Source organism: Williamsia sp. MIQD14 (assembly GCF_051025635.1).
Lineage (GTDB): Bacteria > Actinomycetota > Actinomycetes > Mycobacteriales > Mycobacteriaceae > Williamsia_A.
The window spans coordinates 171,798-397,697 of sequence record NZ_JBPFDG010000002.1 but is presented as its reverse complement, the minus strand read 5'-3'; the positions used below and the strand labels follow the sequence as shown (position 1 = coordinate 397,697).

Below are 225,900 nucleotides of genomic sequence, written 5' to 3'. Positions count from 1 at the left end.
AAGCCACTGCCCTTGAACACGATGCCGACCGAGTTGAACAGCTTGCGCAGTCGACCACCGCACACGGGGCATTCGGTGAGCGAATCGTCGGTGAACGACTGGACGATGTCGAATTTGTTGTCGCACTGTGTGCAGGCGTACGAGTAGGTCGGCACCGGGTACCTCCGAGGTGAAAGAGTCCAACGAGTTCGAGCAAGAGGGCGCTCGCGCCGCGAGCCGGCCTTCATTCTAGCGCTGGTCTGGCACTCGCCGCGTTTGAGTGCCAACTGTGCCCGGACGGGTCAGTCGGGTGAAGCCCGCGTGCGGCGTCAGCGCCCACCCCATCGCGACGTCGTGACCGTCGCCGGGCACCTCCCCGAGCAGTTCGCCGTCGTAGACCACGGCGACGAGATCGGCGGTCGTGGCCGTCAACGAGCGGTCGTAGTAGCCCGCGCCGCGTCCGAGCCGCGTGCCCGCACGGTCGACGGCCAGCGCGGGCACGAAGATGAGCGTCGCGGCGTCGACGGCGTCGGTGGGGAGGCGCTCGCCCGTCGGTTCGCGCAGGCCGAAACGGCCCGGGGCGAGATCGTCGCTGCTGGTGTACCGCGCCCAGGTCAGAGCCGTCGCCGGACCGTCGGCGGTCACGGGCACCAGCACCCGCAGCCCCCGGTCGGCCAGAGCGGTGAGGAGGGCCGAGGTGTCGGGTTCGGTGCCGATCGAGACGTAGGCGCCGACGGTGTCGCCGGACCGCAGGGGCACCGGCGACGCGTCGAGCCACCGGGCGATGGCCCCGCCGTCCGCGGCGCGTGCCTCGGGGTCGAGGTCGGCGCGCGCGGTCACCAACCTGCTGCGCAGGGCACTTTTCGCCTCCGCGACGGCGTCGTTCACGAGTTCGGGACCCGCGTGCTGCCGGAGCACCCGATCATGTGAACAACCGCACCGCCCATGGGTTCCACCCCTCACGTTCATCGTCCACCCGTTAGATTCACAGTAGGTCGTCAGTTCGGGAACATACGGTTGCGTCCACGCCACACGGGACACGAGCCATGGGCACCACGAAACGGACGCGCGTTCGCGCGAGGAGAAGGGCAGGGAATGGGATCCCAAGGGGTCGAGTACGAGTCGGTACCGAACACACCACCGCTCCCGCGGACGGCCATCGTGCCCGCCGCCGGGCTCGGGACACGGTTCCTCCCGGCGACGAAGACCGTCCCGAAGGAACTGTTGCCGGTGGTCGACACCCCCGGTATCGAACTGGTCGCCGAGGAGGCGAAATCGGCGGGGGCGCAACGACTCCTGATCGTCACCTCTCCGGGCAAGGACGGTGTCGTCGCCCACTTCGTCGAGGATCTCGTGCTCGAGTCGACGCTCGAGAAGCGCGGCAAGAACGCGATGCTGGCCAAGGTGCGCAACGCGCCGTCGCTGATGGAGGTCGCCTCCGTCGTCCAGGACAAGCCGCTGGGACTGGGCCACGCCGTGGGCTGTGTCGAGCCGCTGCTGGCCGACGACGAGGACGCCGTCGCGGTGCTGCTGCCCGATGACCTGGTGCTGCCCGGGGGTGTTCTCGAGGTCATGGCCCGCACCCGCGCCCGCCGCGGCGGCACCGTGCTGTGCGCCATCGAGGTCCCGCCGGAGAAGATCAGCGCCTACGGCGTGTTCGACGTCGAGGAACTCCCCGACGCCCACAACCCGAACGTGATGCGCCTCAAGGGCATGGTGGAGAAGCCCGACGCGGCCGACGCCCCGAGCAACCTCGCCGCCGCGGGTCGCTACATCCTCGACCGCGCGATCTTCGACGCCCTGCGGCGCATCGAGCCCGGCGCCGGGGGCGAACTCCAGCTCACCGACGCCATCGCGCTGCTGATCGACGAGGGACACCCGGTCCACGTGGTGATCCACCACGGCACCCGACACGATCTGGGCAACCCCGGGGGGTACCTCAAGGCCGCCGTCGATTTCGCGCTCGATCGCGACGACTACGGTCCCGACCTGCGCGAGTTCCTCGAAGAGCGCCTGAAGCAGGACTGAGATCACCCCGCCACCCGGCCCCCACATCGCGTCGTGCCCGGGTTTCGCGCCTGCGACCGGTTAACGTCACACGACGTCAGGAGGCGAGATGCGGTCGGTCGAAGATCAGTTGACCCGGGTCACGGCGGCTGCCGTGGCGCCGCGTCCGGTGCGTGTGGCCATTTCCGAGGCCCAGGGCCTGTTGTGCGCCGAAGAGGTGGTCACCGAGAACCCGCTGCCCGGGTTCGACCAGGCGGCGATCGACGGATACGCCGTGCGCAGTGTCGATGTGGCCGAGGCGGGGGTCGTCGCGTCCGACGACTCCGAGGCCCCCGGCGAGCACGTCGTGGTGGTGCTGCCGGTCGTCGGTGAGGTCGCCGCGGGAGCCCGCACCCCGACGCGCCTGCAGCCCCGGCAGGCCGTGCGCGTCGAGACCGGCGCGCCGCTGCCGACCCTGGCCGACGCGGTGCTGCCGCTGCGGTGGACCGACGGTGGCCTGTCGAAGGTGAAGGTCGGGCACGCCGTGGAGAGCGGCGACTACGTGCGCCGCGTCGGAGACGACGTGCAGCCCGGCGACGTCGCGGTCCGTGCGGGCACCATCATCGGTGCCGCACAGGTGGGATTGCTTGCCGCGGTGGGCCGTACGCGCGTGCTGGTCCACCCGCGTCCGCGGCTGTCGGTGATCTCCGTCGGAGGCGAGCTCGTCGACATCGACCGCACGCCCGGTGCCGGACAGGTCTTCGACGTCAACAGCTACTCGCTGGCCGCGGCCGCCCGCGACGCCGGCGCCGACGTCAACCGGGTCGGCATCGCCAGCCGGGAGGCCTCGCAGCTACGGGATGTGGTCGAGGGACAGCTCATCCGCTCGGAGATCGTCGTCATCTGCGCGCCACTCGGCGGCACCGCCTCGGACAACATCCGCGACGCGCTGCGCCCTCTCGGCGACATCGACGTCGGGCGCATCGCGATGCATCCGGCGTCGGTGCAGGGTTTCGGTCAGCTCGGGCGTGACGAGGTCCCGACGTTCCTGCTGCCGTCGAACCCGGTGAGTGCGCTGGTGGCGTTCGAGGTGATGGTCCGCCCGCTGGTGCGCATCGCGCTGGGCAAGCGCAAGCCGATGCGCCGGGTGATCCGCGCCCGCACGGTCGGCCCGATCGCATCGGTGCAGGGACGCAAGGGGTATCTGCGAGGCCAGCTCATGCGCGACGAGCAGACCGGCGAGTACCTGGTGCAGGTGATCGGCACGTCGGAGAGCGGTTCGTCGCACCTGCTGGCCGGGTTGGCCGAGGCGAACTGTCTGGTGATGGTCGACGCCGATGTCGACGAGGTGCGCACCGGCGACGAGGTGGATGTCGCCTTCCTGGCCCAGCGCGGGTAATACAGTTTTCCTGTGATCCGACGGTGGACCGGTGGCGGCGGTGCCTCGCACCCCGGGTGGCCTGCTGCGCTCGGCCCGCTCATCACCCGGGCCGGAGCGGTGACCCTGCGCGGTGTCCGCATGCGCGACGCTCGCCCCTGGAGCAATCTGCGCGTCGCCAATCAGAACACCCTGATGCCGTGGGAGCCGACCGGGCAGGGTGATTGGGCCGATCGCCACCACATCACCTCGTGGCCGGCGCTGCACTCGGTGCTGCGGCGCGAGGCGAAGGCCGGGGCCATGCTGCCGTTGGTGATCGAGGTCGACGGGCAGTTCGCCGGGCAGCTCACCATCGGCAACATCCAGCGCGGGGCGCTGCGCAACGCCTGGATCGGCTACTGGATCGACAACGCCCTCGCCAACCAGGGGGTCGCGACCGCCGCGGTCGCACTGGGGGTCGACCACTGCTTCGGCGCCGTCGGACTGCACCGTCTCGAGGCGACCGTGCAGCCGACGAATCTCGCCTCGCGGGCGGTGCTGACGAAGGTCGGGTTCCGCACCGAGGGACTGCTCGAGCGCTACATGGACGTCGACCGCGGGTGGCGCGATCACCTGCTGTTCGCGCTGACCGTCGAGGAGATCTCGTCCAGTGCCGCCGAGGCGCTCGTGCGCAGCGGACGCGCCGCGTTCCCCTCCTGAGCTCTCTGGCCGATTCTGCCCGGCGAACTCGTCGCGTCGTCGGCGCGTCTGCGCTGGTCCGGCCCCGTGTCGACTTAGCCTGAGACCGAGCCTGTGACTGATGTGGTTGCGGTGACGTGTCGCGAGCGGTTCGCACGGAGAGGAGAGCCCCGATCATGCCGAATTCGGTTCTGTGGGTGTGTCTGGTGGCGATCTGGCTGTTCGTGCTGGTCCCGATGGTCATCAAGGGACGACCCGAGGTGCGCAAGACCACCGAGGCCACCCTGGCCACACGCGTCATCAACCGTGGCGGACGGGCCATGGCCCGCGCGACCAGCAAGGTCGCCAGCGGCCGCCACCCCCACGACGCCGAGTGGGTCGCCCCGGCGCGCGAGTACCGCAAGCGCGGTGAACTGCTCAACGACGCCGACGATCACGCCGACGCGCGTGCCGAGGTGGCCGACGACGAGCCCGAGGTCGACGTCGACGAGGTCGCGGCCGAGAGGGTCGAGACCTCCGATGCCGACACGGCGACCGACACCACCGTCGCGGCCGAGGTCGATGACGAGACCGACACCGAAGAGACCGACGCCGACGCCACAGACCTCGAGGTCGGGTACGACGAGGACGATGTCGACGAGACCGACGCCGCCGACGAGATGGACCCGGATGTTGACGATGCAGACGACGACTACGAGGTGGTCGCCGAACCGCTGACCCGTCGCGGACGCGGGGGATACGACGCCGACGCGGACTCGCGTCGCAGCGAGACCCGGTACCGCCGCCGCCAGCGCGTGGTGATGGCCCTCGCGGTGGTGGCGGTCGCGAGCATCGGCGTCGGGGTGTTCCTCGGCGGGATGGGCTGGGCGGTCACCGGTGTCGGAGTGGCGCTGCTCGTCGCATACATGGCCTTCCTGCGCCGCGCGGTCCGGGTCGAGGAGCGGATCCGTCGGCAGCGTGCTGCCCGCGCCGCGAGGGCCGCCCGCCAGATGCGACCCGGTGTGCGCGACCACGACGACGCCGGTGGCCCGCTCGACGACGAGATCCCTCTGCACCTGCGCCGCCCCGGCGCCGTCGTGCTCGAGATCGACGACGAGCACCCGGTCTTCGAACACCTTCCCCCCTTCCAGCGCCGTCGTGTGATGCGCGAGGACTCCGACCTGGCACGAGTCGTCGGGCAGTGACCGCCACCTGGGACTCGGTGTGCGCACGCGCCGCCGAGCTCCCGGAGGTCACCGTCGGTGACCACCACGGGATGGGCGCGATCCGATTCCGGAAGAACGTGCTCGCCACCCGACCCGACGACACCGTCGTGCGGATCATGGTCGCCGAGGAGCAGATTCGCGAGGCGGTCGCCGAGTTCGACTGGTGCACAACGGTGATGTGGGGAGCCACGCCGTCCGCGGTCGCGGTGACGCTGGCCGAGGCCGACCCCACCGTCGTGGTCGAGCTGCTCACCGACGCCTGGCGACGACGCGCCCCGAAGTCGATGGTCGCTCGCTTCGACGGTGCCTGACCTCGCGTTTTTCCAGGTGCGCCACCCTTTGCTAGAGTTGTCGAGTTGTACCAGGGGCTATAGCGCAGTTGGTAGCGCGTCTCGTTCGCATCGAGAAGGTCGGGAGTTCGATTCTCCCTAGCTCCACTTCGTTCCTCGTTCCTCATCGCGCTTTCTGCGCACATCACGCACTTCTCATAGCCCTCTTCGGGGACTGGCCATCGATGGGCCATGCCTGTTCGGCACAAACAGTCAGCATTGACTGTTTGCTGGATGGGTGCTTTCGTGGAGTCCGACAGCCGACCCCGATCGAATCGAGCAGGGCCATGACGAGCACGCTCACCACCCACGACGTCCCGCGCACGCAGGACACCATGTCGCATGACATCTGGTTGCCCGCCGAGATCGCCGAGCTACGTGCCGCCGCCCGCCGCGCCGTCGAGGAGAACGTCGCCCCTGTGGCGCGACGGATCGGATCGCAGGAGGAATCGGTCGAGAACTTCCCGTGGGACGCCTTCCGTGGCCTCGCCGGAGCGGGCATGTTCGCCGTGCCCTTCGACGGTCCCCGGGGCCGCGGCCTGCACCACCGGATGCTCGGCACCTGCACGGTGACCGAGGAGATCGCCTACCACTCGTCGTCGATGGCCGGCGTCTACGACGGGCAGTGCATTCTCGTGCCCCAGGCGCTGAGTTTCGCCACCGAATACATGCAGTCGCAGCTGCTGCCGCAGTTGATCTCCGGCGAACAGGCCTTCTCGTTCGCCACCACCGAACCCGACGCCAGCAGCGACCTGTCGATCGACACCTTGCAGACCGTGGCCGAGGAGACCGACACCGGTTTCGTGGTGAACGGGCGCAAGCGGTGGATCACCAACAGTGTGGTCGCGAGATGGGCTGCGGTGCTGGTGAAGACGGGTCAGCGGATGAACATGCTGCTCATCGACCTCACCGCCGACGGCGTACGCATCGGTGCACCCGACCTCAAGATGGGGCACCGCGGACAGATCACCGCCGACATCGTCCTCGAGAACGTGGTGGTGCCTCGTGAGCACCTGCTCGGCACACCGGGCGGTGGGCTGTCGGTGGCGTTGTCGTGCCTCATTCGCGGACGGATCGGGATCGGCGCCGCCGGTGTCGGTGTCGCGCAGGCCGCACTCGATCTCGCCGTACACCGACTGCGCACGCGGCAGGTGTTCGGCGGGCCGCTCGGGCGGATGCAGCACTGGCAGTTCACCCTCGCCCAGCGCGCCACCGAGATCGAATGTGCGCGTTCGTTGTATCAGAAGGCGGCGATGCGCCTCGACCTCGGCGACCGGGCCGCCGAGCCCGAGGCGGCGATGGCCAAGGCCTACGGGACGCGGGTCGCCGTCGACACTGTCCGCGACTCGCTGCAGATCCACGGCGGCTTCGGTTTCGCCCGGCAGATCTCCGAGACGGGGAAGTCGGTGAGACTCGAGGAGCTCTACCGCGATGCGAAGATCCTGGAGATCTTCGAGGGTGCGAACGAACTGCAGCATTGGGTGATCGCGCGCAACCTCATCGGGCGTGACGTCACCGGCTGAGATGATGGAGGCGATGACCACCAGCGCCCGTCCCGAGCAGGAACGCAGCCGGCAGGCGAAGCGCCGGATCCTCGACGCCGCCGTCCGCGTCCTCGTCGACGAGGGGTACGCCCACGCCACCACCCTGCGCATCCAGAAGGAGGCGGGGGTCTCACGCGGCGGGCTGCTGCACCACTTCCCCTCGCGTGACGAGCTGCTCGTCGCCGCGGTCCATCACCTCGCGGCCGAGCGGGTCGCCGATCTCGGCGCCCGTGGCGACTGGCCGCGCGATCCCCACGATCGGATCGCCGAGGCCGTCGCCACGATGTGGGCCACCTACGCACAACCGTATTTCTGGGCGTCGGTGGAACTCTGGGTGGCCGCACGATCCCATGAGGCGCTGCGCGCGGCGCTGCTCCCGGAGGAGCGATCGATGGGTGCGATGGTGCGCGCATCGACCGACACCTTCTTCGGCGACGTCCTCACCGCACACCCCGACTACCCGATGGTGCGGGAGGTGCTCAACACCAGCATGCGCGGGGTCGCCCTGACCTACGCGATCGACCGACGCGAGCCGGCCGACGATCCGCATCTGCACTCCTGGACCGCGTTGGCGACGGCTGCCCTGCTGCGATAGGGGCGACCGCCGGCCGCGTGGCACCATCGAAGAGATGGAGTGCTGCACATGACCGAGGTCGTCGTGATCGGTGCCGGTGTGGGCGGTCTCGCCGCCGCGGTCCGTCTGGCCGCCGCCGGTCATCAGGTCACCGTGTACGAACAGGCGCAGACCGCCGGGGGGAAGCTCGGGGTGATCTCGCGCGACGGGTTCGTCTTCGACACCGGGCCGTCGCTGGTGACGCTCCCCGACATCCTCGAGGACCTGTTCGCCGCGACGGGGGTGTCGGTGCACGACGTCCTCGACGTGCGCCGCCTCGACACCGCCGCGCAGTACCGCTTCCCCGACGGGACCGTGCTCGACATGCCGGGTGACCTCACGCAGATCCCGGCCGCCATCGATACGGCACTCGGTGCCGGGCGCGGGAACGAGTGGTCGGCGTTCCTGCGTCGCGCCGAACGCATGTGGGACCTCTCGCGGGAGATCTTCCTCGAGTCGCCGCTGACCGTCGCCGCGATGCGTCGGCGACCGCCCCCGCCGCTGTCGGCGCTCGCCGCGATCTCGCCGCTGCGCAGCATGCGGGGTCTGGGGCGGCGATACCTGAAGGACGAGCGACTGCGCATGCTGCTCGATCGCTACGCCACCTACACCGGATCCGACCCGCGGCGTGCCCCGGCGGCGCTGGCCACCGTGCCGTGGTCGGAGCAGGCCTACGGATCGTGGTACGTGGCAGGAGGTTTGGGTCGCATCGCGACCGCCCTGCACGATCGGCTGACGGCGCTCGGCGGATGCATCGAGTTCGGTGTGCAGGTCACCGCGATCACCACCGACCCGTCGGGTCACGTCGACGGGATCGCCCTCGCCGACGGGCGACGGATCGCAGCGGACGTGGTGGTCGCCAACGCCGACGCGCGCACCGTCTACGGGACGTTGATCCGCACGCCGACCGCGACCCGACTTGCGAAACGTGTTCGCACACCGACACCGTCGTTCTCCGGGTTCGTGCTGTTGCTCGCGGTCGACGATCCGCCGGCCGATCAACCACATCATCAGATCCTGTTCGCGGAGGACTATGACGCCGAGTTCGACGCGCTGTTCGGCCGCAACGGCGGTCCCCGACCGGTCGAGCGGCCCACGGTCTACATCAGCGCCCCCGCCGACCCCGCGATCGTCCCCGGGCCGGGCACCGGTGCGTGGTTCGTCCTCGTCAACGCCCCGCGGCACGATCCCGCCGCCGGGATGGACTGGGATGCACCCGGTCTGGCCGAGGACTACGCGAACCGGATCATGACGATCATGGCCGACCGTGGTGTCGACGTGCGGTCACGTGTGCGGTGGCGCGAGATCCTCTCCCCGGCCGAACTCGAGCGTCGCACGCTGACCCCGGGGGGCTCGATCTACGGATCGTCGTCGAACGGGCCGCGCGCGGCGTTCCTGCGGCCGGGCAACGAATCCCGCATCCCCGGGCTCTATCTCGTCGGCGGGTCCTCCCACCCCGGAGGTGGACTGCCCCTCGTGATGCTCTCGGGCAAGATCGTCGCCGACCTGATCGGACCCGCGACGGAGTCCGTCAGCGACGTGTGAGGTCGGCGACCGCGCCGAGCAGATCGTCGATGTCATTCTCGCGGTGGACGAACGAGGTGACCAGTCGGACCGTGCCCGGTGCCCAGCGATCGTGATAGAAGCCGTACCCCCGATCGAGCAACCCCGCGATGAGGTCGGCGGGGAAGTGGCAGAACAGGATGTTGGCCGCGAGGTCGCCGAGAATCCGGACCCCTGGGGCCTGCGCGAGTCCCTCGCGGAGCCGCGCGGCCATGGCGTTGGCGTGGCGGGCGTTGCGCAGCCAGAGATCGTCGTCGAGGTACGCGTGCAGCTGAGCGGTCTGGAACCTCATCTTCGAGGTCAGCTGGCCGCCGCGCTTGTGGCGGTAGGACAGCTCGGTGCGCAGCGCCGGATCGAACGAGATGATGGCGTCTGCGGTGAGTGCGCCGTTCTTGGTGGCGCCGAACGACAGGACGTCGACGCCACTGCGCCACGTCATCTCCGCCGCGCTGATATCCAGCGCCACCAGGGCATTGGCGAACCGGGCGCCGTCCATGTGTACGCGAAGCCCCGCGTCATGAGCGATCTCCGCCAGTGCACGGATCTCGTCGAGTCCGTAGACGCTCCCCGACTCGGTGGCCTGCGTGATGCTCAGGACGCTGGGCTGCACGCTGTGGACGTCGCCCCGTCGTCGGTGGACCGCCGCTCGGAGGCCGTCGGGATCGATGCGTGAGTTCTCGCCGTCGAGACCGACGATCTTCGCCCCGTCGGCGAAGAACTCCGGTGCACCGGCCTCGTCGGTGTCGATGTGGGCGGTGCGGTGTCCGAGCACCGATCCCCACGGCGGGGTGAGCGCGGCGATCGCGATGCCGTTGGCCGCCGACCCGGTGCCGACGGCGAACACGTCGGCGGGCCGCTCGAAGACCTCGGCGACCTTCTCGACCAGCGCTCGCGAATGGTCGTCGTTGCCGTACGGAGCGGCGAGTCCCGCCGACGCCGCGGTGACCGCGGCCAGGATCTCGGGGGACCCGCCGGCCGCGTTGTCGCTGAGGTATCCCCGCAGCGGTGCAGGCGAGTCGGGCATGGGTACCTTTCGCTGGGATCTATGGACGTGCGCATAGAAGTCCGGTAGGACAGTCACCAACACCATCACACGACGCGGGGAGTAGACGTGCAGGCATTCCGGGATGCGGTGGAGGCCGTCGATCACGAGGCTATCGAGCGGTTACTGGCCGACGACGTCGTCTTCCGGTCGCCGGTCGCCTTCGCGCCGTACTCCGGTCGGGCGATGACCGCCGGGATCCTGCGTGCGGTGTTCCGGGTGTTCGAGGACTTCCGCTACGTGCGGCAGATCGACGACGGCGCCGACCACGTCCTGGTCTTCGAGGCCCAGATCAACGGTCGCAGCGTGCACGGGTGCGACATCCTGCACACCAATGCCGACGGCCTCATCGAGGAGTTCACCGTCATGGTGCGGCCACTGTCCGCGGCGAACGCCCTCGCCGAGCGCATGGCCGACGAGTTCGCCGCCGAGATGAAGCGGATGGACACCTCCTCGCAGTAGGCTCCGCGCCATGAGGCGTGCGGTGATGGTGCTGGTCGGGCTCATCGTGGCGCTCGCCGCGATGTTCGCCCCCGTGGTGTTCGCCTCGGGCGACGACGCCGCGTCGGGCACCGAGAGCGCCACCATCAGCGACTATCAGGCCCGATTCGACGTCGCCCGTGACGGGACGCTGCGCGCCACCGAGACCCTGCGGGTCGACTTCCCGCTCTACCGCCACGGCATCTTCCGCTTCTTCGACGTGGTCGACCCGAACAACCCCGAAGCCCGACTCGTCCCGAAGGACATCGGCGTGACCCGCGACGGGCGCCCCGACGGACTCGACGTGAGCACCGAGAGCGGCGGTCGGTACGTGGTCGCGAAGATCGGTGACGCCGACGAGACCATCACCGGGTCGCATGTCTACGTCATCACCTACACCGTGCCCGGCGCGCTGTCGGCACCACTGAGCGGACGCGACGGCGCGCAGTTCTACTGGAACCTGATCCCCGGTGGCTGGCAGATGCCCATCGAGCGCAGCACGCTGACGGTGAATCTGCCTGCCGCGCCGCAGGACACGCGGTGTGCGGTGGGCTCGGCCTCCGACACCGGGTGCACCGCGACCGCGACCGGCAACACGCTGATGGTGGTGACCGGTGCCCTCGAGCCACACACGCCGGTCACCGTGCAGTCCTCGCTCGACGTGCCCGCGCCCAGCCGGGTGACCGTCCCCTGGTCGGTGACCCTCGATCCCGTTCTCGGTCGGTCGGTGTGGCTGGTCGTGGTGGTCGGCGTGCTCGCGGTGCTGGCCGGGATCGCCGCCTGGCTCATCGTGCGGACCACCCACGAGAGTTCGCCGGCCTTCCCGCTGATGTACGGCCCGCCCGAGGGCATCGGACCCGCGCAGGGCGCGTACCTCCTGACCGAGACGGTCACCGACGACCACTTCGCCGCGACCATGCTGCAGCTCGGCGAGGCAGGGGTCGCGACGCTGGAGAAAGACGGCACCACCTGGCGGATCACTGGCAAGGACGGCAACTGGGACGCCCTCGACGACGTCACCCGGCAGGCTGCGTCGACGTTGGGGATCGCGCCCGGACAGACCTTCGTCGCCGACCCCGACGACGCCGAGGGCGGCAAATCGCTGCGCGCGTCGCGACGGGCGTTCGACGGCTCGGTGTCGGGGTGGGCCCGCACGGCCGGACTGATGGAACGCGCCGGTCTCGGCGGAGCCGGGCGGGTGCTGCTGGTGCTCGGCGTCATCGCCGCCGCGGTGTTCTACTTCATCAACCCGTTCGACCGGTCGATGTTCGGTCTGCCGTTCGCGGTCTTCGCCGTCGTCGCGGTCCCGGTCCTCGCGCCGGGAGCGATGACGTTCCGCACCAGACGCGGTCGTGACGTGTGGTCGCAATTGGGTGGGTTCCGCCGTGTGCTGGGCACCCCCTCGAGCGAGGCCCGCTTCGATTTCAGTGGGCGTCACGAGCTCTACACCAAGTACATCCCGTGGGCCGTGGCCTTCGATGTCGCCGACGAGTGGGCCGAGAAGTACCGCGTCGCGAACCGACAGGAGCCGCCGACACCCGGGTACCTCAACGCCGGGCACGGCCTCGGCGTCGGTTACGGACTGGGCTCGATGAGTTCCTTCGCGTCGGACTTCTCGTCGTCGGTCGCGTCGTCGATCTCCTCCTACGAGGCCACGCAACAGTCGTCGAGCAGCAGTGGCGGCGGTGGGTTCTCCGGTGGCGGGGGAGGCGGCGGTGGTGGCGGCGGATCCTGGTAAACGTCAACAGCTCTCGAGAAAAGGACGCTCTTCGTGCTCATTGCTCTGATCGTGATCGTGGTGCTCATCGTCGCCGTCGTGGCGTTCGGTGTCATCGGGTACAACAAACTGAAGAAGGCCGACATCGGCGCCCAGGAGGCGCTCGGGGGCATCGACGTCCAGCTCACCCGGCGGGCCGATCTCATCCCCAATCTCGTGAACACCGTGAAGGGGTATGCGGCACACGAGAAGGGTGTGTTCGAGGCGGTCACCGAGGCGCGGTCGCGGGTTGCGGCCGCGGCGCAGGGCGACGCGGTGCCCGAGAAGGCTGCCGCCGATGCGCAACTGAACAAGGCCCTGGTGGACGTGATGGCCGTGGCCGAGGCGTACCCGGATCTCAAGGCCAACCAGGGATTCCTGGATCTGCAGGGCCAGCTGGCGGAGACCGAGAACCAGATCTCCTTCGCCCGCCAGTTCTACAACGACGCGGTCACCACGCTCAACACCCTGGTGCAGACCATCCCGTGGATGTTCTTCGCCGGCTTCGCCAAGGTCTCGACCCGCGAGTTCTACAAGGCTCCTGAAGGCCAGCAGGCGCCGCCGACGGTGAGCTTCTAGGCGAGGAACCGCTCGACCGCGTCGGCGGCGGCCGTGACGCCTCCGTGCGCCCGGACCTCGGCGCTGATCTCGGCGGCGCGATGGGTCAGGGTCAGCGCACCCTCGACGGTCTCGAGCAGCGTCTGCATCGTCGCCTCCTCCATCGTGAGCTGCGCTCCCACTCCGAGTTCGACGAGCATGTCGGCGTTGCCGAACTGGTCGACCGCTTGGGGGATGGCCACGGTGGGTACGCCGAACCACAGTGACTCGGTGCAGCCGCCCATCCCGGCGTGGGTGACGAACACCGATGCGGCGTCAAGGACCGCGAGCTGCGGAACGTGCCGGTGTATCTCCACGTTGGGTGGCAGTTCGCCGAGGTCGGTGGGGTCGACGCGGTGGCCGACGGAGATGACGACGTGCCAATCGGTGTCGGTGAACGTCTGGACGCACAACCGGTAGAAGTCGGGCTGTTCGTTGAAGCCGGTGCCGAAGGACACGTAGACGATCGTCCCGGCGGGTGGGGTCCAGCTCCGATCAGCGAGGCGATTCGGGTCGAGACACGGTCCGACGAACTGCACGTGATCACCGACCCGGTCGGCGTGCGGCTGCATCACCCTCGGGATGAGTGAGAGGCAGTGTTCGGGATAGGTGATCCAGTCCCACGGGTCGGTGTCGATACCGTTGCCTCGCAGCCATTCCGAGTACACGGCGTGATATCGCTCGCCGGCCGCCGAACTGCGTAGGGGACCCACGATGTCGGCGAGGTCGTCGGCGTACCCGTCCCAGGCCACGTACGCCGGTGACAGCTGTACAGCCGGAACCCCGTACCGCACACCGAGGACCGGTGCGGCGAGGCCGCCGATGTCGTACAGCAGCAGGTCGGGTCGATCGTGGTCGTAGAAGTGCGTCAGCGTGCCGAATGCTGCCAGCGTCTCGTCGAGGAACACGTGCATCGCCGCAGCAGGGTCGTCGGGCCACGCATCCTGTCCCTGCGGCAGAATGGACTCCCATGACACGATCTCGGCGCCGGATGGCTCGACGATCGTCGCGGCCGATCGGCCCACGGCGTAGGTGACACGATGTCCGCGCTGCACCATCTCGGCGATGACGGCCAGCGACGGGTAGATGTGGCTCGGAGCCGTCGTTCCGATCATCGCAAGGTGCATGGGCCCGACCGTAGGCGACGGGGTGCGTTCTGTGCGACCCCTTTTCGGTGGTGAGCTAGAGCCGCCGACCGATCGTGGCGACGAAGGTGAAGTCTCCCGCGCGAGCGTACCGGCCGGCCACACCTGTCGCGGTGATCTCCGACGCCGGAACGACTCTCGGGTCGGTGAGTTCGTACCGCTTGCCGGCGCGCCTGATCTCGCCGCCGTTCGCGGCGGTCACATTCTTCACCCATTGGGTGCGTGGTCCGTAGAGGACCGGTATCGCGAAACCCTGTGGCGTGTGGAACCCGACGACAGGCGTCCGATAGGAACGCCCGGAGGTGCGACCCGTGTGCAGGACCACCGCCCACGGCGGGATCAGCCACGCCCACAGGCCCTGCACGCGATTCGTCACGTGCTTGTTCACCGTCGCGACCACACCCGGGATCTGCATGGTGGGTCATGGTAGCGACGAACGGTTGCTCGTGGCGGATGTCGGTGGGTCCGGGTACACTCGAACATGTATTCGAGAGTTGATTCGGGGGGATCATGACAGCGATGCAGGACGCGACAGTGGTTGCACTGCAGTCGTTTCTGTCGCGTCTCGTCGACGCCCCCGACGCTGCCGATGAAGCCACCGCGATCGATCGGATCTCCCTTCTCGAGGCAATCAAGGCGGGTTGTGCTGCGGCGCAGGCGGTGGAGACGATGCGGCTCGAGGAGTTGCGTGTCGAGGCCGAGCGTTCGGCGGGTGTCCCGGTGGCGCGGCAGGGCCGTGGGTTGGCTGCGGAGGTGGCGTTGGCGCGGAGGGCGTCGGGGTCAGCGGGCGGTCGGTCTCTCGGTTTCGCGCGGGCGTTGATGCGCGAGATGCCGCACACGCGTGCTGCGTTGGCGTCCGGTGCGCTCACCGAGTGGCGGGCGTCGATCCTGGTGCGGGAGACCGCGCACCTCACCCCGCGTGATCGCGGCGAGATCGACCGCCGGCTCTGCGCCGACACGTCCGCACTCGAGGGTGTCGGGGACCGCGCACTCGACGCCGAGGTGAAAAGAATTGCCTACGAACTCGACCCGCAGGCGGTCGTCGACCGACATGCGCTCGCACCGAGAGATCGTCGGGTGTCGACGCGGCCGGCTCCTGACGGGATGGTGCGACTGTCGGCGTTGCTGCCGTTGGTGTCGGGGATCTCGGTGTTCGCGTCGCTGAAGAGGCATGCCGATGCGACCGTCGGCGGCGATGAGCGGACGCACGCGCAGGTGATGGACGATGCTCTCGTCGAACGCGTCACGGGCGTGGCGACCGCAGACGCTCTGCCGGTGGCGGTGAATGTGGTGATGTCCGACGAGGTCCTGCTCGGTGACAGCCCTGCGGCGGCGCACGTGACCGGCTACGGTCCGATACCGGCCGACACCGCTCGCGCGATGGTGGCCACCGCCCTCGACACCGATGCCCACTCGACCTTGAGGCGCCTGTACAAGGCTCCGTCGAGCGGAGCGCTGGTGGCGATGGACTCCACCGCACGTCTGTTCCCGGCCGGGCTCAAGACATTCCTCGACGTCCGCGACCAGTCCTGCCGCATCCCCTATTGCGATGCCCCGATCGCCGAATACGACCACGCCGAACCACATTCACAGGGCGGTGCGACGTCAGCAGACAACGGCAGCGGCATGTGCGTGAGCCACAACCGCGCCAAACAGAACCCCGGCTGGCTCGTCGTCACCGACGACACCGGAAGACACTCAGCCACACTCACCACACCCACCGGGCACAGTCACGTCTCGAGGGCCCCGGCACCGCCAGGTCACCACGACCAGCCCGGCAGTCCCGTCGAACGACGACTCCGCGCGATGCTCGACGCGGCTTAGTTGCGTGCGCGCTTCGCCAGTTCGACTGTCGCCGCGCGAAGATCGTCGATCGAGTCGATCGGCGCGGCGTATCCGACCCGGGTGTAGGCGATCCCGCGGGGCGTGGACACCTTGAGGTCGAGGCCGTAACGATCGGCCGCCGTACATGTCGCTCCGGTGGCATCGGGGAAGCCTCCGAGTGCCTGAGCCATCGCGGTCAGCGAGTCGGCGTGGTCGTCATTGAGATGTTCGATCGCACCGGACGCCTTCGGTGACACCGGATCGGGTTGTGCGGCCAGATAATCGGCGGCCGACGCGGAATCCATCCGCCCGTAGCCACCCACCCAGCGCACGCGGTCCACGCGGAGCACCCACAGGGTGAAATCGCTGTAGTCGATGTAGTATTTCGCCGCCGCCACCGACGCGAGGTGCGCCTCGCGCGCTGCGGTGTACTCGTCGCCCGTGGGCCGCTCGACCCGTCCGGCCAGCGTGATCCGTCCGCTCGCGAGTGGATCGGGATCGGTGGTGGGGGCCACGATGGCGAGGCTGGCGCGCTCGTCGCCGGACAGGTTGCGGCCGTGCTCGGCCATGTGCGAGACACACAGCACCGGTTGACCGTCGAGCAACCCGTACGTCACGTAGGACGCCCAGGGCTCACCGTCGGCGGTCAGGCTGGCCAACGTCGCCGTCGAGGTGGAGGCGGCGATCGTGCGCGCCTCCTCGGCGGCGCTGGGTCGGGCGGCGTTCGTCACCGGCGTCAGCGGTGCGGGTACCGAGGGGGCATCCCCCGGGTCACCGTGATCTCGCAGTGTCTCCGCCACGGTCAGTTCCCTCCCAGAGCAGATGCGGCGGCGCGTCCGGCGGTGCGCCCCGAGAACAGGCAGCCACCGAGGAACGTGCCCTCCAACGAGTTGTAACCGTGCACCCCGCCGCCGCCGAAGCCGGCGGCCTCCCCGGCCGCGTACAGGCCGTCGATCGCGACACCGTCGGAATCGAGAACGCGCGCATCGAGGTCGGTTTGAATGCCGCCCAACGACTTCCGGGTGACCACGTGGAGCTTGACGCCGATCAGCGGGCCGTCCTCGGGATCGAGGATCTTGCCGGGTGCCGCGGTGCGGCCGAGCCGCTCACCGATGAACGCCCGTGAGTTGCGGATGGCCATGATCTGGCTGTCCTTGCTGTAGGCGTTGTCGAGCTGCGAATCGCGGGCCTCGATCTGCTCGCGGATCGCCAACGAGTCGAGCAGCTCGGTGTCGGTGAGCTTGTTCATCCCTGCCACCAACTCCTCGAGGGTGTCGGCGACGACGAAATCGGCCCCCCGGCGCAGGAACGCGTCGACCGGTCCCGGTGCCGACGAACGCAGACGCTCGCGGGCCATCGCGATCTTGCTCTTGCCGGTGATGTCGGGGTTCTGCTCCGACCCCGACAGCGCGAACTCCTTGGCGATGATCCGCTGGTTGAGGATGAACCACGAATGGTCGTGCTCGGCGATGTCGGGAGTCGTGCGCAGGTGCTTGAGGGTGGCGAGGGTGTCGAAGCCGGGCAGACACGGATCGGGGAGTCGTCGACCGAGGGCGTCGAACCACATCGAGGAGGGCCCCGGCAGGATCCGGATCCCGTGCGACGCCCAGATGGGATCCCAGTTCTGGACGCCCTCGGTGTAGTGCCACATCCGATCCCGGTTCACGAGACGCGCGCCGGCCTTCTCGGCGATGTCGAGCATCCGGCCGTCGACGTACTCCGGGACACCGGTGATCATCGTCGACGGCGCGGTGCCGAGCCGCTCCGGCCAGAACTTGCGCACCAGATCGTGGTTGCCGCCGATACCGCCGGTCGTCACGACCACCGCCTGCGCCCGCAACGCGAAGTCGCCGACCACCTCTCGCGAGGTGGGCGCGCCGCGCACCGCGCGATCGGGTGCGAGCACGGTGCCGCTGACGCCCACCACCGCGCCGCCCTCGCGGATGATCGCGTCGACGCGGTGTCGGTGATGGAAGGTCAGGGTGCCCGCCGCGGCGGCTCGATGCGCGTGGGCGATGAACGGCTCGACGACGCCGGTGCCGGTACCCCACGCCACGTGGAAACGGGGCACCGAGTTCCCGTGCGCATCTGCGCGCAGACCGCCGCGTTCGGCCCACCCGACGGTCGGCAGGAACTTCACGCCGTGGCCGTCGAGCCACGGACGCTTCTCGCCGGCGGCGAACTCGACATACGCGCGGGCCCACTGCACGGCCCACGAGTCCTCGTCGTCGAGCCGGTCGAATCGAGCGCTGTTGCGCCAGTCCTGCCAGGCCAGGTCGAACGAGTCCTTCACGCGTAGTCGGCGCTGTTCGGGGCTGTCGACGAAGAACAGCCCGCCGAACGACCACCAGGCCTGGCCACCGAGGTTCTCGGCGTTCTCCTGATCGAGCAGCGCGACGCGGTGCCCGACACTGGTGAGTTCGTGGGCTGCGACGAGTCCGGCCAGACCCGCTCCCACGACGATGACGTCGACGTCCACGCTGCACCCCTGTCGGTCTGTGCCTACCTGCGATCCTCCCGGTCGACACTACTGCGCGGCACTCCCGCGGTGAACGGGCATGATCGCTCCCATGGCGGGCGCAGCGGACGACACCCCGAGCGTGGTCGTGGTCGGGTCGATCAACGTCGACGACGTGGCCGAGGTCGAACGGATCCCGCGCCCGGGAGAGACCGTTCTGGCCACGGCGTCGCGGCGCAACGTCGGCGGCAAGGGGGCCAACCAGGCCGTGGCCGCCCGCATCGTCGCCGACGACGTCGCCTTCATCGGGCGGGTCGGCACCGACGCCCACGGCGACTTCCTCCGTGCGGGCCTGCGCGATCACGGCGTCGACGCCGCGATGCTGCGCGCCGTCGACGGCCACGAGAGCGGCGCGGCCCACATCACGGTCGCCGACGGAGAGAACACGATCGTCGTGGTCGGCGGAGCCAACCAGGCCTGGGACACCCTCGACGACTCCGAGGTGGCCCGCGTCGGCGCGGCGGCCGTCGTGGTGTGTCAGCTCGAGATCCCGCCGAGCGTCGTCGACGACACCGCCACCCACACCCGCGGCAGGTTCGTGCTCAACGCCGCTCCCGCGGGGCCGGTGTCGACTCCGACGCTGCAGCGCTGCGACCCGGTGGTCGTCAACGAACACGAACTCGGCGCCCTCACCGGCCACGAGGTCGGCGACATCGCGTCGGTCACCACCGCCGCGGCCTCGCTCCTCGCGCACGGTGCGCGCAGCGTCGTCGCGACCCTCGGCGCAGCAGGGGCGGTGTGGGTCACCGGGGGCGGCAGCGGGCACACCCCGGCGCCGACGGTGCAGGTCGTCGACAGCACCGGGGCCGGAGACCTTTTCGTCGGCGTCCTCGCGGGCCGTCTGGCGACGGGAGCGTCGATGGCCGCCGCTGTCGCCGACGCCGTCGCCGCGGCGTCGGTGTCGGTCGGTGCGGTGGGCACCATCGACTCCTATCCGTCACGCGAGGAACTGTGAGTTCGACGCGCCGACGTCGGATTTGGTCCACGGGCGGCGGCAGTTCAGGATGATGCGATGCTGACTGTGATCGTCCTCACCGCGGTGGGGTCGTGGGGTGTCGTCTCCCCGGTGGCGGCGGTCATCGTCGGCTCGATGATCTCGCTGCGCGATGTCGGTCCGGTGCCTGCCGCAGCACCGCCCGCCCCCGTGAGCGACCTGCATGCCCCGGCGTAGCGCCGGCCTCCTGATCCACCGCGGCACCGGCACCGGGCTCGAGGTCCTGCTCGGGCATCCCGGCGGACCGTTCTACGTCCGCAAGGACGACGGGTGCTGGTCGATCCCCAAGGGCGAGTACACCGACGAGGATCCCCTCGACGCGGCCCGACGCGAGTTCCTCGAAGAGGTCGGCATCGCGGTGCCCGACGGCCCTGCGGTCGACCTCGGCGAGGTCCGGCAGTCGAGCGGCAAGATCGTCACCGCATGGGCCGTCGCCGGCGACATCGACGTGACCGTCGCGGTCAGCAACACCTTCGAGATCGAGTGGCCGCCGCGGTCGGGGACACTGCAGAGCTTCCCCGAGATCGACCGCGTCGAGTGGTTCGACCTGCCGACCGCACACACCAAGATCCTCGCCTCGCAACGGCCGTTCCTCGAACGACTGCTCGACGCCGTCGGCTGAGGTACTGCGTCAGACCGTCGCCGGATCGAGCCGGTGGCGGATGAGCCGCGAACTGTTGGTCACCACCGCCACGGACGACGCGTTGTGCAGGATCGCCGCCAGCACCGGCGACAACGCCCCGCCCGCGCCGACGAGCAGTCCCACCGCGTTCACCGCGATCGACATCCCGTAGTTCTGACCGATGAGATCGACGGTGCGGCCGCCGAGTTCGCGCACGTCGACCAGACGCCGCAGATCGTCGCCGGCCAACGCGATGTCGGCCGCCTCGACCGCGACATCGGTGCCACCGAGCCCCATCGCGATCCCGATGTCGGCCGCGGCGAGCGCCGGCGCGTCGTTGATGCCGTCGCCGACAACTGCCACCACGTGGCCCTCGTCCTGTAGTGCCCGCACCGCCTCGAGCTTGTCGTCGGGCAACACCTCGGCGCGCCACTCGTCGATCCCCAGTTCGGCGGCGACCGCGGCGGCGGTCACCGGATGGTCGCCGGTGAGCATGACGATGCGCGTCACCCCGACCGCGCGGAGTTCATCGATCACCTCCGCCGCCTCGGCGCGGACCTCGTCACGCAGGCTGATGAGTCCGACGAGTTCGCCGTCGACGGCGAGCAACAGCGGGGTCTCGGCGCGTCCGCGGAGATTGTCCACCCAGCGGTCGGCGTCCTCGGTCACCGCGACACCCTCGCCCGACAGGAACGACGGGCTGCCCAGCAGCAGGGTGCGCCCGTCGGCGCGGGTCCGCATGCCCAACCCCACGAGCACCTCGCACTCCTCGTGCGGCGGGATGGCGATCGCACGCTCCTCGGTGGAACGGATCACGGCCTCGGCCAACGGATGTCGGGAGTGGATCTCCGAGCTGGCCGCGTAGGCCAGCACCTGTTCGGGCTGCCACGCGTCGTGGAACGAGACGACGTTGGTGACGACAGGCCGGCCCTGTGTCAGCGTTCCGGTCTTGTCGAACACGACGGCGTCGAACCGGCCGGCCCGCTCGAGATGTGAACCGCCCTTGATCAGGATGCCGCGGCGGGCGCCGTTGCCGATGGCGGCACTGATCGCGGTGGGGGTGGCGAGTCCGACCGCGCACGGGCACGCGATGAGCAGCATCGTCATCGCGCGGCGCACGTCGAGGGTGAGGGCGAACGTCAACGCCGACACCGCGAACGACGCGGGGACGAAACGGCGGGAGAAGTTCTCGCCGACGGTCTGGATCTGTGCACGGTCGTGCTGGGCCTCCTCGACCCGGGAGATGATGCGCCCGATCGTCGTGTTGTCGCCGACGGCCTGCGCCCGGAGCACCAGGCGACCGGTCACCACCACCGAGCCCGCGAAGATCGTGTGACCGTGGGCGACCGCGACCGGCAGGCTCTCGCCCGTGATCGCCGACTGGTCGACCAGGGCGTCGCCGTCGACGACGACACCGTCGATGGGGACCGCGATGTGATCGTGCACGACGACCTCGTCACCGACCTGCAGGGTCTCGATGCCGACCTGGACCTCGATGCCGTCGGCGCCACGGACCCAGGCCGTGTCCTGATTGCCGCGCAGGAGGTCGGAGATGGCGCGACGGGTGCGGCGCAACGTGAGGTCCTGGAGGAACTCGCCGATGTTGAGCAGCCACAACACCGTCAGGGCGACGACGTTCTCGCGCAACAGCAGGCTGGCCACCGTCGCCGCCGACACGAGGGCGTCGGTACCCGCCGCGCGCCCGCCCCGCAGCGATCGCAACGCGCCGCGCAGGAACGGATACCCGGTCACGATGGTGACGCCGGTGGCAGCCAGTCGACTGGTCGGACCCAGCAGCGGCGGGCGGCGCAGCCCGTAGCGTCGGACACCCAGCAGCACCAACGCGATGCCGCCGATGCTCATGCGCACGATGTCGCCACCGGCGACCTCCGCGGAGTACGGGGCACGGGCGGGGAGCACATCGGTGGGGGTGTCGCGGGCGGCGATGACTGCGGCGAGCACCTCGGCGACGGCGACCTGCCCGGGGCGATACCAGACCACCACCGACGCCGATCGGGGATAGGCGTGCACGGCGCGGACACCGGTGAGTCGCAGCGCCGCCTCCTCGATGGCCACCGCGCCGGTGGTGGTGCCGCGTAACCAGTCGACACGGAGACGCAGCCGACCGGCGGCGTCGGACAGGACGGCCGGGGATGTCACGGGTGCGGCCGACTCAGTGTTCGTGACTGTGGCCGGCGTCGGCCGTCCCGGGCGGGGTGACCTCCTCGCCGATCCGGCCCTTCGCCTCGGCCACGACGTCGGCGACCGCGAGCCTTGCGTTCTCGGCGGCGGCCTCGGCCCTGCGGGTCCCGCGCAGGCCCCACGAGGTGAGGACCACCGCGGTGTCGCGGGGCGAGGACTTCGCGACGGCCTTGCGGGCCAGGTCGTAGGCGGCCGCGCCGACCGCGCCGGTCACCACCGTGGTCGCCGCTTTTCCGAGAAGGCCGTGCAGGGGCATCGTCGTGCATCCTTTGTTTCGGTGGGTCCGCCGACCGTGGAGAGGCCCGCGATGGGTGCCAACCTACTCGATCCTTCGACGCAGCTGCGTTGTCGGAGCGACACATTAGGGTATGTGCATCAGCTCATGACTTGCTGCGTGCGCGATGCGGCGCCGCCGATCGACAAGGGGAATCGATGATCGAGAACACAGCCACCGCCGGTGCAGGCGACACTGGGCGTCGGATCGTGGTCTTCGCCCCCGGCGACGGAAGTGACACCTACGCAACCACTTTGCGTTCGGTGGCCGGCTTCTCGGAGGTCGCCTCCACGCGCGACTTCGCCGGGCAGGTGCTCGACGTCGACCAGAGCCGCTCGGCGCAGGCCACGGTGTTCGCCGAACTCGGTGTCGCGATCGTCGACGCCGATGCCGATCAGCTGGCCGCGCTCGACGCCCAGTGCTCACCCGAGGGGTCCATCAGGTTCATCGAACCCGAACGCGTGCAACGGATCCGGACCGCGTCGCCGGACTACCTGCGCGGCTATCGTGACGGTGTCAGCGACCTCACCGACCGTCTCACCGGAGCGGGTGTCGCCACGACCGCACCGACCGGTCCGTTCGCCGACACCGACGAGTTCACGTGGGGACTGCAGGCCACGCGTGTGCCCGCGTCGACGGCGACCGGGGCCGGCATCAAGGTCGCGGTGCTCGACACCGGCGTCGACCTGACCCACCCCGACCTCGTGGGTCGGGCGATCACGGCGCAGTCGTTCGTGTCCGGAGAGCAGCCGCAGGACGGCCACGGGCACGGCACCCACTGCGTCGGGACGTCGTGCGGTCCGCAGCGCCCCACGACCGGACGTCGCTACGGCATCGCCTTCGAGGCGGAGATCTTCGTCGGCAAGGTGCTCTCGAACGACGGCGGCGGCCCCGACGCGGGGATCCTCGCGGGACTGAACTGGGCGCTGGCCAACGGCGTCCACGTGGTGTCGATGTCATTGGGAGCCGACGTGAACCAGGTGTCGCAGGCGTACGAGACCGTGGGCCGCCGCGCCCTGGCCGCAGGCACCCTCATCGTGGCCGCGGCGGGCAACAACGCGAACCGTCCCACCGACCCCGGGTTCGTCGGTGTCCCCGCGAACAGTCCGTCGATCATGGCGATCGCCGCGGTCGACACCGCACTCGCCGTCGCCCCGTTCTCGGCGCGCAGCAGTGCTGTCGACGGGGGTGGCGTCGACGTCGCGGCGCCCGGTGTCGACGTCTACTCGTCGTGGCCGGTGGCCGTGGATCCGCAGCGCTACAACACCATCAGCGGCACCAGCATGGCGACGCCGCACGTGGCGGGCCTCGCCGCGCTGTGGGCGCAGAGCACGGGGCGCCGCGGGCGCGACCTGTGGTCGACGCTCACCCAGCAGACGGTCCGGCTCGACGCCGCCGCGTCGGATGTGGGCGCGGGACTGGTCCTGGCCCCCTAGACCCGGACGAATTCCGTAGGATCTCGCCCATGCCCGAGGTCACCATCACCGTCGACGACGACCACCTCGCCTCCATCGACGAGGTGGTCGCCGCGGTGCGCGCCAGCGGGGTCCAGGTGACGCAGGTACACGCGGCCATCGGCATCATCTCCGGGACGATGGCGCCCGACGTCCGCCACGCACTCACCGCGATACGGGGAGTGGGCGCGATCGAGGAATCGCCGCAGTTCGGTGTGGCGCCGCCGGATTCACCGATCCAGTAGCCCGGGCGCGACTGCGTACCGCGCCGCGCGCACATCCGATGATCACGGCGCCGCCGACGATCATCGCCGCCGTCACGGGTTCGCCGAGCAGCGCCGCCGACCACACCAGGCTCAGGATCGGTTGGACCAACTGCACCTGACTGACCGCGGTCATCGGTCCCAACGCCAGCCCGCGGTACCAGGCGAAGAACCCGAGAAACATGCTCACGACACCGAGGTAGGCGAACGCCGACCACTGGCCGGCGGTGGCGTGGGGAGGGTCCAGGACCCATTCGATCGCCGTGGCGGTGACCATCACGGGCAGTGCCGCGACCAGCGCCCAGCTGATGGTCTGCCAGGCGCCGATCTCGCGGGCCATCAGACCACCCTCGGCGTACCCGATCGCGGCGAGGACGACCGCACCCAACAGGTAGAGGTCGCCGATCGTCGGCGCCGACAGCGCACCGTGCGCGGCGAGCGAGTACGCGACGACCGCGACCGCACCGACCGCGCTGAACGTCCAGAATCGACGCCCCGGCCGCTCGCCGGTGCGGATCACGACGACCGACGCGGTGACCGCGGGCAACAGCCCGATGATGACCGCACTGTGGCCCGCGGTGGTCGTCTGCAGCGCCAGCGATGTCAGGACCGGGAAGCCGGCGACGATGCCGACGGCGATCACGACCAACCGTGCCCACTGGGCGCGGCGGGGGGCGCGGCTCCGGGTGACGAACAGGGCGATGGCGGCCAGCACGCCGGCGACGACCGCACGGGCGGTGCCGACGAACAGTGGGTGCAGGCCTTCGACCGCGATGCGGGTGAAGGGGACGGTGAACGAGAACGCCAGCACACCGAGGAAACCGAAGGCGATGCCCGAGGAGCGCAACGGCGATAGCGGCGAGGCCGGACTCGCGATAGCGCTATTATCTGTACTCATGGAAGACGATAGCAGTGCGCGGATCGTGCGTCACCTCCGTGGTGTGGTCGCCGAGTCGGGGCCCGGCGGGCGGCTGCCGTCGACGCGGATGTTGGCCCGGAGGTTCGGTGCCGGACCGGTCACCGTGCAGAAGGCCATCGGTCACCTGGTGGCCGAGGGGTCCGTCGAGACCCGCCCTGGGGCAGGGAATTTCGTCACCCGCCCCCCGGTTGCTCGGCGGACCCTCGACGTCGACTGGCAGACGACGGCACTCGGTCCCGAACGCAGCGGTCCCTCGCCGATCGGCTCGACGCTGCGCGGCATCGACCCGGACACGATCGCCATGCACGGGGGATACCCGTCGATCGACCTGATGCCGATGCGGGACGTGCGGTCGGCCTTGACGCGGGCGGCGCGGTCGGACGAGGCCTTCGACCGACCGTCGGTCACCGGGGTGGCCGACCTGCGGGCGTGGTTCGTGCGGGAGTTGTCCGCCGACGGTGTGTCCGGCGGGGGCCGGGGCCTGCCGTGGCGTGATTCCGACGCCGTCATCACCTCCGGCGGGCAGAGCGCGTTGTCGGCGGTGTTCCGGGCGCTCGCCGGTCCGGGGGAGGCCATCGTGATGGAGTCGCCCACCTACTGGGGTGCGATCGCCGCGGCACGGCAGGCGGGTCTGGTGATCGTGCCGGTGGCGCGGACCACCCGCGCGCCGTCGGCCGACGACCTCGACGAGGCCATGCGGTCCTCGGGTGCGCGCCTGTTCTACGCGCAACCCAACTTCGCGAATCCGACCGGCGCGCTGTGGACCCCCGACGAACGACGGGCGGTCCTCGACGTCGTCGCCGACCGGCGCGGGTTCCTCGTCGAGGACGACTGGGCCCACGATTTCGCCATCGACGCCCCGGTGGCGCCGGTGGCCGCCGATGACACCGACGGTCACGTCGTCTACATCCGGTCGCTCACCAAGTCGGCGTCGCTGGCGCTGCGGGTCGCGGCGGTGATCGCCCGCGGCCCGGCTCGTGCGCGGATCTCCAACGCCCTCGCCGTCAGCGACCTCTACGTGTCACCGATCCTGCAGCGCGCCGCGCTCGACGTGGTGACGCGGCCGGCGTGGCGTACCCACTGCACCCGACTGCGACGGGAACTCACCGAGCGGCGCGATCGATTGGTCGCCGCGGTCGGTGATCACGCACCGCATCTGGAGATCACCCACATCCCACGCGGGGGACTGAACCTGTGGTTGCGGCTGCCCGAGGATGTCGACGCGGAGGTCTTCGCCGCACGCAGTCTCGCTGCGGGTGTGTCGATCTCACCGGGGGCCGAGTGGTTCCCGGCGGCGGTCGCGGGGCCCTACATCCGGTTGAACTACGGAAGCGCCGATCCGACGCGGCATGTCGAGGCCGCCCGGATCCTCGAGTCGCTGCTGTGAATCGTGGTCGTCAGCGGTCCAGCAGTGCACTGCCCGTGCCGGTGAGCGCGATCATGAAGAAGGCCAGCAGCAGCCAACTCGCCCCCTGCCATACCTGCCACTTCCCGCCCGCGCGATAGCAGGTGTACGTGCGGCGCAGGGCGCCGACGCCGCCGGCCAGAATGATCAGCGGGAACACCACGATCATCACCGTCGGCACCTGGTCGTAGAGCAGCGCGGCGACGCCGATGAACGCGAGCGCGACCACCAGCACCGCCAGCACGTAGACGCCCGCGGAGCGGATGGTGGTGGTGTTCACGGGGTGGTGCCTCCAGGGGTGGGGGATGCGATGGTCGCGTCGGCGGACAGTCCGGTGCTGCGGTGCCCGAGGACGGCGACGTTGATCATCAGCGCCACCATCGCCGCGGCCACCAGCGTGAACACGGCCCCCGATCCGTTCGCGTCGAGGAACGGCAGGAGGATGAACGGCAGCACACCGGTGGTCAGTTTCGACAGCGAGTACGCGGCTCCGGCCGCGGTGCCCCGGATGGCTGTGGGGTACGAATCGGCCAGATACACATGGTAGGCGTTCGAGAAGAGGTTGCTGGCCATCGTGTACAGCACCCCGGAGACGACGATGGCCCACGCCGCGCCGGCGACACCGAACCAGATGCCGAACGCCGCCATCAGTCCCGCCGAGCCGATCACGAGCCACTTGCGTTCGACGCGCTCGACGATCGGGATCGCCAGGACGGACCCCAACGGGTAGCCGAGATATGTCGCGGCCACGAAACCGAGCGAGGTGACCAGGTCGAATCCCTTGTCGAGCAGCACGATCGGGGCCAGCGTCCCGAACCCGTAGTAGCCGAACACCTCGAGGATCGACAAGATCCACAGCATCGTGGTGCGTCGCTGCAGCGGTGGACGGAACAGTGCGGCGGGGGACACCTTCTGCATCGGCGCGACCCGCAGGTGTGGGTCGGGGTCGGCGAGGGTGTGCCCGGCGTCGATGGCCTGCTGCTCGAACCGTCGACAGATCTCGTCGGCCTCGGCGTGCCTGCCCTGCGTCTCGAGCCATCGCGGCGACTCGGGTAGGCCGCGCCGGACCAGCCACACCGCGAACGACCCGAACGCGCCGAGGACGAACAGCCACCGCCACCCGTCGATCCCGAACGGGTCCATGGGCACGAGCCACCGGGCGAGCAGGCCGACGGTCGGTACGCCGAAGAACGCGATCGTGTACGCCCACGAGATGAACTTGCCGCGGACGTTCTTGGGCAGCAGGTCCGAGAGGTACGAGTCGGCGAGCGCGAACTCGGCACCGATGCCGATGCCGGCGATGAACCGGGTGATCACCAGGAACGTCGCGTTCGGGCTGAACGCGCCGAGCAGGGAGAACAGCGAGTACACCGCGAGGTTGATCATGAACGCGCGGCGCCGCCCGACACGGTCGGCGTAGCGGCCCATCACCGCGGCACCGAGGAACTGCCCGAGGAAGGCCGAGCCGAGCAGCAGGTTCAGCTCGGTGCGGCTGAGGTCGAGTTCGGTCTTGAGCACCGACGAGATCGTCGCCGCGAGGAAGTTCTCGTAGAGATCGAAGAACAACCCGAGGCCGATGACGCCGGTGGCGAACCAGTGGGCACGGACGATCGGCAGGCGGTCGAGTCGGGCGGCGACACTGACGGAGGGGGTCTGCAGGTCGGTCACTTTCCCAGACTAAACACCCACTCGGGTCACACGGCGGCGACGGCCGCCTCGAGGTCGGCGACGACGATGCGGGTCATCGACATCATCGCGCCCATCGCCGCGCGCGCCCGGGCCGGGTCGGGATCGGCGAGCAGTTCGGGGAGGCGGGCGGGCACGATCTGCCAGCTGAGTCCGAAGCGGTCCTTGAGCCACCCGCACTGCGACTGCTCGCCGCCGTCGAGCAGCGCGTCGTAGTACCGGTCGGCCTCGGCCTGATCGGCGCAGTCGATGGTGAATGACACCGCCTCGGTGAACGGGAACATCGGGCCGGCGTTCATCGCGAGGAAGCGCTGGCCGTGGAGCTCGAAGCTCGCGGTGGTGACGGCGTCACCGGCCTTGCCGAGGTGGTGGACGGTCATGTCGTCGAACACGCTGCGATAGAACTCGAGGGCGTCTTCGAGGTCGTCGTCGAACCAGAGTGACGGGGTGATGGCGGCCATGGTGGTGCTCCTGTCGAGATCGGGTCGGGTGCTTCTCCCCGGTACCGACTCGCCCGACCCGCCGAACTCATCGCCGGGCTAGACCACGTGACGATCGGCGAGGTCGAGGACCTCGTCGAGAACTCCCATCGCGTGGGTGAGGTCGTCGTCGGAGGTGACCAGCGGCGGCGCGAGGTGGATGCGGTTGAAGTGGGTGAACGGCCACACCCCGCGGTCCTTGAACGCGCCGACGAGTTCGGTCATCGGCGCCGCGGCCGCACCGGAGGCGTTGAACGGCACCAGGCCCTCGCGGGTCGCGGGATCGCGGACGAGTTCGATCGCCCAGAAGAAGCCCATCCCGCGGATCTCACCCACCGACGGATGGTTGTCGGCGATCTTCTCCAGCGTCGGGCGGATGAGGTCCTCACCGGTCGCGCGCACACGGTCGATGACACCGTCGGCCTCGAACGCCCGGATCGACGCCACACCCGCGGCGCAGGCCAGCGGATGCCCGCTGTAGGTCAGGCCGCCGGGGTAGGGGGTGTCGGCGAAGTGGTCGGCGATGCGCGACCCGATGACGACACCACCGAGCGGCACGTACCCCGAGTTGACGCCCTTGGCGAAGGTGATGAGGTCAGGGGTGACGTCGAAGGCGTTGACGCCGAACCACTCCCCGAGGCGACCGAAGCCGACCATCACCTCGTCGGCGATGTAGACGATGCCGTATTCGTCGCAGAGCGCGCGGACGCCTGCGAGGTACCCCGGCGGCGGGACGATGACGCCGTTGGTGCCGATGACGGTCTCGATGATGATGGCGGCGATGGTCGCCGGGCCCTGCAGTTCGACCACCTGTCGCAGATGGTTCAGGGCCGCGACGCCTTCGGCCTCGATGGAGTCGGTGTTCCACGGTGATCGAAACGGGTACGGGCCGAAGAACCGGGCGACGTCGTTGCCGGTGGGTTCGGCGCGCCAGCGGCGGGGGTCGCCGGTCAGTCCGATGGTGGTCCCCGATGCCCCGTGGTAGCTGCGGTACATGGCGAGCACGGTCGAGCGACCGGTCGCGACCCGTGCCATGCGGATGGCGTGTTCGTTGGCCTCGGCACCGGCGTTGGTGAAGAACACCTTGTTCAGGTCGCCCGGCGCGCGTTCGGCGATGAGTCGGGCGAGTTCTCCGCGCTTGTCGTTGGCAAACGACGGCGCGATGGTCGGCAGGATGCGGGCCTGCTCGCAGATCGCGTCCACGATCGCAGGGTGCCCGTGGCCCGCGTTGGCGTTGACGAGCTGCGAACCGAGATCGAGGTAGCGGTTGCCGTCGTAGTCCCAGAACCACGAGCCCTGCGCGCCGGCGATCGGCAGCGGGTCGATGTGCGCCTGGGCCGACCACGAGTGGAAGACGTGCGCGCGATCGTCGGCGCGGACCTGCGCGCCGGCCGCTGCGTCGGGAGTGAATGCGTGAGCGTCGGTCATGCGCTCATTGTGCCTCGCGTGAGCGACGGCATGACATGCGCGCCGTACGCCTCGAGCGTCGCGGCGTTGGCGTCGTGCTGCAGGTAGACGGCGAACTGGTCGACGCCGAGCTCGCGGAGTTCGGCGAGGCGGTCGACGTGGGTCGCCGGCGGACCGATGATGCAGAACCGGTCGACGATGTCGTCGGGCACGAAGGTGGTGTGGGAGTTCCCGGCGCGTCCGTGCTCGGTGTAGTCGTAGCCGGTCCGCCCGGCGATGTAGGCGGTCAGGGTCTCGGGGACCTCCGACGTCGCGCCGTAGCGGGCGACGATGTCGGCGACGTGGTTGCCGACCATCCCGCCGAACCACCGGCACTGCTCGCGGGCGTGGGCCAGCGCGCCGGGCGAGTCGTCGGTGGTGACGTAGGCCGGTGCCGCGACGCAGAACCGGATCGCGGCGGGGTCGCGCCCGGCGCGTTCGGCGGCGGCCCGCACCTGCCCGATCATCCACACCGCGATGTCGTGGTCGCCGAGCTGCAGGATGTAGCCGTCGGCGACCTCGCCGGTCAGCGCCAGCGCCTTCGGGCCGTAGGCCGCGACCCACACCTCGAGAGTGGAGCCGTGACTCCACGGCAGCCGCAGGGTGGTCCCGTCGATGTCGACCTCGCCGGAGTTGCCCAGGGCACCGATCACCCGGATCGACTCGCGCAGGGTGGCCAACGTGCTGGGCCGACCGTCGAGGGTGCGGACCGCGGAGTCGCCCCGCCCGATCCCGCAGATCGTGCGGTTGCCGTACATCTCGTTGAGCGTCGCGAACGTCGATGCCGTGACCGTCGGTTCGCGGGTCGCGGGGTTGGTCACCATCGGCCCGACGACCACCCGCTCCGTGGCGGCGAGGATCGCCGAGTGGATGACGTACGGCTCCTGCCACAGCAGATGCGAGTCGAACGTCCAGACGTGACTGAACCCGAGTTGTTCGGCACGCACCGCGAGGTCGATCACCTCCGACGCGGGCGGATTGCACTGCAGCACGACACCGAGATCCATGGCCTGCCTCCGTTTGTCGGGCCGTCAGATGAGGTTCTGCGACAGACCGCGTTTGACGAACGAACCGTGGCCCGGAGCGCCGTGGTAGACGCCATCGTCGATGATGACCCGGCCGCGTGAGAGGACGGTGTCGACGTGGCCGTCGATCTCGAAGCCCTCGTAGGCCGAGTAGTCCATGTTCATGTGGTGGGTCTTCTCGACCCCGATGCTGGTGTGTCCGTTCGGGTCGTAGATCACGATGTCAGCGTCTGCGCCGGGGGAGATGATCCCCTTGCGCGGGTACATCCCGAACATGCGCGCCGGTGTCGTGGCGCAGACGTCCACCCATCGTTCGAGCGAGATCTTGCCGTCTTTGACGCCCTGGAACATGAGGTCGATGCGGTGTTCGACCGATCCGATCCCGTTGGGGATCTTCGAGAAATCCCCGACCCCCATGTCCTTCTGGTCCTTCATGCAGAACGGGCAGTGGTCGGTGGCGACGGTGGTGACGTCGCCCGTGCGGATGTAGCGCCACAGCTCGTCCTGGTGACCCTCTGCGCGGGGGCGCAACGGGGTCGAACACACCCACTTCGCGCCCTCGAAACCCGGTGCGCCCAACTGTTCTTCGAGGGACAGGTAGAGGTACTGCGGGCAGGTCTCGGCGAACACGTTCTGCCCGGCGCCACGGGCGGTGGCGATCTGTTCGAGCGCCTGTCTCGCCGAGACGTGCACGACGTAGAGCGGTGCGCCGGTGAGATGGGCCAACATGATCGCTCGGTGGGTCGCCTCCTCCTCCATCTGCCAGGCCCGCGACGTGCCGTGGAAGTAGGGCGCGGTGTCGCCGCGTGCGAGGGCCTGCTCCACGAGGACGTCGATGGCGATGCCGTTCTCGGCGTGCATCATCATCAGCGCGCCGAGGTCGGCGGCGGACTGCATCGCCCGCAGGATCTGCCCGTCGTCGGAGTAGAAGACACCCGGGTAGGCCATGAACAACTTGAAACTCGTCACGCCCTCGGCGACGAGTTCGCCCATCGCGCTCAAAGATTCGGCGTCGACACCGCCCATGATCTGGTGGAACCCGTAGTCGACGGCGCAGGTGCCCGCAGCCTTCTCGTGCCAGGTCGCAAGGGTGTCCTGCAGAGCCATCCCCGGGTTCTGGACGGCGAAATCGACGATGGTGGTGGTGCCGCCCCACGCCGCGGCCCGGGTGCCCGTCTCGAAGGTGTCGCTGGCCTGCGTCCCACCGAACGGCATCTCCATGTGGGTGTGGGCGTCGACGCCGCCGGGGATCACGTAGCGGCCGGTGGCGTCGATGGCGGTGTCGGCGGTGTTCGCGAGGTCGGCACCGAGTGCGGTGGACCCCGGTGCCAGCAGCGCGACGATTGTCTCGCCGTCGACGAGGACGTCGAGTTCCTGTGCGCCGGTGGACGACACCACGGTTCCGCCGTGGATGAACGTGGTCGACATGGTGGCGTCCCTTCGATCGTGGCCGTGCGGGCGTCAGGGTGCGGTGAGCGGTCCGTAGGCGTCGGGACGCCGGTCACGATAGAACGCCCACCGGTTGCGGACGGTCTCGATGAGGCCGAGATCGAGGTCGCGGACGATGAGCTCGGGCTCGGAGTCGGAACCGACCTCGCCGACGAACTTCCCCTCGGGGTCGACGAAATAGCTGGTGCCGTAGAAGTCGTTGTCGCCGTACTCGTCCTCGATTCCGACCCGGTTGATCGCTGCCACGAAGTACTCGTTGGCCACCGCCGACGCGGGCTGCTCGAGCTTCCAGAGATAACTGGAGAGGCCGCGGCTCGTCGCCGAGGGGTTGTAGACGATCTGTGCGCCGGCCAGCCCCAGGGCGCGCCACCCCTCGGGGAAGTGCCTGTCGTAACAGATGTAGACACCCACCTTGCCGACGGCGGTGTCGAAGACGGGCCAGCCGAGATTGCCGGGGCGGAAGTAGAACTTCTCCCAGAACCCGGGCAGCTGCGGGATGTGGTGCTTGCGGTACTTCCCGAGCAGGGTCCCGTCGGCGTCGATGACCACCGCGGTGTTGTAGAGGAAGCCGCCCTGCTCGCGCTCGTAGATCGGCACCACCATCACCATCGACAGCTCGCGCGCCAGTGCGCGGAAGGTGTCGGTGGTCGGACCGGGGATCTCCTCGGCGAACGAGTAGTACTTCTGTTCCTGCACCTGGCAGAAGTACGGGGCGTTGAACACCTCCTGGAACCCGATGATCTGCGCTCCCTGCAGCGCCGCCTCGCGGGCGTAGTCGACATGCGCCGCGATCATCGTGTCGCGGTCACCGGTCCATCGGGTCTGCACAATGGCGGCCCGAACGGTCTCGTTCTCGCTCATCACGTGATTCTGCGCTCCGCCGGGTTTCCCCGGCATTGCATTGGGGTAAAACGATCGCGCCAGGAGGCCGCGCGACTACTCCGTCGCGAGACGGACGCCGAAGGCGATGAGCGCCGCCCCGGTGACCCCGTCCATGATCCGCCGGATCCGGGTGCGGGTGAACAGCTCTCGTGCCCGGTTGACGCCGTACACGATCCCCGCGAGATAGGCGGTGCCGATGAGCGGGAACGTCACCGCATAGACGCCGATCGCCGTGATCGTGGGGTCGGCTCCGAGGAACTGGGGGAGGACGGCGAGGTAGAAGGCGATGACCTTCGGATTGCAGATGTTCGAGATGAACCCCTGCCGCAGTCCCGCGATCGCGGGAGACGATCCGCCCGCGGCGACGGTGTCGTCGGAGTAGACGCCCCTGCGCGCACTGCGCAGGGCCTGCACCGCGAGGAACAGCAGGTAGGCCGCGCCGACGTACTTGATCGTGAGGAACAGCGGTTCGACGGTGACGATGAGGACGCCGAGTCCCGCCGCGGCGGCGAAGCTCTGCACGAAGCTCGCCGTGCTGATCCCGACCAGACACCACCCGCCGCGTCGCCGGCCACCCTGCAGCGTGTTCTTGATGGCGACGGCGGTATCCGGTCCGGGCAGCAGCGTGAGCAGCGCGACGAGAGCGAGGAAGGCCCCGTACGACGTCCAGTCCATGGCCGCCACGATAGGTCTCCGCCACCGCCGCGGCCAACCGGGATTCACGAACGGATGTCGGCCCTGCCCATCCGAAGCGAACGACGGCCCAGTCGACGGGAACGACGGCCCAGTCGACGCGAACGACGGCCCAGTCGACGGATGTGGGCGACGGTGGTCGCGGCCAGGGTCAGTACGGCCATCGCCATGACGCCGGCGTAGATCTGCAGTGACGTGTCGCCCTGGCCGGAGGTGTAACCGTCACCGCCCCCGCGGGATCCGCTCATGTCGCCGGGTGGGCGGCCCCCTCCAGTTCCACCGCCCGGGCCTGCGCCCGCGCCACCGCCGGGACGCGGACCGCCGCCGGCGAAGCCCCCGCCACCGGGTCGACCACCGGCACCGCCGCCGGCCTGATCACCGGTCAGGGAGTCGAAATACCCTCCGAACGAGGCGATCTGGACGAGGACGGGGATGATCCAGTACCGCATGGGGAGGTAGAACGCGACGACGACGGTCAGTACCTCGGCCAGGAAGAAATACCGTTCGTGCATGGCGGGCAGGAAGAACGGCACCACCACCGCGCTCGTCGCGACAGCCAGGAGGATCGCGGTGTCGTCGAGTACCGGCCTGTGGCGCAGGGCGTACAGCAGCGCGGCCACGGTGAGCACGCAGACCACACCGATACCCGTGTACGCGATCCAGGTGACGTTGCCGCTCAACGAGATCCACTGGTACAGATTCGGCGCGCCGAGTGTCAGCTGCTTGTAGGAACCGGTCTGGCTCACGTACACACCCAGGACGTCGCCGATCGGGGCGCCCACCAGCAGTGGCGGGATGTCGAGCAGAAGCATCACCGCGGGGATCGCGAGCAGCGACCGCCACGGGATGTGACGCCGCAGCACCAGGAACGCGACCACCGGGACGAGGAAGATCGCCTGCAGCTTGAACGACAGCGCGAGACCGATGAACACGCACGCCCACCACGGCCGACGACGCAGGAGGAAGTAGACGCCGCCGACGGCGAACGCGGAGTAGATGCCGTCGGCCTGCCCCCAGTACGAGCTGTTGGCGACCACCGTCGGCAGAAAGAGGATCAGCGCGAACACCAGGGCCCGCGGCCAGAACGAGGGATGTCGCAGCCCCACGATCCGATACGCGAAGGACGCGAGCACGAAGTCGAACGCGATCGAGATGCCCTTGATGCCGACCAGTGCCGGGATGTGCAGGTAGGTGAGGATCGCGATCAGATACAGGTACGGGTAGTTGTAATCGGCGAAGGACTCCTTGAACGCCGCGAACCCGCCGTTGTCGGCGATGTGGGTGTACCAGCGGTCGAGGAACGCGGTGAAGTCGAGACTGCGGTGGTCGAGGAACGCGAGCCGCAGGCCCATCGCGGCGACGGCGATCACCGCGAGCACGCCCCAGCGAACGACTCTCGAACCCGCACGTCGGGGTGTGTCGGTCGTCGACACCGCGGTCGCGAGGGGCGACGCGGTCGGTGTGGCGGCAGGGCTCGTCATGCGACCAGGTTGGCGGACGAGTCTGGGAGGTCGGTGTGGCGTGCCCGGCAGTTCCCTGACGACGTGCGGCTCGTACTCTGGCGTCGTGACCAGAACAACCGTCGCTGTTGCATTGGGGAGTGGCGGAGCCAGGGGCTATGCCCACATCGGGGTGCTGCAGGTCCTCGCCGAACACGACTACGAGATCGTGGCGATCGCCGGCTCGTCGATGGGGGCGCTCATCGCCGGACTGCACGCGGCGGGCCGCCTCGACCAGTACACATCGTGGGTGCAGGGCCTCAACCAGCTCGACGTGATGCGGTTGATGGACGTGTCCCTCTCGGCGCCGGGCGTCATCCACGCGGCGAAGATCCTCGACAAGGTCCGCGAGATCCTCGGCGAGGTCCAGATCGAGGACCTGCCGATCCCGTTCACCGCGGTCGCCACCGATCTCACCTCCGGGCGACCGAAATGGTTCCAGAAGGGCCCGGTCGACACCGCGATCCGTGCCTCGATCGCGATCCCGGGCGTCATCACGCCGTATGTCCACAACGGTCGCGTCCTCGTCGACGGCGGCATCCTCGACCCGGTGCCGATCGCGCCGCTCGCCGCGGCCGGTGCGGATCTGATCATCGGCGTCGATCTCGGTGCCGACACCGGCGGCATCGACTCCGAGGTCGGCGAGACCCCGACACAGGTGGTGCCGGGCGCGATCGAGGCGATCCGGCAGGCCGCCTCACCGATCCTCGATCGCGATTTCGTGCGTTCCATCGTCGACCGGTTCGCCGGTGACCCCGGCGCCAACGACGCCGACACCGTCGACGCCGAGGCCGACTCGTCGGCCCGTCGCCACCCCGAGACCGAGTCGCGCGTGATCACCAGCCCCACCGACGATTCCGCCGTCCGCAAGCTCAGCCGCTTCACGGTGATGGACCGATCGCTCGACATCATGCAGGAGGCGCTCGCGCGTTATCAGCTCGCCGCGTTCCCGCCCGACCTGCTCATCGAGGTGCCGCGCACCGCCATCCGCAGCCTCGACTTCCACCGGGCGGGCGAGATGATCGATCTCGGTCGCACCCTGACCGAACGCGCCCTCGACGACCTGCAGACCCGCCGCTGGTGACTCCGGTGGAGGTGTCGTCGCGGTCGTCGTTCACCTTCCGCCCGGTCACCCGGGCGGACTTCCCGCTCGTCGCGCGGTGGCTCGCCACACCCGACGTCGCGCGGTGGTGGAACCAGGACCACGATCCCGCGTCACTCGAGAAGCAGTTCGGGCCGGTGATCGACGGCGAGACCCCGGCCGAGGATCTCGTCGTCGAGGGCGACGGCGAACCGATCGGACTCCTCCAGCGCTGTCGGATCGCCGACTTCCCCGACTATGTCGACGAACTCGAACCCGTCATCGGACCGGTCGGCCCCACGACGTTCACGATCGACTACCTGATCGGGGTCCCCGGTCTGCTCGGCCGGGGGATAGGTCCCGCGGTCATCGCCGCGGCGTGCGCCGACACCTTCGCGCGGAATCCCGATGCCGACCGGATCCTCGTGCCGGTGGTCGCCGCGAACCGGCGCTCCTGGCGGGCACTCGACAAGGCCGGGTTCCGCATCGTCGCGAGCGGGGAGATGACCCCGGACAACCCGATCGACGACCGCCGCCACCACGTCCTGGCGCTCGACCGTCCGGCGGTGGGGGCGCGCTGATCGCGGCGGTTTGTCGCGACGACGTGCGGCGGTGGACGATGGGGTCATGATCACGGTGTCGGACGCGGGGCGTCGGTGAAGCAGATCCCCCGTGGCATCTGGGTCCTCCTCGCGGCGAACGTGGTCATCGCCCTCGGCTACGGACTCATCGCGCCCGCACTGCCGACCTTCGCGCGCAGCTTCGACGTCTCGGTGGCCGCGGCGACGGTGATCGTCTCGGCGTTCGCGATGATGCGACTCCTGTTCGCCCCGGCCAGCGGCAAGTTGGTGTCGTGGCTGGGGGAGCGCCGCATCTACCTCACGGGCCTGCTCATCGTCGCGGCGTCGACCCTCGCGTGCGCCTTCGCCCAGACCTACTGGCAGCTGCTGGTGTTCCGCGGCCTCGGCGGTATCGGGTCGACGATGTTCAGCGTCTCGGCACTCGCCCTGCTCATCCGTCTCTCACCGCCCGACATCCGCGGACGCGTCTCCGGGTTCTTCAGCGGCGGTTTCCTGCTCGGCAACATCACCGGCCCACTGATCGGCGCCGGGCTGGTGAGCTACGGGTTGCGGCTGCCGTTCGTGGTGTACGCGATCGCACTGCTGATCGCCTCGGCGGTCGTGGCCACCGCCCTGCGCGACGTGGGGGGCCGACCGGTCGCGGGCACCGGCCCCGTCATCGATCCGATGAGTGTGCGGGAGGCCCTGCGCGACAGGACCTATCGCGCCATCCTCGCCTCCAGCTTCACCCAGGGGTTCGCCAGTCAGGGCGTGCGGGTCGCGCTGGTGCCGCTCTACATCGTCTACGGACTCGACGAGTCGAGCGCGTGGTCGGGGGTGGTGCTCGCGATCTACGCCGCGGGCAACGTCGCGTCGATCCTGCTCGCCGGCCGGCTCTCCGACCGCTACGGCCGTAAACCGATCATGCTGCCGGGCCTCGCGCTGATGTCGGGGGCGACCCTCGTCCTCGGGTTCAGCGGATCGCTGTGGGTCGCGGGTGTGCTGAGTTTCGTCGCGGGCACCGGCTCGGGCCTGTTCGCCCCCACGCACCAGGCCGCGCTGGCCGACCTGCTCGCCGCGCGCGGGCAGGGTGGCACCGCGCTCGCCGCCTTCCAGATGATCAGCGACGTCGGCGCCGTCAGCGGACCGATCCTGGCCGGGCTGATGGTCGACCACGCCGGCGGCTACGGGCCCGCGTTCGCGCTCACCGGCGCGGTGCCGTTGGTGGCCCTGGCGCTGTGGTCGTTCGCGCGCGAGACCGCGCCCGTCCGCGTGGGTGTCACCGCGTCCGAGGCGCACTCGCCCTGAACGAGCACTACCGTGATGCCATGGACAATGCGCTGGGGTCCGATTCGGAGGTGGGCAGGCTCCGGACGGTGATGCTGCACCGCCCCGGTGACGAACTGCGCCGCCTCACCCCGCGCAACAGCGACCAACTGCTGTTCGACGGGTTGCCGTGGGTCGACCGGGCACAGGAGGAGCACGACGGTTTCGCCGAGGTGCTCCGGGAGCGCGGCGTCGAGGTGTTGCTGCTCGGAGACTTGCTGGTGGAGACGATCGAGCGCAGCGGCGCCGCCCGGATGCAGGGGATCGCCGCCGCGGTCAGCGCGCGCAGACTCGGACACCATCTGGCCCAGGAACTCACCGGGCACCTGCGAACGCTGGCGCCGGGCGAGCTGGCGTCGGTGCTGACCGCCGGCATGACGTTCGACGAACTGCCCGAGAGTCCCGCCGCGGCCCGGTCGTCGTTGGTGCGCCGGATGCACCACGGCGTCGAATTCGCGATCGACCCGCTGCCCAATCTGCTGTTCACCCGCGACAGTTCGTTCTGGATCGGCGCGCGGTTCGCCATCACCAGCCTCGCGTTGCCCGCCCGCAGCCGCGAGACCTCGCTGACCGATCTCATCTACGCCCACCACCCCCGCTTCCGAGGAGCCCGTCGCGCGTACGAATCACACAGCGCGCCGGTCGAGGGTGGCGACGTGCTGCTGCTCGCTCCCGGGGTGGTGGCCGTGGGCGTGGGGGAGCGCACCACGCCCGCCGGTGCGGAGGCGTTGGCGCGCAGCCTCTTCGACGACGAGCTCGCGCACACGGTGCTCGCGGTGCCGATCGAGCAGCGCCGCGCGTCGATGCACCTCGACACCGTCTGCACCATGGTCGACGTCGATGCGGTGGTGATGTACCCGGCGATCCAGGACACGTTGTCGGCGTTCACCATCCGGCGTACCGGCGGCCGCGGTGAGCACCCCAGCGTCACCGGACCCGCGCCGTTCGTCACCGCCGCGGCCGAGGCGATGGGTATCGAGAAGCTGCGCGTGATCGACACCGGACTCGACGCGGTCACCGCCGAACGCGAGCAGTGGGACGACGGCAACAACACCCTCGCACTCGCGCCGGGTGTCGTCGTCGCCTACGACCGCAACGTCGAGACCAACAGGCGCCTGCGCGATTCCGGCATCGAGGTGCTCACCATCAGCGGCAGCGAGCTCGGTTCGGGGCGTGGCGGTCCGCGCTGCATGTCGTGTCCGGTCGCCCGGGATCCGTTGTGACCGGGAGGGAAACGGTCCGATGAGGATCACCATCGACCCGGAATCCGCGGTCCCACCGTTCGAACAGGTGCGGATGCGGATCATCGAGATGATCGGTTCCGGCGATCTGCTGGTCGGCACCCGCCTGCCGACGGTGCGCGCCCTGGCCGAACAGTTGTCGATCGCGCCCAACACCGTCGCGAGGGCCTACCGCGAGCTCGAGACGGCCGGGGTCATCGAGACGCGCGGCCGTAAGGGATCCTTCATCCGAGCCCGATCGGACTCCGCGACGCAGCGTGCCCAACGTCTCACCGTCACCCACGTCGCGGAACTGCGCGCGCTCGGTGTCGACGACACCACGATCGCATCGATGCTGCGCACAGCGCTGACCACCGACTGAGCCGGTCGATCTCACGTACCCGATGGTGACCGGGCCGACCCCGGTGTTACGGGTGGGTGTCCATTTCTGCAGTTCGTTTGTTTGATCAGCCGTCGTGCTGCAACAGTGAGACATGGCTGTTTCGACCGGTATGCACTCTCCCGACGCCCACGGTGACGTCACATCGACGGCGACCCACCCCGAATCGACGCCCGATCCACACGCGGGTGACGGCGGGCGGATGAGGGTCGATGTCGTGGTCTTCGGCGTGACCGCAGCGCTGGTCGTGGCGTTCCTGGAGTGGGGCATCGTCGACAAGACGAGCCTCAAGGACGTCACCCGCACCATCCTCGACTGGATCACCGACAACCTCGGCTGGATGTTCATCCTCTCCGCGACCGGTTTCGTGCTGTTCGCGATCTTCCTGGCGGTCAGCAAGTACGGCAAGATCCCGCTCGGTCGCGATGGTGAGAAACCCGAGTTCCGCACCGTCAGCTGGATCGCCATGATGTTCAGCGCCGGCATGGGCATCGGGCTGATGTTCTACGGCGCCTACGAGCCGCTCACCCACTTCAGCACCGCGCCCCCCGGGACCGAGGGCCAGAACGTGGGTGTCGCCATGGCGACCACCATGTTCCACTGGGGTTTCCACCCCTGGGCGATGTACGCCGTCGTCGGCCTCGCGATCGCCTACAGCACCTATCGATGTGGTCGCGGTCAGCTCATGAGCGCGGTGTTCGCGCCGCTGCTCGGCCATCGCGCGAACGGGTGGGGCGGCAAGGTCATCGACATCCTCGCGATCTTCGCGACCCTGTTCGGCACCGTCGCCTCGCTGGGTCTGGGTGCCGCGCAGATCGGTTCGGGCTTCGAGGAGCTCAACTGGGCGGGCGAGAGCGGAAAGCTGTTGCTGGTCGGCATCATCGCGGTGCTGACCGCGGCGTTTGTGGCCTCCGCGGTGTCCGGCGTAGCCAAGGGCATCCAGTGGCTGTCGAACATCAACATGGTGCTCGCGATCGTGTTGGCGCTGTTCATCTTCGTCGTCGGCCCCACCGTGTTCATCCTCAACGTCATCCCCACCTCGCTGGGCAGCTACGCCCGCGAGATCACCGCTGACGCCGCGCGGACCAGCGCGAACACCGACGCGACCGGCCAGCAGTGGCTGTCGGACTGGACCATCTTCTACTGGGCCTGGTGGGTCTCCTGGACGCCGTTCGTCGGCATGTTCCTGGCCAAGATCAGCCGCGGTCGCACCATCCGTCAGTTCGTGGTCGGTGTGATGGTCGTGCCGTCGACGGTGTCGCTGGTGTGGTTCGCCATCTTCGGTGGCACCGCGATCAGTCAGCAGATGAACGGAAAGGGGCTGGCGGACAGCCCGAACGAGGAGTCGCAGCTGTTCGACATGCTCGGCAACCTGCCGTGGGCGGGTATCGCCTCGGTCCTCGTGATGGTCCTCGTCGCGATCTTCTTCGTCTCGGGCGCCGACTCGGCCTCGCTGGTGATGGCGACGCTGTCCGAACGCGGACGCGCCGAACCCTCCAAGGGGGTGACCATCTTCTGGGGTGTGCTCACCGGCGCCGTTGCGGCGCTGCTGCTCTGGGTGAGCGGCGACGACGCGCTGCAGGGAATCAAGACGATGGCCATCATCGCCGCCCTGCCGTTCGTGATCGTGATGATCGTGATGTGTGTGTCGCTGTACAAGGATCTGCGGCGCGATCCGCTGATCCTCGCCGAGAAGTACCGCAGCGACGGACTCGAGGACAAGCTGCGCGTCCACGCCAACACGATCGCCGCCACCGACGACACCAACGACGTGTTGCCGTCGGACGATCTGCCGGTCGACACCTCGCTCGTGCACGAACCGAAGGGCTGACGTTATACGGTCGCCTGAGGCGCGTTCGGTGATCAGCCGGGCACTGAGAGCTGTGAGGGACGACCATGATCGAGTTCGAGCGGGTCTCGAAGACGTATCCGGACGGGACGGTCGCGGTCGACGGCCTCGATCTGACGGCCCCCAACGGTGAGATCACGGTGCTCGTGGGGCCGTCGGGATGCGGCAAGACCACGACGATGCGGATGGTCAACCGGCTGATCGATCCGACGGAGGGCCGCATCACCCTCGACGGCACCGACACGGCGTCCATCGACGCCGTCACGCTGCGTCGCCGGATCGGCTACGTCATCCAGAACGCCGGGCTGTTCCCGCACCGCACGGTGGTCGACAACGTCGCCGCCCTCCCGCGACTGCTGGGCGGCGGCAAGAAGCAGACCCGCGCCGCGGCGATGGAACTGCTCGAACGCGTCGGCCTCGACGCGACGTTCGCCAAGCGCTACCCGTGGCAGCTCTCCGGTGGACAGCAGCAGCGCGTCGGCGTGGCCCGCGCACTCGCGACCGACCCGCCTTTCCTGCTGATGGACGAGCCGTTCAGCGCCGTCGACCCGATCGTGCGCGCACAGCTGCAGGACGAGTTCCTGCGCCTGCAGGCCGACATCTCCAAGACGATCATCCTCGTCACCCACGACATCGACGAGGCCCTCAAACTCGGCGATCACGTCGCGGTGCTGCGACAGGGCGGGCGACTCGCCCAGGTCGCGACGCCCGCCGAGCTGCTCGAGGCCCCGGCCGACGAGTTCGTCGCCGACTTCGTCGGCAGCACACGGGGTTACCGCTCACTGGGCTTCCGGTTCGGCGACGACGAGCTCGTCCCGCGCACCGAGCCGACGGTCACCGTCGACCAACCGATCGGGGGTGTCGAGGGCCGCTGGGTGCTGGCCGTCGACAGCGACAACCGCCCGATCGGGTGGGTCGAGGCGCCCGCGGTCGGGACCCGCGCCGTCGAGGCGCACGACATCAACCTGGCAGGCACGGTCGCGCGCGCCGACAGTCCGCTGCGCGAACTGCTCAACTCGGCGCTGTCGAGTCCCGCGGGCCGGTGCGTGATCGTCGACGACGACGGGGTCCTGGTCGGCGCGGTGACCGACACCGAGGTGTTGGCGGCGATCCGCCGGGCCCGTGCGAGCGAGGGTGCGGCGTGAGCAAGATCCTCGACTGGGTCGGCGACAACTACGGGCTGGTGTGGTCGTTGACGGTCAGCCACATCTGGCTGACGTTGGTCCCCACCGTGATCGGTCTCGTCATCGCGCTGCCGTTGGGCTGGTGGGCCTATCGCTCGCGTCGCAGCTACACCCCCATCGTCGGTGTCGCGGGCCTGTTCTACACCATCCCGTCGCTCGCGTTGTTCATCTTCCTGCCGCCGGTCATCGGCACGAAGATCCTCGATCCCATCAACATCGTTCTGGCACTGACGATCTACACCGTGGCGTTGCTGGTGCGCGTCGTCGCCGACGGATTGGCGTCGGTGCCCGTGGAGACCGTTCTCGCCGCGCGCGCCATGGGATACCGGACATGGCAGATCCTGTTCCTGGTGGAGTTGCCGGTGGCGGTGCCGGTCATCAGCGCCGGATTGCGCGTCGCGGTCGTCTCGAACGTGTCGATCGTGACCCTCGCCGCGCTGCTCGGCATCTCCCAACTCGGGTCGTTGTTCACCCAGGGGCTGCAGCTGCAGCTCTACGGCCCGCTGGTGTCGGGTGTGGTGATGTGCGTGGTGCTCGCGGTGATCTTCGATGTCGCGATCCAGGTCGCGAACCGCCTCGCCACCCCCTGGCGTGAACGGGTCGTGACCTCGTGAACGTGCCGGGCTGGTTTGCCGACAGCTCCCACTGGACCGGACCCGACGGTGTGCCCGCCCAGATCGGACACCACCTCGTCTACACGCTGCTCGCGCTGGGCATCTCGCTGCTGATCGCCGTGCCGCTGGGGATGTTCGTCGGTTACACCGGCCGCGGCGGGGGACTGGTGGTCGGCTCGGCCAACGCCCTGCGCGCGCTGCCGACCCTCGGCGCGCTCGTGTTGCTGTTCCTGCTCATCTCCTCGAGCGTCAGCGGGCAGGCCGTCTACCTGATCCCGACGACCGCGGTGCTCGTACTGCTCGGTGTGCCACCGATCCTCGCCGGCACGTACGCGGGCATCCAGAACGCCGACTCGGGGGCGGTGGGTGCCGCCCGGGCGATGGGCTACACCCGCGCCCAGATCCTGATGCGCGTGCAATTGCCGTGCGCGCTGCCGTTGATGCTGTCCGGGATCCGCAGCGCGACACTGCAGATCGTCTCGACGGCCACCGTCGCGGCCTACGTCGGACTGCAGGGTCTCGGTCGGTTCATCCTCGACGGCCGCGCCGAGGCCGATTTCACGAAGATGACCGCGGGAGCCCTGCTCGTCGCGGTTCTCGCGATAGCGTTCGAGGTGGTGTTCGCCCTCCTCGGTCGTCTCACCATCTCGCCCGGCCTCCGACGCTCCGAGGCTTCGGCGACCCGCTCGCGCTCCTCGCCGGCGATCCCGGTGGCGGCACCGGGCACCTGAGCCCCCTCCGTCGCGCCCGCCCCACAGTCATCCACCAGCGTCACCACATCGAGGAGAACCCCATGAAGAAGACCACCCTGCTCGCGGCGGCCGTTGCCGCCGCGAGTGTCCTGACCATCTCCGCGTGCGGTGGCGACCCCCTCAACAGCAGCACCGACCAGTCGGGCTCGTCGGGTTCGCAGATCATCATCGGCTCGGCGGACTTCACCGAGAGTCAGCTCGTCGGTGAGATCTACGCCCAGGCCCTGCAGTCGAAGGGCGTCGCGGTGAAGACCCAGTTCAACATCGGCAGCCGCGAGGTCTACTTCACGGCGTTGAAGGACGCCTCTATCGACCTGGTGCCCGAGTACACCGGCGCCCTCCTGAAGTACCTGGACGAGAAGTCGACGGCGTCGACCCCGCAGGCGGTGGACGCCGAGCTCACCCAGAAGCTGCCCGAGGGCATCGTCGGTCTCACTCCCTCGCCCGCCGAGGACAAGGACGCGATCTGTGTCACCCAGGACACGGCGTCGAAGTACAAGCTGGCGAAGGTGTCCGATCTCGCCCCGGTCGGAGGCGACCTCGCGCTGGGCGCGGCCCCGGAGTTCAAGACCCGTGTGCAGGGTGTGGTCGGGCTGAAGGACGTCTACGGCGTCACCTTCAAGAGCTTCGTGCCGCTCGACGCCGGCGGCACGCTCACGATGAACGCGCTCACCAGCGGACAGGTCCAGGCGGCGAATCTCTTCACCACCGATCCGGGTATCGCCAAGAACAAGCTGGTGGCCCTCACCGACGACAAGTCCCTGTTCTCGGCGCAGAACGTGCTGCCGATCATCAAGAAGTCCAAGCAGACCGACACCGTCACCACCACCCTGAACGCGGTGTCGGCGAAGCTGACCACGGCTGACCTGATCGCCCTCAACGGCCAGGCCGCCGACGGCACCAAGCCGGCCGACATCGCCAAGCAGTGGCTGGCGTCGCACCCCGTCTGATCGGCCGGAGCGAGCGGTAGTTCTTCTCACCGCGCCCAGCATCATCCTGCGCGGACCGGTCACCGGACGCGGTGCGTCGATCGGCGCCGGCGTCGTGGGCGTCCCCGCGCGCGGAACTCTGACGGAGGGACTGCTGGACGTGTCCTCGTGATGTCGTTCGACCGGGGCGTGCGAACTGCAATACTCCTCACAACACGTCCGTTCGTAGAACCGCCTCAGGGGTCGTCCATGCATCGCACTGCTCGTCGTTCCGTCGCCCGTCTGTCCGCCGTCGCCCTCGCCGGGGTGGCCGCGGCCACCGGGGCGCTGACCGCAGCCGGTCCCGCGTCGGCCGCCTCGGTCACGGTGCGGTCCCCGATCGAGGCCGTCGTCGGCAGCGTCGACGTCACCTCGACGACCGTCGACTACGACCGCGCCACCGGTCGCCTCGACATGACGATCGTGGTGCGCACGAAGGCCGGCGTCGGCCGCGGTTACGGGCCGAACTACTCGGTGCTGCTCTACGGACCCCGCAACGTCACCGGCGGCACCGGTCAGGCCGTCGCGGCGATCTCGGCCATCGGTCGTCCGCTGCTCAAGGGCTTTCCCGTCCGCCCGGGCACCGCGGTCCCCGTCCCGCTGATCGTCAACCCGGTCGGCACCGATCAGGACGAGATCATCCAGGTGCCCACCCGGATCGTCGGCAACCGTGTGGAGTTCCGCGTCACCGACAACCGGTTGAAGAACCTGCCGCTGCGCTACTTCGACGTGCAGACCAGCCTCGACCGCAACTTCGTCGGTGGCGACTTCGCCACCACCGACACCGTGCGCGGCCGCCTGCCGAACTGAATCAGCGCCAGCTGGGCAACCACATCTGCATGTTCCACATGTGCAGTGACAGTGGTTGTCCGGTCAGGATCGGCCACATCCAGACGAAGTTCATGATCACCAGGCCGATGTAGATCGACGCGATGATCGCACCGAGCATGCGGCGCTCCCGGCCGAAGGTCGCCCACCGCCCGTCGGCGCCCAACAGGTCGCCGACGCACAGCGCCAGGCCCATGATGAGGAACGGCGCCATCGCCGTCGCGTAGAAGAAGTACATCTGACGGTCGAGGTTGGCGAACCAGGGAAGCCAGGCCGCGCCGTAACCCACGATGACGATCGCGTAGCGCCAGTCGCGGCGCAGGATCCACCGCCACAGGCCCCACAGCAGCATCGGGAACGCGAGCCACCACATCGCGGGGGTGCCGATGAGCATCTGCACGCGGATGCACTCGCCGCCGCCACACCGGTCGGGGCCGTTCTGCACGGCATAGAGCATGGGGCGCAGGCTCATCGGCCACGTCCACGGCTTCGATTCCCACGGGTGGTGGTTGCCTGCGGAGTTGGTGAGGCCCTCGTGGAACTTCAGGATCCCGGCCTCGTAGTACCAGAGTGACCGGAACGCGCCGGGCACCCACGAGAACGGTCCGCCGTAGCCGATGGAGTTGCCGACCTCGTAGCGGTAGACCGACGTCTCGCCGGCGAACCACGGCGCGAAGCTGCCGAGGTAGACCATGATCGGCACCGCGCCGAGGCTGAACCCGGCCGGGATCACGTCGCGACGCAGCGTGCCGACCCACGGACGCTCCACGTGGTACGCCTTGCGGTTGGCGACGTCGAGACCGAGCGACAGCAGCAGGAAGAACAGCACGAAGTAGATGCCGGACCACTTGGTGGCGCACCCGAGGCCGAGCAGCACCGCCGCGCCGAAGCGCCACCAGCGGAACCCGAGTCGAGGCCCGAAGGGCGAATCGGCCATGCGTCCCTCGACCGAGACGCGGTGCAGACGGGCACGCATCTGGTCGCGGTCGGCGACCAGCGCAGCCATCGCCCCGAGCACGAAGAAGATCTGGAAGATGTCGAGCATGCCGACGCGCGACGACACGAACGTCACGCCGTCGACGATCATGAACACGCCCGCGACGGCGCCGATCAGCGTGGACCGCGCGACCCGGCGGGTGAGCCGGTAGACGATGAGGACCATCACGATGCCGACAACCGCGGACATGAACCGCCAGCCCAGCGGGGTGTAGCCGAAGAGTCCTTCACCCGCGGCGATCAGCCACTTGCCGACCGGCGGGTGCACCACGAGCCCGTACGCCGGGTTGTCCTCGATCCAGTTGCCACCGGTGAGCACCTGCCACGCCTGCGGGACGTAGTGCTTCTCGTCGAAGACCGGGGTGCCGTTGTCGGTGGGACTGGTGAGCCCCCAGAACCGGGTGACGGCGGCCACGAGCGTGAGCACCGCGGCGACGATCCACCCGCGCCTACGGTCGTCGGCACCGAACACCGGGGCCGGGATCGACGGTCCCGGGCGTCGACCGAGGTCCTCGGCCGCCCCGCCGTCGTCGGACGGACCGTCGTAGCGGTCGACCGCGTCGGAGATGGGAGGGGCGAGGGTCACGTCGTCGATCGTAGGCTGTGCGGTGATGACGACGACGGATGACGCAGCGCAGGATGGGTCCGACACCGGACAGATGTCTCGAAACGGGCGCGGCGTACTGATCCTGGCGGCGACCCCGATGGGTCAGCCCGGCGACGCGTCCGCGCGGTTGCGCGACGCGCTGCACACCGCCGACGTGGTCGCCGCCGAGGACACCCGCCGGACGCGGTCGCTCGCCGCCGCACTCGGGGTCGAGATCACCGGACGCATCGTCAGCTACTACGACCAGGTCGAGGCCCAGCGCACCCCGGGACTGCTCGCCGACATCGACGCCGGACTCACCGTGCTGCTGGTGACCGACGCGGGCATGCCGTCGGTGAGCGATCCGGGCTACCGACTCGTGCTGGCGTGCGCGCAGGCCGACCTGCCCATCACCTGCCTGCCCGGACCGTCGGCGGTGACCACGGCGTTGGCGCTCTCGGCGCTGCCGGTCGAACGGTTCTGCTTCGACGGGTTCGCACCGCGCAAATCCGGTGCACGACGGTCGTGGCTGGGCGAACTCCTCGACCAACCGCGCACCGTCGTGTTCTTCGAGTCCCCGCACCGGCTCGCCGACTGCCTCGACGACGCCGTCGACGTGCTGGGCCCCAGCCGCCGCGCCGCGGTGTGCCGCGAGCTGACCAAGACCTACGAGGAGGTCCGGCGCGGTTCGCTGGGGGAGCTCGCACAGTGGGCACGCGACGGCGTGCGCGGTGAGATCACCGTCGTCGTCGAGGGTGCGGTACCCGTGGTCGCCGATCTGGAGACCCTCGTCGACGCGGTGGAGGCGCTCGTCGCCGACGGCGCGCGACTCAAGGACGCCTGCGCCGAGGTCGCCACCCGCGGGGGCGCCGGGAAGCGTGAGCTCTACCAGGCGGCGTTGGCCCGTCGGTGACCTCGCCGGTCACACTCCCGGGTGTCCCAGACCGGGGTGTTCCAGGCTGACGATGCTGGCAGCCTTGTCCAGGCACTCCTGCCACTCGCGGTCGGGGTCGGAGTCGATGGTGATGCCGCCGCCGACGCCGAGGTGCATGGTGTTGTCGGGGGCGATCTCGACGGTGCGGATCGCGACGTTGAGATCGAGGTCGCCGTCGGGCTCGACGACGCCGATCGCGCCGCAGTAGACGCCGCGAGCGTCGGTCTCCCATCGCCGCAACAGCTCTCGGGCGCGCAGCTTGGGTGCGCCGGTGACCGATCCCGGTGGGAACGTCGCGTCGAGCAGGTCGCCGGTGCCCACCTGCGGTGGCACGCGCGCGGCGACGGTGGACACGAGGTGCCACACCCCGGGCGCGGGTCGTGTCACCAACAGCTCGGGTACCGTCACCGATCCCGCCACGGCCACGCGTCCGAGGTCATTGCGGACGAGATCGACGATCATGATGTTCTCGGCCACGTCCTTGATCGAGGTGAGCAGCACCGTCGGGTCGGTCGAGGCGGGCACGGTGCCCTTGATCGGGCTCGACACGACGTCGTCGCCGGTGCGCCGCAGGAAGGTCTCGGGGGAGAACGACACCACCGAACCCCAGGTGCCGGACAGGAACGCCGCCTTGCGCGGGGCCAGCGCGGCGATACCCGAACGCGCGAGATCGACGGCCGCACCGGTCAGTTCACCGCGGTAGCGGGTGCAGATGCACGCCTGATAGACCTCGCCGGCGATGATCGCGTCGAGGCAGGCGGCGACGGCCTCCCGGTGCGGCGCACGCGGGGGAGCGGTCCACGCCGTCGTCCACGGACGGGGTGGATCGGCTGCGCGCGTCGGCGTGACGCATGCGCGAATCCACTCGGGGCAGGGCATTGCCGTGACCGACCGATACGACCAGCGGTCACCGTCGAACACGAGCACCCCGTCGGTGACACCGCCGACCGTCGCGGGCAGCGCGGCCTCGGCGACGCGGTCGGGGAACGACACGTGGCCGAACCACCAGCCGCGCGGCCGATCGGGGGGCGCGACACCGGCGTCGAGGCGGATCGACGGTGCGAGGATCGCAGCGTGGCCGAGCCAGTCGCCGATCACCGCAGCCGGTCCCGGTACGCCCGCGCGCCGGGTCGCGTCGTGGAGTCGTCCGAGCACGTCGACCGGCTCGGGGCCGGGACCGAGGTCCTCGGCCGCGTGGGTCACGTCAGCTCTTGGTGTCGTACCGCGGGAACACCGGCGACGGCGCGGGAAGCGTGGTGCCCGCGGCGAGACGGTCGGCGATCGAGGCGAAGGTGCGCGAATCGGAGTCCACCGCGAGGAGGTCGAGGATCTTGCCGGTCGCATCGGGCATGACCGGTTGGACGAGCAGCGCGACGATGCGCACCACCTCGGCGCACACCCAGAGCACGGTGCCCGCTCGGTCGAGATTGACCTTGACCAGCTTCCAGGGTTCCTGGGCCGAGATGTAGCGGTTGGTCTCGGCCAGTACCTCCCACATCGCTTCGAGCGCGAGATGCAGTGCCTGCTGGTCGAACTCGCCGCGCACCTTCTCGAGCAGACCGTCGGCGCGGGCGAGGAGCGCGGCATCGTCGTCGGTGAGGGCGCCGGGGGTCGGCACGGTGTGGTCGTAGTTCTTGCCGATCATCGACAGTGACCGCTGCGCCAGGTTGCCGAGCTCGTTGGACAGGTCGGCGTTGATGCGCGCGACGATCGCGTCGTGGCTGTAGGAGCCGTCCTGCCCGTAGGACACCTCACGCAGCAGGAAGAACCGCAGCGGGTCGAGCCCGTACTGGGCCACGAGATCGTAGGGGTCGACGACGTTGCCGACCGACTTCGACATCTTCTCGCCCTTGTTGAACAGGAACCCGTGCGCGAACACCCTTTTCGGCAGCTCGATGCCCGCGCTCATCAGGAACGCCGGCCAGTAGACGCAGTGGAAGCGGGTGATGTCCTTGCCGATGATGTGGAGATCGGCTGGCCAGAACCGGGCCAGCTTGTCGGGGTCGGTGTCCGGGAAACCCACGCCGGTCAGGTAATTGGTGAGTGCGTCGACCCACACGTACATGACGTGATCGGGGTCGCCGGGGACCGGCACACCCCAGTCGAAGGTGGTGCGCGAGATCGACAGGTCGCGCAGGCCGCCCCGGACGAAGCTCGCGACCTCGTTGCGCCGGGTCGCCGGTCCGATGAACTCCGGGTGCGACTCGTAGAGCTCGAGGAGCTTGTCCCCGTAGGCGGACAGGCGGAAGAAGTAGCTCGACTCCTCGGTCCACTCGACCGGGGTCCCGGTGGCCGTCGCGGTACGGGTGCCGTCGGGTGCCACGGTCAATTCGTCGTCGGCGTAGTAGGCCTCGTCGCGCACCGAGTACCACCCGGCGAACGTGTCGAGGTAGATGTCGCCGTTGTCGGCCATGCGCTGCCAGATCGCCTGCGAGGCCGCCGTGTGGTCGTCGTCGGTCGTGCGGATGAACCGGTCGAAGCTGCTCCCGAGTGCGCGCTGCAGGTCGCGGAAGGCCGACGCGTTGCGGTCGGCGAGGGTGCGGGTCTCGATGCCCTCGGCCGCCGCGGTCTGCTGCATCTTCTGCCCGTGCTCGTCGGTGCCGGTGAGGAAGAAGACGTCGAACCCGTCGAGTCGCTTGAACCGGGCGATCGCGTCGGCCGAGATGTACTCGTAGGCGTGCCCGATGTGCGGCACGCCGTTCGGGTAGGCGATCGCGGTGGTGATGTAGAACGGTGTCTTCGCTGCCGATGCCATGGTGGGGAGAGCTTATCGGTCCACCCGCGAGAGCTCAGGCGCGGCGGAAGTTGGCGAACAGTTCGGCGGTGATCTGCGGCCACAACTGCTCGGGCAGATCGTGGCCCATCCCGTCGATGAGCACCAGCTTCGACCCCTTCACCGCGTGCGCGATGGCCTTGCCGCCCGACGGCCGCATCAGTCCGTCGGCCCTGCCGTGGATGACGACCGTCGGGGCGGTGACCTTCCGGGCAAAGCGCCGGAGGCTGCCGCTGCCCATCACCGCGGTCATCTGCCGCATGATCCCGGCCGGGTTGTGCGAGCGGTCGTGGTACTCCGTCGCTCGCGCCAGCGCCTCGTCGTCGCTCAGCGGGTACGCGGGGCTGCCGATGGTCTGCATCGCCTTCGCCGACCCGGCGATGTACTGCTCGCGGGTCGCGCCCTTGCCCGGACCGGAGATCAGCGCGAGCAGCTTCCGGGGATCGGGCGGGGGGAGCAGGGCCTGCAGCGTGCTGGAGAACAGGATCGCGAGTGACAGGACGCGTTCGGGGTACTTCCCGCCGACGACCTGCGCGATCATCCCGCCCATCGACGCGCCGACGACGTGGGCACGGTCGATGCCGAGGTGGTCGAGGACGCCGATGGCGTCGGCGGCCATGTCGGGGACGGTGTAGGGCACCGAGCTGCCGATGCCCAACTCGGTCTTCACCATCCGCGTGATCATCGACCCGCCGACCCGGACACCGTCGAGGTGGGTCGACAGCCCGATGTCGCGGTTGTCGAATCGGATGACGCGGTATCCCTCGGCGGCGAAGAGATCGCAGAACCCGGACGGCCACATGGTGAGCTGGGCGGAGAGCCCCATGATCATCAGCACCGGCGGCGCATCGAGGGGGCCGGTGTCCTCGTAGTAGATGTCGAGGTCGCCGACGCGTGCGGTTCCGGTGCGGGTGTCGTTCCGACTCATCGGACCGACGCTAGCGGCTCACCGAACCGGTCGCGGGAGCGGCAACCCTTTCGACGCCAGCACCGCGCGCAGACGGTCGGGGTAATCGGTGATGAGTCCGTCGACGCCGAGGTCGATGAAGTGGGCCATCGTCGCCGGGTCGTCGACCGTCCAGGGGATGACCGTCAGCCCGGCGCGGTGGGCGTCGGTGACCATCCGCGCGTCGGGGTAGGGGACGAAGCCGGCGTCGCCGATCGTCCCGTCCTGCGGCGTGCCCTGCACCGGCGAGATGGCGGTGACGCCGGGGATCGCACGGGCGGTGCGCACGAGGTCGCCGCCGAAGTCGTCGGCGTCGAGACCGCCGAGCCACGGCGAACGTCCCGGCCGACCGACCTCGAGGAAGTCCCTGTTGGTCAGCGCGATGAGCGGCAGGCGGGGATCGAAGCGGTGCATGACCCGCAGTGCGCCCCAGTCGAAGCTCTCGATGCTGATCTGGCGGGCGAGACCCGATCGGGCGATCTCGCCGAAGACCCGCCCGACGAACAGCTCGCGCGGCTGGGTCTGCTCGGGAGACCCGGCCTCGACCTTGGTCTCGATGTTCATCCGCACACCGAATGCCCGACGCTCCCGGATCAGATCGAACAACTGGTGCAGTTCGAGGAGTTTCGCCCCGGGTATGCGGCGCTGGTTCGAGAACTGCGGCAGCTGTCGATAACCGCAGTCGAGTGTGCGGATCTGCGCAAGGGTCAGGTCGCGGATGTACTTGCCCACGTACGGGAACTGTGTGTCGCCGGTCGACGCGGGCACGGTGTCGCGGCACTTGTCGCCCGAGATCTGGCGATCGTGGGAGATGACCACCCGCAGATCGCGGGTCACCTGGGTGTCGAGTTCGAGGGTCGTGACGCCGAGCCGCAGGGCGGTGTCGAACGCCTCCAGCGTCGACTCGGTGGTGAGGCCGATGCCGCCGCGGTGGGCCTGCAGGTCGACGACGCGACGAGGATGCCCGCCGTCGCCGGGCCGTGCGTCGACGAACCCGGTCGCCGACGCCGCTACGGCCGCGGTGACGAGGATCGCCGTGATCAGGGTCGCGCCGCGGCGGGCGGCGCGCAGGCGGGTCGCGAACATGGATGCCGACGCTAACGGCCTCCGGCCAACCCGACGCGAACCGGCGGTGACCATCGGGCGACACGAGACGGTCAGAGGTGCGTGTCCGGCATGTCTTTCCCGAGACAGCGACTCAGCGGGCTGTTCGCGTACTCACCGAACGCGTCGATCGGGGTGTACCCGACGGCGATGTAGAGCGCGATCGCCTCCGGCTGGCGGATTCCGGTCTCGAGCACGACGCTCGTCATGCCGCGGTCGGCGGCACGGTGCTCCAGGGCGTCGACCAGCCGGGCGGCGATGCCGCGTCGGCGGCCCTCGACCGCCACGAACATCCGCTTGATCTCGCCCCGCCCGCCACCGACGTCGCGGATGCCGACACAGCCGACCGGTCGGCCGTCCAGTCGGGCGACGAAGTACTCGGCGCCGGCGACGACCGGATCGGGGGAGTAGTCGGGGTACCGCTCGTTGAGGTCGGCGACGCACGCGGTGAGGAGTGCGACGAGGTCGATGTCGGAGGGATCGACGAGTCGATCGATCGTCACCGACCCCGTCGCGGCGTCGGCGCCGTGGGCGTCACCAGATGTCATCGTGTGCCGACGCTACGCGCGTGGGCGATGCCTATCCGCACTCGGCGTGATCAGGGGCTCGGCGTGATCAGGGGTTCGGCCTGATCAAGGGCTCGGCCTGATCAAGGGAAGTAGATGACCCCGTTGGCGAACCGCTGCAGGAAGGTGTTGTTGCCCAAACGGATCTCGTCGCTGACCGGGAGGCCGACGGCGGAGGTGACGCCGCCCTGCGCACGCCACTTGGACAGGATGCCGCCCCAGATCGGGTGCGCGCCGGTGTTCTGCGACCAGTAGATGGTGCCGCCCTGGAAGATGCTGACCCGAGCGGGTCCCTGCCCGAACTCGTTGGTGACCGGGTAGCCCAGTGCCCCGTTCTCCCACTGCAGCGATGCCCATTTGCCACGGATGGCGCCGCTGATCTGGTGGGCGCGCCCGTAGTCGACGCCGGCATTCCAGTAGAACGCGGTGTCCTTGGCGAACACCTGGAAGCGTCCGTTGTTGCGTGCTCGGAGCTCGGGGCTGCGCGGCCCGCCCCACTTCTCGACGCCTCCGCTCTCGAAGTACGCCTGCTCGATCCGGCCGCCCACGTTGACGCCGTCGATGATGGTGTCCGCGGATGCGGTTCCCGCTCCCTGGCCGATCGCGGTCATCCCCGCGATGCCCGCGGCGGTCAGAACTGCCGCCAGGCGCTGCTTCGTCGTCATTCTCATCGTGATCTCCTCGGTCCTCGCGTTCGGTCGGGATCGGCCGACCACCGCAGCGCGCGGAAAGGGGGTACGTATGTGTACCAACGCGTGCTTGCTCTCACTATCGGACTGGGGCGGGATGCGTTACAGGTCCGGACCCGGCCGGTGGCCGAGTCGGTCCGGTCGACGTCGGAACGTAGGCTCACGGCCATGGTGACCTCCCGTTCCTTCGCTCAGGTCGACGTCTTCGCATCGGGCCCGATCTCCGGGAACCCCGTCGCCGTGGTGCTCGACGCCGTCGACCTCGACGACCACCAGATGGCCGCGTTCGCGCGGTGGACGAACCTGTCGGAGACGACATTCGTGCTGCCGCCGACGGATACGGCCGCGGATTACCGGCTGCGGATCTTCACCCCCGGCGGCGAACTCCCGTTCGCCGGTCACCCCACGTTGGGGTCGGCGCACGCCTGGCTCGAGTCCGGCGGCCGACCGCAGGCCGACGCGATCGTCCAGGAGTGCGGCGCCGGACTCATCACGATCCGTCGCGACGGCGAGCGCCTCGCCTTCGCCGCGCCGCCGTTGCGCCGGTCGGGTCCGGTCGAGGCCGATGTACTGGCCGAGATCCGCGCGGCGCTCGGTCTGGAGCCGTCGGATGTGGTGGCGTCGAACTGGGTCGACAACGGGCCCGGGTGGATCGGTCTGATGCTCACCTCGGGTGAACGCGTCCTCGAGGTGCAGCCCGACCATGCCGCCCTCGGCGACCACGAGGTCGGGCTCATCGGCGCCTACCGCGGTGCCGGCCACGACGCCGATTACGAGGTGCGCGCCTTCGCCCCGGGAGACGGTGTGCCCGAGGACCCGGTGACCGGCAGCCTCAACGCAGGCTTCGCCACGTGGCTGCGGGCCACCGAGGAGATCCCGGCCCACTACGTCGCGGCCCAGGGGACCGCGATGGGTCGCGCCGGGCGGGTGTTCGTCGACGACGACGGCACCGACATCTGGGTCGGCGGCGCCACTGTGTCGACCATTACCGGGCGGGTGGCGCTGTGAGCCGGGGCAAGCGCCGGGAGGCGCCGCCGGATCCAGAGCCGTTGCGCCCGTTGATCGACGCCCACACGCACCTCGCCGCGTGCGGTGGGCGTGATGCGGCATCGGTCGCGAGGATCCTCGACCGTGCCGAGGCTGTCGGGGTACGCGGGGTCGTGACGGTGGCCGACGACATGGTCGACGCCCGCTGGGCCGTCGCCGCCGCCGAATGGGACGACCGTGCCTGGGCGGCGACCGCGCTCCACCCGACCCATGCCGGCGACCTGAACGACGAGGCGGCCGCAGAGCTGCGCGCGATGGCCGCGCATCCGCGGGTCGTCGCAGTGGGGGAGACGGGACTCGACTACTACTGGCTCGACAAGTCCGACGACTGCGCGCCCAAATCCGTTCAGCACGAGTCGTTCCGGTGGCACATCGACCTCGCCAAGGAGGTCGGCAAGCCGCTGATGATCCACAACCGCGAGGCCGACCGCGATCTGCTCGACGTGCTGGCCGCCGAGGGCGCCCCGGAGACGGTGATCATGCACTGCTTCTCCGGCGACGAGGCCATCGCTCGCGAGTGTGTCGAACGCGGCTACGTCCTGAGCTTCTCGGGCACCGTCAGTTTCGCGAACGCGATGCCGCTGCAGGCCGCCGCACGCGTGGTCCCCGACGACCTGCTGCTGGTGGAGACCGACGCACCGTTCCTCACCCCGCACCCTTTCCGCGGAGCCCCGAACCAGTCCTACGTCCTGCCCTACACCGTGCGCGCGCTGGCCGACATCCGCGGCACCGATCCGACCGACCTCGCGGCGCAGGTCTACGCCAACGCGTGCCGGGTCTACGGAATCGCGGAGAGTTTCTGATCAGCGCCCGTCGATTGCAGTCAGCGTCGAGTTGTTCGCGGAGTTGGCGAGTCGTCAGTGGTGTCGAGGTTGAGGCCACCGAGAACGGGGGGTGCAGCGTCGTCGATCTCGCCGATTGCCTCCTCGGCGTTGGCCGTCGACCGGAGGTATCGAGCCGACTTGTGCGATTTGCCGTCGTCCGAGCCACCGCCGGGTCGCGCACCGCCCATGGGTGCTGCCGATGTTCCATTGGCGCCTGCGCGGCTGTTCGACAGCGCGCCCTGCTCAGCGGCAAGCGCGCGCTCGGCGGCACTCATCGAGGATGCGCCCCGCGCCGACAGTGACGACTCAGCGGCGCCCCCGATGCCTCCGATCTTGGCGCCACCGCCACCGCCACCGCCGGCACCGCCTCCACCAGCCCCCTTACCCATCGCGGCCGCAGCCTTCGCTGCAGCGGACTTCTCGGCGGCGGAAAGGTTCGACAACCCGGCCGATCGCGTCCCCGCGGCGTCACCAAGTCCTTTGCCGCTCAGACCCTTCAGCGATGACCCTGCCTGCGACGCGGCTTGTTGCGCGGCGTTTGCCGGGTTGCCCGCGCCGGCAGGCGACGGGCCGGATGTCGGGGCTTTGGGTGTGCTCGACGCCGCTGCTGCTCGTGCTGCTGCGGCAGGGTCGCCGCTGGCTCGTCGAGCGAGCGACGCTGCGGCGTCGCTCGACGAACCGCCGCCACCTCCGCCACCCCCACCGCCGGCACCTCGACTGCCGCCACCGGCCCCGGAGGTCCCGACGGGTGCCACGCTCGGCGGTGCAGCTGGCGCTTGCCCTCCACCAGAAGCCGGTGCCGGCATACCTGCCGTGAGGTACGGGCCGGCAGCCACTGGGTTGTGCGGATCTGAGAAGTACGACATCGAGCCACTGAGTTCGCCGACTCGAGAGTTGTAGAAGCTGTCCATGACCGTCTTTGCCTGAGTGTTGTAGCTCTCGCGGATCGTGGGCAACTGCGTCGCGGTGGCAGGCGAACCGGCCGCTGTCGACATCTCGGTTTGGCGACTCTCCATCAACTTGTCGATCGCAGGCTTCGTGTCACCGATCATTGACGCGAACGTCGCGGCCCCGTTTGCGTTCTTGGCCGCTTCATCAGCGATCTGGCTCGCTCGTTTGTAGTACGCGTCCATGCTCGAGGCGATCTGCTCTGCAGCATTGCCAGACCAGTCGTCACGACGGTTCCACTTCGACTCGGTATTCTTGGCCCACTTGTCGAGTGCTTCCCGAAGAATTTCCGCCACGTTTCGCCAAGTCCAGGCCAGTGTTACAAGAAATCCGCTATCGGCGCTTGAAAGACAAAGATAGGCGTAGTCGAGTATCGCACCCGCGGTGCTTTCTGGTGCGATTCCGGAGGGGTATCCACCCGACGAAGCTTGGCCTTTCAAATTGCTTTCCGGTGGCGTGGGCTTACTTGTCGCGCCCTGAGAAGGCCAGTTCTTTGATGCAGTTGGATTATCTAGTGCATTCTCGATCGCACGCGTGGCGGCGTCCTTAATTGTTTTCTGATTTTGGGACTCTCGCTCTATGTAGCTTTTGCCAGCGGACTGAATTCCTGACCCCATACTGTCGGCTACAGAAGACAATTCATTGATGATTTTGTCTACAGCGTCACCCAGCTTTTCCAGGCTTGTTCCTGCGGCCAATGCGGACGGCAGAGTCCCAGTTCCTGACACCGTCGTTAGCGCCATTGTCATAGTTCGAACTTTGCCAAGCGTGCTGCTCAGACCCAATAGGTCCCGAATCATCTCGCTCGCAACCTGAGCGTCAAAATTGAATTGGCCGGACGCGGGACCGCTCAGCGTTCGCCAAAGATCATTCGGATTCGGAGTTGGTGTATTCATTACTAGCTTCCCGTCGCGCGCATCTGAAACGGCGCCTTCGGTAGGTTGGAAGTCGCCGCTTTTGCAAATTCAAGGACAAGTTGACAATTTTCGGCGGTCGTACGCCCCGATCCAAATAGCGACATTTGAACGGATCCGTAAAACTGTCCCCAGGTTGCGACGCAAGCGCCTGTTGCTTCCGGCGAGCTTCTGAGCGAATAGGTAGTGACTGGGGTGGGGATGCCTGAGGCTCGAAAATCTTTTTCGATAGGCTGCACATTCTGCGCAGCCAACGTGGCAGACACGCTCTGTGCTATAAGCGTGACCCCTAAGTTGTCTGCGCTAAAGCCCGGCCCTTGAATCACGCAACTCTGCGCGAATTCAGTATTTAGTCCCGTGTTCAATGTGGGATTACGAATTGGACTAAATGAAACCTTCTCTAGTAACGGGCAGACGGCTGGAAGATGACCGTAATATGGACTTTGTGGAGGGGTCATCGTGGTTGTGTCGACGACGTCGCTCATGTCCTTTGTCGAATTGAGGTCGGCCGGTGAGTCCTTGACCACGCCAGGAGCGAGGGAAATGGATTGTACCTGGGGCTGAGAGGGTGCATCGGCGCTCGATCCGCTCGAGCATGAGGTCACCGTGAGCAGCGTGGCGGCGGCAACGGTGATCGCGGCTGTGAGTCGAATGTGCATCATGTCCTTGCGGTATCGGCGCCGGCCTGATGGCGCTGTTTGAGGGCGTTGAGACTTCGATTGATCATCTTGGCCACTTCTATGGAGGTGGCGGGCATAGCGGTGGCAGTCGGTGCGCTCGGATCGACGATCAGAAGGTACCGGCCGTCGTCGGGGATATCGTGCCAGCGCAGATCAAGGGCGTCAGGTCGCCGTCCCTCCGTGATCGAGCCGACCGCGGCGGTGATGTTTCCGCATGTACTGGGCATGCGGTGGACGAAGGCGGTCGCGGCTGAGTTCCGGTCGGCGGACGTGTCGACGATGGGGATCTCTCGATCGGCCACGATGAAGGTCGTGAGGGGTACCGCCGTGTCCGCGGGGAGTCGTCCCGCCTCCACGGTGGGCAGCAGATCGGCGAGGGAGCGAGTCCACTGGGCGAAGGGATGTGCGGTGACGGTCACCTCACCCCCGAGGTTGGGGTCCGGGAGCGCCTTCTGGGATGCGATGTAGCCGGTGTCGCCGCCGGACCATGCTGCGTACATCCGGATGTAGTGCGAACCCTCTTCGTGACTGCGTGATGCATCGAGGCCCGAGACCGCGAGCGAATACCGCGGTCGGGTGAAAGCTGACATGGCTGCCCTCTTGGACGGCGTCATGGCGGCCTCGAGCTCATACCCGATCTGCGACAGCACCTTCCGCGCGTGGTCACCGTCGTCGTATCGCTCCGGGTCGCCCGATGAGAGGCACAGCGGGAAGTCGATGCCATCGGCTGCCTTCCAGGCCAACAGAAGCTCACGCGTGCTGAGAATCCACCCGTCAGGGCGATCCGTCATAGCTGCCACCCCTCCGAAGTGCCGCGATGCCCAGAACAACAGTCAGACTGTACGTTATTTCAGTTCAGTAGCTGGTTCGAGAGACCTTGCTGAGCTCACTTTGCCAACAGTCTGGCCCGCCGTTATCCTTCTGTGATCCTGCCGAGCCTCGCCGGATACCCGACGTCCCCGACAAGAAACTGACGTGTGTCTTTTTTAGCCAAGATCAACGACTCGAACTCCACCAAGGTCCGCGTCGCCGTCGCCGCCCTGCTCCTCACCCTTCTCGCGGGTGGCGTGATGGGCGTGGTGATGCACAAGACCGTGAAGATCGACGTCGACGGCAAGATCGTCACCGTCGCCACCATGCGTTCCTCTGTCGAGGACGTCCTGGCCGATCAGGGCTACGAACCCGCCAACGGTGACCTCGTCAGCCCGAAGCCCTCGGCCGGTGTCGCCGACGGCCAGACCATCACCTTCCACCGACTCAAGACCCTCGTGATCGACGTCGACGGCGCCAAGCGTGAGGTCAAGACGAACGCGGTCACCGTCGAGCAGGCGCTCGCGCAGCAGAACCTGGCATCGCCGACGATCGACGTCGAGGCCCCGCGCACCGAGACCCTGCCCGTCGACGGTGCGGCCCTGTCGGTGACGCTGCCCAAGAAGGTCACGCTCGTCGACGCGACGAAGAAGTCGACCCCCGAGGTCGCCGCGAAGACCGTGGGTGAGCTCCTCGCCGACATGGGCGCGCCACTCGCGGGGGACGACACCGTCGTCCCCGCCGCTGACGCCCCGGTCACCGCGAACATGAAGATCGCCGTCACCCGCATCCGCACCGAGCAGGTCGAGGCCACCGAGCCGCTGACCGCTCCGGACAAGGAGACGCCCGACCCCGAGCTCGTCAAGGACAAGCGCGAGGTGAAGGTCCCCGGCAAGCCCGGCACGCAGCAGGTCACCTACTCGGTCACCACGGTGAACGGGAAGGAGACCAAGCGGGTCAAGCTCGGCTCGCAGGAGCTCGAGCAGCCCGTCGCCGCGCAGGTCAACGTCGGCACCAAGCCCGGTGCGCCGTTCGTCCCCAACGGTTCGGTGTGGGATCAGCTGGTGCAGTGCGAGTCGACCGGGAACTGGGCCATCAACACCGGCAACGGTTTCTACGGCGGCGTGCAGTTCGACCAGAACACCTGGGATCGCTGGGGTGGTCAGGAGTACGCACCGCGCGCCGACCTCGCCACCCGCGAGGAGCAGATCGCCATCGCCGAGAAGACGCTCGCCGCCCAGGGGTGGGGCGCCTGGCCGTCGTGCTCAGCCAAACTCGGGCTTCGATGATTCCCGCCTCCGGCGGGGGTCTGCGCTGAGCGACACCCCGAACGTCCCCCGGCTCCTCGGGCCGGTGCAGATCCGCGCACTCGCCGCCGAGTTCGGGATCCGTCCCACGAAGACGCTCGGCCAGAACTTCGTCCACGACGCCAACACGGTGCGACGCATCGTGGCCGGGGCCGACGTCGGCCCCGATGACGAGGTCCTCGAGGTCGGTCCCGGACTGGGGTCGCTGACATTGGCGTTGTTGGCGGTCGCGGGAGGCGTGACCGCCGTCGAGATCGACCCGGTGCTCGCCGGTGCCCTGTCCCGCACGGTCGCCGACCACGCGCCCGCCCAGGCCGACCGTCTGACCGTCGTCGGTGCCGACGCCCTGACCGTGTCGGCCGACGATCTCCCGGTGCCGCCGACCGCGCTCGTCGCGAACCTGCCCTACAACGTGGCCGTCCCGGTGCTGCTGCACCTGCTCGCCGAGCTCCCGCAGATCCGCACCGCGCTGGTGATGGTCCAGCTCGAGGTGGCCGAGCGACTCGCGGCGACGCCCGGCGGTCGTATCTACGGCGTCCCCAGCGTCAAGGCCCGGTTCTTCGGCGACGTCCGCCGCGCGGGCACCGTCGGTGCCGGCGTCTTCTGGCCGGAACCGAAGGTCGAGTCCGGACTCGTCCGGATCGACCGTCGCGAGATGCCCTGGCCGGTCGACGCGGTCTCGCGGCGTCGGGTGTTCGGCGTCATCGACGCGGCCTTCGCCCAACGGCGCAAGACCCTGCGCGCGGCGCTCGCCGGCTGGGCGGGCTCGCCTGTCGAGGCCGAGAGACGCCTCCGTGCCGCCGACATCGACCCGACACTGCGCGGTGAGCGCCTCGACGTCGCCGACTTCGTGCGCCTTGCCGCCGTGGCGGGCGACCCGTCGACGAACGACTAGGCTGAACAGTCGTGCTGTCCGTCGTCCCCCGGCCCGTTCGTGTGCGGGTACCCGCCAAGATCAACCTGCACCTCGGTGTCGGTGACCTCCGCGACGACGGCTACCACCAGCTCGAGACCGTCTTCCAGGCCGTGTCGCTCAGCGACGAGATCACCGTCGCCCCCGCCGATCGCCGGTCCATCACGGTGATCGGTGACAATGCGAACGCGGTGCCGACCGACCACACGAACCTCGCCTGGACCGCCATCGACGCACTCGCTGCCATGACCGGTCACAGCGGTGAGGTCGCCGTCGAGATCACCAAGGGCATACCGGTCGCCGGTGGCATGGCCGGCGGTAGCGCCGACGCCGCCGCGGTGCTGGTGGGCCTGACGCGGTTGTGGCGCAGCGACATCGACCGCGACGACCTGGCTTCGGTGGCCGCCGGTATCGGCAGCGACGTCCCCTTCTCGCTGCACGGTGGCACCGCTCTCGGCACCGGACGCGGCGAACATCTCGTCGGGGTGCTCTCGCGCGGATCGTTCCACTGGGTCATCGCCGTCGCCGGTGGGGGTCTGTCGACGCCGGCGGTCTACGGCGAACTCGACCACCTCCGTGCCGGGTCGGCGACCGGCGAGCACCGTGCCGGGCCGCCCGATGCACTGTTGCAGGCACTGGCCGCCGGCGACCCGCGCCGACTGGCGCCGACCCTGTGCAACGATCTGCAACCGGCCGCCCTGTCGTTGATGCCCGCGCTGCGCCGCACCCTGCGCGCGGGCACCGAGGCCGGCGCTCTGGCCGGCATCGTCTCCGGCTCGGGGCCGACGTGCGCATTCCTGTGCGACGACGCCGACCACGCGGTCGACGTCGCCGCCGAACTGTCCGGTGCCGGCGTCTGCCGCTCGGTCCGGATCGCGAGCGGTCCGGTCCCGGGAGCACGCGTGGTGCCCGAGGAAACGATCGGAGACGACCGGTGAGCAATCTGGTCAACGCGGAGAAGATCAGCAAGAGCTTCGGGATCAACCCGCTGCTCGACTCGGTGAGTCTCGGTGTGCAGGAGGGCCAACGGATCGGGGTCGTCGGCCTCAACGGTGGCGGCAAGACCACGATGCTCGAGATCCTCGCCGGCATCACCGAACCCGACTCGGGTCGTGTGTCGATCGCCGGTGGCGTGCGCATGGCGACGGTCACCCAGCGCGGCGTGTTGCCGCCGGGGTCGACCGTCGGCGACGTGGTCCTCGGGCCGCTCGATGTCGCCGAGCACGAGTGGGCGTCCGACGCGCGGGTGCGCGCGGTGCTCGCCGGCATCGGCATCGATCGCCTCGACGGCGGACTGGAACGCAGCGTCGAGGAGCTCTCCGGTGGGCAGCGTCGTCGTGTCGCGCTGGCCGCGGCACTCGTGCAGGACCTCGATCTGCTGATCCTCGACGAGCCCACCAACCACCTCGATGTCGAGGGTGTGCAATGGCTCGCCGACCACGTCGTGAACCGGCGCAGCGCGCTCGTCGTCGTCACGCACGACCGCTGGTTCCTCGACACCGTCGCCACGCGCACCTGGGAGGTCGCGCACGGATCGGTGACGGAATACGAAGGTGGATACAACGACTGGATCTACGCGCGCGCCGAGCGGGGACGCCTCGCCGACGCCGCCGAGGAACGCCGTCGCAACCTCGCCCGCAAGGAACTCGCGTGGCTGCGCCGCGGCCCGCCGGCCCGGACCTCGAAGCCGAAGTACCGCATCGAGGCCGCGGAGAAGCTGATCGCCGACGTCCCGCCCGTCCGCGACAGTGTCGCGTTGTCCACGTTCGCCAAACGGCGCCTGGGCCGTGTCGTCATCGAACTCGAGGACGCCACGCTGCGCACTCCCGACGACCGGGTTCTCGTGGAGGACCTCACCTGGCGACTGCAGCCCGGCGAGCGGATCGGTCTCGTCGGCATCAACGGTTCCGGCAAGACCACGTTGCTGCGCGCGCTGGCCGGTGAGGTGCCGGTCGACCCCGGTCGTCGCAAGGAGGGCACCACGGTGTCCATCGGCTGGTTGCGACAGGAACTCGACGACCTGCCGACGGGCATGCGCGTGCTCGAGGCGGTCGAGGACGTCGCCGGTCGTATCACCATCGGTGCGGGGACCAAGCAGGAGAAGGAGATCTCGGCGGGTCAGCTCGCCGAGCGCCTCGGCTTCTCGCCGGCCCGGCAGCGCACACCGGTCGGGGACCTCTCCGGTGGCGAGCGTCGCCGCCTGCAGCTCACCCGCGTGCTGATGGCACAGCCGAACGTCCTGCTGCTCGACGAGCCCACCAACGATCTCGACATCGACACCCTGCAGCAGCTCGAGGACATCCTCGACGGCTGGGCGGGGACGATGGTGGTGATCAGCCACGACCGGTATCTGATCGAGCGGATCTGCGACAGCACCTGGGCGCTGTTCGGCGACGGCGGACTGACCAACCTGCCCGGCGGCATCGAGTCGTACCTGCAGCGCCGCGCTCGCCAGGGTGACAGCGCCACCCCCGTCTCGTCGGTGGCCGGTCGCTCGGATTCGCCTGCCGCGGCACCGGTTCGGGATGCCGGCGCCGAACGTGACGCGCAGAAGACGATGAAGCGGCTCGAACGTCAGATCGCGAAGTTCGACGCCCGCGAGACCGAGCTGCATGGGCTGCTCGCCGCCGCGGCGACCGACGCCACGCGCCTCCGCGAACTCGACTCCGAGCTGACCTCGGTGGTCGCGGAGAAGGAGGCCGCCGAAACCGAGTGGATGGAACTCGCCGAACAGTGGGGCTAGTACGGTACGTGCATGTCCTACATTCGTAGCGCGGTCGCCAACGGGGTCGGCGAGATCGTCCTCGAACGGCCCAAAGCCCTGAATGCACTCGATCAGACCATGATCGACGACATGACCGACGTGCTGCGCCGGTGGGCCGACGATGACACCGTCGAGACCGTCCTGGTCACCTCCGGTAGCGAGCGGGCCTTCTGCGCCGGTGGTGACATCCGCGCCATCCGCGACAGCGCCCTGTCGGGTGATGCGGCCGCGATCACGAAGTACTTCGGATCGGAGTACGAGCTCGATCAGCTCATCGCCGACTATCCGAAGCCCTACATCACCCTCATCGACGGTGCTGCGATGGGCGGCGGTCTTGGCATCAGCGTGCACGGCGAGATCCGTGTCGTGACCGAGAAGGCCCTGATGGCCATGCCGGAGACCGCGATCGGGTTCTTCCCCGACATCGGCGCCACCTACTTCCTCCCGCGCCTGCCGTCGGGCATAGGAATGTGGCTCGGCCTGACCGGCGCACGCATCACCGGTTCCGACGCCGTGACCCTGGGCCTGGCAACACATTACGTTCCCCGTGAGCACCTCGGCGCGGTCGCCGACTCCATCCGGTCGGGTGCCCCGCTGGTCGAGGCGCTCGGGCTCGGTGTCGATGTCGACGCCGCCCACGACACAGACCTGCCGCTGACCAAGATCGCCGAATACTTCGGCGACAGCTCGGTTCCCGGGATCCTCGGGGGACTGCGTGGCGCGGTGGGCGACGACTGGGCCGCGGAGATGGTGAGCCTGATGTCGGCGGCGTCGCCGACCAGTCTGCTGGTGACCGCACGACTCATCGAGCTCGGCGGGTCGTCGCTGCTCGACGAGTGTTTAGAGCGCGAGCTGCGTGCCGCCGAGAAGATCTGCGCCACGCCCGATTTCGCCGAGGGTGTGCGGGCGGTGCTGGTCGACAAGGACCGCGACCCGCGCTTCAGTCCTGCCGAGGTCGACGCTGTCGACGTCGGCGAGGTCGCACGCATCGTCGGTGACTGACCCGCGACGACTCTAGCGATCGAGGACGAACCACCCCGACAACGCCGCAGCAGGCGTCGGGCTCGTGGTCGTCGGTGCGGCCGGCGGCGGTGACGGGATGACCGGGCCGGGGATGGTCGGGGTCGGCGACTCGGGCAGACGGTCCGCGGTGTCGACGGCGTCGTCCGGAGCGAACGGGTTGGCCTGCACCGACTCCGCCGACGCGCAGCGGAAGCTGCCCGCGGTACGCGCCTCGTTCACGCTCGACATCTGCACCGGACATGTCGTCGAGGCGAACACGTCACCGTCGGTGACCACCGTGACTTGGCCGGTCATCTCCGAGCGCGAGACGAGGTCGGCGAGGGACACCTCGACGATCACGCCGTCGGCGTTGCTGTCGGCGAACACGAACAGCGCGCTGTCGAGGGGCACCACGACGTCGCGATTCCCCCAGCGAGGGAACGAGAAGCACCCGTCGGTGCCGACCACCTCGGGGATGACCGGCGTCGCGATGCGCTGCACCCGTGCGCGCACCTCGCCGCGGGAGAACACCAGGCCTCCCGGCGCTCGGGTGACCGCGCCGGTGGGCGGGGCGGCGTCGCACTCGGCGTCGTCGACCCGCGCGTCCACCCGTGCCGCCGAGGTCGCCGCAGACGCGTCCGGCCGATCACCCGCCGTGATGCCCGACGTCTGCGCGCCGCAGGCGACGACGCCGATCAGGGTCGCCGTCACGGCCATCGACCCGAATATCGGTGCGGTGCGCTCAGTCCGCCGTGGCGACAAGGGGTTCCAACGTGAGTGTCGGATGCTCTTTCTCGATGTACTGCAGACGCCACTTGTCGCTGACCAGGGCGAGCATCACCCCGTCGCTGCGGGTGAACACCTCGACACCGCGCTGACGGCCGAGGTCGGCGGCGCTGTCGGCGTCGGTGCGGCGAGCCAGCGTGTAGGGGAGGTTCTGGATGGAGGTGTCGACCCCGAACTCGCTCTTCATCCGCGCGGTCACGACCTCGAACTGCATGGGCCCGACCGCGGCGAGCACAGGTGAGGCGTCACCACGGATCTCGTTGCGCAGAACCTGCACCACGCCTTCGGAATCGAGTTGGTCCATGGCCTTGCGGAACTGCTTGTACTTGCCCGCGCTCTCGGCGCGCAGCACCGCGAAGTGCTCGGGCGCGAACGACGGGATGGGCGGGAACTCGACGGCCTCGTCGGTGTAGAGGGTGTCGCCGGGGGCGAGCGCCATGGCGTTGACCAGTCCGACGACGTCGCCCGGGTAGGCGGTGTCGACCGTGGACCGGTCACGACCGAAGACGGCCTGCGCGTACTTGGTGGCGAACGGCTTTCCCGTCTGAGCATGGGTGACGACCATGCCGCGTTCGAACTCGCCGGAGACGATCCGCATGTACGCCAGGCGATCTCGATGCGACGAGTCCATCCCGGCCTGCACCTTGAACACGACCGCGCTGAACGGGTCGGTGACCTCGCGGTCGTGGTGGTCGACGCCCTCGCGTCGCGCGGGCGGCGGGGCGAGCTCGACGAGTGCCTCGAGCAGCTGACGGACACCGAAATTCAGTGCGGCGGAGGCGAAGATCATCGGCGAGGTCTCCCCGGCGAGGAACAGCTCCTCGTCGTGGTCCTGGCCCATCTCCGAGAGCAGGTCGCTCTCCTCGACCGCCGCGGTCCACTCGTCGCCCTCGCGTGCGGCGGCGGCATCGGCGCTGAGCAGTTCCTCGGGGGCGATGGTGGCGCCACCGGCGGTGCGGGTGAAGCGGATGTACTCACCCGTGCGTCGATCGAGGACGCCGCGGAAGTCGCCGGCGATCCCGACCGGGAAGTACAGCGGGGTGGGGGTGAGGCCGATGCGCTCGCTGATCTCGTCGATGAGTTCGAGCGGTGTACGACCGGGGCGGTCCCACTTGTTGACGACGGTGATGACGGGGACCCCGCGGTGGCGGCAGACCTGGAAGAGCTTGAGCGTCTGCGGTTCCAGGCCTTTCGCCGCGTCGATGAGCATGACCGCGGCGTCGACGGCGGTGAGGACCCGGTAGGTGTCCTCGGAGAAGTCGGCGTGGCCGGGGGTGTCGACGAGGTTGATCACCGCGACCTCGGTGTCGCCGGTGTCGCGATCGGAGATGGTGTAGTTGAACTGCAGCGCAGTCGAACTGACCGAGATGCCGCGCGCCTTCTCCATCTCCATCCAGTCCGAGACCGTGGACCTGCGCCCGGCCTTGCCGTGGATGGCGCCTGCCTCGCTGATCATCCGGGCGTGCAACGCCAGCGCCTCGGTCATCGTGGATTTGCCCGCGTCGGGGTGGGAGATGATGGCGAAGGTACGCCGACGCGCGACCTCTCGGGCAACGGTGTCGGGACTGGCACTCACCGGGGCCAGGTTACGCGACGCCGCTGGTCAGGCGAAAATCGCACATCCGTAGCAGCCCGTGTCGGTCAGCGACACAGACTGCTACCGATGGCGTCAGAGGCTGGTGATCTGCGGGGCCGGGGGAAGGGTGACGACCTGGCCGGCGTAGGTGAGGCCCGAGCCGAAGCCGAGGAGCAGCGCGGTCTGGCCGCCCTTCGCCTTGCCGGTCGCGAGCATCTCCTCCATGGCGAGCGGGATCGAGGCCGCTGAGGTGTTGCCGGTGTTCTCGATGTCGTTGGCCATCGCGACGTGGTCACCGAAGCCCAGGTTCTTCTTCATCAACTCGTTGATGCGGGCGTTGGCCTGGTGGGGAACGAACACCTCGATGTCGTCGACGGAGACACCCGCATCGGTGAGCGTCGACGCCAACGCCTTGGGCAGGGTGATCGCGGCCCAGCGGAACACCCGGGGACCCTGCATGGTGACGACCATGCGGTTGACCGGGTTCGTCTCGGGATCGAGCGCCTGATGCTCCTCGGCGCGGTCCATGTACTCGATGATGTCGTAGCTCTGGCCGATGGCCTCGGCGTTCTCGCCGTCGCTGCCCCACACGGTCGGGGAGATGCCGTTCTCCTCACTCGGTCCGACGACGACCGCGCCGGCGCCGTCGCCGAAGATGAAGGCGGTGTTGCGATCGGTGGGATCGAGCACGATCGACAGGGTCTCGACGCAGATCAGCAGGACGTACTCGCTCGATCCGGCGCGCACCATGTCGGCCGCCATGCCCAGCCCGTAGCCGAAACCGCTGCAGCCCGAGGCGAGGTCGACCGCCGCCACGCCGTTGATACCGAGGTCGTAGGCGATCTGTGGGGCGCCGTGCGGGATCTTCGTCTTCCAGCTCAGCGTCGCCAACAGCACGGCGCCGATCTTCTCCTTGGGGATGCCGGAGTTGGCGATCGCGCGCTCACCGGCCGCCACGGCCATCGACCGGGCCGTCTCGTCGCCGCTGATGTAGCGACGGTTGCGGATCCCGCTGCGTTCGAAGATCCACTCGTCGGACGAGTCGAGGGTCTCGCAGACCTCGTCGTTGCTCACCAGGCGGGTGGGGCGGTAGGCACCGATGCCCAGCATGGCGACGTTCTCGCGGCCCTTGTTGGCCTTGATGGCGGTCACGGTGATCTCCTCGTGTCGTTGGCGCGGTTCATGATCGGCGAACATCTTCGCGGATGCACACGTCTGTCGGTGGAGTGACGCGCACATGTGGTGGGCGGGAGCAGTCGAACGGGCGGCGCGTTGTGATTCACCACGCGTGGACGGTGTTCTGCGCGTCCTCGAGCGTGGAGGTGATGAGCAGTTCGATCGCGTCGACACCGTTGCCGATCATGAGATCGACGTCGGTGCGTTGCGCGCTCGCGAACGGTTTCAGCACGAAGTCGGCCGGGTCCTGGCGACCGGGGGGACGACCGATTCCCAGTCGCACCCGCAGGTAGTCGCGGGTTCCCAACGCCGACGAGATCGATCGGAGCCCGTTGTGGCCGCCCTCACCACCGCCGCGTTTGAGTCGCACCAGACCGAAGTCGATGTCGAGTTCGTCGTGGGCGACGATGACGTCGGTCGGGTCGACCGAGAAGAACGACGCCAGCGGACCGACCTGGCGTCCGGTCTCGTTCATGAACACCCGCGGGCGTGCGACGAGAACCGACGATCCGGCCACCGACACCGTGGCGATGTCGGCGCCGGATCGTTTGTGGAGCTTGAAGCGCTCGCCGGCCCCGGCGACCATCGCGTCGACGACCATCGCACCGATGTTGTGGCGCGTGGTCGCGTAGCGAGGTCCCGGGTTGCCGGGGCCGACGACGAGACGCACTCAGTCGTCGGAGGAGTCGCCCTCGGACGCGGACTCGTCGCCCTCGCCCTCGGCGGATGCCTCGTCGCCCTCGGACTCGCCCTCGCCCTCGGCGTCGGGCAGCAGATCCTGGTCGAGCTCGGCCTCGAGGTCCTCCTCGGTCGGCGCCTCGTTGACGGCGACGACGAGGATCTCCGGATCGGTGATGAGGGTGACGCCGTCGGGCAGCTCGAGGTCGGCGGCAGTGACGGTGAGGCCGATCGCGGCCTCCTCGACCGAGACGACGATCTGCTCGGGGATGGCCATGACGTCGGCCTCGATCTCGACGGTGTTGAGGTCCTGGATGACCAGGGTGCCCGGCTGCGGGTCGCCCTCGACGACCACGTTGACCTCGACGGTGACCTTCTCGCCACGCTTGATCACGAGGAGGTCGGCGTGCTCGATGTAGTTGCGCACGGGGTGCACATCGACCTGCTTGGTCAGTGCGAGCTGCTTGGTGCCCTCGATGTCGAGCTCGATGACGGCGTTGGTGCCGTTGTTACGCAGGATGGCCGCGAACTCCAGCGAGGGGAGTGCGAGGTGTTGCGGGTCGGTGCCACGGCCGTAGAGCACCGCGGGGACGTTGCCGGCGCGACGCGCGCGACGGGCCGCACCCTTGCCGCGCTCGGTACGCGTGGTGACGGTCAACGGGTTAGCCTGGGTGGCCATGAGATCTCCTGGATGTGGGTTTCGGGTCGGTCGCGGCACTCGGCGGCGGGCATCGACATCCACATCAGGTGTAGAGGCGTTGGTCCTCGCCGATAACGGTGGACGCTCGCGCGCTCACCCTCGCCGGACAACGACGGCAACGATAGCGCAGCGCCGAGCGCCGTGTCACATCCGTGAGCTGGTGCTCGGCGACGTTTTCACGGGTTCGTCTCAGGCAGTGTTCGCCGTCCCGTCATGTCGAGTTGGCGTCGGTGTCGCGCGTCACGCGGATCATGGGTCCTCCGTACCGCACCCGCATCACCCGCCGCACCGAGGAGGCCGCACCGTGAGCGTCTCCGCACACCACTGCCTCCTGTGGTCGGCCGAGGACGTCGCCGTCCGATTCCTGGAGTCGCTGGCGGTCGGTGACGCCGAGATCGCCGAACATCTCCTCGCCCCCGAGGTCGACTACCGGTGCGGCGTCCTGTGGTCGCGACACGGACGAACCGACGTCACGCGGATGCTGAACAGGATGGTCGGGGCGTCACGCGGTTTCGATGTCGCCATCGCCTCGATCGATCTCGAACCCGGCAGCAATACGGGGGACGGGGGCGCGATAGACGTGGTGCGGACGGTGCGGACCGATCACGTGGTCTTCGGTCGGGTGCGCGTACAGCTGTCCGTACGGGGACGAGCGGAGATCCGCGCGGGCAAGATCATCGCCTGGCATGACGATTTCGACCGGTGGCATCTCTCGACGGCGATGCTCCGTGGCATCTGTGGGGCAGTGGTCCCGTCGATGCGTCCCCACCTGCCGCCGCACTGACGATCTGCGGACCGGCGCGTGCCGGTCAGAGGATCTCGTCGAGCCGATCGAGCGGCCGGGCGAGACGGGTTCCGCGAACGGTCACCACGAAGGGCCGCTCGATGAGCCGAGGATTCGCGACCATCGCGTCGAGCAGTTCGTCGTCGGTGGCGTCGGCCAGCCCCAGCTCGGCGAACAGCGGTTCACGCCGACGGACAGCCTGTGACGGAGTTATCCCGGCGTCGGCGATCAGGGTCGACAGCTGTGCACGCGACGGGGGCGTGTCGAGGTAGCGCACGATCTCCGGCTCGACACCCGCCTCGCGCAGCTTCTCGAGGGCTTTGCGCGAGGTCGTGCACTTCGGGTTGTGATAGATCGTGGCCCCGTGTGTGTCCGGGCCGCCGTCGGAACCCATCGTGATCAGGCGTGACCGTCGAACAAGCTTGTCACCGAACCGTTCTCGAAGACCTGCTGGATCGTCTGGGCGAGCAGCGGGGCGATCGAGAGCACGGTGAGGGTGTCGAACTGCTTGTCCGGGGTGATCGGCAGGGTGTCGGTCGCGATGACCTCGCGAGCGCCGCACGAGGCGAGACGCTCGGCGGCCGGGTGCGAGAACACGCCGTGCGTGGTGGCGATGATGACGTCACCTGCGCCCGCGTCCTTGAGCACGCGCACCGCGCCGGCGATGGTGCCGCCGGTGTCGATCATGTCGTCGATGAGGACACAGAGGCGACCCTCGACGTCACCGACCACACGGTTGGACTTGACCTGGTTGGGCACCAACGGATCTCGCGTCTTGTGGATGAACGCGAGCGGTGCGCCGTTGAACGAGTCGGCCCACTTCTCGGCGACGCGCACACGACCGGAGTCGGGCGACACGATGGTCACGTTGTCGGTGCCGTACTTGGTCCGCACGTACTCGGCGAGCTGGCCCTGGGCGTGCATGTGATCGACCGGGCCGTCGAAGAAGCCCTGGATCTGATCGGTGTGCAGGTCGACGGTGATGATGCGGTCGGCGCCGGCGGTCTTGAGCAGGTCGGCGACGAGGCGGGCCGAGATGGGCTCGCGTCCCCGGTGCTTCTTGTCCTGGCGGGCGTAGGGGTAGAACGGCAGGATCGCGGTGATGCGCTTGGCCGATCCGCGCTTGAGCGCGTCGATCATGATGAGTTGCTCCATCAGCCACGTGTTCAGCGGAGCGGGGTGGCTCTGCAACACGAACGCGTCGGAGCCACGGACCGAGTCCTCGAAGCGGACGAAGATCTCGCCGTTGGCGAAGTCGCGCGCGGTCTGCGGGGTGACCTCGACGCCGAGTTCCTTGGCGACGGCCTCGGCGAGTTCCGGGTGGGCGCGACCGGAGAACAGCATGAGGTTCTTCTGATTGTCCGTGGTCCAGTTCACTGCTCGTCCATCTCTGTCGATTTCGCCGGATCGGCCTGGTCGCCGGTGGTGCCGACGGCTTCCGACGCACGGCGGGCTGCGTGCGCGGACGGGGTGTCGGGGCGCTTGTCGGCGACCCACCCCTCGATGTTGCGTTGACGTCCACCCGAGACCGCCAGCGCACCCGGGGGGACATCTTGCCTGAGCACGGTACCGGCACCGGTGTACGCGCCGTCACCCACGGTCACCGGCGCGACGAACATGTTGTCCGAGCCGGTGCGGCAGTACGAACCGACGGTCGTCCTGCTCTTGGAGACGCCGTCGTAGTTCACGAACACGCTCGAGGCGCCGATGTTGCTGTGCTCGCCGATGGTGGCGTCGCCGACGTAGGTCAGGTGCGGCACCTTCGACCCCTCGCCGATCGTGGCGTTCTTCGTCTCGACGAAGGTCCCGATCTTGCCGTCGGCGCCCAGGTGTGTGCCGGGGCGCAGGTAGGCGAACGGGCCGACCTGCGCGCCCGCCCCGATCACCGAGTCGCTGCCGTGGGTCCGCACGACCGTCGCGCCCTCGCCGATCTCGACGTCGGTGAGGGTGGTGTCGGGTCCGACGACGGCGTGTTCGCCGACCACGGTGTGACCGTGAAGTTGCGTTCCGGGCAGCAGCGACGCGTCGGCCTCCACCCGGACCTCGATGTCGACCCACGTCGTGGAGGGGTCGACCACGGTCACGCCGCCGAGCATGAGATCGACGAGGATCCGTCGGTTCAGTTCGGCGCCGAGCACGCTGAGCTGCAGCCGGTCGTTGCAGCCGGCGACGAGGGCGGCGTCGTCGATGTGGTTGGCGTGCACCGTCTTCCCCATGCTGCGGGCGACGGCGACGACGTCGGTCAGGTAGACCTCGTTCTGCGCGTTCTGTGTTCCCAGCCGGCCCAGGGCCGCACGCAACGTCGCCGAGTCGAAGGCGTAGACACCGGAGTTCACCTCGGTGATGAGCTTCTGCTGCGGGGTCGCGTCGGCCTGTTCGACGATCTCGGTGACCTCGCCGTCCTGCGTGCGCAACACGCGGCCGTAGCCCGTCGGGTCGGGGGCGGTCGAGGTCATGAGCGTCACGTGGGAGCCGGTCGCGACGTGGTGATCGCGCAGTTCGCGCAGCGCGGCGCCGGTGAGCAGGGGGACGTCGGCGGCGGTGACGACGACGATGCCGTCGAAGTCGTCGGGCAGTCCGGTCAGGCCGGCGCGCACCGCGCCACCCGTGCCGTCCTGTGTCTCCTGCACCGCGGTCGAGATCGGCCGGCCGATCGTGGCGGAGACCTCTGCGCACGCGGCGGTGACCCGTTCGCGCTCGTGGCCGACCACGGCGACGAGGTGGTCGGGATCGAGACCGGCGGCGGCGTGGATCGAATGGGCGAGGAGGGTGCGTCCACAGATGCGGTGGAGCACCTTCGGCACCGACGATTTCATCCGGGTGCCCGCGCCTGCGGCGAGGATGAGGACAGCGGTCGGAACCGACTGATCCGACGATCCGAGATCGGTGGTCAGGGCGGTCATGTAACTCCTGTTTTCACTGCCTCTTCGATGATGGAACGGTGCGATCCTACGCACTGGTAGAACATACGAAGGCCACAGGAGTCCGTGACCGTCGGAGAACCGGACGGCGCCGGCTCCGCGTCGGGGCGACCCGGGGAAGAGGTAACGGTGAGCGATCGTCGGACAGCAATAGTCACAGGTGCAGGACGTGGGATCGGAGCCGCGGTCGCGATCCGGCTGGCCCAGGACGGTATGGCCGTCGCCGTGCTCGACCTCGACGAGGACTCGTGCGCTGACACCGTGTCGGCGATCACCGACGCCGGCGGGACGGCCCTCGCGGTCGGCGCCGACGTGTCCGACGAGGCGTCGGTCACCGCCGCGGTCGACAAGGTCGCCGCCGAGCTCGGCGCGCCGACCGTATTGGTCAACAACGCCGGCATCCTGCGCGACAACCTGCTGTTCAAGATGTCGGTCGACGACTGGGACGCCGTGCTCGGCGTGCACCTGCGGGGCGCCTTCCTCATGACCCGCGCTGTGCAGAAGCACATGGTCGACGCCGGATTCGGTCGCGTGGTCAACCTCTCGAGCACCTCGGCGCTCGGCAACCGCGGCCAGGCCAACTACTCGGCGGCCAAGGCGGGCATGCAGGGCTTCACCAAGACGCTGGCCATCGAGCTCGGCAAGTTCGGTGTCACCGCCAACGCCATCGCACCCGGTTTCATCCAGACCGACATGACCAAGGCCACTGCCGAGCGTGTCGGGATGGAGTGGGAGGACTTCGTGAAGGCCAACGCCGAGGCAATCCCGGTCAAGCGCGGCGGCGTCCCCGAGGACATCGCCCACACCGCCTCGTTCTTCGCGAGCGAGGGTGCCGGGTTCGTCTCCGGTCAGGTCATCTACGTCGCGGGCGGTCCTCGCGACTGACCTGCCCGACCCGTCGGTGACGCCGGGTCATGGCACAATCTTGACGGCGTCGGACGACGCCGGTCCCCCATGGTGTAATCGGCAACACTTCTGATTTTGGTTCAGGCATTCCAGGTTCGAGTCCTGGTGGGGGAGCTTCCTGACGTGAACGCCTCACAGAGCTCGATGAGCCCACCGTGGTCACGATTCCGGGCGCTGATGTCTCTGGTGCGTCAGTTGTCGAGCGGGAAAACGTTGTTGAGGGGATTCGGATCGTAGCTCGCGGTGCCGTCGAGTCCGGATCCCTGCACGTACAGGAAGAAGTTGGACGAATACGACGGTCTCGTGCAGTCGGCGAACTCGACGGTGACCGACTGTCCCGGGTTCACCGGTCCGAGATTCTTGCGGTAGCCCTTCGCCATGAGATCCAGTGGCAGCAGTTGCACCTGCACGATGTCGGGACCGTTGTTGGTGACGCCGAGCCTGCAGGCCAGCCCGGGCTCGGCGGGCAGGCGGTAGACGGCCAGGTCGGCAATCGGGGCCGTGGCGGCGGACGACGTGGCGGCTCCGAAGGTGATCGCGGTCATGGCCGTGGCGAGGGTGACCAACCCGGTGACGAGATTCTTCACGGGTTCTCCGATGTGTGGTGGGTCGATCCGTCGACCTGATGGAACGGAACCGTACCAAACATTCGTTCGTGTGGCGAACTTATCGGGGGTGGTGTCACACGGCGTGCATGAAACTCTTCTGTTCGCGACGACCGGTGAAGCGCCACGCGTCGTCGATGCGGGCGAAGGTGTCGTGATACCAGACCCCGACGAGAAGCATCTGCTGCTTCTCGCCTCCGGCGATGACCATGGGGTTGAAGCACATCGTCGTCGCCGAGGCGGTGTCGCCGTCGACGGTGATCGAGTGGTTGCCCGTGAGGTGTTGGTAGTCGGAGAACAGCGCGAGGTTCTCGCGGAGCCAGTCGACGACCTGTGCCGTCGTACCCACGGTCCCGCCCACGGCGGAGTAGTCGATGACGGCGTCAGGGGTGAACAGGTCGTGCAACCGGTCGAAGTCGCGGGTGTCGACCGCCGTCGCGTAGTCGGTGATGAGCGCGGTGATCTCGAGCCGATCGGAGATCGCGAGCAGGTCCATCATGGCGTCAAAAGTAGCGGGGTCGACCCGTCGGGGAGGGTGGGATGGGAAGATCGCCACACGATGCAACGACGCGTGATCGCCCAGCCGGTCGCGCACCGGATCCGGGGGTGAACAGATGGCGGTCGACCGACCGGCCGATGCCGGCAGAGAGGTCCGCGCCGCGCCGCGCACCCGGATGACCGGCCCGCAACGACGCCTGCAGCTCATCGAGGTGGCGCGTGGACTGTTCGCCGAACGCGGCTTCGAGGGAACGTCGGTCGAGGAGATCGCGCAGCGCGCCGCGGTGTCGAAACCCGTTGTCTACGAACATTTCGGCGGCAAGGAAGGGCTGTACGCGGTCATCGTCGACCGGGAGATGGAGACGCTGCTGGAGATGGTGACGCTCTCGCTCACCACCAACCGTTCGCGTCAGCGGGTCGAAAGCGTCGCCCTGGCCCTGCTGACCTACATGGAGGACCGCACCGACGGCTTCCGGATCCTGGTGCACGGCAGCCACGGCGGTGGCCCCGACGCGAAGTACTCGAGCCTGCTCAACGACGCCATCAGCCAGGTCGAACACATCCTGGCCGGCGATTTCGAGCGCCGTGGGTTCGACGCGGGTCTCGCCCCGCTCTACGCCCAGGCCCTGGTCGGCATGGTCTCGGTGACCGCCCAGTGGTGGCTCGACGTCCGAGAACCCGCGAAGGAGGTCGTCGCGGCCCACCTCGTGAACCTCTGCTGGAACGGGTTGACCAACCTCGAGATCTCACCGGAACTCGCCGACGCCGCAACCGGACCGGACGCGACCGGCGGCGACATCGCTCCCGAGAACCCGGTGGTCGACGTCGTCGAGGACTGATCAGTCCAGCGACACACTGCGTTTGGACAATCCCATCCAGAACCCGTCGATGACCTGATCGGGGATCTGGCCGGGATCATCGCTCGCCCCGAGCGTCACGAACAGCGGCGCGAAGTGCTCGATCGTGGGGTGCGCGTACGGCATGCCGGGTGCGCGGTTGCGGAAGTCGACGAGCCCGTCGACGTCGCCCGTCGCGAAACGCTCGGCGGTCCACGCGTCGAACTCCTGCGACCACCCGGGGGCAACGGCGTCGGGACGCGGGTCGGTGAGGAACGGCAGGCCGTGGGTGGTGAACCCCGATCCGAGGATCAACACCCCCTCGTCGCGGAGTTCCCGCAGCCGACGGCCGAGTCCGATGAGCGCCGTGGGGTCGAGGGTGGGCAGAGAGATCTGCACCACCGGGATGTCGGCCTCGGGGTACATCACCGTCAGCGGGATGAACGCACCGTGATCGAGACGGCGTTGCGCATCGTGATGGACGGCCATCGGGTCGGGCATCATCGCCGCGACGCGCGCGGCGAGATCGGTCGCGCCGGGTGGGGCGTAGGTGATGTCGTAGAACCGCTGCTCGAAACCCCAGAAGTCGTAGGTCAGGGGCGTCCGGGGATCGGTCGAGCCGATCGTGAGAGGCGCGGACTCCCAGTGTGCCGACACCACCAGGATGGCGGTGGGCCGCGGCAACGACCCTGCGAGGGTGGCCAACTCGCCGACCCAGCGCTCGTCGTCGAGCAACGGCGGGGCGCCGTGGCTGATGAACAGTGCCGGGGTGCGGACAGGGCTCGCGGTACTCATGAGGAGGTAAACGGACCAGAGTCCGATTCTGTTCCCGGGACGACGTACTGCAGCACCGCGCAGTCGATCCAACGACCGTGCTTGTGTCCGATGCTCTGCAGGACACCGGTCTGCACGAAGCCGAAACGTCGGTGCAGGCGGATCGAGACGTCGGAGGAGATGATCGAGATCACCGCCACCACCCGGCGCACCGACGAGGGATCGAGGTCGGTGAGCAGCGCCTCCAGCAACGTCGAGCCCAGGCGGCGACCTGTCGCGTCGGGACGCAGGTAGATGGAGTCCTCGCTGGTCCAGTCGTAGGCCTGCTTGGTGCGGAACTCCCCGAGGTAGGCGTAGCCGAGCACGGTGTCGGCGCCGGTGTCGTCGGATTCGACGGCGACGATGAACGGCCGCCCTCTCGCGGTGATCGCGGCGACGCGTCCCTCCCAGTCGTCGATCGTGGGCGATTCGTAGTCGAACGTGATGACCGAGTTCTCGACGTAGTGGCGGTAGATCTCGGCGATCTGCGGGCAGTCGGCCGCGCGTGCGGTCCGCACCGTGACGGTCATGCCGGCAACTCCGATCCGGTCAGTGCCGCGGCGGTCTCCCAGAATCGTTCGGCCAGAACGGGATCGGCGGCCGGTGTCGACCGCCCGACCAGTGTGGGTGCCCCGCGCATCCCGAGGAACCCGTCGGGTCCGACGAAGCTCCCCGACGGGATGGGCATGGCTGCGGCGTAGAGGCTGCACGCCGCGCCGTCCTGCGCCGTGTTGGCGATCGTGTTGCCCAGCCAGGTCACGACCGAGTCGAGGGCCGCGACACGGGTCACCCCGGTCATCTCGGTGGCCGCCCAACCCGGGTGCGCCAACGCGGTGGTCACCTCCGACCGCGCCGTGCGGAGTCGACGGTCGAGGGCCAACATCCACAGGGCCTGGGCCAACTTCGACTGTGCGTAGGCCCGGGCGCCGGAGAACGGGCGCCGCTCGAAGTGCAGATCGGCGAAGTCGACGCGGCCGGCGTGGTGGACGGTGGAGTTGATGGCGACGATGCGTCCGCGGATCCGATCGGCGAGCAGGTTGGTCAGGACGAACGGTCCGAGGACGTTCGTCGCGAGCGCCGCCTCGAAACCGTCGGCGGTCTCGACCCGCGCAGTGGGCAACACCCCGGCGTTGTGGACGAGGATGTCGATCTCGCCGGTCGAATCGGCGAACCGCTCGATCGAGTCGCGATCGGTCAGGTCCAGGATGGCTGCCCGGCTCGGTCCCCCGAGTGACCGTGCAACGGCATCGGCGGCGTCGTGATCACGCCCGGTGACGATCACGGTGGCGCCGGCGGCGGCCGCTCCGCGGGCGGTGGCGGTCCCGAGCCCGCGGGTCGCCCCGGTGACGACCACCGTGACCCCGTCGAGGCGGGGAAGACGTGCGGCGGTCCAGGTCATGGCGTCACGATACGACGCGCCGCACCCCGCGGCTGCACACCCGTGGCCGTCCGGGGGCGTCAGTAGAGCAGGCGCCGGTAGTTCTCCTCGGCGTAATGCTGCTCGAGTTCGTCCAACCCGGGGCTCGACATCACCGCGTGAGCGATCTCGGCGACACTCGGCAGGTCGTCGGGGTGCCAGGTGTCGGTGTCCCACAGGTGCGACCGCATGAATGCCTTCGCGCAGTGGAAGAACGTCTCCTCGACACTGATCTCCAACGCCAGGATAGGGCGGTGTCCGGAGACGACCATGTCGTCGAAGTAGTCGGCGTCGGAAACGATGCGGGCAGTGCCGTTGATGCGCAGGGTGTCACCGCGGCCGGGGACCACGAACAGGGTGCCGACGTGCGGATCGGTCAGCACGTTCAGGTAACCGTCCACCCGCTTGTTGCCGGGCCGCTCGGGGATGGCGATGGTGGTGTCGTCGAGGACGCGCACGAAACCGGGCGGGTCGCCCTTGGGTGACACGTCGACGGCACCGCCCGCACCGGTGGTCGACACGACGACGAACGGCGATCGCGCGATCCACTCGCGATGGACCTCGGTGAGTCGGTCACGCACCTTGGTGGCGACACGGTCGTTCGGATGACCCACGATCGACCGCAGCTGCTCCACGGTGGTCACGGTGTGATCGCCGGCCGGGTGATCGCGGTGTGGGGGATGCACGTCACCATCCTCACCCGCCGAGGCCCGCCTGCGGAAGCCCGACGAATACCATCGTGGGGTGGCATCTCCTCTCTCGTCCGTCGATGCGCGCCCCGCCGATATGCCCGCGACCGATCCGCTCGCCGGACTCGCCGCCGTCGCGTGTGCAGATTCGGCGATCGCCGGCATCCGCGCACTGCGCGGGCGTCGCACCCTCGACATCACCGGCCCCGACGCGGCCCGACCCTTCGTGCTCGCCGCGGCCGCCCAGGCGGGTGACGATCCCGCGGTGCCGACGGGCCCGCTGCTGGTGGTGTCGGCCAACGGTCGTGAGGCCGACGACCTCACCGCCGAGCTCCGCCAGATGATCGGCGACGCGGTCGCGCAGTTCCCGTCGTGGGAGACGCTGCCGCACGAACGACTCTCGCCCAGCGCCGACACCGTCGGCGCGCGACTACAGGTCCTGCATCGCCTCGCCCACCCCGAGGACGCCGCGTACGGACCGCCGCTGACGGTGGTGGTCACCACCGTGCGCTCGCTGGTGCAGCCCATGGCCCCGGGTGTGGGTGACACCGACCCCATCACGCTGCGTGAGGGCGCGGAGTTCGACTTCGACGCACTTCTCGCGCGGCTGGTCGAACTGGCCTACGAACGGGTCGACATGGTCGGCAAGCGCGGCGAGTTCGCGGTGCGCGGCGGCATCCTCGACGTGTTCCCCACGACCTCGGATCTCCCGGTGCGCGTGGAGTTCTGGGGCGACGAGATCACCGAACAGCGCGCGTTCTCGGTGGCCGACCAACGCAGCCAACCCGAGGTCGACGCCTCGGTGGTGCACGTCCACCCGTGCCGTGAACTGATCCTGACCGAGGCCGTGCGGGCCCGTGCCGCCGAACTGATCGACACCGAGGGAACCGACCGTTCGCTCACCGAGATGCTCACGAAGCTGTCCGAGGGCATGCCGGCCGAGGGCATGGAGGCACTCATCCCCGTCCTCGTCGGCGGGCAGATGCAGTTGCTCACCGAGGTCATGCCCGAGGGCACCCACGTGCTGGTGCTCGACCCCGAGAAGGTGCGCACCCGCGCCGCCGATCTCGCGAAGACCGGCGCGGAGTTCCTCGAGGCGTCGTGGACGGCGGCGTCGATGGGTGGTGACGCACCGCTCGACGGGAACGCCGGCGACGGCAACGGACTCGGCGGAATCGATCTGCAGGCCAGTAGCTATCGGCCACTGACCGAGGTGCAGGAGACGACCGTCGCCGCGGGCCGACCGTGGTGGACGATGAGCCCGCTCGAGACCGCGCCGGACGCCGACGACGAGACGACCGTGCGCCTCGATCTCACCGCGGGGCCGGCCCCCCGCGGATCGGAGACCGAACTCGCGACGACCTTCGCCTCGTTGCGTGCACACGTCACCACCGGTGGCCGGGCGACCATCGTCGTCGCCGGACGCGGAACCGCGCAGCGCTATCTCGAACGCCTCGGTGAGGCGGAGGTCCCCGCGACGATCGGTGACGTCGGTTCGACGCCGGAACCCGGCATCGTCTCGATCCTCTGCGGAACGCTGCGGCACGGCCTGATCTGTCCGGACGCCGGGCTGGTGATCGTCTCCGAGGCCGATCTCACCGGGTCGCGCGTCGCCGGGGCGCGTGAGGGCAAACGGTTGCCGGCCAAGCGCCGCAACCAGGTCGATCCGCTGGCGCTGACCGCGGGCGACATGGTCGTCCACGACCAACACGGCATCGGCAAGTTCGTCGAGATGATCGAACGCACCGTCGCCGGTGCGCGCCGTGAGTACCTGGTGATCGAATACGCACCCAGCAAGCGTGGACATCCCGGCGACCGTCTGTTCGTCCCGATGGACTCCCTCGACCAGCTCTCGCGCTACGTCGGTGGCGAGCAACCCTCGCTGTCGAAGCTGGGCGGTTCAGACTGGCAGAACACCAAGCGCAAGGCACGCAAGGCCGTTCGCGAGATCGCCGGCGAACTCGTCGCGCTCTACGCCGCGCGTCACGCTGCGCCGGGACACGCGTTCGCCCCCGACACCCCGTGGCAGACCGAGATGGAGGACGCCTTCGGGTTCACCGAGACCGTCGATCAGATGACGGTCATCGGCGAGGTCAAGTCCGACATGGAGAAGGCGGTCCCGATGGATCGCGTCATCGTCGGTGACGTCGGATACGGCAAGACCGAGATCGCGGTACGCGCGGCGTTCAAGGCGGTACAGGACGGCAAGCAGGTCGCCGTGTTGGTCCCGACCACCATTCTGGCGCAACAACATCTGCAGACCTTCACCGAACGCATGGCCGGGTTCCCCGTCACCATCGCAGGCCTGTCGCGGTTCACCGACGCCAAGGAGTCCCGCGAGATCATCGACTCGATGGCCGAGGGTGGCGTCGACATCGTCGTCGGCACGCATCGCCTGCTGCAGACCGCGGTCCGGTGGAAGGACCTCGGACTCGTGATCGTCGACGAGGAACAGCGATTCGGTGTCGAGCACAAGGAGCACATCAAGGCGCTGCGGACCCACGTCGACGTGCTGACGATGTCGGCGACCCCGATCCCGCGCACCCTGGAGATGTCGATGGCGGGCATCCGCGAGATGTCGACCATCCTCACCCCGCCCGAGGAACGCCATCCGGTGCTGACCTACGTCGGCGCGTACCAACCCAAGCAGGTTGCCGCGGCGATCCGTCGGGAACTGCTGCGCGACGGCCAGGTGTTCTTCGTGCACAACCGGGTCAGCTCGATCGACAAGGCCGCCAAGAACATCGCGGACATGGTGCCCGAGGCGCGTGTCGTGGTCGCACACGGTCAGATGGGGGAGGATCAGCTCGAGCGCACCGTCGCCGGGTTCTGGAACCGCGAGTTTGACGTCCTCGTCTGCACGACGATCATCGAGACCGGCCTCGACATCTCCAACGCCAACACCCTGATCGTCGACCGCGCCGAGGCGCTGGGTCTCTCGCAGCTCCACCAGTTGCGCGGCCGGGTGGGCCGTAGCCGCGAACGCGGGTACGCCTACCTTCTCTACAGCCCGGAGAAGCCCCTCACCGAGACCGCCTACGACCGGCTGGCCACCATCGCGCAGAACAACGAACTCGGCGCCGGTATGGCCGTCGCGCTCAAGGATCTCGAACTGCGCGGCGCGGGAAACGTGTTGGGCGCCGAGCAGTCCGGGCACGTGGCCGGGGTCGGGTTCGATCTGTACGTGCGGCTGGTCGGGGAGGCCGTCGAGGCATACCGGGCGGCCGCCGACGGCAAGCCGATCGTGTCGGAGGAGAACCGCGAGGTCCGCATCGACCTGCCGGTCGACGCCCACATCCCGGCCGACTACGTCGACTCCGACCGCCTGCGACTGGAGGCCTATCGCAAACTCGCGGCGGCGCTGGACGATTCCGACATCACCTCGATCGTGGACGAGCTCCTCGACCGCTACGGTCCACTGCCCGCCGAGGTGTCTCGATTGGTGTCCGTGGCGAAGCTGCGTCTGCTGGCGCGCGAACTCGGGGTGACCGAGATCGGGATGGCCGGAACGCAGGTCAAGATCGCGCCGGTGTCGCTGCTCGACAGTCAGCAGATCCGGATCAAGCGCATCTATCCGGGATCCTCCTACCGGGCCACCACATCGGTTCTCACCCTGCCCATCCCGCGCACCGCCGGTGTCGGCAGTGCGCGGGTGCGCGACGTCGAGCTGATCCAGGTCGTCGCCGACGTGCTCCTCGTGGTGCACGGATCGGATCCGGGATCGCGGGACATGCGCGGTCCGACGATCACCGACGACCACGCGGCGTCGTGACCGACCCCGAACCGCGCAGCGGTGAGGCACTGCTCGACGCCGTCGAGCTGATGGACCGCCTGCGCCGCACCGGGCCCTGGGAGGCCGCGCAGACCCACGACTCGCTGCGGCGCTACCTGCTCGAGGAGACCTACGAGCTGCTCGACGCCATCTCCGGCGGCAGCCGCGCCGACCTGCTCGAGGAGCTCGCCGACATCCTGCTGCAGGTGCTGTTCCACGCCAGGATCGCCGCCGACGATCCTGACGAACCGTTCGACATCGACGACGTCGCCCGCGCGTTCACCGCGAAGATCTCCTCGCGCACGGCCGGTGTGTTGGCGGGGGAGACCGACCTCGAGACGCAACTGCGTCAGTGGGAGGAGAGCAAGGCCGCCGAGAAGGATCGCGACTCGGTCCTGGACGGGGTGGCGGTGTCGCAACCGGCGTTGGCGTTGACGCAGAAGGTGATCGAGCGACTCGACGCGGCCGGCTTCCCTCGTGACCTGATCCCGGAGTCGCTGTTGACGATTCATTTCGCGACCCATCTCGCCGGTGATTACGAGGCCAGTCTCGAAGACCGTCAGCGCAGCCGGGTCGTGGAGTTCATGGACCGGGTCCGTGCGGCCGAGGCGGCGTTGCGGTCCGGGGCAGTCACCACGCCCGAACCCGACGACTGGCGTCGCGAGTTCGTGTCGATCGACTGAGGACTACTCGTCGGTCGTCGGCGGGTCGAGCAGGAGGATGTCGTCGGCGGGCAGACGCAGCGGGACCTCGGTGAACCGTTCGGTGTGGTGCGGGTAGGCGGCGCGGATCCACACGGCGTTGTCGTCGAGCTGCGTCATCGCGACCCGTCGCCAGCGCCACTCCGGCTGCGGCCGTGTGAAATCGGTGTCCCGGCTGATCGGGATCGGCGCGCGTGCCCAGCACGGTGCGGTGAGCGACGCGAGCCCGCGCGCCGCCAACACCTCGGCGGCGTCGGCGATGTCGATCTCCGCGGCGACGACCTGCCCCACCGGGTTGACCGCGTCGACGACCTCGTCGTCGGGGTGGTTCGAGATGGTCCAGCCGATGATCTCGCCGTCGGAGGATCGACGGACCGGTAGTCGGCTCCGCCAGCGATCGATGTCCACGACATCCACGGTACCGATCAGGTGAAGAGGTGCTGGCCCCACCACTCGCCCGGCTTCAATCCGGGCGGGCACGCGAACAGTGCACTCCCGTTGTGCGAGAGGTACTCCATCATCGCGTCCTTGGAGGCGAGTTGGCGCTGCATGGGGACGAACTGGGCGCCCGGATCGCGACAGTAGGCGATGAAGAACAGGCCGGCGTCGAGGTGACCGAAGCCGTCGGAGCCGTCGGTGAAGTTGTACCCGCGCCGCAGGATCTGGACGCCGTCGAGGTTGTCCGGGTGTGCCAACCGCACATGGGCGTTGCGGGCGATGGTCGGTCCGTCGGAGGTCGCGACGGCGAAGTTCGGGGTGTCGTCCTCGCGTGTCATGCCCAGCGGTGCGCCGACGCCCTTGGTGCGCCCGACGATCGCCTCCTGCTCGGACAGGTTCGCCCGGTCCCATGGCTCGATGTCCATGCGGATCCGACGCGCGACGAGGTAGCTGCCGCCGGTCATCCATTGGGCGGGAGTCGGGTTGTCGGCCGGATCGACCCACACCCACCGGTCGAGGACGTCGGTCTGCTCGGCGCGGATGTTCGCGGTGCCGTCCTTGAACCCGAACATGTTCCGTGGGGTCTGCTGGTTCGCGGTGGTGGTCGAGGTGCGACCGAACCCGAGCTGGGACCACCGCACGCTCACCACCCCGAAACCGAGACGAGCGAGGTTGCGGATGGCGTGGACCGCGACCTGCGGGTCGTTGGCACACGCCTGGACACAGATGTCGCCGTGGCTGCGCGACGGCTCGATGGCGTCCTTCGCGAAACCCGGGAGATCCTTCAGCGCAGCGGGTTTGCGATCGCCGATGCCGAAGCGGTCACCGCGGGTGGGATCGGATGCGCTCGGGCCGAACAGGCCGGGACCGAAACCGACCGTCAACGTCAGCGCCGACGCCTCGAGGCCGAGTGCCTCGCCGGTGTCGGCGGGCGGGTTGTACTCACCGTGGTCGACCGCGCCGCCGTCGACGGTCTCCTGCCCCTTGGTCATCCGCTCGGCGGCGGCGGTCCACCGCTTGAGCATGTCGATCAGCTCGTCGCGCGAGTCGGTGATCACGTCGAACGAGGCGAAGTGGAGTCGGTCCTGTGCCTCGGTGATGATGCCGGCCTGTCGGGTGCCGCGGAACGCTACCACGTCCGACGACGACGAGTCGCTCTCGGCGAGACGGGCGCCCGTCACTCCCGCGGCGGCCGCGACCACCACGCCCGCGCCCGTCGCACCGAACAGCGTGCGGCGGGAGAACCGCCGAGACGACACCGGTGATTCAGGAGCGGGAGTGGTGGGTTCGGTCACTGACCCAGCACCAGCCCCGGTACCTGGCTCAACGACTGGGAGAGCGCATCGATCTGATCCGACAACGACTTCCGCTTCTCGGCGGGCACGGTGTCGTAGGAGACGTACCCGTCGCCGGCGCGGAACGAGTTGATGTCGTTGCGGATGGTCTGGAACTGGGCGGTGATCTTGTCCATCAGCGCGGGGTTCTTCGCCGAGATGACGGGCTGCAGATCGGCGATCAGCGTCTCCGAGCCGTCGATGTTGGCGGCGAAGTCGAACAGGTCGGTGTGGGAGTAGCGATCCTCTTCGCCACCCACCTTGGTCGCCGCGATCTCGTCGACGAGGGCCTGCGGGCCCTTCACGAACGACTGTGTCTCGAAGGTGAAGTCGGGCTTGGCGACCTCGGTCACGAGACGGCCCACATCGGTGTTCAGCTGCGCGGCGACCTTGTCGATCGCCCCCTTGGTGTCGGCGGTGCGGCTGTTGGCGAGGTCGGCGGCGGCCACGTCGCTGCCCTGCTCGCCGACATCGGACTGCTGCGGCGGCCACAGGAACCGCTCGAGACGGTGGAACCCGGTGAACGGCTCACTGCCGTCGGCGGTGTCGTCCCAGCGCATGTCGATCGCGGGGTCGAGGTCGGGGAACGACTCGGCGACGGGCTCGATGCGCTCGTAGAAGGTGCGGGTCAGTCCGAACTGGGCGCGCGCGGCGTCGAGGTCGCCGGCGATGATCGCATCGGTGAACGACTTCGTCTGTGCCTGCAGGCCGCTGAGCTGCCCACGCACGTAGGTGAGGTAGGTCTGCTTGGCGGTCTCGACACTGGCGGGCGCCTGCGAGCGTTCCTTCTTCTCACCGGAGACGGTCAGGTCCTTGCGGATGCCGTCGCCGACCATGCCCGGCTTGCAGGCGACCTGGTAGGTGGCGGGGTCGACGATCTCCACGGTGAGCTTGCCGGTGAGACCGGGACCGATGTTCTCGACCTCGCCGAGCACGCGGTTGTTGTTGCCGTAGACGTAGAACTCGGTGACCTTGTCGCCGTTGTTGTTCACGGTGAAGTCGACGTTGCCGGTCTGTGCCTCCGACGTCGACAGGTCGCATGAGCTGTCGGTGGAGGTGACGGCGATCGTCCTCTCCGACGACGTCGCCTTCTCGGTGCAGGCGGCGAGGAGCAGTGGTGCGGTCAGCGCCGCGCAGGCGGCAGTGGTCGTGATGAGCCTGGATGTCACCGGGTTCCCTTTCAGCGTCCGGCTCATGGAGCGGCCGGGGTCTCGACGCGTGCGGTGGATGCGGCGGCCGTGGACTGGCCGGTGCTGCGACGCGGGCGGAAGAACAGGGTCATCACGACGGCGAGGTAGGCGACCCACGCGACGACCTGGAGCACTGTGGGCTCCGGAGTGAAGTTGAAGATGCCACCGAGAAGCGTTCCGTACCACGACGACTGGTCGTACACCGAGGAGATGTCGAACGCGCGGTCGGACAGTCCGGGCAGCCAGCCGACGGTCTGCACGGCGTGGATCCCGTAGGCGAGGATCCCGGCGGCGACGACGATGAGAAACGCGCCGGTGTAGGTGAAGAACTTCGCCAGGTTGATCTTCACCGTGCCGAAGTAGAGGCCGATGGTGATGCCGACCGCGATGAGAACGCCGATGAGCAGACCGACCAGTGGCCAACTGCTGCCGGAGGTGTTCTCGGCGTAGCCCACCATGAGCAGCGCCGTCTCGATGCCCTCACGGCCGACGGCGAGGAACGCGAGCGCCAGCACCGCGGGTGCGCCCAGTTCGAGGGCGCGGCCCATGCCGGCCTTGAGGTCACCCGAGATGTGGGCGGCGGCACCCCGCATCCAGAGCACCATCAGCGTGACGATGACGACTGCGACGAGGGAGGCGACCCCGGCGACCGCCTCGGCGGCCAGACCGGAGATCGTCGAGGTTCCGTAGTGGATGCCGGCGAAGACCGCGAAAACCATGACCACGGCGGCCGCGACGCCGATCCACACCCACCGCAGCGCGTCGCGCCGGTCGGATTTCACAAGGAACGCGACCAGGATCATCACGACGATGCCGGTCTCGAGGCCCTCGCGCACACCGATCAGTCCACTACCGAACAGCTGGGTCACCACGGAGGGGGAGTTCATGTGGCGTGATCCTTCGGAGTCGGACGACCGGGCCGGGCTCAGCTAAGGCTGTGCAACGTTCGGTAAGGCTAACTTCGGGAGCGTACCCCGCCCGGCGTGGGAACGATAAATGCAGCCGAGCAGTTGAGACGCTGGACCGATGAACAGAAAGGGGCCGACCGTGCGCAGGGCAGTGCGACCACGTTCGACGAGCGACGCACGTCGTCGATCACGCACGCTGGGCCCGCTGTTGCTGGCGCCGGTGGTGGCCGTCGTCGCGAGTGCCTGCATCGATCTCCCCGGTCGCCAGTCGGTGCCGATCCCCGAGGGCGTCCCGCCCGGTCCGGGCGCGGCCGTCCCCTATCTCGACATCAACGCCCCCGGTCGCACGGCCGATCGACTCGAGGCGTGGGCACGACCCATCGCTGCGTCGACCGGTATCCCGCTGACGTCGATGGAGGCCTACGGCAACGCCGCCGAGATCCAGCGCCAACAGCACCCCGAATGCGGTCTGGCCTGGACCACGCTGGCCGGCGTGGCCGGTGTGGAGAGCAAGCACGGGACCTACCGGGGCTCGACGGTCGCGGCCAACGGGGACGTGCGCCCACCGATCCGGGGTGTGCTGCTCGACGGGACCGCGGGGAACGCGAAGATCGCCGACACCGACGGTGGCACCCTCGACGGCGACAGCACCCTCGACCGCGCGATGGGACCGTTCCAGTTCATCCCCGAGACGTGGAAACGCTATGGCGTCGACGCGAACGGAGACGGTGTCGCCAGCCCCGACAACATCGACGACGCGGCGCTGTCGGCCGCTCGCTACCTGTGCGTCTCCGGCGGCGACCTGACCACTCCGGAGGGCTGGGAGAAGGCGGTCATGGTCTACAACAACTCGATGAAGTACGTCCTCGACGTCCGCGACCACGCGAACGCGTACTCGGTGGACGTCGCCTTCTGACCACCCGTGCGGCCGCGTCGCACAGGTCGGTCGTCGGCGCGGGCGAGTCAGACGCCGGTCGACGGGGTCGTTGGCATTAGTCTTTGACCCGAACATGGCGTTCGGCGACCGACACCCGGTCTCGCCGACGCCGTCGAGCGACGACGAAGGGGCGCCACGTGGCCACGATCGATCAGGTGGGAGCGCGAGAGATCCTCGACTCCCGGGGGAATCCGACCGTCGAGGTCGAGGTGGTCCTCGACGACGGGACCTTCACCCGCGCCGCGGTGCCCTCGGGCGCCTCCACCGGTGAGCACGAGGCCGTCGAGCTGCGCGACGGCGGCGATCGCTACGGCGGCAAGGGCGTCACCAAGGCCGTCGAGTCCGTGCTGGGCGAGATCGCCCCCGCGGTCATCGGCATCGAGGCCGACGACCAGCGCGTCGTCGACCAGGCCCTGCTCGATCTCGACGGCACCGCCGACAAGTCACGCCTGGGCGCCAACGCGCTGCTCGGTGTGTCGCTCGCGGTCGCCAAGGGTGCCGCAGAGTCGGCCGGGCTGCCCCTGTTCCGCTATGTCGGCGGACCCAACGCCCACATCCTCCCCGTGCCGATGATGAACATCATCAACGGTGGCGCGCACGCCGACAGCGGTGTCGACGTGCAGGAGTTCATGATCGCCCCCGTCGGCGCGCCGACGTTCAAGGAGGCGCTGCGCTGGGGCGCGGAGGTCTACCACGCGCTGAAGTCGGTGCTGAAGGACAAGGGACTGTCGACCGGACTCGGGGACGAGGGCGGTTTCGCCCCCGATCTCGCGGGCACCAAGGCCGCGCTCGACCTCATCGTTGAGGCGATCGGCAAGACCGGACTGACCCCGGGCCGCGACATCGCGCTCGCGCTCGACGTCGCCGCGACCGAGTTCTACACCGCAGGAACCGGTTACGCCTTCGAGAAGGAGACGAAGTCGGCTGCGGAGATGTCGGCGTTCTACGCCGAGCTCGTGCAGGCGTACCCGCTCGTCTCGATCGAGGACCCGCTCGACGAGAACGACTGGGACGGCTGGGTGTCACTGACGGAGTCGATCGGCGACAAGGTTCAGCTCGTCGGCGACGACCTCTTCGTGACCAACCCCGAGCGCCTCGAGGACGGCATCAACAAGGGTGCCGCCAACGCGTTGCTGGTGAAGGTCAACCAGATCGGCACGCTCACCGAGACCCTCGACGCCGTCGCGCTCGCCCACAACAACGGCTACAAGACGATGATGAGCCACCGTTCCGGCGAGACCGAGGACACCACCATCGCCGATCTCGCCGTGGCGTGCAGTTGCGGACAGATCAAGACCGGTGCCCCGGCGCGCAGCGAGCGCGTCGCGAAGTACAACCAGCTTCTCCGTATCGAGGAGGGCCTGGGCGACGCCGCCCGCTACGCAGGCGATCTGGCGTTCCCGCGCTTCTCGTTCGAGGGCTGAGCAGAAGGACGCCGACGGTGTACGAGCGATGACGGGGCGCAACGATCGACGAGGGCGGGGGCGCGGTTCGGCGCGCCCGACCCCGACCCGTCGTGCCGACGGCCGTCGCGCGAGTGGCGTGCGCGCGGATCGGTCGCGCGCCGAATCGCGCCGCGCCGAGAACCCGGTGACGCCGGATCCACTCGACACCGCGGCCTCGATCGACGACGACATCGACGAGTCGACCGTGACGCCGGCAGGGCGGGACGTCGGCCCGGCGACCGTTGCCGACGACCGACCACGTCGCCGTCTCGTCCGGGGCATGAGCCCCAAGCGGGCGGTGCTGCTCGCGATGGTGGTGAGCGTGGTCGCGTTGACCCTCGCGGTACCGCTGCGGACCTACTTCTCACAGCAGTCGGAATCCGATCAGCTCGCCGGAGCGAACGCCTCGCTGCGCACGGAGGTCTCGGAGCTGCAGTCGAAGGTCGACGAGCAGAACGATCCCGCGTACATCCAGGCGCAGGCCCGCGATCGTCTGCAGTTCGTCATGCCCGGCGACAAGGCCGTCGTCATGCAGTTCCCGACACCGCCCGCGAAATCCGACGAGGAGAAGCGGGCCGAACGTCGGGCGGGCAACCCCTGGTACACCAACCTCCTGGACTCGGTGTCCACGCCGGTCGACCGGTGAGGACAGTCCGGGAGTGACCGATCAGGCCCACCGGCAGCCCTCACAGGAGGATCTGGCCTCCGTCGCCGAGCAGCTCGGTCGCGAGCCGCGCGGGGTGTTGGAGATCAGTTACCGCACGCCCGACGGCGTGCCCGCGGTGGTGAAGACCGCGCCGCGGCTGCCCGACGGGACGCCCTTCCCCACGCTGTACTACCTGACCGATCCGCGCCTGACCGCCGAGGCCAGCCGCCTCGAGTCGGCGGGGGTCATGAAGTCGATGTCGCAGCGACTGCTCACCGACACCGACCTCGCGGCCCGTTACCGCGACGCCCATCTGTCCTATCTCGCCGAGCGTGACGAGATCGAGTCGCTGGGAACCGATTTCACCGGTGGCGGCATGCCTGACCGGGTGAAGTGCCTGCACGTGCTCATCGCGCATTCGCTCGCGAAGGGGCCGGGGGTGAACCCGCTCGGCGACGAGGCCGTAGCGCTCGCGGCCGAATCCTCGCTGCGCGGAACGGCGCTGCCGTCGGACTGGCCCCGTGCCGCCGACTTCCCCGACCTGGACGTGGAGGGTTCGTCGTGAGCACCGTCGCCGCCGTCGACTGCGGGACCAACTCGATCCGGCTCCTCATCGCGCGCGTCGGCGGCGACGACACAGGCGATGGGGGTCTGGTCGACGTCCATCGCGAGATGCGGGTGGTGCGACTCGGGGAGGGCGTCGACGCGACCGGTGAGTTCACGGCGCAGGCCCTGGCCCGTACCCGGGCGGCGTTGGCCGACTACACGACGGTGATGGAGGCGAACGGCGTCACGGCAGTGCGGATGGTCGCCACCTCGGCGACCCGCGATGCGGGCAACCGGGATGAGTTCTTCGCCATGACCCGTGAGCTGCTCGGACGGGTGTCCGAGGGTGCCGTGGCCGAGGTGATCACCGGCGACGAGGAGGCGCGGCTGTCGTTCGCCGGCGCCGTCGGCGAGTTCGATCCGGCGCACGGGCCCTTCGTGGTGACCGACCTCGGTGGCGGATCGACCGAGGTCGTGCTCGGTGAGGCCGATTCAGGGGTGTCGGCGGCGTTCTCGACGAACATCGGGTGCGTGCGGCTCACCGAACGCGTTCTGCACTCCGACCCGCCGACCGCGGACGAGGTCGCCCGGGCCCGCGACGTCGCGGCCGCCGAACTCGCGCGCGCCTTCGCGGTGGTGCCGGTGGAGCAGGCCCGCACCTGGGTCGGCGTGGCCGGCACGATGACCACCCTCGCGGCCCTCGCTCTCGACCTGCCGACCTATGACGCCGGACGTATCCACCGTTCGCGGATCCCGTTGGCCGATCTCACCGAGGTGTGTGAGCGACTGGTGTCGATGACCCGTGCCGATCGCGCCGCGCTGGGACCGATGCACCCGGGCCGTGTCGACGTCATCGGCGGGGGCTCACTGGTCACGCTGGAACTGGCCCGCGTGTTCGCCGAGCGGGCGGGGATCACCGAACTCGTGGTGAGTGAGCACGACATCCTCGACGGGATCGCGCTGTCGATCTCCTGACGATCGCCGTGGGTGATCGTCGTCGGCGGGTCAGGCCGGCGAGCGCAGGGTGAAGTTGTTGCACGCCTCGCACACGCTCTCGGGGATGACGCCCCGACGCTGCAGGAATCCGAAGATGATGCAGCCCAAACAGATCCCGGCCGCCGACTCGAGAATTGCGGCGATCACGACGAGCCCGACGGTGATCTGGGCGGCCAGGCCGAAGCCGAGCAGACTGAGCACGAGGGCCACGCCGGTGATGGTGAGGCCGATGGCCTGGGCGAACCGCTTCGGCGGACCGGGAACCATCTTCGTGAGGCCCAGGCGGGGCACGATCACGCGCACCGAGAGCTGCCCGAACGGCGACAGTGTCGGCCCGGAGATCACGCGGAGCAGGAATCCGGCGGCGAGCACGACGTAGAGGACCGGGTGATCGACGACGATCGTGACGACGGCGAGCACGACCACCAGTGCCGCGGTGGATCGCGCGGCGTACTCGTTGACGGGATTCGGGAACGTCAGTGCAGCCGGACGCCGTCGTGCGGCGGGCGCGGTGGGGGCAGTCTGGTTCGACACCGGGCCGACAGTAATGCGGCGCGTCAGGCGGGGCAATCGTTGGCACCGGCCTGGGCCGATGTCCGCTCGGCGGAATACATCGAGCGGTTCAGGCGATCGCCGGTTCGGCGTCCTCGGTGTCGAGCGACGCCAGGTGTTCCTTCACGACGTCGAGACGGGGGAGCAGCGCCGCGGATGCAGCGGCCAGGGCGTACCCGATGATGGGGACGAACGCGGCGAGGCTCAGGGCGTGGAGCAGCTCGGGCTGGCTGTAGCGGCCCGCGGCATCGAAGAAGATCACGCCGGTCACCGCGACACCGAGCGCGCCACCCACCTGCTGGAACGTGCCGAGGACGCCCGACGCGGCACCGGAGTCCCGGGTGTCGACGGTCGCGAGCGCGATGTCGAGCAGCGGCACCAGCATCACGGTGAGCCCGATCCCGGCGATGGCCATCGGGATCACCGAGTCCCACGCAGAATAGGAGGTGCCCTCGCTGCGCAGCACTTCGATGGTCCAGGCGGTGCCGATCGTGATCAGCACCCCGCCCACCGCGGGGAGGATCCGACCGAGCCGGGAGACGAGTGCGGCCGCGACTCCGGCGGCCAGCATGGCCCCGAGACTGAACGGCAGTGTGAGTGCGCCGGAGGCGATGGCGGAGAACCCGAGACCGGTCTGCACGTAGAGGGCGAGGATGAGGAAGAACGACGTGATGGATCCCTGGAACAGGAACTGGATCGCGATGCCGCCGGTGAAACCACGGTTGGTGAACAGACGTAGGGGCATCATGGCGCCGTCGGCGTCGTGTCGGCGTTCGTTGAGGACGAACAGCGCCAGCACCACCGGTGACAGCGCCATCAACACGAACGACCAGACGGGCCACCCGAGCTGACGTCCCTCGACCAACGGGTAGACCAGCAGCAGGATGCCGCCCACCGCGAGGACCACACCCAACGGGTCGAGCGGAGATGGACGCTCCGCCTTGGTGTTCGGGACGAAGGCGATCGCGGCGACGGCGATGACGACGCCGACGGGCACGTTGATGAAGAAGATGGCCCGCCAGCCGCCACCGAACGGGTTGCTGGTGACGAGCCAGCCACCCAGGACCGGTCCGATGACCGCGGCCAGCGCGGTGATGACACCGATGATCGCGAAGATCGGCGCCCGCTCGCGCGGTTTGTACAGCGCCTGGACGCTGGCCAGCACCTGCGGGACCATCAGCCCCGCGAACAGACCCTGCCCGACGCGCGACCCGACGAGGGTCTCACCGTTCTGCGCCAGCGACGCGGTGAGTGATGCGAGCGTGAAGCCGACGATGCCGACCAGGAAGATCCGCTGTCGGCCGTAGCGGTCGCCGAGACGGCCTGCGGTGATGAGGACCCCGGCGAACGCCAACACGTATCCGCCGATGAGCCACTCGAGTTGGGACGGGCTGGCGTCGAGGTCGTCGCGGATCGCCGGGAGTGCGACGTTGACGATGGTGACGTCCATCAGGTCCATGAACATCGCGAAGGTGAGCACCGCGATGGCGAGGCCGCGCAGCCGGGTCATCGCCCGAGCCCGATCAGGTGTGTGTGCACCCGCAGAGAGTAGCGAGCGGGTCGGACAATTGCCCGATCAGTTCTTTTCCCTCTTGGCCCAGAACTCGCGGCCGGGGTGGTCCTCGGGGTCGACGGGTGAGTCGATCTCGGGCAGGTCGCCCTCGTCGATCTCGGCCTTCTTGGCCGCCTCGCGCATCTCGACACCGTCGGCGACGAGATCCCCGATCTCTCGGGTGATCTCGACGACGGCGCCGGTGATGATGGTGGCTATGCGGCCGACGTGGGTGGCGGTGGACTCGACGGCGGTCTGCAGCAGATCCTTGTTGCGTTCGAACCGCCCGACCATGTCACCGCCTCCTCACGTCGTCCCGGGGTCGTGCGCCCTTCAGGCCACGTCCTGCTTCTGTCGATCGACCTTAACACTGAACTCGACGTCGTCGGAGACCATCGAATTGGGCAGCGACAGCTTTGCGATCTTCTTCCAGGTCGAACCGATCTGGTGGCTGAAAGAGCCTGTGTTGTACGGCAATCCGTACTTCTCGCAGATCGCCTGGACCTCGGGCGCCATCTCCGGGTAGCGGTTGGCGGGGATGTCGGGGAACAGGTGGTGCTCGATCTGGTGCGAGAGGTTGCCGCTCATGATGTGGAAGAGCGGGCTACCGGTGATGTTGGCCGACCCGAGCATCTGTCGCAGATACCACTGGCCCTTCGTCTCGTTCTCGCATTCCTCGGGGGTGAACGTCTGCACGCCCGACGGGAAGTGCCCGCAGAAGATGATCGAGAACGTCCACAGGTTGCGGATGAGGTTCGCGCTCACGTTGCCCGCCAGGGTGAGGGGGAACAGCGGGCCGGTGAGCGCCGGGTAGACCACGTAGTCCTTGAGGACCTGCTTGCCGGCCTTGCGCCACATGCCCTTGACGAGACCCTTGATGTCGGTCCATTTGCGCTTGCCGGCCACGATGTTCTCGACCTCGAGGTCGTGGAGCATGACGCCCCACTCGAAGCCGACCATCAGCGCGGTCGCGTAGGCGAGGTTGCCGAGGTAGTACGGGTTCCACTTCTGGTCACGGTCCATGCGCAGGATGCCGTAGCCGATGTCGCGGTCCTCACCGACGATGTTGGTGAAGGTGTGGTGCATGTAGTTGTGGCTGTGCCGCCACTGGTCCGACGGGCACACGGTGTCCCACTCGAACTCGCGGGAGTTCAGCGACGGCTCACGCATCCAGTCGTACTGGCCGTGCATGACGTTGTGGCCGATCTCCATGTTGTCGAGGATCTTCGACACGCTCAGCGCCGCGACACCGGCGATCCAGGCCGGCGGGAACCACCCGAGGTAGGCCAGTCCGCGACCGGCGACCTCGAACCCGCGCTGCGCCTTGATGATCTTGTAGATGTACTCGCGGTCGCGCTCGCCGAGATCGGCGACGATGCGCGCACGCAGCTCGTCGAGGTCGCGGCCGAGTTCCTCGACCTCCTCGTAGCTCAGGACGAGCTGATTCGGATCGGTCGCGTCGGTGTCGGTGCGCTCGTTCTCGACGGTGGTGGGCAGTTGCATGATCGTCATGATGGTGTCCTCTCTCAGATGTCGATCTCGACGTCGCCGACCGGCGCGGAGATACAGAGTTGGATGTGCTTGTCGGACTCGGTGTCGGTCTCGCCGGTGAGCACGTTGCGCGTGCATCCCGACTTCTTCGGTGCGGTGCACGAGAAGCAGATCCCCATGCGGCAACCGAACTCTGGGGTCAACCCGGCGGCTTCGGCCTGTTCGAGAATGGTGCGACCGTCGTTGTCGGCCTCGGTCCTCGACGAGGCGAAGCGCAGGGTGCCGCTCACCGGCTCGTCGGGATCGGGCGCGAAGGATCCCGGCGCGGTGAACGCCTCGCTGTGTACCCGATCGCCCAGGCCGCGGGCGTCGAAGAACTCGCGCACCGCGTCCATGAGTCCCGCGGGGCCACAGACGAACACCTCGGCGTCGGCGAGGTCGGGTATCAGATCCGTCAGGTGCTCGTCGCTGACGTGACCGCTGTGGCGGGCGCCGTCGACGGACTCGCGGGTGTGGATGGTGTGCACGGTCACGGTGTCGTGCAGGCGGTCGAGATCGATCAACTCGTCGGCGTACGCGACGTCCTCGGGCGTGGCGGCGTAGTGGATGAACGTCATCCGGCCGGAGTGACGCTCGGCGACGAGTGTGCGCAACATCGAGAGAACAGGTGTGACCCCACTTCCGCCACTGATGAACACCGCGTTGCGGGGCCGCTGCTCGGGGAGCACGAAGTCGCCGGTGGCGGGGGTGAGGCCGACGACGTCCCCCACCTTCGCGTGATCGCGCAGGTGCTTGGACACGAAGCCGTCGTCGTGGGCGGTGATCGTGAGCTCCACCCGGCCCTCGCGTCCGCTCTCGGCGTTGGCCGGCGAGAAGCAGCGGGTGTGGCGCACGCCGTTGATGACGGTGCTCAGCTGGATGTACTGACCTGCGCGGAAGCCGGTCCACTGGCGCGTGGGCGCCAGCACGAGGGTGACGGCACGCGGCGTGGGTCGGCGGACCTCGACGACCTTCGCGCGGAGATCGCTCCACGTGATCATCGGGTCGACCAGCTCGAGATATCGGTCGACGGGGTGGGGTGCGAGTGCGGCCTCGATCACGGAGCCGAACAGTGCGGGGAAGCGTTCGAACATCGGTGCCTCCAAAAGGGTGGAAGAGTGTGGGGTACAGCGGCGGGCCGAGCACTTTCGGTGAACACTTGTACACCGATAGTGTGCCACCTCGAGGTGGGCGGCGGTCAAGGGCGGGGGTTGGTCGGGGCTGTCACACACGGTCGGCGCCTGTGACGCACTTCACTGTCGTGGGCCACGTCCGACGTCAGGACGGGGTGCTTCTGCCTAGACTTGTCAGGTGCCGCGCCCCGTAGATGACCTCTCGACGCGGACGTCGCGGAGCTCGCGGACGTCCGGTGCGTCACGGTCGTCGGGTCGCCCGGCTGCGGTCGACGCCACCGAGAGCCGCTCGGCACGAAAGAGCAGAACGCGATCGGCCTTGCTCGACGAGACCCTCGCCCTCGTCGTCGATCGCAGCTTCGCGAGTCTGAGCCTGCGCGAGGTCGCAAAGGCCGCGGGCATCGTGCCCACCGCCTTCTATCGCCACTTCGCCTCCATGGAGGACCTCGGTGTGACGCTGGTCGAGGACTCGATGCGCGTGCTGCGGACCATGTTGCGCGACGGTCGACGTGACCTCGCCGCCCGCGACGCCGTGCCCACGGCCCAGAGCTCGCTCGCGATCGTCGTCGGACAGGTTCGCGAGAACGAGGCCCAGTTCCGCTTCCTCGTCCGCGAACAGCACGGCGGGGTCGCCGAGATCCGACGCGCGATCGACACCGAACTCCGACTGTTCGTCAAGGAACTCGCGATCGATCTCTCCCGCATTCCCGAGATGGCCCGCTGGGGTGCCGAGGATCTCGAACTCGCGGCCGATCTGATCGTCACCGTCATTCTCCAGGCGGTCGGGGAACTGCTCGACGCGAACCGGCGTGATCCGACCGGCGATCGCGAACTGTTCGAGCGCACGCGGCGCAAGCTCATCATGGTCATCCTCGGCATGCGTTCCTGGCGCACCGAAGGGAACTGACGCGCCGCGGCCGGCAGGCTGATCCCCTTAGGATCAGCAATCATGACCGACGACGTGCCCGAGCCGCCCAGGCGTCCCAACCCGTCTCGCGGTGCGCTCGTCCTGGTCGCGATTCTCGCCGTCGCCTTCGTGATCGGTCTCGCGGCGGTCATCGGGTACGTCGTGCTCGGACGTTCGAGCACGTCGGGGACGTTCCCCACCGGCGCACCCGCCACCTCGGTCACCACCACCGCGGTGTCGGACGGGTCCTCGCAGACGACGTCACCGGCGACGTCGTCATCGCCGTCGGCTTCGTCGCCATCGAGATCCCCGCGGTCGAGCTCCTCGCCGTCGCGCGCACCGGTCGCCACGGCGGCGGGGGCGCCACAGGGATCGACGCCCTGTCCCATCCGCCACCCCCGCACCGGTCTGTACCGGGCGTCCTCGGTGGGGAGCGCGGCGACCAGCTGCGGTTTCGCCGAGGAGGTGCGAATCGCCTACGCCCGCAGCGGCCGGCCCGGGCAGCTGCCGCGCGCCGTCGCCGCGACCAGTCCCGAGACCGGGGAGACCATCGAGATGATGTGCGCCGCAGAGGGACCCACGGTTACCTGCACCGGCGGCGACGACGCGGTCGTCTACCTCTACTGAGTTCCGATCGGTGCGCGTCAGCAGTCGTTCGGCACGGTCGAGGGCGGGGTGTCGCCCGGCCCCTTGCGTTCCGCACGGGCGATGAGGGCGGGCAGGCCGTCGGTGAGTATCGGCGAGTGCGAGATGAAGCTGACGCACCCGCCCTGGTGGAAACCGCCGACGATCCCGATGACGGATCGCTTCACCAGCCAGGGCGAACCGCTGGTCCCGTCCACGAGGCCGCGGCAGGTGATGGTCGGGGCACCGCGTGCGATGCGGGTCGATCCTCGACACCCGACCGGTGAATCGCCGCTGCCTGCGCCGTACCCGATGACCCGCACCCCGACCCCCGCACGAAACGGTGCGAGGGAATAGCCACGGCCGGTGGTGGCCTCGAGTGAGCGGCGGTGCTTCCCGGGTGGCGGGGCGACACGCAGTATCGCGAAATCGTGGTTGTCGTCCTGGCCGGAGATCCACGCCGGGTCGAGGTAGACGGCGGTGACCGACCAGGCCCCGAACGGTTCTCGGCCCGCGGCGTACCCCGGGACCACGTGCAGCGGTGCGGTGATCGCCGAGACGCAGTGGGCGGCGGTGAGCATGAGATCACCGGTGGTGGAGTGGATCGACTCCGCGGTGCAGGTGTGTCGGTCCGTGTCGCCGACGAACACCGCCGCGATACGTCGGTTGGGGGCGAGATCGGTCGAGGTCGATGTGACCGAACCACCGACGAGGAGCGCGACGACGATGATCGCCACGGCAATCACGAGGCGTCGCATCCCGTCATCGTAGAGACTTCGCGGCCCCTTCCGAGGGGGGCGGCGCACGGTGACCGAGTTGTCGGTTACGAGGTGGACGGACGGTGAACACCGGGTCGTCGCGCGAGTGCCTGTCGTTCATGAGGGTGGCTTATGGTCTCGGCCATGATCCGTCACCGACTGCGCGTACTGCTCGTCTCCGCGTCTTTGGCCGTCTCGCTCGGGACAGCCACCGCGACCGCTCATGCGGATGCGAATGCCGTTCCCGACTATGAGGTGAAGCTCGACTTCCTCGCCTCCGCGATCGACGGTTCGGGTGTACCGACGTCGGCGGTGCGGTCTGCGTTCGGCCTGTCGGCGACCGCCTCGACGCGGTCGTACGAGTACTTCGACACCGCGTCACGCGCCTTGAAGGGCCAGGGATGGAGTGTGCGGCTGCGCCACAAGAGCGGCAAGGATCTGGAATTGAACTACAAGAAGCGCTTCGATGTCACCGGCGGCGACGTGGACGCCGCGCTGACGACGGCGAACTCGGCCGGCTTCGATTCCTCCGACACGAACTACGACGCGCAGGTCGACTGGGGATACGCCCAGCAGGAACTCAGCTTCAGCAACGACAAGTCGTCGAGTGCATCGAAGTACTCCGGTACGACGTTGCCGGCCGAGTCCACCGCGCGATCGCTTCTCGTGTCGAACATCCCGGGCAAGCTCGACGACTGGAGCGCGAAGAACTGGGGAACCGACCGGCTCTCGGAGTCCTCGGCCCACGGTCCGGTGACGACGAAGGTCTACAGCGGATCGTGGCAGGGCACCGAACCCGCCATCGAGGTACTGACCGTGCCCGCGGCGTCGGGGTCGGGAACGCAGACGGTGATCGAGTTCTCGTTCACCGTCGACACGCGGTCGCAGGCGTCGAGCCTACGGTCGCAGGCCATCTCGATCGCCGACGGCAAAGGATGGCTCTACCACGGCGACATCCTCAAGACCGATCTGATCCTCGACCGGCTCTGACCGGACCCGTGGTCAGTTCAGCGCCCATCTCACGCTCACCGAGACGCTGACCGTCTGCTGGCCGGGCTCGATGGGCACGGCGAGGCTCTGGGCGCTGCGGGCGGCGTCGGAGCTCGGCGGCTGCTCCTGACCGCTGACGTTCTCGCTGATCGACAGGACCTTCCCCAGGTCGCTGCCGGACAGCTTCGCGTACTCCTCGGCGCGCTTCCTCGCATCGGCGAACGCGCGGGACCTGGCGTCGGACAACAGCTTCGAGTTGTCGTCGACCCGGAACGACACCCCCGACAGGCGCGCGGCGTCGCCACCCGCCGAAACCGCGTCGCCGAGGACCGTCGACGCCTTCGACAGGTCGCGGACCGTGACGCGCAGGGTGTTGGTGGCCTGATAACCCGAGATGGTGTTCGTCCCGCCGGGGAGGGCGCCGGAGTACTGCGGGGTGATCGACACCTGCTGGGTCTGGACATCGGACCGCGCGACCCCTGCCGACACCACGGCATTCGTCACGGTGGTGATCGCCGCGTTCGACGCCTCGATCGCGGCGGTGACGTCGCCGGCCTGCGTCTCGACCCCGATCTGCGCGGTCAGCGTGTCGGGGGCACCCTCCACCTCGCCGACGCCGCTCACGCTGACCGCGGGCGGGCCGTCGCTCGACGAGGTGGATGCGGGCGAATCGCTGCCGCAGGCCGCGACCGCGGAGAGAGTCGTCAGGACGGCGGCGGCACCGAGCGCGCGCAGCGCCCATCGTTGTCGTGTCACCCGGTCAGTGTCCCCGACCGCCGGTGGGGCGGGCGTGAATTCGCGCGAATCGACCGTCGATCAGCTCAGCTGATCGACCGAGGCTCCCCGCCCGGCGCGCGCGGTGAACGCGGTCGGGTCAGGTCCGCCTGCCTCCCGCGCGGCGGCCACCACCGACGCGACCACGGTGTCGACGCGCGCCGTGTCCACGAGAGCGATCACGCAGCCCCCGAAACCACCACCGGTCATACGGGCGCCGAGGGCACCTGCCGACCGGGCGGTCGCCGCGATCAGATCGATTCCGGGCGTGGTGATCTCGAAGTCGTCGCGCATGGAGGCGTGGGAGGCGTCCATCACCGCGCCGACCGTGGCGAGGTCGCCGTCGAGCAGTGCGGCGCACGCCTGCAGGACGCGGGTGTTCTCGGAGAGCACGTGACGTGCCCGCCGTCGGTCGACCTCGTCGCGCACCGCGGCCAGCACGTCGTCGGGGTGTCCCGGGGCCACCGCACGCAGGTTCGGCAGTCCGAGATCAGCGGCGGCCCGCTCGCACGACCGACGACGTGCCGCGTACTCGCCGCCGGCATGGCCGTGGGTGATGTGGGAATCGATGACGACGAGGGTCACGCCCGCGGTCGTCGGGTCGAAGGGGACCGGATCCACGCTCAACGAGTCGAAGTCGATCAGCAACGCACGGTCCACCTGTCCGTGCAATGACGCCAGTTGATCGAGCAACCCGGTCGGTGCGCCGACGAAGTCGTTCTCCGCGCGCTGGGCGATGCGCGCCCAGGTGAGTCGATCGGGCACCCCGGTGGCCGCGGTGAACGCTCCGATGAGTGAACACTGCAGCGCCGCCGACGAACTGAGTCCCGCACCCACGGGGACGTCGCTGGTGATGTGCAGGCGTCCGCCGGCCACCGGTCGCCCCTCGACCCCCAGCGACCACGCGACGCCCGCGACGTAGGCCGCCCACCCGTCGACCTCGCCCGGCGCCGCCCGGACGGGAATCGTCAACTGCCCGTATCCGTCGGCCTCGACGACGAGGTCGCCGGTGGTCTCGGCCACGTAGTGGATCTCGGTGCGCGCGGTCAGAGCGATGGGGAGCGCGAAACCCTGGTTGTAGTCGGTGTGTTCGCCGAGCAGGTTCACCCGTCCGGGCGCCGACGCGACGACGGTCATGCGTCGGCCTCGCCGATCACGTCGCGCAGGCGGTGCGCCACCGATTCGGGGGTCACGTCGGTGATGAACGCGTCCATCGCCGATTCCGACCCGGCGAGGAACTTTAACTTCGTGGCCGAGCGCCGCACCGACATCAACTCGATGTGCAGGTAGCCCTCGGCCTGCGCCGGATCCGACGAGTACTGGTGCACCGCGGCGATGTAGGGCAGGGGAGTCGGGTAGAGGGCGTCGAAGGTGCGGAGGATCTGCAGGTAGGTGTCGGTGAGGGCGTCGAGTTCGGCGTCGTCGAGTTCGGTGAGGTCGCGAACGCGGCGGTGTGGGTAGATGTGCACCTCCACCGGCCAGCGGGCGGCGAACGGCACGAAGGCGGTCATGTGCTCCGACCGCGAGACGATGCGGGCCCCGTCGGAGATCTCGGAGGCGAGGATGTCCTCGAACAGGTTGCGGCCGTGCGTGGTTCGATGGTGTGCGGCCTGGTCGAGCATCGATCGAGTGCGCGGCGTCAGGTACGGGTAGGCGTAGATCTGACCGTGCGGGTGGGTCAGCGTGACGCCGATGTCCTCACCACGGTTCTCGAAGCAGAACACCTCGGCCACACCCGGGGCCGCGGACAGGGCCGCGGTCCGGCTCCGCCAGGCATCGACCACGAGTCGTGCGTGCGCGTGGTCGAGCGATGCGAACGATGCCTGGTGGTCGCTGGAAAAGCAGATCACCTCGCACCGTCCGTGTCCCACCGCGGCCACGGTCGACGCGGTCGTCTCGGCGGGCAGCGCGAAGGTCGAATCGGGCTGCGCGCCGGACAGATCCGCACCGGACAGACTGGGGAATCGGTTCTCGAAGACCGCGACGTCGTAGTCGTGGGCCGGGACCTCGCTGTCGGTCCCGGTCGGTGAGGGACACAGCGGGCACTGGTCGGCGGGCGGCTTGTAGGTGCGGTCCTGGCGCAGGGCGGCGATCGCGACCCAGTGGCCGGTGGCCCGGTCGTAGCGGATCTCCGACGCCAGCTCGTGGCGCGCAGGGAGTGGCCGCAGATCGGGGACGGGCCGGGGGTCGTGTCCCGGGAGGCTGAAGAACACCACCTCGCGCCCGTCGGCGAGGTGGGTGACGACGTCGGCCGATCGGATCGCGATGTCGCTCATGAGTCCTCCCGCGCGTCGGCCACGCGGACGTCATCGATGACGTCGGCGAGATCGCCGCGTGCGGCCGCGGGCAACCCGTCGTCGACGACGAGGGTGTCGACGCGGTCGAGTGTGGCGATCACGTGGGCGCCCACCTCCTGGTACTTGGTGTGGTCGGCGACCACCACGAGGCGGTGACCGATGTCGACGAGACGCCGATTCGTCTGTGCCTCGGCCATGTTGGGTGTCGTGAGGCCGGCGTCGCGGTCGAGTCCGTGCACGCCCAGGATGCTGAGATCCACCCGGAACGCGGCCAGTGCAGCGTCGGCGATCGGGCCGACCAGGGCGTTCGACGGGGTGCGGGACCCGCCCGTGAGGTAGACCTCGGGCCCGTGTCCCGGACGGGTGTGGGGGTCGGTCAGTTCCTGGAACACCGAGATCGAGTTGGTGACCACGGTGATCGATGAGCGTTCGTGCAGTCGACGTGCCACCTCGAGTGTCGTGGTGCCGGCGCTGATCGCGAGCGTCATGCCGTCGTCGATCACGTCCATCGTCGCGGCAGCGATCGCTTCCTTCTCGCTGCGCTGTTGTGCCGCTTTGGTTTCCGACCATGGCTCGTCGCCGCGGTTGGTGCGGGCGACCGCGCCCCCGTGCACCTTGTGCAGCGCGGCGCCGCTCTCGAGGGCGTCGAGGTCGCGTCGCACGGTCATCTCCGACACGCCGAGTTCGTCGGCGAGGACACTCACCCGCACGGTGCCCTCGCGTTCGAGCACGTCGAGGATCCGTCGACGTCGCTGCGCTGCGAGCATCCGGTCTCCCTCGGTCGGCGTGAGACCCGAACAGTATCAAACATCTACCGTGTTGCTATTTGTTTGTAAATGTGTGAGGTTGTTGGGCGAAGTGACCTGGCTCACGTAGCCGGTGTTCGTGCATCGAAGGAGCTGTCGAATGAACGTCGCCTCGGATTCCGTGCTCCGGCTCAACGCCGGCGCAGTGGATTACGTGCTGATCGCGCTGTATTTCGTGTTCGTCCTCGGGATCGGGTACATGGCGCGCAGCCAGATCTCCTCGAGTCTGGACTTCTTCCTCTCGGGGCGGCGGTTGCCCGCGTGGGTCACCGGGATCGCTTTCGTCTCCGCCAATCTCGGCGCGGTGGAGATCATGGGCATGTCGGCCAACGGCGCCCAGATCGGTCTGGCGACCATGCACTACTACTGGATCGGCGCGATTCCCGCGATGCTGTTCCTCGGCGTCGTGATGATGCCCTTCTACTACGGCTCGAAGGTGCGCAGCGTCCCGGAGTTCATGCGGCGGCGCTTTGGCACCGGCGCGCACCTGGTCAACGCGATCAGCTTCGCCGTCGCCCAGGTCCTCATCGCGGGTGTCAACCTCTACCTGCTCGCGACCATCGTCAACGTCATCCTCGGCTGGAGCCAGTGGGTGTCGCTGATCGTCGCGGCCGCGATCGTGTTGACCTACACCGCGCTCGGCGGCCTCTCGGCGGCGATCTACAACGAGGTGCTGCAGTTCTTCGTCATCCTCGCCGCGCTGGTCCCGCTCACCGTGTTCGGTCTCATCAAGGTCGGCGGGTGGAACGGACTCAAGGAGAAGATCGTCGACACCACCACCGACGGCAAGGTGACCGCCAGCATCGGCGAGCAGATGTCGTCGTGGCCCGGTAATGCGTTGAGTGGCTTCGACAGTCCCGTGTGGTCGGTCATCGGCATCGTCTTCGGCCTGGGCTTCGTGCTCTCGTTCGGCTACTGGACCACCAACTTCGTCGAGGTGCAGCGGGCGATGGCGTCGAACTCGATGTCGGCGTCGCGTCGCGCACCGATCATCGGCGCCATCCCGAAGATGTTCATCCCCTTCGTGGTGGTGATCCCCGGCATGATCTGTGCCGCGGTCATCGGGGACATGATCTCGCTCAAGAGCGGCCCCAACGCAGCCGATGTGACCTACAACGACGCGATGCTGCTGATGATCCGCGACATCCTGCCCAACGGTCTGTTGGGTGTGGCCGTCGCCGGTCTGCTCGCCTCGTTCATGGCCGGCATGGCAGCGAACATCTCGGCCTTCAACACCGTGTTCAGCTACGACATCTGGCAGCAGTACATCGTCAAGAACAAGCCCGACGGCTACTACATCACCGTGGGCCGTCTGGCGACCGTAGGTGCGACGGTGCTCGCCATCTTCACCGCGCTCATCGCATCGGGCTACTCCAACCTGATGGATTACCTGCAGACGCTGTTCGGGTTCTTCAACGCCCCGCTGTTCGCGACGTTCCTGCTGGGCATGTTCTGGAAGAGGATGACCCCGACCGCGGGATGGATGGGTCTGGTGGCCGGAACGCTCTCGGCGGTGTTCGTCTTCGTGCTGTCGGAGACCGGTGTCATCGACCTGCCCGGCCAGGGCATGCCGTTCGTGGCCGCATCAGCGGCGTTCGTGGTCGACATCGTGGTGAGCGTCGTGGTGAGCTCGATGACCGCCGCGAAGCCGGTGAAGGAACTCGTCGGGTTGGTGTACTCGGAGACCCCCGCGTCCCACTTCACCGACCCGGCCGATGCCGGCGACCCGTGGTTCAAGCGACCGGTCCCGTTGGCGGGTATCGCACTGGTGATGGTCGTCGCCCTCAACATCGCCTTCCACTGACCTCGACCGGCGTCTCGACACTCACGAAGGAGAAGCGCTCCATGATCACCACGCAACCCCATCCGAGCACCAGCCGGAAGATGCGAATCCTCGCCCGGCTGTTCGACATCCGCATGATCATCGCCCTGCTGATCGGCATCTACGGCATCGTGCTGGTCGTCGCCGGCATCATTCCCGACGTCCTCGGGGTGCAGTCGCACCAACCCGGCGACGCCAACACCGTCGACCTCGAGGCCGGCACCCGGGCGAACCTGTGGGTCGGTCTCATCATGGTCGCCGTCGCCGCGATCTTCGCCGTGTGGGCCATGGCGCGGCCGCTGCCGGTCGATGAGAAGCCTGCCGACGTCGCCACGGACGGCCCGGCGTCGGATCACACCGTGAACTGAAGGCCCGCCGACTCGACCGACGGGGACGTCATCCCGCGGCGACATCGCGATGACGGCACGCATGCCTCGACGGCTCCACCAGGGCGCGGTGCAGCGACCCGGTTGCGCGGTCTCCATGAGCGCGATCGGTGTCGCGACACTCCACCCGACGCGGAGTGCGAGAACGACGATCGTCCACGGGATCCCGATGCCGAGTGCCGGGACGAATCCGCTGTCGGGAAGTCGCTGATCGGCGTAGTCGGGGTTGAACAGCGCCATCGTGAGCAGCCCCTCCTCGACGATCGCGAAGGCCAAGCCCAGCAGCAGGACGGACCGCCAGCCCAGCCCGCGCCGTCGGACGACCTCGCGGATCAGCAGAGCGCCCCCGCCGTACCAGAGGCTCAGGGGGATCAGCAGGTGGGAGCATGACGATGGGGAAGTCACCGCGAAAGAACTCGGCGATCAACGGTGCGAGGAAGTACAGACCCACGGCGGGGCTGTGGAACGGCGATCGAAGGAAGTTTCTCATGCTCACCACCGTTGCTTCTGCAGGTACGACGGACCAGTGACAGGTGTCGTGGTTCGACACGTGCAGTTGTCACGGCTCCACCAGCACTCGACGGTTCACACGAAGCGATACACGACGGAGGGACGCGCATGACCACGGTTGCACTGCTCGGTACAGGCTTGATGGGGGCGGGGATGGCCCGCAGCATGCTCCGGCACGGACTCGACGTCGTCGTGTGGAACCGCAGCTCGGAGAAGGCGGCACCGCTGGCCGATGTCGGGGCACGTGTCGCCGACGACCCCGCTTCGGCCGTGCGCGACGCCGACATCGTGGTCACGATGCTCTTCGACGCCGACTCGGTGGCCGAGATCGCCGAGCAGGTCCTGCCGGAGTTCGGCGAGGGCGTCCCCTGGGTACAGACGTCGACCGTGGGACTCGACGGCACGCGACGTCTCTCCGCGCTGGCCGACGAGCACGGGGTGACCTTCGTCGACGCGCCTGTGCTCGGGACCCGCAAGCCCGCCGAGAACGGTGCGCTGACCGTGCTCGCCGGCGGACCGGAAGACATCCGCGACACGGTGAAACCCGTGTTCGACGCGATCGGGGCCAAGACCGTGTGGGTGGGTACCGAGCCCGGCGACGGCCACCGGCTCAAGCTGGTCGCGAACTCGTGGGTGTTGTCGGTGACCACGGCGACCGCACAGGCGGTCGGCCTCGCCCAGCACCTGGATCTCGACCCCCGTCAGTTCCTCGGATCCATCAAGGGCGGCCCCCTCGACTGTGGTTACGCACAACTCAAAGGTGAGGCGATGATCACGGGCGAGCTCGAGGCGTCGTTCGGTCTCGACGGGGCGCAGAAGGACGCCGGACTCATCGCCGACGCGATGGACGGCAACGAGATGAACTCCGAGGTCATGCGGGCAATCGGGCAGCGCTTTGCGGCGGCGTCGGACGCCGGCCACGGTGGCGACGACATGGCTGCGGTGATCCACGGATTCGAGTGAGCGGTGCCGTCGCCTGGCCGCCGTCGCGCGGAATAGGGTCCTCGGGTGAGAAGTTGGACGCTATGTTCAGTACTGGCGGATCATGCGGTTCGCCGGTCACGCACTTCGACACCCGAGGAGGAACCATGGCTTCCCGAGCAACGAGAACCGCTGGTTCTGGATCCGATGACGACGCCCAGGCGCGTCGAGCGCGCCTGACGAAGGCGGCACGATGGGGAGCGGTGGTGTGGCTGGCGTTCATGCTGGGATCCGCCGGCCTCGCACTCGGGATCGCAGGCATAGCGACGCAGCACTCGGTGCTGGCGCCGATCGCGCTGGCCCTCTGGGTGGTGCTGTACGGCGTCGCCATCTATGCGCTGCGCGCCGGCGCGCGCGCTCGCGGTGACCGCACCCTGCAGGAGCACATCGCCCGCGTCCGCCGCACGAAATACCTCCGCGAGTACTCGCATTCGGAGCCCTCGCAGGACCGCTGACCGGTCGTCGGTGCGCGTCAGTCGGTGAAGTCGATCCGCACCGAGATCGGATCGCTCTGTAGCGCACGGAATCCGGCGGCGTTGAGCGACGCCAAGATCGCGTTGCTCGAAAACGTACGCATGCGCGCGGCCACGTCGTCGTCGTGACGGAAGTGGGCCCGACCGGTCCGCCATGTGGACCCCTGCATGATGCGCACCTCCGGGTCGGCGGCGATGTTGCGTCCCCATCCCGAGCGTTCACCGTGCTGACTGATGATCCAGGCGCCGCCGTCGTCGAACGCTGCGGCGACCGGCACCCTGCGCGTCAGTCCGGTGGTACGACCGGTGGTCTCGAGTTCGGTCGCGAGATGCGTTCGGACGCCGAGCTTGCGCAACGCCAGGACGGTCGGGTTGGCGACGTAGCGGCCGACGAGTCGTTCGCGACGGAACTTGCGCAGCGCCGCCTTCTGGTCGGTTGCCACCGACACGGCACGCTTGCTGCGGAAGGCGTCGACACCGTTGCGTTTGATGGTCGTCACCGCCGTCTTGCGCAGTGGCCGTCGCGGATCGGGATCCTGATCGGCGCCCATCGCATGCAACTGATCGGTGTGCCACTGCAGATCGAGTGCGCCTTCGATCGATTTCACGCTGGGCGAGGTGCGCAGTCGTGCCGGCAGTCGGAGGGCGAGGTCGGCCGAATCGAGCACCGGCGTGCGTCCCGAGATCACGTCGGCGGCGGCACCGGGGACCACGGCGGTCGGTCGACCGAGGCCCACGAGGTCGCAGTCACCGGTCGTCACAGCCTCGGACATCGCTGTCTCGCTGCGGAACCCGCCGGTGACGGCGATCGGCGTGGTGGGGGCCGCCGAGCGCACCGTGGCCGCGTAGTCCAGGAAGTACGCCTCGCGGGCCCGGGTGCTCGCCGACGCGGTGGTGGGCTTGCCCATCATCGCCGGTGACTCGTAACTGCCGCCGCTGATCTCGATCAGGTCGATCGACTCCCGCGACAGCATCTCGACCACCGCGCGCGACTCGTCCTCGGTGAACCCGCCACGCTGGAAGTCCGCGGAGTTGAGCTTCACGCCCACGGCGAATCCGGGAGCCACGGCCGCGCGGACCGCACGGACCACCTCGATCAGGAAACGAGCTCGGTGGTCGATGTCGCCACCCCATGCGTCGGTACGCAGGTTCGACAGCGGGGAGAGGAACTGCGATACGAGATATCCGTGCGCGGCGTGGATCTGGACGCCGTCGAAGCCGCACTCCTCGGCCACCACGGCCGCGGTCGCGAAACGGGTGATGATGTCGCGGATCTCGGTGTCGGTGAGCTCCCGCGGTGCCGGGATGCCGGGGATGGTGACGCCCACCGCGGACGGGGCGACGGTGCGGCCGTCGGTGGTGATCGGGTTGCCCTGTCGCCCGGGGTGATTGAGCTGCATCCAGATCGGTGAGCCACCGTCCTTGGCGGTCTTGGCCCAGCGGGTCAGTGCATCGGCGTCGCGATCGTCCTCGATCACGACGTTGCCGGGCTCGCCGAGGAAGCGTCGATCGACCATCACGTTGCCGGTGACGAGCAGTCCGTAGCCGCCCGCACCCCAGCGCGCGTAGAGGCGCTCGAGTCGGTCGTCGGGGGAGTGCTCCTCGGTACCGAGGCCCTCGCTGAGCGCCGACTTCATGATCCGGTTCGGCAACACCTGCCCGCAGGGCAGGGTCAGAGGGCTCGAGAGCGACACGGTGCTGGATGTCATGGCGACGACGCTAATACACCGATCGGTATAGCGCAACGTCCGTTGTCGAGATGATCAGTAGGCGTCGCCGGTCCGCCAGGCCATCTCCTGCAGGGTGAGTGAGTTCCCGTCGGGGTCGGCGAAGCCGGCGTAGCGCACACCTCCGCCGACGTCGGAGACCTCACCGATCTCGACGCCGCGGTCGGCGAGTTCGGCCCGGGCGGAATCGATGTCGGCGACCACCAGATGCAACGCCTTGACCGAGCCGGGCGCCATCTCGTCGTACGCCCCGAGTCCGGATCCGAAGCCGAGGGAACAGGCCGACCCCGGCGGGGTCACCTGCACCACCCGCACACCGTCCATCGGGGCCACGTCGACGTCGAGTGAACACCCCAGGGTGTCGACGTAGAAGGCCTTGGCCCGGTCGACATCGGACACCGGCACGATCACGAGTTCCAGCTTCATCTGCATCGCGCGATCATCGCAGGTGCGTCGAGCCGATGACCGCCGATGCTCGCTCGCGGTGCCCCCAGTCGGACTCGAACCGACACTGGGCGGATTTTAAGTCCGCTGCCTCTGCCAATTGGGCTATGGGGGCCGTTGCTGTGGGTAACCACCTGTCGTCTGACACACAGCATCTCATCGGCTCTCTGCCGGAATCGCGACAGGTCGGACAGTTGCTTGTGACCTACACCGAACGATGCGAAACGGTCGACGGGTCGGGGGCCGTTGTGTCAGGGTTGACGAGTTCGTGAGCGGTCGGCCGCGGGGTTCCGACACATCTTGACTTCGTCCGTCGAGAGCGACACCATTCTCTCCACCCCTCGTACATACGAACAGTTGGAACGCTGACATCTGATGACGCGCATCGACATGGCCACCGACCTCGACTGCTCTGCGGAGCAGGCGTGGGAGCTGCTGACGGACCCCAAGCAGAAGAACACGTGGTCGCCCGTGCTCACCACCGTCGAGGATCTCGGCGGTGACGATCGGATGGACCGGCCCGGTGCCATGCGCGAGGTCAACCTCGGCACCCCGGTGTGGAACACCGTGCACGAGGTGGTCACCGTCGCCGACGAGCCGCACCGATTCGACTACGTGGTCTACAAGAGCCCCGCGCTGCTGCGGAACTACCACTGCCGCATCGACATCGACCCCAAGGACGATGGATGCGCGGTCCGGTACACCGTGGACGTCGACTTCGTGTCGAAGATCGGCGCGCTCGTCGAGCCGGGTGTGCGACGCGGACTGGAACGGTCGCTCGCGGGGCTCTCGGCCCAGTCGAAGTTGCTGCCGGCGCCCTCCGACCGCAGTCGGCCCTCGTCGCCACGACGGCCGCGCCGCTCGACGGCGATGCTGTTGCGTCCGGAGGCGGGCCGACAACTCGAGCACCAGAGGTATCTCGCGGCGGAGCTCGCCGCCGAGGGTGACCCCAAGTACTGGTTCGCCCGGATGGTCGAGCTGACGACCGAGGAGTTGCTGCGCCTGATCGACACCGAGGCGTTCGCCGAACCCGAATGGGCTCTGCGGCTGCTGTCGGCGATACACCGCCGGCACGTGTCGGTGCTGCACAGCTACCGCACCGATGGCCCGGTGCCGCCGCACTGGCGGGCGGCATGGGGTGCGTGCGACGAGATCGGTGACGGTCGTCGGTTCCATCGGATGGCGGTCGGTGTGGTGCGGGCCGCGCAGGCCCACATGAACGAGGACATGCACCGCGCCCTGGCCGAGGTGTACGACGCCCACTACCGGGACACCCGCCACTACAAGGAGTTCCGGCCCGATTACCTGCGGATGGCGCCGATGTACGGCGCCGCGCTGGACCGTCTGATCGCCGGCATGCCCGCCCCGGTGATGCCACGCCTGTTCCGGATCAGTCGCACCGTGGCCCCCGAACTGCGCGACGCCCTGCTCCGGCGCTTCTACTACGACGTCGAACGCGACCGCATGCTCGCCTTCGAACGGGGCTATCACCTCACCCGCGACGGCCTCGGGCGACGCTGACTCGTGCCCGGCGGGGCTCTCAGCCTCGGCTGCTACGTTGACGAATCGCCAACACAGAGACGATCTCGTAGCCGGAGGCCATCAGCGTGCTCGCCCGTTCGACCCGTCGGGTGACCGCCGCGCCCCGAGTCGTCCTCGCGATCGCCGTCGTCTTCGTCGCCGTGTGCGGCGTGCTGGGCATCGGCGTCGCGTCGCACCTCTCGGCGGGCGGCTACAGCGATCCGTCGTCGGAATCGGCCCGGGCCGATCAGACGCTCGAGTCGGCGTTCGGTCGCGGCGGACTGCAGGTGGTCATCGCCCTGAGGATGCCTGCCGACGGCGACATCGGCTCCGACGCCACGGCCACCAACCTCGCCGGTGACATCACCAAGTCGCTGTCCACCGATCCCTTCGTGCAGCAACCGATCGTGTCGCTGTGGCAGAACCCGGACTTCGGCGCATCGCTGCGCAGCACCGACGGCCGCACCGGGCTGATCGTGTTCTCGGTGCTGGGTGGCGAACGCGACGGCGCCCGCCACGCCCAGGAGATCGCCGACCGCTTCCGCGACACCTCGGGCATCACCGTGACCGTGGGTGGCGAGGCCCTGGCCTACCGCCAGGTCAACGATCAGACCTCCCGGGATCTGGCCATCGCCGAGGCGATCGCCATCCCCATCAGCTTCGCGCTGCTCGTCTTCGTGTTCGGCGGGCTCGTCGCCGCGGCCATCCCGATCGCCATCGGCATCGTGTCGATCATCGGCACGGCCGCGATCCTGCGGGTGCTGACCGCGTTCACCGACGTCTCGGTGTTCGCGCTCAACATGGCCACCGCACTGGGCCTCGCCCTGGCGATCGACTACACCCTGCTGATCATCACCCGATATCGCGAGGAGATCGGGAACGGGTTCGACCGCCCACAGGCTCTGCTCCGCACCATGATGACCGCCGGTCGCACGGTGATCTTCTCGGCGGTGACCGTCGCCCTGGCGCTGTCGGCGATGGCGATCTTCCCCATGTACTTCCTGCGCTCGTTCGCCTACGCCGGGCTCGGCGTGATCCCGCTCGCGGCGATCGCCGCCCTCGTCCTCACCCCGGCGATCCTCACCGTCCTCGGTGACCGTGTCGACGCCGGCGATGTCCGCCGCCCCCTGCGACGACTCCTCCGTCGACCCCCGCCGACACCGGGTACGCCCGAGACGTCGATCTTCTACCGCACGACGCACTTCGTGTTCGGCCACGCCGTCGCGACCGGACTGGTGATCACCGCACTGCTGCTCCTCCTCGGGGCCCCGTTCCTCGGCATCAAGCTCGGCTTCCCGGACGAACGCGTGCTGCCGTCGTCGGCGTCGACCTATCAGGTGGGCCAACAACTGCGCACCGACTTCCAGACCAACGCGTCGTCGACGGTCACCGCCGTGTTGCCGCGTGTGGGCACCGACGCCGCGGCGAACGCATCGATCGAGACCTACGCCGCGCAACTGTCGCAGGTCGCCGACGTCGAATCGGTGACCACGGCTGCGGCGTCCTACATCGACGGCCGCAAAGACGGCAGCGGCGACCCGGGGGCGAGCGGCTCGACCGGACAGTTCGTCACCGTCTCCACCGCGCTCGACCCCTTCTCCTCGGCGGGCACGCGACAACTCGACGCGCTGCGCGCGGTGCCCCGCCCCGCCGACACCCCCGTACTGTTCACCGGTCTCGCGCAGCAGAACGTCGACAACGTCGCCGCGATCGTCGACCGCCTCCCGTTGGTTCTCGGGGTCATCGCGATCACGACCGTGCTGCTGCTGTTCATGCTGACCGGCTCGATCCTGTTGCCCCTCAAGGCGTTGGTGCTCAACGTGCTCTCGCTGAGCGCGACCTTCGGGGCGATGGTGTGGATCTTCCAGGACGGCCACCTCGGCGGCCTGGGGACGACGGTCACCGGGACGCTCGCCGCGACGATGCCGGTGGTGATGTTCTGCATCGCCTTCGGGCTGTCGATGGACTACGAGGTGTTCCTGCTGTCGCGCATCCGCGAGGAGTGGCTACGCACGGGTCGTGCCACCCGCGTCGACAGTGAGACCGCCGTCGCCTACGGACTCGCCCGCACCGGCCGGGTCGTCACCGCCGCTGCGGTCTTGATGGCGATCGTCTTCGCCGGCATCGTCGCCTCGCAGGTGTCGTTCATGCGCATGTTCGGACTCGGGCTGATGATCGCCGTGCTGGTCGACGCGACGCTCGTCCGCATGCTGCTGCTCCCGGCCATCATGAAGCTCGCCGGGCGGGCCAACTGGTGGGCGCCGGCCCCACTGCGTCGGCTGCACGACCGGTTCGGTCTCGCCGAGCCCGGCCTCCCTGCGCCGCCACGCCCGCCGCAGGAGCGCGGGGACGAGACACCCCGCCGCGGGGGGATCACCAGGTCGCCGGCCCGACCGCCCGTCGCCCGCGGGGCTCGGGCGCGGGTGTCGACCACGCGGGTTTCTGCGACAAAGGTCAAGAGGAAGTAAAGTCGAACCGGAACTCACCGACGACCTCGGTCGTTGAACGGGTGAGTCGCTCGACCAGACGGTCACGGGCGACATGTCACAGACGAATCGAAGGGACCAGACGGTGCGAGAAAGTAGCAATCCGGTGATGCGGGGTGTCCTCCGCGACAACCAGAAGGCGGGTGGCTATGCCGGGTTCGGTACCGGGATGGCCGGCGCCGGCCAGGGCGCCATGTTCGGCCAGACCGGACAGCCCCAGCAGGTCGATCCCTACGCCCGCCCCGGGCAGCCGGTCGGCTCCCGCTCACTGACCATCGACGACGTCGTCACCAAGACCGCCAGCACCCTCGGCGTGCTCATCGTGTCGGCGATCATCTCCTACTTCCTCGTGCACCAGAACGAGGGCCTGGCGATGCCGTTGCTGCTGATCGGTGCGCTGGGCGGCCTCGCGCTCGTCCTGGTCGCGACGTTCGGTCGCAAGCAGGACAACCCGGCGATCGTCCTGTCCTACGCGGTGCTCGAGGGTCTGTTCGTCGGCGCGATCTCGTTCGTGTTCGCGAACTACGCGGTCAGCGGCATCTCCGCCGGCGTGCTCATCGGGCAGGCCGTGCTGGGCACGTTCGGTGTGTTCGCGGGCATGCTCGTCGTCTACAAGACGGGCGCCATCCGCGTCACCCCGCGCTTCACCCGCATGCTGTTCGCCGCGATGATGGGCGTCATCGTCCTCATCCTCGGCAACCTGGTCGTCGGCTTCTTCAACGGCGGCTCGGGCCTGGGCCTCTACGACGGTGGCCCGCTGGCCATCATCTTCTCGCTGGTCTGCATCGGCCTGGCGGCGTTCAGCTTCCTCGTCGACTTCGACTCGGCCGACCGCCTCATCCGCGCCGGCGCACCGGAGAAGGCGGCCTGGGGCATCGCCCTCGGACTGACCGTCACCCTGGTGTGGCTGTACGTCGAGATCCTGCGACTGCTCAGCTACTTCAACTCCGACTAGTCACCTGACGACGAAGAACCCCGCACCTCCTCGAAGGGGTGCGGGGTTCTTCGCGTTGCGGGGTGGTCTCAGCTCAGACGCTCGAGCACCATCGCCATGCCCTGGCCACCACCGACGCACATCGACTCGATGCCGAACGTCTTGTCGTGGGTGGTGAGGTTGTTGAGCAGCGTGGTGGTGATCCGCGCACCGGTCATACCGAACGGGTGCCCCAGCGCGATCGCGCCGCCGGAGACGTTCAGCTTGTCGTGGTCGATGCCGAGTTCGGCGGCCGAACCGAGCACCTGGACCGCGAAGGCCTCGTTGATCTCGACGAGGTCGATGTCGGAGATCGACATCCCGGTGTTCTTGAGCACCTTGCGGATCGCGTCGATAGGGCCGAGGCCCATGATCTCCGGCGACAGTCCGGTCGCCGCGGTCGCGACGACGCGGGCCAACGGGGTGAGGCCGAGTTCCTTGGCCTTCGTGTCGCTCATGATGACCAGCGCCGCGGCGCCGTCGTTGAGCGGGCACGCGTTGCCGGCGGTGATGGTGCCGTCGGGGCGGAAGACCGGCTTGAGCTGCGACACCTTCTCGTAGGTGGTGCCCGCGCGCGGGCCGTCGTCAGTGGAGACGACGGTGCCGTCGGGCAGGGTGACCGGATCGATCTCGCGCTCGAAGAAGCCGGACTTGATGGCCTCCTCGGCACGGTTCTGGCTCAGCACACCCCAGCGGTCCTGGTCCTCACGCGAGATGCCGGTCATCGACGCCACGTTCTCGGCGGTCTGACCCATCGGGATGTAGACGTCGGGGATGAGGCCCGACCCACGCGGATCGGTCCACGCGGGGGCGCCGCCCTGCGCGGCCTTGTCGGTACGGGCCATGGCCTCGTCGAACAGCGGGTTCTTGCTGTCGGGCCAGCCGTCGGCGCTGCCCACGGCGAAACTCGACACGCTCTCCACGCCGCCGGAGATGAACACGTCACCCTCGCCGGCCTTGATGGCGTGCAGAGCCATGCGAGTGGTCTGCAGCGACGACGAGCAGTAGCGGTTGACCGTCACGCCGGGGACGTGGTCGAGGCCGAGTTCCACGGCGACGACCCGGGCGATGTTGAAGCCGCCCTGTCCGCCGGGCTGACCGATGCCGAGGTGGATGTCCTCGATGTCGGCGCGATCGAGTGCGGGCACCTTGTCGAGGGCGACCTGCACCATCTGGCGGGCCAGCTCGTCGGGACGGAGATCCTTCAGCGAGCCCTTGCCGGCCCGGCCGATGGGCGAGCGCGCAGTGGAGACGATGACGGCTTCGGGCATGACGAGGCTCCTCGGGAGTCGTGGGTGATGCGTGGGCGAACCGGACGTTACGCCATCGGGCCCGGGCGACCGACCTAGCGCTCGGCCAACGCGACCTCGGCGCGACGACGGCGCAGCCTCACCGGCCAACCCAGGCGTCTGCGGACGCGGACGACCAGTCGGTTGTTCTCCGCGAACTCCGAGACCTCGGGTGGATCGGGCAACGGTCCCGCGCCCCATTCGCCGATCGCCGCGAGCACCTCGGGGAGCATGGTCTGCGCCGCGAGCAGGTACCCGGCGGCCGACGGGTGGTAGTTGTCGGCGGAGAACATGCGCTCGGGGGCGGCGAGGAACTCCTTGGCCAGCAGGTCGGCCAGCGGTACCGGGCGTCCGCCGGCGGCGCGCACCTCGTGTTCCTGCGCGGCGGCGAGCCGGAAACCCCACTGGCGCAGCACCGATCGCAGGGGCTGCGGGATCGCGGTGACGGCACCGAGGTCGGGACACGTGCCCACGATGACGTGCGCGTCCACCTCCCGCAGCCGTCGCACCGCCGAGCCGAGCCGTTTTGCGGCGGGACCGGGACGGTTGCGGGCGGTGATGTCGTTGGCGCCGACGAGGATCACCGCGACGTCGGGTGGGGCGCCGGCGATGAGCATGGCGTCGACCTGTCCCGACAGTCCGCGCGACGTCGCACCGACGATGGCCTTCGTGCTCAACCGGACGCGCAGGCCGCTCTCGCGACACAGCATCCGCGTCAGCGCCACCCCGGGTGTCTCGTCGGCGACGTCGGCGCCGAGGCCGGCGGCGGTCGAGTCGCCGAACACCATCAGGTGCAGGTCGAACTCGCTGCGCGGGGTGATGCGTTCGGGGCCGGATCCGTCGGGGAGGTAGAGGCCGTCGCCGTTCGGCGCGTTGTCGGTGCGGTGGGGGATCACCTCACGCGCGGTGCGGGCCTGGCCGGTGAGGAACGAGTACACCGCCCACCCGGCGCCGGCGCTGCCCGCGGTCGCGGCCACCGTCGCGGTGACATCGCGGACCACTCGCCGCCGGGTTGCTGGCACGCGTCCAGCGTATCGGTCGCGACCGCTCGAATCGGTGCGGAGGGCGTGGGCTCGCCGGGTGGAGGGCATCGGCTGCGACGCCTCGCGCGCGGGTCTGGAACGATGGATGCATGCGCATCGCCAATCACGTCGTCGACCTGGTCGGCGGCACCCCGCTGGTCAAGGTGAACTCGGTCGTCAGCCCCGGATCGGGGCTGGTCGCGGCCAAGGTCGAGTACCTCAACCCCGGTGGGTCGTCCAAGGACCGCATCGCGGTCAAGATGGTCGACGCCGCCGAGGCCTCCGGTGAGCTCAAGCCCGGCGGCACCATCGTCGAGCCCACGTCGGGCAACACCGGCGTCGGACTCGCCCTCGTCGCCCAACAGCGCGGCTACCACTGCGTGTTCGTGTGCCCCGACAAGGTCGGTGAGGACAAGCGCAACGTGCTCAAGGCCTACGGCGCCGAGGTCGTCGTGTGCCCGACCGCGGTCGCCCCCGACAACCCCGACAGCTACTACAGCGTCTCCGACCGGCTGGTCCGCGAGATCGACGGTGCGTGGAAGCCGAACCAGTACTCCAACCCCGCCGGCCCGCAGAGCCACTACGAGACCACCGGACCCGAGATCTGGGCCGACACCGAGGGCAAGATCACCCACTTCGTCGCGGGCGTCGGCACCGGCGGCACCATCACCGGCACCGGTCGCTACCTCAAGGAGATGTCCGACGGTCGCGTGAAGATCATCGGCGCCGACCCCGAGGGTTCGGTCTACTCCGGCGGCACCGGCCGCCCCTACCTCGTCGAGGGTGTCGGCGAGGACTTCTGGCCCAGCGCCTATGACCCGTCGATCCCCGACGAGATCATCGCCGTCTCCGATGCCGACTCGTTCGACATGACGCGCCGTCTCGCCCGCGAGGAGGGACTGCTCGTCGGCGGGTCCTGCGGCATGGCGATGGTCGCGGCGCTGAAGGTGGCCGAGCGCGAGGGGCCCGACGCGATCGTCGTGGTGCTGTTGCCCGACGGCGGCCGCGGCTACATGGCCAAGATCTTCAACGACCGGTGGATGAGCAGCTACGGGTTCCTCCGTACCCCGCTCGACGGCAAGGACAAGGGCGACCCGTCGGTCGGGGACGTCCTGCGCGGCAAGTCCGGCGCCCTGCCCGACTTCGTGCACACCCACCCCGCCGAGACCCTGCGCGACGCGATCGAGATCCTCCGCGAGTTCGAGGTGTCGCAGATGCCCGTCGTCGGTGCCGAGCCGCCGATCATGGCCGGCGAGGTCGCCGGTGCGGTCACCGAACGCGAACTGTTGAGCGCGGTGTTCGAGGGTCGCGCGAGCCTTGCCGACCCGGTGTCGGCGCACATGGGCGAGCCGTTCCCGCTGATCGGCGCCGGTGAACCGGTGTCGGCGGCGACCAAGGCGCTCGGTGAATCCGACGCGCTGATGGTCGTCGAGGACGGCAAGCCGATCGGCGTCATCACCCGTCACGACCTGCTGGCCTTCGTCAGCTCCTCACCTCGGATCGGAGCATCGTCATGAGTGAACAGCGCAGCCGGGTCGACGCGAGCCGCTGGCAGGGTTTCGGGACCAAGGCCATCCACGCGGGCTACGAACCTGATCCGCTGACCGGTGCGGTCAACCCGCCGATCTACGCCAGCTCCACCTTCGCCCAGGACGGCGTCGGCGGGATGCGGGGCGGATTCGAGTACGCCCGCACCGGCAACCCGACCCGCCAGGCACTCGAGGGCAACCTCGCGGCCATCGAGGGTGGTTCGTACGGACGGGGTTTCGCCTCCGGCATGGCGGCGACCGACGCGCTGCTGCGCGCCACCCTGCGTCCCGGAGACCACCTCGTCATCCCGAACGACGCCTACGGCGGAACGTTCCGGCTGATCGACAAGGTGTTCACCCAGTGGGGCATCACCTACTCGGTCGCGCCGGTCTCCGACATCGACGCGGTGCGCGCGGCCATCACCCCGGCGACCAAGCTGGTCTGGGTCGAGACGCCCACCAACCCCCTGCTCAACATCGGTGACATCGGGGCGCTCTCGGGTGTCGCACACGAGGCCGGTGCGAAACTCGTCGTCGACAACACCTTCGCCTCGCCCTACCTCCAGCAGCCCCTGCACCTCGGCGCCGACGTCGTGCTGCACTCGACCACGAAGTACCTGGGCGGGCACTCCGACGTCGTCGGTGGCGCGCTGGTGACCGATGACGAGCAGCTCGACACCGATCTGGCGTTCCTGCAGAACGGCGCCGGTGCGGTTCCCGGACCGTTCGACGCCTACCTGACGATGCGTGGCATCAAGACGCTCGCGGTGCGGATGGATCGCCACAGCGACAACGCCGAGAAGATCGTCGAGTACCTGCAGTCGCATCCCAAGATCGAGAAGGTGCTCTACCCGGGGCTCGAGTCGCACCCGAACCACGCTGTGGCGGCCCGACAGATGAGGCGTTTCGGCGGCATGATCTCGGTGCTGGTCGCCGGTGGTGCCCCGGCGGCACAGGAGTTCTGCGCCCGCACCGAGGTGTTCACCCTCGCGGAGTCGCTGGGCGGTATCGAGTCGCTCATCGAGCACCCCGCGGCCATGACGCACGCCTCGACCGAGGGCTCGCTGCTCGAGGTCCCGGCCAATCTGGTCCGCCTGTCGGTGGGCATCGAGGACATCGCTGATCTGCTCGGCGACGTGGAGAACGCCCTGAGCTGAGCCACGCGCGCAGCGTCGGCGGTCTACCGTCGGATCCATGGTGATCAGCTCTGCGCAGATCGACGAGGCGGTAGCGATGTTGGCGCCGGTGATGCGTCGGACGCCGGTGGTGGCGTCGCGCGCCCTGTCGGACATGTGTGGCGCGGATGTGTGGCTCAAGTGCGAGAACCTGCAGCGCACAGGGTCGTTCAAGCCGCGGGGTGCCTATCGACGGATCGCCGGGCTCACCGATGCCGAGCGTGCGCGGGGTGTCGTGGCCGCGAGTGCGGGCAACCATGCGCAGGGGGTGGCGTGGTCGGCGACGACGCTGGGCATCACGTCGCGGGTGTACATGCCGACGGGGGCGTCGCTGCCGAAGGTGACCGCGACCCGCGCCTACGGGGCCGAGGTGGTGCTCGAGGGCGAGATCATCGACGAGAGTCTCGTTGCCGCGCAAGCGTTCGCCGACGAGACCGGCGCGGTCCTGATCCATCCGTTCGACCACGCCGACATCGTCGCGGGGCAGGCGACGGTCGGCGTGGAGATCATGGGGCAGATGCCCGACGTCGGCACCGTGGTGGTGCCGTTGGGTGGTGGGGGACTGCTCGCCGGGGTGGCGGCCGCGATCAAGGCCGTCCGGCCGCAGACCCGTGTCGTGGGCGTGCAGGCGGCGGCCGCCGCGGCCTGGCCGGGATCGATCGCGGCGGGCGCACCCACCCGCGTGGCCGAGATGAACACGATGGCCGACGGCATCGCGGTGGCGATGCCCGGCGCGGTGACGTTCGCCCATGTCGACGAGCTGGTCGACGAGGTGGTCACCGTCGGTGAGGATCTCATCAGCCGCGCGGTGTTGTTGATGCTCGAGCGGGCGAAGTTGCTGGTCGAACCCGGTGGTGCGGTGGCGGTCGCCGCGCTGATGGAGCCCGGTGCGCTGCGGTTGCCGGGACCGGTGTGCGCGGTGCTCTCCGGAGGCAATGTCGACCCGCTGTTGCTGTCGCATCTCACGACGCACGGGCTGCAGGCGGCGGGGCGCTACCTGACGGTCGCGGTGACGGTGCCCGACCGGCCTGGTGGCCTCGCCATGCTCCTCGACACCCTGCGCGATTCCGGGGCCAGTGTCGTCGACGTCATCCACTCCCGTGTCGCGGGCGAACTGCGGCTCGGGGAGGTGCAGGTGACGGTCAGCCTCGAGACGCGCGGCCCCGATCACCAGACCGCGGTGCGGGCGGCGTTGCGCACCGCGGGCTACCTCGGGTGATCACCGGGGTCTGATCGACGCCGGACCGATCAGGCCGCGAGGGCGGCGACCTGCGGGGCCGTGTCGTCGTGCGCCTCGCCCATCGGGTCGACGACCAGATCGACGGAGCCGAAGCACGCCTGCGCCGTGGTCACGAGTGCGGTGCGGGCGGCGGGGTCGCGATGATCGCCGACGACGGCCGCCGCGCGGGCGGCCCCGTATCCGCGCACCGCGTCGAGGAGCACCGCGACATCGGTCCCGATCACCACCACGCGGCATCCGCGGCGGAGCATCAGCTGGGCGAGGTCGACCGCGAGGTGGTCGGGTGTCGCATCGGTGGGGACGAGGAGGAGCACTGTGGTGGTCATGTCTCCAGCACACCGGGGGAGTGTGAGGAAACTCTGTTGCCGCCATGAGGACTCGGCAACGATGTGGTCTCACGCCGCCTGCGCGGACTCCCCGCGGGTCGTCACCACGTCGTCGATGCGCCACGGTCCGACGGTGATGGCCCCGCCCGGGTCGGCGACCAGCGTCACCGGGCCGAGGCGACGCCCGACGCGGGCGATCATGTCGCCCACCATCGTCGGGTCGTCGAGATCGACGACCATCGCCGGGGCGGAGGTCCCCGCCACCAGGTCGACGAGTCGGGTGATCCGCGGGCCGGCGACCGCGACGTGATGGCCTGCGCCGATCAGGTCGCGCGCCAGATCGGCGCCGGTGCGATCGGCCACGGCGACGACGATCACGTCGAGCGGGCCGGGGACCGAGGTTCGTGCAGACGTCATGAAGGCGTTCCTCTCGTGGGGGTTGTCGTCACGCATCCCACGACACCGCACGAGTCTGTGCGGACACTGCCCGCGCGCTGTCAGGACGACGGCAATCCGATGCCGGACACCTGCAGAGCGGCCCGACGAACGACGACAGCCCGCGTCCGGACGGACGCGGGCTGTCGGGTCGGTCGGGGTCAGGAGTGGTAGGGCTCCGCGCTGACGAGCGTCACCTTCACCACGGCGCCGCTGGGCACCGAATACTCGCGGGTCTCGCCGACCTCGGCGTCGATGAGTGCACCACCGAGCGGCGACACCGGGGAGTACACCTCGAGCGACGAGTCGCCCGCGCCCTCTTCGCGGGTGGCGATGAGGAAGGTCTCGGTGTCGGACTCGTCGCCGTCGTAGTAGACCTTCACGACGGAGCCCGGCAGCGCGACGCCCGACTTGGTGGGTGTCTCGCCGACCTTGGCGTTGTTCAGCAACTCCTGGAGCTGACGGATGCGGGCCTCCTGCTGGCCCTGCTCCTCGCGGGCGGCGTGGTAGCCGCCGTTCTCCTTGAGGTCGCCCTCTTCGCGGCGCTCGTTGATCTCCGCGGCGATGACGGGTCGATTGGCGATCAGGCCATCGAGTTCGTTCTTGAGCCGATCATGGGACTCCTGGGTCAGCCAGGTCACCTGTGTGTCGGTCATGGAAGTCACTCCTGTCGAATCTTCTCCGCCCGCGAATCGGGCCGCGCGGTGTGCCCAACTCCTGCAGGCACCTGCAAAATGCAGCAACACGGCCCCGCGGTGGGGCCGTGCGTCGTTCGATGTTACCAGGTCTGCCCCGGTGAGAGCCCACACCGACGCTGCTCAGCCTGCGGAGTCGATGCGCGTGAGCGCCTCCTGATAGCTCGGTTCGGCCTTCTTCAACCGGCCCACGACGGCGTAGGTGATCGGCATGACGACGATCTCCACGAGCGTCTTCCACACGAACCCGATGACGGTGTAGTTGACGAAGTCCTGCCAGGTGGAGATGCCCAGAGCCGACGCCGCGATCGAGCAGAACACGAGGGTGTCGAAGAACTCGCCGACGATGGTGGAGCTGATGAGTCGCGCCCACAGACGACGCTCGCCACTGCGCTCCTTCATCTTCACCATCACGTAGGAGTTCAGGAACTCGCCGACGAGGTATCCCGAGAGGCCGGCGAGGAGGAACTGGGGGACGACGCCCGCCACGGTCTCGAAGGCCTGCTGCCCGTCGTAGAAGTCGGCGGCGGGCAGGTGGATGGTGAGCCAGAAGCATGCCGAGGCGAGCAGGAGCACACCGAACCCGCTGTAGATGACACGGCGCATGGCGCGGAAGCCGTAGACCTCGCTGATGACGTCACCGAGGACGTAGGCGAGGGGGAAGAGGTAGAAGGCGCCGTCGGTGACAAGGCCGTGTACCGAGAGGGGGCCGAGATCGAAGCTCAGCGACGGGAACAGCAGCACGCCCTTGGTGCCGGTGATGTTGCTGATGATCATCACGCCGACGAACAGCGCGACGAGGATCGGGAAGTAGGGACTGGTGAGCGAGGCGAAGGCCGGTGTCGCCGGGCGTGAGGCCCGCTGATCGGGATCAGGGTGCGAAACCGGCCGCCCAGACTTGGCGGTGGTCATGGTGGCCAAGTATGCGCCCTCGCCGTCGGGCTCAACACTCGCCGCGGGTCACCTCGTAGGGGAGTGTTCCCTCCATCACCACTCGCGAACCGTTCCAGCGGAAGGTCACGTACGCCCGCCCACTGGCACCGGCGTTCGACTCGTTCTCGTTGCGGAGATATCGATAGGTCACGTTGACGAAGTCGGGCCCCGATCCGGTCACGTCCTGGAACGCGACGTTGCACTTGATGCCCGTGCCCACGAAACGGCCCTCGGGGCCGAAGAGCAGCAGCTGGTCCGGCGACGACCCCGTACCCCGGTCGGTGTCGAGGACGACATAGGACAGGGAGTTGCAGGAGTTGAAGTTCGCGCGGGTCGGCACCCACGAGACCCCGGGCAGGGGTGGCGCGATCTTCGCGATCGCCGCATCGATCTGTGCGGAGTTGCCGTCGACGGGCCCGCACGCCCGCGTGGATGTGGCGGCCGGCGCGACCGCCCCGCCGCCTTCCGAACCCGGGCCGGCGCCCGCCTGGGCGGTGTCGGCGACGTCGGTCTCCGGTGCCTCCACCGACGTGCTCGTGTCCGGCGAGGATGCGGTGACCGTCACGGTGGACGGGGTGGCGGTGGTCGCGTCGTCGGAGCCACAGGCGGCGAGCGAGGCGAGGGCGCAGACGCCGAGAACGGCTGTCGCGGTGCGTGTCACGATGGTCATGGTCGTCTCTCGTGTCGGGTGGGTTCGGGCTTGCCGGCAGATGTGGGTCACGGGGTCAGCACCGTCCTTCGGTGAAGGCGTACGGGAGGGTGCCGTCCATCACGATGCGAGAACCGTTCCAGCGGAACGTGACATCGGTTTTGCCGACCCCGCCCTGCGAGTGCTGCTGCTCAGGGTTTCCCAGGTCGAGGTAGGTGTACCGGACGGTGATGGCGTCCGGGGTGGTCGCGAGGACGTACTGCCCGTATCGCGCTTCGCATCTGATCCCGGTGCCCTGGAAACGACCAGCGTGATAGATCAGCAGTTGGTGAGGCCGGATCGGACCGCCGACAGACCCGTTGTCGAGTTCGATCCAGCTCAGACCGGGACACCAGGTTCCGCCTGCGTTGTAGGCGTGCCATCGGCCCTGGGGCTGGGGTGGCGGAATGCGCGCGGCGTCTCGCGCGGCCGCAGCAGCGGTCCCGATGTTCGGGGCGCATCCGGTGGCGTCGTCCGATCCACCGGACCCCGACCCGCCGGAGCCGCCGCCGGCGGCGGGCACCACGGCGGTGACGGTCGTGGTCGAGGGGAGCGGGGTGGTGACCGGCGCGACGTCGGACGGACTGCCCTCGGTGGCGACGACGGTCGCCGAGGCCTCGCGCGTGGGTCCGAACGACACGTCGTCGGTGCCGCAGGCGGCCACGGCGACGACGGTCAGCGCGCAGAGGCCGACGAGAGCCATCGCGCGGGAGGTGGTGTGATGGGATCTCATCGTGATCTCTGCTCTCTACCGGGACGTGACGTCTGGTATCTCGCAGTACCGTCGCACTTCGTTAGCGCGGTGAAACGACTGATATCAAGCTGTTACCTGATGTGGTCCGAACGCGTGAGAGGAGTCAGTCGGTGGGGGGTCGCAGGTAGGCGGGGACGGTCTGCGAGCAGCCGAACACCTCGCCGATGGCGGGCGCGACCGAGGTACGGACCCGTGACACCACACCGGTCTGCTGTGCATCGCCCGGTGCGACGAGGACCTCGCGGCGCCCGACCTCGGATCCGTCGCGCGCGCGGGCCCGCACCACGCAGGCGACCGGTTCACGGGGGTTGCTGCGGGTGACGGTGAACTGGACGTCGATCGTGGTCGCGTCGACGATGTCGTAACCGGTCGCCTCGCCCGACACGGGCGGGTCGGCGAACTTCTTGTATCCGACGAAGGCGACGGTGAGGCCCGCGGCCACCACCACGATCGACAGGATGATCAGCCACCGGCGACGGGTGCTCACCGGACGATCGGTGGGATACCGGCCGGGGGGCGGTGTGAGGCCGGTGGTCATGGTCCATACCTACCATGAGTGCGCAGGCGCTCCGGTTCGGCAGCTGTGACGCGATCAGGGGCGCGCGGGCAGCAGGGAGCTCCCGGTGGGAGAATCGCTGCAGACGAGCGACGGTGGGGCCCCGTGCCCGGGCCGTCGAGCGGTGGGCGAAGACGAGCGGTGTCGAAAGAAGCGAGGACGAGTGCAGTGAGTGGCCTTCGGTTGATGGCGGTGCACGCGCACCCCGACGACGAGTCGAGCAAGGGTGCGGCGACCATGGCCAAGTACGCCTCGCAGGGCCACGACGTCCTGGTGGTGACCCTGACCGGCGGCGAACGTGGCGACATCCTGAACCCGGCGATGGATCTGCCGGGGATCAAGGAACGCATGCCCGAGGTTCGCAAAGAGGAGATGGCCAAGGCAGCCGCGGCACTCGGGGTCGAACAGACATGGCTGGGATACATCGATTCCGGTCTGCCCGAGGGTGATCCGTTGCCACCTCTGCCGGAGGGCTGTTTCGCGCTCGTCCCGCTCGAGGAGTCGACCGAGGCACTGGTGCGGGTCGTTCGTGACTTCCGGCCGCACGTGATGATCACCTACGACGAGCGTGGCGGGTATCCGCATCCCGATCACATCCGATGCCACGAGGTCTCGATGGCCGCGTACGAGGCGGCGGGCGATCCCGAGCGCTTCCCCGACGCGGGTGAGCCGTGGACGGTGTCGAAGATCTACTACACGCACGGGTTCATCCGCGACCGGATGATCCGCTTCTCCGACGAGTTCGACAAGCACGGTCAGGACAACCCCTACAAGGAGTGGCTCGCGAACTGGGATCCGAGTCGCGGCGACCTCATGGGACGGGTCACGACGCAGATCACCTGCGGCGACTTCTTCACCGCGCGGGACGAGGCGTTGCGGGCGCACGCGACACAGATCGACCCGAACGGGGTGTTCTTCGCCGTGCCGATGGAGTGGCAGCAGCGGCTGTGGCCCACCGAGGAGTTCGAGCTCGCGAAGACCCGCGTGACGACGGCCATCCCCGAGACCGACCTGTTCGCGGGACTCGACACCGCCGCGGATCAGTCGTGACCGGCACTCTCGTCCTCGCCGGCGCGCACGTCACCACCGTGCTGGCGCGCGACGCCGACGGTCCGGAGTTCGGTAAGGCGTCGCCGCTGGGCCTGCTCCTCGTGTTGCTGCTGCTGGTGGGGACCGTGTTCCTCATCCGTTCGATGAACAAGCGGTTGCGCAAGCTGCCGACCAGTTTCTCCCGCGACGAACCCCAGCCCGATCAGGCCGCGGACGACGGGACCGATCCCGGCAGCGTCGGGAACGACACCGACCCCGCGCGAGGCCGCGACAACTAGTCGCGACCACGCACGGGGCCGGATGGGTCGGACCCGATCGATCAGGACAGGGTGAAGGCCGGGTTGGGCTTCACGGTCAGGTTGTTGATCGTGCAGTTGCCCGACAGCGACTGGTTGGTCGAGGTCAGGGTGTTGGTCATGTTGTCGAACGAGCCCGCGAGGGTGGCCGGTCCGCAGTTGCTGCTCAGCACCGAGAACGCCACGCCCGAGACCTGGCCGGTGGTGGCGCTGGTGGGTGTGAGGGTCCACGGGAGGCCCTTGATCACGGGCACGCCACACAGGAAGTTGCTGCCGCTGACCTTGGCGCCGGTGATCGACGCGGCACTGCCGTCAGCGTTCACCGAGCCGGTGAGGGTGATGTTGCAGTTGACGGGCACGCCGAACGATGCGTCCGAGGTGACCGAGATCGTGCCCGGGGCGGTGAAGGCGGTGTTCGCGGGCGAGATCGTCGCGGCACCGGCCACACCGGCTCCGATCGTCGCGCCGACGACGGCGACCGTGGCGGCGACGGTGGCGAGGGAGCGCGAGCGAACGGTGGTGTTGAACCTCATGGGTGTGTGTCCTCCAGGTAAGGGTGTCGAATGGGCGATCGTGACGTCGATCACTCGAAAAGGGACGTTAGGCTCACGAACTTCACAGAACGCACCCTTTCGAACAGGTCTGTGAGAAAACACAACAAGCCCGATTTGTCGTGGTGACGTCGGGCTCGTGTACCTTCGGTCGTGTGATCACCACCGGCTGCGCCTATCGCTGGCGTTTTATCGAGGCTCCGGGTGGAGCCGTCGATGGAACGCGTCGCCTGACGTAGCCACCGAACCCCCACCCCGGAGCCCCGAGCAGTGACCGCCACGGTCGCTGCTTTTTTGTTTGGCGGCGCCGGAGCAGGATCGCAACGTGTGCCGTAGGAGATGAGAGGCACACCATGACCACCGAACTCACCGAGATGGCCGCCGAGTCGACGTCGGACAGGCGGATCCGCGCCTTCCGGCCGATCCCGTCGCCGCACACTCTGCTGGCCGAACTCCCCCTCACGGATCGCCGCGCACGACAGGTCGCCGCCGACCGGGCCGAGATCGCCGACATCCTCGCCGGCATCGACGACCGTCTGCTCGTGGTCGTGGGACCGTGCTCGGTCCACGACCCGGTGGCCGCGCTCGACTACGCCCGTCGCCTGGCCGTCGTGGCCGAGACCCACGCCGCACGCCTGAAGATCGTGATGCGGGTCTACTTCGAGAAGCCACGCACCACGGTCGGGTGGAAGGGACTCATCAACGACCCCGCCATGGACGGCAGCTTCGACATCGAGCGCGGACTCCGCACCGCGCGGGCGTTGCTTCTCGACGTCATCGACCTCGGCCTGCCGGTGGGATGCGAGTTCCTCGAACCCACCAGTCCTCAGTACATCGCCGACGCGGTGTCGTGGGGCGCCATCGGCGCACGCACCACCGAGTCGCAGGTGCACCGCCAGCTCTCGTCGGGTCTGTCGATGCCCATCGGGTTCAAGAACGGGACCGACGGCGACGTGCAGGCCGCGGTCGACGGCGTCAATGCCGCTGCCGCGCAGCACGTCTTCTTCGGCGTCGACGACCGGGGGCAGGCCGCGGTGGTCGAGACCGCGGGCAACGCCGATTGTCACGTCATCCTGCGTGGTGGACGGTCGGGGACGAACCACGACATCGACTCGGTGCGCGCGGCCGCGGCGGTGTTGTCGGCCGCCGGCAACGCCCCCCGCCTGATGATCGATTGCTCACATGCCAACTCGGGCAAGGACCACCGCCGACAGGCCGAGGTGGGCACCGAGGTCGCGGCGACGATCGCCCAGGGTGCACACGAGGTCTCGGGCGTCATGCTCGAGAGCTTCCTGGTCGCCGGCGCACAATCGCTGGACAACCGGACACCGGGAGAGCCGCTCGTCTTCGGACAGTCGGTGACCGACAAGTGCATGGACTTCGGCACCACGGTCGACGTGATCGAGTCGCTCGCCGCGGCGGTGGCCACCAGGTCGGCGAGTGCGGCGATGTCGGCATGAAACCGGTGCTCCGGGGGCGTTGCGAAGCCGACCACTATCCCTCCGGCCGCGAGTGGGGAGGCGTCGGGGTGGCGGAACCCGTCCAGTCCGGCGAGGACGAACCCCCGTTCCTCGGCCAGTTGGACGACTCTCGCCTCGGTCGCCGGTGACACGGTCAGAACCGCGTGCAACCCGGCCGACACCCCCGACACCTCCACGCCGCGGGCCTGCATCGCGGTGGTGAGCGCGTCACGGCGCGCTCGGTACCGCGACCGACTCCGACGCACATGTCGGTCGTGTGCACCCGACTCGATCATGTCGGCGAACACCATCTGATCGACGACGCTGGCCGTCGCCTCACGAGGTCCTTTGCCGCGCACCACCTCGGCGAGCAACCGGTCCGGGACCACCATCCACCCGATGCGTACCGCCGGGGACAACGCCTTCCCGGCGGAGCCGAGGTAGATGACGTCGTCGGGGGCGAGGCCCTGCATCGCGCCGACCGGCTCGCGGTCGTACCGCAGCTCGCCGTCGTAGTCGTCCTCGACGATGACACCGCCGCAATCGCGCGCCCAGTCGACGAGTCGCGCCCGACGACGCGGATCGAGTGCGTGACCGGTCGGGTACTGGTGGCTCGGGGTCACCACGACCCCGGTCGCCGTTGACCGGCAGAGTCCGGCGACATCGAGTCCGCCGGCGTCGATCGCGATCGGCGTCGTCCTGGTGCCGCCGCGTTCGATCACCTCGCGGTGGAACGGCAGGCCATGGCTCTCGACGGCTACGATGTCGCCGAAGACGGTGCGCGAGAGCAGTTCCAACGACTGCGACACCGACGTGGTCAGGACGATGTGGTGTTCGTCGGTACGCACACCGCGCACGCGTCCGAGGTATCCCGCCAACGCCCGCCGCGTCGCGAGGTGGCCCTGCGGGTCGCCGATGCCGAAGGCCGAGTGCGGCGCCGATTCGAGGGCGCGCCGGGTGCTCCGAATCCACTCCGCCCGCGGGAAGAACGCGGGTTGGGGTTGGCCCAGGCAGAAATCGTGGGCCGGAACCGGCGGGGGATCTGGCCGCGGGCGGGGGCTTCGGGCGACATGGTCGAGGTCGGCGACGCGCGTGCCCGACCCGACGCGCGCGACCAGCCAGCCCTCGGCGATGAGCTCCTGGTAGACGCCGGCAACGGTGCCCCGGGCCATGTGCAGATCCGCGGCCAGTGAGCGATAGGGCGGGAGAGCGCTGCCCGGCGCGAGGCGACCGTCGGTGATCGCCGAGCGCAGTGCTGATGCGAGAGCGGTTCGTCGTCCGCGCGTTCCCGGCGCCGACTCGACATGGAGCAGCAGGTCGGCTCCCAGCCGCCCCGCCAGATCGGCCCACGAATCCGACATGGAATTGGACTCTACCGCGGGCCAATCGAGGGCATAGCGTCGCTCACATGACCACCACGACACATCCCGTACCCGCGCAGCGACTGACCGTCCCTTCGAACAACCCGGGGGTCTACAAGGCCCTCGTCGCGCTGCAGATGGCCGCGGCGGCCGATGTCGACGCGGAACTGGCCGAGCTGATCAAGATCCGAGCCTCGCAGATCAACGGCTGCGCATACTGCCTCCACATGCATGTCCGCGACGCGACGGCGATGGGCATGTCCGACCTGAAGCTGCACATGGTCGCCGTGTGGCGCGAGGCGCCCGCGTTCTTCTCCGACAGGGAACAGGCAGTGCTCGAGTTCACCGAGGCCGTCACCCGCCTCGGCGACCACGGCGTGTCCGACGCCGTCCACGACCGTGTCGCAGAGCATTTCGACGAGTACGGCATCGGTCAACTCCTCGCGACCGTGATCATGATCAACGCGTGGAACCGGATCGCCGTGACCAGCCGTTACCCGGCAGGCGCCGACGAACGCCGGCGCTGACGGACCGCCGATGACGTGCTCGCGGCATCGGACGGCCGAGGCTGTGCGAGCTCAGCCGACGGTGAACACCACGAGCCACACGGCGATGTAGTGCACGAGCGCGGCGATGACGGTCGCGGCGTGGAAGAACTCGTGGTGGCCGAAGGTCGACGGCCACGGGTCGGGCCACCGGATCGCATAGAGGACGGCGCCGACGCTGTAGAAGAAACCCCCGACCGCGAGCAGGACGACCACCGCGACCCCGGTGCGGTCGAGCAGCTGGGGGAGTACGGCGACGATGGTCCACCCCAGCAGCAGATAGAGCGGCACCCCGACCCACCGTGGTGCACGCGGCCACAGCATCTTCAGCGTCACGCCGGCCGCGGCGCCCGACCACACGACGGCCAGCACGATCCATTTCGTCGGCGACGGCAGGCCGAGCACACAGAACGGGGTGTAACTGCCTGCGATGAAGATGAAGATCATCGAGTGGTCGGCGCGCTTCATCCAGATGCGGGCACGCGCGGTCGACCAGTTCACGCGGTGGTAGGTGGCGCTCACGCCGAAGACACCGCACACGGTGAGTGCATAGAGACCGCACGCCGCGGCGGCGACCGGTCCGACCAGCGCCCACGACACCGAGACGAGCGTCGCGCCGGTCACGATGGCGACGAACCCCGAGTAGAGGTGGATCCATCCCCGCATCCGCGGGCGCAGGTCGGCGAGCACCGTCAACTCGGCCATGTCGCGTGCGTGCACACTCGTCGGGTCGTGTCCGGGGACGCGTCCGGCCGGGGGTCGATCAGTCGAGAACTGCTCGGTCACCATGCGTGCCGCCTTCCGTCGGGGTGATCGTACGACGTGGAACCTACGGTAGCGTAGGTTGTCGTCCTCGTGGTTCCGGTGACACCCAGAAAGGGCGAGTAGTCTTCCCTTCCGTGAAGGCGACCCGTGTTGACCCCGACGCCGTGGGTCCGCTGTCGTGAGGTTGATCCCGTCCGGTGCCCGCGGACCGATGTATCGGATCTACGAGAGCCGCCTCGTCCAGCTGATGGACACCGAGCGGCTGCCCCGCCACATCGCGATCATCTGCGACGGCAACCGGCGGTGGGCTCGCGAGGCGGGCTTCGAGGACGTCAGCCACGGTCATCGGATGGGCGCCCAGAAGATCGCGGAGATGCTCCGCTGGTGCTCGGAGCTGTCCATCGAGACCGTCACCATCTACCTGCTCTCGACGGAGAACCTCCAGCGTGCCTCCGACGAGCTCGAGGCGTTGATGGAGATCGTGCCCGACATCGTCGAGGAGATCGCCACCCCCGACGAGCAGTGGCGCGTCCGGATCGTGGGCACCCTCGACCAACTGCCCGAGCAGGTGGCCCGCCGTTTGAAGACCGCGCAGGAACGCACCATCGACCGCACCGGCATGCACGTCAACGTCGCCGTCGGGTACGGCGGCCGTCAGGAGATCGTCGACGCGGTCCGCTCCCTGCTCGCCGATCGGGTCGACGCCGGCGCCGGTGTGGACGACCTGGTGGAGGCGGTCAGCGTCGAGGCGATCGACGCGCACCTCTACACAAAGGGGCAGGCCGATCCCGATCTCGTGATCCGGACCTCCGGCGAGCAACGTCTCTCGGGATTCCTGCTGTGGCAGAGCGCATACTCCGAGATCTGGTTCACCGACGCCTACTGGCCCGAGTTCCGACGCGTGGACTTCCTTCGCGCACTGCGTGATTACGCCGCACGCAGTCGCCGCTTCGGCCGCTGACCGCGGCACGCGACGGATCGACCCGCGATCAGATCTTCCGCAACCGGACGCGGTTGATCGAGTGGTCGGCGTCCTTGCGCAGCACCAGCGTCGCGCGTGGACGTGACGGCAGGATGTTCTGGACGAGGTTCGGCAGGTTGATGCCGTGCCAGAGGTCGTGCGCGGCCTGGGTCGCCGCGGCGTCGGAGAGCGACGAGTAGGCGTGGAAGTGGGAGTTCGGATCGGCGAACGCGGTCGACCGCATCGCGAGGAAACGGTGCACGTACCAGTCCTCGATGTCCTCGATGCGGGCGTCGACGTAGACCGAGAAGTCGAACAGGTCCGACACCATCAGCCGCTGCCCGGTCTGCAGCACGTTGAGCCCCTCGAGGATGAGGATGTCGGGCTGGCGCACGTGGTGTCGCTCGCCGCGCACGATGTCGTAGGTGAGGTGGGAGTACACCGGTGCGGCGGCGTCGGCGGCACCGGATTTGACCTCGGTGACGAAGCGCAGCAGCGCGCGCCGATCGTAGGATTCGGGAAATCCCTTGCGGTGCATGATGCCCCGGCGTTCGAGCTCCTTGGTGGGGTAGAGGAAGCCGTCGGTGGTCACGAGGTCGACGCGAGGGTGGGAGTCCCAGCGCGACAACAGCGCCTGCAGCACGCGGGCCGTGGTCGACTTGCCCACGGCCACACTACCTGCGACACCGATGACGAACGGGACCTGACGCTCGGGCTGGCTCTCGCCGAGGAAGGTCGAGGTCGCGGCGAACAGTCGCTGCCGTGCGGCGACCTGGAGATGGATCAGTCGCGACAGGGGCAGGTAGACGTCGGCGACCTCGGAGAGGTCGATCTGCTCACCGAGACCCCGGTGACCACGCAGCTCCTCCTCGTTCATCGCCAGCGGCACCGACTGACGCAGCTGCCGCCACTGGGCGCGGTCCAGCTCGATGTACGGGCTGGGTTCGGTCACGCGGGACACGCCACCCCTGACCGCCGGACCCACATCCCCCATCGCGCCGAGGTCGGCGATGTCGCCCGGCGAAGGGGCGTGGAGGGGAGTCGCTCGATCCCGAGTGCGCGCGGCATGGTGTCAAGTGTCGCGAACGTGACGACGAACCGACACCCCGGGGTGGCCCGGTAGCGTCACGCGCATGGATGACGCAGGCGATTCCGAGGCCCTGATCACCGACTACCTCCGGGTCGGGCTGGCGTTCGACCGGCTCGAGGAGGGCTTCGTCGACGCCTACACCGGTGACCCACGGTTGCGGGCGGAGTCGCACCGCGATGCCGCCCCCGACCCCGCACAGTTGGCACGTCGGGTGCGGGGTCTGCGGGCCGACCTCGCGACCTCGGATCTCCCCGCCGCCCGGCGTGAGTTCGTCGCGGCGCATCTGCGGGCGATGGAGTGTTCGGCGCGACGGTTCGCCGGTGAGGAGATCGGGTTCGTCGAGGAGGTGTCGCAGTACTTCGACGTCGACATCGCGATGGGCGACCCCGACACCTATCGGGCGGCCCACGCGGCGCTCGACGAGGTGGTGGCCGGACGCGGCGACCTCGCCGAGCGTTACGCCGAGCACCGCTCCGCCGACGAGATCCCCGCCGACCGGCTCGACGACTGCGTGTCGGCGTTCAGTTCGGCTCTGCGAGAACGGGTCCGGGTCGATCACCCGTTGCCCGACTCCGAGGTCGTCGAGTTCGAGGTGGTCGGCGACAAGCCGTGGTCGGGTTTCAACTACTACCTCGGCGACTACCGGTCGAGGGTCGCCATCAACTCCGACCTCACCCAGCACATGGCGTCACTGCCGCACCTCATCGCCCACGAGGCCTACCCGGGACACCACACCGAGCACTGCCGCAAGGAGCAGCTCCTCGTCGGGTCGGGTCAGCGTGAGCAGACCATCTTCCTGGTCAACACCCCGCAGTGCCTCATGGCCGAGGGGCTCGCGGACCATGCACTCACCGCGACCGTCGGACCCGACTGGGGACTGTGGGCGCAGGAGATCTACGCCGACCTCGGACTGCGGTTCGACGGTGAACGGGCGCAGCGCATCGCCTCGGCGACCGGTGGACTCCTCGGCGTCCGACAGGATGCGGCACTGCTGCTGCACGACCGCGGTCGCGACAGCGACACCGTCGCGGAGTACCTGCAGACGTGGCTGCTCGCCTCGCCGGCACGGGCGCGTCAGATGCTGCGTTTTCTCTCGTCGCCGCTGTGGCGGGCCTACATCAGCACCTATGTCGAGGGTTACCGACTGCTCGCGCAGTGGCTCGACGACGGACCGGGTGCGACATCGGTCTCGGCACGGTCGGCCCGGTTCGGCCGTCTGCTCGACGAGCCGCTGACCCCGGCGGCCCTGCGGACCGAATTGGCGCAATAGACTGGGCCCATGACCGCCCACGATGTGACCTCCGCGTCCCTGGCCGAACTCGACCCCGACGTCGCCGCGGCGATGAACGGTGAGCTCAGTCGGCAACGCGACACGCTCGAGATGATCGCGTCGGAGAATTTCGTGCCGCGTGCGGTGCTGCAGGCCCAGGGCAGTGTCCTGACCAACAAATACGCCGAGGGATATCCGGGGCGTCGCTACTACGGCGGCTGCGAGTACGTCGACGTCGTCGAGGACATCGCCCGCGACCGCGCGAAGACGCTGTTCGGCGCCGAGTTCGCCAACGTCCAGCCGCACTCGGGTGCCTCGGCCAACGCCGCGGTGCTCATGGCGCTGATGGAGCCCGGCGAGAAGCTCCTCGGTCTCGACCTCGCCCACGGCGGCCACCTCACCCACGGGATGCGCCTGAACTTCTCGGGCAAGCTCTACGACATCTCGACCTACGGCGTGAGCAAGGAGGACTTCCGCATCGACATGGACGAGGTCCGGTCGATCGCGGTGGAGAACAAGCCCAAGGTCATCGTCGCCGGCTGGTCGGCCTACCCGCGGACCCTCGACTTCGAGGCGTTCCGGTCGATCGCCGACGAGGTCGGCGCGCTGCTGTGGGTCGACATGGCGCACTTCGCCGGACTCGTCGCCGCCGGTGTGCACCCGTCGCCTGTGCCCTACGCCGACGTGGTGTCGACCACCGTCCACAAGACCCTCGGCGGACCGCGCTCGGGTCTGATCCTGGCCAAGAAGGAATGGGCGAAGAAGCTCAACTCCGCGGTGTTCCCCGGCCAGCAGGGCGGTCCGCTCATGCACGCGGTCGCGGCCAAGGCCGTCACCTTCAAGATCGCCGCCACCGAGGAGTTCGCCGAGCGTCAGCGCCGCACCCTCGAGGGCGCACGCATCCTCGCCGACCGACTCACGGGCACCGATGTCGCGGGCGCGGGGGTGTCGGTGCTCACCGGCGGCACCGACGTCCACCTCGTGCTCGCCGATCTGCGCAACAGCGAACTCGACGGCCAGCAGGCCGAGGACCTCCTGCACCAGGTCGGGATCACCGTCAACCGCAACGCCGTGCCGTTCGACCCCCGTCCGCCGATGGTGACGTCGGGACTGCGCATCGGCACCCCGGCCCTCGCGACCCGCGGGTTCGGCACCGAGCAGTTCACCGAGGTCGCCGACATCATCGGCACCGCGCTCGCAGCGGGCACCGACGCCGACGTCACCGCGTTGCGCAGCCGGGTGTCGCAGCTGGCCCTGGACTTCCCGCTGTACGACGGACTCGAGGACTGGGGGATGCTCAGCACCCCCGCGCGCGTCTAGAGGACGGGGTTCGTTTCCCTCCCGCACGAGCAGTCACTATCCTGACCAGCGTGACTTCAATCGCCGACGACGAACTGATCATGGTCCTCGAGAAGGCGCTGCCTGAGATCGCCGAGGAACACGAGAACAACGCGATCACGTGGAACCCGCACGATCTCGTCCCGTGGGACGAGGGCCGCAACTTCTCGTTCCTCGGCGGCGACGACTGGGAGCCGGGCGAGTCGACGATGTCCGACGAGGTCCGTGCGGCGGTGCTCGCGCTGCTCATGACCAAGGAGAACCTGCCGTCGTTCCACCGGGTGCTGGGGATCCACTTCCCGCCCTTCTCGGAGTGGCGTGCGCTGGTCGGTCGGTGGACAGCCGAGGACAACCGGCACTCCATCGCGCTGCGTGACCACCTCGTGGTGACCCGACAGATCGATCCCGAGCGCGTCGAGGCGCTGCGCCTGTCGCACGTCACGCAGGGTTACCAGCAGAACCCCGAGTCGCGCGCGATGTCGCCGGCCTATGTCCTCGCCACGATGGCCGTCCACGAGAACCAGAGTGTCGCGTTCGCGAACCGTCTGGCCGAGAAGGTCGAGAGCGAGAGCCTCGCCGGGATCCTGCGCAACGTGGCCAAGGACGACGAGGTGCAGGCGTCGACGTTCGCCGCGTTCCTCAACGCGACCCTCAACGCCCAGCCCGACGCCACCGTCACAGCGGTCGCCAAGGCCCTCGACAACGCCGTCCCGATCGGTGCCGACATCTCGGGCTTCGAGGCCGAGCAGGCGCTGCTCGCCGACTACGGCGACGAGTCGGTCCTCGTGGGTGTGGCGAAGACCCTCGTCGAGCAGCTCGGACTGCGGTCGCTCGACGGACTCTCCGACGAGGCCGAGGCGGCCCGCCAGAAGCTCCTCGCCCGCGCGGACAGCTGAGCAGGCAGGCGCCGTCGGATCCTCCGACTAGGTCGAGACATCGGCGCGCGCCCGGCCGTCGGGGATGGTCACCGTCGCCCGGCGATGCAGCGGGGTCCGCGGATCGGCGATCGACTCGGCGACCCGGAACTCCGCCTCCCACCGCGTCCGCGTGAGCCGGTTCAGGACATAGCCTCGCTGGGCGTTGCCGAACCGCACATGCGGTGACGCGGCCTTGAGCGACTTGTCGGAGGCGTCGCTGTCGGCGCCGTCCTTACCTGACGCGATCGACGTTCCCGCCAGTTCGATTCCCACGGTGGGGGATTCGCGCGTGTAGGTCGAACGCAGGTCGGAGACGACGTTGCGGTGGATGTCGCCGACGATCGACACGAGGTTGCCGACGCCCCGCTGTCGTGCCCCGTCGAGGATCCGGGCCCGCGAGGCCTCGTAGCCACTCCAGCCGTCCATGCTCACCACGCGACGTCCGTCGACCTGCCGTGCGAGGTCGGCGATGGTGGTCTGGTGGGAGAGCACGTTCCATCGGCGTCCGCTGTTCGCGAGACCGTCGAGGATCCACTTCTCCTGCCGCGCACCGGTGATGGTGCGGCGTGGGTCGGCGGTCTGTGCGTCCTGCGGGGAGTCGTTGTCGCCGTTGACCTGATCGCTGCGGTACTGCCGGGTGTCGAGGACGTTGAACCTCGCGAGATCGCCGAAGTCGAAACGTCGGTAGGCCTGCACATCGGCGCCGCGGGGTCGCTGAGCGGCGCGCACCGGCGTGTTCTCCCACCAGGCCTTCATCGCGCCGGCACGGCGGAGGAGGAACTCGGGGATCGGTGCGTTGTCCTCCGAGATCGGACCCGCCCAGTTGTTCTCCACCTCGTGGTCATCGAAGACCGTGATGAACGGACTGGCCCGATGTGCTTGCTGCAGTTGGGGATCGAGCTTGTACAGCGCGTACCGGTCGCGGTAGTCGTCGAGCGACATCATCTCTCGGGCGCACGATTCGGGCAGCGCCACCGAGGTGCGGCGTCCGCTGCCGACGATGCCCTTCTCGTACACGTAGTCGCCGAGGTGGAAGACGACGTCGGGTGCCGCGGAGGCCATGTCGGCGAACGCGTTGAAGTACCCGTCGCCCCACGACTGGCAAGAAGCCCACGCGAACGTCAGTGCCGCCAGCGGTGATCCGGACGCAGGAGCGGTACGGGTGCGGCCGACGTCGGAGACGTGACCGTCGGCGCGGAACCGGTAGAAGTAGTCGCGGGCGGGGGCCAGGCCGCGGACATCGACGTGCACGCTGTGCCCGTCGGCCGCCGTCGCCAGTGCCACGCCGCGTCGCACGACCGACCGCATGGCCTCGTCGCCGGCGAGTTCCCATTCCACGAGCACCGGCCGCGCGCCCATCCCGCCGCCGCGAGCCACGGGATCGGCGGCGAGTCGTGTCCACAGCACCACGCCGTCGGGGAGTGGGTCGCCCGACGCCACGCCCAGGGTGAACAGGTGGTCGCCGCGTGCGGGGGACAGGCCGATGGGTGCGGCGTCGGCGACGAGTCCGGGCGTGAAGGCCAGTGCGCCGGCGACACCGGTCCAGGTGAGGAAGCGACGTCGCGACAATCCGGCGTGCAGGGTCTTGTCGGCGCCGACGCTGATGTTCGAGGCGTCGCGCCTCGATGTGGACAGACGGTTGCTCATGCGTACAACCCGACCAGGCTGCGCTGGACCGGGCGCGACCTGCACGCGACGCGTCGATGACCTGTTCGTGAAGATCGCCTCCCGCGTTCTGCGTGGTGTGAACGCGGGCCGAACGGCGACCCGTGGCGCGTTACGCGTTGTTCACGAACACGCGGTCTCGCCTGCCGCGAAACTCGGCCGCGCCGGGCGTACGTTCAGCAGTGACGGACCGCGGGGAAGTGGTTCGTCCGGGAGGTTCTATTCGTGGTTTGGTCACACACCGCGAGGGGACCGGCCCCGGTCCCTGTACCGGCCCGGTCCTGTCGAAACTGCTTGCGCGGGAGCCGTGCCGGCCGAGGAGCCCTTCGTGACCACACGCACCTATGTCCTTGACACCTCTGTGCTGCTGTCCGACCCGTGGGCGGTGACGCGATTCGCCGAGCATCGCGTCGTCCTTCCGTTGGTGGTGATCAGCGAGCTGGAGGGCAAACGTCATCACCACGAGCTGGGATGGTTTGCGCGCGAGGCATTGCGGATGCTCGACGATCTCCGTCTGGAGCACGGCAGGCTCGATCTGCCGGTCCCGATCGGTGACGACGACGGCACCGTGCAGGTCGAGCTCAATCACACCGATCCGGCCGTGCTGCCCGCCGGGTTCCGCACCGACTCCAACGATTCACGCATCCTGGCCTGCGCCCTGAACCTGCGCGCCGAGGGCAAGGACGTGGTGCTGGTCTCCAAGGACACCCCGCTGCGGGTGAAGGCCGGCGCCGTCGGTCTGGCCGCCGACGAGTACCACGCGCAGGACGTGGTGGTCTCGGGATGGTCGGGGATGGCCGAGGTGGAGGTCGACTCGAGTGACATCGACAGGCTCTTCGCCGAAGGTGTCACCGACATCGACGCCGCGCGGGAGATGCCGTGCCACACCGGTGTTCGGCTCCTCGGCGGGTCGTCGAGTGCACTGGGTCGGGTGAACGCCGACAAGCAGGTGCAGCTCGTCCGCGGCGAGCGCGAGGCGTTCGGACTGCGGGGACGTTCGGCCGAACAGCGCGTCGCCCTCGATCTGCTGCTCGACGAGAGCGTGGGCATCGTGTCGCTCGGCGGGAAGGCGGGCACCGGCAAGTCGGCGCTCGCGCTGTGTGCGGGACTCGAGGCGGTGCTCGAGCGACGCACCCACCGCAAGGTCGTCGTCTTCCGTCCGCTGTACGCCGTCGGCGGTCAGCAGCTGGGCTACCTGCCCGGCAGCGAGGCCGACAAGATGGGCCCGTGGGCGCAGGCGGTGTTCGACACCCTCGAGGGGTTGGCCTCGACCGAGGTCATCGAGGAGGTCCTCAGCCGCGGGATGCTCGAGGTGCTGCCGCTGACCCACATCCGTGGCCGGTCGCTGCACGACTCGTTCGTCATCGTCGACGAGGCGCAGTCGCTGGAACGTAACGTCCTGCTGACGGTGTTGTCGCGCTTGGGATCCGGCTCGCGGGTGGTGTTGACCCACGACGTCGCCCAGCGCGACAATCTCCGGGTCGGCCGTCACGACGGTGTCGCCGCGGTGATCGAGAAGCTCAAGGGGCATCCGCTCTTCGCGCACATCACCCTCACCCGCTCCGAGCGGTCGCCCATTGCGGCGCTCGTCACCGAGATGCTGGAGGAATTCGCGCCGGGAGCGTAGCGAGCGGGCGAAGATGTGACAGTCGCGCCGGGAGCCTGAGCGCCGGGAGCGCAGCGAGCGGGCTCGCGTGAGTTAGCGAGCGAGAGATCCAGCTCACACGCCGATCGGTGACCGTATATCTGCTGTGTTGTGACCGTGCGGATATCGATTACCGGTCGGCGTGCTCGCATACTTCTCTGGTGTCTGAGTTACGTATGTGGTCAATGTTGCGCATGAGGTCCGCCCTCACCGCGCTGTCCCTGACGGTTCTCGTGGTCGCCGGCGGCGCCCTGGGAGCCGCGTCCGCCTCTGCCGACCCCGTGGTCGCCGGTCCCGTCGATTTCCCGTCCACCACCCAGATGGTGACCGTGACGGTGGCCAAGCGATCGGACACCACCGGGACGTTGACCGCCTACGACAAGGTCGACGGTGTGTGGCGCCCGGTCATCGGTCCGGTGAAGGCGTTCGTGGGGTCGATGGGTATCGGTGTCCCCAAGGACGACGTGCCGCGCACCCCCGAGGGCACCTTCGCCTTCGATCAGGCCTTCGGCCGCCAGGCGAACCCGGGCACGAAGATGCCGTATTTCCAGGCCGACACCCAGGACTGGTGGGACGAGTTCCCCTCGTCGCCGACCTACAACACCCACGTCCGACAGGTCGCCAGCCCCGGCGGCGACAGCGAGAACCTCTACACCAGCGGCCCGGTGTACGACTACGCGGTGAACATCGCCCACAACCCGCAGCGTCGTCCCGGCTATGCGTCGGGGATCTTCCTGCACGTCACCGACGGCAATCCCACGCAGGGTTGTGTCGCGATCGACCGGGCGTCCATGGTCTCGGTCCTCAAGTGGCTCGACCCCGCTCGCGACCCGGTGATCGACATCGGCGTCGTCGGTGCAGCGCAGACGACATAGAGGACATAGCCGGTCATGCGGTCGAACGACTGTTCTCGATGCGCGGAATGTGCCCGACCGATGCAAGAATGACCGCATGCAACGGTCTTCTTTGCGGGTCTTCATCGTCGGTGTGGTCTCCGCAATCGCTCTAGCGCTCTTCTCGGTGCCGTCGGCCTCGGCCGCTCCGCTGGTCCCGGCGGCCGGCTACGGCTTCACCGAGGGTGCGCTGATCACCACGTTGTCCCAGCAGGACATCGATCGCGAGATGAACACCGTCGCGCAGACCAACGCCAGTTGGTTCCGGGTTCTCATCGACCGCAGCACCATCGAGAAGAGTCCCGGTGTCTACGACTGGTCGGGCACCGACCGCGTCATGAACGCCGCCCGCTCGCGCGGGCTGCGGGTCATCGGTCTCATCGCCTTCACCCCGTTCTTCCAGGGCGGCGGCATCCTGCGCACCGCGCCGCCGGCGCGCGCCACCGACTTCTCCGACTTCGTGGGCAAGGCCGTGCAGCGCTACCGCGGCAGCTCCAACACCTGGGAGATCTGGAACGAGCCGAACCTGCCGGCCTTCTTCGGTCTCGTGCCGAACAAGCCGCAGCGGTACACCCAACTCCTGCGCGCGAGCTACCCGGTGATCAAGCGGATCCAGCCGCAGTCGACCGTGATCGCCGCGGGTCTGAGTCGCATCTCCGGCACCGACTCGCCGCCGCAGTTCATCGCCGACATGTACAAGGCCGGGGCACGTCCGTTCTTCGACGCGGCCGCCCTGCATCCGTATGTGTTCCCGAACGGGATCGCCAACGCTCCGGACAACGCCATCTCCGATGTGGCCCGGGTGCGCGCCATCATGGTCGCCAACGGCGATGCGGGGAAGAAGATCTGGTTCACCGAGATCGGCGCCCCCAGCAACGGACCGGGCCGAGGTGGCAACACCCCCGAGCAGCAGCGCGACCAGATCCGCGACCTGTTGGCCTTCATCGCACGTCTGCCCTACGCGGGACCGGCGATCATCTACAGCATCCGTGACTTCTCCAGTGACCCGCGCACGCTCGGCGATCGGGAGACCCGCTTCGGTGCTCTGCTGACCCAGGACTACAAGCTGAAGCCGACGTACTTCCTGCTCAAGAAGTAGTCACCCGCGACCGAAACAGCCTCCCGCGACCATCAGGATGGTCGCGGGAGGCTGTTTCGGTCGCGCCTGGTGTTGTTACCGCTCGTGGTCGAGATTGGCCATCTTCAGCACGTCGAGGCGCGCGTCGAGTTCGGCCTCGGAGAGCTTCTCGCCGATGAGTCCGCGATCGATCACGGTCTGCCGGATGGTCTTTCCCTCCTTGAGGGCCTGCTTCGCGACGGCGGCCGCCTCCTCGTAGCCGATCGCCGAGTTGAGCGGCGTCACGATCGACGGCGAGCTCTCGGCGAGGGTCTTGAGGTGGTCGGTGTCGGCCTCGAGGCCGCTGATGCAGCGATCGGCGAACAGGCGGGACACGTTGGCCAGCAACTTCAGTGACTCGAGCACGTTGCGCGCCATCATCGGGATGTAGACGTTGAGCTCGAACGCGCCGTTGCCACCACCCCAGGTGACGGCGGCGTCGTTGCCGATGACCTGCGCGGCGACCTGTGTGACCGCCTCGGGCAGAACGGGATTGACCTTGCCGGGCATGATCGAGCTGCCGGGCTGGAGATCGGGGAGACGGATCTCGCCGAGGCCGGTGAGCGGACCCGACCCCATCCAGCGGACGTCGTTGGCGATCTTCGTCAGCGACACCGCGACGGTCTTGAGGACACCGGACAGCTCGACGAGACCGTCACGGGCGGCCTGGGCCTCGAAGTTGTCCCTGGCGAGGCTGAGGTGCTCGACCCCGGTGCGCGACACCAGGTCTGCGACGACCTTGGTGCCGAACCCCTCGGGTGCGTTCAGGCCGGTGCCGACGGCGGTGCCGCCGATGGGCAGCTCCCCGACGCGGACCAGCGAGGCCTCGACCCGCTCGATGCCGGCCTCGATCTGGCGGGCGTAGCCGCCGAACTCCTGACCGAGGGTGACCGGCACGGCGTCCATGAGGTGGGTGCGGCCGGACTTCACGACCTCACGCCACTCCGACGCCTTGCCCGCGAGGGCCTCGTGCAGGTGCGCCAGGGCCGGGATCAGGTCCGTCGCAGCGGCTTCGGTGGCCGCGACGTGCGTGGCGGTGGGGAAGGTGTCGTTCGACGACTGCGACATGTTGACGTGGTCGTTGGGGTGGACCTCGACGCCGGCCGCCTTGGCGATCGAGGCGATGACCTCGTTGGCGTTCATGTTCGAGCTGGTGCCCGAACCGGTCTGGAACACGTCGATGGGGAACTGGTCGTCGTGGGCACCGTCGGCGATCTCGGTGGCCGCGGCGATGATGGCGTCGGCCTTGTCCGCGTCGAGGAGTCCGAGGTCTTTGTTGACCTGCGCGCACGCCGCCTTCAGCAGGCCCATCGCGCGGATCTGGGTGCGCTCGAGCGGGCGGTGCGAGATCGGGAAGTTCTCGACGGCACGCTGGGTCTGGGCTCGCCACAGAGCGGCCGCGGGAACGCGTACCTCGCCCATCGTGTCGTGTTCGATGCGGTATTCGGTGGCGTCGTTGCTCATGTTGGGTACCCTAACGGGCCGCCGCGGTCGCCGCCGCGACAGCCCTGGTCGCCGCGGGAGCGGTCAGTCGCCGGGGCCGAGGTCGACCGAGGCGAACTCGCGCAGCTTCGCCAACTGGTGCACGCCCTCGATGTGGCGGATGGTGCCCGACTTCGAGCGCATGACCAGCGACCGCGTGGTCGCGCCGTTGCGGCGGTACGTGACCCCGCGCAGCATGTCGCCGTTGGTGACGCCGGTGGCACAGAAGAACATGTTCTCACCGCTGACCAGGTCGTCGGTCTTGAGAACCCGACCGAGATCGTGTCCGGCGTCGATCGCCTTCTGCCGCTCGGCGTCGTCGCGCGGCCACAGCCGGGCCTGGATCTCGCCGCCCATGCACTTCATCGACACCGCGGTGATGATGCCCTCGGGTGTGCCGCCGATGCCCATGAGCATGTCGACCGAGCTGTACTCGCCGGCCGCGGCGATGGCGCCGGCGACGTCGCCGTCGGAGATGAGCCGCACCTTGGCGCCGGCGGCGCGGATCTCGCCGATGAGGTCGGCGTGGCGGGGACGGTCGAGGACGACGACGGTCACGTCACCGACCTCGATGCCCTTCGCGTCGGCGACGGCACGCACGTTCCACTCGACGGGCTTGGTGATGTCGATCGATCCGGCGGCCTCGGGGCCGACGGCGATCTTCTCCATGTAGAACACCGCCGACGGGTCGAACATGGTGCCGCGCTCGGACACCGCGATCACGGCGATCGAGTTGGGGCGGCCCTCGGCCATCAGGGTGGTGCCGTCGATCGGGTCGACGGCGACATCGACCTCGGGGCCCGCGCCGTTGCCGACCTCCTCGCCGTTGTAGAGCATCGGCGCCTCGTCCTTCTCGCCCTCACCGATGACCACGACGCCGCGCATCGAGACCGTCGAGAGAAGCTCACGCATCGCGTCGACCGCGGCCTTGTCGCCGCCGTTCTTGTCGCCGCGACCCACCCACCGGCCTGCGGCCAGCGCCGCGGCCTCGGTCACGCGCACCAGCTCCATCGCCAGGTTGCGATCCGGGGCCTGCGGGGTACGGGTGGGGGTGGACATCTACGGCCTCCTGGGGTCGTCTGGTGTGGTGGGGTAATCCTGTCACGAGCGGGGTGGATACTGGTCTCGTGGCTGCCAAACCCCGGATCCTCACCGATCACAAGGACATGATCTGGTCGCTGATACCGCTCATAGCGATCTGCGCGATCATCGCGGTCGTCTCCGGCAACTGCTCGGTGGGTCTCACCGGGGGCGCGAGCGACGACAAGACGCCCGCCTACGACGTGCGCGCCGGACTCACGGCGAACGCCGCGTCGCTGCCGTTCCCGGTGCGTCTGCCCGAGACCCCGCAGGGATGGAAGCCGAACACCGGCAGCACCGCGGGCATCGACTCGACCTCGGTGAGCAACACCGGCTACATCACCACCGACGGCGCGTACATGCAGCTCAGCCAGACCAATGCCCCCGAGGACTCGCTGGTGGGCTACCTGTCGCCCGGCCAGGCCCTGGGCCGCGGGACCATCGTGGTCGGCGAGAGGCAGTGGGTGCAGTACCGCACCGACAACGACCGGTCGATCTGGGTCGCGAACCTGGGCGACGTCCGTATCGGGCTCTACAGCAAGGGCGGCGACGGCGACTTCACGACGATGGCCATGGCCGTGCTGGCCGCACCGGTCATCCCGCGCACCGCGCTGCCCGTCCCGACGGGCTGATCACCTCCGCGGGCGGCGGTCAGTCGTCGAGCTCGTCGTCGTCGGTGAGGTCGCCGTCGGCGGTGTCGGCATCCACGTCGCCCAGCGCGGTCTCGATCCGCTCACGCGCGCCTTCGAGATGTTCCTCACATCGCCGCGCCAACGCCTCGCCGCGCTCCCAGAGGGTCAGCGACGCATCGAGATCGAGGCCACCCTGCTCCAGGGTTCGCACGACACCGATCAGCTCGTCGCGCGCCTGTTCGTAGCCCAGTGACTCGATCGACTCCTCGGCGTCGTCCTCGGTCGCGGCGTCGGGCTTGCGGGTGGCCATGATCAGCGGTCCTCACGTCGGGTTATGGGTTTCTCGGCGGCCTGCATGACCGCGGCGCGCATCGCGCCGTCGGCCACGCGGACCCGGATCTGCGACCCGATGGGCATGTCGTCGACCGAACCGACCACGTGTGGCGGTTCGTCGCCCGAGATGCGTTGCACCACGGCGTAACCGCGGGCGAGGGTCTGCGCGGGGCCCAGTGTCGCCACCCTCGACGAGAGGTTCTCGATGCGTTGTTCCTCGTAGCCCACGAAGCGCGCGACCTCGCGCCGCAGCTCGCCCCGGGCCCGGTCGATGCCGGCCACGCGTTCGTCGATCATGCGCAGCGGGTCGGCGAGCACCGGGCGTGCGCGCAGACCCGCGAGTCCGTGTTGTTCACGCGACACCCAGTTCCGCAGCGCCCCGGCACATCTCGCGCGCAGCTCGTCCAGCAGGGCGAGCTCGGCGGCGACGTCGGGCACCACACGTTTGGCGGCGTCGGTCGGGGTGGCGGCACGCAGATCGGCCACCAGATCGAGCAGCGGGTGGTCGGGCTCGTGACCGATCGCCGAGACGATCGGTGTGCGCGCCTGCGACACCGCGCGGCACAGGGCCTCGTCGGAGAACGGCAGCAGATCCTCCACCGAGCCGCCGCCGCGGGCGATGACGATGACCGACACCGACGGGTCGGCGTCGAGGTCGGAGAGCGCCTTGAGGATCGCGGGCACGGCGGTCGGTCCCTGGACGGGGGTGTTGCGCACCATCATCCGCACCGATGGCCAGCGGCCCTGCGCGACGCTCACCACGTCGCGTTCGGCCGCGCTCGCGCGACCGGTGATGACCCCGACGCCGTGCGGCAGGAAGGGGAGGGGTCGTTTGAGTCGGTCGTCGAACAGTCCCTCGGCGGCGAGGAGGCGCCGCAGGCGCTCGATGCGGGCGAGGAGTTCCCCGATGCCGACGGGCCGGATCTCGGTGACCCGCAACGAGATCGTCGCCCGGCCGGCGTAGAAGCTGGGCCGTCCGGCCATGATGACGCGGGCACCCTCGGTCAGCGGCACCTCGCAGCGGTCGATCACCGTCGGCGAACACGTGATGGTCAACGAGATGTCCGCCGACGGGTCGCGCAGCTGCAGGAAGGCCGTTTTCGTCCCCGGACGTCGACTGATCTGGGTGATCTGGCCCTCCACCCACACCTGTCCGAGGCGGTGGATCCAGTCACCGATCTTGGCGTTGAGGGTCCGCACCGGCCACGGCGTCTCCGGCGTGGACTTGCCCGGCGCGGTCACCGTGTGCGGGAGCAGGTTCGGGGAGCGGTGGGGGCGGTGTCCACGCGGCTCACTTCGCCGATGCGGCGGTGATCCGGTTGTCGAGCATCGTCTGGAACGGGGCGCGACCGCGATGGCCACGCTCGTAGTCGGCGAGGGCGCGCAGGTCGTCGAGATCGACCGACCGGATCTTCGCGCGCAGCTGGGCCAGGGTGAGGGCGTCGTAGTCGAGGAACTCGACGATCTCGGGGGCGTCGGCGGCCGGGGCGGCGGGCGAGGACTCGACATCGGACTGCAGGACGGTCTCGGGCGCCGAGCTGTACAGGGCGAAACGGCCCTTGCCGGTAGCCGAGTCGTCGTCGGATGCGGGGGCGGCGGGGGCCTTCTTGGCAGGGGTCTTCTTCGCGGCCGGGGCCTTCTTCGCCGGAGCCTTCGCGGCCACCTTCTTCGCGGGAACCTTCTTCGCCGGGGCCTTCTTCACCGGCGGGGTGGGCTCGACGGTCTCAGCCTGGTGTTCGGGCATGTCGGCCGGGGTGACGGTCGCGGCACCCGGTGCCGCCGAGATCGGGGTGACGGTCGCGCCGGCGTCGGCGGACGAGTCATCGGAACCGCGGTGGTCGTCGGACTCCTCGTCGCCGTCATCGACGGGGGATCGGTCGGCACGTGACGGCGCCGGGTCCATGAACGCGTCGTCGTCGTCGAAGGTCGCCCACTCGGGCTTCTCCTCGGCGCGGTGGAAGAGGGTGTCGAAGACCTCGTCGCCCTTGATCGCGAGTTCGGCGATGTTCTGCTGCATCCGCATCGCCGCCTGCACCGTGGAACTCACCGCGGTCATGGGCAACGTGACCGCGGTGGTGGGAAGCTTTTTGGTCTCCTCGATCGCGGTCACTATCAGACCGGTGACCACTCGAGCCGCAAACGGTGGGCGAAACATGGCTCAACTCTGCCTCATCACCGCGGCGGTGACCACTGATGGGGTGGTCGACGTGCCGCGGGCGTGGGCTCCGCCGAAACCCCGGCGCTCAGGCGAGGGCCGTAGGCTGGGCGGTATGACCACCACTGCCGAGCCCGTCAAGAGGGTGCTGTTGGCCGAGCCGCGCGGTTACTGCGCCGGCGTGGACCGCGCCATCGAGACCGTCGAGAAGGCCCTCGAGAAGCACGGTGCGCCCGTGTACGTCCGCAAGGAGATCGTCCACAACCGTCACGTGGTCGAGACCCTGACCGAGAAGGGTGTCGTCTTCGTCGACGAGACCGACGAGGTGCCCGAGGGTCAGCTCGTCGTGTTCTCCGCCCACGGTGTGTCACCCGCGGTCCACGAGACCGCGGCCTCGCGCAACCTGCGCACCATCGACGCGACCTGCCCGCTGGTGACGAAGGTGCACCAGGAGGCCAAGCGTTTCGCACGCGACGACTTCGACATCCTGCTCATCGGTCACGAGGGCCACGAGGAGGTCGAGGGCACCGCCGGAGAGGCCCCCGAACACATCCAGCTCGTCGACGGACCCGAGAGCGTCGACGGCGTCACCGTCCGTGACGAGTCGAAGGTGATCTGGCTGTCGCAGACCACGCTGTCGGTCGACGAGACCATGGAGACGGTGTCGAAGCTGCGTGAACGGTTCCCGCTCCTGCAGGATCCGCCGAGCGACGACATCTGCTACGCCACCCAGAACCGCCAGGTCGCGGTGAAGGCGATGGCGCCGCACTGCGATCTGCTGATCGTCGTCGGATCGACGAACTCCTCGAACTCGGTGCGACTCGTCGAGGTCGCGCTCCAGGCCGGCGCCCGGGCCTCCTACCTCGTGGACTACGCCCGTGACATCGACACCAGCTGGTTCGACGGTGCTCAGACGGTCGGTGTCACCTCCGGCGCCTCGGTGCCCGAGGTGTTGGTGCGCGGTGTCGTCGACCTTCTCGCCGAGCACGGCTACGGGTCGGTCGAGACGGTGACCACCGCCAACGAGACGCTCACCTTCGCCCTGCCGCGCGAACTGCGACCGGCCCGCAACGCGGGCTGAGGACCACAGGTGTCGGGGGACGCCCACGGGGAACGCGGAGACGTCGACCACCGCGACACCGTGACGGTCGAGCGGTCGACGGTCGTCGACGTCGCCTACGCACGGCTCGAGGTCGGTGGTCGGCCCGGTCTGCGGGTCGGCACGCTCATCGAGTCGATCGACAGCGACCACGTCCTGCTCCATGGCGCGCGTCGCCGGATCGGTGACGCCTGGACGCAGGCGATCGGCGACGTCCTCGGTCCGCACCTGCCGGCGTCACTCACCGTCGCCCACCCCACCACGTGGGGGAGCCGGCGCGTCGGGATCGTGATCGACGCCGCGCGCGCCGTCGTGACACGCGCCGGGACCACCACCTCGGTGCACGCCGCCCCCCGTGCCGTCCTCGTGGCGGCGACCCACCTCGAGCCGTCGGCCCGGGTCTGCGTGGTCGCCGAGAGTCACGACGGCCGCCTCGACGTCCATCGGGTCACCCGGGACGACGACGGGTGGCGGGTGACACGGACCGACGTCCTCGACGACCCCACCGACCACCGTGCCGCCCCCGAGGTCCTCGGGGATCTGGTCGACGACACCGTCGAGGCGATCCTCGTCGACGGTGATCACCGTGACCGCCTCGCCGCGGCGATCCGCCTGTTCGAGGACGCGACCCCGACCGGCCGGATCGCCGCCGTCGAACGGGCACTGGTCCACCGGTTCGCCGGAGAGGTCCTCCCGTCGAGCCCGCCACCGCGACCCCCCGACACCACCGCCCACCGGCCCGACCGACGCACCCTCGTCGCCGCTGCGGTCGCCACCGTGGTCGTGCTCGCCGCCGTCGTCGCGGGCGCCGTGGTCTTCGGCGGGTCCGCCGACGAGGCGCCCTCGGCGACGGCCGCCCCGCCGACGTCGGTGCGCGCCGACGTGGGCCGGGTGTCGATGGTGGTGCCCGTCGACTGGCGCCGCACGAGCGACGCCGTCGACGACACCGGTGCCATCCCCTTCACGACGTTCGCCGCACGCACCGACGACCGGCGGATCATCGTCGTACAGAACGCCGTGCGGATCGACTCGACCCCGACGACCGTCGCGACCAGCCTGCGCAACCGGCTGCGGCAGAGCGGCGGCGACACGGTGTCGGAGTTCTCGGCGGTCACCCGCTACGCCGACCGCGACGTGATCAGCTACCGCGAGACGCCCGGGTCGGGCGCCGCGATCCGGTGGTACGTGATGGTGTCCTCGGCACTACAGGTCAGTGTCGGATGCCAGGCCGGAGCCCGCGGCGAGGCGATCGACGACGCCTGCGCGGCCGCGGTCGGCTCGGTCACCATCGCGCCGTTGCGCTGAGGCGACATCGGTCCAGGTGAGGCGCCCACGGAGGCGTTTTGACCGGCCCGTGGCGACCCCGTACTCTGAACCGCTGGTGCGCGGCACCCCGCATCGCGGGGCGAACCGGGTCCCCGGGTCCCCACTGGTCGCCGGGAATCACCCCGCCGACGCATCCGACCAGCTCCACACCGACGGAATGGAACACCTGTGTCCACCTACACCCCGAAGGCCGGTGACATCACGCACGCGTGGCATGTCATCGACGCCACCGACGTGGTGCTCGGCCGGCTCGCCGTGCAGACCGCCCATCTGCTGCGCGGCAAGCACAAGCCGACCTACGCCCCGCACATGGACGGCGGCGACTTCGTCGTCATCATCAATGCCGAGAAGATCGTTCTGACCAGCAACAAGGCCGAGCGCAAGCTCAACTACCGGCACTCCGGGCATCCGGGTGGTCTCACCTCGCGCACCACCGCGCAGCTGCTCGAGACCCATCCCGAGCGCGTGATCGAGAAGGCCGTCAACGGCATGCTCCCGAAGACCAAGCTGGGCCGGGCGATGTTCGGCAAGCTCAAGGTCTACGCCGGCCCCGACCACCCCCATGCGGCACAGCGTCCCGCTCCCTTCGAGATCAAGCAGGTGTCCCAGTGACCGAGCCCCAGTCTTCAGAGAACACCATCGGCGACGCCGTCGAGGGTGAGTACACCCCGGTCGACGTCGCCGCGGCCGAGGTCGCGAGTGACGACTACGTGGTCGACGAGGCCACCGGCACCGAGGCGCTCGACGCCTCCCCGGCGCCCGCCCCGATCCACCTCGATCGTCCGATCCAGACCGTCGGTCGCCGTAAGGAGGCCGTCGTCCGCGTGCGCATGGCCCCCGGCTCCGGTCAGTTCACGCTGAACGGCCGCAGCCTCGAGGCGTACTTCCCGAACAAGGTGCACCAGCAGCTGATCAAGGCCCCGCTGGTGATCGTCGAGCGCACCGAGTCCTTCGACGTCCACGCCAAGCTCGTCGGCGGCGGACCGTCGGGACAGGCCGGCGCGCTGCGCCTGGCGATCGCCCGCGCCCTCATCGAGGTCGCCCCCGACGATCGCCCCGCGCTCAAGAAGGCCGGGTTCCTCACCCGTGACCCCCGCGCGGTGGAGCGCAAGAAGTACGGCCTTAAGAAGGCCCGTAAGGCATCGCAGTACTCGAAGCGTTGATCGCGGCGCCTGTGCGCTGATCTCCGCCTGCACCGAGCAGGTGTTCAGGATCCTCTGGACACCTGCTCGAGTGCGTTCTGCGACATCTCTTCTGTGACATCTCTTCTGCGACATCTCCGATCGAACAGGGGCACCGGAATGGGACGACTCTTCGGCACCGACGGCGTACGCGGCCTCGCCAACGCCGACCTCACACCCGAGCTGGCCGTGAGCGTGGCCCGCGCGGCCGCGAGCGTGCTGGCCACCACGGCGACCGCACCCGGTGTCCGGCCCCTGGCCGTCGTCGGACGTGATCCCCGCGCCTCCGGTGAGATGCTGGAGGCCGCGGTGTGCGCCGGTCTCGCCGCCGCCGGGGTCGACGCACTGCGCGTGGGAGTGCTGCCGACACCCGCCGTCGCGTTCCTGACCGACCACCACCGTGCCGCCTTCGGTGTCATGATCTCGGCGTCGCACAATCCCATGCCCGACAACGGCATCAAGCTGTTCGCCGCCGGTGGACACAAGCTCGCCGACGACCTCGAGGAGCGCATAGAGTCGGCGATCGCCGAGCCGGCAGATGCCTCGGCACGGCCTGTGGGAGCTGCCATCGGCCGGATCCTCGATGCCGCCGACGCCGCCCGCCCCTACCTCGACCATCTCGCCTCGGCGGTGTCGTCGGATCTCGACGGCATCACCGTCGTGGTCGACTGCGCCCACGGCGCAGCGAGTCTCACCGCCCCGGCCGCCTACCGCGCGGCCGGCGCCACGGTCATCGCGCTGAACGCCGAGCCCGACGGGCTCAACATCAACGACGGGTGCGGTTCGACCCACCTCGACGTGATCCGCAAGGCCGTCATCGAACACGGCGCCGACATCGGGCTGGCCCACGACGGCGACGCCGATCGCTGTCTCGCCGTCGACGCGACCGGGGACGTCGTCGACGGCGATGCCATCCTGGCGGTGCTGGCGATCGCGATGAAAGAGTCGAACACGTTGGCGCACAACACCCTCGTTGCCACCGTCATGAGCAACCTGGGCCTGCACATCGCGATGCGCTCGGCCGGTATCGACCTGCGCACCACCGCCGTCGGCGACCGGTACGTGCTCGAGGAACTCCGCTCCGGGGCGTTCGCGCTGGGCGGTGAGCAGTCCGGTCACGTGGTGCTGCCGTCGTTCGCCACCACCGGTGACGGCATCCTCACCGGACTGATGCTGATGGCGCGCATGGCGCAGACCGGACGCGACCTGGCCGACCTGGCCTCGGTCATCACCACGCTGCCGCAGATCCTGATCAACGTCCCCGTCGCCGACAAGGACGCCGTGGCCGGTGCGGAATCGGTGCGCGAGGCGGTCGTCACCGCCGGTGCCGAACTCGGTGAATCCGGACGGGTGTTGTTGCGCCCGTCGGGAACCGAGCAACTCGTCCGCGTCATGGTGGAGGCCACCACCGCACACGAGGCCGACAGCATCGCCCGACGCATCGCCGACGTGGTCGGCTCGGTCGGTCGATGACCGACGTGACGGCTCGGTCGATGACCGGGCAGCCCGCCGCGGTGCTCTTCGACTTCTCCGGCACCCTGTTCCGCTTCACCGAGCGAGCCGAGTGGTTCGCCGACCTGCACGACGAGGACGGCGCGCCGATCGACGGCCACCTGCAGGCGGAGTTGATCCGTCGCATGACCGCCCCCACCGGCGTCCCCGCCGAGCTCGACGACGAGATGCGCGCGGCATGGCTGCGGCGCGACCTCGATCCGGCCCTGCACCGCGCGGCGTACCTCGCGGTGCTGCGCGCCTCGGGTCTCGCCGTCCCCGGCCACGCCGAATCCCTCTACGAGCGGGTCCTCGCCGCCGAGTCGTGGGATCCCTACCCCGACACGGTGTCGGTGCTGACCCAGCTGGCCGAGCGTGACATCGCCATCGGCATCGTCAGCAACATCGCCTTCGACCTGCGGGCGGTGTTCGCGCGCCACGGCGTCGACCACCTCGTCGACGTGTGGGCGTTGTCGCACGAGGTCGGGATCACCAAACCCGATCCCGGGATCTTCCGGTTCGCCACCGATCACCTCGATGTCGACCCCACGCGGACGCTGATGATCGGTGACAGCGAGGAGGCCGACGGCGGGGCCCGCGGGATCGGCTGCTCGTTCGCCCTGGTGGAGCCACTGCCCGTGGGCGACCGCCCGCACGCGCTCCACGACGCGCTGGCCGCGGCAGACATCGCCTAGAGGCGCGTCACCCGCCGATCCGTCACATCTCGAGGGAACCCATCGCTCCCGGTCGACGTCTTATCATCGTCGAACCAGGAATCGGCAGGTCGGTGACAGAGGGCGGGACAGGGGAGGTCGATACACATGGACGAGGCGTTGCGGATCGACGTCGGTGGCGTCGTGGAACTGGCCGACGAGCTGCACCGGGCCGCGACGTCGCTCGATACCGCCGCACGCGCGGTCGACACACCGGCGTTCGACTCCCGCTCGGTCGGGTCCGCGTACGTCGAGCACGCCGAGGCCTACGGCGCGGGCATGACCGCCCTCCGCGGCGAGATCGCGGCGATGCGATCGTCGATCGAGCGGCTCGCCGACGGAACACGCACGGCCGCAGCTGTTCTCGCCAGCACCGACACCGATTCGGGCGGCCGGATCGCCGGGTCGGGACTGCCATGACCACCGCGCAAGCGCCCGACCGCCGCGTCGACACCCTGCGTCCCGCCGCGCTGGCGGGTCTGCGGTGGTTCGCCGTCGTCCGCCCCATCGCGACCGCGATCGGGGTGTCGCTCTCGTCCGACACCGATCTCGCGCGCCGGTTCGGGGTGACCGAGGGGATCGACCTGTCCGCGCTCGTCCACGACGCGTCGAGCCTGCGGTCGGCGGTGGCGATCGCCGCCGACGCGACCCGAGGCGTCGACGCCGTCGGTGACCGGATCCCGTCGGTGTGGACCGGCGTGGCGTCCGACGCCGCAGGTGCGGCGCTCGGCCGGCATGTCCGGCGGTCCGACGAGGCGATCGAGCGGATGCGGGAGATCGCCGCCACCGTCGACGCCGCGGCCGCGGCACTGTCCCGGGTGCTCGTGGCGAAGTACCTGGCGCTCGCGGCCATCGCGACCGACCTCGTCGCGGGTCGCCCGATGACGACGGTCACCCTTGCCGACGCCGAGGAGAACCGCGGTGCGATCGCGGCCGACATCGCCGCCAAGACAGCACTGTTCGATGCCGCCGTCGATGTGGCCGACACCGCCGTCGGCGAGATCCTCGCAGTGGTGGGCGCGTCCTTCGAGGGGCTCGCGACCCGGGCGCCGTATCCGGACGGTCTCGCCGTCGTGGCGCGATCCGCCCGATCACACCGCAGGACAACCGCTTCCGGCCCGCGGCGAACGGACGTCGCGATCGGGTCGTCGGTCGGCGGTCCCGTCCCGCGGCCGGTCGTGCCGTCCCGGGCCGTGATAGGTGGCGGTGCCAGTGGGGGTGACCCGATCCGCGTCATCGCACCTGCCGTCGTTCCGGCCCACGGGGGACACCCGACGGCGACAGGGGGTGTCGACCCGGTGCCGCTGGCGTCCGCGCTGGCCGAGGCCGCGGTGGCGTCGGCATCGGCGGTGGGGATGGCCGCCGCCGGCGGGTTCGGCGCCGTGCTCAACCTCGCCGTCGAGGCACTCGCCGGAACCCAGGATCACGGACCCGGAGGCCCCGGGCCCGAGGCGTCCACGCGATCTGGACCGATGCTGTCGCTGAACCTCGATCTCGATCTCGACGGTGACCGCGATCCCGGCGAGGAGGATCGTCCGCGCGCGGCCACCCCCGGCGATCCGCAGCCGGAGTCCGCGCCGCGTGGCGTCGCGCCCGATGTCGTGCCGCTACCCACCGCGGCGGCGCCGTCACCACCGGATGTGTCGCAGTCCCCGTCGGGACCGCCACCCGCTGTCGACGACGTCGTCGACGCGCCGTCACCGCCTCGGCCGCCGGCCCCGGAACCGATCGTCGATCCCGGTCCGGCGACCCCGCCGACGCCGACGCCGCCGCGGCCGGGTCGCGTCGAGGAGCCGGCCGCCGACACGAACCGTGCACCGCAGGCGACGCCCGACCCCGGCGACGACGGTGGCCTGGCGCTGGCCGGCGACCGATGAGACCTGCCGATCAGATCGAGGAGATCCTGCGGTCGATGACCGGCAGGCTCGACCGCGAACGAACCCGGCACAGCCGCGCATCGGCCGCGGCCGCGCAGGCCTGGCGGGAGCCGTTGCCGGACGAGGACGATCCGAACGGTGACGACGACGATCGCGCATCCGACGCCGACGACGACGGTGCGGATGATCGGCGCCGACGACCGATCCTGGACCCCGCGCCGCGCTGACCGCGGCCCGCTGTCGCGGGATCGGAGGGGTCAGCTGCGCAGCAGGCGGGTGATCGGGTCGGCGGAGTCGATCTCGACGGTGTCGGCATCGACCGTCTCGAGTTTGCCGATCGCGACCGCGGGGTCGGCGAAGTCGGAATAGGTGGGATCGCCGATCGCGGTCCTGCCGCGAGCCGCCGTCCCCCCGAGGTGCGCGAGCAGGAACCCTGCCAGCATCGCGCGGGTCGCCTTCTGGGTTGTGGAGTGATCCGACCCGTCGCCGAGACGTTTGCGCACGCTGAATCCCTCGGCGAGTCCACGATTGGTCGACTTCGGGATCGTGCGCAGGGCGACCTGGTCACCCTGCAGGGCGTTGCGCAGTGCGAGCGCGTTCGATGTCATGCCGTCGAGGTCCTTCGGCGCGGCGAGGATCAGAGCCGGCACACGGGCACGGTGGGCGGCGGGTAGCACCGCGGGACCGGTCGGTGCGGGGAACAGTGCGGCCAACGCCCGTGCATGCTGCGAGTCACCGGCGGCGAGGACGGCGGCCGACGCCCCGAGACCGTGGCCGGCCAGTGCGAGCCGCTCGGGATGCACGGTGATCGCGCCCGAGCCCAGGCGGACGCTCGAGATGATCTGCAGTGAGGTCTCGAGGTCGACGGCGAGTGCACGATCCGACGCCAGCGGCCCGCGCTCGGTGTCGGGGACGGCCACGACGATGCCCCACGAGGCGAGATGCTCGAGGGTGTCGCGGTACTGCCTGCTGTGGGTGATCCAGCCGTGGCCGAACGCCACGCCGGGGAGGTCGGTGCCCGATTCGGGCGTGTAGACGACGCCCGGGAGACCGACGATGGCCATGTCGCCCCGCAGCACACGGTGCGGTCCACGTCGGGACAGCTGCGCAAACAACTTCTTCACCGAGGTCACGGCTCGACCCTATGACACCCGGGGTGCCCGGCGCGCCGCCCGACCCCCGGTAACCTGTGTCGAATGTGCGGAATCGTCGGATACGTGGGTCACCGGGACGCCCTGGAGATCGTCGTGGAGGCCCTGCGCCGGATGGAGTACCGCGGATACGACTCCGCGGGCGTCGCCATTCTCGACGGAGCCGGTCACACCGCCGTCGAGAAGAAGGCCGGTCGGCTCGAGAACCTCGACAAGCAGCTCGCGACCGTGGGTCGTGAGGCGTTCGCAGGCACCAGCGGGATGGGCCACACCCGGTGGGCGACCCACGGGCGACCCACCGACCGCAACGCCCACCCCCACGTGAGCCGCGACGGACGGTTCGCGGTGGTCCACAACGGGATCATCGAGAACTACGCTGCGCTGCGCGCCGAGGTGGAGGCGGCCGGGGTCGAGTTCAGCTCCGACACCGACACCGAGACCGCGGTGCACATGCTCGACCTCGAATACGCGAACGGCGCGAACGCGGGTGACTTCGTCGCCTCGGCCTACGCCGTCCTCGGTCGTCTCGAGGGCGCGTTCACCCTGGTCTTCACCCATTCCGACCATCCGGGGACCATCGTCGCCGCGCGACGGTCGACCCCGCTGGTGGTCGGTGTCGGGGTGAACGAGATGTTCGTGGGCTCCGACGTCGCCGCGTTCATCGAGCACACCCGCGACGCGGTGGAGCTCGGTCACGACCAGGTCGTCGTCATCACCGCCGACCGCTACACCATCACCGACTTCGACGGCACGCCGCAGGAGGGCAAGCCGTTCCACATCGACTGGGATCTCGCCGCCGCCGAGAAGGGCGGCCACGACTTCTTCATGCTCAAGGAGATCGCCGAGCAGCCGCAGGCGCTCGCCGACACCCTCGTCGGCCACTTCGAGAACGGTCGGATCGTCCTCGACGAGCAGCGCATCACCGACCAGGACCTGCGCGACATCGACAAGATCTTCGTCGTCGCGTGCGGTACGGCCTACCACGCGGGCATGCTGGCGAAATACGCCATCGAGCACTGGACCCGGCTGCCGGTCGAGGTCGAACTGGCCAGCGAGTTCCGCTACCGCGACCCGGTGCTCGACCGCTCCACGCTCGTGGTCGCCATCTCCCAGTCGGGGGAGACCGCCGACACCCTCGAGGCGGTGCGGCACGCGAAGGAGCAGAAGGCGCGGGTGCTGGCCATCTGCAACACCAACGGTGCGCAGATCCCCCGGGAGTCCGACGCCGTGCTCTACACCCATGCCGGACCCGAGATCGGTGTCGCGTCGACGAAGTGTTTCCTCGCCCAGATCGCCGCGGCGTACCTCGTCGGGCTGGCGCTGGCCCAGGCCCGCGGCACGAAGTACCCCGACGAGGTGGCCCGCGAGTTCCATGAGCTCGAGCAGATGCCGCACGCCGTCGAGCGGGTCCTCGAGACCGTCGAACCAGTTCGTGCGCTGGCCCGTTCGCTCGTCGACGCACGCACCGTGCTGTTCCTCGGCCGCCACGTCGGCTACCCGGTGGCGCTCGAGGGCGCGCTGAAACTCAAGGAACTGGCCTACATGCACGCTGAGGGCTTCGCCGCGGGCGAGCTCAAACACGGCCCCATCGCGCTCATCGAGGACGGCCTGCCGGTGATCATCGTGATGCCCTCGCCGAGTGGCCGTCCGCTGCTGCACTCGAAGATGGTCAGCAACATCCGCGAGATCCAGGCGCGCGGCGCCCGCACCATCGTCATCGCCGAGGAGGGCGATGTCGCGGTGGCCGGGTTCGCCGACCACCTCATCGAGATCCCGGTGACCTCGACCCTGCTGCAACCGCTCGTCTCCACCGTACCGCTGCAGGTGTTCGCGGCCGCGGTCGCGCAGGCCCGCGGATACGACGTCGACAAGCCGAGGAACCTCGCCAAATCCGTGACGGTGGAGTAGCCGCGTGATCGGCTTCCACACCGCCGACGAGATCCGGGCGGCCGAGCAGGCGACGGGTGACCTGCTGGCCTCGGGTGTGCTGATGCGCCGCGCCGCAACCGGTCTCGCGCACGTCATCCTCGCCGAGCTCCGCCTCCGACGGGGTGCGCTGTACGGGGCGCGGGTGGGACTGATCGTCGGTGCCGGCGACAACGGGGGCGACGCGCTCCACGCCGGCGCGATGCTCCGTGCCCGCGGTGTCGCCGTCGACGCCGTTCTCGTGGCGCCCGATCGCGCCCACCCCGGCGGCCTGGCCGCACTGCGCCGCGCGGGTGGTCGCGTCGTGGCGACGGCATCGAGCGGGTACGACCTCGTCGTCGACGGCGTCGTCGGCATCGGCGGATCGGGTCCGCTGCGGCCGGCCGCGGCCGCGGCGTTCGAGCACGTCACCGCACCGATCGTCGCCGTCGACATCCCGTCGGGCGTCGACGCCGACACCGGAGAGGTGCACGACCCGTCGGTCCGCGCCGCGGTGACCGTCACCTTCGGGACCCGTCGCCGCGCCCACGCTCTCGCGGCGTACCGCTGTGGTCGCATCGAGTGCGTCGACATCGGCATCGACCCGCCCGCGGCACATCTCGTCGCCCTCGCCGACACCGAGATCGGTGGGCAGTGGCCGGTTCCCGGTCCCGCCGAGGACAAGTACACCCAGGGCGTGACCGGCATCATCGCCGGATCCGACCGGTTCCCGGGTGCCGCCGTCCTGTGCACGGGTGCCGCGGTCGCCGCCACGTCGGGAATGGTCCGCTACGCCGGATCCGCTGCCTCGCAGGTGGTGTCGCGACACCCGGAGATCGTCGCGTCCATGGTGCGTGAGGCGGGCGACCTCGACGACGTCGGTCGGGTACAGGCCTGGGTCATCGGTCCGGGCGCCGGGACCGACACCCGCGCCACCGATCTCGTGCACGCCGTGCTCGACACCGACCTCCCCGTCCTTCTCGACGCCGACGCGATCACCGTCGTCTCCGAGCATCGCTCGTGGGTCGCCGACCGCACCGCCCCGACCCTGCTGACACCGCACGCTGGTGAGTTCGCCCGGCTCGCCGGACACCCGGTGGGTGCCGATCGCGTGGGCGCCGTCACCGATCTCGCCGCCGACCTCGGTGCCACGGTGCTGCTCAAGGGCCGGGCGACCCTCGTCGCCGACGCCGCGGGCCCGACGCTGGTGAACGACGCCGGGTCGTCGTGGGCGGCGACCGCAGGAGCCGGAGATGTGTTGTCGGGCATCGCCGGTGCGCTGCTCGCGGCCGGTCTCACTCCTCGTCTGGCCGCCGCCGCGGCAGCACGCGCCCACGCGACGGCGGCCGTCCTGGCTGCGATGGGTGATGGGGAGAACACAGACCGGGGAGCGCCGATCGGGGCGTCGGATCTGCTGGCCGCGGTGCGGCCGGCCATCCGCGCGCTGCGCGCCGGAGCGGTGGGGCACCGATGAGCGCCGGTGCCGCCGCGCCGGCGCTGTGGGCCCCCGCCCTCGAGGCCTCGATCGACCTCGACGCGATCGCCCACAACGTCGGGGTGCTCACCGAGCGTGCCGGCGCCGCCGTGATGGCGGTCGTCAAGGCCGACGGGTACGGACACGGCGCGGTCGAGGTCGGTCGCGCCGCGCTGGCCGCCGGGGCCTGTGCACTCGGCGTCGCGACGGTGGGGGAGGCGCTCGCACTCCGTGCGGGCGGTGTCACCGCACCGATCCTGGCCTGGTTGCATTCCTCGGCCACCGATTTCGTTGCCGCCGTCGCCGCCGACATCGACGTCGCGGTCTCGTCGACCGCGCAGCTCGAGGCGGTCGTGACCGCGGCACGGTCGCTCGGCACCACGGCCACGGTGACGACCAAGATCGACACCGGTCTCGCCCGCAACGGGGTCGGCCCGGATCACTGGCCGGCCCTGCGCGACGCGGTCGCGACCGCCGTGGCCGAGGGGTCGATCGTGCTCGGCGGCATGATGTGCCATCTCGCGCACGGCGACACCCCCGGCCATCCGCTCAACGACACCCAGGCCGCGCGACTCGACGCCTGTGTCGCCGAGATGCGCCGCGCCGGCGTCATCCCGCGGGCGGTGCACATCTCCAATTCCGCTGCCGCGCTGACCCGCCCGGATCTCTCCCGCGATCTGGTCCGACCGGGTATCGCGGTGTACGGACTCTCCCCGTTGCCCCACGAGTTCGACGACCTGCCGCTGATCCCGGCGATGACCCTCTCGGCCGAGGTGGTCATGGTGAAGGCGGTCGCCGCGGGACAGGGTGTGTCCTACGCACACACGTGGACCGCGCCGCGCGACACCACGTTGGGGCTGATCCCCGCCGGGTACGCCGACGGTGTCCCGCGCCTGCTCTCGAACCGACTCCGGGTACGCATCGGCGAGAAGACCTACCCGGGAGTCGGGCGGGTGTGCATGGATCAGATGGTGGTCGACCTCGGCCCGGACACCACCGTCCGCGAGGGCGATCGTGCCGAACTGTTCGGCACCGGCGCGCAGGGCGGGCCGACCGCCACCGAGTGGGCGGACACGATCGGCACCATCGACTACGAGATCGTCAGCGGCATCCGTGGGCGCACCGTGCGTAGCCACCACGGGGGCCCGCGCAACGGTGGGTCGTGAGAACGATCCGACGGGAGAGGAATCGAGGATGAGCGGAGATCAACGACCACAACGGCTCGGGATCCTCGCCGGTGTCGCGGGCGTCGCGGCGCTCGGTGCGGTCACCGTCGGCGGCGTCGCCCGCAACCTCACACGACGCCCGTCCGGGCGCGCGGACCCCCACGCGGACGAGAACTTCCGCACCATCTACTCCGACCGCGCCAGCTTCGTCACCGCCGACGACGGGGTGCCCCTGGCCGTCCGCGAGGTGGGGCCGCCGGACGCCCCGCTGACCGTCGTCTTCTCCCACGGCTTCACCATGCGACTGACCAGCTGGCATTTCCAGCGGCGACGGCTCGAGGAGGTGTGGGGCGACCGCGTGCGGCTGGTGTTCTTCGACCACCGCGGACACGGGAAATCCGGTGCGGCACCGGCCCACACCGCGACCATCACCCAGCTCGGAGCCGACATCGCCACGGTGATCCGCGCCGTGGTCCCCGACGGCCCCGTGGTCCTTGTCGGACACTCGATGGGTGCGATGGCGATCATGGGACTCGCCACCAGACGTCCGGAACTGTTCTCCGACAAGATCATCGGTGTCGGGCTCATCGCCACCGCCGCGAAGGGCATCACCGAGGCCGGACTCGGACAGGGCCTACAGAACCCCCTGGTCGACGCGTTCCGCTACTCGGTGCGCACCGCGCCGCGCGCCGTGCAGGCCGGGCGCGGGGTGACGCGCGTGATCATGTCGCCCATGTTCACCGCGGCGGCGTTCGGGTCGACGTTCCACTCGCCGGCGACGAGCGCGTTCGTCTCCTCGATGATCCAGAGCACCCCGATCGACACCGTCGTGAACTTCCTCAGGTCGCTGGAGAGCCACGACGAGACCGACGCCCTTCGGGTCCTGGGGCGGGTGCCCACGCTCGTCGCCTGCGGATACGAGGACAAGCTCACCCCGCTGCCGAACTCGGTGGACCTCCACGCCTCGCTGCCGGGCAGCGAACTCGTCGGCGTCCCCGACTGCGGGCACCTGGTGCTCCTGGAACAGCCCGCCGTCATCACCGACGCGATCGAACGGCTCGTGCAGCGCAGCGTGGCGTCGTGACGGCCGACGAGTCCCGGACGCTGGCGACGGTGCACGACACCGAGGCCTTCGGGGCGGACCTGGCGTCGGGGTTGGCGCCGGGCGACCTCGTGATCCTCGACGGACCTCTGGGGGCGGGCAAGACCGCCCTGACCCGCGGCATCGGTGCCGGCCTCGGCGTGCAGGGGCGCATCACCTCGCCGACCTTCGTGATCGCGCGCGTGCACCCGCCCGGGGAACCCGGCGGGGTCGGGCTCGTGCATGTCGACGCCTACCGTCTGGGCACCACCGGGGCCGACGTGCTCGCCGATCTCGACGCCCTCGACCTCGACACCGAACTCGACACGGCCGTGGTCGTCGTCGAATGGGGTGCCGGGGTCGCCGAACGACTCACCGATCGTCATCTGCTGGTGCGACTGCAGCGCAGGTCCGACAGCGATGTCCCCGGCGGCGGCGATCCCGATGCGGACGAGCGCACGATCACCTGGGGTTGGCGCGCGTCGGCCGACCTCACCTAGGCTCGGCGACCGTGCTTGTTCTGGCGATCGACACCTCGACACCCACGGTGACCACCGGGGTCGCCGAGGTGACGCCGTCGACCGGGATCGCGGTGCGGGCGCACCGCGCCGTCGACACCCCGCGCGGACACGCCGAGATCCTCACCACCCTGATCCTGGACTGCCTCACCGAGTCCGGGGTCGCCCGGTCCGAGCTCGATGCCGTCGTCGTCGGGTGCGGGCCGGGTCCGTTCACCGGGTTGCGCGTCGGTATGGCGACCGCGGCCGCTTTCGCCGACGCGCTCGCCATCCCGCTGCACGGCGTGTGTTCGCTCGACGCCATCGCCGCCGAAGCGACCTCGATCGGCCCCGGACGGGTCCTCGTCGTCACCGACGCCCGCCGTCGCGAGGTCTACTGGGCCCTCTACGGCGACGGTCGTCGTCTCGCGGGCCCCGCCGTGGACACCCCCGCCGCGCTGGTCGACCATCTGCACGGCGAGGAGAGGGTGGACGCCATCGTCGGGTCCCCGGAGCACACCCGACTCTTCGGTGACCAGGTCGTCGATGCGGTCACGACACCGAGCACCCGAGGACTCGTCGCGACGGCCCGCCGTGGGATGGAGTCCGGTACCGATCCCGAACCCGTTGTCCCGCTGTACCTACGGCGCCCCGACGCCGTCGCCACCGCGGATCGCGCCCGATGATCGGGCCACTCGCCCCCGCCGACGCCGCGCGATGCGCCGAGCTGGAACGGTTGATCTTCCCCGACGAGTCACCCTGGCCGGTCGAGGCGTTCACCGCCGAGATCGCCTCGCCGCACAACCGCTACTTCGCCGCCCGCGACAGCGACGGCGAGACCCTCGTGGGATACGCGGGGATCGCGCTGCTGGGACGAATCGGGGCCTTCGAGTGCGAGATCCACACCATCGCCGTCGACCCCGCCCATCGTGGCGCCGGGTACGGTCGAGCGCTCATGGCCGCCCTGCTCGAGGTGGCGGATGCCCATGCGGCCGAGGTGTTCCTCGAGGTCCGCACCGACAACGACGTCGCCATCGACATGTACCGGCGCAACGGTTTCGCACAGATCGGTCTGCGCAAGCGGTACTACCAGCCCAGCGGCGCCGACGCCTACACGATGCGACGACCGTCGGTCACCCGCACCGACACCCGACGGGAGGACGGCGGCTCGTGATCGTGATGGGGATCGAGAGTTCGTGCGACGAGACCGGTGTCGGCATCGTGCGATGGAACGACGACGCGACGACCACACTGCTCGCCGACGAGGTCGCCTCCAGCGTCGCCGAACACGCGCGGTTCGGCGGCGTGGTGCCCGAGGTCGCCTCCCGTGCCCACCTCGAGGCCATCGTCCCGACCGTGACCCGCGCCCGGGAGGTCGCCGACGTCGATCGTCCCGACGCGATCGCGGTGACCATCGGCCCCGGACTCGCCGGCGCCCTCCTCGTGGGAGTCGCCGCGGCGAAAGCCTATGCCGCAGCGTGGGACATCCCGCTCTACGCCGTGAACCACCTCGGCGGTCACGTCGCCGTCGACACCCTCGAACACGGGCCGATGCCGCAGTGTGTGGCGCTGCTGGTGTCGGGTGGGCACACCCACCTGCTGAAGGTCGACGACCTCGGCGCGCCGATCGTCGAGTTGGGCACCACCGTCGACGACGCGGCCGGCGAGGCCTTCGACAAGGTGGCCCGCCTGCTCGGTCTCGGCTATCCGGGTGGCCCCGCGCTCGATGCCGCGGCCGCGCAGGGTGATCCGACCGCCATCCGGTTCCCCCGGGGCATGACGGGTCCGCGGGACGCGAGGTACGACTTCTCGTTCAGTGGGGTGAAGACCTCCGTCGCCCGTTTCGTCGAGAAGTGTCAGCGCGCGGGTGATCCGGTCCCGCTCGCCGACGTCGCCGCCTCGTTCCAGGAGGCGGTCGCCGACGTGCTGAGCCTCAAGGCGATGCGCGCGTGTGAGGACTCGGGGGTCGACACCCTCGTCCTTGGCGGTGGGGCGACGGCGAACTCCCGTATCCGGTCGTTGACCGCGCAGCGGTGCGCCGATGCGGGTGTGACGCTGCGTATCCCGCGTCCGCGGCTGTGTACCGACAACGGGGTGATGATCGCGACGCTGGGGGCCCACGTCATCGCAGGAGGTGCGCCGGCGTCGCCGCTGACGGTGGCCACCGACCCGGGTATGTCGGTGCAGATCAGCGCGTACTGACCCGCGCACCGCTCTCGACCGGAGTGGCGGCGGCCCGGAAATCGTCGGCGCCGCACAGGGAGCCGGTGTCGGCGTCGACGGTGGCGGCACGCAGGATCGCGCGCTGCACGGGTCGCGCGCGCTCGTAGAGATCACGTCCGGCCGCGGTCAAGGCGGTGAACACCGACCGACGGTCGTTCTCACACATGGTCCGCTGCGCGAAACCGTTCTTCTCCAGGCCCGCGACCAGCCGCGACAGCGCGCTCTGACTCAGATGCACCTGACCGGCGAGTTCGCTCATCCGGAGCGAGCAGTCCGGCTGTGCGGCAAGCAGTTCGAGCACCTCGAACTCGCTCCCGCTGATCTGGTGACTGGCCTCGAGCGTGCGGTCGATCTCGCAGTGCAGGCGGTGGTAGCGGACGGTCAGCCGGTGCCACGCGGCCGCGAGGGCGTCCTCGTCACACGAGGCACCCGGGGAGGGTGTGTGCACGTCGTCGGACATGGGGCGATGCTACCAGATGTCGTCGCATTATTTGCAGTCAGATTATTTGTAGACACATTCAATGCAATTGCATATGGTTCTCCGCATGACAGTTCACTCACCGGTCACACCAGCGGATGACCCGACCGACGTCGGGTCCCGAGCGAAGGGGGAAGCACAGGTAGGAGAGGCGGAACAGGGGAGCGGCTCCCACGGGGAGGTGACATCGGCGCGGGGGTGGGCGACGGCGACCTGGGTTCTGCTCGTCGTCCTGGCCGGCGCGCTGTTCCTCGACGGGCTCGACATCTCGATGGTGGGCGTGGCCCTGCCGTCGATGGGGGCCGACCTCGGCATGGACCAGTCGCACCTGCAGTGGATCGTCAGCGGATACGTGCTGGGCTATGGCGGCTTCCTGCTGCTGGGAGGACGTGCGAGTGACCTCTTCGGTCGCCGACAGGTCTTCCTCGCGGCGCTCGCCGTCTTCGGTGTCGCGTCGATCGTCAGCGCGGTCGTCGAACTGGACGCGGCGATCATCGCGTTGCGTTTCGTCAAGGGCGTGGCCGCGGCGTTCACCGTCCCGGCGGGTCTGTCGATCATCACGACGACCTTCGCCGAAGGGCCGGCCCGCAACCGTGCGCTGAGCATCTACACCGTGTGCGGCGCCAGTGGCTTCTCTCTGGGCCTGGTGTTCGGCGGACTGCTCACCGAGGTCTCGTGGCAGGCGACGCTGCTGTTCCCCGGACCCGTCGCGGCGCTGCTGTTCCTCGCCGGCGTCAAGGTCATCCCGCGGACCGCGCGCCCGGCGATCACCTGGTCACACCTCGACGTCGGTGGGGCCCTCACAAGCACCGGCGCCCTGCTGGTCCTCGTCTACGCCGTCGTCGCCGCACCGGAGGCGGGGTGGACCGCGCCGTCGACCATCGGACTCTTCGTCGCCGCGGCGGCCTTCGGTGTCGCCTTCGTGCTGATCGAGGCGCGGCACCGCAACCCGCTCCTGCGCCTGGGCATCCTGCGGTCGCTGACCCTGGTGCACGCCAACGTCTCCGCCGCGGTGATGTTCGGCAGCTACGTCGCCTTCCAGTTCCTCGTCACCCTCTATCTGCAGGACACGCTGGGCTGGTCGCCGATCGCGATGGCACTCGGGTTCCTGCCCGCCGGTCTCCTGGTCGTGGCCAGCGCACTGCGGATGGACCGTGTGCTCGACCGGGTCGGCACACCGATCCTGATCACGGTCGGGCTCACGGCGTTCGTCGGTGGCTACCTGTTGTTCCTGCGGGCGCAGCCGGGCATGGGGTACGTCGACTTCCTGCTGCCCACCATCGTCCTGCTGGGTATCGGCTTCGCGCTGTGCTTCCCGTCGGTGAACGCCCAGGCGACCACCGGGGTGTCCGACGACGAGCAGGGGCTGGCGTCGGGGTTGGTGAACACCAGCATCCAGGTCGGCGGCGCGGTGATGCTCGCGGTGGTGACGGCCATCGTGACCAGCGCCCAGTCCGGCGGGACGCAAGGTTCCGGGCTGCCCGCGGGCATGTCGTCGGCCATCGTGCTGATCTCGGTGTTGTCGGTGCTCGGGGTCGTCGGGAGCCTGGTCGTGATCGCTCTCCGGCGCCGACAGGCGGGTACCGCGCCGCTGGCACTCCCGGGTACTTGAGTGCTGGCACTCGCATGTATAGAGTGCCAGGTGGCACCGAGTGAGGTTTCGGCTCCCGCGACGACGGAACCGAGCAAGGCGCCGTAATCATCTGTCATCAGAAAACGGGTACGGACCTACGAATCCGACCCAGTACCCCGAAAGTGGAGGGCTCACATCGTGGCGAGCGTGAACATCAAGCCCCTCGAGGACAAGATCCTCGTCCAGGCCAACGAGGCCGAGACGACGACCGCCTCCGGTCTGGTCATCCCCGACACGGCCAAGGAGAAGCCCCAGGAGGGCACCGTCATCGCCGTGGGCGAGGGACGCGTGACCGAGCAGGGCAACCGTGTGCCGGTCGACGTCAAAGAGGGCGACACCGTCATCTACAGCAAGTACGGCGGCACCGAGATCAAGTACTCCGGCGAGGAGTACCTGATCCTCTCGGCACGTGACGTGCTGGCGGTCATCTCCAAGTAGTCGTCACCCCACCGACCGACGCCGCGTGATGCGGCTGCGGACCCGGTGACGGTCCCCGCCCCGGGCGCTCCCTCACGGGGGCGACCGGGGCGGGGCTGTCTGCTCACCTCCCGACATCCGCACCTCCACCACCTCTCCGGCACCACCCACCACCTCTCAGGAGTGCAGCCACACATGGCCAAAGACATCGAATTCAGCGACGCGGCGCGTCGTTCCCTCGAACGCGGCGTCGACAAGCTCGCCGACACGGTCAAGGTGACGTTGGGCCCCCGCGGTCGCCACGTCGTACTCGCCAAGGCCTTCGGCGGACCCACCGTCACCAACGACGGCGTGACCATCGCCCGCGAGATCGACCTCTCCGACCCCTTCGAGGACCTCGGCGCGCAGCTGGTGAAGTCGGTCGCGACGAAGACCAACGACGTCGCCGGCGACGGCACCACCACGGCCACCGTGCTCGCGCAGGCCATCATCAAGTCCGGACTGCGCAACGTCACCGCCGGCGCCAACCCCATCGCGCTCGGCTCGGGCATCTCGCAGGCCGCCGACGCGATCTCCGAGGCGCTGCTCGCCGCGGCCACCCCGGTCGAGGGCGCCACCGCGATCGCCCAGGTCGCCACGGTCTCCTCGCGTGACCCCGAGATCGGCGAGATGGTCGGCAAGGCCATGACCGAGGTCGGCGTCGACGGCGTCGTCACCGTCGAGGAGAGCTCGGGACTGATCACCGATCTCGAGGTCACCGAGGGTGTCCAGTTCGACAAGGGCTACCTCTCGCCGTACTTCGTGACCGATCCCGACAGCCAGGAGGCCGTTCTCGAGGACGCCCGCGTCCTGCTCTTCCGCGACAAGATCACCTCGCTGCCCGATTTCCTCCCGCTGCTGGAGAAGGTCGCCGAGGCCGGCAAGCCGCTGCTGATCATCGCCGAGGACATCGAGGGTGAGCCGCTGTCGACGCTGGTCGTGAATTCGATCCGCAAGACCATCCACGCCGTCGCGGTGAAGGCGCCGTTCTTCGGTGACCGCCGCAAGGCGTTCCTCGAGGACCTCGCGGTGGTCACCGACGGCACCGTGATCAGCTCCGACATCGGGCTGTCGCTGGCCGAGGCGGGTCTCGACCTGCTCGGCTCGGTGCGGCGCGTCGTCGTCACCAAGGACACGACGACGATCGTCGACGGCGCGGGTACGACCCAGGCCATCGCCGACCGGTCGGCACAGCTGCGCCGCGAGATCGAGGCGAGCGACTCCGACTGGGACCGCGAGAAGCTCGCCGAGCGTCTGGCGAAGCTCTCCGGGGGCGTCGCGGTGATCCGCGTCGGCGCGGCCACCGAGACCGCGCTCAAGGAGCGGAAGCACCGCGTGGAGGATGCGGTCGCCGCGGCCAAGGCCGCGGTCGAGGAGGGCATCATCCCCGGCGGTGGCTCGGCCATCGTCCAGGCATCGGCCGCCCTCGACGATCTCGAGGCGACCCTGTCCGGTGACGAGGCGCTCGGGGTCTCCGTGGTCCGCACGGCCGTCCGCGCCCCGCTGCACTGGATCGCCACCAACGCCGGTGTCGACGGCTCGGTGGTCACCGCCACCGTCGCCGCCGCGGAGAAGGGTCACGGGTTCAACGCCGCGACGCTCACCTACGGCGACCTGCTGGCCGAGGGCATCGTCGACCCGGTCAAGGTGACCCGGTCGGCCATCGTCAACGCCGCCTCGGTCGCGCGCATGGTGCTCACCACCGAGAGCGCGATCATCGAGAAGCAGGCCGGTTCCGACGATCACGCAGGCCACGGTCACGGACACAGCCACTGAGCGGTCCGCAGTGATCGGCTGATACAGGACGAACACGAAGGGCACCCGGGAGAACCCCGGGTGCCCTTCGTCGTGCGTGTCGTGTGTGGGGCGATCAGCCCGCCATGCGGCGGCCGACACCGCGCTTCATGAGGATGCCGCGCTCGCTCTCCGACAACCCGCCCCAGATCCCGTAGGGCTCGGCGACGGCGAGCGCGTGCTCACGGCACTGGGCGATCACGGGGCACTGGTGGCACAGTTCCTTCGCGCGACGCTCGCGGTGGGCCCGTGCCCGGCCGCGCTCACCGTCGGGATGGAAGAACATCGACGAGTCGACACCGCGGCACAGGCCTTTCATCTGCCAGTCCCAGATGTCTGCGTTCGGTCCGGGAAGGTGGTTTGGCTGAGGCAATGTGGAGCTCCTTGTACGTGCCAATTTCGGCGTGAACTGGTTGGGTGAAGCAGTTCTCCGGAGTCGAGTACGACGTTGTCCCCGCCCGACTCGCTCAACGTAGGCGACGGTCGGAAAACCAGTCAACAACCCCACATGGCTGAGCAAAACCCTTGGTGGGACACCAGATGTTAAGCAGATGTTGCGTCGTTGCCCGGTCGGATCGGAGGCCACATCGGGCGTCGCGGCCGGCCCGGAATCGGTACGAATCGCCACACCACAGGGCTGTTCGCGACGTGGGCGGCGGCAGTGTCGGCCGACGCACGGGAGTCCGAAGGTGTCCGATCACGTCCGGGTGGTTAACGTCGCGGACATCCACGGGTGACCTCCAGGTGACACCCGGGCCGGAATCGGTCGGTCACGAGCAGGTTAACTTTTCGCTAAATCGAGGTTCAGATGCCCGAGAGGGGGCCCACAGCTGTGATCGACGTCGCTTTCGGGGCCCATCCCGACGCCCCTGTCGACGACGCACGCGGGGCCGACGCCGTCGTGACCGGCCACGACAGATGGCTGCACGCGGTCGCGCTGGGCGCACGCGGTCACTACGCACGCGCCCTAACAGAACTGCAGCGGTTGCGCGCAGCGACACCGCCCGGGCCGCACTCGTCGGCGCTGCTCTCCCTCGTCGCCTCGACGCAGGCGTCGCACCTGCGCCAGTGCGGCCGTCACACCGACGCTCGTCGCCTCGACGGCGACGCCCTGGCGCTCGCGGTCGGGGCGCCGGCGGGACCCGCAGCGACCTCGGCGTGCGTCGACGCCCTCGTCGGTCTCGCCGCCGACCATCTCGGGCTCGGCGCCTTCGACGTCACGGAACGACTCCTCGACAGAGCAACCCGGCGATGGGAGGACGGTGCCTCCCCGGCGGGTCGCGACCTGGTCGATCGGCGCGAGGCCGGTGAGCACGCGCAGCTGTGGACATGGGTGCACGGGGACCGACTCGGGTTGCGCGTCGCCTGGGTACAGACCGAGCTGTACCTCTATCGGGGCGATCCCACCGGCGCCCGGCACAGTGCCGACTCCGCGGTCGGTGCGGCGCGGGGGTGCCCCTCGACCCGTCATGCGCTCAAGACCGATGTCATCGAGGCGGCGACGCGCGCGACGTGCGGGGACATCGGTGGCGCGGTCGAGCTGGCGTCGGCCTGTGTCGAGCGCGCCGACCGTCTGGGTCTCGACCCGTTGCGGTGGGCGGCGGCGGCGCTGCTGGTGGGCCTGTCGCCGCACCTGGACCAGCCCACTTCGCGGTGGGCGGTCGAGCAGGAGACACAGGCGCGTCGGACGGTGAACGCGCGCGGCGGGCGGCTGGAGCCCGCTCGGTAGGTACGGATGTGTCCGGTGGGATACCAGGACACCGATGTGCACGGCGACCGCTCGCTAAGCTGACTACCGAGTTGGCGCCGCACGGCGGCCCACCCCGCCGGCTCTCCTCGACCGCACGCCGGTCTGCCCGTCCACCCGAACTCCGACGCATGTAACGCAGGGACCTCACTCGACGATGATTCTCACAGGTGACGAGTTGGATCGCGCTGTCGCCGCCGCAGGGCGGGGCAGTCGGTCTGCTCTCTCCGATGTTCTCGAGAGTGTTCGACCCCTCGTCGTGCGGTACTGCAGGGCGAGGGTGGGGGCAGGCGAACGGCACACGCTGTCCGCCGACGATGTGGCGCAGGAGGTCTGTATGGCCGTGATGACCGCGCTGCCCAGGTATACCGACCAGGGGCGGCCGTTCATGGCCTTCGTGTACGGCATCGCCGCGCACAAGGTGGCGGACGCGCATCGTGGTGCCGCGCGGATCAAGTCCGATCCGTTCGAGACCATCCCCGAGACGATGGACGTCGACGACGGGCCCGAACAGGCAGCTCTGAACGCCGATGCGAGCAGGCGGATGGATCGCCTGCTGAGCCGGTTGCCGGAGAAGCAGCGCGAGATCCTCGTGTTGCGCCTGGTGGTGGGGTTGTCGGCCGAGGAGACCGCCGATGCGGTCGGGAGTACGCCCGGTGCGGTGCGTGTTGCACAGCACAGGGCCTTGAACAAGTTGAAGAACGAGATGACGAGAGCAGGTGAGGGACGATGAACGACGACGATCGCACGTCGCCCTTCGGTCCCGGTTCGTCCGGACGTGACCGCTCTGGTCGGTGGGAAACAGTGAACGCACACGGTGGACAAGCACACAACGGCACCGATGCGGTGACGGTGGACATGGAGGCCGTCCGCGCCGACGATCGCCTGCTCGACGCGCTGGCGCGTGATCAGATGCCCGGAGACTTCGGCGACGGGGCGGCCGATCAGCAGCTCGCCACGCTGCTGTCGGGGTGGCGGCACGAGATCGACGCCGCCCCCATGCCCGCGGGACCGACGCTCGACGAGATCGAGGCGGAGATCGCCCGAGGTGGCCGGATGGACTCGCGGAGGACGGCGATGCGCCGCCTGCGGGTCGTCGCCGGCGCGGCCTCGGTCGCCCTCGTGGCGTTCGGCGCGGTCACGGTGCTCGCTCAGAACTCCAATCCGGGCGACCCCCTGTGGGGTGTGAAGCAGGCGATGTTCGGCTCGGCGGCCAGCGCGACCGTGGCCTCGGCCGACGCGCAGTCGAATCTCGAGCAGGCCGAGCAGGCACTGTCGACGGGTGACAAGCGCCGGGCCGCGGAACTGTTGGTGCAGGCGCAGAAGAAGGTCGGCGACATGTCCGGCGACGACTCCCGCCAGCGGATGCAGGACTGGACGCAGCGTCTGGCCGAGCAGGTCGGACCGCTCCCGGACAACCCGCTGACGTCGATCACCTCGTTGCCGCCGGTGTCGGGGCTGCCGCCGATCCAGTTGCCCACCGACATCCTCACGTCGATCATCCCGACGTTGCCGACGTCCATCCCCGATCCGCGCACGCTGCTGCGTGCGCCGGTGCCCCCGACCACGACGCCGCAGACCCCGCCGACCACGACGCAGGCACCGGTCACGACGACCACGGTGCCGGCGGTGCCGAAGTCGACGGCGTCAGGTACGGCGAACGGTTCGACCGGGAACTGATTACCGCGGTCGCTCGAGGCCCGAGATCGGGTCAGTCGTCGTCGGTGTGCATCACCGCGTCGGCGTACCCGCGGCAGTAGTCCCACGTCACGTACGCCTCCGGCGACGGGTCGACGGCGGGCTCATGCGGACGGACGGTGCCCTCCACGAGGAGCTGCAGCAGGTTCGCGCGCAGCATGTCCCAGTCGTGGTAGTGGTCGAGCTGACAGTCGTCACACACGACGACCAGGCCGCGCACGCCACGTCGGGCCAGAAGGGCCTCGTACACCGCGAGATCGGCGAGATCTTCTTCGACCGCGAGCCGTTCCTCGGCGTCGAGGGGCTGCGCGGGCTCGATCGAATCCAGGGCGGCGCAGGGGTCGCTCGGATCGTCGGCGAAGGGATCCGGGGGCAGGCCCGGCGGCAGGTGGTCGCGCACACGGCCACCGTAGTCAGCGACACGTGTCGGGCGCCACCTCAGCACTCCCGGTGATCACAATTGCCGCCGACGGATCCTCGTCGCTGCGGTCCGCCCGGGGCTTATACGATGGGGCGACACGTCGGCACCCCACGGCAGCGTCGTCCACCCCGCGGACGTCGTGTGAGCGCCACCCACGCCGGGCCGAGATCGGCGCGGACGCGCGAATTCCGATTCCGACGACACCATCGAGAGGTTGATCTGACGATGACCCCACCCACCGACCACCAGGCCTCCCTCGACACCACGCCCAGCACACCCGCCGTCCGGACCGGTGGCGACGACCCCGGCAAGGTCGCGATGATGGGCCTCACCTTCGACGACGTGCTGCTGTTGCCGGCCGCGTCGGACGTGATCCCCAGTGAAGTCGACACCTCCTCGCAGGTAACCCGCAAGATCCGTCTCAAGGTGCCGCTCGTCAGCTCCGCCATGGACACCGTCACCGAGTCGCGGATGGCGATCGCCATGGCGCGCGCCGGGGGCATGGGCGTGCTGCACCGCAACTTGTCCATCGACGACCAGGCCGGTCAGGTCGAGACGGTCAAGCGTTCCGAGGCCGGCATGGTCACCGACCCGGTCACCTGCAGCCCGACGAACACCCTCGCCGAGGTCGACGCGATGTGTGCCCGGTTCCGCATCTCGGGCCTGCCCGTCACCGACGACGACGACAACCTGTTGGGCATCATCACCAACCGCGACATGCGGTTCGAGGTGGACCAGAACCGGCCGGTCTCCGAGGTCATGACGAAGGCGCCGCTGATCACGGCCCAGGAGGGTGTGTCGGCCGAGGCCGCGCTGGGTCTGCTGCGGCGTAACAAGCTCGAGAAGCTGCCCATCGTCGACGGCAACGGCAAGCTCACCGGTCTGATCACGGTCAAGGACTTCGTGAAGACCGAGCAGCACCCCGACGCCACGAAGGACTCCGACGGGCGCCTGCTCGTCGGTGCCGCCATCGGTACCGGCGATCAGCAGTGGGCCCGGGCGATGGCGCTCACCGACGCCGGGGCCGACGTGATCATCGTCGACACCGCGCACGCCCACAATCGACTCGTCCTGGACATGGTGGCCAAGCTCAAGGCCGAGGTCGGTCACCGCGTGCAGATCGTCGGCGGCAACGTCGCGACCCGCGAGGCCGCCCAGGCGTTGGTCGACGCGGGCGCCGACGCGGTGAAGGTCGGCGTCGGACCGGGATCCATCTGCACCACCCGGGTCGTGGCCGGTGTCGGCGCCCCGCAGATCACCGCGGTGATGGAGGCGGTGGCGGTGTGCAAGCGCGCCGGCGTCCCGGTGATCGCCGACGGTGGACTGCAGTTCTCCGGCGACATCGCCAAGGCGCTGGCCGCCGGCGCGTCGACGGTGATGCTCGGATCGTTGCTCGCCGGTACCGCCGAGGCGCCGGGTGAGCTGATCCTGGTCAACGGCAAGCAGTTCAAGAGCTACCGCGGCATGGGATCGCTCGGCGCGATGCAGGGCCGCGGCGAGAAGAAGTCGTTCTCCAAGGACCGCTACTTCCAGGACGACGTGCTCGCCGAGGAGAAGCTCGTCCCCGAGGGCATCGAGGGGCGGGTGCCGTTCCGTGGTCCGCTGACCCAGGTCATCCACCAGCTGCGCGGCGGTCTGCGCGCGGCGATGGGCTACACCGGTTCGGCGACCATCGAGCACCTGCAGGAGGCCCGCTTCGTGCAGATCACCGCGGCCGGGCTCAAGGAGAGCCACCCGCACGACATCACCATGACGGTCGAGGCACCGAACTACTATTCGCGCTGATCGCCCTCAGATGAGCGGGTGTCGCCGGTCCTCGGCGACACCGTCGTGGGCGCGGCCAACTACGGAAAGGTGCACCGGTGCGTGACCTGGTGGACATCGGCATGGGCAGAACGGCCCGGCAGACCTTCGAACTCGACGACATCAACATCGTGCCGTCGCGACGGACCCGCTCGTCGAGCGAGGTGTCGACGGCCTGGCAGCTCGACGCCTACCGCTTCGACACCCCGATCCTGACCCATCCGACCGATGCGTTGGTCTCGCCGGAGTCGGCGATCGCCCTCGGTCGGCTCGGGGCGCTCGGCGTCCTCAACGGCGAAGGCCTGTGGGCGCGACACCGGGACGTCGAGGCGAAGATCGCCGAGGTGATCGCCATCGCGGTCGAGGAGGTCGACCCGTCGGCGGCCATCCGTCGCCTCCAAGAACTGCACGCCGCCCCGCTCGACACCGGTCTGCTGGGCGAGAACGTCGCCCGCGTCCGCGAGGCCGGCGTCACGACCGCGGTGCGTGTGAGTCCGCAACACGCCCAAGAGATCACGCCGACGCTCATCGCCGCCGGGGTCGACCTGCTGGTCATCCATGGCACCATCATCTCCGCCGAGCACGTGTCGCACGACGGACGTGAACCGCTCAACCTCAAGACGTTCATCAGCGAGCTCGACATCCCCGTGGTCGCCGGCGGTGTCCACGACCACCGCACCGCGCTGCACCTCATGCGCACCGGCGCGGCGGGCGTCATCGTCGGGTACGGCTCGGCCGAGGGGTCGACCACCACCGGCGAGGTGCTGGGCATCGGCGTACCGATGGCGACGGCCATCGCCGACGCCGCGGCTGCGCGCCGCGAGTACCTGGACGAGACCGGTGGACGCTACGTGCACGTCATCGCCGACGGTGACATCCACACCTCGGGTCACCTCGCGAAGGCGATCGCGTGCGGCGCCGACGCCGCGATGCTGGGGACCCCGCTAGCCGCCGCAGCCGAGGCGCCCGGCCAGGGCTGGTTCTGGACGGCGGCGGCCGCACATCCGTCGCTTCCGCGTGGCGCCCTGCTGCAGGTGGCCCTCGGCGACGAGCGTCCGGGCCTCGACGAGGTGCTGCACGGCCCGTCGTCGGAGCCGTTCGGCCAGCTCAACGTCGTGGGTGGTCTGCGCCGGTCGATGGCCAAGGCCGGCTACTCCGATCTCAAGGAGTTCCAGAAGGTCGGTCTCACCGCGCATTCGTGACGCCGGTGCGGGCGGGCCGGACCCGCGCGGCATCTGACAACGAGTGTTGTACGATAGGACGCGCGTCACAACGGCCCGGCTCGTTTCCCGTGACGCGTCAACACGACTGTCGCGAGGTGACGCAATGCCCACACCCGGTACGCACGACTACGACGTCCTGATCATCGGATCGGGCTTCGGCGGCAGTGTGAGCGCGTTGCGCCTCGTCGAGAAGGGCTACCGCGTCGGCGTTATCGAGGCGGGGCGCCGCTTCGAGGACCCGGACTTCGCGAAGACCAGCTGGCGGCTCAACAAGTTCGTGTGGGCGCCGAAGCTGGGGCTGTTCGGCATCCAGCGGATCCACATGCTGCGCGACGTGATGGTGCTCGCGGGAGCAGGTGTGGGCGGCGGTTCGCTGAACTACGCCAACACCCTCTACAAGCCGCCGACACCGTTCTTCACCGATCCGCAGTGGGGCCACATCACCGACTGGGACGACGAACTCGAATCGCACTACGACCAGGCGCGCCGGATGCTGGGTGTGGTCACCAACCCCACGTTCACCAACTCCGACCGCGTCATGAAGGACCTCGCCGAGGAGATGGGCGTCGCCGACACCTTCGGACCCACCCCGGTCGGGGTGTTCTTCGGCGAGAAGACCGGTGGCGCAGGCGCACCCGGCGAGACGGTGCCCGACCCCTACTTCGGTGGCGCCGGCCCGGCCCGGACCGCCTGCACCGAGTGTGGGTCGTGCATGACCGGCTGCCGGGTCGGCGCGAAGAACACCCTGCTGAAGAACTACCTCGGTCTCGCCGAGCGCAACGGCGCGCAGATCCTCGACCGCACGACGGTCACCGGACTGCATCCCCACGCCGATGGTTCGTGGTCGGTCGACACCGAGCGCACCGGCACCTGGACCCGCCTCGGCGCGCGGCGGCGCACGCTGACCGCCGGTCAGGTCATCGTGGCCGCGGGCACCTACAACACCCAGAAGCTGCTCCACCTGGCCAAGGACGACGGCTCACTGCCGCAGCTGTCCGACGCCCTGGGCGAGCTGACCCGCACGAACTCCGAGTCGATCCTCGGCGCCATGCGCAGCAAGGTCGACCCGACCGACGACTTCTCCGAAGGTGTCGCGATCACGTCGTCGATCCACCCCGCATCCGACACCCACATCGAGCCGTGTCGATACGGCAAGGGATCCAACGCGATGGGTCTGCTGCAGACCATGCTCACCGACGGCGAGCCCGGGCGGAACCGCTTCCTCAAGTTCCTCGACGAGGTCCGCAAGAACCCGTTCGCCCTGCTGCAGCTGATCAACGTGCGCAACTGGTCGCAGCGCACGGTCATCCTGCTGGTGATGCAGAACAAGAACAACTCACTGAGCACCTTCGTCCAGCGATTCGGACCGTTCCGCTTCGTCAACAGCCGCCAGGGCCACGGCGAGCCCAACCCGACGTGGATTCCCAAGGGCAACGAGGCCGCGCAACGCGTCGCGGCGAAGCTCGGGGGACTGGCCGGCGGTACCTGGGGTGACGTGTTCAACATGCCCATGACCGCGCACTACCTCGGCGGATGCGTCATCTCCGACTCGCCGACGAACGGCGTCATCGACCCGTACCACCGCGTGTGGAACTACCCGACGCTGCACGTCACCGACGGCGCATCGATCAGCGCGAACCTCGGTGTCAACCCGTCGCTGTCGATCAGCGCACAGGCCGAACGTGCGATGTCGTTCTGGCCCAACAAGAACGAGGCCGACACGCGGCCGTCGCAGGCCCAGCCCTACCGGCGCATCGAGGCCGTCGCCCCGCAGACTCCCGTGGTCCCCGACAGCGCACCGGGCGCGCTGCGACTGCCCATCGTCGCCATCACCTCGGGCGGCACGGCGCCGCGCTCCGACGACGCGTTGCTGCCCACCGCGCAGGTCAGGCGCGACGGGGTCAGCGCCTAGACTGAGCGGCGTGACCGCACCCGAACACTCGAGCCCGGCCGCTTCGTCGCCCGTCGAATCAGCCGCACCCCGCCCCGTCCTCGTCGTCGATTTCGGTGCGCAGTACGCGCAGCTCATCGCCCGGCGGGTCCGCGAGGCGCGCGTCTACTCCGAGGTGATCGCCCACTCGGCGTCGATCGAGGAGATCAAGGCCAAGAACCCGGTGGCACTGGTCCTCTCGGGTGGCCCGGCCTCGGTGTACGCCGAGGACGCGCCCGGCCTCGACCCCGCGGTCCTCGACCTCGACATCCCCGTGTTCGGCATCTGCTACGGCTACCAGGCCATGGCCAACGAACTCGGCGGCGTCGTGGCCAACACCGGCGGACGCGAGTTCGGCCGCACCACCCTGTCGCTGTCGGGGGAGTCGGTGCTGCACGCCGGTCTGCCCGAGAGTCAACCGGTGTGGATGAGTCACAACGACGCCGTGCAGGAGCCCCCCGCCGGTTTCACCGTCACCGCGTCGACCCCCGGTGCACCGGTCGCGGCCTTCGAGAACCTCGAACGCCGGATGGCCGGGGTGCAATACCACCCCGAGGTCATGCACACCCCGCACGGCCAACAGGTGCTGACCCGCTTCCTCTACGAGGTCGCCGGCCTCGAACCGAGCTGGACCGCGGCCAACATCGCCGACGCCCTCGTCGAGCAGGTGCGCGCACAGGTCGGCGAGACCGGTCTCGCGCTGTGTGGTCTGTCCGGCGGTGTCGATTCCGCCGTCGCCGCGGCGCTGGTGCAGAAGGCGATCGGTGACCGGCTCACGTGTGTGTTCGTCGACCACGGTCTGCTGCGCGCAGGCGAACGCGAGCAGGTCCAGAAGGATTTCGTCGCCGCGACCGGTGCCCGCCTGATCACGGTCGACGCCGAGGAGACGTTCCTGCGCGAACTCTCCGGACACAGTGATCCGGAGACCAAGCGCAAGATCATCGGCCGCGAGTTCATCCGGTCGTTCGAGGGTGCGGTCTCCGACGTGATCGGCGATGCCGACTCGAGTGTCGATTTCCTGGTGCAGGGGACGTTGTATCCCGACGTCGTCGAATCCGGTGGCGGCAGCGGTACCGCGAACATCAAGAGCCACCACAACGTCGGCGGCCTACCCGAGGACCTCGAGTTCTCTCTGGTGGAGCCGCTGCGTCTGCTGTTCAAGGACGAGGTGCGGGCGGTCGGCCGCGAACTCGGCCTGCCCGAGGAGATCGTTGCGCGCCAACCGTTCCCGGGTCCCGGTCTGGCGATCCGCATCGTCGGCGAGGTCACCGCAGAACGTCTCGACATCCTGCGTGCCGCCGACCTCATCGCCCGCGAGGAACTCACCGCCGCCGGTCTCGACGACACCATCTGGCAGTGCCCGGTGGTACTGCTCGCCGACGTCCGCAGCGTCGGGGTGCAGGGCGACGGCCGCACCTACGGACACCCCATCGTGCTCCGCCCTGTGTCGAGCGAGGACGCGATGACCGCCGACTGGACCCGCGTGCCCTACGAGACCCTCGAACTCATCTCCACCCGCATCACCAACGAGGTCGCCGAGGTCAACCGCGTCGTCCTCGACGTCACCAGCAAGCCCCCGGGCACGATCGAATGGGAATGACGGCTCCGCCGTCGCGAATGGGAATGACGGCTCCGCCGTCGCGAAGGGGACTGACAGCGCTCAGCGACGGCGACTGATCCCGCCGGCGACGATCAGCGCCACCCCGAGGATCACGGCCACCCCGACCGCGGCCCATCGCAGGACAGCGGTGTCGGTGACCTCCGGCGATCCGGCGAGTCCCCAGAGGGCGATCGCCAGACCGGCGACCCCGACGAGTGCCTGGGCGGGCCGTAGGCCCCGTTCGTCATCCACGATCCACCGTCACCTGTCCGAGGACGTTCGAGATGTCCACGCGCAGAACCGGACCCGCGGTACCGTCGTCCCCACCGTCGATGCCGCTCGGGCACGTCTGGTCACCCACGATCACCCGGCACCGGGTGTCGAGGTTCATCCCCTTTGGAGCGATGACCCGGATCTCGCCGACACCGCCGCGTACCCGCACCGACCGGTCGGCGGTGAGCGTCACCGATCGCAGGTCGAGTGTCGCCTGCCCCACCGAGTGGTCGTATTGCGCGGCGATGTCGGCCTCGGTCAGCGGTCGCCATTCACGTTGTCCCACGCCGCCTCCGGGCAGCAGATCGCTGCCCGACAGCAGTGACCCGCCGACCACGCCGACCGCGAGGATCACCGCCACCCCGACGAGGCCCGAACCGCGCCGCGACACCATCCCGACGAGCAGACCGACACACACGACGGCCAGCGACAGGGCCATGATTCGGACCGGTGTGAGGACGGAGACGCCGGCGAATGCCGCGGTCGTCGCTGCGGCCGCGACCACCAGGGCGACACCCAGGGTGATCGGGGTGAGAGCCGAGCGGGGCCTCCGTGTGGCAGGCGGATGGATCGGGGCGGGATCGGAGGGCTCGGGCAGATCCCAGGCGAACGGGGCGACACCCAGGGGATCCCACGCCGGTGGTGTGCGCGGCATCTCGGTTGTCGGCCCGGTGTCGGAGTCCGTGTCGGCGGTCGCCGAGCGGTCCTTCATCAGGTCGACAGGTGCTGCGGCCGTGGCGCCGTCGGCGGCCGGCTCGGTCCAGGCGCGGGGAGTCCAGCGGGTGAAGGTCTCGGTGGCCGCCAGGGTGGCCGCGCCGACGGTGTCGGCGGAGGTGCCGGCCACGGGATCGGGGCACCGTTGATACAGCAGCCACCACGCGAGGAGCATCAGCGCTGCTCCGAGGAGGCCACCCGATCCCCAGGCCACGTTCGGGCCGAACGAGGTGACGGCGACGACCAGGATCACCAGCACCACGACCGGCGGCGACAGGTGCGGCCCCCGCCCGTCGAGTCCGTGAACGTGCCGCCGGCGCCCGCGACGACCACGCGCGGCCCGGAACCGGTCGCGCCGATCGCGTCGCGACACGCCGTCGGAGACGCCGTCGGACGGGAAGGTGACCCACGCGGCGATGTAGAGCACGATGCCGCTGCCACCGAACAACGTGGCGACGACGAACGCGACCTTCACGAGCGTCGGATCGATGCGGTATCGCTGTGCGACACCGCCGCACACACCGGCGACGGTGCGGTCGCCGCCGGTGCGGACGGGCCGCGTGTCCCACATCCGGTGCAGCGTCTCGGAATTGATCGCGCCGGGATTCGGCGTGCCCGGGTTCCGGTTCGGTGTCTCCGTGTCCATGCCGACCATCCTGGTGCGCCGACGGGTCGCGCACCATCGGTGTTCACCCTGAATTGGCGCGTCGATTCCGAGCGCCCGGTCAGGGTCGTCCCTGATGTGCGGTGCGGGGTGTGCGTGTCACCATCTAGGCGTGAACGGGCAGGACGAGCGGCGCGCGCACGACGCCGCGGTGCGCGCGGGGGTACCCGGCCGTGTCCTGCGTCGCGACGGCGGCCGGATCATCGGTGGCGTCGCCGGCGGTGTCGCCGACCACCTCGGCGTCGACGTGGTGGTCGTGCGGATCGTCTTCGTGGTGCTCAGCGCCCTCGCCGGCGCCGGGGTGTGCGCGTACGGCCTGCTGTGGTTCTTCTGCCCGCCGGGTACCGACACGCGACCACCGTCGCGCGGCGAACGTGCCCAGGCCTACGGTCTGGCGCTCGTCGGTCTCGCCGCGGTGGTGGTCGTCGGCTTCGCGGCATCGGGGACGCCGGCGGAGTACCTGGTGCCGCTGGTGGTGGTCGCGGTCGGCGCGAGCCTGGTGTGGCGGGAGTTCGACACCGGCCACGGCGGTACCCGTAGCCGGGTGATGACCTGGACCCGCGTCGCCGGCGGAGGCGTCCTGGTGATTGGTGGACTCGTCGTCGCGGTCCTCGCCACCGACCGGTCGTTCGGCGGTCTCGGGACCACCCTGCTGGCCGTGGTCGCGACCCTGCTCGGCGTGGTGCTGCTGACCGTCCCGCTGTGGATGCGGATGCTGCGCACCGTGAACGCCGAACGCGCCGCGCGGATCCGCGCCGCCGAGCGCGACGAGATCGCCACCCACCTCCACGATTCGGTGCTGCAGACACTCGCGTTGATCCAGAAGCAGGCCCATCGCCCCGAGGAGGTCACCCGACTCGCGCGCGGACAGGAACGCGAACTGCGGCGATGGTTGTTCGGCGAGACCGACCGTGCAGGCAGTTCACTCGCCGCGGCGGTGAAGCTGATGGCCGGCGACGTGGAGGACGCGTACGGCATCGAGGTCGACGTGGTGACCGTCGGCGATCTCACCTGGCCGCACGGATCGCCCCGGGCCGACCTCCCCGACACGAGGCGGTGGGCTGCGCTCGTCGCGGCGATCCGCGAGGCGTTGATCAACGCCGCCAAGCACTCCGGCGAGCACAAGGTCGACGTGTTCGCCGAGGTCACCGCAGACGGGGTCGAGGCCTACGTGCGCGACCGCGGACGGGGCTTCGACCCCGACGCTGTGCCCGCCGACCGCCAGGGGCTGGCGAAGTCGATCCGTGGACGCGTCGAACGGCATGGCGGTTCGGTGGTCGTGAAGACCGCGACGGGTCGAGGCACCGAGGTCGTCATGTCGATGCCCTGCGACCATCACGCATCACAGGCGGCGACCGACGGGGCACACACCGTGTCCTCCGAGAGCGGGGAGAACCGATGACCGACGTCGCGACGTGCCGGGTGTTCCTGGTCGACGACCACGCCGTGTTCCGATCCGGTGTTCGCGCCGAACTCGCGTCGGCGAGTGGCATCACCATCGTCGGCGAGGCGGGGACGGTGGGAGACGCGGTGGCCGGGATCGTCGAGGCCACACCGGATGTCGTTCTGCTCGACGTCCACATGCCCGACGGGGGAGGGGTCGCCGTCGTCCGCGGTGTCGCCGACTCGCGTATCGCGCAACCGCCGGTGTTCCTGGCGCTGAGCGTGTCCGACGCCGCCGAGGACGTCATCGCGACCATCCGCGCCGGTGCACGGGGCTACGTCACCAAGACCATCGCGGGCACCGAACTCGCCGACGCGGTGCGCCGTGTCGCCGACGGTGACGCGGTGTTCAGTCCGCGACTGGCCGGGTTCGTCCTCGACTCGTTCACCGGGCGCTCGCCGATGCCCGAACCGCACCTCGATCCCGAGCTGGACTCCCTCACCCCACGGGAACTCGAGGTGCTGCGCCTGCTGGCCCGCGGGTACACCTATCGCGAGATCGCCGAGGACCTCTTCATCTCGGTCAAGACGGTGGAGACCCATGCCTCCAACGTGTTGCGCAAGACCCAGCAGTCCAACCGCAACGCGTTGACGCGATGGGCGGCGAACCGCCACATCCGTTGACACGGAACCGACGTGGTGTGACGGCAGGCACGTAGCGACCCCACAGCAATCGTCGCGGTGACCGCACAGATCCGGTTCCTACCTTCACGGGTGTCGGAAAGAGATGCCGACACGAGAGAAGGAGTCCGACATGGCATTCGCACAGCAGAACCCCACCCGCAACCGCACCGCCCCGAAGCGTCGTCAGCGCACGTGGGATCCGCGAACCCGTCGGTGGACCTGGATCTGGCGCTGACCCGGTCCCTCGCACGCCGGTGTCACACCGTTCTCTGGGGCCCGCGATCATCGCGGGCCCCAGAGCTGTTGTGCGCCCGGATCACAACCGTCACCTCGACAACCGGAGAACCCCATGACCTTCACCGCCGCCCTACGCCGTTTCGGGCCCCTGTTGCGTCCCGATCGCGCCACGATCGGACTGGCCGCACTCCTCCTGTCGGTGGCCGCCGCGTGCGAGATCGCCGCGGTGTTCTTCCTCTCCGACCTGATCGACTCCGCGCTGAGCGCGGAGTCCACCGCCGACTTCGTCGAGTCGGCCGTCATCTGGTTGATCGTCACCGCTGTCGCCGCCGCAGCCGGCTATGTCGGTCTGCTCACCGCGGTGGGCACATCGGAACGCTTCGTGTTGGCACTGCGCACGAAGCTCTATGCGCACGTGCAACGGCTGAGTCCCCGCACACATCGCCGCATCGGGATCGGTGATCTCGTCGCCCGCCACACCGGCGACATCGAGGCCGTCGAGCACATGACCGCGTCGGGGCTGTTGCAACTCGCGATCGGGTTCGCCCATGTCGTGGGCCTGTTGGTGGTCGCGATCGTCGTGAGCTGGCAGGTGTCGACCGTCGCCGTGGTGGCCATCGCTGTCCTGGCGGCGTCGTCGGCGCTGTTCGGTCGCTCCCAGACCGCGGCCACGCGCGCCGAACGGGTCGCCACCGCCGACATCGGTGTCGCGGTCCACGAGAGCCTCGCCGGCCTCGAGACGACCGTCGCCTACAACCAGCAAGACCGCGAGCAGCACGTCCTGTCCCGTCACGGTCGGTCGTGGCTGGCGGCCCGGATGTCGCAGACCTGCGTGGAGGCGGGCTTCGGTGCCGTCATGAACGTCGGCCAGGTGCTCACGATGTTGGCCGTCGCCGTCGTCGGTGCCTGCCAGATCCGTGCTGGCGCACTGAGTGTCGGTGGTCTCGTCGCTCTCACCGGCTACCTCGGGTACCTCTATCCGAAGGTCCAGGAGATCGCCGAGATCCGCCTCGCGATCGCCTCGTCGGTGGTCAGTGCCGACCGCGTCGCCGAGATCCTCGACATGCCGCCGTCGACCGTCGACGAACCCACCGCCCACGCGCTGCCCACCGTCCGTCCGCGCCTGGAGCTGTCGGGCGTCGCCTTCGGCTTCGATCGGCCGCTGCTCACCGACGCGACGCTGTCGGTGCGTCCCGGAGCGATCGTCGCGCTCGTCGGGGCCAGCGGATCCGGGAAATCCACTCTGGCGGCGCTGATCACGCGCCTCGAACGCCCCCATGGCGGGACGATCCGAGTCGACGGGAACGACATCGGCTATGCCACAGCGGAATCAGTGCGGAACACGATCACGTTGCTGCCCCAGCAGGTGGTGATCCGCACCGGCACCATCGCCGACAACATCGCCTTAGGGCGACCGGATGCGACCCCCGAGCAGATCGCCGACGCCGCGCGCGCGGCCGACGCCCACGGGTTCATCTCGGCCCTGCCGCAGGCCTATCGGACGGTGGTGACCGACGGCGGTCTGTCGTTGTCCGGTGGTCAACGCCAGCGGATCGCCATGGCTCGCGCCCTCATCCGCGACACACCGATCCTCGTCCTCGACGAGCCGACGACCGGTCTCGACGCCGAGTCGGTGCACAGGGTCATCGCGCCGATCCGGCGACAGGCGGCCGAACGGGCCACCCTCATCATCACCCACGACCGTCGCCTCGCGGCGATGGCCGACGAGGTGATCGAGCTGCGCGACGGGGTCACGCGACGCATCGATCAGAACGCGACGACGACGATGGCGAGCAACACCACGAGGAGAACCACCACGGCCACGCCGATCAGGGCGGGTGAGATCGGGCTGACCGGATCGGGAGTCGGCGGCGAGGGCGCCACCGGTGGTTGGGGTGCGATCGGCGGCTGGGATGCGACCGGTGTCGGGGGTGCCGCCGTTGGCGGGGGCGTCGCCGGTGGAGGTGTGGTCGCCGGTGGTGCGGGGGAGATGGTCGCGCCGGTGATCTCACTGCGGGGACGGGTCGGTGCACCGGTGGGCTGACCGGTCGGACGCGGACCCGTCGATGAGGGTGCATGCGACGTCGTCGGGTGTACGCGTGCCGCGGGCAGTCCCGTCTCGGTGCGGGGGGCGCTGCGCGAACTGCGTGTCGTCGACCGCCCACCCAGTCCCCAGATCGGGATCGCGCTGTCGGTGCGGGGCAGTGGTGAGGCGAGCACCGCCGCCGGGTTGCCACCGCGCCCGGCGGCGACCGCGGCGAGCAAGTCGCGGGCGCGCGCCATCGTGGGACGGTTGCCGGGGCTCGGCTCGAGCATCGCCAGCAGCGCCGGGGTCAGATCGCCCGCACGCACAGGCGGATTGATCTCACCGCGCGCGACACGGTGCAGCAGTTTCAGGGAGTCCTCATCGACCCCGAACGGCGGTTCGCCCTCCACCATGGTGAAGACGGTGGCACCCAACGAGTACACGTCGGAGGCCTCGGTGGGCTCCGCCCCGCGGGCCACCTCCGGCGCGAAATAGGCCGGGGTGCCGGTGATCACGCCGGTGTCGGGTCCGGCCGCCTCGTCCTTGGCGCGGGAGATGCCGAAGTCGGAGATCTTCACCGTCCCGGCGTCCCGGCCGGTGTTGGCGATCAGGATGTTGCCGGGCTTGATGTCCCGGTGGACGATGCCGTCGCGGTGTGCGGTCGCCATCGCCGAGGCAACCTGCGCCCCGATCTGCGACGCGTGCTGGATCGACAGGGTGCCGGTGGTGTGCAGGATCTGCGCGACGCTGCGCGAGGGGATGTACTCCATCACCAGCCAGGGCTCGCCGCCGTCGACGGCGATGTCGTGCATGGCGATCGCGTTGCGGTGGGCGAGGCGTGCGGCCATCCGCCCCTCGCGCAGGGCGCGGGTGCGGACGTCGTCGGCGGACTCCTCGGTGAGGCCCTCGGTCGACACCACCTGCTTGACGGCGACCTCGCGGTCGAGGAGCTGATCACGCGCCAGCCACACCGCGCCCATGCCGCCGCCACCCAGCTTCGACCGCAGTCGGTATCGGCCGGCGACGAGAGAGCCGGGACCCCGGATCTCCCGGGGTGTACGTGGAGCGGTCACGAGAATTGAGGTTAGTGGACGAACTGTGTGCCCGTGCGGATGTACACCCCGACCGTCCCGCGCCGTCGGTCCTCACCGGGCGATCGCGTGGGAGGCGGTGACCGCGGCGAGTTTCTCGGGGTTGCGCACCACGTAGACGCCGGAGATGGTCGTCCCCCTGCTCTCGAGCACGAACACCGAGTCGACCGCACCGGCGGAGGTGATGATGACCGCGGGTGACCCGTTGTAGCGCGCCGCCTCGAAACCGGGTTCGGGTATGCCGCGTCGGGCGATGCCGACGAGGAAGCGGCTGACGGCGTCAGCGCCGTGGATCGGTCGACGGGCCGCGTTGACCCTGCCGCCACCGTCGGAGATCAGCACCGCGTCGGGGGCCAGCATGTCCATCAGTCTCTGCACGTCGCCGCCGACCGCCGCGTCGAGGAACGCCGCGGTGATCTCGGTCAGGTTCCCGACGCCGGCATCACCGTCGGCGTCGAACCGGCGCCGACGTGACTGCACGTGTGACCGTGCCCGGTGCGACATCTGCCGCACCGCGGCGACCGAACGTCCCACGGCGGCGGCGATCTCGGCGTGGGAGAACCCGAAGACCTCCCGCAGCACGAACACCGCCCGTTCGTCGGGGCCGAGGGTCTCGAGGACGACCATCATCGCCATCGACACCGACTCACCGAGCACCACATCGGCCTCGGGGTCGGCGTCGTCGAGACGCAGCGGCTCGGGCAACCACGGACCGACATAGTCCTCACGTCTCCGCGACGCCGAGCGCAGCGCGTTCAACGACTGGCGCGTCACGATCGTCGCGAGATACGACCGGTCGGCATCCACCGTGTCGAGATCGACGCCGGCCCATCGCAGATAACTCTCCTGCAGGACGTCGTCGGCGTCGGTGGTCGAACCGGTGATCTCGTAGGCGATCGTGAACAGCAGCGGGCGTAGCGCCGTGAAGACCTGCGCGTGATCTCGGCTCGGCCCGTCCAACGTCTCGGGTTCTGTCACCGTCGCGGTCCCCGCGTCCAGGAGTACGAACCGCCTCTGCGGCCCTCGGTGCTGATCCACCGGACCGTCATCCGGCACACCTGTTCCTTCACGATCCCGCCGGCGCGCCCACCGAGGTGGAGGCGTCGCGGCCGGTCGGATCGATCGGTGAGCACGACGGTGCCTCCGCCCCGACCCAGACCGATGCACTGTGCCGCGAAGCCCTGGTCGACGCGTGGCGGTGGTGTGCCGGCGAGCAGCGCAGTCACCGTGCCGGCGGCCTGCGCCCCGAGCGGCAGCGCCGCCTGGCAGCTCATCCGCAGGTCGACACCGTCGACGACGACGGCGTCCCCCGCCCCGACGATCCGCGGGTCGGTCACGCTCACGAGGCGGTCGTCGACGCGTAGCCGCCCGGACCCGTCGGTGGCCAGCCCGCAGTCCCGGGCGAGCTGGGGGACACCGAAACCCGTTGTCCAGATGGTGATGTCGGCGGCGATCGCGCGACCGTCGGCGAGGGTGGCCTTGCCCTCGGCGACCTCGGTCACGACGGTGCCGTCGACGACATCGACCCCGAGTCGTCGCAGCCGTCGCGCGACCGACCGTGCCCCGGTCGCACCGGCCGTGGGCACCAGACCACCACCGGCCACCAAGGTGACCGAGCTGCGCGGTCGGACCCGGCCGATCTCGGCAGCCGTCTCCACGCCGGTCAGGCCGCCACCGACCACCACGATCGCGGCGTCCTCGGGGGAATCGGCGATCCGGTCGGCGAGCCGCTGGGCCTGATCGGCGTCGCCCACCCGGTGGGCGAAACGCTCGACGCCCGGCACCGATGACGTGCCGGTCCCGCTGCCGACGGCGTAGATCAGCGCGTCGTAGGTCAGTGACCGCTCGTCGTGGAGGAGAACGCGCTGACCGTCTGCGTCGATCCGTGTGACGGCAGCCTGGACGCGGGTGATCTGCGGGTGCAGGAGGGTCGCGAAGTCGAGCGTCGCGGCGGCGGTGCCCGCGGCGAGCTGGTGGAGCCGGATGCGTTCGACGAACTGCGGGTGCGGATCGATCAGGGTCACCTGCGCGGCGCCGCTCGCCTGCAGTCGGTTCGCGGCCATGCATCCCGCATAGCCGGCCCCGATGACGATCACGTGATGGTCGGTCATGGTCTTCCCTCTCACCGAGCGATGGCGACAGTGTGTCCTGCCGTCACCCCTCATGACACCGACCGAACCGAGAACGTGACATCGGAGTCCGTCTACAGGGTGTTGTCGAACCGGTTGCGCGCAGCCACCCAGCGGTGCAGCACGTCGTCGGACGGCACCACGTCGCCGTCGGGTGCGCGGGTGTCGGCGCCGCGGATCTCCTCGTGCAGGTGTTCCATCGTGGCGTCGAGTCGATGTGCGGTCTCGGCCGCCTCGGCGAGTTCGTCGAGCAGACCGGCGGGCACCACGGTGTCGTATTTGTAGTAGATCTTGTGCTCGAGGCTGGCCCAGAAATCCATGGCGATGGTGCGGATCTGGAGCTCCACGGTCACGGTGACCACCCGGTCGCTCATGTTGACCGGTATCGCCAGCAGGGCGTGCAGGCTGCGGTAGCCGTTGGGTTTCGGACGGGCGATGTAGTCGCGGATCTCGATGACCGCCACGTCGTCCTGGCGGGTCAGCATGTCGAGCACGCGATAGACGTCGGACACGAACGAGGTGGTGACCCGCACCCCGGCGATGTCGGTGATGGCGGCGCGGATGCCGTCGAAGGTCGGTGGGCACTTCTTGCGCCCGATCTTGTCGAGGATGCTGTCCGGCGATTTCAGCCGTGACGACAGGTTCTCGATCGGGTTGTAGTCGTGCAGATGGGTGAGCTCGTCGCGCAGGATGGCGATCTTGGTGTGCACGGTGTCGATGCCGAACTTGTACTCCATCATGAAGCGCGCGAAGTCATCTCGCAGCTGCCGCATGTCGGCGGGCCCCACACCCTCGGGCAGCAGCTCGGTGGGGAGCAGGTCCGGGAGCCCGCGTGTCGACCGCCGACCCGACGCGGTGATGTCCGATTCGGTCACGCCACGACTGTACGTTTCACCGCGGGGTGACGACCCGCCTCAGTCGTCGGTGCGCACGTGCGCGCGCTCGCCCTGCTTGCCGAACAGCATCAGCACCTCGGCGGGCCCCCGGTCGGTGGTGCCGATCCAGTGCGGCAGGTGGGTGTCGAACTCGGCCGCCTCGCCGGGGGCGAGTTCGAGGTCACGGTCGCCGAGGACGAAACGCACGTGGCCGTCGAGCACGTAGAGCCACTCGTAGCCCTCGTGTGATCCCGTGGTCACGCGGTCGCCGGGGCGCGCGGTCGGGATGACCACCTTGTAGGCCTGCAGGCCACCGGCGCGACGGGTCAGGGGCAGGTAGGTCCGGCCGTGTCGGTCGATGGGGCGCAGGGTGATCCGGGGATCGCCCGTCTCGGGTGCACCGACGAGATCGTCGAGGGCGACGCGGTATTCGCGGGCGAGGGGGAGCAGTTGCTCGAGCGTCGGTCGGCGTTGGCCGGACTCGAGTCGCGAGAGGGTGCTGACCGAGATGCCGGTCGCCTCGGACACCTCGGTCAGCGTGGCCTCGCGTCGGGTACGCAGCGCGCGCAGGCGCGGACCGACGGCGGCGAGGACGGAGTCGGTGTCGGTGGACGGATCGGTCATGACCGCCACTTTGCCATATCGGCAAGAATGTTTGCCAGTGATGCGCTCGGGGTTGCACTGTGGTTCTTCGAGAACCGATGACCGGAGGAGAACACGATGGACGAGATGGTGGATGTGGCCGTGATCGGCGGCGGGGCGGCAGGACTGGCGGCGGGGGTGACCGCGAGTCGGTCACGTCGCTCGGTGGTGGTGATCGATGCGGGATCGCCGCGCAACGCCACCGCGGCCGGGGCGCACAACGTCCTCACCCGCGAGGGGATCTCGCCCGCCGAGTTGGGGGCGCTGGGCCGGGCCGAGGTGGAGCACTACGGCGGTGTGGTCGTCACCGGTACCGCGGTGCGCGTCGACGGCGGCATCGGGGACTTCACGGTGGTCCTCGACGACGGACGGATGGTGCGGGCGCGGCGGATCGTGGTCGCGGCCGGCGTCACCGACGATCTGCCCGACATCCCGGGCCTGCGCGAACGCTGGGGACGCGACGTGCTGCACTGCCCGTTCTGTCACGGGTGGGAGGTACGCGACCAGTCGATCGTCGTCATCGCGACCGGGTCGACGTCGGCGCACCAGGCGCACATGTTCCGTCAGCTGAGCGAGAACGTGACCATCGCACGCAACACCGCGCCCGAGTTCGACGCGGAGACGCTCGAGCAGCTCACGGCGCGGGGCATCGACGTCGTCGACGGGGCCGTCACGGAGATGGTGGTGGTCGACGACCGGCTGGTCGGGGTGCGGTTGGCCTCGGGTGAGGTGATCGACTGCGACGCGGCCGTCGTCGCGACGACCGGTCGCGTGGTCGGCGCGGTGGTGGAGTCGCTGGGTCTCGCGGTGTCGGAGGTCCGCTTCGGCGACCACCTGATGGCCACGGTCGTCGACACCGATCCGATGGGTGCGACCGCGGTTCCCGGTGTCTTCGCCGCGGGCAACGTCGCCGACGCCCGTGCGACGGTGATCGCCTCGGCCGCGGCGGGGGTGAATGTCGCGATGGGCGTGCACGCGAGTCTCATGGCCGATGACATCGCCGCGGCGCTCGCTGCGCATCGGGAACGGTCCGGCGCGGCGGTCTGAGAGGTCGGCGCCGGTCGACGAACGATCGATTGACGGTTGTCGGTGGCCACACCTACGATCAGAATCGAAAATCTGTTCGAACGGTCGTGAGTGTTCGCACCTTCCCTGCGCACACCTTCCCCGCGACTCCCATGAGGTGTTGAGGAATGGTGCGATGACGTCTGTAGACGTGAGGGAAGCCGACAAGCGGGTCGCGGACACGCTGGCGGAATTGCGCAAGAAGCTCGCCACGGTCTCGTCGACCAAGGCGAAACCCGTTGTCCCGCAGAACCAGAGAACGGTCACCGTCGCCGCCTCGGAGCAGGCCGACAAGGAGATGCTGCCGATCCCCGCCCCCCTCGCGCAGATCATGCCCGGTGGGGGCCTCGCACGGGGATCGGTGGTCGCGGTCGACGGCGCGCGGTCGGTGCTGGTCGCGATCATCGCCGAGATCACCGCCGCGGGCGGATACGTGGCGGTGGTCGGCCTGCCCCACCTGAGCCTGCACGCGGTGGAGGAGATGGGTGGCGACCTGTCGCATGTCGCCGTCGTGGCCGGACGGGACGATCCGGGCGGCTTCGATCCCGGGCGGAGCGCGGCCCACTTCGATCCCGTGGAGGTGGCCGCGGTGTTGCTCGACGGACTCGACCTCGTGGTGGTCGGCCTCGGTGGGGTGTCGGTGCCACCGTCACGGGCGCGGGCGGTGATGGCGCGGGCGCGGGCCAAGGGGTCGACGCTGATGGTGACCGACGGACGGTGGTCGGGCGTGCAGGCGACGCTCACCGCCCAGGTCGCCGACTACCGGCATCTGCCGTTCCGGGCGGCCGGGCACGGTCGCATCTCGGGAATGTCGTTGGCGGTGCAGGCGCGGGGTCGGGGGACACGGACCAGCGAGACCCGGATCGACGTGGTGCACAACGACGGTCGCGTGCGACTGGTGGCGGCCCCGATGGTCGGCGCCGAGTCTCTGGCCGCGGTTGCCGACGCCACACCGGCCGCCGGTGGTCTCACGATCGCGGTCGCGAACTGATGGGCAGGCGACGCACCCTGGCGCTGTGGTGCCCGGACTGGCCTGCCGTGGCCGCCGCGGCCGACGCCGACATCTCCCCGGACGAACCGGTCGCGGTGATCTCGGCCAACCGTGTGGTCACCTGCTCGGCGACCGCGCGGACGGCCGGGGTGCGCCGTGGGATGCGCAAACGGGAGTCGCAGGCCCGCTGCCCCGCCCTGCACGTGGTGACCGCCGACCCCGGTCGTGACGGGCGGCTCTTCGAGCCGCTGGTGGGTGCGGTGGCCGAGGTGATCCCCATCGTGGAGGTGTTGCGGCCGGGCCTCATGCTGCTGCCCGCGGCCGGCGCGGCCCGCTACTTCGGGGGTGAGGAGGTGGCGGCGGAGAAACTCATCGACGTCGTCTCGGCCTGCGGGGCGGAGTCGTTCACCGGCGTCGCCGACGAGCTGTTCACCGCCGTGGTCGCCGCACGGCACGGACAGATCGTGCCCACCGGTGGCGACGTCGACTTCCTCGCGCCGTTGTCGATCGCCGAGCTCGGTGCCGAGCCCAGCCTGTGCGGTGACGACCGGGAACACCTCATCGATCTGCTGTGGCGGTTGGGTGTGCGCACGATGGGCGCCTTCGCCGCGTTGTCGGTGACCGATGTCGCAACACGTTTCGGCGCCGACGCCGTCGTCGCCCACCGGGCCACCCGCGCCGAGGCCGGTCGGTCGGCGTCGGGTCGGCCACCGGGTGCCGACGTCGTCATCGACCACGAGTGCGATCCGCCCATCGACCGGGTCGATGCCGCGGCGTTCGTCGGTCGCCGACTGGCCGACGAGCTGCACCGTGCGCTGATGGCGGCGTCGGTGGCCTGCACCCGGCTCACCGTCCACGCCTCCACCACCGGTGGACAGCATTCGTCACGCACCTGGCGGTGTGCCGAGCCGTTGACGCCGGAGGCCACCGCCGACCGCATCCGGTGGCAGCTCGACGGATGGCTCAGTGGGAAGGACTTCGGCAACCGACCGGACTCGCCGATCTCCCGTCTGCGACTGGAGCCGGTGGAACTCGTCGACTCCGGGGCCCTGCAGTTCGGTTTCCGTGGGGCGGGGATCCCCGGTGGCGACGGCGAGGTGGCCGATCGGGCCCGTCGGGCACTGGTGCGCGTGCAGGGTCTCCTGGGTGGAGAGTCTGTCCGCGTGCCGGTGCGCAGCGGCGGACGTGGTGTGGCCGAACGGATCACGCTCATCCCGCTGGGGGACGAGCTGACACCGGCGTCCGATCCCGACGCCCCCTGGCCGGGGCGGATCCCCGAGCCGGCGCCGTCGGTGGTGCTCAGCGCCCCGGTGACGGTGCGCGACTGCAACGACGACCCGGTGCAGGTCACCCGGCGCGGGATGTTCAGTGCCGAGCCGACCACGGTCACCTGGGGCTCGCGGAGCTGGGATCTGCTCTGGTGGGCCGGTCCGTGGCCTGCCGACGAACGCTGGTGGGCCGCCCCCGGTGAACGGGTCGGTACCCATGCGAGAGCGCAGGTGCTGCTGAACGATTCGCGTGCTCTGCTGCTGCGGTATCAGCAGCAGGGGTGGACGGTCGAGGGTGTCTACGAGTGACCCGCGGTGCGTGCTTCTACGAGGCGGACGGGTCGTTCATGGTGCCCAGGAACACCGGCAGACCCGTTGCGGTGTCGACGATCTGGTAGACGAACGACCGATCGGCGGTGAAGGTGGCCTCCGGCGGCTGCGGCACGCCGGTCACGATCGTCATGCCGGTGGTCGCCGCGGCGACGGTGCCCCGCTCGCCCACGGTGATGACACCGGTCTGTCCGGCGCTGCTGACCTCCGCGCCGGGCGCGATGCCCTCGAGGGATCCCGGCACGAAAATCTGCCCCATCCCGAGTTCGTCCAGAACCGGACCGAGATCGATCGATGCGTCGGTCTTCCACCGCGGCACCGTCACCTCCACACGCGACGTCGGTGTCGCTGCCCGCAGAGCCCCCGACACCGCCGCCAACACACCGTCGGACAGCAACGATCGCGTGGTGGCGCCGGACGCCGGCAGGATCACCTGCATCGCGAGACCGGCTCCCGCGTAGGGGAGTTCGGCCGCAGTCCATCCGGGTCCGTTCGCCAGACGGGTCGGGAAGGTCCCGCCCATCAGCGGCGCCGACACCACCCGACCGGTCGCCGTGGTGAACGGCTCGTCACGCGTGGCGTCCGGGGTGAAGGGCGATGCCCAGGCCGCCGCCAGGAAGACGGTGGTCAGCAGGGCGAGATCGGTGTCGGGGCCGACCGACACCGGTGCGCTGGTGATCTGCCCACCGGTGTTGACCGCCACCCACTCGTTCATCGCCCGCTGGGCCTGCGGTGTCGCGAAATCGAGGGGGTACACCCCGGCATCGAAATACCGTGCGAGATCGGTGAGATACGCCCGACGCGCCGGACGGGACTGCGCGATGAACGCGCCCGCACCCTGCCGATACACCGGCGGGCTGGGCGGATTGTTCACATCGACCGTGCCCGGATCGCCGCCGATCGCGCCGAGCTGACCCAGCAGCGCCGCGATCGCCTGGGGGCGACTCGTGCCGAGCACCCGATCGATCTGTGCGCCGGCGGCGTCACCGGCGCCGGCGCGCACCATCCCGATCGCCGTCACCGCGCTCCACGGGGAGACCACCGTGTTCGGCGACCCCGACGACGGTGCTGCTGACGCCATGGCGACGCCGACGCGCCGGACCCCGTCGACCAACGCCTCGGTGGCCGCCCGCTCGGTGTCGATGCCGATCTGTGCGAATGTCACGCTCGGTGCCCTGCTCAGTTGTGCCGTGTCGGGCGGCACCGCATCGGTGGCACACCCGCTGAACAGCAGGACCGTAGCCACGGCCACCGACACGACGATCCGTCGGCGGAGGGTGCGGGTGTTCACGAGTTCGCGCCCCGGGCGAGCAGCGGCCACCGCCCGACCTCGTTCCCGCCGGTCACCGCGACGAGGTCGTCGACGAGGTTGACGGTGATGCACACGTGGTTCGGGAACACCCGGACGACCGACCCGGCCTCGGGGAGCGGACCCTCGCTCACCACGGTGGCGTGATGTTCCGACAGTGCGACGATGCGGGCGTCGGGGAGGTCGGGTAGCAGCCCGAAACCCGGTACCCAATCGGGTTTCTCGGTGCCCAGGATCTTGCTGCCGCAGTCGAGGAGGGCACGTCCCGGTTCGCGGCGGACGACCGTGGCCGCGACCGACAACGACACGTCGTCGACGTTCGCGCGTCCCAGGGCCACCTGTTGTGCGTCGTTGAACGGGTACACCCCCGGTCGGACCTCGGTCAGCACATCCGGGTGCGCGAACTCCACCGTCGGTGTCGACCCGCCGCTGCGGACGATCGGATCGACCCCGACCGACGACAGCGCGTCGGCGGCGTCGGTGATCGCGCGGGCCTCCTGCTGCGCGGCGCTCTCGCGACCGGCGGGGGAGTACCCGTGACCCGGGAAGGTGAACACGCCGACCACCCGCAGTCCGTGGGCAACCGCCTGCGCGGCAACGGTTCCGGCGTCAGCGGGGGCGGTGCCCGTCCGATGCTGTCCACTGTCGACCTCGATGAGAACCTCGACCGATTCGCGGGCGTCACCGAGCGCCTCGGCCATCGCGACCGCACCGGCCGCCGAATCGACCGTCACCCGTACCGAGGCGTCGCGCACCACCGACCGCAGTCGCGCGGCCTTCGAGGCGGTGAGCCACAGCGGGTAGGCGATGAACAGGTCGTCGAAGCCCGCCGCGGCGAACGCCTGTGCCTCACCGATCGTCGCGACCGTCAACCCGACGGCGCCCGAGGCGATCTGCCGCCGCGCGATGTCGGCGCTCTTGTGGGTCTTGGCGTGCGGACGGAGCGCGAGACCCTGCGCCGCGACCCGCGTCGCCATGTCTGCGATGTTCGCGTCGAGCACGTCGGTGTCGACGCGGACGTACGGGGTGTCTGCGGTCGGGAGTCGGGTCGGCATCACCGTGGACTCTACGACGCGCCCGTGTCGTCTCCGGGGACGCCTCGAACCGGTTGTATCTGATCGGTATCGATCGCCCTACGGGTGTTCCACGCCCCGAGGTACGTATGCTTACCGTCGGCGTCTGCAGATCGCGCATCGGGTGCGACCGACCACGGAGGTGATCGGTCAGACGGTCAATCTGAACACCGCCGATGGTGGACCGTGCCGGGGTTCTGCCCACTGGCAAGGGGCCGGTCGCGATCGTCGTCCACGGCGAGGTTGCTCTCATCGGATTGTCGTCGGAGGCACACCGATACCTCACCCGGATCGTCCGGTTGCACCAGGTGTGAGGCGGCGCATGCGGCGAACCGGACTTCGGTGAAGCGCATCACGCCGAACGGGTCGCTGCGGTTACGCTGTGGGCATGCTCAAACGATCCTTCATGGCCATTCTGTGCGGCGTGATCGCCGCGGTCGGCCTGTCGGCGACCACCACCCTCACCGCTGCCTCGGCCGCGCCGTCGTGTGCGAACGTCGAGGTGCTCTTCGCCCGCGGCACCGCCGAGCCCGCACCCCCGGTCGGCCTGACCGGTCTGTCGTTCGGACAGGCGCTGCGTGGCGCCCTGCCCGGCAAGTCGGTCGTCGTCCGCGGGGTGAACTACCCGGCGAGCGCGAACTTCCGCGATCGGATAGGCCTCGCGCAGACGGTGATCAACGGCGTGAAGGACACCCAGAACCGCATCACGTTCCTCGCCCGCACCTGCCCGCAGACCCGCATCGTCGTCGGTGGGTACTCGCAGGGCGCGGTCGTGGCGGGCTACGCGCTCGCACCGCGGGTCACGCTGCCCGCGCAGTACCGCGGCTCCGCGCCCACCCCGCTGCCGGCATCGGTGGCCCGCAACGTCGCCGCCGTCGTGCTGTTCGCGCCGCCGAGTGCCCGGTTCCTCCGCGACGCCCAGGCGCCCGCGATCGAGGTCGGCCCGCTCTACCAGGGCAAGACGATCCGCTACTGCATCGCCGGTGACACCATCTGCAACGGTGCCCCGCTGGGACAGCCGAACGGCCTGCACGTGCTGTACGCGGTCAACGGCGACACGGTGAACGCCGCCGGTCGCGTCGCCGCTCGCATCTGACGCGACCCGTGCAACCGCGGGTCCTGCCCGACGGCGCCGTGATCCGTGCCGCGCGGCCCGGTGACGAGCCGGGGTTGCTCGCCGCGATCACGGCGCTCGCGGAGTACGAACATGAGCCCGATGCGGTGCGCAACTCCGTCGACGCTCTGACCGCCGCGCTCTTCGGCGACGATCCCGCGGTGTTCGCCCACGTCGCCGAACGAGACGGCGACGTGGTGGGAGTCGCGATCTGGTTCGTCACCTACTCCACCTGGACCGGTCGTCACGGCGTCTGGCTCGAGGACCTGTTCGTGTACGAGTCCGAGCGGGGACGTGGCTACGGCGTCGCGCTCCTCGCCTCGCTCGCCGCGGTCTGTGTCGATCGCGGATACGCGCGGCTGGAGTGGACGGTGCTCGACTGGAATGCGCCGAGCATCGCGTTCTACCGATCGCTGGGCGCCCGGCCGATGGACGAGTGGACCACGCAGCGACTGGTCGGCGACGACCTCGCCGCCCTCGCGCGGCGGGGATAGTCCGCCCCCGCGATCACGCTCCACTTCCTCGACCACGCTCCACCTACATGTGGAGCGCGGCTCGACAGGTGGAGCGCGACGGTCGACCGGGGCAAGGGACCGGCGCACCCGATCGTGTCGAATATGTGTTCGATTCTCGGTACAGTCGGGTGTGGGCTGGAACGAGGGCCCGCCCACGTGGGCGGAGATGGAGCGCGTCCTGTCCGGGCGCCCGAACCAGGGCGGTCGGCCGGGTGAGACGTTTCCCGGCGACGGCAGCGACAGCCCCGCGTGGTCGCGCAAGCGGGAGCCGTTCCGGGCCGACGACGTCGAGCGCGGACGCACCAGCACCCCGTACGCCGAGTTGCACGCCCACACCTCCTACAGCTTCCTCGACGGTGCGAGTTCCCCCGAGGAGATGGTCACCGAGGCCCACCGCCTCGGATTGTCGGCGCTCGCGGTCACCGATCACGACGGGTTCTACGGGGTCGTCCGGTTCGCCGAGGCCGCCCGTGAATGGCGTATGCCGACGGTCTTCGGCGCGGAGTTGTCGCTGCAGCACGACGCCGCGCGGACCGGTACCGCCGACCCCGGCGGGCACCACCTCCTCGTCCTCGCCCGCGGGCAGGACGGGTATCGCCGGTTGTCGCGACAGATGGCGGCCGCACACATGGCCGCAGGCGAGAAAGGTCTGCTGCGCCACGATCTCGACACCCTCGCCGCCGCGGCCGACGATTCCTGGTTGATCCTCACCGGGTGTCGCAAAGGCGCCGTGCGACAGGCGTTGTCGACCGGTGGTCCCGACGCCGCCGCGGCCGAGCTCCGCGCACTCGTCGATCGGTTCGGCCGCGACAACGTCGTCGTCGAACTGTCCACCGCCGCGCTGCCCACCGACGACGAACGCAACGCGGCACTCGCATCGCTCGCCGCCGCCCACGGTCTGCACACGGTGGCCACCACGGGGGCCCACTTCGCCGCACCGAACCGGAGACGGCTGGCGATGGCACTCGCCGCCGTGCGTGCACGATCGAGTCTCGACGAGATCGCCGGCTGGCTCGGCCCGCTCGGGGGAGCGCACCTGCGCAGCGGTGACGAGATGGCCACCCTGCTCGCCGCACACCCCGAGGCCATCGACAACTCCGCACAGTTCGGTGTCGACTGCGCTTTCGAACTGCGTCTGATCGCACCGGAACTGCCACCGTTCGACGTGCCGGACGGGCACACCGAGAAGACATGGCTGCGGGAGCTCACGATGCGCGGGGCCGCCGACCGTTACGGGACACCCGCGACACACCCCAAGGCCTATCGTCAGATCGAACACGAACTCGCGGTGATCGATTCGTTGAATTTCCCGGGGTACTTCCTGGTGGTCCACGATATCGTCGACTTCTGCAAACGCTCCGACATCCTCTGTCAGGGCCGGGGCAGCGCGGCCAACTCCGCGGTGTGTTTCGCGCTGGGGGTCACCAACGTCGACCCGGTGCGCAACAGTCTGCTGTTCGAACGCTTCCTGTCGCCCGAGCGGGACGGTCCCCCCGACATCGACGTCGACATCGAATCCGATCGACGCGAGGAGGCCATCCAGCACGTCTACACCAAGTACGGGCGCGAATACAGCGCTCAGGTCGCGAATGTGATCACCTACCGCGGTCGGTCGTCGGTGCGGGACATGGCTCGCGCACTGGGGTATTCGATCGGGCAGCAGGACGCCTGGAGCAAACAGGTCAGCCGGTGGGGGCGCACGGTCGACGAGGACGAGAACCCCGAGGCCGACATCCCTGAGGACGTCCTCGACCTCGCCGGGCAGGTGTCGGGGATGCCGCGTCATCTCGGCATCCACTCCGGTGGCATGGTGATCTGCGACCGACCCATCGCCGACGTCTGTCCCACCGAATGGGCGCGGATGCCCGGTCGCAGTGTGCTGCAGTGGGACAAGGACGACTGTGCGGCAATCGGTCTGGTGAAGTTCGACCTCCTCGGACTCGGCATGCTCTCCGCGCTGCACTACGCGATCGACCTCGTCGCCGAGCACAAGGGACTCCACGTCGATCTCGCACGGATCGACCTGGGGGAGAAGGCCGTCTACGACATGCTCTGTGCCGCCGACTCGGTCGGCGTGTTCCAGGTGGAGTCGCGGGCGCAGATGGCCACGCTGCCACGGCTGAGACCCCGCGAGTTCTACGACCTCGTGGTCGAGGTGGCGCTCATCCGACCCGGGCCGATCCAGGGTGGGTCGGTGCATCCGTACATCCGGCGGCGCAACGGACTCGAGGTGACCGGGTACGAACACCCGTCGATGCGTGCGGCGCTCGAACGCACCCTCGGGGTGCCGCTGTTCCAGGAGCAGTTGATGCAACTCGCCGTCGACGTCGCCGGCTTCGACGCCGCCGAGGCCGACCAGCTGCGGCGCGCGATGGGGTCGAAGCGATCGCCGGAGAAGATGCAGAAGTTGAAGGAACGCTTCTACTCCGGCATGGAGGAGACCCACGGGATCACCGGCGAGATCGCCGACCGGGTGTTCGAGAAGATGGCCGCGTTCGCCAACTTCGGTTTTCCCGAGAGTCATTCGCAGAGTTTCGCGGCGCTGGTCTTCTACTCGTCGTGGTTCAAGTACCACCACCCCGCGGCGTTCTGCGCCGCCCTGCTGCGGGCACAGCCGATGGGTTTCTACTCGCCGCAGTCACTGGTCGCCGACGCGCGCAGGCATGGTGTCGCCGTCCACGGCCCTGACATCAACGTCTCACTGGCGCATGCGAATCTCGAGAACAGCGGTCTCGACGTGCGGATGGGGCTGGGGTCGGTACGGCACATCGGTGACGAGGTGGCGCAGGTCATCGTCGACCGACGCGTCGCCGACGGTGCCTACCGCAGCCCGGCCGATCTGGCCCGGCGCGCCGAACTCGGCGAGAGGCAACTCGAGGCGTTGGCGACCGCGGGTGCGTTCGACTGTTTCGGTGGCAGCCGGCGCCAGGCGCTGTGGGACGCCGGCGCGGCCGCGTTCGAACGGGCTGATCAACTCGCGCTCGAGGCGTCGCTGACCGCTCCGACACTGCCCGGTCTCACCGACGTGGAGACCGCCGCGGCCGACGCCTGGGCGACCGGGGTGACCCCGAACGTCTATCCCACCCAGTTCCTCCGGCCCCGACTGACGGCGATGGGTGTCGTCGCGGCCGACGGTCTCCTCGCCGTGCCCGACGGGTCGCGCGTCGTCGTCGCCGGGGCGGTCACCCACCGGCAACGTCCGGCCACCGCGTCCGGCGTCACCTTCATCAACCTCGAGGACGAGACCGGGATGGTGAACGTGGTCTGTTCGGTGGGGCTGTGGAAGCGCTATCGACGATTGGCCCAGAACGCCACGGCGCTGGTCATCCGGGGCACGGTGCAGAACGCCGAGGGCGCGGTCACCGTGGTCGCCGAACACCTCGAGAAGATGGATCTCAAGGTCGGCACCCGATCCCGCGACTGGCGATAGTGAGCCATGGCAACATGATCGGATGCGTGGTGGGCGGGACGAGAACGGGGTGACACACCCGTCTCAGGGGCAACCCCTGGGTACACCACACAGCGAGACCCTGCGTCCGACGCCGGACCGCACGCTGCGCGTGCCCCGCGGCGCCGTGGACAGGAGCATTCGGTCGACTCGCCTGCCACGCATCCGATGACGATCGAGGCCGTGCGGCGTTATCCGCGCTCGACGGCCGAGATGCTGGCCGCGATCGTCGACGCGGCCGATCCCGAGTGGACGCGAGCGGGTCTCGCCGATGCGCTCGCGGCACACCGCCGCGGTCTCGATGAGGCGCAGGCCGACGCCGTCGCGGGTCACCTTCTCGTCGCGTTTCCCCGTGAGCCGCCGGATCGGCGTGAGGCGATCGCCGGGCGCATCGTCGAACTGGCGATGCCGTCGCTGCGCCCGCGCCCGGCACCACGAGTGCTGTGGGACGGCCTGCCGCGGTACGCCGACTACTCCGCTCTCGCGCAGGCCTACGACATGACGGTGTCCGAGCTCGACTGGTTGGCCGACCACGGAAACTGGTTGCGATCGAGAACCGGTCCGCTGCAGCACTATCGCGTGACACCGATCCCCAAACGGCAGGGCGTTCGAGTCCTCGAGATCCCGAAACCGCGTCTGCGTGAGACGCAGCGACGGATCCTGCGCCGAGTACTCGACCGCATCCCGCCACACCCTGCTGCGCAGGGATTCGCGGTCGGTACCTCGCCGGTGACGTTCTCGAGCCCCCACGCCGGTGGCCTGTGGTCATCCGCGTCGATCTCCGACGGTGTTTCGAGTCGGTCACCGTCGCCCGCGTCCGCGCGGTGTTCGCCGCGGTCGGCTACCCGTCCGCCGTGGCCCGCGCGCTGGCCGACCTGTGCACCACCACGACGCCGTCGGAACGCCTCGTCGGCATGGATCCCGTACACGCTGCGATGCTGCGATCTCGCCATCTGCCGCAGGGGGCGCCGACCTCGCCCGCGCTGGCCAATCTCGTGATGCGCACCCTCGACCGCCGCATCACCGGATACGCCCGACGGCACGGACTGGTCTACACCCGTTACGGCGACGACCTGGCGGTGAGCGGCGTGATCGAGGACCCGTCGGCGGTGGTGTGGGTGGTGGGGCAGATCGTCGCCGACGAGGGTCTCACCGTCCACGGTCGCAAGACGCGGATCATGTACGCCCATCAGCAGCAGCGCCTCACCGGGCTGGTGGTGAACGACCGTCCGCGTGTGTCCCGATCCGAGTACGACGATCTGCGGGCGTTGTTGCACAACGCGATACGAAGCGGGGCCCGGGCCCAGAATCACGACGGTGTCGGGAACTTCGAGGCCCACGTCCGCGGTCGGATCGCGTGGGTCGGCTTCGACAACTCGACGCGCCGGGACACGCTCCTCGACATGGCGTCGCGGGTGGACTGGGCCGACGAGTGAACCGTCCGGCTAAGGCCGCCGTGAGAAGTTCGCACGCTCGCGTGTCGTCCGCATGCCGGCGGCAGCGTGCGAACGGTGCGACGGCGTGCGAACGGTGCGACGGCGTGCGAGCCAGCGCTACACCGCGCCGTCGAAGCCGTTCTGACGCCAGGCCTCGTACATCACGATGCTCGCGGCGTTGGCGAGGTTGAGCGATCGACGCCCCGCGAGCATGGGGATCCGCAGACGTTCGGTGACGTGCGGGTCGGCGAGGACCTCGTCGGACAGGCCGGTCGGCTCGGGGCCGAACAGCAGCACGTCGCCGGGGCGGTAGTCGACCGCGGTGTGGAACTTCTCGGCGTGGGCGGTGAACGCGTAGACGCGGTCGGGCGCGAGTGCCTCCCAGGCGGCGGCGAGATCGCGGTGGACCGTCACCGACGCCATCTCGTGGTAGTCCAGGCCAGCCCGCTTCACCTTGGCGGCGTCGAGATCGAAGCCGAGTGGTTCCACGAGGTGCAGCTCACACCCGGTGTTGGCCGCCAGGCGGATGGCGTTGCCGGTATTGGGGGGTATGCGAGGTTCATGGAACAAAATGCGGAACACAAGCGTCTACCTTGCCTGAGCACCTGTCGAGCACGACGGGGCAGGGCAGACCCGGCGCACTGCGGTGGTCACGGAACGAACTGGGTGGGACATGCGAGATGCGGTGCGCGCGACACCCGGGGTCGTCTGGCGATACATACGCTCGGCGCCCGGCACCTACCTGTGGCTCGCCGTCCTGTTCGTCACCACCGTGATCGCCCACCGCGTGGCCCCCGACCAGCTGACGCACATCCTGCAGAACCGCTCCACCAACCTCCGACACCTGCTGCACAACCCGCTGCCCAGCCTGTTCCGCAGCGCCTTCTGGATCGACGGCAACGGCTGGTTCCTCTACGCGATCGTGTTCTCCCTCATCCACGCCCCGGTGGAACGCTGGCTGGGGACCGCGCGGTGGGTGGCGGTCGTGGTCATCGCCCACGTCACGGCGACCTACATCAGCCAGGGGATCCTGCTGTGGGCCATCGACAGCGGCCGGGCGCCGCAGAGCGATCTGGCCGTCATCGACATCGGCGTCAGCTACGGGCTCGCCGGTGTGGCCGGGATCCTGGTCTACCGGATCGCGCGTCGGTGGCGGTGGGTCTACGGCGGCGCCCTGGCGGTCGTCTGCCTCACCCCGATCGTGTGGCCACTGGTGCACGGAACGCATTTCACCTTCACCGACATCGGTCACCTGTGTGCCGCGATCGTCGGCGTGGCCTGCTATCCGATCACCCGCATCGGGCGGCGGCGGATCACGGTGGTGAGCGACTTGCCACCGGTGTCGCCGCATCTCGTCGAGCACCTCACCGAGCCGAAGCTTCCCCCGGTGTCACCCCACCTGCTCGAACGCATGCCGGAACCCGCGGTCGCCCCGACGTCGGACCGACGGCGCATCATGGGCATCCATGACCGCCTACGCCGAGGACATCTTCGACGAGCAGGACCTGTCGGGTCAGACGTGGTCGGGTGACACGTTCGACGACTGCACCTTCGTCGACTGCGACCTGTCCGCACTGACGACCGAAGCGGTGGTCTTCACCCGATGCTCGTTCGTCGGGTGCTCTCTCACCGACTCCGACCACCGCAGGACCGCGTTCCGTACCTGCACCCTCGACCGCTGCCCGATGCCGGGCGCCGGCTTCGCCGACTGCAGCCTCCTGGGTTCGACGATCACGCAGTCGCTGATGCGCCGTGTGTCGCTGACCGACTGTGACATGTCGCTCACGTCCTTGGGCGGGCTCACCCTGCACCGTGCCGACCTGACCGGATCACGACTGCGCGAGGCGAATCTGGCGTCGACGACCATCACCAGCTCGACGCTGGCCGGCGTCGACCTGACCGGGGTGCGTGCCGTCGGTGCCACCATCACCGACTCCGACCTGCGGCGCGCGCGGATCGACCCCGCATTCTGGGTCGCCGCGACGGTCACCGACACGGTCGTCGACCATGACCACGCCATCGACTTCGCACTGGCCCACGGTCTGCGGTTGGCCTGAACGCAGGCGCGCGGCCCCGATCGGGGAGAATGGCGGCGTGACGGCGACAGCACTCGACGGCAAGGCCACCCGCGACGAGATCTTCGTCGACCTCGCGGCGCGCGTGGCGACGCTCCGGGAGGCCGGGGTCACCCCGGGCCTCGGCACGGTCCTCGTCGGCGACGACCCCGGGTCGCAGGCTTACGTCCGCGGCAAACACGCCGACTGCGCGAAGGTGGGCATCGCCTCGCTGCGCCGCGACCTGCCCGCCGACACCACCACCGAACAGCTCAACGCCGTCATCGACGAACTGAACGCCGACCCCGCATGCACGGGCTACATCGTCCAGTTGCCGCTGCCGCCGCAGCTCGACGACAACGCCGCGCTCGAACGCATCGACCCCGGCAAGGACGCCGACGGACTGCACCCGATCAACCTCGGCCGCCTCGTGCTGGGTACCGACGCAGCCCTGCCGTGCACCCCCCGCGGGGTGGTGCACCTGCTGCGCCGCTACGACATCCCCATCGCCGGTGCGCGCGTCGTGGTGGTCGGCCGTGGCGTCACGATCGGTCGTCCCATCGGACTGCTGCTCACCCGCCGCAGCGAGAACGCCACGGTCACGCTGTGTCACACCGGGACCACCGATCTCGCCGCCGAGGTGTCGCGCGCCGACATCGTCGTCGCCGCGGCGGGGGTACCGCACCTGATCACCGCAGACATGGTCAAACCCGGTGCGGCGGTGCTCGATGTCGGGGTGAGCCGCACCGACGCCGGTCTCGTCGGCGACGTCGCCCCCGAGGTGTGGGAGGTGGCGGGCCACGTCTCGCCGAACCCCGGTGGTGTGGGTCCGCTGACCCGGGCGTTTCTGCTCGTCAACGTCGTCGAACGGGCCGAGGCGCTGCTGCGGCACCGCACGTCGTGAGCGGTCGCCGACGATGAGCAGCCGCGGTACCGGTCGGACCGTCGACGACGTCCGCCGCGCGCGCCGTCGGCGTTCGATCCTGGTGCAGATCCCCTTCGTGATCGTGCTGGCGTTCGTGGCCGTGGCGTTGATCTTCCTCATCCTCGACCGCTGGCGACGCGGCGCGTTCGTGTTCGGTGGCGGAGCGCTGACGGCGGCTGTGCTCCGCGCGGTGCTGCCGAGTTCGCGAGTCGGGTTGTTGCAGGTGAGAGGCCGTTTCGTCGACGTGGTGGCCATGGCGGTCGCCGGCGGCGCGATCATCTGGTTGGCCGCCTCGATCGATGCCCTGGGGACCGGTATCGATCAATAGTCGGTCGCTTTCGTACCGTCCCACCGACTATTCTCGTCAGCGATGACGGCTACCTCTGCGACGAATCCGCGGCCGCCGATCACCACTTTGGGAGTGTCGGCGGGCGGGGGGATGACCCACTGTGCCCTGGTCACGGTCGACGACCATGAGCGCCTGGTGGTCGATTCCCGGGTCATCGAGGTCGACCACACCGATCGCCTCGACCGCGCCGGCCGGGTGAACGCGGGTATCGATCTCATGCTCGGCAGTGCCGCATCGGCGGGCCTGTCGGTCGCCTCGATCGGTGTCGCCTCGCGGGAGTCCGGGGGACGTGGGGGATTCACCTCCCGCGGGTGGGGTCCGCGACGGCAGATCCACCTGCTCGGCGACGCCGAATCGGTCGCGCATGCGCTGGCCGAATCGGGGGAGATCGCCGCGCACGACGAGACGATCCTGCTCGACTGCGGCGACACCGGCGTGACGATCTCGCGGCTGGACCCGTCGACGGGAGAACTCACCGCCACCACTCGGTCGACCGTGATGTCGGGACACGCCATCGACTCCGCCCTCGCCGACCTCGTCGGCGACGACCTCGCGTCGACCACACGGGCGTCGCGGCGAGCACTCGTCGGGGCGTGTCGCACCGCGAAAGAAGAACTGACCGAACAGGACTCGACAGCCGTCGTCGTGCGCGGACGATCGATCCCGATGACCGCGGACATGGTGTCGACGGTGACCGAGCCGATGGTCGAGACCCTCGCCGAGGCGGTCACGGACTACGTTCGTGCGCAGTCGATCCCGACCGACACCCCACTGGTGGTGGTCGGCGGTGTCGCGAACATCCCCGTGGTGCGAACGGTTCTCGAGCGATCGACACCGGCGCCGGTCGTCGTGGCGTCGACGCCGGACCTGCTCGGTGCCGTCGGAGCCGCGCTGCTCGCGCGCCCCAACCGTTCCTCGGCGTTGCGCCTGGCCTTCATCGGCGGTCGCGGACACCGTGACTGGTGGTCGGCGGTACCGCTCGCGATCGTGGGCTGCTTCATCGCGGTCGCGATGCTCGCCGTCTACGCCTTCACCGCGGCTCTCGACGGATCGTCCTCGCCGGTACGCGACGTGGAGGTCACCGCCTCGACCGCGGCGCAGACCGGCGTGCCCACTCCAGACCGACCCGACACCGCGGCGCCGGTCGTCGCCACCACCACTGCCGCACCCGGTACGCCGAGCGACCCGACGCCCACTCGATCGACCGTTGCACCGCCGACCGCCGATCTGCCCACCACCACGACATCGCCGACACTGGGATACCCGAACGGCGGGGCGGAGCGACGTCAGGAACGTCCGTGGGCGACCACGGAGCTGCCCACGCCGGCGGACTCGGGTCCGACGTCGACCATCAGCGCGACCAGCCCGCCACTGACGCCGGACCTGTCGGGGCAGCCGTCGGGTCCCCAGACCTCACCGCCGCTGCTGTCGCCGGTGGTCCCGTCGGATCCCCGGTCGCTCACGCCGTACCCGTTCATCGCGATCCCGACACCGCGTGCAACTCCCGCACCCGGCATCGTCACACCGACGGTGACGCCCGCACCCTGACACCCGCCGACGCCTCGCGTCGACGATCAGCCGCGGGCGAGGTCCATCGTCCGCTTGAGCAGGTCGGCGATCGCGTCGAACTCGGTGAGGAAGCCGTCGTGTCCGCTGTCGGACTGGATGACCTGCAGACCGCCGACACAACCGGGCATGAGGTCGGCGATCTCGGCCTGGGTCCGCAAGGGATACAACCGATCCGACGAGATCCCGCCCACGATCACCGGTACGTCGCAACTGCGCAGCGCGGCCTCGGTGCCACCGCGGTTGCGGCCGACGTCGTGGTGGTTGAGCACCTCGCTGAGGACCACGTAGCTGCCGGGGTCGAAGCGTGCGGAGAGCTTGTCGGCCTGGTGCTCGAGGTAGCTCTGCACGGCGTAGCGGCCACCGGAGAGCGGGATCTCTTCTCCCTGTGCGTCATTGGCGAAACGCTGATCGAGTTCTATCTCCGACCGGTACGTCATGTGCGCGATCCGACGGGCGATACCGAGGCCGGCGACCGGGCTCGCCCCGGTGCCGTGGTAGTCGCCGCCCTGCCAGTTCGGGTCGGACGTGATGGCCGCGATCTGGGTCGTCTGCGTGCCGATCTGATCCGCCGTCGCCCGCGGCCCCACAGCCAACACCAGTCCGCTGCGAACCCGCTCGGGGAAGCCGATGAGCCACTCGAGCGACCGCGCCCCACCCATCGAACCGCCGAGAACCGCTGCCACCGAACCGATGTCGAGCGCGTCGATGAGGGCCACCTCGGCACGCACCTGGTCGAGCACGGTGATGTGCGGGAAATCCGAGCCCCAGGGCGACCCGTCGGGGCCCGGCGACGACGGACCGGTCGACCCGCCGCAACCACCCAGGACGTTGGCCGAGATCACGCACCACTCGTCGGTGTCGACCGCGCAGCCGGGACCGATGAGACCGTCCCACCACCCGGGCAGCGGGTGCCCGGGACCGGGCGCGCCGACCACATGGGAGTCGCCGGTGAGTGCATGCAGTGTCAGCACGACGTTGTCGCGCGCCGGCGACAACGTGCCCCAGCGTTGGAACGCCAGGGTCACGTCGTCGATCCGGCCACCGTTGTCGAGGTCCACCGACCCCACGGACGCATAGGTCATCTCCCCGTCGGGGAGGGTCTCCCAGTCGGGCGGTGCAGAGACCCCAGCGGTGATGGTGGGCGTCCGTGGTTCGGTGGTCACGATCAGTTCGCCGCCCGGAATCCTGTCTCGAGGTCGGCGATGATGTCGTCGATCCCCTCGATACCCACCGCGAGGCGCACCAGTCCCGGGGACACACCGGCTGCGAGTTGCTCCTCGGGAGCCAGCTGCGAGTGCGTGGTCGACGCCGGGTGGATGATCAGCGAGCGGACGTCTCCGATGTTGGCGACATGGCTGTGCAGTGTCAGCGCGTCGACGAAGCGCTTGCCCGCGTCCACGCCGCCGGCGATCTCGAACGCCACGATGGCGCCCTGACCCTTCGGGGCGAGCTGCTGACCGCGGTCGTACCAGCGTGACGACTGCAGACCGGCGTAGGCCACCGACTCGACCTGAGCATGACCCTCGAGGAACTGCGCCACCTTCTGCGCGTTCTCGACGTGCCGCTCGATCCGCAGGCTCAGGGTCTCGATGCCCTGCGAGATCAGGAACGCGTTGAACGGCGAGATCGCCGCACCCGTGTCACGCAACCACTGCACGCGGGCCTTGAGCGCGTAGGCCGGAGCGCCGAGGTCGGCGAACACCGCGCCGTGGTAGCTCGCGTCGGGTGTTGTGAAACCGGGAAAGAGATCGACCCCGTCGCGCTGACCCCGCCAGTCGAAGGTCCCGCCATCGACGATGACGCCACCGACCGCGGTTCCGTGGCCACCGAGGTACTTGGTCGCCGAGTGCACGACGATGTCGGCGCCGTGCTTCAGCGGCTGGATCAGGTAGGGGGTCGCGACGGTGTTGTCGACGATGAGCGGGACCCCGTTCTCGTGCGCGACGCCGGAGATACCGGGAAGGTCCAGGATCTCGTTGTTGGGGTTCGAGATCGTCTCGCCGTAGAACGCGCGCGTGGTGGGCCTGACCGCGGCGCGCCACGAATCGAGGTCTTCCGGGTCGTCGACGAAGGTGACCTCGATGCCGAACTTCGGCAGCGTGTAGTGGAAGAGGTTGTAGGTGCCGCCGTAGAGCCGCGGGCTGGACACGACGTGTCCGCCGGTCTCGACGACGTTCAGGATCGCGTACGTCTCGGCGGCCTGCCCCGAGGCCACCAGCAGCGCCGCGACGCCGCCCTCCAACGCCGCGATGCGCTGCTCGACGGCATCCTGCGTCGGATTCATGATCCGGGTGTAGATGTTGCCCGGCTCCGCGAGTCCGAAGAGGTCGGCGGCGTGTTGGGTGTCGCGGAAGGTGTAGGAGGTGGTCTGGTAGATCGGCAGCGCACGTGCCGACGTGGCCGCGTCCGCGGTCTGGCCGGCGTGGATCTGCTTGGTCTCGAAGGCCCAGTGGAGGGCGGGGTCCTCGGACTCGACGGTGCCGTCGTACGGGAGGTCAGACATTGGGTACAGCTCTCTTTCGGTCGGGGGGCTTCGATGCCCCATGGGGTCCGACCATCGGACCCGCGCTTGCTGTGGAGCGCCGCCACTGGCGGACGCCACAACCTGGTCTTTCACCCGGAGCACCCCACCGCGGTTGGAGGGTTGCCGATCAGCGAGCCGGGGCTTGACGCTGACACTCATGACCTGGCGTCAAGGATATAACATCGCCGATTTCGTCCCGAAAGGATCCCGCGCAGGAAGATTCGAAAGAATCGCCGTCGCGTACCGTGTGCGCGGAATCTTTTCCCGACCTCATGACGTTGAGGTCTTCTGTGCGCGGCGAGCGATCGCCGCCGTCTCCCGGCGCCCATCGGTGTGCGCCTCCCTGGTTCCACCGCGAGAGGTTTCTCCATGCCCGTGTCCACCACCGCCCGCCGCAACGCGATCCTCGCGCTGGCTCTGGGTGGCTTCGGTATCGGCACGACCGAATTCGTGTCGATGGGGTTGCTGCCGAGCATCGCCGACTCGTTGCAGATCTCCGAGCCCACGGCCGGGCACGTGATCTCCGCCTATGCACTCGGCGTCGTCGTGGGCGCACCCCTCATCGCCGCGGCGACCGCGCGGATGTCGCGGCGTGCCCTGTTGATCACGCTGATGGTGGCGTTCACCGTCGGCAACGCCGCGACCGTGCTCGCGCCGACGTACGGCACCCTCATGGCCGCCCGCTTCGTCGCGGGCCTGCCGCACGGGGCCTACTTCGGTGTCGCCGCTCTGGTGGCGGCACACCTCGCGGGGCCGGGGAGCCGCGCCAAGGCGGTCGGCCAGGTGATGCTGGGACTGAGCGTCGCCAACGTCGTCGGGGTCCCGGCCGCCACCTGGCTCGGTGAGGCGTTCGGATGGCGTACCGCGTTCGGCGTGGTCGTCGTCATCGGCCTCGCCACCATCGGTTCGCTGCTGCGGTACCTGCCGTCGCTGACGGGTATGACCGCGAGCAACCCCGCCACCGAGCTCGGCGCCCTGGCCCGCCCGCAGGTGTGGTTCACCCTGCTCATCGGCGTCGTCGGTTTCGGTGGGATGTTCGCCTTCTACACCTACATCCACACCACGCTGACCGATGTGTCCGGTCTGCCCGGTGGCCTCGTCCCGTTCGCCCTGATGCTCTTCGGCATCGGCATGGTGGTCGGCAACGTCGTCGGCGGTGCTCTCGCCGACAGATCGGTGATCGGCACCATGGTCGCGGGCCTCGTGGCCATCCTGGCCAGCCTCGTCGTGTTCGCCGTGGTCGCCGGGACCGTGTGGGCCGCGCTCCCGTTGGTGTTCGCGGTCGGGGTCACCGGTTCGGCGCTGGTCCCCGCGCTGCAGACGCGCCTCATGGACGTCGCCGACGACGCCCAGACCCTGGCCGCCGCGTTGAACCACTCGGCACTCAACATCGCCAACGCCGGCGGCGCGTGGCTCGGTGGACTGGTGATCAGCGCCGGGTACGGCTATCGCGCCCCGTCGCTGCTCGGCGCGGCGCTCGCCGCGGCCGGCCTCGTGGTCCTCGGGGTGACGCTGCTGGCGCAGCGGCGCTCCGACGCCGTGACGACCCCCGACACCCACGCAGGGCGTCAGGGTGATCTCGACGATGCGAAGCCGCTTGCGGCGCAGGAGATCACCGCCGTCGGATGATGTCGGCACCCGTGGCTACACTCGCCGCGTGCCTCTCACCATCACCTCCGTCAACGTCAACGGGATCCGCGCCGCGGTGAAGGAACGCAACCCCGACAACCCGGGGATCCTGCCCTGGCTGGGTGCGCCCACGGGACGCCGGTTCGTGCTCCTGCAGGAGATCCGCGCCTCCCGCGAGCAGGCGGTCGAGGCGCTCGCACCGGCCCTCGACGCGGGCTGGACGTTGTCGATGACGGAGTCGTCGGTGAAAGGTCATGCGGGCGTCGGGGTCCTCGGCACCGTCGCGCCCGACGCCGTGCGCATCGGCTTCGGCAGCGAGGAGTTCGACGGCACCGGCCGCTACCTCGAGATCGACGTCGCCTCCGACGGCGACTTCCCGGCGCTGACGGTGGGGTCGTTGTATCTGCCGAAGGGCGCCTCCGACGGACCGAAGCGTGACGAGAAGTTCCGCTTCCTCGACGAGTTCGGTGCCCACCTCGAGACGCTGTCGCGGCGGCGGCGCGGGGTCGTGGTCGGTGGTGACTGGAACATCGCGCACGCCGAGCTCGATCTCAAGGCGTGGAAGACCAATCAGCGCAGTCCCGGATTCCTCCCCGAGGAACGCGCCTGGATCGGGGGACTGCTCGAGCGCTCCTGGGTCGATGTGACCCGCGCGCTCGTCGGTGACGAGCCCGGTCCCTATTCGTGGTGGTCGTGGCGCGGCAAGGCGTTCGACAACGACTCGGGCTGGCGGATCGACTACCACCTGACCAACCCGGCGTTGGCGCGGCGGGCGCGCGACACCCGCGTCGAGCGTGCCGAGGCCTACGACCGACGCTGGTCCGACCACGCACCGGTCACCGTCGAATTCGCTTGAGGCCGGATGAAACAATGCCCCTCATGAGCAGCACCGAACGCGTCCTCTCCGGTATCCAGCCCACCAGTGACTCCTTCCACCTGGGCAACTACCTGGGTGCGGTGCGGCAGTGGGTGGCTCTGCAGGACGATTTCGAGGCGTTCTACTTCATCCCCGACATGCACGCGATCACCGCGCCACACGACCCCGCGGCCCTGCGGGAGCGCACGCTGCTCAGCGTGGCGCAGATGCTCGCCGTCGGGGTCGATCCGGACCGCTCGACGATCTACGTCCAATCCCACGTGCCCGAGATCGCGCAATTGACGTGGGTGCTGTCGTGCATCACCGGCTTCGGCGAGGCCAACCGCATGACGCAGTTCAAGGACAAGGCGGCCAAGCAGGGAACCGACTCCGCCGGTGTGGGCCTGTTCACCTACCCGATCCTGATGGCCGCCGATATTCTCGCGTTTGGAGTGGACAGGGTGCCGGTCGGTGAGGACCAGCGTCAGCACCTCGAACTGACCCGAAACCTGGCCCAGCGCTTCAACTCCCGGTTCGGCGAGACGTTCACGGTGCCCGAGGCGCACATCGTGGCCGAGACCGCGAAGATCTACGACCTGCAGAACCCGACGGCGAAGATGAGCAAATCGGCCGATTCCGATGCCGGCCTGATCAATCTGCTCGACGACCCGAAGCGGTCGGCGAAGAAGGTGCGTTCGGCGGTCACCGACAACGAGCGCGAGATCCGCCTCGACTGGGAGAACAAGCCCGGTGTCAGCAACCTGCTGAGCATCCAATCCGCACTGACCGGCACGCCCATCGGCGATCTGGTGTCGGGATACGAGGGCAAGGGATACGGCGACCTCAAGGTCGACACCGCCACCGTCCTGGCCGATTTCGTGGCACCGCTGCGCGGACGGGTCGACGAGCTGATGTCCGATCGCGCCGAACTCGACGGGATCCTCGCCCGGGGTGCCGACCGTGCGCGTGAGGTCGCCGCGCAGACGCTCGCGAGCGCCTATGACAAGGTGGGGTTCCTGCCGCGCACATGACGTGAGCACGAGACGGAGTCGACGAGCGGAGTGACCATGGCCGACACCGACGAGACATCGACCGAGAAGGGGCCCTCGCGCCTCGAACAGCTGCGGGCGCGGTATCCCTGGCTCGACCACCTGGTGCGGGCCGGTGGGCGCTACCAGGATTCCAAGGGCGACTTCTTCGCCGCCGGCGCGACCTACTTCAGCATCCTCGCGCTGTTCCCGCTCCTCATGATCGGTTTCGCCGCAGCGGGATTCGTCTTCGCCACCAGCCCCGGGCTCCTCGACGACGCGAAGACCAAGATCGCCGACTCGGTCCAGGGCGACATGGGCAACCAACTGCAGGACCTCATGGACCAGGCGATCAGCTCTCGGGCGTCGATCGGCGTGATCGGGCTGGTGCTCGCCCTCTATTCCGGTCTCGGGTGGATGGCCAACCTGCGCAACGCCCTGACCGTGCAGTGGGGAGCCGAGCCGCCGGCGTCGACCTTCGTCAAGACCAAGATCGGTGACCTCGGTGCCCTGCTGGGACTGTTCGTCGCGCTGGTGGTGTCGTTCGGCCTGTCGGCGATCGCGGGGAGTGGGCTGACGACCACGATCCTCGAGTTCGTGGGGCTCGATCACGTACCCGGCGTGTTCATCGTCGTGCGGGCGTTGTCGATCGTGGTGTCGTTGGTCGCCTCGACGCTGCTCTTCACCTGGGTCATCGCCCGACTGCCGCGGATCGCGCTGCCGTACCGCAACGCCGTGAAGGCCGGACTGCTCACCGCGGTCGTCTTCGAGGTCTTCAAGTTCATCGCGACCTTCTACCTGAAGAGCGTCACCAGCGGGCCCGCCGGTGCGACCTTCGGGCCCATCATCGGCATCATGGTGTTCGCCTTCTTCACCACGCGCATCATCCTTTTCGCGACGGCGTGGGCGGCGACCGATCCGATGAACGCGCAGTACGAGGCCGCCCGGGTGCCCGATCCGGTGACGATCGCACCGGTCGTCGCCGTGCGGCCCGAGCCGTCGGTGGTCTCCCTGGCGGCAACCGCTCTCACGGGCGCGGTGGCCGCACTGGGGATCTCACGGTTGCGCGCACGTCGCCACCGACGGTGAGGTGTCGGGTTCAGCGCGATCGGCGGTTGACCCGTAGCGCCGCGTAGACCAGGCCGAGGATGACGACGAGTCCGATGCCGCCGAACAGCAGCCGGTCGGTCCACGGCGAGTGGCCGGCACCGTCGTCGGACGACGGGTAGGCGACCGCGCCGCTGTGGGGTTCGCCGGACGCCGACCGGCCGGTCGAGCGGTCCGACGTCGCATCGGAGGTCGTCTCGTCGACGAGCCGTCCGACCGACTCGCCGGTCGGGATGCCGAACCCGTGGTCGAGGAGTCCCTTCGCCTGATCCCAGTAGGAGTCGTCGACCTCGTTGAGTCCGTACATCTGCACCACGATCAGGGTGCGACCCGAACGCTCCACCGCGCCGACGAAGGTCTTGCGCGCATCGTCGGTGTACCCCGTCTTCCCGCCGATGATGCCGGGATAGCCGTCGAGGAGCAGTCGGTTCTGGGTCTGCATCATGTAGCCCGGATGCGGTTTGTCATTCGGCACGTCGGCGAGTGGCGGGTAGCCCGGGAACGGCGCGTTCACGTGCGAGATGAGGTCGCGGAACGTCGAGTTCTTCAACGCCGCCCGGAAGATCAGCGCGAGGTCGTACGGGGAGGTGCTCATCCCGGGAGCGTCGAGTCCCGACGGTGACGCCGCGCGGGTGTCCTCGGCTCCGAGTCGGTGCGCCATCTCGTTCATCTTCCCGACCGCCACCTCGTAGCCGCCGAGTTCGCGGGCCAATGCGTTGGCGCAGTCGTTGCCCGACACCATCAGCAGGCCCTGCAGCAGTTGTCGCACGGTGTAGCGGCCGTCGGGACCGATGCCGGCGGAGTCGCCCTCCATGCTGTAGTCGGCGCGCGTGCCGGTCACGGTGGTGTCGAGATCGAGTTCGTCGAGGGCGACCAGAGCCAACAGTGTCTTGATCGTGCTCGCCGGGCGGTATCGACCGTGCGGGTCCTTGGCGGCGAGGACGGCGCCGGTTCCCGCGTCGGCGACCAGCCAGCCGGCCGAGGTGATCCCGCGGGGTATCGATGCGGCGTCACCCGCGGTGACGACCCCGCATGCGCCGAGCTTCTCGCCGCCGACCGGAGGGTCGGGCACCGGGAGCGCGGCCGGAGCCGTCTGGCCCGAGGGCGGTACCTCCGAGGTGTCGACGGCCGCGGCGGGGGATGTGCGGTACGGGCAGTTCTCGGTGTTCGGGGTGCTCGGCGCCCCCGCGGTCGGTGTCGGGACCACCGGGTCGGCGTGTGCCGCGGCGCCGAAAGTGCCGCACGCGACGACCACGGCGACCGTCGACACCGAGGCGGCGAGGAATCGGGACGATCGACTGAGGGCTGGCATCGAGGTCGAAAGTACCCCGACGGACGTCAGGCCCCGAGAAACCGCGCGGCGCGTGCTCCCCACTGTCGGACGTGGTCGGGCTCGGTGGCGATCTCGAGGGTCGCGTCGGGCAGGAGTTCGGCGAGCCGCTGTGCAGTGCTGACCGGGTGTCCTGCGTCGGTGTCCCACGGCAGCAGAAGCGTGGGGTGGGTGATGCCCGTGACGCTGTCGACGTCGGGCAGGTCGGACTGCGCCGCGCCTCTCATCACCGAGGGCAACAGCCCGACGTCGACGGCGGGAGGACGCGGTTCGGTCGACCATCCACCCGCGGTGATGATCGGCGGCGGAGGCATGGCGGACACCATCGCGAACAGGGCCTCGAGACCCTCGTTCTCGAGGAGGGTCGCGGTGCTCAGGTACCCGCTCGAGTGGCCCGCGCGTGTTTCCCAGGCGGTGGGAGTGAGCGACAGGACGAGCCGCCGGAAACGGTGGGGAGCGCGCAGGACGGCCCAGAGGATGGCTGCTGAGCCCATCGATGCCCCGATGGCGTCGACGGGTTCCTTCGGCGACACCGCGTCGATCACGGCCAACAGGTCATCGGCGAGAGCGGTCCAGATGTAATCCGCCGGGACCGGGCGTCCGGTCGAGGCGCCGTGGCCGCGCGCGTCGAACCGCACGAGCTCGCGGTCGTCACTGTCGACGGGCGTCCAGTCGAAGATGCCGCTCTCGTCGTCGAACTGTCGGCTGGAGGACATGCCGTGGGCGTAGACGGCGATCGGTCGCGTCCCCGTCGGGGTGTCGACGGCGAGATCGGCACCGTCGCGGGGGATTCGGAGGTCGGTCACGGGGCAGACGATAGGCGTAGACCGAAACTGTACGGATGTCGGGAACCGTTTTCGGGCTCGGGAACAATCCTCGGCCCGGATGGCGTTACACCACCCGACGGGCCCGATTCACTGCCCCGGGTACCACCCCATTTGCCGCCACGAGCGGCCTTCTGCCGAGAGGCGCAATGGCGGGTCCGTCCTCCGCGTGGCCGTCCACCCCCGATCGGGGTGGGCGGCCCGCTGTGCGTGCGGACCCGGCCGCCTCTCGGATCCTCCTCCCGGTGAACCGGTCAGATCTTCCCGGTGAACCGGTCAGATCTTGCTGTAGGCCTCGGTGAGGACGCCGCGCAGGATCGACTCGATCTCGTCGAACTCGCGCTGTCCGCAGATGAGCGGCGGCGCCAGCTGCACCACGGGATCGCCGCGGTCGTCGGCCCGGCAGTACAGCCCGGCCTCGAACAGCGCGTGCGACAGGAACCCGCGCAGGACACGTTCGGACTCGTCGGCGGTGAACGTCTCCTTGGTCGCCTGGTCCTTGACCAGTTCGATTCCGTAGAAGTACCCCTCGCCGCGGACGTCGCCGACGATCGGGAGATCTCGCAACCGCTCCAGGGTCGAGCGGAAGGCACCGGCGTTGTTCTTGACGTTGTCGGTGATGCCCTCCCGCTCGAAGATGTCGAGGTTGGCCAGGGCCACCGCCGCCGAGACCGGATGCCCGCCGAAGGTGTAGCCGTGGGCGAAGGAGGTGACGCCGTCGTCGAACGGCTCGAAAAGGCGGTCGCTGGCGATCATGGCGCCGATGGGTGAGTACCCCGAGGTCATGCCCTTGGCGCAGGTGATGATGTCGGGCACGTAGCCGAAGTCGTCGCAGGCGAACATCGAACCGATGCGCCCGAAGGCGCAGATCACCTCGTCCGACACCAGCAGCACGTCGTATTCGTCGCAGATCTCACGCACCCGCTCGAAGTAGCCCGGTGGCGGCGGGAAGCAGCCGCCCGCGTTCTGCACGGGCTCGAGGAACACCGCGGCCACGGTGTCGGGTCCCTCGAACTCGATCGCCTCGGCGATGCGATCGGCGGCCCAGCGTCCGAACGCCTTCGGGTCGTCGGCGTGTTCGGTGGCCCGGTAGAAGTTGGTGTTAGGCACGCGGAACGCGCCCGGGGTCAACGGTTCGAAGTCCTGCTTCATCGCCGGGATGCCGGTGATGGCGAGCGCGCCCTGCGGGGTGCCGTGATAGGCCACCGCCCGCGAGATCACCTTGTGTTTGAACGGCTTTCCCTGGAGCTTGAAGAACTTCTTGGCCAGCTTCCACGCACTCTCGACGGCCTCGCCACCGCCGGTGGTGAAGAAGACGCGGTTGAGGTCGCCGGGAGCGTGGTGGGCGAGTCGCTCGGCGAGTTCGATCGCCGGCGGTGTCGCATAGGACCACAGCGGGAAGAACCCCAGCGTCTGCGCCTGGTTCGCGGCCGCCCGGGCCAGCTCCTCGCGACCGTGACCGACCTGCACGACGAAGAGGCCCGACAGCCCGTCGATGTAGCTGCGTCCCCGGTTGTCGAAGATGCGATGGCCCTCGCCGCGGGTGATCACCGGGGGAGTGATGTGTTCGCCGTGGCGGGCGAAGTGGCCCCAGAGGTGTCGGGCGCTGCGGGCACCGAGATCGGAACCCGCGGCGTCGGAGGAGGAGCTGACGGGCATCGCTGTGGTGGTCATCGGGTTCCCCAGTTATATTGCTGTTTGACGAGTTTCAGGTAGACGAGCGTCTCGGTCGCGGTGACGCCCGGTTGCGTGCGGACCGTGCGGTTGAGCAGTTCCAGCAGACCGTCGTCGTCCTCGCAGACCACCTCGATCATGATGTCGAAGCTGCCCGCGGTGAGGACGACGTAGTCGATCTCGGGGATCTCGGCGAGGTTCTTCGCCAGCGCCACCGAGTCACCCGTGCAGCGGATGCCGATCATGGCCTGCCGGGCGAACCCCACCTGCAACGGATCGGTCACCGCGACGATCTGCAGAACCCCACTGTCACTGAGCTTCTGGACTCGATTGCGTACCGCTGCTTCCGACAGTCCGATCGACTTGCCCACCGAGGCATAGGAACGGCGGCCGTCGGTCTGCAACGCTTCGATGATCTGCTTCGAGACGTGATCGAGGTCTTTGGCCACTGCGTCATGGTGACGGATTCCGTCGAATGACGCAACAAAAACCATTGATCCGGTGGTTTGGGTAGCGGTTTGATGGCGGAATCCGTCGCAATTCACCTACCATCGAGCCCATGCCGCCAACTCTGCCCGCCGGATGGGTGTCCGGGAGAGACCTCGTCGCGACGGGCCCTGTGCACACGGTCGTCGACCCGGCGACCGATCTGCCGGTCGCGCAGATGGCGCTGGCCATCGTCGACGATGTCGACGACGCGGTCGCGGTGGCGCGGGCCGCCCTGCACGAGTGGTCAGGTGCCACCCCGGCACGTCGCAGCGCCGTGCTGCGCAGACTTGCCGCCATCCTCGAACGCGAGTCCGATGAGCTCGCAGCGCAGGAGGTCAGTCAGACCGGCAAACCGATCCGCCTCGCCACCGAGTTCGACCTGCCGGGCGCGGTCGACAACACCGATTTCTTCGCCGGCCTCGCCCGGGCCCTCGAGGGAAAGGCCACCGCCGAGTACTCCGGCGACCACACCTCGTCGATCCGACGGGAGGCCGTCGGTGTCGTCGCGTCCATCACGCCGTGGAACTACCCCCTCGGGATGGCGGTGTGGAAAGTGATGCCCGCGTTGGCCGCCGGGTGCACCGTCGTGCTGAAACCGGCCGAGCTCACGCCACTCACCACCCTGACCCTCGCGCGGCTGGCCACCGAGGCCGGCGTTCCCGACGGTGTCTTCAACGTCCTCACCGGAACCGGTGCGGAGGTGGGCGCCGCCCTCGCCGGACACCGCGGTGTCGACGTGGTCACCTTCACCGGTTCGACCGGTGTCGGGCGACGGGTGATGGCCGCGGCCGCGACGCGCGGCACGCGTGTCCAGCTCGAGCTCGGGGGCAAGGCGCCGTTCGTGGTGTTCGACGACGCCGATCTCACCGCCGCCGTCCACGGAGCGGTCGCCGGGGCTCTCATCAACTCGGGACAGGACTGCACCGCGGCGACCCGCGCCATCGTCGCCCGGCCCCTCTACGACGACTTCGTCGACGGTGTCGGCGAACTGATGTCGCGGGTCCGCATGGGCGACCCCACCGATCCCGCCACCGACATGGGCCCGCTCATCTCCCGTGCCCACCGCGACAAGGTGGCCGGGATGGTGTCGCGCGCAGCCGCATCGGGGGTTCGGGTGGTGACGGGCGGGGTCCTGCCGTCCGGCCCGGGCGCCTTCTACCCGCCGACCCTGCTCGCCGACGTCGACGAGAAGGCAGAGGTGTATCGCGACGAGGTGTTCGGTCCGGTCCTCACCGTCAGCGTCTTCGATGACGACGACGACGGCATACGACGCGCCAACGACACCGACTACGGGCTCGCGGCCTCGGCGTGGACACACGACGTCTATCGCGCGCAGCGCGCCGCACGGGACATCCGCGCGGGATGCGTGTGGATCAACGACCACATCCCGATCGTGAGCGAGATGCCGCACGGTGGTTTCGGGGCGTCGGGATTCGGCAAGGACATGTCGGCCTACTCCCTCGACGAGTACCTCTCGATCAAGCACGTGATGAGCGACATCACCGGTGTGGCCCGCAAGCCCTGGCACCGAACGATCTTCGCCGCGGGGGAGGAGGCGTGACCGTCTCCGCGTGGGCAGAGGAGCCCACCGAACGTGGCCGTCGCATGATCGCCGACGCCACCCGTCGGCCCTTCTGGCTGGACCGTCCCGAGCGCCCCGAGGCGCGGCCGGCGCTGCGCGGGGACCGTCGATGCGACCTGCTGGTGATCGGCGCCGGGTTCACCGGACTGTGGGCAGCGGTGCAGGCCATCGAGGCCGACCCCGACCGGCAGGTGATCCTCGTCGACCGCGACCGGGTGGCCGAGCAGGCGTCGGGACGCAACGGGGGATTCTGTTCGGCGAGCATCACCCACGGACTGTCGAACGGCCTGTCGCGTTTCGTCGACGAGCTGCCGGAGCTGCTGCGTATGGGCGACGAGACGCTCGACGAGATCGAGAAGGCGGTGCACCGCCTCGGCATCGACGCCGACCTAGAACGGACCGGCGAACTCGACATCGCCAACTACGACTGGCAGGTCGACGCGGTCCGTGAGGGGGTCGACGAGGCCGTCGCACTGGGGCGCTCCAACACCTTTCACGACACCGACGACGCCCGCGCCAAGGTGCGGTCGCCGATGGTGGCGGCCGCGGCCCACGACCCGGCGGTCATCATGCTCGACCCGGCCAGACTGGCCTGGGGACTCGCGCGCGCCGCCGAACGCCTCGGGGTGGTGATCTGTGAGAACACCGAGATCACCGGACTGCGCCGGCGCGGCCGAGGGGTGCACGCGGAAACACCGCGGGGGTCGGTGACCGCGAACAAGGTCATCGTCGCCACGGCCGCGGCACGCCCCCTGCGCCGGTGGAACCGGTGGGGCACCGTCCCGGTGTGGGACTACGTGCTGATGACCGCGCCGCTCACCGAGGCGCAACGCGCATCGATCGGCTGGGACGGGCGGGAGGGCCTGGCCGACGGCGGCAACCGCTTCCACTACTTCCGGCTCACCACCGACGACCGCATCCTCTTCGGTGGATGGGATGCGGTGTATCGCTACGGATCCGACCGCGACGATCGCCACAGCACCGATGACCACGAGTTCGCGATACTCGCCGAACACCTGATACAGATGTTCCCGCAACTCGAGGGCATCGCGATCAGCCACGCCTGGGGTGGCGCCATCGACACCAGTTCCCGGTTCTGCGCGTACTGGCACACCAGCATCCGCGGACGGGTCGTGTCGGTGCTGGGATTCACCGGATTGGGTGTGGGCGCATCACATTTCGGTGCCCGAACCGCGCTCGACCTCGTCGACGGGTACGACACCGAACGCACCCGCCTCGCGATGGTGCGGACCAGACCCATCCCGTTCCCGCCCGAACCTCTGCGCTGGATCGGCATCACCATCACCCGCAGGCAGTTCGCCCGCGCCGATCGCTCGCAGGGCCGCCGCGGGATCTGGCTGCGCACCATGGACAGGGTCGGACTCGGATTCGACAGCTGATCGCTCCGCGATCGGATTCGACGGTTGATCGCTCCGCGATCGGATTCGACAGCTGATCGCCGCCGTCGAGGGAACCCCCTCGCGTACGTTTGGTGGAGTACGTCACCGTCGACCGGAGGATCCCCTCATGACCGATCAGACCAGCGTCACCGTCGAGCGTCTCATCGACGCATCCGCCAAGGACGTCTTCGACATCCTCTCCAACCCCAAGCGGCACCTCGAACTCGACGGCTCGGGTTTCGTGCGCGGCGATGAGAACGGCGAACGAATCAAAGCTGTCGGTGACGTGTTCACCATGAACATGGACGGCCCCCACATGGGTGGCGAGTACAAGACCGACAACCACGTCAGCGGCTTCGCCAAGGACAAGCTGATCGCGTGGAAGACCGCGCCCGCCGGCAACGAGCCGCCCGGGTGGGAGTGGTTGTGGGAGCTCGACTCCCAGGGCCCCGACTCCACCCTCGTGCGCCTCACCTACGACTGGTCGAAGGTGACCGACAAGAAGCTGCTCGAGCAGATCAAGTTCCCGCTCGTCAGCGAGGGTGAACTCGAGGACAGCCTCGGCCGGCTCGCGGCCGCGACCACCGGATAGTCGATCGGGGGCGTCCACAGGTCAGGCGGGCTGCTCTCCGACCGGTTCCGGCGGTGTCATGGAGGCCGGCGCGCATCCAGGGTGTCGGCGCGGGTCAGGATGCCATCCGCACCGAGGATGCTGCGCCCAGGGCGAATACCGTGTCGACGCACACTTTCAGGGCCGCAGCGACGTCCTCCACGGCGACCCGTTCGAGCGGGTTGTGACTGTGCCCGCCCTCGGATCGTATGAAAACCATTCCCGTATCGGTGTTCTCCGCGAAAACCATGGCGTCGTGGCCTGGGATCGACCACAGGTGGGGAGTGTCGGTGGCCGTGCTCGCCTCGATCGCGTCGCCGAGTCGTCGCGTGACGTGACCGCCGAACGTTGTCGCCTTCGCGTGGTGATCGGTGGCTGCGACGGGTGTCAACGCGCGGCGCGCCGCCACG

218 protein-coding genes, 3 tRNA genes, 2 pseudogenes and 1 riboswitch (2 of these 224 running past the window's edge) are annotated in these 225,900 nt (G+C 69.2%); of the genes and pseudogenes, 123 read left to right on the top strand and 100 right to left on the bottom strand.

All coding sequences use genetic code 11. The features are described 5' to 3' along the window. Window positions 1–155 carry the 5' end (the start) of an FmdB family zinc ribbon protein gene (locus ACQ7HM_RS09415; protein ID WP_434215997.1) on the bottom strand. Its footprint begins 235 nt before the window's first position, so only the first 155 of its 390 coding nucleotides appear in the window; the start codon lies at window positions 153–155; the stop codon falls past the left edge of the window. Between the two features lie 73 nt (window positions 156–228). After that, window positions 229–897, bottom strand: coding sequence for a 5-formyltetrahydrofolate cyclo-ligase (locus ACQ7HM_RS09410; RefSeq protein ID WP_434215996.1), 669 nt, complete (start codon window positions 895–897; stop codon window positions 229–231). A gap of 177 nt (window positions 898–1,074) precedes the next feature. On the opposite strand from ACQ7HM_RS09410, the gene ACQ7HM_RS09405 reads away from it, so the two are divergent. The 9 genes from ACQ7HM_RS09405 (at window position 1,075) to ACQ7HM_RS09365 (ending at window position 9,257) form a co-directional block, all read left to right on the top strand. Beyond that, the gene (locus ACQ7HM_RS09405; RefSeq protein ID WP_434215995.1) at window positions 1,075–2,007 is read left to right on the top strand and encodes a UTP--glucose-1-phosphate uridylyltransferase; all 933 of its coding nucleotides are present in this window, start codon (window positions 1,075–1,077) and stop codon (window positions 2,005–2,007) included. An 88-nt stretch (window positions 2,008–2,095) separates the two neighbouring features. After that, window positions 2,096–3,364 carry a molybdotransferase-like divisome protein Glp gene (gene glp, locus ACQ7HM_RS09400; RefSeq protein WP_045823979.1) on the top strand — a complete coding sequence of 423 codons (1,269 nt, stop codon included), beginning with the start codon at window positions 2,096–2,098 and terminating at the stop codon, window positions 3,362–3,364. Window positions 3,365–3,379: 15 nt separating this feature from the next. Next, complete coding sequence (locus tag ACQ7HM_RS09395) at window positions 3,380–4,042, top strand: GNAT family N-acetyltransferase (RefSeq protein WP_434216397.1); 663 nt, start codon at window positions 3,380–3,382, stop codon at window positions 4,040–4,042. A 155-nt stretch (window positions 4,043–4,197) separates the two neighbouring features. Then, complete coding sequence (gene sepX / locus ACQ7HM_RS09390; RefSeq protein ID WP_434215994.1) at window positions 4,198–5,205, top strand: divisome protein SepX/GlpR; 1,008 nt, start codon at window positions 4,198–4,200, stop codon at window positions 5,203–5,205. Continuing rightward, entirely contained in the window at window positions 5,202–5,537 is a 336-nt protein-coding gene (locus ACQ7HM_RS09385) for a hypothetical protein (protein ID WP_434215993.1), read from the top strand. Before sepX ends, ACQ7HM_RS09385 begins: the two co-directional genes overlap by 4 nt. A gap of 53 nt (window positions 5,538–5,590) precedes the next feature. Continuing rightward, window positions 5,591–5,663: transfer RNA gene (locus tag ACQ7HM_RS09380), tRNA-Ala, on the top strand. A 179-nt stretch (window positions 5,664–5,842) separates the two neighbouring features. Then, window positions 5,843–7,078, top strand: coding sequence for an acyl-CoA dehydrogenase family protein (locus tag ACQ7HM_RS09375; protein ID WP_434215992.1), 1,236 nt, complete (start codon window positions 5,843–5,845; stop codon window positions 7,076–7,078). 4 nt (window positions 7,079–7,082) lie between these two features. Continuing rightward, window positions 7,083–7,694 (top strand): TetR/AcrR family transcriptional regulator, encoded by a 612-nt coding sequence (locus ACQ7HM_RS09370; protein ID WP_434216396.1) that lies wholly within the window; start codon window positions 7,083–7,085, stop codon window positions 7,692–7,694. Window positions 7,695–7,742: 48 nt separating this feature from the next. Continuing rightward, a complete protein-coding gene (locus ACQ7HM_RS09365; RefSeq protein ID WP_434215991.1) occupies window positions 7,743–9,257 on the top strand; it encodes a phytoene desaturase family protein in 1,515 nt (504 codons plus the stop codon). Here the strand turns inward: ACQ7HM_RS09365 and ACQ7HM_RS09360 are convergent. Further along, a complete protein-coding gene (locus ACQ7HM_RS09360; protein ID WP_434215990.1) occupies window positions 9,244–10,299 on the bottom strand; it encodes a threonine aldolase family protein in 1,056 nt (351 codons plus the stop codon). The two genes, ACQ7HM_RS09365 and ACQ7HM_RS09360, sit on opposite strands and share 14 nt — an antisense overlap. Window positions 10,300–10,386: 87 nt before the next feature. Here ACQ7HM_RS09360 and ACQ7HM_RS09355 point away from each other — a divergent pair, with 87 nt between their 5' ends. The 3 genes from ACQ7HM_RS09355 to ACQ7HM_RS09345 are packed head-to-tail and all read left to right on the top strand — an operon-like array spanning window position 10,387 to window position 13,132. Continuing rightward, the gene (locus tag ACQ7HM_RS09355; RefSeq protein WP_434215989.1) at window positions 10,387–10,779 is read left to right on the top strand and encodes a nuclear transport factor 2 family protein; all 393 of its coding nucleotides are present in this window, start codon (window positions 10,387–10,389) and stop codon (window positions 10,777–10,779) included. 10 nt (window positions 10,780–10,789) lie between these two features. Next, window positions 10,790–12,535, top strand: a complete 1,746-nt coding sequence (locus ACQ7HM_RS09350) for a DUF2207 domain-containing protein (protein ID WP_434215988.1) — start codon at window positions 10,790–10,792, stop codon at window positions 12,533–12,535. 33 nt (window positions 12,536–12,568) lie between these two features. After that, window positions 12,569–13,132 carry a LemA family protein gene (locus tag ACQ7HM_RS09345; protein WP_434215987.1) on the top strand — a complete coding sequence of 188 codons (564 nt, stop codon included), beginning with the start codon at window positions 12,569–12,571 and terminating at the stop codon, window positions 13,130–13,132. Here the strand turns inward: ACQ7HM_RS09345 and ACQ7HM_RS09340 are convergent. Continuing rightward, on the bottom strand, window positions 13,129–14,277 hold the full coding sequence (locus ACQ7HM_RS09340) for a macrolide family glycosyltransferase (protein WP_434215986.1): 1,149 nt from the start codon (window positions 14,275–14,277) through the stop codon (window positions 13,129–13,131). The two genes, ACQ7HM_RS09345 and ACQ7HM_RS09340, sit on opposite strands and share 4 nt — an antisense overlap. Window positions 14,278–14,332: 55 nt before the next feature. Further along, a complete protein-coding gene (locus ACQ7HM_RS09335) occupies window positions 14,333–14,710 on the bottom strand; it encodes a nitroreductase family deazaflavin-dependent oxidoreductase (RefSeq protein ID WP_434215985.1) in 378 nt (125 codons plus the stop codon). Window positions 14,711–14,814: 104 nt separating this feature from the next. Here ACQ7HM_RS09335 and ACQ7HM_RS09330 point away from each other — a divergent pair, with 104 nt between their 5' ends. Beyond that, window positions 14,815–16,119 (top strand): DUF222 domain-containing protein, encoded by a 1,305-nt coding sequence (locus ACQ7HM_RS09330; RefSeq protein ID WP_434215984.1) that lies wholly within the window; start codon window positions 14,815–14,817, stop codon window positions 16,117–16,119. Here ACQ7HM_RS09330 and ACQ7HM_RS09325 read toward each other — a convergent pair. Then, window positions 16,116–16,919, bottom strand: coding sequence for a HugZ family protein (locus tag ACQ7HM_RS09325; RefSeq protein ID WP_434215983.1), 804 nt, complete (start codon window positions 16,917–16,919; stop codon window positions 16,116–16,118). The genes ACQ7HM_RS09330 and ACQ7HM_RS09325 overlap by 4 nt on opposite strands. 2 nt (window positions 16,920–16,921) lie before the next feature. Then, window positions 16,922–18,598, bottom strand: coding sequence for an FAD-binding dehydrogenase (locus ACQ7HM_RS09320; protein ID WP_434215982.1), 1,677 nt, complete (start codon window positions 18,596–18,598; stop codon window positions 16,922–16,924). Between the two features lie 91 nt (window positions 18,599–18,689). Here ACQ7HM_RS09320 and ACQ7HM_RS09315 point away from each other — a divergent pair, with 91 nt between their 5' ends. The 3 genes from ACQ7HM_RS09315 to ACQ7HM_RS09305 are packed head-to-tail and all read left to right on the top strand — an operon-like array spanning window position 18,690 to window position 20,253. Further along, window positions 18,690–19,592 (top strand): ribokinase, encoded by a 903-nt coding sequence (locus ACQ7HM_RS09315; protein WP_434215981.1) that lies wholly within the window; start codon window positions 18,690–18,692, stop codon window positions 19,590–19,592. A 57-nt stretch (window positions 19,593–19,649) separates the two neighbouring features. Further along, window positions 19,650–19,808 (top strand): hypothetical protein, encoded by a 159-nt coding sequence (locus ACQ7HM_RS09310; RefSeq protein WP_434215980.1) that lies wholly within the window; start codon window positions 19,650–19,652, stop codon window positions 19,806–19,808. Next, window positions 19,795–20,253 carry an NUDIX domain-containing protein gene (locus ACQ7HM_RS09305; protein WP_434215979.1) on the top strand — a complete coding sequence of 153 codons (459 nt, stop codon included), beginning with the start codon at window positions 19,795–19,797 and terminating at the stop codon, window positions 20,251–20,253. Before ACQ7HM_RS09310 ends, ACQ7HM_RS09305 begins: the two co-directional genes overlap by 14 nt. Window positions 20,254–20,262: 9 nt before the next feature. Here ACQ7HM_RS09305 and ACQ7HM_RS09300 read toward each other — a convergent pair whose 3' ends face one another. Beyond that, on the bottom strand, window positions 20,263–22,413 hold the full coding sequence (locus tag ACQ7HM_RS09300; protein WP_434215978.1) for a heavy metal translocating P-type ATPase: 2,151 nt from the start codon (window positions 22,411–22,413) through the stop codon (window positions 20,263–20,265). Between the two features lie 13 nt (window positions 22,414–22,426). Then, on the bottom strand, window positions 22,427–22,711 hold the full coding sequence (locus tag ACQ7HM_RS09295; protein WP_434215977.1) for a DUF1490 family protein: 285 nt from the start codon (window positions 22,709–22,711) through the stop codon (window positions 22,427–22,429). A gap of 176 nt (window positions 22,712–22,887) precedes the next feature. Between ACQ7HM_RS09295 and ACQ7HM_RS09290 the strand changes: the two genes are divergently transcribed. Both ACQ7HM_RS09290 and ACQ7HM_RS09285 read left to right on the top strand, forming a co-directional pair. Further along, entirely contained in the window at window positions 22,888–24,165 is a 1,278-nt protein-coding gene (locus ACQ7HM_RS09290; RefSeq protein ID WP_434215976.1) for a S8 family serine peptidase, read from the top strand. 29 nt (window positions 24,166–24,194) lie between these two features. After that, window positions 24,195–24,428 (top strand): hypothetical protein, encoded by a 234-nt coding sequence (locus ACQ7HM_RS09285; RefSeq protein ID WP_434215975.1) that lies wholly within the window; start codon window positions 24,195–24,197, stop codon window positions 24,426–24,428. On the opposite strand, the gene ACQ7HM_RS09280 is transcribed toward ACQ7HM_RS09285, so the two are convergent. Further along, window positions 24,349–25,344 carry a DMT family transporter gene (locus ACQ7HM_RS09280; RefSeq protein ID WP_434215974.1) on the bottom strand — a complete coding sequence of 332 codons (996 nt, stop codon included), beginning with the start codon at window positions 25,342–25,344 and terminating at the stop codon, window positions 24,349–24,351. The genes ACQ7HM_RS09285 and ACQ7HM_RS09280 overlap by 80 nt on opposite strands. On the opposite strand from ACQ7HM_RS09280, the gene ACQ7HM_RS09275 reads away from it, so the two are divergent. Then, window positions 25,343–26,752, top strand: a complete 1,410-nt coding sequence (locus ACQ7HM_RS09275) for a PLP-dependent aminotransferase family protein (protein ID WP_434215973.1) — start codon at window positions 25,343–25,345, stop codon at window positions 26,750–26,752. The genes ACQ7HM_RS09280 and ACQ7HM_RS09275 overlap by 2 nt on opposite strands. Before the next feature lie 10 nt (window positions 26,753–26,762). Here the strand turns inward: ACQ7HM_RS09275 and ACQ7HM_RS09270 are convergent, their stop codons facing one another. The 9 genes from ACQ7HM_RS09270 to ACQ7HM_RS09230 form a co-directional block, all read right to left on the bottom strand. Next, window positions 26,763–27,050, bottom strand: coding sequence for a hypothetical protein (locus tag ACQ7HM_RS09270; protein ID WP_434215972.1), 288 nt, complete (start codon window positions 27,048–27,050; stop codon window positions 26,763–26,765). Then, window positions 27,047–28,438 carry an MFS transporter gene (locus ACQ7HM_RS09265; protein WP_434215971.1) on the bottom strand — a complete coding sequence of 464 codons (1,392 nt, stop codon included), beginning with the start codon at window positions 28,436–28,438 and terminating at the stop codon, window positions 27,047–27,049. Before ACQ7HM_RS09265 ends, ACQ7HM_RS09270 begins: the two co-directional genes overlap by 4 nt. A gap of 26 nt (window positions 28,439–28,464) precedes the next feature. Beyond that, complete coding sequence (locus ACQ7HM_RS09260; RefSeq protein ID WP_434215970.1) at window positions 28,465–28,917, bottom strand: VOC family protein; 453 nt, start codon at window positions 28,915–28,917, stop codon at window positions 28,465–28,467. 78 nt (window positions 28,918–28,995) lie between these two features. After that, window positions 28,996–30,363 carry an aspartate aminotransferase family protein gene (locus ACQ7HM_RS09255; RefSeq protein ID WP_434215969.1) on the bottom strand — a complete coding sequence of 456 codons (1,368 nt, stop codon included), beginning with the start codon at window positions 30,361–30,363 and terminating at the stop codon, window positions 28,996–28,998. Beyond that, window positions 30,360–31,388, bottom strand: coding sequence for a TIGR03842 family LLM class F420-dependent oxidoreductase (locus ACQ7HM_RS09250; protein WP_434215968.1), 1,029 nt, complete (start codon window positions 31,386–31,388; stop codon window positions 30,360–30,362). The genes ACQ7HM_RS09255 and ACQ7HM_RS09250 overlap by 4 nt, the downstream gene beginning before the upstream one ends. 24 nt (window positions 31,389–31,412) lie before the next feature. Further along, a complete protein-coding gene (gene hydA, locus ACQ7HM_RS09245; RefSeq protein ID WP_434215967.1) occupies window positions 31,413–32,834 on the bottom strand; it encodes a dihydropyrimidinase in 1,422 nt (473 codons plus the stop codon). 33 nt (window positions 32,835–32,867) lie between these two features. Further along, window positions 32,868–33,716 (bottom strand): nitrilase-related carbon-nitrogen hydrolase, encoded by an 849-nt coding sequence (locus ACQ7HM_RS09240; protein WP_434215966.1) that lies wholly within the window; start codon window positions 33,714–33,716, stop codon window positions 32,868–32,870. 75 nt (window positions 33,717–33,791) lie between these two features. Then, window positions 33,792–34,412, bottom strand: a complete 621-nt coding sequence (locus ACQ7HM_RS09235; RefSeq protein WP_434215965.1) for a LysE family translocator — start codon at window positions 34,410–34,412, stop codon at window positions 33,792–33,794. Window positions 34,413–34,456: 44 nt separating this feature from the next. Then, the gene (locus ACQ7HM_RS09230; protein WP_434215964.1) at window positions 34,457–35,911 is read right to left on the bottom strand and encodes a glycosyltransferase 87 family protein; all 1,455 of its coding nucleotides are present in this window, start codon (window positions 35,909–35,911) and stop codon (window positions 34,457–34,459) included. Window positions 35,912–35,996: 85 nt separating this feature from the next. Between ACQ7HM_RS09230 and ACQ7HM_RS09225 the strand changes: the two genes are divergently transcribed. The 11 genes from ACQ7HM_RS09225 (at window position 35,997) to ACQ7HM_RS09175 (ending at window position 46,693) form a co-directional block, all read left to right on the top strand. Beyond that, entirely contained in the window at window positions 35,997–37,013 is a 1,017-nt protein-coding gene (locus tag ACQ7HM_RS09225) for a patatin-like phospholipase family protein (RefSeq protein ID WP_434215963.1), read from the top strand. Next, window positions 37,010–37,591 (top strand): GNAT family N-acetyltransferase, encoded by a 582-nt coding sequence (locus tag ACQ7HM_RS09220; protein WP_434215962.1) that lies wholly within the window; start codon window positions 37,010–37,012, stop codon window positions 37,589–37,591. The genes ACQ7HM_RS09225 and ACQ7HM_RS09220 overlap by 4 nt, the downstream gene beginning before the upstream one ends. A 75-nt stretch (window positions 37,592–37,666) precedes the next feature. Next, a complete protein-coding gene (locus tag ACQ7HM_RS09215) occupies window positions 37,667–38,878 on the top strand; it encodes an MFS transporter (protein WP_434215961.1) in 1,212 nt (403 codons plus the stop codon). A gap of 20 nt (window positions 38,879–38,898) precedes the next feature. Beyond that, window positions 38,899–40,119 carry an arginine deiminase gene (gene arcA / locus ACQ7HM_RS09210; RefSeq protein ID WP_434215960.1) on the top strand — a complete coding sequence of 407 codons (1,221 nt, stop codon included), beginning with the start codon at window positions 38,899–38,901 and terminating at the stop codon, window positions 40,117–40,119. 19 nt (window positions 40,120–40,138) lie between these two features. Then, window positions 40,139–40,498, top strand: coding sequence for a GntR family transcriptional regulator (locus ACQ7HM_RS09205; protein WP_434215959.1), 360 nt, complete (start codon window positions 40,139–40,141; stop codon window positions 40,496–40,498). 220 nt (window positions 40,499–40,718) lie between these two features. After that, window positions 40,719–42,347, top strand: coding sequence for a BCCT family transporter (locus ACQ7HM_RS09200; RefSeq protein ID WP_434215958.1), 1,629 nt, complete (start codon window positions 40,719–40,721; stop codon window positions 42,345–42,347). A gap of 65 nt (window positions 42,348–42,412) precedes the next feature. After that, window positions 42,413–43,510 (top strand): ATP-binding cassette domain-containing protein, encoded by a 1,098-nt coding sequence (locus ACQ7HM_RS09195; RefSeq protein ID WP_434215957.1) that lies wholly within the window; start codon window positions 42,413–42,415, stop codon window positions 43,508–43,510. Window positions 43,511–43,515: 5 nt separating this feature from the next. Further along, window positions 43,516–44,163 (top strand): ABC transporter permease, encoded by a 648-nt coding sequence (locus ACQ7HM_RS09190; protein ID WP_434216395.1) that lies wholly within the window; start codon window positions 43,516–43,518, stop codon window positions 44,161–44,163. A gap of 2 nt (window positions 44,164–44,165) precedes the next feature. Then, window positions 44,166–44,894 (top strand): ABC transporter permease, encoded by a 729-nt coding sequence (locus ACQ7HM_RS09185; protein ID WP_434216394.1) that lies wholly within the window; start codon window positions 44,166–44,168, stop codon window positions 44,892–44,894. 62 nt (window positions 44,895–44,956) lie between these two features. Continuing rightward, window positions 44,957–45,865 carry an ABC transporter substrate-binding protein gene (locus tag ACQ7HM_RS09180; RefSeq protein ID WP_434215956.1) on the top strand — a complete coding sequence of 303 codons (909 nt, stop codon included), beginning with the start codon at window positions 44,957–44,959 and terminating at the stop codon, window positions 45,863–45,865. Between the two features lie 228 nt (window positions 45,866–46,093). Further along, window positions 46,094–46,693 (top strand): hypothetical protein, encoded by a 600-nt coding sequence (locus ACQ7HM_RS09175; RefSeq protein ID WP_434215955.1) that lies wholly within the window; start codon window positions 46,094–46,096, stop codon window positions 46,691–46,693. Window position 46,694: 1 nt separating this feature from the next. On the opposite strand, the gene ACQ7HM_RS09170 is transcribed toward ACQ7HM_RS09175, so the two are convergent. After that, a complete protein-coding gene (locus tag ACQ7HM_RS09170; RefSeq protein ID WP_434215954.1) occupies window positions 46,695–48,293 on the bottom strand; it encodes a dolichyl-phosphate-mannose--protein mannosyltransferase in 1,599 nt (532 codons plus the stop codon). A 73-nt stretch (window positions 48,294–48,366) separates the two neighbouring features. Here ACQ7HM_RS09170 and rsmI point away from each other — a divergent pair, with 73 nt between their 5' ends. Beyond that, window positions 48,367–49,206, top strand: a complete 840-nt coding sequence (gene rsmI, locus ACQ7HM_RS09165; protein ID WP_434216393.1) for a 16S rRNA (cytidine(1402)-2'-O)-methyltransferase — start codon at window positions 48,367–48,369, stop codon at window positions 49,204–49,206. A gap of 9 nt (window positions 49,207–49,215) precedes the next feature. Here rsmI and ACQ7HM_RS09160 read toward each other — a convergent pair whose 3' ends face one another. The 6 genes from ACQ7HM_RS09160 to ACQ7HM_RS09135 all read right to left on the bottom strand — a co-directional run bounded on the left by ACQ7HM_RS09160 (window position 49,216) and on the right by ACQ7HM_RS09135 (window position 55,287). Further along, window positions 49,216–50,430 carry an aminodeoxychorismate synthase component I gene (locus tag ACQ7HM_RS09160; RefSeq protein ID WP_434215953.1) on the bottom strand — a complete coding sequence of 405 codons (1,215 nt, stop codon included), beginning with the start codon at window positions 50,428–50,430 and terminating at the stop codon, window positions 49,216–49,218. 1 nt (window position 50,431) lies between these two features. Further along, on the bottom strand, window positions 50,432–51,982 hold the full coding sequence (gene metG, locus ACQ7HM_RS09155) for a methionine--tRNA ligase (RefSeq protein ID WP_434215952.1): 1,551 nt from the start codon (window positions 51,980–51,982) through the stop codon (window positions 50,432–50,434). Between the two features lie 34 nt (window positions 51,983–52,016). Then, on the bottom strand, window positions 52,017–52,928 hold the full coding sequence (locus ACQ7HM_RS09150; protein WP_434215951.1) for an alpha/beta fold hydrolase: 912 nt from the start codon (window positions 52,926–52,928) through the stop codon (window positions 52,017–52,019). Between the two features lie 18 nt (window positions 52,929–52,946). Beyond that, complete coding sequence (locus ACQ7HM_RS09145; protein ID WP_434215950.1) at window positions 52,947–54,032, bottom strand: glycerophosphodiester phosphodiesterase family protein; 1,086 nt, start codon at window positions 54,030–54,032, stop codon at window positions 52,947–52,949. 71 nt (window positions 54,033–54,103) lie between these two features. Next, window positions 54,104–54,598, bottom strand: a complete 495-nt coding sequence (locus tag ACQ7HM_RS09140; RefSeq protein WP_434215949.1) for a GNAT family N-acetyltransferase — start codon at window positions 54,596–54,598, stop codon at window positions 54,104–54,106. Between the two features lie 101 nt (window positions 54,599–54,699). Beyond that, window positions 54,700–55,287, bottom strand: coding sequence for an LGFP repeat-containing protein (locus tag ACQ7HM_RS09135; RefSeq protein ID WP_434215948.1), 588 nt, complete (start codon window positions 55,285–55,287; stop codon window positions 54,700–54,702). Window positions 55,288–55,473: 186 nt separating this feature from the next. Between ACQ7HM_RS09135 and ACQ7HM_RS09130 the strand changes: the two genes are divergently transcribed. After that, window positions 55,474–56,313 (top strand): PhzF family phenazine biosynthesis protein, encoded by an 840-nt coding sequence (locus tag ACQ7HM_RS09130; RefSeq protein ID WP_434215947.1) that lies wholly within the window; start codon window positions 55,474–55,476, stop codon window positions 56,311–56,313. Beyond that, complete coding sequence (locus ACQ7HM_RS09125; protein ID WP_434215946.1) at window positions 56,310–57,155, top strand: TatD family hydrolase; 846 nt, start codon at window positions 56,310–56,312, stop codon at window positions 57,153–57,155. The genes ACQ7HM_RS09130 and ACQ7HM_RS09125 overlap by 4 nt, the downstream gene beginning before the upstream one ends. 20 nt (window positions 57,156–57,175) lie before the next feature. Here ACQ7HM_RS09125 and ACQ7HM_RS09120 read toward each other — a convergent pair whose 3' ends face one another. The 3 genes from ACQ7HM_RS09120 to ACQ7HM_RS09110 form a co-directional block, all read right to left on the bottom strand. Further along, on the bottom strand, window positions 57,176–58,873 hold the full coding sequence (locus ACQ7HM_RS09120; RefSeq protein WP_434215945.1) for a hypothetical protein: 1,698 nt from the start codon (window positions 58,871–58,873) through the stop codon (window positions 57,176–57,178). Between the two features lie 149 nt (window positions 58,874–59,022). Continuing rightward, window positions 59,023–59,700: a hypothetical protein gene (locus tag ACQ7HM_RS09115; RefSeq protein ID WP_434215944.1), complete on the bottom strand. Its 678-nt coding sequence runs from the start codon at window positions 59,698–59,700 to the stop codon at window positions 59,023–59,025. Next, a complete protein-coding gene (locus ACQ7HM_RS09110; protein WP_434215943.1) occupies window positions 59,697–60,548 on the bottom strand; it encodes a hypothetical protein in 852 nt (283 codons plus the stop codon). The genes ACQ7HM_RS09115 and ACQ7HM_RS09110 overlap by 4 nt, the downstream gene beginning before the upstream one ends. Before the next feature lie 147 nt (window positions 60,549–60,695). On the opposite strand from ACQ7HM_RS09110, the gene ACQ7HM_RS09105 reads away from it, so the two are divergent. From ACQ7HM_RS09105 to ACQ7HM_RS09085, 5 genes are read left to right on the top strand one after another with little or no spacing between them, the layout of a single operon-like run. Then, entirely contained in the window at window positions 60,696–61,817 is a 1,122-nt protein-coding gene (locus ACQ7HM_RS09105) for a transglycosylase family protein (protein WP_434215942.1), read from the top strand. Window positions 61,818–61,842: 25 nt separating this feature from the next. Then, window positions 61,843–62,730 carry a 16S rRNA (adenine(1518)-N(6)/adenine(1519)-N(6))-dimethyltransferase RsmA gene (rsmA, locus tag ACQ7HM_RS09100; RefSeq protein ID WP_434216392.1) on the top strand — a complete coding sequence of 296 codons (888 nt, stop codon included), beginning with the start codon at window positions 61,843–61,845 and terminating at the stop codon, window positions 62,728–62,730. Window positions 62,731–62,741: 11 nt separating this feature from the next. After that, complete coding sequence (locus ACQ7HM_RS09095; RefSeq protein WP_434215941.1) at window positions 62,742–63,686, top strand: 4-(cytidine 5'-diphospho)-2-C-methyl-D-erythritol kinase; 945 nt, start codon at window positions 62,742–62,744, stop codon at window positions 63,684–63,686. Then, window positions 63,683–65,491: an ABC-F family ATP-binding cassette domain-containing protein gene (locus tag ACQ7HM_RS09090; RefSeq protein WP_434215940.1), complete on the top strand. Its 1,809-nt coding sequence runs from the start codon at window positions 63,683–63,685 to the stop codon at window positions 65,489–65,491. The genes ACQ7HM_RS09095 and ACQ7HM_RS09090 overlap by 4 nt, the downstream gene beginning before the upstream one ends. 12 nt (window positions 65,492–65,503) lie before the next feature. Then, on the top strand, window positions 65,504–66,514 hold the full coding sequence (locus tag ACQ7HM_RS09085; protein WP_434215939.1) for an enoyl-CoA hydratase/isomerase family protein: 1,011 nt from the start codon (window positions 65,504–65,506) through the stop codon (window positions 66,512–66,514). Window positions 66,515–66,526: 12 nt separating this feature from the next. Here ACQ7HM_RS09085 and ACQ7HM_RS09080 read toward each other — a convergent pair whose 3' ends face one another. The 5 genes from ACQ7HM_RS09080 to ACQ7HM_RS09060 form a co-directional block, all read right to left on the bottom strand. Next, window positions 66,527–67,231, bottom strand: coding sequence for a hypothetical protein (locus ACQ7HM_RS09080; protein ID WP_434215938.1), 705 nt, complete (start codon window positions 67,229–67,231; stop codon window positions 66,527–66,529). 25 nt (window positions 67,232–67,256) lie between these two features. Then, window positions 67,257–68,876 (bottom strand): peptide chain release factor 3, encoded by a 1,620-nt coding sequence (locus ACQ7HM_RS09075; protein ID WP_434215937.1) that lies wholly within the window; start codon window positions 68,874–68,876, stop codon window positions 67,257–67,259. Between the two features lie 93 nt (window positions 68,877–68,969). Beyond that, window positions 68,970–69,986: a beta-ketoacyl-ACP synthase III gene (locus ACQ7HM_RS09070; RefSeq protein ID WP_434216391.1), complete on the bottom strand. Its 1,017-nt coding sequence runs from the start codon at window positions 69,984–69,986 to the stop codon at window positions 68,970–68,972. 169 nt (window positions 69,987–70,155) lie between these two features. Next, complete coding sequence (gene pth / locus ACQ7HM_RS09065) at window positions 70,156–70,722, bottom strand: aminoacyl-tRNA hydrolase (protein WP_434215936.1); 567 nt, start codon at window positions 70,720–70,722, stop codon at window positions 70,156–70,158. Then, window positions 70,723–71,409, bottom strand: a complete 687-nt coding sequence (locus ACQ7HM_RS09060) for a 50S ribosomal protein L25/general stress protein Ctc (RefSeq protein WP_434215935.1) — start codon at window positions 71,407–71,409, stop codon at window positions 70,723–70,725. Window positions 71,410–71,734: 325 nt separating this feature from the next. On the opposite strand from ACQ7HM_RS09060, the gene ACQ7HM_RS09055 reads away from it, so the two are divergent. Next, entirely contained in the window at window positions 71,735–72,214 is a 480-nt protein-coding gene (locus tag ACQ7HM_RS09055) for a limonene-1,2-epoxide hydrolase family protein (RefSeq protein ID WP_434215934.1), read from the top strand. Between the two features lie 25 nt (window positions 72,215–72,239). Here the strand turns inward: ACQ7HM_RS09055 and arsC are convergent, their stop codons facing one another. The 3 genes from arsC to glmU are packed head-to-tail and all read right to left on the bottom strand — an operon-like array spanning window position 72,240 to window position 75,117. After that, the gene (gene arsC, locus ACQ7HM_RS09050) at window positions 72,240–72,608 is read right to left on the bottom strand and encodes an arsenate reductase (glutaredoxin) (RefSeq protein WP_434215933.1); all 369 of its coding nucleotides are present in this window, start codon (window positions 72,606–72,608) and stop codon (window positions 72,240–72,242) included. A gap of 5 nt (window positions 72,609–72,613) precedes the next feature. Then, a complete protein-coding gene (locus tag ACQ7HM_RS09045; RefSeq protein WP_434215932.1) occupies window positions 72,614–73,591 on the bottom strand; it encodes a ribose-phosphate diphosphokinase in 978 nt (325 codons plus the stop codon). After that, window positions 73,588–75,117 carry a bifunctional UDP-N-acetylglucosamine diphosphorylase/glucosamine-1-phosphate N-acetyltransferase GlmU gene (gene glmU, locus ACQ7HM_RS09040; RefSeq protein WP_434215931.1) on the bottom strand — a complete coding sequence of 510 codons (1,530 nt, stop codon included), beginning with the start codon at window positions 75,115–75,117 and terminating at the stop codon, window positions 73,588–73,590. Before glmU ends, ACQ7HM_RS09045 begins: the two co-directional genes overlap by 4 nt. Window positions 75,118–75,264: 147 nt before the next feature. Here glmU and ACQ7HM_RS09035 point away from each other — a divergent pair, with 147 nt between their 5' ends. Together ACQ7HM_RS09035 and ACQ7HM_RS09030 are read left to right on the top strand one after the other, a co-directional pair. After that, window positions 75,265–76,020 carry an SDR family oxidoreductase gene (locus ACQ7HM_RS09035; protein WP_434215930.1) on the top strand — a complete coding sequence of 252 codons (756 nt, stop codon included), beginning with the start codon at window positions 75,265–75,267 and terminating at the stop codon, window positions 76,018–76,020. A 63-nt stretch (window positions 76,021–76,083) separates the two neighbouring features. Then, window positions 76,084–76,155: transfer RNA gene (locus tag ACQ7HM_RS09030), tRNA-Gln, on the top strand. Window positions 76,156–76,232: 77 nt separating this feature from the next. Here ACQ7HM_RS09030 and ACQ7HM_RS09025 read toward each other — a convergent pair. Continuing rightward, window positions 76,233–76,628, bottom strand: a complete 396-nt coding sequence (locus ACQ7HM_RS09025; protein WP_434215929.1) for a hypothetical protein — start codon at window positions 76,626–76,628, stop codon at window positions 76,233–76,235. A gap of 94 nt (window positions 76,629–76,722) precedes the next feature. Next, on the bottom strand, window positions 76,723–77,145 hold the full coding sequence (locus tag ACQ7HM_RS09020; RefSeq protein WP_434215928.1) for a nuclear transport factor 2 family protein: 423 nt from the start codon (window positions 77,143–77,145) through the stop codon (window positions 76,723–76,725). A 115-nt stretch (window positions 77,146–77,260) separates the two neighbouring features. Here ACQ7HM_RS09020 and ACQ7HM_RS09015 point away from each other — a divergent pair, with 115 nt between their 5' ends. Next, window positions 77,261–77,983, top strand: coding sequence for a TetR/AcrR family transcriptional regulator (locus tag ACQ7HM_RS09015; RefSeq protein ID WP_434215927.1), 723 nt, complete (start codon window positions 77,261–77,263; stop codon window positions 77,981–77,983). On the opposite strand, the gene ACQ7HM_RS09010 is transcribed toward ACQ7HM_RS09015, so the two are convergent. The 4 genes from ACQ7HM_RS09010 to ACQ7HM_RS08995 are packed head-to-tail and all read right to left on the bottom strand — an operon-like array spanning window position 77,984 to window position 80,896. After that, entirely contained in the window at window positions 77,984–78,775 is a 792-nt protein-coding gene (locus tag ACQ7HM_RS09010; protein ID WP_434215926.1) for a dioxygenase family protein, read from the bottom strand. Further along, window positions 78,772–79,323: a GNAT family N-acetyltransferase gene (locus ACQ7HM_RS09005; protein WP_434215925.1), complete on the bottom strand. Its 552-nt coding sequence runs from the start codon at window positions 79,321–79,323 to the stop codon at window positions 78,772–78,774. The genes ACQ7HM_RS09010 and ACQ7HM_RS09005 overlap by 4 nt, the downstream gene beginning before the upstream one ends. Beyond that, window positions 79,320–80,192, bottom strand: a complete 873-nt coding sequence (locus ACQ7HM_RS09000; RefSeq protein WP_434215924.1) for an SDR family NAD(P)-dependent oxidoreductase — start codon at window positions 80,190–80,192, stop codon at window positions 79,320–79,322. The genes ACQ7HM_RS09005 and ACQ7HM_RS09000 overlap by 4 nt, the downstream gene beginning before the upstream one ends. A gap of 59 nt (window positions 80,193–80,251) precedes the next feature. Then, window positions 80,252–80,896 carry a pyridoxamine 5'-phosphate oxidase family protein gene (locus ACQ7HM_RS08995; RefSeq protein ID WP_434215923.1) on the bottom strand — a complete coding sequence of 215 codons (645 nt, stop codon included), beginning with the start codon at window positions 80,894–80,896 and terminating at the stop codon, window positions 80,252–80,254. A gap of 100 nt (window positions 80,897–80,996) precedes the next feature. On the opposite strand from ACQ7HM_RS08995, the gene mfd reads away from it, so the two are divergent. Continuing rightward, entirely contained in the window at window positions 80,997–84,671 is a 3,675-nt protein-coding gene (gene mfd, locus ACQ7HM_RS08990) for a transcription-repair coupling factor (protein ID WP_434216390.1), read from the top strand. Beyond that, a complete protein-coding gene (locus ACQ7HM_RS08985; RefSeq protein WP_434215922.1) occupies window positions 84,668–85,354 on the top strand; it encodes a MazG family protein in 687 nt (228 codons plus the stop codon). The genes mfd and ACQ7HM_RS08985 overlap by 4 nt, the downstream gene beginning before the upstream one ends. A gap of 3 nt (window positions 85,355–85,357) precedes the next feature. Here the strand turns inward: ACQ7HM_RS08985 and ACQ7HM_RS08980 are convergent, their stop codons facing one another. From ACQ7HM_RS08980 to efeU, 4 genes are read right to left on the bottom strand one after another with little or no spacing between them, the layout of a single operon-like run. Continuing rightward, window positions 85,358–85,780: a hypothetical protein gene (locus ACQ7HM_RS08980; RefSeq protein ID WP_434215921.1), complete on the bottom strand. Its 423-nt coding sequence runs from the start codon at window positions 85,778–85,780 to the stop codon at window positions 85,358–85,360. A 17-nt stretch (window positions 85,781–85,797) separates the two neighbouring features. After that, window positions 85,798–87,105, bottom strand: coding sequence for an iron uptake transporter deferrochelatase/peroxidase subunit (gene efeB, locus ACQ7HM_RS08975; RefSeq protein ID WP_434215920.1), 1,308 nt, complete (start codon window positions 87,103–87,105; stop codon window positions 85,798–85,800). Beyond that, window positions 87,102–88,340: an iron uptake system protein EfeO gene (efeO, locus tag ACQ7HM_RS08970; RefSeq protein WP_434215919.1), complete on the bottom strand. Its 1,239-nt coding sequence runs from the start codon at window positions 88,338–88,340 to the stop codon at window positions 87,102–87,104. The genes efeB and efeO overlap by 4 nt, the downstream gene beginning before the upstream one ends. Then, window positions 88,337–89,221: an iron uptake transporter permease EfeU gene (gene efeU, locus ACQ7HM_RS08965; RefSeq protein WP_434215918.1), complete on the bottom strand. Its 885-nt coding sequence runs from the start codon at window positions 89,219–89,221 to the stop codon at window positions 88,337–88,339. Before efeU ends, efeO begins: the two co-directional genes overlap by 4 nt. Before the next feature lie 139 nt (window positions 89,222–89,360). On the opposite strand from efeU, the gene ACQ7HM_RS08960 reads away from it, so the two are divergent. The 5 genes from ACQ7HM_RS08960 (at window position 89,361) to ACQ7HM_RS08940 (ending at window position 93,791) form a co-directional block, all read left to right on the top strand. Continuing rightward, a complete protein-coding gene (locus tag ACQ7HM_RS08960; protein ID WP_434215917.1) occupies window positions 89,361–90,158 on the top strand; it encodes a lytic transglycosylase domain-containing protein in 798 nt (265 codons plus the stop codon). Window positions 90,159–90,316: 158 nt separating this feature from the next. Then, entirely contained in the window at window positions 90,317–91,603 is a 1,287-nt protein-coding gene (gene eno, locus ACQ7HM_RS08955) for a phosphopyruvate hydratase (protein ID WP_434215916.1), read from the top strand. A gap of 166 nt (window positions 91,604–91,769) precedes the next feature. Then, a complete protein-coding gene (locus ACQ7HM_RS08950) occupies window positions 91,770–92,270 on the top strand; it encodes an FtsB family cell division protein (protein WP_434215915.1) in 501 nt (166 codons plus the stop codon). Between the two features lie 13 nt (window positions 92,271–92,283). Beyond that, on the top strand, window positions 92,284–92,835 hold the full coding sequence (locus ACQ7HM_RS08945) for a DUF501 domain-containing protein (RefSeq protein ID WP_434215914.1): 552 nt from the start codon (window positions 92,284–92,286) through the stop codon (window positions 92,833–92,835). Then, complete coding sequence (locus tag ACQ7HM_RS08940; RefSeq protein ID WP_434215913.1) at window positions 92,832–93,791, top strand: Ppx/GppA phosphatase family protein; 960 nt, start codon at window positions 92,832–92,834, stop codon at window positions 93,789–93,791. Before ACQ7HM_RS08945 ends, ACQ7HM_RS08940 begins: the two co-directional genes overlap by 4 nt. 30 nt (window positions 93,792–93,821) lie before the next feature. On the opposite strand, the gene ACQ7HM_RS08935 is transcribed toward ACQ7HM_RS08940, so the two are convergent. The 5 genes from ACQ7HM_RS08935 to ACQ7HM_RS08915 form a co-directional block, all read right to left on the bottom strand. Continuing rightward, window positions 93,822–94,346, bottom strand: coding sequence for a DUF4395 domain-containing protein (locus tag ACQ7HM_RS08935; protein ID WP_434215912.1), 525 nt, complete (start codon window positions 94,344–94,346; stop codon window positions 93,822–93,824). A gap of 88 nt (window positions 94,347–94,434) precedes the next feature. Further along, a complete protein-coding gene (locus ACQ7HM_RS08930; protein ID WP_434215911.1) occupies window positions 94,435–95,874 on the bottom strand; it encodes a DHA2 family efflux MFS transporter permease subunit in 1,440 nt (479 codons plus the stop codon). Window positions 95,875–95,940: 66 nt separating this feature from the next. Then, window positions 95,941–96,210 (bottom strand): hypothetical protein, encoded by a 270-nt coding sequence (locus tag ACQ7HM_RS08925; protein ID WP_434215910.1) that lies wholly within the window; start codon window positions 96,208–96,210, stop codon window positions 95,941–95,943. A 39-nt stretch (window positions 96,211–96,249) separates the two neighbouring features. Continuing rightward, window positions 96,250–97,428, bottom strand: coding sequence for a fatty acid desaturase family protein (locus ACQ7HM_RS08920; RefSeq protein WP_434215909.1), 1,179 nt, complete (start codon window positions 97,426–97,428; stop codon window positions 96,250–96,252). A gap of 14 nt (window positions 97,429–97,442) precedes the next feature. Continuing rightward, a complete protein-coding gene (locus ACQ7HM_RS08915; RefSeq protein WP_434215908.1) occupies window positions 97,443–98,540 on the bottom strand; it encodes a ferredoxin reductase in 1,098 nt (365 codons plus the stop codon). A 217-nt stretch (window positions 98,541–98,757) separates the two neighbouring features. Here ACQ7HM_RS08915 and ACQ7HM_RS08910 point away from each other — a divergent pair, with 217 nt between their 5' ends. Further along, window positions 98,758–99,486 (top strand): TetR family transcriptional regulator, encoded by a 729-nt coding sequence (locus tag ACQ7HM_RS08910; RefSeq protein WP_434215907.1) that lies wholly within the window; start codon window positions 98,758–98,760, stop codon window positions 99,484–99,486. Window positions 99,487–99,528: 42 nt separating this feature from the next. Beyond that, complete coding sequence (locus ACQ7HM_RS08905; RefSeq protein ID WP_434215906.1) at window positions 99,529–100,113, top strand: serine/threonine protein kinase; 585 nt, start codon at window positions 99,529–99,531, stop codon at window positions 100,111–100,113. 17 nt (window positions 100,114–100,130) lie between these two features. Here ACQ7HM_RS08905 and ACQ7HM_RS08900 read toward each other — a convergent pair whose 3' ends face one another. Continuing rightward, the gene (locus ACQ7HM_RS08900) at window positions 100,131–100,868 is read right to left on the bottom strand and encodes a trypsin-like serine peptidase (protein ID WP_434215905.1); all 738 of its coding nucleotides are present in this window, start codon (window positions 100,866–100,868) and stop codon (window positions 100,131–100,133) included. A 144-nt stretch (window positions 100,869–101,012) separates the two neighbouring features. Here ACQ7HM_RS08900 and ACQ7HM_RS08895 point away from each other — a divergent pair, with 144 nt between their 5' ends. After that, complete coding sequence (locus ACQ7HM_RS08895; RefSeq protein WP_434215904.1) at window positions 101,013–101,858, top strand: hypothetical protein; 846 nt, start codon at window positions 101,013–101,015, stop codon at window positions 101,856–101,858. A gap of 12 nt (window positions 101,859–101,870) precedes the next feature. On the opposite strand, the gene ACQ7HM_RS08890 is transcribed toward ACQ7HM_RS08895, so the two are convergent. From ACQ7HM_RS08890 to ACQ7HM_RS08875, 4 genes are read right to left on the bottom strand one after another with little or no spacing between them, the layout of a single operon-like run. Beyond that, complete coding sequence (locus tag ACQ7HM_RS08890) at window positions 101,871–102,614, bottom strand: SIMPL domain-containing protein (RefSeq protein WP_434215903.1); 744 nt, start codon at window positions 102,612–102,614, stop codon at window positions 101,871–101,873. Between the two features lie 60 nt (window positions 102,615–102,674). After that, window positions 102,675–103,769, bottom strand: a complete 1,095-nt coding sequence (gene galK, locus ACQ7HM_RS08885; protein ID WP_434215902.1) for a galactokinase — start codon at window positions 103,767–103,769, stop codon at window positions 102,675–102,677. After that, entirely contained in the window at window positions 103,766–104,908 is a 1,143-nt protein-coding gene (galT, locus tag ACQ7HM_RS08880; protein ID WP_434215901.1) for a galactose-1-phosphate uridylyltransferase, read from the bottom strand. Before galT ends, galK begins: the two co-directional genes overlap by 4 nt. Then, window positions 104,905–105,696 carry a DeoR/GlpR family DNA-binding transcription regulator gene (locus ACQ7HM_RS08875; protein WP_434215900.1) on the bottom strand — a complete coding sequence of 264 codons (792 nt, stop codon included), beginning with the start codon at window positions 105,694–105,696 and terminating at the stop codon, window positions 104,905–104,907. Before ACQ7HM_RS08875 ends, galT begins: the two co-directional genes overlap by 4 nt. A gap of 139 nt (window positions 105,697–105,835) precedes the next feature. On the opposite strand from ACQ7HM_RS08875, the gene ACQ7HM_RS08870 reads away from it, so the two are divergent. From ACQ7HM_RS08870 to ACQ7HM_RS08855, 4 genes are all read left to right on the top strand, one after another. Then, window positions 105,836–107,539: a sodium:solute symporter family protein gene (locus tag ACQ7HM_RS08870; protein ID WP_434215899.1), complete on the top strand. Its 1,704-nt coding sequence runs from the start codon at window positions 105,836–105,838 to the stop codon at window positions 107,537–107,539. A 41-nt stretch (window positions 107,540–107,580) separates the two neighbouring features. After that, a complete protein-coding gene (locus tag ACQ7HM_RS08865; RefSeq protein WP_434215898.1) occupies window positions 107,581–107,925 on the top strand; it encodes a hypothetical protein in 345 nt (114 codons plus the stop codon). A 636-nt stretch (window positions 107,926–108,561) separates the two neighbouring features. Then, window positions 108,562–109,416, top strand: a complete 855-nt coding sequence (locus tag ACQ7HM_RS08860; RefSeq protein WP_434215897.1) for an NAD(P)-dependent oxidoreductase — start codon at window positions 108,562–108,564, stop codon at window positions 109,414–109,416. A gap of 125 nt (window positions 109,417–109,541) precedes the next feature. After that, window positions 109,542–109,889, top strand: coding sequence for a hypothetical protein (locus ACQ7HM_RS08855; RefSeq protein WP_434215896.1), 348 nt, complete (start codon window positions 109,542–109,544; stop codon window positions 109,887–109,889). Window positions 109,890–109,906: 17 nt separating this feature from the next. Here the strand turns inward: ACQ7HM_RS08855 and ACQ7HM_RS08850 are convergent, their stop codons facing one another. From ACQ7HM_RS08850 to ACQ7HM_RS08840, 3 genes are all read right to left on the bottom strand, one after another. Continuing rightward, window positions 109,907–111,616, bottom strand: a complete 1,710-nt coding sequence (locus ACQ7HM_RS08850; protein ID WP_434215895.1) for a nitroreductase/quinone reductase family protein — start codon at window positions 111,614–111,616, stop codon at window positions 109,907–109,909. Window positions 111,617–111,670: 54 nt separating this feature from the next. Then, entirely contained in the window at window positions 111,671–112,066 is a 396-nt protein-coding gene (locus tag ACQ7HM_RS08845) for a VOC family protein (protein WP_434215894.1), read from the bottom strand. Between the two features lie 53 nt (window positions 112,067–112,119). Continuing rightward, window positions 112,120–112,193: transfer RNA gene (locus ACQ7HM_RS08840), tRNA-Leu, on the bottom strand. 260 nt (window positions 112,194–112,453) lie between these two features. Here ACQ7HM_RS08840 and ACQ7HM_RS08835 point away from each other — a divergent pair. The 3 genes from ACQ7HM_RS08835 (at window position 112,454) to ACQ7HM_RS08825 (ending at window position 117,040) form a co-directional block, all read left to right on the top strand. After that, window positions 112,454–113,599 carry a DUF5995 family protein gene (locus ACQ7HM_RS08835; protein WP_434215893.1) on the top strand — a complete coding sequence of 382 codons (1,146 nt, stop codon included), beginning with the start codon at window positions 112,454–112,456 and terminating at the stop codon, window positions 113,597–113,599. Between the two features lie 86 nt (window positions 113,600–113,685). Further along, window positions 113,686–116,067, top strand: a complete 2,382-nt coding sequence (locus ACQ7HM_RS08830) for an MMPL family transporter (RefSeq protein ID WP_434215892.1) — start codon at window positions 113,686–113,688, stop codon at window positions 116,065–116,067. A 103-nt stretch (window positions 116,068–116,170) separates the two neighbouring features. Next, the gene (locus tag ACQ7HM_RS08825) at window positions 116,171–117,040 is read left to right on the top strand and encodes a Bax inhibitor-1/YccA family protein (protein ID WP_434215891.1); all 870 of its coding nucleotides are present in this window, start codon (window positions 116,171–116,173) and stop codon (window positions 117,038–117,040) included. A gap of 68 nt (window positions 117,041–117,108) precedes the next feature. Here ACQ7HM_RS08825 and ACQ7HM_RS08820 read toward each other — a convergent pair whose 3' ends face one another. Then, complete coding sequence (locus ACQ7HM_RS08820) at window positions 117,109–118,329, bottom strand: acetyl-CoA C-acetyltransferase (RefSeq protein WP_434215890.1); 1,221 nt, start codon at window positions 118,327–118,329, stop codon at window positions 117,109–117,111. Window positions 118,330–118,403: 74 nt separating this feature from the next. After that, entirely contained in the window at window positions 118,404–119,369 is a 966-nt protein-coding gene (locus tag ACQ7HM_RS08815) for an SGNH/GDSL hydrolase family protein (protein ID WP_434215889.1), read from the bottom strand. Window positions 119,370–119,479: 110 nt separating this feature from the next. Between ACQ7HM_RS08815 and ACQ7HM_RS08810 the strand changes: the two genes are divergently transcribed. The 3 genes from ACQ7HM_RS08810 to ilvA are packed head-to-tail and all read left to right on the top strand — an operon-like array spanning window position 119,480 to window position 123,292. Further along, window positions 119,480–120,886 (top strand): cystathionine beta-synthase, encoded by a 1,407-nt coding sequence (locus ACQ7HM_RS08810; RefSeq protein ID WP_434215888.1) that lies wholly within the window; start codon window positions 119,480–119,482, stop codon window positions 120,884–120,886. Further along, the gene (locus tag ACQ7HM_RS08805) at window positions 120,883–122,055 is read left to right on the top strand and encodes a cystathionine gamma-synthase (RefSeq protein ID WP_434215887.1); all 1,173 of its coding nucleotides are present in this window, start codon (window positions 120,883–120,885) and stop codon (window positions 122,053–122,055) included. The genes ACQ7HM_RS08810 and ACQ7HM_RS08805 overlap by 4 nt, the downstream gene beginning before the upstream one ends. A 37-nt stretch (window positions 122,056–122,092) precedes the next feature. After that, the gene (ilvA, locus tag ACQ7HM_RS08800) at window positions 122,093–123,292 is read left to right on the top strand and encodes a threonine ammonia-lyase (protein WP_434215886.1); all 1,200 of its coding nucleotides are present in this window, start codon (window positions 122,093–122,095) and stop codon (window positions 123,290–123,292) included. Between the two features lie 29 nt (window positions 123,293–123,321). On the opposite strand, the gene ACQ7HM_RS08795 is transcribed toward ilvA, so the two are convergent. The 7 genes from ACQ7HM_RS08795 to ACQ7HM_RS08765 all read right to left on the bottom strand — a co-directional run bounded on the left by ACQ7HM_RS08795 (window position 123,322) and on the right by ACQ7HM_RS08765 (window position 127,682). Continuing rightward, the gene (locus tag ACQ7HM_RS08795; protein WP_434215885.1) at window positions 123,322–123,639 is read right to left on the bottom strand and encodes a hypothetical protein; all 318 of its coding nucleotides are present in this window, start codon (window positions 123,637–123,639) and stop codon (window positions 123,322–123,324) included. A 69-nt stretch (window positions 123,640–123,708) separates the two neighbouring features. Further along, on the bottom strand, window positions 123,709–124,056 hold the full coding sequence (locus ACQ7HM_RS08790) for a hypothetical protein (RefSeq protein WP_434215884.1): 348 nt from the start codon (window positions 124,054–124,056) through the stop codon (window positions 123,709–123,711). Window positions 124,057–124,235: 179 nt separating this feature from the next. Beyond that, complete coding sequence (gene greA, locus ACQ7HM_RS08785) at window positions 124,236–124,730, bottom strand: transcription elongation factor GreA (RefSeq protein ID WP_045822040.1); 495 nt, start codon at window positions 124,728–124,730, stop codon at window positions 124,236–124,238. A 162-nt stretch (window positions 124,731–124,892) separates the two neighbouring features. Beyond that, window positions 124,893–125,681 carry a queuosine precursor transporter gene (locus tag ACQ7HM_RS08780; protein ID WP_434215883.1) on the bottom strand — a complete coding sequence of 263 codons (789 nt, stop codon included), beginning with the start codon at window positions 125,679–125,681 and terminating at the stop codon, window positions 124,893–124,895. 31 nt (window positions 125,682–125,712) lie between these two features. After that, window positions 125,713–126,372, bottom strand: coding sequence for an LppP/LprE family lipoprotein (locus tag ACQ7HM_RS08775; RefSeq protein ID WP_434215882.1), 660 nt, complete (start codon window positions 126,370–126,372; stop codon window positions 125,713–125,715). Window positions 126,373–126,427: 55 nt separating this feature from the next. Beyond that, complete coding sequence (locus ACQ7HM_RS08770) at window positions 126,428–127,123, bottom strand: LppP/LprE family lipoprotein (RefSeq protein ID WP_434215881.1); 696 nt, start codon at window positions 127,121–127,123, stop codon at window positions 126,428–126,430. Between the two features lie 124 nt (window positions 127,124–127,247). After that, a complete protein-coding gene (locus ACQ7HM_RS08765) occupies window positions 127,248–127,682 on the bottom strand; it encodes a DUF4307 domain-containing protein (protein WP_434215880.1) in 435 nt (144 codons plus the stop codon). Window positions 127,683–127,886: 204 nt separating this feature from the next. Here ACQ7HM_RS08765 and mca point away from each other — a divergent pair, with 204 nt between their 5' ends. Both mca and ACQ7HM_RS08755 read left to right on the top strand, forming a co-directional pair. Next, the gene (gene mca, locus ACQ7HM_RS08760; protein WP_434216389.1) at window positions 127,887–128,750 is read left to right on the top strand and encodes a mycothiol conjugate amidase Mca; all 864 of its coding nucleotides are present in this window, start codon (window positions 127,887–127,889) and stop codon (window positions 128,748–128,750) included. Continuing rightward, window positions 128,747–129,028: a hypothetical protein gene (locus ACQ7HM_RS08755; RefSeq protein WP_434215879.1), complete on the top strand. Its 282-nt coding sequence runs from the start codon at window positions 128,747–128,749 to the stop codon at window positions 129,026–129,028. The genes mca and ACQ7HM_RS08755 overlap by 4 nt, the downstream gene beginning before the upstream one ends. 41 nt (window positions 129,029–129,069) lie before the next feature. Here the strand turns inward: ACQ7HM_RS08755 and praA are convergent, their stop codons facing one another. Beyond that, on the bottom strand, window positions 129,070–129,579 hold the full coding sequence (gene praA / locus ACQ7HM_RS08750) for an alkane oxidation protein activator PraA (RefSeq protein ID WP_434215878.1): 510 nt from the start codon (window positions 129,577–129,579) through the stop codon (window positions 129,070–129,072). Window positions 129,580–129,950: 371 nt separating this feature from the next. Between praA and ACQ7HM_RS08745 the strand changes: the two genes are divergently transcribed. Further along, window positions 129,951–131,057, top strand: a complete 1,107-nt coding sequence (locus ACQ7HM_RS08745) for a 3-deoxy-7-phosphoheptulonate synthase (protein WP_434215877.1) — start codon at window positions 129,951–129,953, stop codon at window positions 131,055–131,057. Window positions 131,058–131,218: 161 nt separating this feature from the next. Here ACQ7HM_RS08745 and ACQ7HM_RS08740 read toward each other — a convergent pair. Further along, window positions 131,219–132,418 (bottom strand): annotated as a pseudogene (locus tag ACQ7HM_RS08740) (PLP-dependent aminotransferase family protein); the annotation flags it as partial. A 47-nt stretch (window positions 132,419–132,465) separates the two neighbouring features. Between ACQ7HM_RS08740 and ACQ7HM_RS08735 the strand changes: the two are divergent. Next, window positions 132,466–132,945 (top strand): carboxymuconolactone decarboxylase family protein, encoded by a 480-nt coding sequence (locus ACQ7HM_RS08735; RefSeq protein ID WP_434215876.1) that lies wholly within the window; start codon window positions 132,466–132,468, stop codon window positions 132,943–132,945. Between the two features lie 51 nt (window positions 132,946–132,996). Here ACQ7HM_RS08735 and trhA read toward each other — a convergent pair whose 3' ends face one another. Then, window positions 132,997–133,752: a PAQR family membrane homeostasis protein TrhA gene (trhA, locus tag ACQ7HM_RS08730; RefSeq protein WP_434215875.1), complete on the bottom strand. Its 756-nt coding sequence runs from the start codon at window positions 133,750–133,752 to the stop codon at window positions 132,997–132,999. A 187-nt stretch (window positions 133,753–133,939) separates the two neighbouring features. Here trhA and ACQ7HM_RS08725 point away from each other — a divergent pair, with 187 nt between their 5' ends. Next, window positions 133,940–134,689 carry an isoprenyl transferase gene (locus tag ACQ7HM_RS08725; RefSeq protein ID WP_434216388.1) on the top strand — a complete coding sequence of 250 codons (750 nt, stop codon included), beginning with the start codon at window positions 133,940–133,942 and terminating at the stop codon, window positions 134,687–134,689. A 28-nt stretch (window positions 134,690–134,717) separates the two neighbouring features. Here ACQ7HM_RS08725 and coaA read toward each other — a convergent pair whose 3' ends face one another. After that, entirely contained in the window at window positions 134,718–135,650 is a 933-nt protein-coding gene (coaA, locus tag ACQ7HM_RS08720; RefSeq protein WP_434215874.1) for a type I pantothenate kinase, read from the bottom strand. 172 nt (window positions 135,651–135,822) lie between these two features. Here coaA and ACQ7HM_RS08715 point away from each other — a divergent pair, with 172 nt between their 5' ends. From ACQ7HM_RS08715 to ACQ7HM_RS08705, 3 genes are read left to right on the top strand one after another with little or no spacing between them, the layout of a single operon-like run. Continuing rightward, window positions 135,823–137,049 (top strand): DUF885 domain-containing protein, encoded by a 1,227-nt coding sequence (locus tag ACQ7HM_RS08715; RefSeq protein WP_434215873.1) that lies wholly within the window; start codon window positions 135,823–135,825, stop codon window positions 137,047–137,049. A gap of 9 nt (window positions 137,050–137,058) precedes the next feature. Continuing rightward, window positions 137,059–138,369 carry a serine hydroxymethyltransferase gene (gene glyA, locus ACQ7HM_RS08710; protein WP_434215872.1) on the top strand — a complete coding sequence of 437 codons (1,311 nt, stop codon included), beginning with the start codon at window positions 137,059–137,061 and terminating at the stop codon, window positions 138,367–138,369. A gap of 50 nt (window positions 138,370–138,419) precedes the next feature. Then, complete coding sequence (locus ACQ7HM_RS08705; protein ID WP_434215871.1) at window positions 138,420–139,283, top strand: acyl-ACP desaturase; 864 nt, start codon at window positions 138,420–138,422, stop codon at window positions 139,281–139,283. Window positions 139,284–139,310: 27 nt separating this feature from the next. Here the strand turns inward: ACQ7HM_RS08705 and ACQ7HM_RS08700 are convergent, their stop codons facing one another. Beyond that, the gene (locus ACQ7HM_RS08700) at window positions 139,311–140,951 is read right to left on the bottom strand and encodes an alkaline phosphatase D family protein (RefSeq protein WP_434215870.1); all 1,641 of its coding nucleotides are present in this window, start codon (window positions 140,949–140,951) and stop codon (window positions 139,311–139,313) included. Window positions 140,952–141,297: 346 nt separating this feature from the next. On the opposite strand from ACQ7HM_RS08700, the gene ACQ7HM_RS08695 reads away from it, so the two are divergent. From ACQ7HM_RS08695 to ACQ7HM_RS08685, 3 genes are all read left to right on the top strand, one after another. Further along, window positions 141,298–142,596 (top strand): PhoH family protein, encoded by a 1,299-nt coding sequence (locus tag ACQ7HM_RS08695; protein ID WP_434215869.1) that lies wholly within the window; start codon window positions 141,298–141,300, stop codon window positions 142,594–142,596. 212 nt (window positions 142,597–142,808) lie between these two features. Next, window positions 142,809–143,489: a L,D-transpeptidase family protein gene (locus ACQ7HM_RS08690; protein WP_434215868.1), complete on the top strand. Its 681-nt coding sequence runs from the start codon at window positions 142,809–142,811 to the stop codon at window positions 143,487–143,489. A 76-nt stretch (window positions 143,490–143,565) separates the two neighbouring features. After that, window positions 143,566–144,606, top strand: a complete 1,041-nt coding sequence (locus ACQ7HM_RS08685) for a hypothetical protein (protein ID WP_434215867.1) — start codon at window positions 143,566–143,568, stop codon at window positions 144,604–144,606. A gap of 75 nt (window positions 144,607–144,681) precedes the next feature. Here the strand turns inward: ACQ7HM_RS08685 and ACQ7HM_RS08680 are convergent, their stop codons facing one another. Next, window positions 144,682–146,088 (bottom strand): class II fumarate hydratase, encoded by a 1,407-nt coding sequence (locus ACQ7HM_RS08680; protein ID WP_434215866.1) that lies wholly within the window; start codon window positions 146,086–146,088, stop codon window positions 144,682–144,684. Window positions 146,089–146,151: 63 nt separating this feature from the next. Then, on the bottom strand, window positions 146,152–147,165 hold the full coding sequence (glpX, locus tag ACQ7HM_RS08675; protein ID WP_434215865.1) for a class II fructose-bisphosphatase: 1,014 nt from the start codon (window positions 147,163–147,165) through the stop codon (window positions 146,152–146,154). Between the two features lie 68 nt (window positions 147,166–147,233). Between glpX and ACQ7HM_RS08670 the strand changes: the two genes are divergently transcribed. Then, window positions 147,234–147,818 (top strand): DUF4245 domain-containing protein, encoded by a 585-nt coding sequence (locus ACQ7HM_RS08670; RefSeq protein ID WP_434215864.1) that lies wholly within the window; start codon window positions 147,234–147,236, stop codon window positions 147,816–147,818. Window positions 147,819–147,837: 19 nt separating this feature from the next. On the opposite strand, the gene ACQ7HM_RS08665 is transcribed toward ACQ7HM_RS08670, so the two are convergent. From ACQ7HM_RS08665 to ACQ7HM_RS08655, 3 genes are read right to left on the bottom strand one after another with little or no spacing between them, the layout of a single operon-like run. Further along, entirely contained in the window at window positions 147,838–148,128 is a 291-nt protein-coding gene (locus tag ACQ7HM_RS08665; RefSeq protein WP_434215863.1) for an exodeoxyribonuclease VII small subunit, read from the bottom strand. A 2-nt stretch (window positions 148,129–148,130) separates the two neighbouring features. Next, window positions 148,131–149,393 carry an exodeoxyribonuclease VII large subunit gene (gene xseA / locus ACQ7HM_RS08660; protein WP_434215862.1) on the bottom strand — a complete coding sequence of 421 codons (1,263 nt, stop codon included), beginning with the start codon at window positions 149,391–149,393 and terminating at the stop codon, window positions 148,131–148,133. A gap of 49 nt (window positions 149,394–149,442) precedes the next feature. Beyond that, window positions 149,443–150,261 carry a lipid droplet-associated protein gene (locus tag ACQ7HM_RS08655; RefSeq protein WP_434215861.1) on the bottom strand — a complete coding sequence of 273 codons (819 nt, stop codon included), beginning with the start codon at window positions 150,259–150,261 and terminating at the stop codon, window positions 149,443–149,445. A 160-nt stretch (window positions 150,262–150,421) separates the two neighbouring features. Between ACQ7HM_RS08655 and ACQ7HM_RS08650 the strand changes: the two genes are divergently transcribed. The 9 genes from ACQ7HM_RS08650 to ACQ7HM_RS08610 all read left to right on the top strand — a co-directional run bounded on the left by ACQ7HM_RS08650 (window position 150,422) and on the right by ACQ7HM_RS08610 (window position 158,220). Next, window positions 150,422–151,387 carry a 4-hydroxy-3-methylbut-2-enyl diphosphate reductase gene (locus tag ACQ7HM_RS08650; RefSeq protein WP_434215860.1) on the top strand — a complete coding sequence of 322 codons (966 nt, stop codon included), beginning with the start codon at window positions 150,422–150,424 and terminating at the stop codon, window positions 151,385–151,387. A 9-nt stretch (window positions 151,388–151,396) separates the two neighbouring features. Beyond that, complete coding sequence (locus tag ACQ7HM_RS08645) at window positions 151,397–152,710, top strand: type VII secretion-associated protein (RefSeq protein ID WP_434215859.1); 1,314 nt, start codon at window positions 151,397–151,399, stop codon at window positions 152,708–152,710. A 189-nt stretch (window positions 152,711–152,899) separates the two neighbouring features. Beyond that, on the top strand, window positions 152,900–153,343 hold the full coding sequence (gene rplM, locus ACQ7HM_RS08640) for a 50S ribosomal protein L13 (RefSeq protein WP_045822065.1): 444 nt from the start codon (window positions 152,900–152,902) through the stop codon (window positions 153,341–153,343). Then, window positions 153,340–153,894, top strand: a complete 555-nt coding sequence (gene rpsI, locus ACQ7HM_RS08635; RefSeq protein WP_434215858.1) for a 30S ribosomal protein S9 — start codon at window positions 153,340–153,342, stop codon at window positions 153,892–153,894. Before rplM ends, rpsI begins: the two co-directional genes overlap by 4 nt. A gap of 138 nt (window positions 153,895–154,032) precedes the next feature. Next, window positions 154,033–155,385 (top strand): phosphoglucosamine mutase, encoded by a 1,353-nt coding sequence (gene glmM / locus ACQ7HM_RS08630; RefSeq protein ID WP_434215857.1) that lies wholly within the window; start codon window positions 154,033–154,035, stop codon window positions 155,383–155,385. Then, window positions 155,382–156,098 (top strand): HAD family hydrolase, encoded by a 717-nt coding sequence (locus ACQ7HM_RS08625; protein WP_434215856.1) that lies wholly within the window; start codon window positions 155,382–155,384, stop codon window positions 156,096–156,098. Before glmM ends, ACQ7HM_RS08625 begins: the two co-directional genes overlap by 4 nt. Window positions 156,099–156,224: 126 nt before the next feature. Beyond that, window positions 156,225–156,536, top strand: a complete 312-nt coding sequence (locus tag ACQ7HM_RS08620; RefSeq protein WP_434215855.1) for a type VII secretion target — start codon at window positions 156,225–156,227, stop codon at window positions 156,534–156,536. Beyond that, complete coding sequence (locus ACQ7HM_RS08615) at window positions 156,533–157,993, top strand: hypothetical protein (RefSeq protein ID WP_434215854.1); 1,461 nt, start codon at window positions 156,533–156,535, stop codon at window positions 157,991–157,993. Before ACQ7HM_RS08620 ends, ACQ7HM_RS08615 begins: the two co-directional genes overlap by 4 nt. Beyond that, window positions 157,990–158,220 carry a hypothetical protein gene (locus tag ACQ7HM_RS08610; RefSeq protein WP_434215853.1) on the top strand — a complete coding sequence of 77 codons (231 nt, stop codon included), beginning with the start codon at window positions 157,990–157,992 and terminating at the stop codon, window positions 158,218–158,220. Before ACQ7HM_RS08615 ends, ACQ7HM_RS08610 begins: the two co-directional genes overlap by 4 nt. Window positions 158,221–158,250: 30 nt before the next feature. Here ACQ7HM_RS08610 and ACQ7HM_RS08605 read toward each other — a convergent pair whose 3' ends face one another. Continuing rightward, on the bottom strand, window positions 158,251–159,126 hold the full coding sequence (locus tag ACQ7HM_RS08605) for a dienelactone hydrolase family protein (protein WP_434215852.1): 876 nt from the start codon (window positions 159,124–159,126) through the stop codon (window positions 158,251–158,253). Window positions 159,127–159,189: 63 nt separating this feature from the next. Here ACQ7HM_RS08605 and glmS point away from each other — a divergent pair, with 63 nt between their 5' ends. Genes glmS through tsaD form a run of 8 tightly spaced genes read left to right on the top strand, consistent with a single transcriptional unit; the run spans window position 159,190 to window position 167,469 of the window. Then, complete coding sequence (glmS, locus tag ACQ7HM_RS08600; protein ID WP_434215851.1) at window positions 159,190–161,052, top strand: glutamine--fructose-6-phosphate transaminase (isomerizing); 1,863 nt, start codon at window positions 159,190–159,192, stop codon at window positions 161,050–161,052. 4 nt (window positions 161,053–161,056) lie between these two features. After that, window positions 161,057–162,523: an NAD(P)H-hydrate dehydratase gene (locus tag ACQ7HM_RS08595; protein WP_434215850.1), complete on the top strand. Its 1,467-nt coding sequence runs from the start codon at window positions 161,057–161,059 to the stop codon at window positions 162,521–162,523. Beyond that, the gene (gene alr, locus ACQ7HM_RS08590) at window positions 162,520–163,689 is read left to right on the top strand and encodes an alanine racemase (RefSeq protein ID WP_434215849.1); all 1,170 of its coding nucleotides are present in this window, start codon (window positions 162,520–162,522) and stop codon (window positions 163,687–163,689) included. The genes ACQ7HM_RS08595 and alr overlap by 4 nt, the downstream gene beginning before the upstream one ends. A 28-nt stretch (window positions 163,690–163,717) precedes the next feature. Beyond that, on the top strand, window positions 163,718–164,773 hold the full coding sequence (locus tag ACQ7HM_RS08585) for an alpha/beta fold hydrolase (protein WP_434215848.1): 1,056 nt from the start codon (window positions 163,718–163,720) through the stop codon (window positions 164,771–164,773). Next, entirely contained in the window at window positions 164,770–165,270 is a 501-nt protein-coding gene (tsaE, locus tag ACQ7HM_RS08580) for a tRNA (adenosine(37)-N6)-threonylcarbamoyltransferase complex ATPase subunit type 1 TsaE (RefSeq protein ID WP_434215847.1), read from the top strand. Before ACQ7HM_RS08585 ends, tsaE begins: the two co-directional genes overlap by 4 nt. Window positions 165,271–165,281: 11 nt before the next feature. After that, a complete protein-coding gene (gene tsaB, locus ACQ7HM_RS08575; RefSeq protein WP_434215846.1) occupies window positions 165,282–165,953 on the top strand; it encodes a tRNA (adenosine(37)-N6)-threonylcarbamoyltransferase complex dimerization subunit type 1 TsaB in 672 nt (223 codons plus the stop codon). Further along, window positions 165,950–166,441: a ribosomal protein S18-alanine N-acetyltransferase gene (gene rimI, locus ACQ7HM_RS08570; RefSeq protein ID WP_434215845.1), complete on the top strand. Its 492-nt coding sequence runs from the start codon at window positions 165,950–165,952 to the stop codon at window positions 166,439–166,441. The genes tsaB and rimI overlap by 4 nt, the downstream gene beginning before the upstream one ends. Then, window positions 166,438–167,469 carry a tRNA (adenosine(37)-N6)-threonylcarbamoyltransferase complex transferase subunit TsaD gene (gene tsaD / locus ACQ7HM_RS08565; protein WP_434215844.1) on the top strand — a complete coding sequence of 344 codons (1,032 nt, stop codon included), beginning with the start codon at window positions 166,438–166,440 and terminating at the stop codon, window positions 167,467–167,469. Before rimI ends, tsaD begins: the two co-directional genes overlap by 4 nt. On the opposite strand, the gene ACQ7HM_RS08560 is transcribed toward tsaD, so the two are convergent. After that, window positions 167,456–167,950 carry a MarR family winged helix-turn-helix transcriptional regulator gene (locus tag ACQ7HM_RS08560; protein ID WP_434215843.1) on the bottom strand — a complete coding sequence of 165 codons (495 nt, stop codon included), beginning with the start codon at window positions 167,948–167,950 and terminating at the stop codon, window positions 167,456–167,458. The two genes, tsaD and ACQ7HM_RS08560, sit on opposite strands and share 14 nt — an antisense overlap. Window positions 167,951–168,011: 61 nt before the next feature. On the opposite strand from ACQ7HM_RS08560, the gene ACQ7HM_RS08555 reads away from it, so the two are divergent. The 3 genes from ACQ7HM_RS08555 (at window position 168,012) to groL (ending at window position 171,833) form a co-directional block, all read left to right on the top strand. After that, window positions 168,012–169,580: an MFS transporter gene (locus ACQ7HM_RS08555; protein ID WP_434215842.1), complete on the top strand. Its 1,569-nt coding sequence runs from the start codon at window positions 168,012–168,014 to the stop codon at window positions 169,578–169,580. Between the two features lie 159 nt (window positions 169,581–169,739). Further along, complete coding sequence (gene groES / locus ACQ7HM_RS08550; protein ID WP_045822080.1) at window positions 169,740–170,039, top strand: co-chaperone GroES; 300 nt, start codon at window positions 169,740–169,742, stop codon at window positions 170,037–170,039. Between the two features lie 174 nt (window positions 170,040–170,213). Then, window positions 170,214–171,833, top strand: a complete 1,620-nt coding sequence (groL, locus tag ACQ7HM_RS08545; protein ID WP_434215841.1) for a chaperonin GroEL — start codon at window positions 170,214–170,216, stop codon at window positions 171,831–171,833. A gap of 94 nt (window positions 171,834–171,927) precedes the next feature. Here groL and ACQ7HM_RS08540 read toward each other — a convergent pair whose 3' ends face one another. Further along, on the bottom strand, window positions 171,928–172,224 hold the full coding sequence (locus ACQ7HM_RS08540; RefSeq protein ID WP_434215840.1) for a WhiB family transcriptional regulator: 297 nt from the start codon (window positions 172,222–172,224) through the stop codon (window positions 171,928–171,930). A 435-nt stretch (window positions 172,225–172,659) separates the two neighbouring features. Here ACQ7HM_RS08540 and ACQ7HM_RS08535 point away from each other — a divergent pair, with 435 nt between their 5' ends. The 3 genes from ACQ7HM_RS08535 to ACQ7HM_RS08525 all read left to right on the top strand — a co-directional run bounded on the left by ACQ7HM_RS08535 (window position 172,660) and on the right by ACQ7HM_RS08525 (window position 175,278). Continuing rightward, window positions 172,660–173,580: a hypothetical protein gene (locus tag ACQ7HM_RS08535; protein ID WP_434215839.1), complete on the top strand. Its 921-nt coding sequence runs from the start codon at window positions 172,660–172,662 to the stop codon at window positions 173,578–173,580. Window positions 173,581–173,755: 175 nt separating this feature from the next. Then, window positions 173,756–174,331: a sigma-70 family RNA polymerase sigma factor gene (locus ACQ7HM_RS08530; protein ID WP_045822082.1), complete on the top strand. Its 576-nt coding sequence runs from the start codon at window positions 173,756–173,758 to the stop codon at window positions 174,329–174,331. Between the two features lie 71 nt (window positions 174,332–174,402). After that, the gene (locus tag ACQ7HM_RS08525) at window positions 174,403–175,278 is read left to right on the top strand and encodes an anti-sigma-D factor RsdA (protein WP_434215838.1); all 876 of its coding nucleotides are present in this window, start codon (window positions 174,403–174,405) and stop codon (window positions 175,276–175,278) included. A 31-nt stretch (window positions 175,279–175,309) separates the two neighbouring features. Here the strand turns inward: ACQ7HM_RS08525 and ACQ7HM_RS08520 are convergent, their stop codons facing one another. Continuing rightward, window positions 175,310–175,696 carry a DUF5319 domain-containing protein gene (locus ACQ7HM_RS08520; protein WP_434215837.1) on the bottom strand — a complete coding sequence of 129 codons (387 nt, stop codon included), beginning with the start codon at window positions 175,694–175,696 and terminating at the stop codon, window positions 175,310–175,312. Window positions 175,697–175,942: 246 nt separating this feature from the next. On the opposite strand from ACQ7HM_RS08520, the gene guaB reads away from it, so the two are divergent. The 4 genes from guaB to guaA all read left to right on the top strand — a co-directional run bounded on the left by guaB (window position 175,943) and on the right by guaA (window position 182,273). Continuing rightward, on the top strand, window positions 175,943–177,502 hold the full coding sequence (gene guaB / locus ACQ7HM_RS08515) for an IMP dehydrogenase (RefSeq protein WP_434215836.1): 1,560 nt from the start codon (window positions 175,943–175,945) through the stop codon (window positions 177,500–177,502). A gap of 77 nt (window positions 177,503–177,579) precedes the next feature. Next, the gene (locus ACQ7HM_RS08510; protein WP_434215835.1) at window positions 177,580–178,722 is read left to right on the top strand and encodes a GuaB3 family IMP dehydrogenase-related protein; all 1,143 of its coding nucleotides are present in this window, start codon (window positions 177,580–177,582) and stop codon (window positions 178,720–178,722) included. 124 nt (window positions 178,723–178,846) lie between these two features. Then, window positions 178,847–180,655 (top strand): FAD-dependent oxidoreductase, encoded by a 1,809-nt coding sequence (locus ACQ7HM_RS08505; protein WP_434215834.1) that lies wholly within the window; start codon window positions 178,847–178,849, stop codon window positions 180,653–180,655. Between the two features lie 10 nt (window positions 180,656–180,665). Further along, on the top strand, window positions 180,666–182,273 hold the full coding sequence (gene guaA, locus ACQ7HM_RS08500; protein WP_434215833.1) for a glutamine-hydrolyzing GMP synthase: 1,608 nt from the start codon (window positions 180,666–180,668) through the stop codon (window positions 182,271–182,273). A gap of 60 nt (window positions 182,274–182,333) precedes the next feature. On the opposite strand, the gene ACQ7HM_RS08495 is transcribed toward guaA, so the two are convergent. After that, entirely contained in the window at window positions 182,334–182,525 is a 192-nt protein-coding gene (locus ACQ7HM_RS08495; RefSeq protein ID WP_434215832.1) for a hypothetical protein, read from the bottom strand. Continuing rightward, entirely contained in the window at window positions 182,518–183,906 is a 1,389-nt protein-coding gene (locus ACQ7HM_RS08490; protein WP_434215831.1) for a PspC domain-containing protein, read from the bottom strand. Before ACQ7HM_RS08490 ends, ACQ7HM_RS08495 begins: the two co-directional genes overlap by 8 nt. Before the next feature lie 130 nt (window positions 183,907–184,036). Between ACQ7HM_RS08490 and ACQ7HM_RS08485 the strand changes: the two genes are divergently transcribed. From ACQ7HM_RS08485 to ACQ7HM_RS08475, 3 genes and pseudogenes are all read left to right on the top strand, one after another. Beyond that, window positions 184,037–185,326 carry an ATP-binding protein gene (locus ACQ7HM_RS08485; protein WP_434215830.1) on the top strand — a complete coding sequence of 430 codons (1,290 nt, stop codon included), beginning with the start codon at window positions 184,037–184,039 and terminating at the stop codon, window positions 185,324–185,326. Then, window positions 185,323–185,991 (top strand): response regulator, encoded by a 669-nt coding sequence (locus tag ACQ7HM_RS08480; protein WP_434215829.1) that lies wholly within the window; start codon window positions 185,323–185,325, stop codon window positions 185,989–185,991. The genes ACQ7HM_RS08485 and ACQ7HM_RS08480 overlap by 4 nt, the downstream gene beginning before the upstream one ends. Before the next feature lie 349 nt (window positions 185,992–186,340). Further along, window positions 186,341–187,831 (top strand): annotated as a pseudogene (locus ACQ7HM_RS08475) (ABC transporter ATP-binding protein); the annotation flags it as partial. Window positions 187,832–187,995: 164 nt separating this feature from the next. Here the strand turns inward: ACQ7HM_RS08475 and ACQ7HM_RS08470 are convergent. From ACQ7HM_RS08470 to ACQ7HM_RS08450, 5 genes are all read right to left on the bottom strand, one after another. Continuing rightward, window positions 187,996–189,327: a serine/threonine-protein kinase gene (locus ACQ7HM_RS08470; RefSeq protein ID WP_434215828.1), complete on the bottom strand. Its 1,332-nt coding sequence runs from the start codon at window positions 189,325–189,327 to the stop codon at window positions 187,996–187,998. A 72-nt stretch (window positions 189,328–189,399) separates the two neighbouring features. Next, window positions 189,400–190,323 carry an RNA polymerase sigma-70 factor gene (locus ACQ7HM_RS08465; RefSeq protein WP_434215827.1) on the bottom strand — a complete coding sequence of 308 codons (924 nt, stop codon included), beginning with the start codon at window positions 190,321–190,323 and terminating at the stop codon, window positions 189,400–189,402. Then, window positions 190,320–191,456, bottom strand: a complete 1,137-nt coding sequence (locus ACQ7HM_RS08460; RefSeq protein ID WP_434215826.1) for an NAD(P)/FAD-dependent oxidoreductase — start codon at window positions 191,454–191,456, stop codon at window positions 190,320–190,322. The genes ACQ7HM_RS08465 and ACQ7HM_RS08460 overlap by 4 nt, the downstream gene beginning before the upstream one ends. Window positions 191,457–191,548: 92 nt before the next feature. After that, window positions 191,549–192,247, bottom strand: coding sequence for a GTP pyrophosphokinase (locus ACQ7HM_RS08455; protein WP_434216387.1), 699 nt, complete (start codon window positions 192,245–192,247; stop codon window positions 191,549–191,551). 141 nt (window positions 192,248–192,388) lie between these two features. Beyond that, window positions 192,389–192,973, bottom strand: a complete 585-nt coding sequence (locus ACQ7HM_RS08450) for a helix-turn-helix domain-containing protein (protein WP_434215825.1) — start codon at window positions 192,971–192,973, stop codon at window positions 192,389–192,391. A gap of 96 nt (window positions 192,974–193,069) precedes the next feature. Here ACQ7HM_RS08450 and ACQ7HM_RS08445 point away from each other — a divergent pair, with 96 nt between their 5' ends. The 3 genes from ACQ7HM_RS08445 (at window position 193,070) to ACQ7HM_RS08435 (ending at window position 196,624) form a co-directional block, all read left to right on the top strand. Further along, window positions 193,070–194,038: an NAD(P)/FAD-dependent oxidoreductase gene (locus ACQ7HM_RS08445; RefSeq protein ID WP_434215824.1), complete on the top strand. Its 969-nt coding sequence runs from the start codon at window positions 193,070–193,072 to the stop codon at window positions 194,036–194,038. Between the two features lie 154 nt (window positions 194,039–194,192). Continuing rightward, window positions 194,193–195,047 carry a hypothetical protein gene (locus ACQ7HM_RS08440; RefSeq protein ID WP_434215823.1) on the top strand — a complete coding sequence of 285 codons (855 nt, stop codon included), beginning with the start codon at window positions 194,193–194,195 and terminating at the stop codon, window positions 195,045–195,047. Further along, entirely contained in the window at window positions 195,047–196,624 is a 1,578-nt protein-coding gene (locus ACQ7HM_RS08435) for a DNA polymerase Y family protein (RefSeq protein ID WP_434215822.1), read from the top strand. The genes ACQ7HM_RS08440 and ACQ7HM_RS08435 overlap by 1 nt, the downstream gene beginning before the upstream one ends. A 16-nt stretch (window positions 196,625–196,640) precedes the next feature. On the opposite strand, the gene ACQ7HM_RS08430 is transcribed toward ACQ7HM_RS08435, so the two are convergent. Next, window positions 196,641–197,966: a serpin family protein gene (locus tag ACQ7HM_RS08430; protein WP_434215821.1), complete on the bottom strand. Its 1,326-nt coding sequence runs from the start codon at window positions 197,964–197,966 to the stop codon at window positions 196,641–196,643. After that, window positions 197,933–199,009, bottom strand: a complete 1,077-nt coding sequence (locus tag ACQ7HM_RS08425) for an alanine racemase (protein ID WP_434215820.1) — start codon at window positions 199,007–199,009, stop codon at window positions 197,933–197,935. The genes ACQ7HM_RS08430 and ACQ7HM_RS08425 overlap by 34 nt, the downstream gene beginning before the upstream one ends. Before the next feature lie 406 nt (window positions 199,010–199,415). Between ACQ7HM_RS08425 and ACQ7HM_RS08420 the strand changes: the two genes are divergently transcribed. The 4 genes from ACQ7HM_RS08420 to ACQ7HM_RS08405 all read left to right on the top strand — a co-directional run bounded on the left by ACQ7HM_RS08420 (window position 199,416) and on the right by ACQ7HM_RS08405 (window position 205,540). Then, window positions 199,416–200,123, top strand: coding sequence for a cutinase family protein (locus tag ACQ7HM_RS08420; RefSeq protein WP_434215819.1), 708 nt, complete (start codon window positions 199,416–199,418; stop codon window positions 200,121–200,123). Between the two features lie 8 nt (window positions 200,124–200,131). Continuing rightward, complete coding sequence (locus ACQ7HM_RS08415; RefSeq protein WP_434215818.1) at window positions 200,132–200,635, top strand: GNAT family N-acetyltransferase; 504 nt, start codon at window positions 200,132–200,134, stop codon at window positions 200,633–200,635. A 151-nt stretch (window positions 200,636–200,786) separates the two neighbouring features. Further along, window positions 200,787–204,086: an error-prone DNA polymerase gene (locus ACQ7HM_RS08410; protein ID WP_434215817.1), complete on the top strand. Its 3,300-nt coding sequence runs from the start codon at window positions 200,787–200,789 to the stop codon at window positions 204,084–204,086. Window positions 204,087–204,865: 779 nt separating this feature from the next. After that, entirely contained in the window at window positions 204,866–205,540 is a 675-nt protein-coding gene (locus ACQ7HM_RS08405; protein WP_434215816.1) for a reverse transcriptase family protein, read from the top strand. 117 nt (window positions 205,541–205,657) lie between these two features. Here ACQ7HM_RS08405 and ACQ7HM_RS08400 read toward each other — a convergent pair whose 3' ends face one another. Next, window positions 205,658–206,122 carry a tRNA (cytidine(34)-2'-O)-methyltransferase gene (locus ACQ7HM_RS08400; RefSeq protein ID WP_434215815.1) on the bottom strand — a complete coding sequence of 155 codons (465 nt, stop codon included), beginning with the start codon at window positions 206,120–206,122 and terminating at the stop codon, window positions 205,658–205,660. A 91-nt stretch (window positions 206,123–206,213) separates the two neighbouring features. Between ACQ7HM_RS08400 and ACQ7HM_RS08395 the strand changes: the two genes are divergently transcribed. From ACQ7HM_RS08395 to ACQ7HM_RS08375, 5 genes are read left to right on the top strand one after another with little or no spacing between them, the layout of a single operon-like run. Continuing rightward, a complete protein-coding gene (locus ACQ7HM_RS08395) occupies window positions 206,214–207,071 on the top strand; it encodes a rhomboid-like protein (protein WP_434215814.1) in 858 nt (285 codons plus the stop codon). Beyond that, a complete protein-coding gene (locus ACQ7HM_RS08390) occupies window positions 207,007–207,597 on the top strand; it encodes a pentapeptide repeat-containing protein (RefSeq protein WP_434215813.1) in 591 nt (196 codons plus the stop codon). Before ACQ7HM_RS08395 ends, ACQ7HM_RS08390 begins: the two co-directional genes overlap by 65 nt. A gap of 37 nt (window positions 207,598–207,634) precedes the next feature. Then, complete coding sequence (locus tag ACQ7HM_RS08385) at window positions 207,635–208,498, top strand: bifunctional methylenetetrahydrofolate dehydrogenase/methenyltetrahydrofolate cyclohydrolase (RefSeq protein WP_434215812.1); 864 nt, start codon at window positions 207,635–207,637, stop codon at window positions 208,496–208,498. Between the two features lie 13 nt (window positions 208,499–208,511). Then, the gene (locus tag ACQ7HM_RS08380) at window positions 208,512–208,847 is read left to right on the top strand and encodes a DUF3017 domain-containing protein (RefSeq protein ID WP_434215811.1); all 336 of its coding nucleotides are present in this window, start codon (window positions 208,512–208,514) and stop codon (window positions 208,845–208,847) included. Window positions 208,848–208,889: 42 nt separating this feature from the next. Then, window positions 208,890–210,416: a hypothetical protein gene (locus tag ACQ7HM_RS08375; RefSeq protein WP_434215810.1), complete on the top strand. Its 1,527-nt coding sequence runs from the start codon at window positions 208,890–208,892 to the stop codon at window positions 210,414–210,416. Between the two features lie 26 nt (window positions 210,417–210,442). Here ACQ7HM_RS08375 and metX read toward each other — a convergent pair whose 3' ends face one another. Both metX and ACQ7HM_RS08365 read right to left on the bottom strand, forming a co-directional pair. After that, window positions 210,443–211,606 (bottom strand): homoserine O-acetyltransferase MetX, encoded by a 1,164-nt coding sequence (metX, locus tag ACQ7HM_RS08370; RefSeq protein WP_434216386.1) that lies wholly within the window; start codon window positions 211,604–211,606, stop codon window positions 210,443–210,445. Continuing rightward, the gene (locus ACQ7HM_RS08365; RefSeq protein WP_434215809.1) at window positions 211,603–212,940 is read right to left on the bottom strand and encodes a bifunctional o-acetylhomoserine/o-acetylserine sulfhydrylase; all 1,338 of its coding nucleotides are present in this window, start codon (window positions 212,938–212,940) and stop codon (window positions 211,603–211,605) included. The genes metX and ACQ7HM_RS08365 overlap by 4 nt, the downstream gene beginning before the upstream one ends. Before the next feature lie 57 nt (window positions 212,941–212,997). Further along, a riboswitch (SAM riboswitch) is annotated at window positions 212,998–213,124 on the bottom strand. Between the two features lie 206 nt (window positions 213,125–213,330). Here ACQ7HM_RS08365 and ACQ7HM_RS08360 point away from each other — a divergent pair. From ACQ7HM_RS08360 to yhjD, 4 genes are read left to right on the top strand one after another with little or no spacing between them, the layout of a single operon-like run. Continuing rightward, window positions 213,331–214,590: an MFS transporter gene (locus tag ACQ7HM_RS08360; protein WP_434215808.1), complete on the top strand. Its 1,260-nt coding sequence runs from the start codon at window positions 213,331–213,333 to the stop codon at window positions 214,588–214,590. A gap of 28 nt (window positions 214,591–214,618) precedes the next feature. Then, a complete protein-coding gene (locus ACQ7HM_RS08355) occupies window positions 214,619–215,446 on the top strand; it encodes an exodeoxyribonuclease III (RefSeq protein ID WP_434215807.1) in 828 nt (275 codons plus the stop codon). 23 nt (window positions 215,447–215,469) lie between these two features. Next, window positions 215,470–216,477 (top strand): tryptophan--tRNA ligase, encoded by a 1,008-nt coding sequence (gene trpS / locus ACQ7HM_RS08350; protein WP_434215806.1) that lies wholly within the window; start codon window positions 215,470–215,472, stop codon window positions 216,475–216,477. Window positions 216,478–216,513: 36 nt separating this feature from the next. Then, window positions 216,514–217,563 carry an inner membrane protein YhjD gene (gene yhjD, locus ACQ7HM_RS08345; RefSeq protein ID WP_434215805.1) on the top strand — a complete coding sequence of 350 codons (1,050 nt, stop codon included), beginning with the start codon at window positions 216,514–216,516 and terminating at the stop codon, window positions 217,561–217,563. A gap of 10 nt (window positions 217,564–217,573) precedes the next feature. Here the strand turns inward: yhjD and ACQ7HM_RS08340 are convergent, their stop codons facing one another. The 4 genes from ACQ7HM_RS08340 to ACQ7HM_RS08325 all read right to left on the bottom strand — a co-directional run bounded on the left by ACQ7HM_RS08340 (window position 217,574) and on the right by ACQ7HM_RS08325 (window position 221,858). Beyond that, the gene (locus ACQ7HM_RS08340) at window positions 217,574–218,893 is read right to left on the bottom strand and encodes a serine hydrolase (RefSeq protein ID WP_434215804.1); all 1,320 of its coding nucleotides are present in this window, start codon (window positions 218,891–218,893) and stop codon (window positions 217,574–217,576) included. A 26-nt stretch (window positions 218,894–218,919) separates the two neighbouring features. Further along, on the bottom strand, window positions 218,920–219,717 hold the full coding sequence (locus tag ACQ7HM_RS08335) for an alpha/beta fold hydrolase (protein ID WP_434215803.1): 798 nt from the start codon (window positions 219,715–219,717) through the stop codon (window positions 218,920–218,922). A gap of 294 nt (window positions 219,718–220,011) precedes the next feature. Then, entirely contained in the window at window positions 220,012–221,409 is a 1,398-nt protein-coding gene (locus ACQ7HM_RS08330; RefSeq protein ID WP_434215802.1) for an aspartate aminotransferase family protein, read from the bottom strand. Then, complete coding sequence (locus tag ACQ7HM_RS08325) at window positions 221,406–221,858, bottom strand: Lrp/AsnC family transcriptional regulator (protein WP_434215801.1); 453 nt, start codon at window positions 221,856–221,858, stop codon at window positions 221,406–221,408. The genes ACQ7HM_RS08330 and ACQ7HM_RS08325 overlap by 4 nt, the downstream gene beginning before the upstream one ends. A gap of 110 nt (window positions 221,859–221,968) precedes the next feature. Here ACQ7HM_RS08325 and ACQ7HM_RS08320 point away from each other — a divergent pair, with 110 nt between their 5' ends. The 3 genes from ACQ7HM_RS08320 (at window position 221,969) to ACQ7HM_RS08310 (ending at window position 225,472) form a co-directional block, all read left to right on the top strand. Then, the gene (locus ACQ7HM_RS08320) at window positions 221,969–223,459 is read left to right on the top strand and encodes an aminobutyraldehyde dehydrogenase (RefSeq protein WP_434215800.1); all 1,491 of its coding nucleotides are present in this window, start codon (window positions 221,969–221,971) and stop codon (window positions 223,457–223,459) included. Further along, entirely contained in the window at window positions 223,456–224,880 is a 1,425-nt protein-coding gene (locus tag ACQ7HM_RS08315) for an NAD(P)/FAD-dependent oxidoreductase (protein ID WP_434215799.1), read from the top strand. The genes ACQ7HM_RS08320 and ACQ7HM_RS08315 overlap by 4 nt, the downstream gene beginning before the upstream one ends. A gap of 127 nt (window positions 224,881–225,007) precedes the next feature. Then, complete coding sequence (locus tag ACQ7HM_RS08310; protein WP_434215798.1) at window positions 225,008–225,472, top strand: SRPBCC family protein; 465 nt, start codon at window positions 225,008–225,010, stop codon at window positions 225,470–225,472. A gap of 94 nt (window positions 225,473–225,566) precedes the next feature. On the opposite strand, the gene ACQ7HM_RS08305 is transcribed toward ACQ7HM_RS08310, so the two are convergent. Then, window positions 225,567–225,900 carry the end of a Zn-dependent hydrolase gene (locus tag ACQ7HM_RS08305; RefSeq protein WP_434215797.1) on the bottom strand. 929 nt of this gene lie beyond the right edge of the window, so only the last 334 of its 1,263 coding nucleotides appear in the window; the start codon falls outside the window, past its right edge; it ends in the stop codon at window positions 225,567–225,569.

Excerpts from the sequence above, each read along its gene's own strand:
- ACQ7HM_RS09405 (WP_434215995.1), top strand. The coding sequence starts at position 1,075 with ATGGGATCCCAAGGGGTCGAGTACGAGTCGGTACCGAACACACCACCG.
- glp (WP_045823979.1), top strand. The coding sequence starts at position 2,096 with ATGCGGTCGGTCGAAGATCAGTTGACCCGGGTCACGGCGGCTGCCGTG.
- sepX (WP_434215994.1), top strand. The coding sequence starts at position 4,198 with ATGCCGAATTCGGTTCTGTGGGTGTGTCTGGTGGCGATCTGGCTGTTC.
- ACQ7HM_RS09375 (WP_434215992.1), top strand. The coding sequence starts at position 5,843 with ATGACGAGCACGCTCACCACCCACGACGTCCCGCGCACGCAGGACACC.
- ACQ7HM_RS09370 (WP_434216396.1), top strand. The coding sequence starts at position 7,083 with ATGGAGGCGATGACCACCAGCGCCCGTCCCGAGCAGGAACGCAGCCGG.
- ACQ7HM_RS09365 (WP_434215991.1), top strand. The coding sequence starts at position 7,743 with ATGACCGAGGTCGTCGTGATCGGTGCCGGTGTGGGCGGTCTCGCCGCC.
- ACQ7HM_RS09360 (WP_434215990.1), bottom strand. The coding sequence starts at position 10,299 with ATGCCCGACTCGCCTGCACCGCTGCGGGGATACCTCAGCGACAACGCG.
- ACQ7HM_RS09350 (WP_434215988.1), top strand. The coding sequence starts at position 10,790 with ATGAGGCGTGCGGTGATGGTGCTGGTCGGGCTCATCGTGGCGCTCGCC.
- ACQ7HM_RS09340 (WP_434215986.1), bottom strand. The coding sequence starts at position 14,277 with ATGCACCTTGCGATGATCGGAACGACGGCTCCGAGCCACATCTACCCG.
- ACQ7HM_RS09335 (WP_434215985.1), bottom strand. The coding sequence starts at position 14,710 with ATGCAGATCCCGGGTGTGGTCGCGACGGTGAACAAGCACGTGACGAAT.
- ACQ7HM_RS09330 (WP_434215984.1), top strand. The coding sequence starts at position 14,815 with ATGCAGGACGCGACAGTGGTTGCACTGCAGTCGTTTCTGTCGCGTCTC.
- ACQ7HM_RS09315 (WP_434215981.1), top strand. The coding sequence starts at position 18,690 with ATGGCGGGCGCAGCGGACGACACCCCGAGCGTGGTCGTGGTCGGGTCG.
- ACQ7HM_RS09310 (WP_434215980.1), top strand. The coding sequence starts at position 19,650 with ATGCTGACTGTGATCGTCCTCACCGCGGTGGGGTCGTGGGGTGTCGTC.
- ACQ7HM_RS09305 (WP_434215979.1), top strand. The coding sequence starts at position 19,795 with ATGCCCCGGCGTAGCGCCGGCCTCCTGATCCACCGCGGCACCGGCACC.
- ACQ7HM_RS09295 (WP_434215977.1), bottom strand. The coding sequence starts at position 22,711 with ATGCCCCTGCACGGCCTTCTCGGAAAAGCGGCGACCACGGTGGTGACC.
- ACQ7HM_RS09290 (WP_434215976.1), top strand. The coding sequence starts at position 22,888 with ATGATCGAGAACACAGCCACCGCCGGTGCAGGCGACACTGGGCGTCGG.
- ACQ7HM_RS09285 (WP_434215975.1), top strand. The coding sequence starts at position 24,195 with ATGCCCGAGGTCACCATCACCGTCGACGACGACCACCTCGCCTCCATC.
- ACQ7HM_RS09275 (WP_434215973.1), top strand. The coding sequence starts at position 25,343 with ATGGAAGACGATAGCAGTGCGCGGATCGTGCGTCACCTCCGTGGTGTG.
- ACQ7HM_RS09280 (WP_434215974.1), bottom strand. The coding sequence starts at position 25,344 with ATGAGTACAGATAATAGCGCTATCGCGAGTCCGGCCTCGCCGCTATCG.
- ACQ7HM_RS09260 (WP_434215970.1), bottom strand. The coding sequence starts at position 28,917 with ATGGCCGCCATCACCCCGTCACTCTGGTTCGACGACGACCTCGAAGAC.
- ACQ7HM_RS09255 (WP_434215969.1), bottom strand. The coding sequence starts at position 30,363 with ATGACCGACGCTCACGCATTCACTCCCGACGCAGCGGCCGGCGCGCAG.
- ACQ7HM_RS09250 (WP_434215968.1), bottom strand. The coding sequence starts at position 31,388 with ATGGATCTCGGTGTCGTGCTGCAGTGCAATCCGCCCGCGTCGGAGGTG.
- hydA (WP_434215967.1), bottom strand. The coding sequence starts at position 32,834 with ATGTCGACCACGTTCATCCACGGCGGAACCGTGGTGTCGTCCACCGGC.
- ACQ7HM_RS09240 (WP_434215966.1), bottom strand. The coding sequence starts at position 33,716 with ATGAGCGAGAACGAGACCGTTCGGGCCGCCATTGTGCAGACCCGATGG.
- ACQ7HM_RS09235 (WP_434215965.1), bottom strand. The coding sequence starts at position 34,412 with ATGGACTGGACGTCGTACGGGGCCTTCCTCGCTCTCGTCGCGCTGCTC.
- ACQ7HM_RS09230 (WP_434215964.1), bottom strand. The coding sequence starts at position 35,911 with ATGACGAGCCCTGCCGCCACACCGACCGCGTCGCCCCTCGCGACCGCG.
- arcA (WP_434215960.1), top strand. The coding sequence starts at position 38,899 with ATGGACAATGCGCTGGGGTCCGATTCGGAGGTGGGCAGGCTCCGGACG.
- ACQ7HM_RS09205 (WP_434215959.1), top strand. The coding sequence starts at position 40,139 with ATGAGGATCACCATCGACCCGGAATCCGCGGTCCCACCGTTCGAACAG.
- ACQ7HM_RS09200 (WP_434215958.1), top strand. The coding sequence starts at position 40,719 with ATGAGGGTCGATGTCGTGGTCTTCGGCGTGACCGCAGCGCTGGTCGTG.
- ACQ7HM_RS09195 (WP_434215957.1), top strand. The coding sequence starts at position 42,413 with ATGATCGAGTTCGAGCGGGTCTCGAAGACGTATCCGGACGGGACGGTC.
- ACQ7HM_RS09180 (WP_434215956.1), top strand. The coding sequence starts at position 44,957 with ATGAAGAAGACCACCCTGCTCGCGGCGGCCGTTGCCGCCGCGAGTGTC.
- ACQ7HM_RS09175 (WP_434215955.1), top strand. The coding sequence starts at position 46,094 with ATGCATCGCACTGCTCGTCGTTCCGTCGCCCGTCTGTCCGCCGTCGCC.
- rsmI (WP_434216393.1), top strand. The coding sequence starts at position 48,367 with ATGTCTCGAAACGGGCGCGGCGTACTGATCCTGGCGGCGACCCCGATG.
- metG (WP_434215952.1), bottom strand. The coding sequence starts at position 51,982 with ATGGCATCGGCAGCGAAGACACCGTTCTACATCACCACCGCGATCGCC.
- ACQ7HM_RS09150 (WP_434215951.1), bottom strand. The coding sequence starts at position 52,928 with ATGAGTCGGAACGACACCCGCACCGGAACCGCACGCGTCGGCGACCTC.
- ACQ7HM_RS09145 (WP_434215950.1), bottom strand. The coding sequence starts at position 54,032 with ATGTTCGCGACCCGCCTGCGCGCCGCCCGCCGCGGCGCGACCCTGATC.
- ACQ7HM_RS09140 (WP_434215949.1), bottom strand. The coding sequence starts at position 54,598 with ATGACATCTGGTGACGCCCACGGCGCCGACGCCGCGACGGGGTCGGTG.
- ACQ7HM_RS09135 (WP_434215948.1), bottom strand. The coding sequence starts at position 55,287 with ATGAGAATGACGACGAAGCAGCGCCTGGCGGCAGTTCTGACCGCCGCG.
- ACQ7HM_RS09130 (WP_434215947.1), top strand. The coding sequence starts at position 55,474 with ATGGTGACCTCCCGTTCCTTCGCTCAGGTCGACGTCTTCGCATCGGGC.
- ACQ7HM_RS09120 (WP_434215945.1), bottom strand. The coding sequence starts at position 58,873 with ATGACAATGGCGCTAACGACGGTGTCAGGAACTGGGACTCTGCCGTCC.
- ACQ7HM_RS09115 (WP_434215944.1), bottom strand. The coding sequence starts at position 59,700 with ATGATGCACATTCGACTCACAGCCGCGATCACCGTTGCCGCCGCCACG.
- ACQ7HM_RS09085 (WP_434215939.1), top strand. The coding sequence starts at position 65,504 with ATGTCCTACATTCGTAGCGCGGTCGCCAACGGGGTCGGCGAGATCGTC.
- ACQ7HM_RS09080 (WP_434215938.1), bottom strand. The coding sequence starts at position 67,231 with ATGGCCGTGACGGCGACCCTGATCGGCGTCGTCGCCTGCGGCGCGCAG.
- ACQ7HM_RS09070 (WP_434216391.1), bottom strand. The coding sequence starts at position 69,986 with ATGCTGGGCATCGGTGCCTACCGCCCCACCCGCCTGGTGAGCAACGAC.
- ACQ7HM_RS09060 (WP_434215935.1), bottom strand. The coding sequence starts at position 71,409 with ATGGCCACCCAGGCTAACCCGTTGACCGTCACCACGCGTACCGAGCGC.
- arsC (WP_434215933.1), bottom strand. The coding sequence starts at position 72,608 with ATGGGTTCCGACGGCGGCCCGGACACACACGGGGCCACGATCTATCAC.
- glmU (WP_434215931.1), bottom strand. The coding sequence starts at position 75,117 with ATGACCGCCCTGACCACCGATCTCGGATCGTCGGATCAGTCGGTTCCG.
- ACQ7HM_RS09020 (WP_434215928.1), bottom strand. The coding sequence starts at position 77,145 with ATGATGGACCTGCTCGCGATCTCCGATCGGCTCGAGATCACCGCGCTC.
- ACQ7HM_RS09015 (WP_434215927.1), top strand. The coding sequence starts at position 77,261 with ATGGCGGTCGACCGACCGGCCGATGCCGGCAGAGAGGTCCGCGCCGCG.
- ACQ7HM_RS09010 (WP_434215926.1), bottom strand. The coding sequence starts at position 78,775 with ATGAGTACCGCGAGCCCTGTCCGCACCCCGGCACTGTTCATCAGCCAC.
- ACQ7HM_RS09005 (WP_434215925.1), bottom strand. The coding sequence starts at position 79,323 with ATGACCGTCACGGTGCGGACCGCACGCGCGGCCGACTGCCCGCAGATC.
- ACQ7HM_RS09000 (WP_434215924.1), bottom strand. The coding sequence starts at position 80,192 with ATGACCTGGACCGCCGCACGTCTTCCCCGCCTCGACGGGGTCACGGTG.
- mfd (WP_434216390.1), top strand. The coding sequence starts at position 80,997 with ATGCCCGCGACCGATCCGCTCGCCGGACTCGCCGCCGTCGCGTGTGCA.
- efeO (WP_434215919.1), bottom strand. The coding sequence starts at position 88,340 with ATGAGCCGGACGCTGAAAGGGAACCCGGTGACATCCAGGCTCATCACG.
- efeU (WP_434215918.1), bottom strand. The coding sequence starts at position 89,221 with ATGAACTCCCCCTCCGTGGTGACCCAGCTGTTCGGTAGTGGACTGATC.
- ACQ7HM_RS08960 (WP_434215917.1), top strand. The coding sequence starts at position 89,361 with ATGAACAGAAAGGGGCCGACCGTGCGCAGGGCAGTGCGACCACGTTCG.
- ACQ7HM_RS08930 (WP_434215911.1), bottom strand. The coding sequence starts at position 95,874 with ATGACCCGGCTGCGCGGCCTCGCCATCGCGGTGCTCACCTTCGCGATG.
- ACQ7HM_RS08925 (WP_434215910.1), bottom strand. The coding sequence starts at position 96,210 with ATGGTCGGGCGGTTCGAACGCAACAAGGATCTGCTGCAGACCGCCGTC.
- ACQ7HM_RS08920 (WP_434215909.1), bottom strand. The coding sequence starts at position 97,428 with ATGACGATCATGCAACTGCCCACCACCGTCGAGAACGAGCGCACCGAC.
- ACQ7HM_RS08915 (WP_434215908.1), bottom strand. The coding sequence starts at position 98,540 with ATGTTCGAACGCTTCCCCGCACTGTTCGGCTCCGTGATCGAGGCCGCA.
- ACQ7HM_RS08905 (WP_434215906.1), top strand. The coding sequence starts at position 99,529 with ATGACCGACGACGTGCCCGAGCCGCCCAGGCGTCCCAACCCGTCTCGC.
- ACQ7HM_RS08900 (WP_434215905.1), bottom strand. The coding sequence starts at position 100,868 with ATGCGACGCCTCGTGATTGCCGTGGCGATCATCGTCGTCGCGCTCCTC.
- ACQ7HM_RS08895 (WP_434215904.1), top strand. The coding sequence starts at position 101,013 with ATGATCCGTCACCGACTGCGCGTACTGCTCGTCTCCGCGTCTTTGGCC.
- galK (WP_434215902.1), bottom strand. The coding sequence starts at position 103,769 with ATGACCGTCGTCGCGTCGGCGCCCGGACGGGTGAACCTGCTCGGCGAA.
- galT (WP_434215901.1), bottom strand. The coding sequence starts at position 104,908 with ATGAGCGACATCGCGATCCGATCGGCCGACGTCGTCACCCACCTCGCC.
- ACQ7HM_RS08875 (WP_434215900.1), bottom strand. The coding sequence starts at position 105,696 with ATGCTCGCAGCGCAGCGACGTCGACGGATCCTCGACGTGCTCGAACGC.
- ACQ7HM_RS08870 (WP_434215899.1), top strand. The coding sequence starts at position 105,836 with ATGAACGTCGCCTCGGATTCCGTGCTCCGGCTCAACGCCGGCGCAGTG.
- ACQ7HM_RS08865 (WP_434215898.1), top strand. The coding sequence starts at position 107,581 with ATGATCACCACGCAACCCCATCCGAGCACCAGCCGGAAGATGCGAATC.
- ACQ7HM_RS08860 (WP_434215897.1), top strand. The coding sequence starts at position 108,562 with ATGACCACGGTTGCACTGCTCGGTACAGGCTTGATGGGGGCGGGGATG.
- ACQ7HM_RS08855 (WP_434215896.1), top strand. The coding sequence starts at position 109,542 with ATGGCTTCCCGAGCAACGAGAACCGCTGGTTCTGGATCCGATGACGAC.
- ACQ7HM_RS08850 (WP_434215895.1), bottom strand. The coding sequence starts at position 111,616 with ATGACATCCAGCACCGTGTCGCTCTCGAGCCCTCTGACCCTGCCCTGC.
- ACQ7HM_RS08845 (WP_434215894.1), bottom strand. The coding sequence starts at position 112,066 with ATGCAGATGAAGCTGGAACTCGTGATCGTGCCGGTGTCCGATGTCGAC.
- ACQ7HM_RS08835 (WP_434215893.1), top strand. The coding sequence starts at position 112,454 with ATGACGCGCATCGACATGGCCACCGACCTCGACTGCTCTGCGGAGCAG.
- ACQ7HM_RS08820 (WP_434215890.1), bottom strand. The coding sequence starts at position 118,329 with ATGCCCGAAGCCGTCATCGTCTCCACTGCGCGCTCGCCCATCGGCCGG.
- ACQ7HM_RS08810 (WP_434215888.1), top strand. The coding sequence starts at position 119,480 with ATGCGCATCGCCAATCACGTCGTCGACCTGGTCGGCGGCACCCCGCTG.
- ACQ7HM_RS08805 (WP_434215887.1), top strand. The coding sequence starts at position 120,883 with ATGAGTGAACAGCGCAGCCGGGTCGACGCGAGCCGCTGGCAGGGTTTC.
- ilvA (WP_434215886.1), top strand. The coding sequence starts at position 122,093 with ATGGTGATCAGCTCTGCGCAGATCGACGAGGCGGTAGCGATGTTGGCG.
- ACQ7HM_RS08795 (WP_434215885.1), bottom strand. The coding sequence starts at position 123,639 with ATGACCACCACAGTGCTCCTCCTCGTCCCCACCGATGCGACACCCGAC.
- ACQ7HM_RS08790 (WP_434215884.1), bottom strand. The coding sequence starts at position 124,056 with ATGACGTCTGCACGAACCTCGGTCCCCGGCCCGCTCGACGTGATCGTC.
- greA (WP_045822040.1), bottom strand. The coding sequence starts at position 124,730 with ATGACCGACACACAGGTGACCTGGCTGACCCAGGAGTCCCATGATCGG.
- ACQ7HM_RS08780 (WP_434215883.1), bottom strand. The coding sequence starts at position 125,681 with ATGACCACCGCCAAGTCTGGGCGGCCGGTTTCGCACCCTGATCCCGAT.
- ACQ7HM_RS08775 (WP_434215882.1), bottom strand. The coding sequence starts at position 126,372 with ATGACCATCGTGACACGCACCGCGACAGCCGTTCTCGGCGTCTGCGCC.
- ACQ7HM_RS08770 (WP_434215881.1), bottom strand. The coding sequence starts at position 127,123 with ATGAGATCCCATCACACCACCTCCCGCGCGATGGCTCTCGTCGGCCTC.
- ACQ7HM_RS08765 (WP_434215880.1), bottom strand. The coding sequence starts at position 127,682 with ATGACCACCGGCCTCACACCGCCCCCCGGCCGGTATCCCACCGATCGT.
- mca (WP_434216389.1), top strand. The coding sequence starts at position 127,887 with ATGGCGGTGCACGCGCACCCCGACGACGAGTCGAGCAAGGGTGCGGCG.
- praA (WP_434215878.1), bottom strand. The coding sequence starts at position 129,579 with ATGAGGTTCAACACCACCGTTCGCTCGCGCTCCCTCGCCACCGTCGCC.
- ACQ7HM_RS08745 (WP_434215877.1), top strand. The coding sequence starts at position 129,951 with ATGACCACCGAACTCACCGAGATGGCCGCCGAGTCGACGTCGGACAGG.
- ACQ7HM_RS08735 (WP_434215876.1), top strand. The coding sequence starts at position 132,466 with ATGACCACCACGACACATCCCGTACCCGCGCAGCGACTGACCGTCCCT.
- trhA (WP_434215875.1), bottom strand. The coding sequence starts at position 133,752 with ATGGTGACCGAGCAGTTCTCGACTGATCGACCCCCGGCCGGACGCGTC.
- ACQ7HM_RS08725 (WP_434216388.1), top strand. The coding sequence starts at position 133,940 with ATGTATCGGATCTACGAGAGCCGCCTCGTCCAGCTGATGGACACCGAG.
- ACQ7HM_RS08715 (WP_434215873.1), top strand. The coding sequence starts at position 135,823 with ATGGATGACGCAGGCGATTCCGAGGCCCTGATCACCGACTACCTCCGG.
- glyA (WP_434215872.1), top strand. The coding sequence starts at position 137,059 with ATGACCGCCCACGATGTGACCTCCGCGTCCCTGGCCGAACTCGACCCC.
- ACQ7HM_RS08700 (WP_434215870.1), bottom strand. The coding sequence starts at position 140,951 with ATGAGCAACCGTCTGTCCACATCGAGGCGCGACGCCTCGAACATCAGC.
- ACQ7HM_RS08690 (WP_434215868.1), top strand. The coding sequence starts at position 142,809 with ATGAGGTCCGCCCTCACCGCGCTGTCCCTGACGGTTCTCGTGGTCGCC.
- ACQ7HM_RS08685 (WP_434215867.1), top strand. The coding sequence starts at position 143,566 with ATGCAACGGTCTTCTTTGCGGGTCTTCATCGTCGGTGTGGTCTCCGCA.
- ACQ7HM_RS08680 (WP_434215866.1), bottom strand. The coding sequence starts at position 146,088 with ATGAGCAACGACGCCACCGAATACCGCATCGAACACGACACGATGGGC.
- glpX (WP_434215865.1), bottom strand. The coding sequence starts at position 147,165 with ATGTCCACCCCCACCCGTACCCCGCAGGCCCCGGATCGCAACCTGGCG.
- ACQ7HM_RS08665 (WP_434215863.1), bottom strand. The coding sequence starts at position 148,128 with ATGGCCACCCGCAAGCCCGACGCCGCGACCGAGGACGACGCCGAGGAG.
- ACQ7HM_RS08650 (WP_434215860.1), top strand. The coding sequence starts at position 150,422 with ATGACCACCACTGCCGAGCCCGTCAAGAGGGTGCTGTTGGCCGAGCCG.
- glmM (WP_434215857.1), top strand. The coding sequence starts at position 154,033 with ATGGGACGACTCTTCGGCACCGACGGCGTACGCGGCCTCGCCAACGCC.
- ACQ7HM_RS08625 (WP_434215856.1), top strand. The coding sequence starts at position 155,382 with ATGACCGACGTGACGGCTCGGTCGATGACCGGGCAGCCCGCCGCGGTG.
- ACQ7HM_RS08620 (WP_434215855.1), top strand. The coding sequence starts at position 156,225 with ATGGACGAGGCGTTGCGGATCGACGTCGGTGGCGTCGTGGAACTGGCC.
- ACQ7HM_RS08615 (WP_434215854.1), top strand. The coding sequence starts at position 156,533 with ATGACCACCGCGCAAGCGCCCGACCGCCGCGTCGACACCCTGCGTCCC.
- ACQ7HM_RS08610 (WP_434215853.1), top strand. The coding sequence starts at position 157,990 with ATGAGACCTGCCGATCAGATCGAGGAGATCCTGCGGTCGATGACCGGC.
- glmS (WP_434215851.1), top strand. The coding sequence starts at position 159,190 with ATGTGCGGAATCGTCGGATACGTGGGTCACCGGGACGCCCTGGAGATC.
- alr (WP_434215849.1), top strand. The coding sequence starts at position 162,520 with ATGAGCGCCGGTGCCGCCGCGCCGGCGCTGTGGGCCCCCGCCCTCGAG.
- ACQ7HM_RS08585 (WP_434215848.1), top strand. The coding sequence starts at position 163,718 with ATGAGCGGAGATCAACGACCACAACGGCTCGGGATCCTCGCCGGTGTC.
- rimI (WP_434215845.1), top strand. The coding sequence starts at position 165,950 with ATGATCGGGCCACTCGCCCCCGCCGACGCCGCGCGATGCGCCGAGCTG.
- ACQ7HM_RS08560 (WP_434215843.1), bottom strand. The coding sequence starts at position 167,950 with ATGTCCGACGACGTGCACACACCCTCCCCGGGTGCCTCGTGTGACGAG.
- ACQ7HM_RS08555 (WP_434215842.1), top strand. The coding sequence starts at position 168,012 with ATGCAATTGCATATGGTTCTCCGCATGACAGTTCACTCACCGGTCACA.
- groL (WP_434215841.1), top strand. The coding sequence starts at position 170,214 with ATGGCCAAAGACATCGAATTCAGCGACGCGGCGCGTCGTTCCCTCGAA.
- ACQ7HM_RS08535 (WP_434215839.1), top strand. The coding sequence starts at position 172,660 with ATGCCCGAGAGGGGGCCCACAGCTGTGATCGACGTCGCTTTCGGGGCC.
- ACQ7HM_RS08530 (WP_045822082.1), top strand. The coding sequence starts at position 173,756 with ATGATTCTCACAGGTGACGAGTTGGATCGCGCTGTCGCCGCCGCAGGG.
- guaB (WP_434215836.1), top strand. The coding sequence starts at position 175,943 with ATGACCCCACCCACCGACCACCAGGCCTCCCTCGACACCACGCCCAGC.
- ACQ7HM_RS08505 (WP_434215834.1), top strand. The coding sequence starts at position 178,847 with ATGCCCACACCCGGTACGCACGACTACGACGTCCTGATCATCGGATCG.
- ACQ7HM_RS08490 (WP_434215831.1), bottom strand. The coding sequence starts at position 183,906 with ATGGACACGGAGACACCGAACCGGAACCCGGGCACGCCGAATCCCGGC.
- ACQ7HM_RS08480 (WP_434215829.1), top strand. The coding sequence starts at position 185,323 with ATGACCGACGTCGCGACGTGCCGGGTGTTCCTGGTCGACGACCACGCC.
- ACQ7HM_RS08460 (WP_434215826.1), bottom strand. The coding sequence starts at position 191,456 with ATGACCGACCATCACGTGATCGTCATCGGGGCCGGCTATGCGGGATGC.
- ACQ7HM_RS08455 (WP_434216387.1), bottom strand. The coding sequence starts at position 192,247 with ATGCGGCAGCTGCGAGATGACTTCGCGCGCTTCATGATGGAGTACAAG.
- ACQ7HM_RS08450 (WP_434215825.1), bottom strand. The coding sequence starts at position 192,973 with ATGACCGATCCGTCCACCGACACCGACTCCGTCCTCGCCGCCGTCGGT.
- ACQ7HM_RS08445 (WP_434215824.1), top strand. The coding sequence starts at position 193,070 with ATGGACGAGATGGTGGATGTGGCCGTGATCGGCGGCGGGGCGGCAGGA.
- ACQ7HM_RS08440 (WP_434215823.1), top strand. The coding sequence starts at position 194,193 with ATGACGTCTGTAGACGTGAGGGAAGCCGACAAGCGGGTCGCGGACACG.
- ACQ7HM_RS08435 (WP_434215822.1), top strand. The coding sequence starts at position 195,047 with ATGGGCAGGCGACGCACCCTGGCGCTGTGGTGCCCGGACTGGCCTGCC.
- ACQ7HM_RS08425 (WP_434215820.1), bottom strand. The coding sequence starts at position 199,009 with ATGCCGACCCGACTCCCGACCGCAGACACCCCGTACGTCCGCGTCGAC.
- ACQ7HM_RS08420 (WP_434215819.1), top strand. The coding sequence starts at position 199,416 with ATGCTCAAACGATCCTTCATGGCCATTCTGTGCGGCGTGATCGCCGCG.
- ACQ7HM_RS08395 (WP_434215814.1), top strand. The coding sequence starts at position 206,214 with ATGCGAGATGCGGTGCGCGCGACACCCGGGGTCGTCTGGCGATACATA.
- ACQ7HM_RS08390 (WP_434215813.1), top strand. The coding sequence starts at position 207,007 with ATGACCGCCTACGCCGAGGACATCTTCGACGAGCAGGACCTGTCGGGT.
- ACQ7HM_RS08380 (WP_434215811.1), top strand. The coding sequence starts at position 208,512 with ATGAGCAGCCGCGGTACCGGTCGGACCGTCGACGACGTCCGCCGCGCG.
- ACQ7HM_RS08375 (WP_434215810.1), top strand. The coding sequence starts at position 208,890 with ATGACGGCTACCTCTGCGACGAATCCGCGGCCGCCGATCACCACTTTG.
- ACQ7HM_RS08365 (WP_434215809.1), bottom strand. The coding sequence starts at position 212,940 with ATGTCTGACCTCCCGTACGACGGCACCGTCGAGTCCGAGGACCCCGCC.
- ACQ7HM_RS08360 (WP_434215808.1), top strand. The coding sequence starts at position 213,331 with ATGCCCGTGTCCACCACCGCCCGCCGCAACGCGATCCTCGCGCTGGCT.
- trpS (WP_434215806.1), top strand. The coding sequence starts at position 215,470 with ATGAGCAGCACCGAACGCGTCCTCTCCGGTATCCAGCCCACCAGTGAC.
- yhjD (WP_434215805.1), top strand. The coding sequence starts at position 216,514 with ATGGCCGACACCGACGAGACATCGACCGAGAAGGGGCCCTCGCGCCTC.
- ACQ7HM_RS08340 (WP_434215804.1), bottom strand. The coding sequence starts at position 218,893 with ATGCCAGCCCTCAGTCGATCGTCCCGATTCCTCGCCGCCTCGGTGTCG.
- ACQ7HM_RS08330 (WP_434215802.1), bottom strand. The coding sequence starts at position 221,409 with ATGACCACCACAGCGATGCCCGTCAGCTCCTCCTCCGACGCCGCGGGT.
- ACQ7HM_RS08320 (WP_434215800.1), top strand. The coding sequence starts at position 221,969 with ATGCCGCCAACTCTGCCCGCCGGATGGGTGTCCGGGAGAGACCTCGTC.
- ACQ7HM_RS08310 (WP_434215798.1), top strand. The coding sequence starts at position 225,008 with ATGACCGATCAGACCAGCGTCACCGTCGAGCGTCTCATCGACGCATCC.